This is a genomic window from Paraliomyxa miuraensis, from assembly GCF_026337845.1.
In the GTDB taxonomy this organism is placed as follows: Bacteria; Myxococcota_A; Polyangia; order Nannocystales; family Nannocystaceae; genus Paraliomyxa; species Paraliomyxa miuraensis.
The window spans coordinates 272,501-454,863 of sequence record NZ_JAOVZF010000161.1; the positions used below are offsets into that span (position 1 = coordinate 272,501).

The following is a 182,363-nucleotide window of genomic DNA, read 5'->3' on the forward strand; positions in this document are numbered from 1 at the left end:
CCCATCAGGTCGCGAGCCACCGAGCCGGCCTGGATCTCTCCGTGCAGCATGCGACGCGCGAGCTGGTTGCCGTCGATGTAGCCGACCACGGCGCCCTCCCCGTCGATGACGAACGTGGCTCCGAGCCCGGCCTCCACGCAGACGCGGCGGATCTCGTCGAGCTCGGCGGACTCGGTGAGGACCTCGCTGGGGGTGAGCATCAGCTCGCGCACGAGCCCGCGCTTCATGACCTCGCCCTCGGCCTCGTGCTCGAGCACGATGCCGCGCGAGTGCAGCTGCATGCGGTAGAGACCATTGGCGTTGATGCGGCGCGAGACCAGCAGGGCGAGGATGCAGCCGAGCATCAGCGGCAGGATCACGGCGTAGTCCTGGGTGAGCTCGAACAGCATCACGATGGGAGTGAGCGGGGCCTGCATGAGGCCGGCAAAGGTGGCGCCCATGCCCACCAGGGCGTAGGCGCCTGCGCCCTGGGCCGCGTCACCGAGCACGAGGTGGGCGAGCGCGGCGATGATGGAGCCCAGGCACGCGCCCACGTAGAGCACGGGCATGAAGGGACCACCGAAGCCTCCGCTGCCCACGGTGAGCGCAGTGACGACGATCTTGAGCCCGAGCAGCATCGCGGCGAGCTGCCAGCCGAGCTGACCTTGCAGGGCGGTGGAGACGGTGGCTCGACCGGGGCCGAGCAGCTCGCTGGAGATGGCCGCGGCCATCAGGCCCACGCCCAGGGCACCGAGAGCGGGCTTGAGCCAGCCGGGCATGCGAAGCACGACGAAGCGACCCTCGGCATAGATGATGGCGCGCGCCATGCCGGCTCCGATGACGCCCGCCGCGATCGCGAGCAGGAGATAGAAGCCGAAGTCGGCGAGCGAGGCGGAGCCGTGCACCGGCAGCTCGAACTCGGTGCGAGGACCGAAGATGGCGTGCGAGGTGACGGTGCCGGCGACCGCGGCAACGATGAGCGGAATGAACACCGACATCGTGCCGACGTTGCCGCCGATCGACCCGCCGAATACGAGCTCGACGGTGAAGATGACGCCCGCGAGCGGAGCGTTGAAGGCGGCGGCGAGGCCACCGGCACAGCCGGCTCCCACCATGGCCACGTGTCGACGCAGGCGCAGGCCCAGGAAGCGCGAGAGCACGGCCCCCACCGCGGCTCCGATGGCGACCGAGGGACCCTCGTGACCGCAGGAGCCGCCGCTGCCGATGCTGACCCCGGTGCCCACGCCGTTGATGACGGCCCCCATGCCGTCGAGCCGACCGCCGTGCTTGGCGACGGCTTCGATGACGCCCATGGGGCCCACGACCAGGCGGGTTCGAAGCAGGCGGACGGCCAACAGGCGCAGACCTCCGGCAGCCAGGCCTCCGAGCACGGGGAAGGCGATGATGATCGTCCAGCGCAGCACGCCGCCGAAGCGTCCGATGAACAGGTCGTTGGCGCTCTCGATCCACAGCAGCAAGAGGCCCGAGGCACCGCCCGCGGTCACGCCCACGACGGCGGCCATGAGGATCAGATAGACGTGGTCGTCGCGGATGACGGTGGCCAGGCGACGACCGAGCAGCAGGCCCAGCATCTGCCAGATGCGGTAGAGGCGTCCGGCGGGGGGCAGCGGCTTGTGGAATCCGGTGGCCTGCAGATCGGAGACGCGCGGCGCGACCATGGAGTGGCTGGCCGCGAGCAGCGAGTCGGTGGGCGAAGGCTCGCGCTCGGGGGTTGGCCCCGCGGAGGTGGACGATGGCTCGCGCCCCGAGGACGGCGGCTCCGGGGCGTCCCCGGGGGGCGGGGACCGGTCGGGCATCGGGCAAAGCTACCGCCGCCGGTGCAGCGCCACCAGGGCGTGCCTTCTATTCGTGTGGTCGTGGTGGTGGGGCCGACCCGCATTGCGCCCGGCTTCGCCGGCCCGGGTGGGCGTGCGCGGGTGACGTGGGCAAGGGAACCGTTTCAACGCAGAGGATGCGGATGAAACGACCCGAGCGGCGTCGATGTGGTTGTGTCCGGGGTTCGCGGTGCGGATACTGCATCGAGGGTCAATGCGGACGATGATGAAGAGGATGTCGATGAGCGAGCCGAGGCGAGCGCTACCGGTCGTGTCGGTAGTCGTGCTGGCGATCGCCTCGGGAGGGCTGGCGTGCGGCACGACGCCGCCCGATCCGTCGGGCCAGCCGCGCTCGGCGAGCGATCCCCTGGACGACGCGGCCGGCGATCTGGTCGCGCGGCCGCCCAGCCGCGGCAAGGTCCGCGGTGGCGAGCGGATGCGTCGCACGGTGACGTGGCCCGAGGCCGACACGCGGAGCGTCGAGGCCTACGAGTCCCTCGATGCGCGCTCGCGAGAGGCGGTGGACCTGGCCCCGGTGCCGGTGCTGGTACCCGCGCTCGCGGAGGCGCTCGACGAGCGCAAGGTGATGCAGGGGCCGGAGTGGGCGGCGTTCTGGGGGCGACGCGAGACCGCCGAGTCGACGGTGACGATCACCGTGAACGCGAGCCGCATGGCACGGGTGTACCCGGGGGTGACGCCCAAGCCGGGCCCACACACGCTGCGGGGGAAGGAAGCGTTCGTGTCGCGCAACGAGGGGATCTGGAGCGCGACCTGGATCGAGCACGGGGTGGCCTACGATCTGGGCCTGGAGTGCGCACCGGTCGATGCCCCACCGTGCGACGACCAGGCAGGCGTGGAGGCGCTAGCCGAGGGTCTGGTGTACGTGGGCGGACGCGGACCCGAGCCCAAGCAGGAGCAGGAGGTGGAGCGATGAGCCGCACGAGCACGTGGGCATGGGCGGCCGTGGCCGCGACCGTGATGGGCATGGGCGCGGGGCTGGGACTGGCCCCGACCACGGGCTGGGCGGGCGAGCCCGAGCCGTTCGAGTACATGCCGCCCGGCACGCTGGTGGCGGGCTCGGGCCAGGGGCGCGTGGACGACACCGTGTATGCGCCCGGCATGCGCTTCCCCACGGAGGAGGGACCGGCGTTCGCGAACTCGCAGGTGTGGGGCAACGGCGGCGGCCAGGGTCCCGGCGGCGGCCAGTGCGATGCGGTCAACTACGACTATCCGTGGTGGGACAACTACTGCGAGACGCGCTCGTGGGACATGCCGATGTGCCCGGCGGGGATCGGCCACCAGGGGCAGGACATCCGCCCGGCGACCTGTCAGAACGCGGTGCACTGGACGGTGGCCGCGGACGCGGGCACGGTGACCAACATCGGCAGCTACTCGGTCTACGTGACCGCGGCCGACGGCACGCGCTACGACTACCTGCACGGTGCCAACCAGATCGTGGGGGTTGGGCAGGCGCTGGACCGCGCAGAGCGGATCAACCGGGTCTCCAACGCATTCGGCGGTACGCCCACGACCTATCACCTGCACTTCAACATCCGCAAGGACGTGGCGGGCTTCGGCAACGTGTATGCGCCGACCTATATGTCGCTGGTGACCTCGTACCAGGAGCTGTTCGGCCTGGTGGGCAACGGTCAGGGTGCGGTGGAGCTCGACAGCAGCAGCTGCGAGGCGATGATCGGCTGGGCGCAGAGCGGGGACGATCCCGAGGGAGCGGCGACGGTGCTCATCGCGTTCGACGGCGAGCAGGACGATCCGAACGCGACCGTGATCGAGATCTTGGCCGACCGGCCGCGGCCCGACCTGTGCGACGTGCTGGGGTCGTGCGATCACGGGTTCGAGGCGGAGATTCCCCTGCGTCTGCGGGACACCGCGCTGCACGAGGCACGCTTCTACGTGGTCGGGCAGAACGGTACGCCCGTGGAGCTCGACGACAGCCCGTTCTCGTTCATGTGCGAGCCGCCGCCGGTACCGGCGGGGGTGCGGCGCGAGCTCGAGAGCCCGGAGGTGATGGTGGCGTGGGCGTTCTCGCCGCTCTATCAGGTCGCGTGGGCACCGGCGGACGTGCTGGCGGGGCTGCCCCAGGGCAACGTGTTTCCCGAGTATCCGGTGCTGGTGGTGAGCGATGGGGATCCCGCGCCCGCCGAGACCAAGACGCGCTGGCTGATGGATCCCGGCTACAAGCGCGCGGTGGCCAGCGAGGAGATCGCGACGGCCTGGGGGCTGCCGTGGAGCGAGCCCGAGACGTGGCCGGCCGAGGTGCTCGACGGGGTACCCTCGGGCACGCCCTTGCGACCCGAGCCGTTCCTGGTGACCGGGGACGAGGGGGTCGTGTATGCGATCGACGACGAGCAGTGTCCGCTCGTCGACGGGCAGCTCGACCCGAGCTGCGAGCCCGAGGGCGAGGACGACACGGCGGGTGAGGACACGGCAGGGGATGATCTGCCGGGAGGCACGGCGGGCGACGGCGACGGCACGGGAGGCGTGCCAGCGCCCGGGGCCACGGACGACGACGAGGGCTGCGCGTGCCGCAGCGACGGCTCGCGGCCTGGCGGTGGCGTGGGGTGGTGGCTGCTGGCGCTGGTGGCCGCGGGGCTACGTCGACGTCGCGCCTGAAGACCGCGCCCGAGCAACGAGGGCACGCTCCCGCGCTCGTCGTCGACACCGTCGATCGAGCCGGGAGCGGCGTGCACTCGATCCGCTAGCGCAGCGGCAGCACGACCTTCTCGCGACGCTCGACCAGCATCTCGTTGCCGATGAAGTCACCCGCGTCGAACGAGGCCACGCCCATGCGGCTGTAGGTGATGCGCAGGGCCTGGGCATCGAGCGCGAGCCCGAACGTACGCAGGGTGTCGAGCGACAGTCGCACCTGGCCCTGGTCGTGCAGCACGCACGTGAGCTCCGAACCCACGGGCAGGCCCCCCTGGAGACCGGTGAGGCGCACGGTCACGATGCCATCGTCGGTCTCGGTCTCGTTCCTGCCCTGCCAGCGCAGCACGAGCGCGTCGTCGGCGAGCGCCTGCAGATCGTCCTCGGTGACGTAGGGAACGAGCGCCCGCGGGACCACGCCTTCGGCCCGAAACTCGGGAAGCTCCTCGGAGAGCGAGGCCCGGGATTCCACCACGACCATCGCGCTGCGACCGTCGTCGGGGAGCTCGGGCAGATCCTCGCCGTAGAAGGTATAGAAGTAGCCGCTGGTCATGTACGGCAGCAGATCGGGCACGTGCGACAGCTCCATGGGAGCCTCGAACACGGTGCCGCCCTCGCCATCGATCCGAATCCGAAGATCGCCGGCGTCGACGAGCGACAGCTCGCTCGACGGGGGCACGTCGTGGACCTCGGAGCCGGAGATCGTGAGCGAGTCGGAGGGGACGCACTCGCCCGGGGTCACCACGTCGGCCGGCAGCACGGGCATGCCGATGCGAGCGCGGACGAAGTCCTCCTCGAGGCTGCGGACGAACGCGAACCGGGCGGTCACCTCGAACACCTCGTAGGGCTCGTCGGCGGAGTCGGCCTCGGGCTCGAGCACCACGTGCACGCGACCGAGACGGAACGCGTCTCCGTTGGGAGTCGACCAGGCGCTGCTCTCGGTGGCCCCGGGATCGTCGTCCGCACAACCAGCAACGCCGGTCGCCACGAAGGCGAGCGCGAGCGCGGCCAAGCGGTGTTCGGGCGACCTCACGTCTCAAACCCTACCGCGGCCCGGACACGCTGTCACGGAAGCGGAGTGAGGCGCAGCGACCGGCTCCATGCCGCTGGGCGAGGCCGGCCGGATGGGCGGGCATCCTCGGCCTGCGGAGATCTCGCATGCGCGACACCCGCTCGCACCACCTCGACCGGCTCGCCCTGCAAGCGGGGACGATCGGCGGCGTCCGGGCCTATGCTCCGCCGCGGTCATGAGCACCATCTCTCGGCAGGAGTGTCACGAGCTGGCCAGCCTCGCTCGGCTGTCGCTGAACGAAGAGGAGGCGGAGCGCTTTGCGGCGGAGCTGTCGCCGATCCTCGCCTACCTCGAGCAGCTCCAGGCGGTCGATACCATGGGCGTCGAGGAGCACCTGCCTCCGTCGCGCCCCCCCTTGGGCCCCTCGGGTCCCGTGGGCTCCACGGGCGCCGTGGGCCCCGCGGGATCGAGCAGCGGGCTGCGCGACGACGTGACCGCCCCGCCCCTCCCTCGCGAGCGAGCGCTGGCGGGCGTGCCGGAGGTGCTCGACGGCCACGTGAAGGTCCCGAAGTTCAAGAAGGATTGATGCCGTGACTCCGAACCGGATCATCGAGCTGTCGGCCCGAGCGATCGCAAGGCACGTGCGCGAGGGGTCGCTGCGCGCGACCGAGGTGCTCGAGGCGTTCGAAGCACGGGCCGATGCCACCGAGCCCGTGCTGCATGCGTACCTCCTGCGCGCGCGCGACGAGGCGAGGACCGCGGCCGAGGCGATCGACGGCGCGCGCGCAGCCGGCCACCCGCTCGGGGCGCTGGCTGGGGTGCCGATCGGACTCAAGGATCTGTTCGTCATCGAGGGGATGCACACGCGCGCCGGTTCGCGGATCCTCGAGGGCTGGATACCGCCCTACCAGGGCACCCACGCGGCGCGCCTGCTCGGGGCGGGCGCCGTGATCACGGGCAAGCTCGCGATGGACGAATTCGCGATGGGCTCGTCGAACGAGAACACGCCGTACGAGCCCGTGCGCAACCCCTGGGACCCCCGCTACGTGCCCGGGGGCTCCTCGGGGGGCTCGGCCGCCGCCGTGGCCGCGGGCAGCTGCGCGGCGGCGCTGGGCTCGGACACGGGCGGATCGATCCGGCAGCCGGCGAGTCTGTGCGGGGTGGTGGGGCTCAAGCCGAGCTACGGCCGAGTGAGTCGTCACGGGATGATCGCGTTCGCCTCGAGCCTCGATCAGGCCGGGCCGATCGCCCGTGACGTTCGCGATGCGGCGGCGCTCTTGCAAGTGCTGGCCGGGCCCGATCCGCTGGATGCGACGTGCGTGGACGCGCCGGTACCGGACTATCTCGCGTCATGCGATCGCGGAGCGGCGGGGCTGCGGGTGGGGGTGCACCGCGAAGCGCTGGCGAGCGAGGGGCTCGACCCCGAGGTGGCCAAGGCCTTCGAGCACGCGCTGGCGGTGCTGCAGGACGCAGGCGCGACGCTGGTGGACGTGGAGCTGCCACATGCCGAGCACGCGATCGCGACCTACTACGTGCTGTGCACGGCCGAGGCGGCCAGCAACCTCGCGCGCTACGACGGCCTGCGCTACGGAGCCCGGATTGCTCGCGCATCGCTACGGGAGACCTACGAGGCCACCCGCGAGGCGGGGTTCTCGGCCGAGGTCAAGCGCCGCATCCTGCTGGGCACGTTCGTGCTGCGCAAGGACAGCTACGCGGCCTACTACGGGCAAGCGCAGAAGGTCCGCCGGTTGATCGCACGGGACTACGCGCGGGCGTTCGAGGGCTGCGATCTGATCGCATCGCCCGTCTCGCCCGTGCCGGGCTTCGCGGTGGGCGAGCGGAGCCACGACCCGCTGACCATGTACCTCTCGGACGTGTTCACGATCGGGGCGAACCTGGCGGGGCTTGCCGCGATCTCGATTCCGGCGGGGCTGTCGGCCGCGACGTCGGGTCGTCCGGCGCTGCCGATCGGGGTGCAGCTGATGGCACCGGCGCTGCAGGAGCCCACCCTGCTCGCAGCGGCAGCCGCCCACGAGGACGCCACGGACCACCATCGCCTGCGCCCGCCCGATCCCCCGAGGTCGGCCACGGCGTCCGAGCCCGACCCCGGCGCAGGAGGTGCCTCGTGAGCGTCGCCGACTACGAGCCCGTCATCGGCCTCGAGGTGCACTGCCAGCTCGAGACCGCGAGCAAGATGTTCTCGGCGTGCCCGGTGGGGCTGCTCGCGCCGCCCAACACCCTGGTCGACGCCTACACCCTGGGGCTGCCGGGCACGCTGCCCGTGCCCAACGCCAGAGCCGTTCACCACGGGATCGCGCTGGCGCTCGCCTGCGGCTGCCAGCTGCACGAGCGCAGCCGTTTCGCCCGCAAGCACTACTTCTACCCGGATCTGCCCAAGGGCTATCAGATCACGCAGGCGCACGAGCCCTACGCGACCGGCGGCAGCCTCGAGGTCCCGGGCTTTCGCGACGCCGAGGGCAGGCCCAAGCGGGTGCCGTTGGTGCGGATCCACTTCGAGGAGGACGCGGGCAAGAACGTGCACGTGCCCGGGGAGGACCACAGCCTGATCGACTACGGCCGCGCGGGCGCGCCGCTGCTCGAGATCGTGTCGGAGCCCACGATCGGCTCGCCCGAGGAGGCGGCCGCGTATCTCCGCGAGCTGCGGACGCTGGTGCGCACGCTGGGGATCTCCCAGGCCAACATGGAGGAAGGCACGCTGCGCTGTGATGCCAACGTGTCGGTACGACGGCGGGGGAGCACCGCGCTGGGGGTGCGCTGCGAGATCAAGAACCTCAATTCGTTTCGCTTCCTGGCGCAGGCGATCGCGGCGGAGATTCGACGGCAGATCGATCTGCTCGAGCAGGGCCAGGTGATCGAGTCGGTCACGCTGAGCTACGACGTCGAGCGCGATCGCACCCGGGTGATGCGCAGCAAGGAGGATGCGGCCGACTACCGCTACCTGCCCGAGCCCGATCTGCCGCCGCTCTGGATCTCGTCGGAGTGGATCGACCGGGTGCGCAGCGAGCTGCCCCCGCTGCCGGCCGCACGACGAGCCGGCTACCTCGCGCAGGGGATCTCGGAGGACGATGCGGTGCTGCTGGCGAGCGAGCCCGCGCTGGGGGACTACCTCGATCGCACGCTCGCCGCGGGCGCGCCCGCCAAGAAGGCGAGCAACTGGCTCACGGTGGAGCTGCTGGGCAAGCTCAACGCGGACGGGATCGGCATCGAGCGCAGCCCCGTGACCCCCGAGGCGCTGGCGGAGCTGATTGCGATGGTCGAGGCCGACGAGGTCTCGGGGCGTGCGGCCAAGGCGATCTTCGCGAGCCTCTATGGCGAGCTCCGCGAGTCCGAGGGCTCCACCCCACCGCTCACGCCGCGCACCATCGCCGAGCGCGATGGCCACCGCCAAGTGAGCGATGCCGGGGTGCTCGAGGCCGCAGTCCGCGAGGTCCTGGCGGGCCACCCCGAGCAAGTCCAGCAATTTCGCGCGGGCAAGACCAAGGTGCGTGGGTTCTTCGTGGGTCAGGTGATGAAGAAGACCCGGGGTCAGGCCAACCCACAGGTGCTGGGCGAGCTGCTCGACCGTCTGCTGGGCGAGGACGACTGAGCGTACGGGACGCATGAGCCGTTGCCCGTGGACCCCCGCATCCCCTACGCTCGGACCATGACCATGCGATGGGTTGGGCGACGGCTTGGGCGACGGCTTGGGCGGCGGGGCTTGCTGGCGACCGCACTCGCGCTGGGTTGCGGGGGAGGAGGCGGCGGCTCGGGCGACGGCACCGAGGGCACCGCGGACGGCACGGCCGAGGGCACCGCGGACGGCACGGCCGACGAGACGGGTGAGCCGTTGCCGGTTCCGGTGGGAACGATCGCCGAGCTGCTGGTGCCGTTCGACACCAACGTGATGGACGTGGAGGGTCCCGCCTCGTGGGCGACCCAGTACGGCAAGTCACCCGAGATCGTGGCGGTGGCCCACGATCGCATCATCGACGTGCTGGTGCAGGACTACACCGCAGGACCCAGCGGCCGCGCCTACGTGCTGCGGCTCGAGCCGCTGCAGACCGACTATGTGATCACCGCGGTGCTCGAGCCCCCGATGCTCGATCGCATCATGGGCTTCGACCGCGACCCCGGCGACTTCCTCTACGTGGCCAGCGGGGTCGACGAGAGCGCCACCCTCACGCTCGAGGATCCCATGCCGGGGCAGTACCGCAGCGGGATCGTGCGGGTGGTCAAGCTCGCCTGGGATGGCACGGTGCAGTTCGACACCGACCTCGATCTGGCGCGTCAGGCCGCCGGTGACGATCCCGAGCTGGTGGTCAACCCGATGGTGGCGGCCACGTCGCGCCTTGCCTGGGGCGGGGGCTTCGTGGCGCTGCTGCACGGGATCAACACCGACGCCGACTGGGACATCATGGCGCGCCACCAAAAGGCGCTCACCACCCACCTGCACTCGGGTACGGGCGACGTCACGCGGACCTCGTCGGTGTGGGTGAGCCACTCGTTCGACCAGCGGCTGTTCCACGATGGCACCGGCTTCGTGGAGATGCACCTGGGCGACGCCTATCCGCGCGAGGTGGTGTTCGCCCGGGTCGAGCCGGACAGCGGCAGCTATCCGCTGCTCTACGTCAAGGGCGAGTCCGGCGCCAACAACACGTTCACGCGGCTGGGCAATGCGGCGATGATCGAGGGCGATCCCACCTACGGCTACCTGGCGCTGTTCGCCACCGAGGCCACCGCGGCCACCGACGCGCAGGTGGCCGGGTCGCGCGACCTGGGCCTCACGCGGGTGCGGCGGGACTTCGATGCGCAGAGCGCCGACGCAGGGGCGCACCTCGACCCGGGGCTGCCCGACGTGCTCGATGTGCAATCGGCGGGGCAGGCCCGCCAAAACCGGCTGCGCTGGCTGACTCACTATCAATCGGAGTCCAGCGGTCAGGACCACGCCGAGCGCCCCAAGCTGGTGGCCCTGGGCGGGGACGTGTTCGTGGTGCTGTGGGAGCACTGGACGGCGGGGGGCAGCACGTTCGAGGGCACCTGGGGGATGGTGGTCGACGGCACCGGGTCGACGGTGGTGGAGGGCAAGCGGGTGAGCGACTCGCACCTGCCGCGCGGGGACGATGCGTTCGCGGTCGACGGGGAGGCCGGGTGGATCACCGGTGATGCCGCGAACCGGCAGCTCCACCTGCACTTGGTGGATGCGACGCTGGCGTACCGGAAGATCATCGTGGACTAGGCGCGTAACCACCGCCTCGTTCGCAACGTCGAGCGGGGCAAGCCAACGGAGACGATGACCGCATACGCCCTATCGGTGTGGGGAGCCTACCTGGCCCTGGTGCTGGGGGCGTTCTGGCGCAGCCGCGTGTTCGGCGTGTTCGCGATCGTCATCCTGCTGTTCCCGGCGGGGGTGGGCATGGCGCTGCGCGAGCACCTGGGGCCGCTGGCGCCGCTGGTGCCCTACTTTCAGGGCGCGGCGGCGGTGCAGATCGCGATGCTCATGGGGCGCCCGCGAATGAAGCCCCTACCGGTCCGGCTGCTGGTGACCTGGCCTGCGCAATGGTTCATCGCGGCCACGTTCTTGGCGTTTCCGTGGGGGATTGCAGCGGCGCTGGGGCTGACGCCGCACGGCGCGTGGATCCCGTTCGCGCTGACGCTGGGTGGCCTCTTGCAGTCGCTGTGGACGCGCGAGGAGACGGTGGACCTGCGGCTGCTGCCCACGCGTGATGCGGGCGAGCTGCGGCGGTTCTCCGAGGGGCTGGGCGCGCCGGCCGATGCCGACGCCGAGTCCAAGGCGGGTCGGCCGCTGACGATCGTGCAGATCACCGATCCCCATCTCGGCCCGTTCATGTCGGTGAAGCGGCTTGCGCGGATCTGCCAGCGGGCGGTGGAGCGCAAGCCCGACCTCATCCTGCTGACCGGCGACCTGATGACGATGGAGTCGCACGACCTCGAGACGGTCTCGCGGGCGCTCGAGCCGCTGCGAGCCTACGAGGGGCGGGTGTTCGCCTGCCACGGCAACCACGACCACGAGGCTCGCGAGGTGGTGCGCCGCGCGTTCGCACGCAACGGGGTGCGGCTGCTGGTCGACGAGGCGGAGGTGGTGGAGACCGAGGCGGGCCCGGTGCAGATCGTGGGCCTCGACTTCGTGTGGCGCCACCGCGACACACACGTGCGGATGGTGTGCGAGGACCACCCGCGCAAGCCCGGCGCGCTGCGAGTGCTGCTGCTGCACGATCCCGGCGCGTTCCGTCACATCCCCGATGGCGAGGGCGACCTGGTGCTGTCCGGACACACGCACGGCGGGCAGCTCGGTCTGCTCTCGCTGGGGATGAAGCACACGTTCGTGTCGCTGTTCACCAAGATCCCCGATCACGGGCCCTGGGCCCGGGGACGCAACCGGCTCTACGTGCACCGGGCCCAGGGGCACTACGGGTTTCCGCTGCGACTGGGCGTGCCGGCCGAGCAGAGCCTGATGCGGGTGTGGCGGGAGGCGAGCCTGGGGTAGGCCGCGTTCCTGGCCAAGCACCTGCGGGGGTGAGCGCTCGGCGGCCCTCCGGCTCAGCGGTCATACGAAGCTCCAGTCTTGGTGCGCGTGACGGCGTGGGACACCAACTGCCGGCAGCACATCCGCAGCTCTTCGAAGCCAAGCAGGTCGAGGCCGCGCTCGCGGCAAAGGACGAGGAGCTCGCGGCGCTGCGCGCCGAGGTCGTGCGACTGCAAGCTCGAGTTCGAGCGCATTCGCGGCCATAGCGAGTACCCTACAGCGAGTCGATGCACGCCACCGCCGTCTGGGGTACCGCCAGCGTTCGACAACCCCCTTGCAGCCCCAGCGGCCCGATCGCAGTCAGCCCTCCGGTCCCCGCGTCGAGACTGTACAGCGTGTCCCCATCGCACAAGTAGAGCGCCCCGTCGTTGGGATGCACCGCCAGCCCGGGATCGACGATGTCCGCTGCGATCGGCACCAGCGGCGTGGCCGCTCCGGTCGCCACGTCGATGCTGTAGAGGTAGTCGTTGGAGGCCTCCACCGCGTACGGCTGCACGGCGTCGTCCGACCACGCAATCGCCGAGGCCTCGAACAGGTAGCCGAGCGGTCCGACCACGGTGCCGAGCCCGGTCTCCACGTCGACGTGCACGAGCGCATCGAGGTCGGGGTAGAGCCCGAGCAGGCCCTCCTCGGTCACGCCCCCGGGCGACAGCGAGATCGGCCCGAGCGAGGTGGGCCCCACGAGCTGGAAGCTGCAGTTGCAGGGGTTGATCACGTCGATGCGGTTCTGCAGCGCGTTCAGCCCGTAGAGGGTGCCGTCGCGGGCGAACGCGATCGTGGTGTAGTCCACCGAGCCCGCGAGCGAGCACACCTGCGCGGTCCCACCCGTCAGCCCGGCCTTGATCAAGCGCGGCGGGCTGCTGCCGCGATCGACGGTGAGCAACCAGTCGCCCGGCTCGCCGCCGGCCGAGGTGTCGCTGCTGGTGGGATCGTCGTCGCCGCTGGTGCTGCTGCCATCGGCCGAGGTGGGCTGGGTGGTGGTGGTGGTAGGCCCGGGACCGGTGGTGTCGTCCGGCGGTTCGTCGGTGGTGCCAGCGGTGGTGCTCCCCGTGGCGACGTCGGTCCCCGTGGTCCCCGACGGCATGGTGGTGGTGCCATCGTCGTCTTCGGATCCTCCGCCGGGGCAGGCAAGGCACAGCAGCAAGGACATGCTCGAGAGGTAGGCCAAGGGACGCATCGGCGGGGAATTGTCGAAGAGGAAGCGACGAGCCGCAAGCGTGGTGCTATGCAAGGCCACGGTGAGCCGCCCGGTCGCCCTGCCCGACGATCTCGCCCGCCGCCTCGACGACCCGGCGGGCGCCGTGCCCAAGCCCGTGGGTCTGCGCTGGGCGGCGGTCATCGGGCTGTTGCTGCGCGACGCCGAGGACGACCCCGACCCGCGGCTGCTGTTCATCGAGCGCAGCCGCGCGCTACGAGCCCACGGGGGACAGGTGGCGTTCCCGGGGGGCAAGCCCGAGCCCCACGACGCAACCTTGCTCGACACGGCGCTGCGCGAGGCCGCCGAGGAGGTCGATCTGCCGCCGAGCGGAACCACCGTGCTCGGGCGCCTGCGCCCCGTGCCCACCCCCACCGGCTTCCTCATCATGCCGTTCGTGGCCTGGGCACCGCTGTCGTGGACCCCCCGTGCGGCGAGCCCCGAGGTGCATCGCCTGGTGATGCCGCGCCTGCGAGAGCTGGCCGATCCGAGCATCCACCGCGTGGCCGGCCAACGGATGTGGCGCGGCCATCCCTACGACCTGCACGAGTACGCGGTGCACGACCCTCCGGTGTGGGGCGCGACCGCGCACATGGTGCGCGACCTGCTGCTGCGGCTGGGCTTGGCCGAGGACGCTCGAGACTCGACATGACCTTGACCCCTGCACTGCTGCGCGCGCTGGCCGAGCGCGCGAGCGAGGTGGGCCTGCCCCGCTTGGGCGCGGTACGGCTCGATCACCCCGGCTTCGCGCCCGCTCGCACCGCCCTCGACCGCTACCTCGACGAGGGCTTCCACGGCGAGATGGAGTTCATGACCCGCACTCGGACGGTACGCAAGGATCCGTCGAGCATGCTGCCGGGAGCTCGCACCGCGATCGTGGTGGCGGTGCCCTACCGAGGAGAGCAGAGCCCCATCGCCCGCTACGCCCAGAGCGCCGACTATCACACGGTGATGCACGATCGCCTCGAGGAGCTCGAGACGTGGCTGCACGCGCGGCTGCCCGAGGCTCGCACCCTGATCTGCGTGGACACCAAGCCCCTGCTCGAGCGCACCGCGGCTGCGCTCTCCGGGCTGGGGTTCTTGGGCAAGCACGGCTGCCTCATCATGCCCGGGCTGGGCTCCTACGTGCTCTTGGGAGCGCTGCTGTGCACGGCTCCGCTCGAGGCCGAGGCTCCCGATGCGGTCGAGGCGAGCGAGCTGCACCGCGTGAGCTGGGACGCATGTGGACAGTGCACGCGGTGCCTCGATGCCTGCCCCACCCAGGCGTTCGTGGCTCCGGGGCGGCTCGATCCGCGACGCTGCATCTCGTACCTCACCATCGAGCACCGCGGCGAGATCGACCCCGCGCTGGCCGATGCGATGGGCGAGCGGATCGCCGGCTGCGACGTGTGCCAGGAGGTGTGCCCGTACAACGGTGGCCGCGAGCGCGATGCTCGGGTGCCCGAGGTCGCGTGGATCGGCCCTCCGCCGGGACGGCCGCGCACGCCGGATCTGGTCGAGCTGGCCAACTCCGGCAACGCCCGCCACCGCTCGTTCGTCAAGCACACCGCGCTGCGGCGGATCCCCCGGCGAGCGCTGCGGCGCAACGCGTTGCTCGCGCTGGGCAACCGTGCCGGGCCTGCGAGCAAGGCGGAGCGCGAGGCGATCGAGCAGGCGGCGAGCGACGAGGACCCGCTGGTGCGGAAGGCCGCGAAGCGAGCGCGACGACGGCGTACCGAAGGATAGGGCGGGTACGACCCCGTGGCGCTTGCAACCCAGCAACGGTCCATGAGGCGGTCCGGGACCGCGTCCGAGACCTGTATTACACTGCCGCTGTGTCCGACATCACCACGACCCTCCGACGGGCCCGCGAGTCGGCTGGCCTGACGACAGAGGCGATGGCGCACCTCGTTGGACTGGAGCCTGCACAGATCGAGCGGATCGAGCGTGGGGAAGCGGCGCCACCGTTTGCGACACTGAAGCGCTACGCCCGACTCTTCGGCGCGCGGATCGATCGATTCTTCGAGTCCGGCGGCTCGGCATCTCCCACCACACTGCTGTTTCGATCCGCGGCCGAGCATGGGGCCGATCTGGGTTCGGTGCTCACGGCGGACGATCTCCTCGTCCTCGGCGACTTCCTCGCGAGCGTGGCCGACGTGGACGAGCTCGAGCGCAAGCTCGGTGAGCCGCCCGCGATCGTGCCCAGGCTCGAATCCGCCGATCTGACCGACCCCGAGTGGCCCCAAGGGCAAGAGTTCGCCGCTCGGGCTCGCGAAGCGCTGGGCTTGGGCATCGAGCCCATTCCCTCGATGCGGCTACTGCTCGAAGACCGCCTGCACTGGTCACTCTTCTTCGTCGCACCGCATGAGCTGTCGCCTGCCCTGCAAGGGGCCTCCACCATCGAGCCCCGCCCGGCGATCCTGGTCAACCTGGTGGAAGGTCGAGAGAGCTGGTGGCGTACCCGGGTGAGCCTCGCCCACGAGATGTGCCACATCCTCTACGACTCCCGGACGATTGCCCGTCCCTATCTCATCAGCCCACAAGGCGAGCTACGAGGCCGGCGTGAGTGGGCCATCGTCGATCGTTTCCGCGGTCTGGAGCGTCGTGCCAACGCCTTCGCGGTCCATTTCCTGGCCCCCAGCGCGGCGATTCGAACGGTGGTTGGAGCATCGATGTCCCCCGATTCCGAGCGAGCCATCGATGCCGTCTGCACGTCGTTTGGAATCGGCCGGACCGTCGCCGTCCGCCGCCTCGGCCATGAGTATCGCATCTCCGAGGAAACACAGAACCACCTGATCGAGCGGGGCTCGGAGCACGCTCCAGCCAAGGACCATCCCGATGCCGCGGTCGTGCCGGGCGTTCGTCGTGGTCGGCTCGAAGCTCTGGTGGATCGAGCTTCGACCGCCGGACTGATCGAGCCCGTAATGGCTCGTGCCATCCTCGACATCCCCCTGTCCGAGCCACTCCCGGGACCGGCTATCGACGATCGAGAGCCACTATGGACCAAGGAGCAGGCCGCGTTCGCACGTGCCGAAGCACAGGTACGGGCCAGCGGTGGGCGGGGCTGCTGGGCAAGCGAAGCACGACGTACCGATCGAGGCTGGGAGGTCGTGGTCCACTATCCGCAACCCAACGAGATCGTCACCCGAACGATCTACCTTGCCGACGATCTCGAGCCACTCCACGCCTGAGACACCCGTGGACCGACACTTCTTGCAGGTGCGGGCCAACTACTGCGTGCCCGCATGCATCGTGATGGTCGAGGCTTGGCGTGGGACGCTGAGCGCTCCGCCCGATGAACGTCAACACGAAATCTTCGACCAGCTCGCCGTCAATGGGCTTTGTGCCCTCGAAGACGCAGCTCGACTCCTTCCTCACGAGGGTGTCGGCGAACCCGACATCGATCCCGCTCATCAAGCCGTCTTCCTCGGCCAGCGCATCACTGCAGGGCGTCGAGCCATCGTGACGTGCCGACCCGGGCTGCTGGGGCAGATCCTCGCCCCCCGGAAGCTGTCATCCCCACACGGCACGTTGACGGGCAACACCCCCCACCACGCGATCTACGTATTCGGTGCCGAGCAAGGACACTTCGATGTCTACGACCCATGGCACTTCACCGCGGGTCAGCCCCTACGCTTGTCGCGGGCTCAGCTCGCTCGCGCCTGGACCGGCATGATGCTCATCGCGACGAAGTGACCAGGTGGTCGTCTGCGAGTGCTCCGCCCCTGCCGATGACCGTGATGACGGTCGCTCTCACCCGAGCATGGCGAGCCCGAGCCAGGCCAGGGCCACGAGCGGCGCCAGCAGCACGGCCAGGGCCACGCCGAACATCAGCGCCCCGCCGATCGCATACGCCCCGAACGCGGCCCGATCCGCCGCGGTCGCCTCGGGCGGCTCGCGATCGAGGCCCAGCTCGCGGCGCTGCTCCCCCAGCGAACGCTCGAGCAGCGCGTCGTCATAGCGCAGCCGATAGAGGTTCTCGCTGTGTCGCCCCCGCACGAACGCGGCCCACGCCGCACGGCGATCCGCCACCAGCCCGATCGCCAGCGCCAGCATGTTGAGGATCCACGCGGCCGGCATCGCCCCGCAGCCGCTGGCCAGCTCCCATGCGCCGATCTCCGCCTCGCCGGTCATGGTGGTGGCGTAGCCGGTGAGCACGTGATGCAGGTCGTGGTAGCGCACCGCCTTGACCCGCGCGGCCGAATTGGGGAACGCAAAGGGGATCGGCCCGAGCGCAACCTTGACCCAGCGCTCGTCGTAGTTGCCCTCCGCGCCGAAGTCGTTGTCGACGAAGTAGCGCGTTCGAGCCTCGCGCAGGCTGAGCCGGGGGTCGTAGATGGTGGCGGTACCCATGACGAAGACAGCATGGCCCTCACTGCGGCCAGCGGCCATTCGCGTTGAATTGGGCGTGCAGCGGCCCGCTGGGGCCTCGAGACCGCGCCATGGCCCTCCGTTCGCGAACGCTCATTCGCATTCTCGGGCCCGCGCTATCCTGCGCCGGTGGCCAAGGCCCCCCCGACCGAGCCCCGCAAGCGTCCCCGCCAGGCACGCTCGCGAGCGCTGGTCGAGGCGGTGCTCGACGCCACCGAGCAGGTCATCGCCCAGGAGGGCCTTGCACAGGCCACCACCACCCGCATCGCCGAGGTGGCGGGCGTGAGCGTGGGCTCGCTCTACCAGTACTTCCCCTCGCGACGAGCCCTGCTCGCGGCAGTCATCGAGCGCCGAGTGGAGCGCGACGAGGCGCTCTTGCAGGCCCGGCTCGCGAAGCTCGACGGTGCGTCACCGGCCGCGACGCTGCGCACGGGAGCCGAGCTGCTGGTGGAGCTCTATCGTGGCGAGCCCGAGCTCTACCGCACCATGGTCGACCAGATGTCCGACGTGGACCGCGAGGCCGCGGTGCAGCGCCTGCTCGACGACGCCGTCATCCGCACCACCGCCATGCTCGCCCCCCACCGCGACCGGCTCCCGGTCGACGACCCCGCGCTGTGCGCCTACGCCCTGGTCACCGCCCAGGTGGCCATCGTGCGTGACGCGGTGCAGCGGCGCCCCGAGCTGCTCGAGGGCGGACGGCTCGCGCGGCTGCTGGGCGAGCTCGCGGTGCGCCTCGTGGGCCTCGACGACGAGGGCAAGATCCCATGACCGACATGCTCGCCACCCTGCGCAACCGCTTCCAGCTGCTGCTCGAGCGCTTCCTGGTCCGCGGCCCCCTGTTCCGCTTGATGTTCGTGATCGGCGTGGTGGTCGGCACCTCGGTGACGGGCGGGCTGCTGGTCGTGGGCACGGGCAACTTCGACAGCCTGCCCGAGGCGATCTGGTGGGCGTTCCTGCGCCTGTCCGACCCCGGCTACCTCGGCGACGACGAGGGCGTCTACATGCGCATCGTCTCCACCGGCCTCACGGTGGCGGGCTACGTGCTGTTCATGGGTGCCATGATCGCGATCATGACGCAGTGGCTCAACCTGGCCCTGCGGCGGCTGGAGAACGGGCTCACGCCCATCGCCGATCGCGATCACATCGTGGTGCTGGGCTGGACGACGCGCACCTCCACCATCGTGCGCGAGCTGTTGCTCTCGTCCGAGCGTGCGCAGCACTTCCTGCGCTCGCGCAAGCGTCGGTCGCTGTCGGTGGTGGTCCAGGCCGAGGAGGTCGATGCCGAGCTCCACCAGGAGCTGCGCGAGCGCGTGGGCGTGGAGGTGTTCCGCTCGGGCCGGCTGGTGCTGCGCTCGGGCACCCCGCTGCGCCCCGATCACCTGCAGCGCGTGGCGGCCCGCGATGCCGCAGCCCTCATCCTGCCCGCGCCGATCTACGACACTCCTGGCGTCAATCCCGACACGGAGACCATCAAGACGCTGCTGTCGCTGTCGTGCCTCGACGACGACGACGAGACGGTAGGCCGCAAGGGCCACGGCGCGCGGCCCTTGCCGCTGGTGGTGGCCGAGCTGCTCGACGCCCGCCGCCTGGTCACCGCGCGCCGTGCCTACCCGGGCCCGCTCGAGGTGGTCAACAGCCAGTCGCTGGTGGCCAGCCTCATGTGCCAGACGATCCGCCACCCGGGCCTGTCGCACGTGTTCGCCGGGCTGCTGGCCTACGGCGAGGACAGCGAGATCTACGTGCGCGACGTTCCACCGTCGCTCCATGGCCTGCGCTTTGGCGACCTGGGCGAGGCCTTCCCGGCCGCGATCCTGCTGGGCGTGGTGCGGGTGGACGACGGCGAGCCCCAGCCGATGCTCAACCCCAACGACGACCTGCGACTGAAGCAGGGCGATCGCTTCGTGCTCGTGGCCGAGGATCACGCCTCCACCACGCCGCCCGTGCAGCACACCCCCAGCCGACCCGATCACGGTCGCGGGGTGCCCACGCCGCCCGAGCTCAAGCGTCACCGTCGAGTGCTGATCCTGGGCTGGAACGAGACCGTGCCCGATCTGCTGGCCGAGCTCGAGCGCTACGGCTCGGAGCGCTTCGAGGTCACGGTGGGCTCCATGACCCCCGTGGCGCGCCGCGAGCGGATGCTGTTCGAGCACGACTTCGAGCCCGAGCGCATCAGCCTTCAGCACGTGGAGCTCGACTACACCCTTCCCGGGCAGCTCCGGCGGCTCGAGCCCGAGCGCTTCGACAACATCGTGTTCGTGGCCAGCGACCGCATCGAGAGCCACGAGACCGATGCGCGCACCCTGGTGGGCCACCTGCTGCTGCGGGAGCTGCTGCCGCCCGCCAACCGCGGCGGGCCCGACGTGCTGGTGGAGCTGGCCGAGAGCGCCAACTTGAGCTCGTTCCCCTCCGACGGCAGCGAGCTGCTCGTCCCACCGCTGCTCATCAGCCACATCATGGCCCAGATCGCCCTGCGCCCCGAGCTGCGCGTGGTGTTCGAGGATCTGTTCGGCGCCGAGGGCCCGGAGATCTTCTTCCGCTCGGTCCGCGAGTACGGCCTGGTCGACCGCGACGTGACCTTCGCCGACGTGAGCCACGCGGTGGCCGCCCACAACGAGACCGCGCTGGGCGTGCGCCTGCGCAGCCGCACGGGCGACGGCGACGACGAGATCCTGGTCAATCCCCCGCGCGATCGCGGCTGGCAGCTGCGGGACGGGGACGAGCTGGTGGTGCTGGCGATCTACTCCTCCGACCGCCGCACGATGTTGTAGACCCCCTGTCCGGTCGCAATCGGCCGGCTGGGCTCGCCCGCGGCCGGCAGCGCGCCGGAGTAGAGCGCCATGCGGGTCACGCCCACGCGATTGCCCATGCGGACCACCTCGGCGTCGCACCACAGGTCGGCCGCCCCTCCGGGCCGGAGATAGTCGACCCGCAGGTCGACGGTGCTGATGCGGTCCTCGGTCCGATCGAGCGAGGAGAAGCACGCCCCACCGCCCGCGGTGTCGATGAGCGTGGAGATCACCCCCCCGTGCACCGCCGGGCGGCTGGCGTCGCCGACCAGCTCGTCGCGCCACGGCAGCATCAGCACGCAGCGGCCCCGCTCGAGCCGATGCAAGCGAATCCCCAGGAAGCGATTGAACGGGATGCCCTGCTCGAACCAGTGCTGGAGCAGGCGCTGGCGCTCGGGAGACAGTGCGGAGTCGGTCACGGCGGTACCGATCATCGTCGCTCGACCCGAGAGTCGTCAAAGGAGGCCGCCCCCGGGGTAGACTGACCGTGCGCCGCCATGAGCGAGCCGCTGCCCCACGACCTCCCCCCCTTGATCGCACGGTACCGTCGACGCACGCTCGTCGGCACCGTGCTGGCGTTCGTGGTCATCGGGGGGACGCTGGGTGTGGTCTGGTACTTCTTCGTGCGGGCCCCCAGCCCCCGCAGCGTGTGCGACCACGTGGCCTTGCTACAGCGCACCTTCCCCCAGGAGCGAGCGCGCATCGCCGATGCGATGGCCCCGCGGGGGGTGAGCGGCGCCGGTCGGCCGATGAGCAGCAGCACCGAGCAGGCGTGCGTGTGGCTGTTCGCCACCGAGGAATCCCAGCGCGGCTTCTTCGGCTACGGTCGCCTGGCTCGCTGCATCACGTTCGCCGAGACACCGCGCGAGCTGTACCCGTGTATGGAATGATGCAATCGTCATGGCACACCATCATCTCTTCGCGATCCTCACCTCCCTGTCGGCCCTGCTCGCGTGCAACGCACGTCCGCTCGATCCGCTGCCGTGCAGCGGCGAAGGCCAGACCATCGAGGACGGCGAGGAGCTCGAGTCGCTCGATGGCTGCGTGACGTACGTGTGCGACGACGGGACCTTGGCCGTGGCCGAAGACCGTCGGCTCACCATCGCGGGAGATCTCGAGCTGGCCTCCCAGCAAGCCGTGGACGAGCAGAGCTGCCTGGGAGTGGTGGAGGGCACGCTGCGGATCTCGGGGACGGCGGCAGAGCTGACCCCGCTGGCCTCGCTTCATCGCATCGGCGGCGGGCTGGAGCTCGTGGCCACCGAGGCGGAGACCCTGGCCGGGCTGGAGGGCCTGACGGAGATCGGCGGGAACATCGACATCGTGGACAACGCCAGGCTGACGACGCTGTCGTTTCGGCCGTCCATGAGCGCGTTCGGAGACATCGCGATCCAGAACAACGACGCGCTCGTCTCGCTCGCGGGCGCCGAATTCATCGGCCAGTGTACCGCCTGTGTGGGGCTCTCGGATCAGCCGGACGAGCTCGCCAACCCCAGCGTCGAGGCGGAGCCCGCGAGGTTCGGCGGCGATCAGGCCCCCGAAGGGGGAACGTTCTTCGGGAACATCCTCGTGGCCGACAACGACGTGCTGACGGACGTCTACGCGATCAGCAACCTCCACTTCGCCTATGGTTCGTTTCGGTTCCGCAGCAACGCCGTGCTCACCAGCCTGACTGGCCTGCAGCTGATGCAGGTGAGCGAAGACCTCGAGATCAGCGATCACGCGTCGATGAGCACCCTGGAGGCCGAGACGTTTGCGGCGGGGGTCGTGGTGGGAGGGGTCACGACGATCTGCGGCAACCTCGAGGGCGAGGCGTGCCCGTAGCGCCGGATGCCTCACGGCAAGAGCGGCTGCATGCGGTCGCCGAACAGCGCGTTGATCCGCGACTCGAGCTCGCCACCCGGCGGCAGCGGCCACGAGACCGTGCGCACCGCCTCGGCCGTGTCGAGCATGTATCGACGCATCGCCGGCTTGCGCCCGGCACAGCCGTGGGCGGCGTAGCTCCACTCGACCACCAGCGTGGCCGACTCGGTCGCGAGCGAGCGCGGCCACAGCCACACGCTCGAGATCTCCTTCCCGTCGCCATACTCCACGTGGCTCCACCGCTGGACCTCGCTGGCCAGCAACGAGGCCACCGGAGCCGCTGCCACCACCTCGTCCTCCGACGGAGGGGTGCGGATCGTCTGCTCGGGTCGGCGACGCGTGTGCCCGGTGATCTCGGTGACCGGCACGATGAACAGCGTCGAGGCCTCGAACACGCCGGCAACCACGCCCATCAGCGGACGCCGAGCGAAGCGCTCGGGCACCAACTCGCGGCGGCTCTCGATCCGCTGGACCTCGTCCTCGGGGATCGTCTCGCCCACCAGTGATGCGATCGCCTCGAGGCTGGCCGGCTGCGAGGGAACCGGCCCCTGCTCGCCCAGGAGCGCCACGCGGACCCCGAAGTCGTCGATCTGGACGCCGTCGATCGCCACCACGGCGCGCACCAGCACCACCTGCTCGGCGAGCCGCCGCCCCGCCTCCCCCAGCGAGCGCTCGAGCTCCTCGCGCGGCACCGCGTAGAGGTGCAGCCGCGGCCGCGCATCCGCATCGAGGCGACCGGCCACCCACTCGAGATCATGGGCCGGATCCCGCGAGCGCTCCGAGGCGGCACACAGCGCCTGGTCGTAGGCGCGCTGCTCGGTCAGGCGCCGAAGCGGTGGGCCGCAGCCCAGCGCCGCCACCAGCAGCACCGATCCGCCCAGGCATCTCACCCGACGTCTCACCCGGCCCGTCATAGCCACGCCATCCTCGCATCGGTGACGACGAACAGGAGCATCGCGACGTCGAGCCCAAGCGTGACCTGCAGCTCGTGCACCGGCGCGCCGCCGAGCACGAGCCACTGATGCGAGAGTTCGACGGAGAAGCCGTTCTCGGCGAAGTCGTACCAAAGGCCATTGCGCACCCCGAGCGCCAGCGCCCCGGTTTCGGGCTGCAGCACCACCCGCGGCAGCCAGCCCACCGTCCAGGACTCCGCGTTGATCCCGTAGACCAGCCCCATGCCCGCGAGCAGGCGATGGTCGAGCCGAGGGGTTCGCAGCGAGTAGCCCAGCTCGGGGGCCAGGCCCCACTGACGATAGCCACCGTGCAGGCCCAGCATCACCGAGGCCAGCGCGTCGAAGCCGAATGCCGCGTAGGGGCGACCGGTCGGGCGCGCCGAGAACCCGGGCGCCACGCGCAGGGCCGGCCGCACCAGCGGAGGGCGCGTGGTGAACCGGGAGATCGACCGGCCATGGGGACGTCGATTGCGGGGCACGATGCGGCGCGGCTCGAGCACTCGCGGCGGGCGAAGCGGAACGGCCTCCGTCGCCGGGGAAGCGGGCTCGGTCACCGGGGCCTCGGTCGCCGGAGCAGCGGCCTCGGTCGTCGGATCCGGCTCGGGCTCGGCCATCACCAAGCCGAGCACGGCCATCACCAACATCCCGCCCATCAGAGATCCAGCGGCTCCCCCACCACGGCCGTGCCGTACACCAGCATCTCCGCGGCCCCCTGCATCACGGTCGAGGTCGTGAACCGCACCGCCACGATCGCGTTGGCCCCCAGCGCCAGCGCCTCGGCGCGCATGCGATCGATCGACTGCTCGCGGCTCTCGGCCAGCATCTTGGTGTAGTCGCCGATCTCGCCGCCCACCAGCGCCTTGAGTCCGGCAATGATGTCCACGCCCACGTTGCGGGCGCGCACCGTGTTGCCGCGCACCAGTCCCAGCGTGCGCACGATTCGAAACCCGGGGATCTCGTCGGTGGAGCACATCATCATGCTGCCGCGGGGGCGGTGCTGCAGGTCGGCTGCGGCGCGTACGGCGGGCAGGCTCATCGGATCACATCCTTGTAGGGGTCGGTCGCGTGGGTCCGCAGGCGCACGCGGATGAACGAGTAGAGCAGCACCAGCGTACCCGCGCCGAGCAGCGGCGCACCCACCACGGGGGCGACGAACGAGGCCGCGAGGCCAGCGACCGCCAGGCCGGCCCCCACCGCCCGCTCCGCACGAGCCCGCGGCGCCTGCTCGGTCCGCTCGATCTGGTGGTCCGCCACTCTACCCGAGTCCTCGCCCGGGTGGACCCGCAGCCCTGCGAAGACCGATCCACCCCGGTGGACGCCGTGCTACCGTCGGCTCGTGCCCATACCGTGTCATCGCCGCCCGCACTCGCTCGTGTGGTGGAGGTCGGTGGTGCCATTGCTGTGGGCCCTGGCGAGCTCCGGCTGCATGCGCGAGGGCGAGGAGCCGACCAGCAAGCTCCCGCTCGGGGCCGCTTGCCAGCAGGACTCCCCGCCGTGGTGCGAAGGCCACGCGTCGTGTTTCGAGGGCGTCTGCACCTCGTACACCGACCAGACCGCGATCCGGGACGCTCGCCACGTCGAGACGATCGCCGTCGACATGCAGGCGCAGTCCAACGCCACCCCCGACCCGCAGCCGGGTGCGGTGGCGATCCGCACGGCCAGGGGCGAGCACTACCACGTGTTCGCGGCGTGCAAGCCCTACGAGCGGCTGATTGGCGGTGGCTGCCAGACGCAGCACCTCCATCTGCGCCAGAGCTACCCCGAGAGCACGCAGCCGGGCGACACGATCGGCGGACGCTGGCACTGCGACTTCGGCCTGGAGGACCACGTCAAGCCCAGTCGAACCGAGCAGACCGCCTCGGCGCTGTGCCAGAGGCTCACGATGCCGCCCGACGCCGAGCGGCCCGAAGCCACGCCGAGCCCCTGACCCGGAGGCTCGCGCCTACAGGCTCGCGCCGTCGTAGTGCTGGACCTTCAGCGACTCCGCGTCCACCCCGTCGAGGCAGCGCACGTTCACCGAGTACATCTTGGCGCCGTCGGAGCCGGTGCCCCAGGTGAACGACCGAATGCCGCAGGTCGTGCAGAACAGGTGGTGGATGTGGTGATTGCCGAACTGGTAGTCGCGCAGGGCGTCCTCGCCTTGCCGCAGGGTGAACGCGGCCGCGGGGACGAACGCGAGCCGCCAGCCCTCCTTGGCGCAGATGGAACAATTGCAGGCGATCACCGTGTCGAGCTCCAGCTCCACCTCGTAGCGAACCGCACCGCAGTGACAACCTCCGTGATACGTGGTCATGGCGCGGAGCATGCACCAATCGGCGCGGTCGCGTCTCGAACTTTTGCGACACCCCGCGCCACGCGGTCGAGTGCCGCGTTAGAACTTCGACGAGACCGTCAGCATGAGCAGCCGGTCGTTGCTGTCCCGCAGCCGGGCGCTCAGCGTCCGCACGAACCGCCACAACAGCTCGTAGGCCAGCTCGCGATCCACGAACATCAGGTCGCGCAGGTCGTCCTTGGGCAGCCGCAGGAGCCGCGTCTCTTCATGGGCGATGGCGTCGGCCGAGCGCGGCACGTCGTCGTCGACGATCGACATCTCGCCGAAGTACATGCCGGGCTTGAGCACCGCGAGCGCCTCCTCGCCCACCCCGGACATGCGCCGGCTGATCCGCACCGCGCCCGTGAGGATGAGGTAGAGGCCGTCGCCCTCGTCGCCGTGGCCGAACACGGTGTCGCCGGGGCGAAAGTGCACCTCCTGCACGAGGTTGGAGATCCGCTCGAGGTGCACGGGCAAGAGCCCATCGAACAGCGTGACCTGGCGAAGCATCCGCTGCAGCACCTCCACGCGCCGCGTGTGCTCCTCCTCGGGCGGTACGTGGGGCTGCGCCACTCGCTTGCGGGCACCCGCCGCATTTTCGTCGTCGTCGATGATGCCCAGCTCCTCGAGGCCCGCGCCCATTGGGAGCACAGTACCGCACCCCCCCTGGAGATCAACCGACGGCGATCACCAGCCCCTATCTGCTCCTATTCGCGCGCCTTGCGCACTGACCAAACGAACCCGTCGTACCAAAAGTGCATGAGCGACACGACGATGGTGACCGACCACCAGGTCATGGAACGCCCGTCGGCCCAGGCCTCCACGGCGATTCCGTAGGCCACGGCCGAGCCCACGAAGATCCACCAGGTCAGCACGCCGCCCCCTGGCACTCGCTCCAGCCGAAACGAGCGCCGCAGGTTGGCGCGCTCGGTGGCCCACACGATGCCGAAGTACTGCAGGGCGTGGAACACGTTCATGATGAGGAACGCCTCGCCCCAGGTGTTCAGGCCCCAGGTGTAGATGGAGACGAGCCCGGTGCTGGTGAGCAGGTAGACCTTCTGCCAGGAGACGACGCGACCCTGCCGAGCCATCCGCCACTGCGCGTGGACGTAGTAGGCCAGGAGCGCCGTGCCCAGCCCGATGACCCAGCGCATTACGACGGCCTGATGCCCTTCCATGAACGCGGGGATGCGGGTGAAGAACGCGATGTGGACCGCCTCGAACTCTCGGAAGTCCTCGAAGTGATCCATCATGGTCGCGCCCGCGACGATGGGACCGGCATAGAGCAGCTGGTTGACGGCGAAGTCGAGCCTGCGCCCCTGATGCGGATCGTTGCCGCGCTTGGCGTCGTAGATGCGCCCGAAGCCGAAGGTCTGCGCGCCCGAGTGGTAGACGTCCCAGAACGTGGCGAGCACCGAGCAGCACACCGCCGCCACCGGGGACACGAGCATGGCCAGGAGCAGCATCCCCGGCACCAGCGAGAAGCGGTAGGGGTGCTGGCGCAGCACGTTGCGATTGGCGTGGCTGCGATAGAGCACCAGCACCAGGTGGGCGTGGATGAAGATCCCCAGGCCCAGGCCGGTGGCGGTGACCCACTGGCCCGACCACACGAAGGTCTCGTTGGCCAGGTGGGTGCCCGACAAGGCGATGCCCAGCAGCAGCGCCGCCACCGGCGGACCGAGGAAGAACGCCCAGTCGTAGACCGGGCCGACGATGTAGGTCGACCGCGGCGGGCGAGTGGTGGACGAAGACGACACGGACCCAACCCGAAGCGTAGCGGCTATCGGCGGGCGAGGCACTCCTGCAGACGGCGGCAGATCGGATGGGCGAGCACGAGCGCGCGGGCCTCGGGGTCGTCGAGCAGGCGGCGCAGAAGGTACTCGAGCCATGGGTCCTTGTTGCGCGCGTCGGCGCCGATCGTCTTGGCGACCCGCGGCCATTGCTTACGGGGACCGCACCGCAGCGCGCCAATGACCGGAGCCAACACGTCCTGGTCGGGTCTGCGCGTGGTAATGGAGCCCCATCCCTGGGTCGGCCACCCCAACGGACGTCTTTCGAGTCCGAGTGCTCGAAGAACGTGCTGCTCGCGCTGGAGGAGCATGGCCTCGAACATCGGCTCCATGCACACCGCGATCACCTCGCATGGGGCCAAGCGGTGGGCCTGCACGCGGTGGGCAGGCGAGGGTCGACGTCTCAGCTCTTCGTGACGACGGGTCGCGGCACGCCGCCACGGCTCATCGAGCGCAGCCGAAGCCGCCAAGTGACGATAGAGGTCTAGCGTCTCTTGCCAGCGACAGAACCCCCCTTGGGGATTCCACGCCGGCACGAGATCCCACGCGACCACGGCCGCCTCGAAGGGCTCGCTTCGATGGCGACGGGCCATGAGCTGATCCAGCGCTTCTCCCGCACCGCTCATGGGTGGCTGCTCGGGATCCATCGCGACCAGGTGCTTCTTCGAGATGGGGATGACGCTCGCGAATTCGTGGACCCCGAGGTTCTCTGCCAGCCGACTCCACATCGCTCGGATGAGCAAGCCGCCGCGGACGACGCGATTCTCCGATCCTTCCACGAACAAGGCGATTCGCATCGTCGTCACTCGGCTTCATTGACGTAGCGAGTGCCGGCAGGCACTCGCGGATCGTAGGCCTGGACCTCGGGTCGCTCGGCGAATCGCTCGTAGATCGTGTCACCATCCTTGCGGCGAACCTGAATGATCGAGTCGATGGGAACGTGGTCGAGCAGCCAAGGCGAGTGTGTCGTGACCACGACCTGGATTCCTCGCCGTGCAGCCTGTTGCAGGTGACCGAGCACCGCCTGCACGGTCCATGGGTCCAGGCCGTTCTCGACCTCCTCGATGCAGAGCAATGACGGCGGGGGCTCTCGCTGAAGCAACGCGAGGATGGCTGTGATGCGGCGAGTACCCTCGGACAGCATCCAAGCCGGGATTGGGAACTTGGACCGCCCCGCGCGACCGCGGTAGGGCATGGTCTCCAGCAACGAGTAGTGGACACGCACGTCTCGGCCTCCGGAGGCCTCGGAGACCTCGAGACCGCGAAACGAGGGCAAGACCTCTTGCACGGCCTCGACCAAGGCCTCTCGCTGCTCCTCGTCGAGCTCGTTGAGCAAGGCAGGCAGGGTCTCTCCGCCTTCGTCGAGCAGCGGCTCGTAGGACGCACGCTTGGCCGGCGAACCCCTGGCGAGGTCACTGGGGCTGAGTCGTAGGAACACGGCTCGCTGCCAGAAGTCGCGCAAGAAAGCTGGTGAACGTGACGTCGTTTCGGGAACGTCTACCACCCGCCCCAGCGCGAGCCGCTCGGGCTCTCGCACCTCGACAGGCCGTCCGCTGGGGTCGACGAGCAACCGCAGCCCTCCTCCTCTAGGCTCGATGTAGACGTCGGAGCCGTGGGCAAGGAATTCACGCTCGACCTTCGCAAGCCCCTCGTCGTCCACGACCACGACATTGTAGGCCCAGTCGTCGCTCTCACCATCATGCCAGCAGAGTCCCAGCTCGAAGTACTGAGGCTGCATGCGACTGCGCAGATTGATGAGATCTCGAATCCCGGAGTAACGATCCGATGCCCGACGCGTGTCGTGCCGCAGCGCCGTGTCGAGCCACTGCAGCGCCTCCAGCAACGTGCTCTTGCCGCTGCCGTTCCGCCCGATGATGACGTTGAACGACCGTAGGGAGATGGGATCGGGCTTGAATGCCGCCTTGAAGCGCTCGAGACGGATCTCTGTGAGCAGGGGTCCTGACACGCTGGCGAAAGACTAACACCACGCTCCATCCGGTGCGATGTCGCTCGGGCCGCCGTCCGAGCATAAGGTGGCTCCAAACCGACTGACTCTCGATGGTCCTGCCCCGGGACCGGCTCACGCCGCCCACAGCCGCGGCTGCAGTCCGTCGAGCAGCGCGAGGGCCATCGCACGCGACGGCAGCCCCAGATGCTGGCGCGACGCTTCGGGCAGACCGCGGCCCGCCGTGCGGCGTAGCTCTGCGACCGCCCGATCGCGGGCCGCCCTCACGCGTGCCCGCGCCCGAGGTGACAGCCGAGGCTCGAGCCATGTCGACACCGAACGCGCGAGCTCGGCGTGTCGGGTCTCGTCGCGCGCGATGCCGACGAACACCTCGCGCAGCGCGAGGTCCTCGGCGTGCTCGGCCTGCACCCAGGCCACCAGTGCGGCCCAGGTCTCGCGTACGCAGCCCTCGACCGCGTTGTCGACGGCCAGCGCCTCCAGCTCTCGCTCCCGAGCGTGCTCGAGGTCCGGCTCGGGCATGGGATCCACCCGGACCGCGGCCGGCTCGGCCCCGTGGGCACGGGCCCGGGCCGTCATCACCCGCGCGTGCTCCACCTCGTCGCGCGCTGCGTCGCGGGCCGCGGCGACCAACGCGGCCGGCGCTCCCAGGGCCGACAGCCGCGCCGCGAGCCGGTCGAACGCAGGCACCGAGGCGGCCTCGAGGTGCGCCGTCTCGGCCAGCCAGCGACCGATCGGTTCCGCGCCCTCGCTCGTGCCCGACGACGCCAGACCCGCTGGTCTGCGCCCTCCGATGCACTGGGGGGAGACCACGAACGTGCACTCGAACAGGTAGGCCTCGGTATACTGGGGGTCGTAGGACACCAGCTCGCAGCTCTGGAGATCCTGCGGCCCGTCGATGTGCGAGGTGCCGAATTCGGCGATGCACAACTCCTCGCAGGCGTCGGGCAGCAGCTCGCCGTCGGGGCCCTCGAACGGCTCGGCCTCCTCCTCGGTCGCCGTGAAGTCCTCGGTCCTCTCGTATGGCGTGTCGTCGAACCCGATGCAGGGACACCCCGCCAGTACCACCGAGAAGATCGACATCAAGGAGCCATGCACGCGCACCATGGAGCCATGCTAACACCGGTCCCGACGGCGTGGGCCCGCGGCCCGGGCTCGGCTATGCTCGGTCGATGCCCGTGCGCCTGCCCCTGCCCTTCGCCGCTTCCGTGCTCTGCATCGCCCCTCGTGGCCGAGCCCTCGGGCTCGCCGCCGTGCTGCTCGCAACCGCCTGCGGCCAGGACGATTGCGAGGAACCGCTGACGGTCTGCGACATCGGCTCGGCCGACTGTCGCGAGCATGTGTTCGTGCAGACCGCCTGCGCCCGCGGGCACGAAGGCCGCACCGTGCCCACGGTGTACTCGATCACCCGCGACGAGTTCGAGGCCCTCCTGCGCGGAGGCCCCGAGCCCACCGCCGAGGAGCAGCGCGTGGATGCCCAGCTCGCAGCCGCCCTGCGCATGCTCGACCTGCTCCCGCCGGGCGAGGGCTCGAGCAACGAGGCTGCGATCCAGGCGTATGCACGCAACGTGCTGGCGTTCTACTCGCGCGAGGACGCGAGCGTGACCATCGTGGAGACCAACCTCGGCTCGGTCGACGACGAGACCGCGGTGTTCATCCTCTCGCACGAGTTCGTGCACGCCCAGCAAGACGTCGACGTGGGCCTGCAGGACTTCTTCGATGCCCACGTGAGCTCGTCGGACTCCAACACCGCGATCCGCTCGGTGACCGAGGGCGAGGCGGTGCTGTTCTCCAACGTCGCCATGGCGCGCCAGGAGGGCGCCTCGATCACGGCCGGAGCATTCGCCGAGTACTACGCGGCGACCCAGCAGGGCCTGCGCGACGCGGCGGCCGGGGTCGGAAGCGACGGGGTCGAGGCCGGCTACACCGATCTGAGCTCGTCGTTCCCCTATCCGTTCGGAGGCGAGCTGGTCACCAACCGCTGGCTGGCCGAGGGCACGGGCGCGGTGCTCGAGCTCTACGACGATCCTCCGGTGTCGACCGCGGCCATCCTGCGCACGCTGGCGGGCCACGACCCGGCCAACGTCGTCGACCTGCCGCCGCTGTCGGCCACCACGCCCCCCGAGGGCTGGTCGATCGTGGCCGAGGACACGCTGGGCGCGTGGATCCTCTACGTGGTGGCGCTTCGCAGCGGCTTCTCCGAGGACTCGGCCAACGCACTGGTGGAAGACTGGGCCGGTGACCACCTGCTGGTGGCCGGAGGCGCCGCCGAGGCCGAGGTAGCGCTGGCGTGGTCGCTGCGGTTCGGATCGGACGCCTCGGCCGAGCGCTTCGGCGAGATCGGCAGCGTGGCCCCGCCCGAGGGCGTGCGCTCGGTCGTGCAGAACGGACACGACGTCACCCTGGTGATGGCAACGGACGCCGACACGCTCGCGCTGTGGGAGACGGCATTCGAGACGGCCACCGTGGCATCCGACGATTCGTTCCGCACCGCCACGCGACGCGCAGCGCCCTCCCTGCCGCGGCCCGTCGATGATCCTCGGGTGCCGCGACGCTGGATCGCGCAGCCCTAGCGCTCAGAACGCCGCCTGGAGCTGCACGCGGGCCTGGTGCACGCCGCCTTCGGGCAGCGAGCCCGGCGGCCACCCTCGCGTATAGTCGGCCACGAGCTTCAGCGCGGGCCCGTGGAAGTACCAGCCCACGCTGGCCGAGACCTCGTCGCGGGGAGGCAGCGAGCTGCCGCGTCGGGACGGACGCACGAAGCCATAGCGGGTGCCGAGCTCGAGCGGGATGCGGGGCACGAGCCACCCCGCCTGCAGAAACCACCCCCAGCCGTCGCGCGGGGCCTCGCGCGGCGCGAGCACGGAGCCGAGCACGGGATCGTCGACGAAGGCATCGCCATACTCCCGCCGGCCGCGACGCCAGTAGACCTCGCCCAGCACCGTCATGCCCGCCACCTTGAGCATGGCGTCGGCGGTCACGTTGTGCGTGTCGGTGGTGCCACCGTCGGTGGGCGGCGGGCCCAGGATCCCGCGGTTGCCCTTGGCCTCGGCGAGGAACGCATAGGCGCCGCCGAGGCTCAGACGCGGGCGTCGGGAGCGATCGCGATCGGTCTCGTCGTAGTCGGAGAACGTGCCCAGCGGCAGCACCTCCACGCGGCCCACCGTGAGCATGCCGGGTCCGCCGGGCGCGAATGCATCGCGGCCCTCGCCGATGAACACCCCCAGCTCGTAGCGCAGCCGGCCCCAGCCCATGAGATCGGGCGAGCGCACCGACATGCCCACGTCGCGATCGAGGTTGAACTCGAAATTGGCCAGGGCGCGGTCGGCCATCATGATGTGGGCGATCGAGATCCGCCGCTGGCGGCTGAACGGCACGCGGAACTGACCCACGCGCAGCACCACGTCGGGGATGTGATCGAACTCGACGAACCAGTCGAAGATCGGGGTCTTGGTGGGGCGGCCGTCCTGGAACTGGAGGTCGCGGGGAGAGAACGCCAGCTGCACGAAGAAGCGGTTGTGCGGGCCGAACACGTGGCCGTCGAGGCGCAGGCGAGCGCGGCGGAACTCGAAGGCCTGGGTGGTCTGCTCGTCGGCGACGTCGTGCTCGATGGTATGCAGCAGCTGCGCGAACAGGCCGAGCCCGAGCGAGAAGCGATCGTCGGCGGCGGTCCACCGGATACCCGAGCCGGGGTCGATGGTGGTCCGCACCGTGGGCTCGGCCTCGGTCTCGGGCTCGGACTCGGACGAGCCCGGGGCGGAGCTGGACGGCGCAGCGGCGAGCACCGCGAGCAATGGAGGCAGCAGAGGCGGCATGACGCAGACCCAGCGCTAAACACGCAGTCGTAGTTGTTCCTTGATGTTACTCTTTGCTACCCTTCGAGGCCAAGTGGATGACGAGCTCCTCACCTCGGCCGAGGTCGCGCGCCTGCTGCGAGTGCATCCCAAGCACCTCTATCGGTTGCTGCGCCGGGGCCTGCCCGGCCATCGGCTGGGTCGGGGCCACTGGCGATTCCGCCGCGACGAGGTGCTCGCCTGGATGAGCGCAGCGACGGTGGCGTCGCCGGGCGAGCCGGTCGTGGAGGTCGAGCTCGCCCGCCCCCCTCGCGAGGGCGACCCCGGCCCGAGCCGCGTGGTGCTGGGGCGGGTGAACGATCGCTGGGTGGCCCATGCCCTGGGCTCCCAATCGTGGCGCAGCGCCGACGGTCTGCTGTTGGCCCCAAGCGCGAGATCCCTCCCGCGCATGCGAGCGAGCGTGCACGCGTCGCCCGAGGTCCTGGCCACCAACGTGCTCGTGGCCGGCTGCGCCCCCGTGCTGGCCATGGTGCTCGACCGCGTGGAGCGGACGGTCCCCGGTCGGGCGCACTGGATCCCGACCAACAGCACCACCGCGCTCCAGCAGCTCGCCGATGGGCTGGTCCACGTGGCGGGCATCCACCTCGAGGATCACGACGCCGGAGCCGATCACGCCCGGCTCGTCCGCGCCCGACTCGGCCGCCCGGCCCACGTGATCCGGCTGGTCCGCTGGCAGACGGGCGTGGCGCTGCCGACCGCCCTCGCAGGCCGCACTCTCGACGAGCTGCTTCGACCCTCGGTCCGGTGGATCGTGCGCGAGCCCGGCGCTGGCGCCCGCGTGGTGCTGGAGCGCGCGCTCGCTCGCGTGGGTGCGAGCACGGCCGACCTGCACGCCGTGCGCATGGCCGTCGATCACGACGCCGTCGCCCGCATGGTGTCGCTGGGCGTGGCCGATGCGGGCCCCTGCATCGAGCCCGTCGCCCGGGCCCATGGACTCGGCTTCTTGCCGCTGGTCGACGAGGGCTTCGATCTGGTCGTGACCGCCGAGACCTCGACCCTGCCCCACGTGGCCCGGTTGCTGCACGCGCTCGACGACACCTGCCTTCGCAAGGAGGTGGGCGCCGTCGGCCCCTACGACGCCTCGGCCATGGGGCACGCGTTCGCGGCATGAGACTCGCATCGTCCTCGTCACCGTCGCCGTGGCTCGTGCGACTCGGGTGGATCGGCCCGAGCTGGATCGACCCGAGCTGGATCGGCCTGATGTGGATCGGCCTGGCCTGCGGGTGCGCCCCCGCCGACGCGACCTCGCGGACTCTCACCGTGCTCGCCGCCTCGTCGCTCACCCATGCCTTCGGGGAGCTCGAGGCCGACTTCGAGGCGAGCCATCCGGGCGTCGACGTGGTGGTGAGCACGGCGGGCAGCCAGGCGCTGCGGGTGCAGATCGAGCACGGCGCCCCCGCCGATGTGTTCGCCTCGGCCAACGCCGAGCACATGCAGGCGCTGGTGAGCCCCGGGCTGGTGAAGGACGCCCAGGTCTTCGCCGAGGGCGAGCTGGTGCTGGTGGTCCCGCAGGGAAACCCGGCCGGCATCACCTCGCTCGAGCAGCTCCCCCAGGCCCGCCGCGTGGTCCTGGCCACGGCCGAGGTGCCCGTGGGCAGGTACTCGCGCACCATGCTCGACCGCGCCGAGCAGCGCTACGGCCCCGGGTTTCGGGCTCGCGTGGAGGAGCGCGTGGTCTCGCTCGAGGCCAACGTGCGGCTCTCGCTGGCCAAGGTCGAGCTCGCCGAGGCCGATGCGACGGTGGTGTACCGCACCGACGCCGCGGCCGCGCACGGGGTGGAGGTGATCGAGCTCCCCAACGACGTGAACGTCATCGCGACGTACCACGTGGGCGTGCTGACCACGGCGAGCGAGCCCGCCCTGGCCGAGGCCTTCGTGACCCACCTGCGATCCTCGGCCGGCCGCACCGTGCTCGAGCGTCATGGCTTCGTGAGCCGCGATGGCTGACCCGTACCTCCGCTTGCGCCGCGCAACGCCGGGGGTGGCCCTGGGGCTCGGACTGCTCGTGTTCCTGCTGCTGCCGATCGCGGCCCTCGGCCTGGCCAGCTCGCCGGGCGAGCTGTGGGCCGCGCTCGCGCACCCGCTGGTGATGCCCGCCCTGGCGCTCAGCGCACGGACCACCGCGGTCACACTCGCGATCGTGATCGTGACCGGCACTCCCCTGGCGTGGATGCTGGCCCGTGCACGCGGTCCATGGGCGAGGGTGATCGAGACGGCGGTCGAGCTACCCATCGTGATCCCCCCCGCCGTGATGGGCATCGCGCTGTTGCTGGCGTTCGGTCGTCAGGGCCTGCTGGGCGGCCTGGGGGTGGCCCTGCCGTTCACGACCACCGCGGTGATCGTGGCCCAAGTGGTCGTGGCCGCTCCGTTCTACGTGCAATCGGTGGCGGCTGGCTTTCGCGGGGTGGACGACGACCTGCTGCTGGTGGCACGCACGCTCGGAGCCTCGCCGCGCCAGGCCTTCCTGCGCGTTGCCGTGCCGCTGTGCCTGCCCGCGATCGTCAACGGCGCGGCGCTGTGCTGGGCGCGAGCACTGGGCGAGTTCGGAGCCACGCTGCTGTTTGCGGGCAGCCTCCCCGGACGCACCCAGACCATGCCGCTGGCGATCCATGCCGCGCTCGAGGCCGACGTGCGGGTGGCCACCGCGGTCGCGCTGGTGCTGGCGCTGTTGGCCTTCGTCACCCTGCTGGCCGCCCGCGCGGCACGGAGGTGGCTGGTGTGGCCCAGCCCTGCCCGAGCGGGGGCCGAGCGATGAGCACGGGCTGGCAGGTGGAGCTACGAGGTCGCCTCGGAGACCTCGAGCTCGACGTGCGCTTCGAGGCGGGCGACGGGCCCACGATCGTGATCGGACCCAACGGCGCCGGCAAGACCACGCTGCTGCGGGCAATCGCGGGAGCCGTGGGTGATCTGCGGGGTAGGGTCGTGCTCGACGATCGTGTCTTGTTCGACTCGGGGTTCGACTCGGGCCCCAGGGTCTACCTACCGCCCGAGGCGCGACGCGTGGGCTACGTACCGCAGGGTCTGGGCCTGTTCCCGCACATGACCGCGCTCGACAACGTGGCCTTCGGATGTGGCCGCGGCGCTCGGGCGCGAGCGCGGGCTCGCACGGCGCTCGAGCGCCTCGGCGCGCTCGAGCTGGCCGGGCGCCTCCCTCACGAGCTCAGTGGCGGTCAGCGACAGCGCATCGCCCTCGCCCGCGCCCTCGCCCCCGACCCACGGGGATTGCTGCTCGACGAGCCGCTCTCGGCCCTCGACGTGGGCCAGCGCCGTCGCACCCGGGCCTTCCTCGCCGAGCACCTGTGCCGCGCCGGTCGACCTGCGCTGGTGGTCACCCATGATCTGCGGGACGCAATGGCGCTGCGCGGAGAGCTCGTGGTGATCGAGGCGGGTCGCGTGCAGCAGCAAGGTCGGCTCGAGGACATTGCCCGCGCACCCGGGAGCGAGTTCGTGGCCGAGCTGCTCGATCCGAGGTGGGTGGCATCGGAGCCCGGTGAGCCTGGTGAGCAGTGAGAAGCGGTGGCCAGGCTCACCGATCGATCGACCTCGACGTGCTGCTCGAGAACCTGCAAGGGAATCACCGATGCGGATTCGTGCGCCAATGCCTTACCCCGGCGCAGCGCATCGACCTCTCTCCTGACGCTCCTCGGAGCGCCTGATGGTAGAACTAACCGTGGCCAAGGCTGGCCACGACGCGCTCGCTCATGCACATGTCCTGGAAGCCACCGCCCGAGCTGGACGAGTATCGCCTCGTCCAGCGGCTGGGGTCCGGCACGATGGGCGTGGTCTACCTGGCGCACGATCGACTCCTCGACCGTCCGGTCGCCATCAAGTTCCTGCGAGCCGCCCTCAACCGACACTCGCGACAGCGCTTCGTGATCGAAGCGCGTGCCACTGCCCGCATTCAGCACCCCAACGTGATGGCGATCCATCGCGTGGGTCAGATCGACGACCACCCGTACATCGTGTCGGAGTACGTACGGGGAACCAGCCTCAACGAGCTGCCGAGGCCCGTGCCCTCGGGGCGCGTGCTGGAGCTGGCGATCGGCCTGGCTCGCGGGCTCGCCACCACCCACCGCCACGGGGTCCTCCACCGCGACATCAAGCTGTCCAACGTGATCCTCGAGGAGGGCACGAACGAGGTGAAGCTGCTCGACTTCAGCCTCGCCAAGCTCGAAGACCTCGAGACGATCCTCGACGAGTACGACGACGAGGCCGCGGCGAGCCCCCAAGACTCGGCCTCGAGCAGAGCGATCGAGGGCCAGGCCGAACCCCGCGTCACCACGAGCAGCGAGGAGGAGACGCTCCCGCTGCCCTCCCCCGAGCCCAGGAAGGGATGGGACGAGCACGAAGGGCTGATGGCCGGCATGGCCCAGCTCGACCGCGAGTGGCACCAGGAGCCCACGTCGCTCACCCACGACGACGCGATGGTCGGGACCCCGCACTACATGGCGCCCGAGCTGTGGCGTGGTCAGCCTGCGTCACGCGAGACCGACGTCTACGCGCTCGGGGTGCTGCTCTACATCCTCTGCGTGGGCAAGCCACCCCACGCCGCGCCCTCCGTCGTGGAGCTGGGTGTGCAGATCCTCGAGCGCCCCATGCTTCCGATTCGCGAGGTCGCGCCCTCGATCGAGCCGCGGCTCGCCGCGATCATCGAGCGCTGCCTGCGAGCCGAGCCCGCCGAGCGCTTTCGCAGCGGCGAGGCCCTGCGCGAGGCCCTCGAGACCCTGCGCTCGGGTGAGCGGCGCCCCACGGTGGTGACCGACAATCCCTACCGCGGCCTGCGGGCATTCGAGGCCGAGCATCGCGACCTGTTCTTCGGGCGTGGCGCCGAGCTGCGAGCGGTGCTCGAGCGCATGCGAGCCGACGCGTTCGTGCTGGTCGCAGGCGACTCGGGCGTGGGCAAGTCGTCGCTGTGCCGCGCGGGCGTGGGCCCCAGCGTGGTCGAGGGCGCCATCGAGCCCGAGCGACGCTGGTCGTACGCCACGATGACCCCGGGGCGCCACCCACTGCGCTCGCTGGTCTCGATCCTCGTGTCCAGCTTCGAGCTCGACCACGACGTGATCATGCCGCTCGTCGAGACGCGACCCGACACGCTCGGATGGATGATCCACAAGAAGCTCGGATCCACCACCGGCAAGCTGTTGTTCATCGACCAGCTCGAGGAGCTCGTCACGATCAGCGACCGCGGCGAGGCCGAGGCCGTGGGCAGGCTCCTCGCCCAGCTCGCGGCCGGCGTCCCCGGCGTGCGCCTGCTGGCCACCGTCCGCGGCGACTTCCTCACCCGCGTCGCCACGATCCCCTTCCTCGGCGAGGAGCTGTCGCGCGCGATCTACCTGTTGCGGCCGCTCTCGCCCGCGGGCATGCGCGAGGCCATCGTGGGACCGGCCGAGGCGATGGACGTGCACTACGAGTCGCCGGAGCTGGTCGACGAGCTCGTGACGGCCGGCATCGACAGCAGCCTGCCGATCCTCCAATTCGCGCTCGCCGAGCTGTGGGAGGCTCGCAGCCAGGAGTCGGGCGTGATCACGGCCGATGACCTCGAGGGGATTGGCGGGGTCTTTGGGGCACTGGCCCGGCACGCCGAAGGCCTGATGGCATCGCTGTTGCCCACCCAGCGAATCGCCGCCAAGGCCTTGCTGCTGCGGCTGGTGACGATCGACGACACCCGTGCCAGCCTCACCTTCGAAGAGCTGGTTTCGGAGGGCGACGATGACTCCCGCCTCGCGCTCGAGGCCCTCGTGCGCGGACGCTTGCTGGTGGTCCGCGAGGACGATCAGGGCATCGTCTACGAGATCGCCCACGAGGCACTGATTCGCGACTGGCACAACCTGCGGCGCTGGCTCGACGAGGCCGCCGGCATCCGCGAGCTGCGGCATCGCCTCGAGGTCGCGGCCACCGACTGGGATCGGCTCGGACGCCCGCGCACCGGGCTCTGGAGCACGGCCCAGCTCGACGAGGCCGCTGCGCTCGATCGCGGCTCCATCCGCCCGCGCGAGCTCGAGTTCATCGCGGCGAGCCAGCGCGCCGCCGCTCGCGGTCGACTCGTGCGCCGCGCGGCCGCGGTCGCGATCCCGGCCGCGTTGCTCTCCACCTACGGGGTCGTGCGCTGGCAGGCCCACGCCGAGCTGGAGTCGAGGGTCGACGCCCACATGGCCGAGGCCGAGGTCGGGCTCGAGCGTGCAGAGTCCAGCTTCGACGCGTTCTCCAGCGAGCAGCAGGCCGCCTTCGCGCAGTACGACGCAGGCACCAGCGAGACCGCCCGCAAGGCGTGGGACTCGGCCAAGGCTCACGCCCAGACCGCCGATCTCGAGCTCGCCAGCGCAGCGCGCGAGCTCGAGCGCGCCCTGACGCTCGACCCCGAGCGCGAGGACGCACGCGATCGGCTGGGTGATGCCCTGCTGCGTCGAGCCGAGCTCGCCGAGCATCGCCTCGACGAGCCACAGGTCAACGAGCTGCTCGAGCGCCTCGCGCTCTACGACGAGGACGGCGAGCGCCTGGCCCGGTGGCATCGACCCGCTCGGGTGTCCATCGACACGTCACCGCCAGGAGCCGGGCTCGCGCTGGTGGAGTATCGCCTCGACGACGAGCACCGCCGGGTCGCCACCGAGCCGCAGCCCGTGGGCCGAGGCCCGGTCTCCCAGCTCGAGCTGCCTCCAGGGTCGTATCGCCTCGAGCTCGCCCTCGAGGACAGGCCGACCGTGCTCTACCCCTTCATCGTGGGACGTGCCGAGTCGCTGTCGCTGTCCGTCGAGATCCCCCCGGCCGATGCCATTCCAGGCGGATTCGTCTACGTTCCCGCAGGGCGGTTCCTGTTCGGGTGCAGCGACGAGGTCCTCTGCGAGGTGTTCTACGAGTCGGTCCCGATCCACCAGGTCACCACCGATTCCTTCCTGATCGCCCGCCACGAGGTCACCTACGGGGAGTGGATCGAATTCCTCGAAGACACCCCACCCGAGCGTCGCGCCGAGCTCACGCCGAGGATCGACCAGGCCTTCACGGTCGTGTCGCTCTCCCCCGTGGAGGACGGTGGGTGGGAGCTGGCGTTCCCCCACGAGGGTCGCGACGCCAGGGCACGCCAGGGTGAGCTGCTCACCTTCCCCGACCGTGATCGACGGCGCTCCCAGGACTGGCTGCGCATGCCGGTATTGGCCATCACATTCGAGCTCGCATCCGCCTACATCGACTGGCTCGACCGCATCGGGCGCGTTCCTGGCGCGCGCACGTGCACCGACCAGGAATGGGAGCGGGCCGGTCGAGGGGCTGATGGCCGGCTGTATCCCCATGGCGACCACCTCGACCCCGACGACATCAACATCGACACCACCTACGGCAAGCGCACCGAGACCGCAGGCCCCGACGTGGTCGGGAGTCACACCACGTCGCGCAGCCCGTTCGGCGTCGACGACTTGTCAGGGAATGCAGGAGAGTGGGCCATCGACCCACTCCGTGGGAACTCCCCCCTGCTGCGGGGTGGTGCGTTCTTCCTCGACATGGTCAATGCGCACCTGGTCACGCGACAGTTCGTACCGCCCGGCTTCACCGAAGGAACCGTGGGTATGCGGGTATGCGCGCCATTCCCACTACCGCGACCCATCGGCGAGCCCAGGCGAGATGATAAGAGCGAAAACGCGCCATAGGGGCGCGTCATAGAACGCCCTATAGTGGGATGAACCATTCGGGCTCGGCACATCCACGCAAGGGAGCGAGCACGAGCACGGACGTGACACTGCTCGAGCTCGCAACCATGCGCGCAAAGTGATTCCCTTCTGGGGTGCGCTGGGCTATTATGGCCCGAGAATCGTGTTCTCAGGGGGAATGAGGGCGCGATCTCTAGGGGATAGGGGGAATCATGCGACGTTCGTTGTGTGCAATCATCATAGTGGCAGTATTGCCGAGTTGTGATCAAGTCGAGGGGGGAGAGCCGCTCGATGACGTCATCGATGTGACCGCGAAGGATGGCACTGAAATCGTGACCTTCCGTTCCGTGGTCAGCAATGACGTCATGAACAACGGCTTCCAGTGGAATGGCTTCCAGTGGAATGGCTTCCAGTGGAACGGCTTCCAGTGGAACGGCTTCCAGTGGAACAGCGCCGAGCTCAACTCGACGCCCATGTTCGCGGTGGCCTACGACTCCACCAACGGCTCGCTCGAGGGTGAAGATGGCTCGACCAACCCGTTGTCGCTCGAGCCAGGGGACACACTCCTGCTGGTGGGCGAGTACACCGACGGCACGGTCATCGAAGCCACCGTCTCGGAAGTCGAGCAGATCACGGAGGGCCCGCACGACTACCAGTTCCACCGCGTGCAGACCCGCACCCGCGAGAGCGCCGACCCCGAGGTCTGGGGCGCCTGGGAAGATGCCTGCCGCGACGGTGCGGGCAATCCGGTCAAGGCGATCCTGCTGCAGGGCGACTGGACCTGGCCCACGTACTCGAGGTACACGGGGCCCGGGGCGGACACGGCCACCACGTGGGCGTGCCGCGGCGCGGCGCTGGCCAAGTGCGTGGAGTGGGGCTACCACCCCGAGGGCGTGGTGAACAGCACGTCGCTCCAAGATCACCACCAGGCGTGCACGCGCATGGTCCGCGCCGACTACTGCGGCGACGGAGAGCACCACACCGAGAACGGCACTCTCATCGACGTGGAGGACTCGCTGGGGATCGAGACCCATGAGAGCTCGTGGGACATCGAAGCGGCGTGGGGTACGGACGGCGCGCTCTGCCTCAACACCCCGCGCAAGACCTACTGGTCCCGAACCGACGCGCTGACCGAGTGCAGCAGCGTGCCGTCGTGTGACGCCAACTCCAATGACGACCTGACCGACGACACGGCGTACTGGATGGGCCAAGGCGCACTGTTCGTGACGCGCAGCGAGCCCTCGGCCTTGCTCGTGGAGCCGCCTGCACCACCCTACGGTGGCTGAGCACTCCTTCGTCATACCGCCCGCCACGAGAGACGGAGTGACCACGGCCTCGCGATCTGCGAGGCTTCGTGCGCGCGGCACTTTCACCGTGACGGAGAACGAGACGGCACACGCACGAGACCGACCTCGCGGCACGCGAGCTCGGTGTCGCGCGGAACGAATCCTGTCGGTCAGCCTGCTCGCCGGGCTCGCAGCGCTCGAGCTCGGCGACATCCTGCTCGGCGGGGACCGACGCCCCTCGTGGCCGTGGGACGAGATCGCGCTGGCGATGGTGGTGGGTCTGGGATGGTTGCACGCCCGGGCGAACCGTGCCCGAGCCCACCCCCTCGCCGACGGCGAGGATCCGAGGTCCCGGGGATCGCGATCCGAGGTCGCCGATCCACTGGGTCGCGCCCTCGCCGACGCCAGCCCGGATGCCATGGTCCTGCACCACGGCGGCGAGCTCGTCGACGTCAACGACGCGGTCAGCCGCATGTTCGAGCTGTCTCGGGAGCAGCTGCTCGAGCTGCACCTGGTCGATCTGTTCGCCATGGAGTCGCGGCGGGACCTGCTCGCGTGGATCCACACCGGCACCGAGCCCCAGCTCGAGGCCACGGCTCGTCGGCGCAGCGGTGACTGCTTCCGCGCGCGCCTGCGTCGCCTCCCGGCCGGGGGCGACCTCCAGGCCGTCGTGCTGCGCGACGCCGACGAGAGTGCCAGCGCCGAGGACGAGCTCGAGGCCGCGCGTCTCGCAGCGGAGTCCGCCAACCGAGCCAAGAGCGCATTCCTGGCCAACATGAGCCACGAGATCCGGACCCCCATGAACGCGGTCATCGGAATGTCGGAGCTCTTGCTCGATGCCGATCTGTCCGGAGAGCAGCGCGACATCGCCGAGACTATTCGTTCCAGCGGGCAAGCCCTGCTCGTCGTCATCAACGACGTCCTCGACTTCTCGAAGATCGAGTCGGGCAAGGTCACGCTCTCCAACGCACCATTCGACCTGGTTGCGTGCGTGGACGAGGTGATCCAGATGTTTGCGCTCCAGGCCCGTCCGACCGTGGAGGTGATCTACTCGATCGACGACTCGGTGCCCGCCATGATCCGGGGCGACGCCGCACGCTTGCGCCAGATCTTGGTCAACCTCGTGGGCAACGCGCTCAAATTCACGGAGGTGGGAGAGGTCTCGGTCCACGTGGAGGCGCGGCTCGACCGAGACCTCCACTTCGTCTACTTCGAGGTACACGACACCGGGATCGGGCTCTCGGACGACAAGGCGGAGAGCCTGTTCGAGTCGTTCGTGCAGGGTGACTCGTCGGCCCACCGAAAGTACGGTGGCACGGGCCTGGGCCTGACCATCAGCAAGCGTCTGGTCGAGCTGATGGGCGGCTCGATCTGGGTCGACAGTGTCAAGGGCAAGGGCTCGACGTTCCGCTTCATGATCACGGCCCCTGCGGTGAGTCCCCCGAGCCCGCCCGAGCCCTCGCCGCTGGAAGGCAAGCGGGTGCTGATCATCGAGCCGAGGAAGGGATCCCGCGCCTACCTCGAGCAGCTCACCCGGCGATGGGGGATGCCGTCCGCCTCGTTCGCCGCGGTGGCCGACGCCCAGCGGTGGCTGGCCGACCACGCGACCGACGTCGTGGTGTTCTCGGAGCGTCCGCGAGAGCAGCCTCCGGGCGAGCACCTCTCCGCATTCATCGACGTCGCCCAGGCGCGCGGGCTGCCCTGCGTGCTGCTCGTCTCCCAGGGCGACCCTCGACTCGATGCCGAGGCCGACCCTGGCGGAGCGGTGGCCTGCCTGGCGCGCTCGATCCACACCCCCCAGCTGCGCAACGTCCTCGTCGAAGCGGTGGGGAGGACCCCCGTGGCGCCCACGCGTGCCCTCGCCTCCTCGGTCGTCGAGTTCGCGCGGGACCACCCGCTGCGGATCCTCGTGGCCGAGGACAACGCGATCAACATCAAGCTCACCTTGAGGATGCTCGAGCGACTCGGCTACGACGCCGACGCCGTCGGCAACGGCCACGAGGTCCTGCGTGCGCTGTTGCGCACGCCCTACGACGTGATCCTGATGGACGTGCAGATGCCGGACATGGACGGACTCGAGGCCACCCGCCAGATCCGCGCCGATCGCCACGGGCCGCAGCCCCGCATCATCGCGCTCACCGCCAACGCGATGGAGAGCGACCGGCAGGCGTGCCTCGATGCGGGCATGAACGACTACCTGAGCAAGCCCGTGAACCGGGCGGCGTTGATCGAGGTGCTACGACGCGTCGGAATGATGCCCGGCTGGCCCGGCCGAGCGACTCTCGAGGGCGACTGACCGGTGTGGTCCCTACTCGTGCCGCAGCGCCTCGATGGGATCGAGCCGCGCCGCCCGTATCGCGGGATAGAGCCCGGAGACCAGGCCCACCGCCACCGAGACCCCCGTGGACAGCACGATCGACGAGGCCGTGACCAGCGTGGGCCAGCCCGCGTAGGCCGCCACGACCTTGGCGATGGCGATGCCCAGGATCACGCCGGCCACCCCACCCAGCAGCGACAGGCTGAACGAGGTGACGAGGAACTGGAAGCGAATGTCGCGGCGTCGAGCGCCCACCGCCCGACGCACGCCGATGGAGCGCGTCTGCTCGAGCACCGAGGCCAGCATGATGTTCATGATGCCGATGCCGCCGACCAACAGCGAGATGCCGGCGATGCAGCCCATCACGATGTTGAACAGGCGCTGGGTCTGGCGGCTCTGCGCCAGCAGGGCCTCGGGCACGATCACCTCGTAGTCGCTGGCGCCGCCGTGCAGGCGCTGCAAGAGCCCGTCGACGATGCCCGCCACCTCGCCCGGCGAGGCCTCGTCGCGCACCCGGACCACGATCTCGGAGAGCGGCGACTCCAGCGGATCGCGCTCGAGCTTGCGCAGCGCGGTGGTGAACGGCAGGTAGATCTCCTTGGCGCTCGAGGACACCGACACGTTGCCCTCGTCGCTGCCCACGCGAGCACCGTCGTCGGCCTCGTCGGCCGCGAGCACGCCGATCACCTCGAGCCACAGATCGTCGACCTTCACGTGCTGACCGAGGGCGGGCTCGGTACCGAACAGCTCGCGCCGGGTGGTCGAGCCGATCACACACACCTGGGCGTGGTCGCGCTCGTCGAGCGCATCGAAGAAGCGCCCCTCGAGAAGCGGCAGCGCCACCAGCTCGGTGTGCAGCCGCGAGACGCCGTAGACCACCGGCTCGCTCTTGCCCCCCGCCGCGAGCACCTTGTAGGGCTCCACGCGCAGCCGCGGGGCCACGATCTCGGCCTCGGGGACCGCCTCGCGGATCGCCTCGACGTCGCGGCGCGAGACCCCGATGGACTTCTTGCGCAGCTCCTTGACGTCGTCGGGTTCGAGCTCCTTGGCGCGCACCACCACGTTGCGCATGCCCATCTTGTCGATCATGCGCAGCGCGCTCTGCTCGGCGCCCGCTCCGATCGAGAGCATGGCGATCACCGCTCCCACGCCGAACATGATGCCGAGCATGGTGAGGCCCGAGCGCAGCTTGTGCTCGGCCAGGCTCTCGAGCGCGGCCCACAGCGCGTCGGAGGAGCGCATCATGGGCTGGCGCCTCCCTCGGCGCCACCCTTGGCCCCGCCGTTGGATGGGGCGTCGTCGGCCTTGGCATCCGCACCGGCGGCTGGCGCATTGGGATCGCGCAGCGCGATGCGATCGCCTTCCTCGAGTCCCTCGGCGATCACCACCCGCCCTGCACTCGATGGCCCCAGCTTCACCTCGACCTCCGAGAAGCCGCCCAGCGCGCCCTCGCGATGCACGAACAGCCGACCGTCGCGTTCGAACACCGCCTGGCGCGGCACCACCAGCGCCGCGCCCTGGTCGAGCACGATGGTGGCCCGCACGCGCTGGCCGATCTTCATGGTGGCCGAGTCGGTCTGCGACAGCGCCAGGGTGACCGCGAAGTACTGGACGGGCACTTCCTGATGGATCGGCTTGGCGAGGGTGTCGACCCGCGCCACCTTGGCCTCGATCACGTGCTCGGGGTGTGCCTCGATCACCAGCTCGGCGGGCAGGCCCTCGGCCACGTCGCCCGCGTCGGCCTCGAGCACGAACACCTCGGCCTCCATGGCCGAGACCAGCGGGATCTCGGCCACCTTCTGACCGCGCCAGATCGTGTCGCCCACCCGCAGGGTCTGACCCCTCCAGTCGCGCTCGAGCACCAGCAGGCCCGCGTGCGGAGCGGTGATCTCCAGCCGGGCCAGGCCCTCCTCGGCCCGCTCCACCTCGCGCTGGGCCTGCTTGCGGGTGATGTCGTGGACCTCTCGCTGGCTGCGGGACACCGCCCCTTCGACCGCCTTGACCTCGCGCGCGTGCTCGGCCTTGGCCTGGGCCAGCTCCGCGTCGATGCTCGTCTCGATGATCTCGTTGCGCGAGAGGATCCGCTGGTCTTCGCTGTGGAGCTCTCGGGCCATGTCGAGCTCCACCGCCGCGAGCCCGGCCGTGCGATCGCGACGGCGGGCGCTGCTGCCGCCCAGCGCGCGCTCCTTGTCGATCTGGCGCTGCGCCGAGGTCACGTCGTCCTGGCTGTCGGCGAGCTCGCGCTGGAGGTCGATGGCGTCGAAGCGCAGCACCACCTCGCCCTCCTGCACCGCGCTGCCGTCGACGGCGACCCAGGCGATCTTCATGGGGCGCTTGGAGTCCTCCGGCGCGTTGATCGAGGTGGCCTCGACGGCCCGCAGGTAGCCCTCGGCGGAGATCCTCCGCACGAATGCCTCGGTGCGCTCGACCTCGAGCGTGGGGATCTCGGGCTGGGGCTCCAGCGTGGGGCCGCAGGCCGCGACGAGCCCCAGCGCCCATGCGAGGATCCGGGAACGGCTCATCGGACCGCCTCCCGGCCCGCACGGTGCGGAGCGACGTCGACCTCGTCGCCCTCGGCGAGCCCCTCGATCACCTCGACCTGCTCGGCGTTGCGCTTGCCGAGCACCACCGGCACGACCTCGAAGCCACCGGCCCCGTTGCTTCGGCGATGCGCCACCGCGCCCTCGGGCGTGCGCACGATGGCCTCGAGCGGCACCAGCAGTGCGTCATCGACCCGATCGGTCTCCACGTGGCCGCGAAAGCGCATGCCCGGGCGCAGGCGCGCGCCCTCGTCGGCCTGCAGCGCGATCTTGAGGCGTATCACCTTGAGCGGATTGTCGGGCGACTGGCGCTGCACGGCGGGAGAGATCTCGCGGATCGTCCCTCGCAGCTCGAGATCGGCCTGGGCATCGAGCCGCAGCGAGACGGGCTGCCCCACCGCCACGCGGCTGGCATCGACCTCGTCGACCTCGCCCTCGGCCTCCATCTGCGCCAGCGAGGCCACCTGCAGCACGGTGTCTCCGCGCCAGGTGCTGTCGCCCACCTTCTTCTTCTGGCCCTGCCAGTCGGTCTCGTAGATCACCGTGCCGGTCCGCGGCGCCATCATGGTCATCTGCTCGATGGACGAGGTGATCTCGGCCACCCGACCCTCGGCGCGGTCTCGCTGACTGCGCCAGCGCTCGATCTCGGCCTCATCGGCGCGACGCGCCGACGTGCCCTTGCGCTGCAGGTAGGCGACCTTGCGCTCGGCGAGATCGAGATCGAGGCGCGCCTTCTCGAGCTCGATCACCGCGGTGAGCTCCGGCGGCGCCTCGGCCTGGAGCTGGGCCTTGCGCCGCGCGGCCTTCGCCTCGGCGAGCGCGAGCGCGGCGTCCTGCGCCGCCACCTTGGCCGCCGATTGCTTCATCTCGAGCTGCTTGGCCGCCGAGTCGCGCTCGCTCTGCTTGGCCTGCAGCTTGCGGTCGAGATCGGAGGTGTCGAACGCCAGCAGCGGCTGGTCCTTCTCGATCTCCGCGCCCTCGGGAGCCATCATCGCGATCTTGTAGTTCCACACTCCGGGCAGGCCGGGGGGGCTCACCGCGCTCGAGTCCACCGCCCGCAGCGCACCACTCACGTCCACGTCGACCACGAGGGCGCCACGGGTGACCGTGACCCAGCGCTCCCCTTCGTCGGCCGCGGTCTCGCACCCGGAGCCGCTCCCGAGCACCAGACCAAGGCATGCGCCCAGGCTGCGGGCCACCATCGCTCGCCGACCGAGGCTCATCCCGCCGCCTCCTGCTCCGGGCCCGCGCGCAGCTCGGCGCCCTCCTCGAGGCCCGCGAGCACGACGCAGCGCTGCGCGTCGCAGGGCCCCAGCGTGACCTCCACCGCCTCGCCGCTGGCCAGCCAGGCGCGGGCGGGCTCGGTGCTGGTGTCGAGCCCGCCTCGCGGGACCAGCAGCTCGCCTTCGTGGCGGGCCACCAGCACGTCGGCCTTGACCGAGAGCCCGGGGCGAAGCTCGGGCCCGCCGCCTTGCAGCTCCAGCACCACCGAGAAGAACCTTCGCGTGCTCTGGTGCTCGGCCTCGCGGGCCACGGGGCTCACCGAGAGCACGCGACCCGTCAGCGGGCGATCGGGCCATGCATCGACCACGCACGTCGCCTCCATGCCGGACACCACGCGACCGTCGTCCACGTCGCTGAGCTGGGCCTTCACCACGATCGAGCCGAGCTCGGGAATCTTGGCCACCGCCAGCCCCGGCCACACCGTGTCGCCCACCTGCAGCTTGCGGCCCTCCCAGGGCAGGGTGGTCACCACCACCAGTCCGTCGCGCGGGGCTCGGAGGGTGAGGGCGTCGATCTGCTCCCGGGCGCCGTCGAGCTTGCGCTTGGCCTTGTCCAGGGCGATGCGCTTGACCTGCTCGTCGAAGCGACCCCCTTCCTCGGTGGCGCGTAGATCGTCCTCGGCGTTGGCCAGCGCCGTCTTGGTCGTGCGCACCGCGAGCAGGAATTGCTGGTGCTCGCGCCGCGACAGCAGCGAGGCCGGGATGGTGGCGTCGAGCTCGGCCTTGGCCAGGTTGATGCGCTGCGTCTCCACCTCGAAGCGCTTGTCCGCCTCGGCGACCGCGGTCTGGGCCTGCTGGCTCGACAGCTCGATGCCAGCCTGGATCACCGCCAGCTCGAGGTCGTTGATGGTCTCGAGCACCGCGGTGTTGTCGAGCTCGGCCACCACGTCGCCCTCTCGCACGGACGCCCCGTCCTGTGCCAGCCAGCGAATGGCGACGCCCCAGCCCTCGGTGCGGGGTGCGAGCAGCTCGACCGCCTCGGCGGCCTCGAGCTCGCCGGTGACGAGCAACCGCTCCTCGAGCGCACCGCGAGTCACCACCAGCGGCTCGAGCTCACCTGCTGCCGACGCATCGGACGCGATCGGCGTGCAGGCCCCAATCCACACGAGCATCGAACCGGCCAACAAGCCGGCCGGCCAGGCGAGCGGCCGGCCGGTCGCTCGTCCGCATGCTCGTCGGTTCACGCGCACGCTCATGAGACCCCCACCTCGCGGCCAGGGCCATCGCTCACCACGCAGCCATCGGCGAGGCGAATGGCACGAGGACACTGCTGGGCGATCGATGGCTCGTGGGTCACCAGCACGATGGTGTTGCCGGCCGCGTGCAGCTCGTAGAACAGCGCCATGGTCTCGCGCTCGGTGGCCGAGTCGAGGTTGCCGGTGGGCTCGTCGGCCAGCAGCAGCGTGGGCGAGCCCACCAGGGCCCGAGCGATCGCCACCCGCTGACGCTCGCCACCCGACATCTGATTGGGCCGGTGTCCCACGCGGTGGGCCAGCCCCACCCGGCCGAGCGCCTCCACGGCCAGCGTGCGCCGCCGCACCGAGGGCTCGCCACGGTACACCAGCGGGAGCGCCACGTTCTTGAGCGCGGTGCTGCGCTCGAGCAGCTGAAAGCTCTGGAACACGAAGCCGATGTGCCGATTGCGAAGCCCGGAGAGCGCGTCGTCGGACAGCCCCTGCACGTCGTTGCCCCCGAGTCGATAGACCCCTCGCGTGGGGCGGTCGAGGCAGCCCAGCAGGTTCATCAGGGTGGTCTTGCCCGAGCCCGACTTGCCCACGATGGCCACGAATTCACCCGGCATCACGCGGAACGAAACCCCGCGGAGGGCGGCGACCATCTGCCCGCCCATTCGGTACTCGCGATGGACGTCGACCACCTCGATGATGGGCTTGGCTGGCGCGATCGCATCGATCGAGCCGCTGTTCCGCTGGGGGCCCATGCGCTGGGCTTGGGGGTAGCAGACGCCACCATCGAGCGCGATGGGCCGGGGGCCCGATTCGGCGAGGAGGGGGCTGGCCACGACCACCGGCGGGGTCACACGGCTTTGGTGGGCGAGGGGTCCCGGTTTGTTTCGCCTGCGCCAGACCCCGCGCAAGCGCGCGCGCAGGCTACGCGCCGCCACTTCGGCGGCGGCTCGTGACCCTTCGAAGCCATCATTCCCGACCCGCTCGATGAACGCTGCTCCGCGAAACGGCCGGATCACCCCTCGACATCCACACGCGGCCCGGCGTAGCGTTCACGCGACCAAGGCATCCCCAAATGGTTCTTCATCGCCTGACCCTCCCCCTCGCGCTCGCCCTGCTCGTCCCCGCCTGTGGACCCAAGCCGGCACCTCCGACCACGACGCCCGAGCCCGCGCCCGAGCCCGAGCCCGTCGACCCGATCCCCGAGGGATTCTTCACCCTCACCCCGCAGCTGGTCGTGGCCGACGTCGACACCGCGGTCGAGTTCTACGGCAAGGCGTTCGGGGCCACCAAGGTCTACTCGATGCCCGGGCCCGACGGCACCACGATGCACGCCGAGATCAAGATCGGCGACAGCATCATGATGCTCGACAAGGAGAACGTGGACCAGGGCATGAAGTCGCCCGCCACCCTCGGGGGTACGCCCGGCACGCTGATGATGTACGTCGACGACGCCGACGCCACCTATCAGGCGGCGATGGACGCGGGCGCGCGCGCCTGGACCCCCGTCGAGGAGATGTTCTGGGGCGACCGCTACGGTGAGCTCGAGGATCCGTTCGGCCATCGCTGGGCGCTTGCCACCCACGTCGAGGACCTGACCCCCGAGCAGATGCAGCAGCGAGCCGAGCTCGCGATGCCCCCGGCCGATCCCAAGAAGGCCAAGAAGGCCAAGAAGGCCAAGAAGGGTCCGCCCGCGTGGAAGGAGGTGGCGGGTACCCCGGCCACCGACCCCACGCCCGACGCGTACCACACGGTGACCCTCGCGCTGACCACCAGCGATGCGAACGCGGCCATCGAGTTCTACAAGGCGGCCTTTGGTGCCCAGGACAAGGAGCTGATGCCCGGGCCCGACGGCAAGGTGATGCACGCCGAGCTCACCATCGGCGACTCGGTCCTGATGCTCTCCGACGAGCGCCCCGACATGGGCTACAAGTCGGCCACCACCCTCGGCGGCTCGCCGATCACCGTGCACATGTACACGACCGACGTGGAGGCCACGTTCACGCAGGCGACCGGAGCCGGCGGCACCGAAGCGATGGCGCTGACCAACATGTTCTGGGGCGACCGCTACGGCATGGTGGTCGATCCGGCCGGGATCTCGTGGGGCGTGGCCATGCGCGTCGAGATCGTGGCCCCCGAGCAGATGGAAGAGCGCATGAAGGCGCAGATGGCCGCGGAGGGCGGCGGCGAGGCTCCGGCCGATGCGGTCGAGGCCGACGCGGCGGCGGATCCGGCCAGCTGATCGAGCCCCGGCTCGTACGACCTCGGCTCGGCCCGGCGGCTCCCACACGGGGCGCTCGGCCGAGCCGACTTGCGTTCACGCATGCATGGATCGAGGGGTCGGTCCCCGAGGCCGCGCCACTCAGGTGTGCGTGGCCGCGCAGACCGGCGTGTCGCTGCCGTCGGCATGATCGACGTCGGCCGTGCACGTGGCCGCGTGCGCCTCGGGGCGACAGAACGTGCAGTCGGTCTCGGCCTGGCAGGTGCGCGCGCAGTAGCTGCCATCGCCGTCCGCGATGCACAGCGAGTCGTCCGGGCAGTCGGCGTTGGTCTCGCAGTCCCGCGCGCCACAATAGCCTCCCTCCCACGCGGTATCGCAGGCGAGCCCGTTGGCACAGTCGGCATCCTCCACGCACGCCGCCCCCACCCCGCAGTCACCCGGCACGCAGATCTTGCGGTTGTTCGAACCGCCACCGCTGCTGCGACAGATGAAGTAGGGGCTGACCTCGTGCTGACAAAACGCCTCCGGGTCGTCGGCTCCGGCCGCGGCCACGTCCTCGTTCTCGCAGCTCAGGAAGCACATCATCATGCCGGTCGACTCGAACGGCGAGCACACCTGCGGCAGATCGGTCTGGCACTCGCCCTCGACGGCGCAGCAATCGGCATCGTCGGCGCAGTGGTGGGTGCAGTAGCCCTCGGGCACCCGATCGAGGCACTCCACCGGACCGGCGAGATCGGCCGGGTCGACCTCGGGATAGCAATCGTCCGGGATCTCGCACACGGATCCCACCTGGTCGGGGCTGCCCGAGTCGGTGCCACCGCTGCCCTCCGGATCGTCGGGTCCTCCACAGCCGGCCGCGAGCAGCACCACCACACCAAGCCCTGGGGACCCTCCGAGGATTCGCATCGGTGGATCGTAGCAGAGCGCGGTGCAGCGCTACCTGGAGCCGGATCAGTCGCGATCGAGCGCCACGGCCGAGAGCACTGGCTCCTCGCGCTTGGGCGTCATCGCGTCCTCGCTCGCCGTCGGGCGTGCCGGTGCGCGCCCCAGCACGGCCGAGTCGCTCGGCGCGGTCGTGCTGCGAGCCGGCCCGGTCATGACCGCCCCCACGCCTGCTCCGAGCGTCAGCAAGACCACGCCCGCAACCGCGGTCCAGCCCCAGCTGCGCCCGGCCCGTAGCTGCTGCTCGATCAAGGTGGGCTGCGCCAGGTACATCCGCGACGGCCGGGGCTGGCGACGCACCCGAACTCGACCGGTGATGCGCTCGACCTCCTGCACCACCGACCGCGGGGTCCGCAGCGCCACGATGTGGAAGTCGTCTCGCCCCTTGCGAAGCTGCTCGGCGTAGGCGGGGTCGATCTCCGCCACGCACATCACCCGCAGCGACGGAGGCCCGGGCGGAGCCTGCCGCACCCAGCGGCGCGCCTTGTGCCCCAGCGCCACCTGCACCCGGTAGCCGCGTGCCCGCAGGCCGTCCTCCACGCAGGCCACCTGCGGTCGAAGGGCCTCCGGGGCCAGCAGGACGATCCTCGGGGGCCCCGAGGACGAGGGCGAGGGCGAGGGCGGGAGATCTTCGTTCGAACGCAGCACCGCGCCTCGGTCCTTGGCATGCCCGGCCCCATCCTCCAAAAAATCAGCGAAACGGAACCGACCTGTACTATGCAAGCGCCCCGAGGACGCCTCCCGCTCGATGGAGATCTCCACCGCCCACGGTCCCCTGCGGGCCCCTTGCTACATCCCCGACGCCACGCGTGGCTTCGTGCGCTCGGTCGACGCCAGCGACCTCGAGGCGGTGGGCATCCCCGCCTTGATGATCAACGCCTATCACCTGATGACCCGACCGGGGATCCGCGTGGTGCAGCGGCTCGGCGGCCTGCATGCCTTCGCGGGCTGGCGGGGGCCCATCGTCACCGACTCGGGTGGCTTCCAGGTGTTCTCGCTGATCCGCCAAAACCCCAAGCATGGCCAGATCCGCGACCACGAGATCGTGTTCCGCCCTCCCGATGGCAAGGACAAGCTGATCCTCACCCCCGAGAAGGTGGTGCAGACCCAGTTTCGCCTGGGGGCCGACGTGATGGTGGCCCTCGACGACTGCACCGGCCCCGAGGCTCCGGCCCCCGAGCAACGCCGCGCGGTCGACCGTACCGTCGCCTGGGCCCGCCGCGCCCGCGAGGAGTTCGAGCGACAGCTCGCCCAGCGCCGCAGCGAGGGGCCGCCGCCGCTGCTGGTCGCACCCATCCAGGGCGGCAACGATGCCGCGCTGCGCCGCCACTGCGCCCAGGCGCTGATCGACGCCGGCCTGCACGCGTTCGGGTTCGGCGGCTGGCCGCTCGACGAGGAAGGCGCGCTGCAGCTCGAGATGTTCGCGGTGCTCCACGAGGTGCTGCCCCCCGAGGCCCCCTTGTTCGCGCTGGGCGTCGGCAAGCCCGACCACCTGGCCGCGATCACGGCGCTGGGCCGTCCGGCCGTGTTCGACTGCAGCCTGCCCACCCGCGACGCTCGCCACCACCGGCTCTATTGCTTTCGCGACGCGCCCGACCCCGAAGGCGCGCCCGTGGTGGCGGGCTCCAACTTCTACGAGCGCCTCTACATCCTCGACAAGAAGCACGCGACCGATCCCGAGCCGATCTCGCCCTACTGCGACGCGCTGTGCTGCCGCCGGTACAGCCGCGGCTACCTGCACCACCTGTTCAAGTGCGAGGATCCCCTGGCCCTGCGCCTGGCCACCCTGCACAACCTGCGGTTCTACACCCAGCTCTCCGACCAGCTGCAGCGCCACGGTGCCACCACGGGTTGACACCCACTCGGGCGCGGGCTCGTACTACGCTCGCGCTCCATGACCGATGAACGTCGCGAGGGCGGGTGCCTGTGTGGCGCCGTCCGCTTCGAGATCACCTTGCCCAGCAAGTGGTGTGCCCACTGCCACTGCGGCATGTGCCGCCGTGCCCACGGGGCCGGCTTCGTCACCTGGTTCGGCATGCGGAACGATCGTTTCCGCATCACCCGAGGGGAGGAGCACCTGGTCCGCTTCGACTCCTCGGCGGCCGCATGGCGGGGCTTCTGCGGCCGCTGCGGGAGCACCATGCTGTTCGGCGGCGAGCGCTGGCCAGACGAGGTACACGTGGCCCTGGCCAGCCTCGAAGGCGAGCTCGACCGGGCTCCGACCGCCAACGTCTACTGGGACGTGCGCGTGCCGTGGATCGAGGGATTCGAACACTTGCCCAAGCTCGGCGGCGAGTCGGGCAACGAGCCGCTGACATAGGCCCGCTCGGTTGATCCACGTCACACGCCGATGTTTCGAAACGGTGACGATCGGCACACGGCAGCCCCACGCCGGGCTCGAGCCGGTACCCTCCTCGGCCGCGACATGAGCACCTACGACCAAGCTTCGTCTTCCTCGCCGCCACCCGGAGTCAGCGGCATGGCCCTCTACGTCCCCGCCCCTCGCGTCTCGCTCGACCAGTGGTGCGAGTGGACGGGCTCGCCAGCCGACAAGATCCAGGCCGTGGTCGGCCGCAGCTTCCGCATGTGCTCTCCGACCGAGAACGTCTACACGATGGCGGCCTCGGCCGCCTTGCGGCTCATCGACGCCTACGACGTCGACCCTCGGAGCGTCGGCATGCTCGCCCTCGGCACCGAGTCGAGCACCGACAACGCGGCGGGAGCGGTCATCGTCAAGGGCATGCTCGACCGCGCCCTCCAGGCCCAGGGCCGGCCTCCTCTCTCGCGCGCGTGCGAGGTGCCGGAGATCAAGCACGCGTGCCTCGGCGGCATGTACGGGCTCAAGGGCGCGCTGCGGTATGCCGCCTGTGATGCGGGCGATCGCGTGGCGCTGGTGATCGCCGCCGACGTGGCCGAGTACGCTCGCGGCAGCACCGGCGAGCAGACCCAGGGCGCGGGTGCGGTCGCGATGCTGGTCGAGCGCGACCCCAAGCTGTTCGCGGTCGATCTGCAGCGCAGCGGCAGCGCGGCTGCCTATCGCGGCGCCGACTTCCGCAAGCCGATGGCACGCCACTTCATGACCGAGTACGACGCCGGCACCCGCCGCCTGCACGACTTTCCCGTGTTCAACGGCAAGTACTCCACGCTCTGCTACCTCGACGAGGTCATCGCCGCCCTCGAGCTCATGCTGGAGCGCAGCGGCGAGGATGCCGAGGGGTTCTACGCCGACGTCGCCGCCGTGCTGCTGCACCGGCCCTATCACCACCTGCCGATCCAGGCCATGGCGCATGCGCTCGTGTGGAGCATGGGGCGATCGCCCGCCCAGGCCGCGCGCTTCGATGCGTTGTGCCGCGAGGCCGGCGTGGATCCGGCGGTGGCGCGGGCTCAGATCGAGGCCCCGGTGAGCCTGTTCGACGAGATCGAGCAGCGGGGCCCCGGCGCCGATCCCTTCGTCGAGGCACAGGCCGTCGCCAAGCACTACGCGCGCAGCTCCGAGTACCGCCGCTTCGTGGCCGAGCACATGAGCCTGGGCACCGAGCGGGTCAAGACGCTCGGCAACCTCTACACCGGCTCGCTGCCCGCATGGCTGGCCGCGGCCTTCGCCGACGCCCACGAGGGCAAGATGTCGCTGACCGGCCGCCGCATGCTCGCGGTGGGCTACGGCAGCGGCGACGCAGCCGAGGCCTGGCCGCTGCACGTGTGCGACGGCTGGGAGCAGGCCGCCGCCCGCATCGGCTGGGATCGAGCGCTCGACGGTGCGGTCGACCTCGACCGCGCGACCTACGAGGCGCTGCACGACGGGATCGAGCTGCCACGAGCGCTGCCCGCCCCGTGGGGGTTCTCGATCGCCGACGTGGGCCGTCGGTTCGCCCCGCAGTGGCAAGACGTGGGGATCGAGGTCTACCGCTTCGCCGGTTGATCCCGGCCCCGATGCGTGGCCACACCCAAGCTCAGCGCGGCGGCCCTAGCGGCTCGGGCGGATCGTCGTCGTCACGCTCGCCGGCGCCTCCGCCCGTGCCCTCGATCACCAGCACGTACTCCCCGCGCGCCCCTTCCTCCTCGAGCCGCCGGGCCAGCTCGGACAGCGTGCCCCGGTGCACGGCCTCGAACTTCTTGGTCAGGTCGTTGCACAGCGCCGCCCGCCGATCGCCGTAGACCTCGAGCGCATCCTCGACCAGCTGCTTGACCCGGTAGGGGCTCTCGTAGAACACCAGCGTGTGCGGCGACGCCACGTCGACGGCGAGGAAGCGCTTGCGCTTGCCCGACTTGCGCGGCGGGAACCCGCGGAACGTGAACGCGTGCAGCGGCAGCCCCGACAGCACCACCGCCATCACGAACGCGGCGGGCCCCGGGATCATCGTGACGGCCAGCCCCTCCTCGTGGCAGCGCCGCACCAGCGAGAACCCGGGATCGGCGATCCCCGGCGTGCCCGCGTCGCTCACCAGGGCAATGTCGCGCCCCTCGTGCAGCAGCGTCACGATCTTGCCGACCACGCGCGACTCGTTGTGCTCGTGGAACGGCATCTGCCGCGCCTTGATCTGGTGGCGCGCCAGCAGCTTGGCCGTGTGCCGCGTGTCCTCGCTGGCCACGAAGTCCACCGTGCGCAGGATCTCGAGCGCCCGCAGCGAGACGTCCTCGAGGTTGCCGATGGGCGTGGCGACGAGATAGAGCACCGCGGGCCCGAGCATGGGCCCAGCTCGCGTCCCTTCGCAACTGCCCGCCCCGGCCACCGCGTAGCCTCCGTCAGTCGGGCCCGGTGTCGAGGCAGAACACCACCTCGTGCGGGAACAGCAGCTCGTGCGTGGCCCAGCCGCGGCCCTCACAGAGGCGCGCCATCATGTCCCGGTAGCGCCCCACCAGGCCCCGGCCCCCGTGGGCGCTGAACGCCGGCAGCGAGATCACCCACCGCCGCACGGGCATCGACGCCAGCCAGCTCGCATCCACCCCCGACCCGCCCGGCCCCGCAGGCCCTCCGACCGGCCTGGCGGGATAGTTCCGCTGCAGCCGGTGCAGCTCCTTGAGCAGCAGCGCCACGTCGGCTCGCTCGCTCGGCGGACGCAGCACGACGTCCCGCACCTCCGCCCCACCCGCCTGCCCGCGCGCGCGCAGGTACGCCCCGATCATGGCCACCCGCGGCTCGTGCACGTCGTACGCCCATAGCCGCGTGCTGGCCGGCAGCCCCATCCACGGCAGCGACAGCGGCCCCAGCCCGCAGCAGAGGTCGAGCAGCGTGTCCGGCACCCCCGTGTGCTCGAAGATCGCCGCGTAGAAGTCCGCCAGATACGGCCAGCGCTCGCGCGTGGACAGGTGCTGCAGCAGCGCTCGCTCGCACGCGGCCCGCTCGGCCGCCTCGTCACCCCGCGCCAGCGCCTCCTCGAGTGCGCGGCCCAGCGTCTCGTAGTCGGGATCACCCAGGTGCGAGGCCGCGATCCCATGCAGCCGCTTGCGCACCGCCTTCTCGAGCGCCTTGCGCTTGCGGTGCTCGGGCCACGCCTGCTCGGCGAGGGCGCGGATCGTCTCCACCCCCACCGCTCGGTACTTGCGCGAAGCCTTGATCGCGTCGACGACCTCCTGGATCGGGCCCAGGCCGGCCGGCTCAGCGCTGTCGCGGGGTTCGCTCAGGGGTCCGTGCACTCCCGGGCCCAAGATCTCACATCAGGAGTCTCAGGCCAGGATCTCGGTGAGCGGCGTGTTGGACATCGCCGCACCGCCACCCACCGAGGTCGCGGCGGGATCGAACGCCTGCAGCAGCGAGAGCAGCACGTCGCTCATGTTGCCCTGCGACGGCGCGTTGCCGTTGTTGGGGTCGGCCGCCGCCACCGCCTGATAGTGGATGCCCGGATGCACCAGGTGGCCGCGCCCCGTGCCGGCCAGGATGATGGGCTGACGCCGAATGCTGTGGGTCCAGCCGATCGAGCAATCGCTGCTGCCATAGATCATGGTGGAGTCGAGCAGGTTGCTGCCGTCGAGCTCCGGCGTGTTCCCCAGGATCTGGATGAGCTGGGAGAACCGCTCCATGATGAACACGATGCCCTGGTGGTAGGCCTCGCCGCCCTGGTGGCTGAGCACGTGCTGCGTGCTGCCGCTGCCGCTGCCCGACTCGGACAGCACGGCCTCGCCCGCGAGCGGCAAGAACAGCATCGACGCCACCCGCGTGATGTCGCAGACGAAGGCGTAGGCGATGAGCTCCGCCATGATCTGGTTGGTCAGGACGAGCTGCTCGTTGCTGACCGACTCGCTGTTGGTGTGCATGGGTGCGGGCGGAAGGTCGCACGTGGGCGGCATCGCCACGATCTTCTGCTCGAGCTCCGTCAGCGCGTCGAAGTGCGCGTCGAGGCGATGGTTGTCGATGGTGCCCAGGCGCGGGCGCAGGCGATTGGCGTCGTCGCGCACCGCGTCGAGGATCGACAGGCGCAGCGCGCTGTCGTCGGGCTGCGGCACGAACTCACCGAACACCGTCTGCCACACCTGCACGGGGTTGGCCTGCGGGTAGAGCGGCGTGAGGCTGCCCGGATTGCCGCGCACCGAGATCGTCGACGCGGTGGTGCCGTTGTCGGCCGGCGAGAAGCCCTTGGAGCACTGCACCTGCATCGAGCGGATCGGCGTGGTCACCCGTGCCGCGATCGCATCGGCCACCAGCTGGTCGATGGTCGGCCCGCCGAAGTTCGACGCGAACCCGGGGCCCCCCGACGGCGTGAAGGTATAGCCGCTGAACGCGGTCATGCCCTCGTGGTGGGTGATCTGCTGCTCGCACCGGTTCATGATGCCGGTGAGCACCGAGACGTAGTCCTTGACCGGAGCAAACGGCTGCAGCTCTTCGGTCAAGTCCCAGTTGGGACCCTGCATCGAGGGCTCGAAGCGATCGAGCACCACCCCGTTGCCCCAGAAGAACGAGATGAACCGCGTGGGCAGACCATCGCCGTTGGCGTAGGCGGTGCCGTTGGCGTTGAGCATGGCCTCGAGCGGCGGCAGGGCCACGGAGACGGCGGCTCCCCCGGCCATTCCACGGAGCACGGTACGACGGCTGAGCTTGAGCTTGCGTAGAGGATGCATGGGTACGGTCCTTACGGGGTCGGCTCTCGAGGAATCACTTGGGGGCGTCCACCAGGCGGAACAGTGGGTTCTTGGTCAGCTCGACCATGAGCGCCTTGTAGTCGAAGTTGGTCGACGCGAACGACTCGTCGAGCACCATCAGGCCGTCGAACTGATCGGGACCTTCCTCGTGTCCGAGGGTGCTGCGGTAGAGGTTGCGCACCACACAGATCGGCGTTCGAGGATCGTTGCGCACCAGCGTGGCCAGGTCGGCGGCGCTGCCGAAGGTGCCCACTCCGGCGACCTCACCCGAGGAATCGATGGGCAGGCCGTTGTCGAGCTGCCGGAACGCACCGATGGGGCTGAAGCGCTCGAACGCGAACCCGACCGGATCCATCAGGCTGTGGCATCCAGCACAGCTGTCCTCGGCGTTGTGCACCTGCTCGAGCCACTGCCGCAGCGTCTGTCCCTCGGCGGGCGTGGGCGCGTTGGCCATCACGCCGGGCGGCGGCGGCTGGATCTCGTTGCACAGGAGCGTCTCCTGCACGAACAGACCGCGCCGCGTGGGCGAGTTGATGTCGGGGTGCGAGAACACGGTGAGGAACGCCGGCTGCGTGAGGATGCCGGCCCGCCCCTGCTCGACCGGCATGGGCACCAGCTGCCACGGGTAGGCGGGCGGATCCATGCCGTAGAGCTGCGCCAGGTCGTCGTTGACGAAGGTGTAGCTGGCGTCGAAGATGCTCAGGAAGTTGGCCTCCTCCTCGAACACCACGTTCTGGATCAGCAGCAGCGTCTCCTGGCGCATCGCCGCGGCGAGCTCGGAGGAGAACGTGGGGAACAGCACGGCGTCCTTGCCCTTGGTCTGCAGATCTCGCAGGCGGTAGAGCTCGTCGTAGAACTCGGCCAGGCGCGCGCGCGCCTCGGGGCGCTCGAGCAGGTCGTAGGCGACGTTCTCGAGCTGCCCGTTGGTGCTCAGCCCGCCCGCCTCGGCCAGATCGAGCAGGTCGGCGTCGGGCGTGTGACCCACGAAGAAGAACGACATCCGCGACGCGAGCTCGTATGGGTCGAGCTCGCGAACGTCGCCCTCCCCCGTGGGCTGCCCCACCTCGACCACGTAGAGGAAGTTGGGCGATTGCAGGATGGCCGCGACCTCGTACTTGATGCCGGACATGAAGTCGCCTTCGCCCCACTCGCGCGCCGCGTTGGCGATGGCGACCAGGGTCGTGACCTCCTCGTCGAGGACGGGCCGGCGCCACGCGAGACGTCCGAGATCTCGCGCCACCAGCTCGTAGCAATCGTCGCCGCCCAGGTTCACGCACGGCGCCACCACGGCCAGCCCCGAGGGGTCGTTCATGATCGCGTTGCCGATCGCCATCGACGACGACTCGTACGTCTCGATGTCGACCGGAGTGAGCGGCTCGTCGACCGCCGTCTGCGAGTCGAAGTGACCGAGCTGGGGCATGGGCGGCGGGTTGGCTGCGGCCGCGGCGGCCTCTCCCAGGATCACCTCGACGCTCCTGACGTACTGCGTGGGCGTCAGACGTCGCATGCCGCCCGGCGCCGGAGTGACGTCGAGCTCCTCGAGTCCTCCCGAAGTGCCGGTGCCATCGGCGGTCTCGTCGACGCCTTCCTCACCGACGGAGCCACCCGTACCCGTTGCGCTGTCGGTGCCCCCGTCACCCTCGGGGTCGTCCTTGCAGCCCGCAGCGGGCAACACCAGCGCCACCAGACACAGCACGGGGCACAGCGTGGGAGCCAGGGGACCGAAGCGACGCAGGGATCTTTTCATCGAAGACCTACTGAAGGGCGACGGCGAGCCGCCGACCAGAGCGAGAAGGAACCGAAGCGGCACCAGCGGGGATGTCCATCGGTGCTGACCTGAATGGTGGCACGGGACGGAATCCTTTGTCCGACGAACACTGTTATTGCGCGCCGTCCGATTTTTCGCCAGCGCTTTCCACGAATGCGCTCGCCGCTTCACACCTCGGCATCGGGCCAAGCTCGGTCCCAATGATTGCGCTGGAGTCGATGATGCGTTCGAGCTTCTGACACGACCCCGATCCACGCGGCTGCACGACGAGTCTCACGACCCGACCGTGCACGGCCGCCCGCGGCGCCGCCGACGGCGAACCCCGCCAAGACGAGGCAGCGATCCCCTGACGCATGGGATCGAGCTTCCTTGGCTCGCTCCAATCATTGCCTCCGGCGCAATGAGCCGCGTGGTCGTATGGCCCGCGGGTTCAACGCACATGCGCGTTCATGCCCGCATGTGGCCCATATCCAGCCACGATTCGGCTCGTTCTCGCACCCCGACCCGTGTGGCGACTGCATCTCGTTGGAGCGACGCGGACGAGCGCCCGCCCCTCCCGGCCAACCATGAAAAAGGAACCAACGATCCCCCGTTGACTCACGATGCACGAACAGTAATCATGGATACCCGAGATTCTCCACATAATCGAGAAGGGCCAGCGCGGTCAGCCAGGAAGGCAAGCACGGCGATGACTGGAGAGAACCTTCACAAGGCTTCGAAATGGGTACGGGTCCTCAATGGACCGCTCCGAGGCGCGACCCACTTGGTGGCGGAGCGGCTCGGCATCGGGCGTGCGAGCAGCTCGGACATCCAGCTCGTGCACGATGGGATCTCGAGGCAGCACGCGCAGATCGTGACCGACGAGCAAGGACGTCACGTGCTCGTCGATCTCGACAGCAGCAACGGCACGTTCATCGAAGGCCAGCGGATCCGACGACACGTGCTGATCCCCGGGACGGCCTTCAAGATCATGCGCGTCAACATGGTCTACGAGGAGATCGACGAGAGTCGGCTCGCCTACGACGACTCGGGGGTGTTCGCGGTTCGCAAGATCGATCGCGAGACGCTGCGAGGGACCATCGACTACGGCGAGCTCGATCTACCCCAGCCCGCCGCACCGCGACCCGGCGAGCTGCTCTCGGACGGTCACATCCAGCCTCGCGGCTCCGCACGGCACCGAATCACGGCCCCGGTCGCCCAGGCCCGCGGCGAAGAGCGTCATCGCGTGGTCGCGACGCGCAAGGACGGCTCGGTCTACGAGGGCAGCCTCATCGACGACATCGTCGACTATCGAGAGCTCCGCACTCGGATCGCGCGCGGCGATCGAGTGCCCGAGCAAGGCCGCGAGACCTTCGCCGCGCTCGAGAAGCGGCTACGCGACCCGGACCCGGTGGTTCGCCCGCCCGCGCGGCGCAACTTCAGCCGATTCCAGTGCCGCTTTCCCGCCAAGCTCCGCCTCGGCTCCGGCGACGAGCACTCGGCCGGCGTCCTCGACCTCGGCGTGGACGGAGCGAGGCTCCGCATCTACGGCCACCGGATCGAGCACGACCAGATCGTCTGGCTGGCAATCCACCTCGTGACCCGAGGGCGCGCACGCACGGTGGTGCTCACCGGACGCGTGGCCTGGACCTGTCGCGACCACCTGGGCATCGGCTTTGCCGGGGCGCCCGGCTGGGAGAACCATGGCGGCTACCGCCGCATCTCTGCGCGCACGATGGACTTTGGTGAGCAGCTCCGAGCGGTTCGCGCAACCCTGGGCCGCGTTGCACTTCGTTCACGGCGCGCATCGAGCTAGAATCGCGACAGGTGCTCTCCTTCCTGTTCCCTCCGTCCCTGGGCCACGTGGCAGCATCGGCCCGCGCGGAGCTGCTGATGCAGTGGTTCCAGCGTCGCCTCGGTCTGGACGTGAGCATCTCGGTGGCAACGAGCTACGACGACCTGCGTGCCGCCATCGAGCAGCGCAAGGTCGATCTGGCGTGGGCACCTCCGTTCGTGTGCGCCGCGGTCCACCCTGCGAGCCTGGCCGTACTCAAGGCAGTACGCAGCCACAGCTCCTCGTATCACGCGGCGCTGGTGGTCCAGGAGAGAGGCCCGCGCACCCTCGACGGGCTCCGTGATGCTCGTGTCGCCTGGGTCGATCGCCTGTCCACGGCGGGCTACCTGCTGCCCGTGGCCCACCTGCGCGAGCACGGACACCACCCCGAGGATCTGTTCGCCGAGGAGGTGTTCACCGGCTCCTACGGTCGAGCCCTCGCCGCCGTGCTCGAAGGGCAGGCCGACCTCGCATCGATCTACGTGGCCCATCCCACGATCGAAGCGGTCGAGCTGTCCCTGCGCGAGCTCGTGGGCGAGTCGAGCGGTCGGCTGCGCGCGCTCGACTTCACCGCCGCCAGCCCCAACGACGGCCTGGTGGTGGTGGATCGCGGTTCCGGTTCCAACGCCCAGCAGGTGCTCGAGCAGATCCGCGACCTCACCGACGGACGCACCCACACCCTGCTGCTGACCGTGCTCGACGCCGATTCCCTCGAGCTCGCCAAGCCCGGCGAGTACGACGCCCTCCGCAGCCGCGAGTGATCGCTGCCGCTGGCCTCAGGGGGTCGGCTCGATCACCGAGCGCGAGACCAGCACCGACCCCTCGAACAGGCGGCGAGCCGTGCGGACCACCGATGCGATCGGCTCGGCAATGCCAGGGCGGCGCTCGAGGCGAACCTCGATCCGCCCGGCGGGATGCTCGAGGGTGACGACCGTCGGCAGCTCGCGGGGCCCGGCCAGCGCGGCAACGACGGTCCCGGGGGTGACCGCCGCGGTCGCGAGCCCGACGGCCCCGGTGATCGCGAGCGCGGTGTGGCACTGATGGGGCATGAAGTAGCGCGTGGCCAACGTGCCGCCGTGCACGGCGGGGCTGACGAGCGCGGGCTTGGGGATCACGAGCGCGGCGGCGTTGGCGATCCCCATCCGCCGGCCGGCCTCGATCCTCAACGACTCGAGCCGCGCCATCAGCTCGCGGTCCTCGCTCAGCGCGTCCGGGGGCTCGAGACCGGTCTTCCCCAGATCGGCGGCCCGCGCGATCACCATGGGCACCGAGGCGTCGATGCACGACACCTCGAGCCCGTCGATCGTCTCGCGTGGATGACCCGTGGGGAGCAGGCCCGCGGTCTTCGAGCCGGCCGCATCGAGGAACGCCATGTGGATCGGCGCCCCCGTCCCGGGCACGCCGTCGATCGCGGTGTCGCCCTCGTAGCGGACCCGTCCGCCCGGGGTCCGGACCCGGGACTCGATGACCTTGCGGGTGTTGAAGTTGTACATGCGCACGGCGGTGATCCCATCTTGCACCGGGACCAGGCCGGCCGAGATCGCAAACGGACCCACGGCCGCGAGCATGTTGCCGCAGTTGGGCGAGGTGTCGACCAGCCGCTCGCGCACGTGCACCTGGGCGAACAGGTAGTCGATGTCGATGCCCTCGCGCATCGACGGGCCGATGATGGCGGCCTTGCTCGTCGCCGGGTGGCCTCCACCGACCCCGTCGATCTGGTGCGCGTGACCCGAGCCCAGCGCCGCCAGCAGCAACGCGTCGCGCCGGGCCGGGTCGTCGGGAAGATCGGACGCGAGGAAGAACAGCCCCCTCGAGGTCCCTCCCCGCATCATCACGCACGGCACGCGAATCAGATCGTCCATCGGCTGCTCTCTCGAGGCTCGCACGGATCGGGACTACACCAGTCCCAGGGCCCCCACGATGGCTCCAATGGCGGTCAGCCACAACGGGGTCAGCTTGGTGAGCGTAAAGACCCCCACGGCCGCGAGCGCCAGCAGGATCCCTCCCAGGGTGGGCGTGCTGCGAACGAGCAGGAAGCCGGAGGAGAGCAAGAGCCCCACCGTGATCGGCGCGACGGCGCGCCGCAGCGCACCGTTCCAGCGCGCCTCGCGGAAGCGACGACCAAAGCGCTCGAGGCTCACCGCGATCACGGCGGGCGGGCAGCAAAACGCCGCCGTGGCGCACAGCGCCCCGGGAGAGCCAGCGAGCTGCCAGCCGAACACGGTCACGAACATGGCGTTGGTCCCGGGCGCCGCCTGCGACATCGCAAACAGGCCGGCGAATTGCTCGTCGGTCATCAGCTGCGAGCTCTCCACGAACGCGCGGTGCAGCTCGGGCAGGACCGACGTCACCGAGCCGAACGCCACGAACGACAGCACGAAGAACTGCCAGGTGAGCAGCGGAAGGCTCACGACGATGCCCTCCACTCCACGAGGAACGACAGGGGCAGCAGCGCCAGGATCACCACGACCAGCGGCAGCTGCAGCACGATCACGCCCATGAACGCCGCCGCGGCGAACAGCGGGAGCGCCAGCTTGCGAGGCTGGCCCAGGGCGAGCTTGATCCCGGTGGCGATCACCAACCCGGCCGCCACCGCCGTGACGCCACGAACGGCGCCGTTGACGGCGGGGATCGATCCATAGCTCTGGTAGAGCACGGCCAGGGCGATGACGATCACGAAGGTCGGCCCCAGAAGCCCCGCCAGCGCGGCCACGGCCCCGCGCAGGCCGTTGAGGCGGTAGCCCAGGGCCGCGACGACGTTGGCGCTGGTCGCCCCCGGGATGATCAGGCTCTGGCCCCAGAGCTCGGCGAAGGCCGGGTCGTCGAGCCACTTCTTCTCGTCGACCACCTCGCGATAGACCCACGGCATGACCCCCCCGAAGGCGCCGAGGCTCACCAGGGCGAACGTGCGCATGAGCTGCCAGGAGGAGACCCGGGGCAGCTCGGAGGACCGCGCGGGGATCGGCTCGGGCGACGAAGGCGAAGGCGAGGCGTCGAGCGCCGGTCCCGTCGGGCCCCGTGGGCTCGGCTGCGGCTCCGGCGTCGGTGGGTTCGCCTCGCGCATCGAAGCTCCGCTAGTCCTCGAGGACTGCTGCCGCGATCATACGCGATGAACGCTCGCATGCCCGCGCTGGGCGTCGGCCATGACCCGCTTGCTGCGCGTGATCATGCGGACGAGGTCGGCTTCGTCCTCGGCAAAGGCCACCAGGCGATCGCCGGGTCGGATCTCCAGGTCGAGCGCGGGGTTGACCAGCAGGCGCTTTTGCAGCTCGCCCTGCGGCGAGGAGCCCATCGCCGGCGCCTCGTAGGCGTGGAGGGCATCGCTCGAGCGGTAGAGCCCCAGGGGAACCACCCCTGCTCGCGCCTCCATGCAGTAGAGGGTTCGCCGTACGATCCGCCACGACTGCCCGTGGAACCACTCGGGTAGCGGCACGGTGTAGACCTCGGAGTTCTCGTCGCGAAACGAGACGGCGCCGTTGAAGATCTCGGCAAAGCCCGGGTCGACGCTGGCGGTCGCCATCCAGCGCTCGGCGAGCTCGCGTCCCTGGATGGGGATCAGCCAGCGGCGAAAGGGATCGAAGATCTCCTCGGGATCCTGGTCGGTGGCCTCCGCCAGGGTCACGGGGAGCGAAGGGCCACGCCCGGCGTCGTCGCCCGCCAGCGCGGGGTGCTGCAGCGGGGGCGCGACCGAGAAGCCGGTCTTGCCCAGCTCGGGTCCCTGCACGCCCGTGCGATGATCGTACTTGCTGCACGCCTGGTGCACGGCCCGGGCGATGCGCAGCGGGTGGTACCGCGGCCCGCCGTCGTCGGCGGTGGCGCTCTGCAGCACGATGACCCGCGCCGCCCGGGGGATCCTCAGGCCCGCGAGGTCCTCGGGGACCTCGGGGTTTTGGTGGTAGATGGTCAGCCCCTTGACCCTCGCCAGCTGCAAGCGCACGCGGCGAGGCAGCGTGTCGGAGACCACCACGTGGATCGGCCGCGAGCGCAGCGGGCCGGGGCTGCGCAGCATGCGAATCAGCTGGAGCATGTCCTCGCGGAAGTTGAGGATCACGATGTGATTGCGCAGGCGACGAAACAGCCGCGTCTGGTCGCGCGCAAAGATGTTGGTGAGCGCGGCCGTGAACCACGCCAGCAGCCCCAAGCCCGTGATGGTGGCGGTGGCGCCGATGAACCGGGCGGTCGAGGTCTTGAGCGACTCGCTGTCGAAGTTGCCCGTGGCGAACATGTTCATCTCCCAGAACGAGTCGTTCAGGGTACGAACCCGGGCGTTGGAGTCGTGCTCGATCGACCACACCAGGAAGGTGGCCAAGAGCACGATGGTCACGAAGCCGGCGAACGGGATCAGCGGGTTGGAGAGCTGGCCCTCGAGGTTGGACTCGAGCGGGTCCTTGAGCAGCCCCCGGCGCCTGGCCACGTAGCGCAGGGTCACGAGCACCAGGATCAGCGCGAGCACGATGATGGCCGTGCGTAGCCAGCCCTCGCGAACCTCGTGGAGCTCCTGCTCGGCCGAGACGCGGTGCAGCGCGATGGGCTCCTGCTCGGCGAAGTCGCGCCAGCGGTGGTTCATGCCGAGCTCGGCGTGCTCGGGCTCGTTCTCGACCCATCGCACCGCCTCGAGCACCGAGGCCACGGCCGCATCCAGCTCGGCACTGTCCTCTCCCGCCGGCAGCGCCGTCAGCAGCACCGAGCTCACGCACACCGTGGGCACGGCGTAGTCGAGGCCGGGATAGGTGTTGGCCTCGATCTGGCACACGCGATAGTAGGGGTAGCCGTCGATCAGGCGGTTGAGCACCGCGTCGGGCAGCGGGTTGACGGTGGCCACCCCCGCGCCCACCACCGAGGCGATCTGCGTGTCACCGGGCTCGGTGGTGCGCAGCATCGCCAGCAGCGTGCCGTCGCGCAGGGCCTTGTAGGCCTCGTTGCCGCCCCCATCGAAGCGCTCGAGCTCGTCCACGGTCAGGCCCGCCGCGCCCACGATGACCTTGGCCGACTCGAAGCTGCCCGAGCCCACGTTGCCGATGTAGACCGGATAGCGGCTCAGGTCGACGAACGAGTCGAGACGAAGCGGGCGGCGCACCAGCACGTGCACGGCGCTGTCGGTGAGCGCAGCGACGAGCCGCAGCTCCACCCCCTGCGCATCCTTGGCCGTCACGCTGCACATGAAGCCGGTGGTCTCGGGCGACTCGTCGTCGTCCTCGTCGCTCGCTGCCTGCTCGAACGCACGGCTGGCCTTGAACGCCTCGGCGGCCACGTCGTACTGCACCAGGGCGAAGTCGAGCTCGCGCCGCAGCAGGCCGTGGATGTTGTCGCACGAGCCGTTGGTGTGCTCGATGGAGATGCGCATGTCGTCGCCGGTGGCTTCGAGACCATCGGCGAGCGCCAGGGAGATCTTGGTGAAGTTGCCCTTCTTGCTGCCCGCGCCCCAGCGAAACACCGGCACGCCGTCGGGCGCGGTCTCTGACTCGGCCTCTGACTCGGCCTCGGGCGACTCGGTGGGTGGCGCAGCCGCGAGGGCCCGAGGCCACGCGACGCCGAGCAGCCCGAGCAACGACAGCACCAGGAGCAGCGCGTGCCTCATGCCTCCACCAGCACCAAGACCCCCAACGCGTCGCGCACGGAGCGTCGCGGGCCCGGGTTGATGAGCAGGGCGGGGTGGCCGTCGGCGCTGGGCTGCTCGGGGGGCAGCTGCAGGCCGATCGGCGTGACCGGCCGATCGTGCTCGTCGTGCTCGACCCCCAGCGCCACGTCGAGGAACGTGGCCTCCCGGAGTGTGGCGGGCACGGGCTGCAGCCGCACGCGGTAGCGCCCGCGCAGGAGCCCGTAGACGAACTGGAACACCCCCAGATCGACGCACGCGTGGGCCAGCAGCGCCGCCCGCAGGTAGCCCGGGTAGAACACCGTGGCCACCCCCAGGCCCGCGAACTCGTAGGCGGCCTCGGGATCCTCGACCTCCACCAGGATGTTGGGCACCGGCTTGGGCGCGCAGGCCCGCCCCACCGCCGCGCAGGTGAGGCGCGAGGCGGCGTCGGGCTCCTCGGCGTCGTCAGCGGGCAGCACGATCACCGATCGGGCCTCTGCGATCCTCACCTCGTCGGCGAGCACGCTCGCCAGCGCCTCGATGCCCTCCACCAGGCTCGGCACCTCCACGTAGCGCAGCAGCGCCCGGGCCGAGCTGTCCTGGAGGGCCCGCTCGACGACGGCCGAGGGCTGGGTGCCCAGGCAGACCACGGGGGGCTGGTCGTCGGGGGCCTGCGCCTGGGACGTGGAGCGCGCGACCTTGGCCAGCGCCCGCACCAGACCCAACGCGGCCGGCGTCCAGTTGATCACCACCATCGGCTGGTAGCGTGGCTCCGCCTCGGCCAAAGCGACGAGCACGATGCCCCCGATCGCCCGGGGGGGTCAAGCCCTGGCCGCCTCATGCGGTGCGTCATTGGGCCTGGCCGCACCCTCGTCGGCATCCTCCCTCGCGAACGCATCCACCTGCTCCCAGCGCTCGTAGAGCCACCGCACCCGTGCATCCCTGCCCTCGGGCACCTCGGCGCCCGGGATCCTCCACAGTCGCACGCACACCTGTGAGCCCACCGCCGCGCCCGACAGCACGTCGTGCAGCCGCACCAGCCGCTCGAGACCCTTGTGGGCGAAGATCACCACGTCGGCCCCCTGCGGCAGCGCATGCTCGAGCAACGCCAGGGTCCCGCCCGGTCGCGGGGGCAGCACTCGATGCAGGCGTAGCGACATCGCGTGGAGCTCGGGATCCTTGCTCGCCAGCCTGGCCTGGATGCTCGCGAGCTTGCGGGCCTCGAAGCGCGTGCCCTCGGGGTAGATGAGCGCGCCGTCGCGGGGTCCCATGCCGTCGGCCATGCGACCCACCGCCTCCACCTCGCGCTCGGTCTCGCCGGCCCGGTTCACGAAGCAGTTGGGGATCCGATTGCCCACGATGTCGAGGCAGGGATCGAGCTGCAGCTCGGACTTGAGCACGTAGCGGACCCGCAGGCCATGGCGCGCCCCCAAGAACACCACGGGGAGGATGGTGTCGAGGATGCTGGTGTGCCGCATGAGCACCACCACCGGGCCGGGCACGGCCTGCGCGTCGCCCTCTACCCGCCAGCGCAATCGCAAGAGCCGCGAGCCCGCCCCGAGCAGCAGCCGCGCCCACCAGCGCTGCAGCCGGTAGTTGTCCTCGAGGAAGAGGTCGTGGTCGCGACCGGGCACGAGCCCGTGGCGCACCCAGATGAGCACGGCCAGGCCCACCCCGAGCAGCTCGGCCAGCAGGAACACCCAGAGCAAGCCCAGCAAGCGCAGGCTGGCCAGACCGTTGCGCCGCAAGAGGTCGTGCACCAGCAGGGCGGCCACCAGCACGGGCGACAGTGCCTGGATCACGCTCCATGCCGTCGCGTAGATCGCAACCATCGTCACGCGGCGGATCCAGCGGCGAGCCATCGAGCATTGACCTACCAGGTCTGGCATCCGCACGCACGGACTGTTCGCCCGGGGCCCCCGCGGCGGCCTCGAAACAGTGGCGGGACCCTACGTCCGTTGACGGACCGTGGGCCGGGCGTCAGGCTCCCTCGAGCCGCCCATGAGCCCTGCGACCATCTACCTCCAGGCCTACGCCCTGCTCCTGGTGATGATGACGGTGCTGTGGATCATCAGCGTGTGGCGGCGCAATGCGAGCATCGTCGATCCACTGTGGGGCACCACGTTCGTGGTCGCGGGCTGGTGGTACTTCGCCCATGCACCGGGCGGCGACCCGACTCGCAAGCTCCTGCTGATGACCATGGTCACCGTGTGGGGCCTGCGGCTCTCGATCCACCTGACGTGGCGCAACTGGGGCGAGCCCGAGGATCCACGCTACCAGGCGTTTCGCCGGCGCTACGGCCCGCAGCGCTACTGGTGGGTGAGCTTCTTCCAGGTGTTCGTGCTGCAGGGGACGCTGTCGTGGATCATCGGCGCGCCGCTCCTGGGGGCCCAGCTCGGCGCGGCACCGCTTGGGTGGCTCGACGGGCTCGGCGTGGCGGTGTGGATCGTGGGCGTGGTGTTCGAGGCGGGCTCCGACCTCCAGCTCGCGCGCTTTCGGGCCCGGCGGACCCGGCCCGACGAGCTGCTGACCACCGGGTTTTGGCGCTACACCCGACACCCCAACTACTTCGGCGACGCCGCGTGCTGGTGGGGCTACGGCCTGTTGTCGATCGCCGCGGGCGGCTACGCCTGGGCGCTCGGCTCGGTCCTCATGACCGCGCTCATCATCAAGGTGTCCGGGGTCGCGCTGCTCGAGCGCTCGCTCGGGTCCCAAAAGCCGGGCTACGCCGAGTACGCCCGCCGCACCAGCGCCTTCATCCCCTGGCCTCCCCGTCGCCAATGACCCGATCGGAGCGCCTGAGCCGCTTTTCCCGGCCTCCTTCCCTCGCCCCGTACGACAATGGCTCCCGTCATGCCCTGGCTCTCCCTCGCCGGCTTCGCGCTCGCGCTGCTCGCCGCCGGTCCCGCGCCGGATCCCATCCCGAGTGCGGCCCCTGCCCAAAGTGCGACCGCCCCGAGTGCGGCCCCTGCCCAAAGTGCGACCGTCTCGAGTGCCGCTCCCACCCGAGGGCAGAGCGCAGCCGAGCGGCTGCATCGCAAGGGCGTGCACTGCATGGACGAGATCGAGCGGCCCGAGTGCGCGATCGAGAGCTTCGAGGCGCTGCTCGACGAGGACACCCGTCAGCGCGAGCTGGTCACCGACGGGCTCCTGCGCCTGCTGACCCTCTACCGTCGTCTCGATCGCGAGGACGACATCGCACCGCTGCTGCGGCGCTACTGGGAGGCCGGCGGCGGCCGGCGCTCGGCCGGACACGTGCCCTACTCGCTGCGGTACCTGCCCAGCGAGCTCAACATGATGATCAACGTCGACCCCCCGCGCGTGCTCGCGTCGTCGATGCTCCAGCGCGGCGGCGACGACCTGCGCGACTTCCTGTTCACCTGCGACGACGCGCTGCGACACGACGTGGAGATGCGCCAGCGCTGGCGCCGATCGGCCAGGCTCGCCGCGGAGACCGGGCGCCAGACCTGGGAGGTGTTCTACGAGAAGGTCGACGCCGAGGCGGAGCGCGATCGCAAGCGCAAGGAACGAGAAGCCAGGCGCACCGAAGAGGAGCGCGAGCGCGACCGGCCACCCTTGATGATGGAGGTCGCGTGCCCCTTGGTCGACGCGCTGGAGCTGCGCGACAACGCCGACTGGCGGCGCATGAGCGGGATCGGGCACCACCGCGAGCGCGACAAGAACGTGGCGATCTTCGAGCTGGCCGAGCTCGAGACCAAGCTCGCGGCGGCGGTCGCGGCCGGACGCTTGCTCCCCGACGGCCCGGGTCGCTGGCGGCTGCCCGAGCAGGTCGAGGGCTTCGAAGACGACGGCCGTGAGCTCCGCCTGGTCTCGCTCGACCTCGACGAGCTGCTCGTGGCCCCGCAGGCGCTCTTGGGGCCCATCATCGAGGCCAGCCGCAAGCGCAAGCGCAGGATGAACCGCGAGCTCGAGCGCCTGGTGGACGGGGTGCCCCGCGACACCGTGATGTTCATGGCGCTGAACCAGGCCGCCCTGCGCGAGCTCGGCTTCGGCGAGATGGAGCGACGCTCGCTCCGCAGCGTGCTCGAGGCCGTGCTTCCCCGCCCCAAGGGCCTGCAGATCGCCGCCATCGTGGGCGACTCCGCCGCCCTCTTCACCCGCGTGCCCACCGACGCCGCCGTGCGCGGTCGCATGCTGGTGACCGTCGCCAATGCGCTGCTCGCCCGCAGCGCCGAGGACGACGCCGAGACCGCCAAGTGGATCGAGGACCTCGACGTGGCCGAGGCCTCCGATCGCAAGGCCCTGCTGATGAGCTACGTGCTCAGCGCGGCGCGGCTCGAGGAGATCCTGTGGGACTGACGTGAGGCAGACCTAGGGAGGCGTGTCGAGCACCTTGCGATAGATCTCCGCCACGGCGACCTCGCAATCCAGCGCCGACAGGCCCACCGCGTCACCCTGGCGGTGATCGGACAGCGACCACGTACCATCGGGCTGCCGCGTGTACAGCTCGACGAGCGGCTGGTCCTGCGCCACCAGCAGGTAGTGCCGCACGCTGGCGATGCCCCGATAGTGCTCGAACTTCTTGCCGCGATCGTAGGCTTCCGTGCTCTCACTGAGCACCTCGACGATCAGAAGTGGATTGAGCAGTGCATCGTGACCATCGTCGGCGAACCGGGGCTCACCACAGACGACCGTGACATATGGGTAAGTGAACACGGTGGTCGCATCGCGGCTCACCCGCATGTCCGAGGGATAGACCTCGCACGGGCCCTCGAGCAGCGCGTTGCCCAGCAGCCGCACGAGGTTGCCGACCAATAGATTGTGGCGACGCGAGGCTCCAGCCATGGCGAAGACCTCGCCATGCCAATACTCGTGCTTGCCCTCGGCCGCGCGCTCGAACGCGAGGTACTCTTGTGGGCTCATCGTCTGGCTGGCCGGCGCCGCGGCCACGACGAGCATCATAGCCCCGCCAGGCGGTGCGGGCAGGCGGGTGGCATGGCCGACGTTCGAGCTGGTCCCATGCCCCGTCGTCCGCTTCGCGAACAGCGCCGTTGCGGGCAATGGGACACCTACTTTCGACGAGACTCGCTGCGGGAGCTCTCCGGCTCGCTGAAGTCGGGCCACTGCGAGCGGTGCTGGTGCTCGAACACCAGCGAGGTCTCCACGTGGCCGATCGCCTCGTGGGTGGAGATCCGCTCGGCCACCAGCCGGCGCAGGTGGTCCACGTCGCGCACCGCCACGTGCAGCAGGAAGTCGTGCGAGCCGGCCACGTAGTAGAGGTCGAGCACCTCGGGCAGGCGCAGCACGTGGCCGCGAAAGGCCTCGAGCAGCGTCGCCGCGTGGCGAGCCATCCGCACGAACACGATCGCCCGCATGCCGATGCCGAACGCCTCGGGGCGCACCTCGGCGTGAAACCCTCGCAGCCATCCGTCGGCGAGCAGCCGCTGCACCCTGGCATGGCACGAGGACGGAGCCAGCCCCACCTCCGCCGCGAGCTCCTTGTTGGACATCCGAGCATCGTTCGAAAGCAGCCGCAAAAGAGCGCGATCGATTCGGTCGAGGGGGGTCCCGGGCTCGCTCACTCCGAAGATGATTCGATGGATCGCCAGCGAATCCAACTCATATTCGTACGAGAGGACGAGTGAACGAAGATCCAACCCGATCGGCCCCGGCCCTGGTCCCCGGCCCCCCGCCCGCGGCTCGGCTGCTGCTGCGGCTGGCGAAGGCCCTGCACGAGCACGGCACGCCCGCCCACCGGCTCGAGCAGAGCCTGGCGCGGCTGGCCGAGGCGCTCGAGCTGCCGTCGGCGCAGTTCCTCTCCACACCGACCGCGATGCACGTGTCGTTCGGCGAAGGCCCCGAGCAGCGCGTGCACCTGCTGCGCGCCCCGGCCGAGCGCGTCGATCTCGATGCGCTCTCCGAGCTCGACGCGATCGTCGACGCGCTGGTGGCCAGGCGCATCGACGCGTCCACGGCCGAGGCCCGACTGACCACCCTGTCCGAGCGTCCCGCCCCCGGCTCCCCCCGAGCGAGCCGCTGGGCCAGCGCGGCCGCCTCCGCTTCGGCGGCGGTGTTCCTGGGCGGTGGCGTGCTCGAGCTGGGCCTCGCCGCGCTCCTCGGCGCCGGGGTCACCGCGCTCGCCCAACGCCTGGCCGGCCACCCCCGCGCCCAGGGAGTGCACGCTCCCCTGGCTGCGCTGCTCGTGTCCTTCTTGGTGAGCACCGCCGCCGCGATGCTCCCCGGCCTCGTCGACGCCGTGGTGCTGATCTCCGCCCTCATCATGCTGGTGCCGGGCCTCTCGCTCACCGTGGCCATGACGGAGCTCGCCAGCGGTCACGTGGTCTCGGGCACCTCGCGGCTGGCCGGCGCGATGACCCTGATGCTCACCATGCTGTTCGGGGCGGCGCTCGGCCGCGCGCTGGCCAGTGGCGCGTGGGTGCCAGGGTCGTGGCCGACCCCCACCCTACCGCTCCCGCCGGGAACCTGGCTCGCTGCGATCGCAGCCTCGACGTTGGCCTTCACCGTGCTGCTCGGCGCGCGAGCCCGCGACGTCGGGTGGATCGCACTGATCTGTCTGCTGAGCTACGGCGCCGCGACCATGGGCGGCCGAGCGCTGGGGGCCGAGCTCGGTGCATTCGTGGCCGCAACCGCCGTGGGCATGGCCAGCAACGCATTCGCCCGACGCCTGAAGCGCCCCGCCACCGTGCTGCGCCTGCCGGGCCTGCTGCTGCTGGTCCCCGGCAGCCTGGGTTTTCGCAGCCTCGGCTCGCTGCTCGTGGCCGACACGGTGGCCGGCACCGACGGCCTGTTTCGCGTGGCCCTGGTCACGGTGGCCCTGGCCGTTGGCCTGTTCACGGCCGACCTGCTGCTGCCGTCGCGGCGCTCGCTGTGAGCGCTCGCGACTACGGCTCCTGACGCCTCGCGATCCTCCCACGCCCTCGCCAGGCGAGCCACGCGACCAGCATCCACGGCATGCCACCCGCCGGGCCCTCGCCCGCGCGGCAGCTGCAGCCGCCTTCGTCGCCGTCCGAGTCGTCGGTGGTACCCGAGCCCTCGGAGCCGCTGCCACCCGAACCACCGTCGTCGCTCGTCGGACCGCCCTCGCCCATGCCGGTGCCGCTGCCTCCGCCGCCGGTCGAGCCCACGCCCGTATCGCCACCACCCCCGGTGCTGTCGCCTCCACCACCGGTGCCATTGCCGCTGGTACCGTCGGCGGAACCACCCCCGGCCGGCTCGATCACGATGTCGGCGCATTGATAGTAGAGGTCACTGTCGCCCGGACCCCAGGCGCCGTCGTTCATCACCTGGATGAGCTGCAGCGTGCACGGATCGCACGGCTCGTCGGGGAGCGTCACCTCCACCTGATAGAGGCCCCCGGCCGCGTCGGCGATGTCGTCGAGCAGCACCTCGGGCGAGTTGTAGAAGTCGTCGAAGTCCGTGGGGCTCACGAAGGCATCGCTGCCCGTGGGATCGAGCGCGATGCGAAAGTGCCCCGGGTGATCGATGAACTCGTCCCACTCGACGGTGATCGTCTCACCCACCTGGAACACCGTCACCGTGCCGTCGCCCGCCGGGTTGCCTTGTGCGCCGCAGGGCGGGTTCTTCTGCTGGTCGGGCGTGTACCGAGCCGACGGCGACAGCAACTCGATGTGCGCCGCGGCCGGCGTGGCCCACAGGCCAGCGCTCAGCCCCAGGGCAGCCGCGAGCCGGCCACCGTTGAGCCATGAAGAGAAGACGCGAACGAACGGAGCATGCATGCGAAGGATCATCGAAGCGAGCATCGTAGCCCCGCGCCGACCCGCTCGGCTACTGCTGGGATCTGGCGCTGGCGTCAGCCACCCGAGGCCGCGGCATCGGCCAACGCGTGGGGGGGCAGGACCCCGCGCTCGGTGATGATCGCGGTGATCAAGCTCGCCGGCGTGACATCGAACGCCGGATTGCGCACCGGCGCGTCCGCGGGTGCGGTCGAGCACCCCCCGAGCCGCCGCACTTCGTCGGGATGTCGCTCCTCGATCGGGATCTCGGCTCCGCTGGCGATGCTCAGATCGATGGTGGTCCACGGCGCTGCCACGTAGAACGGAAGGCCGTGGTGCTTGCACAGCACCGCCACCGAGTAGGTCCCGATCTTGTTGGCCACGTCGCCGTTGCGCGCGATCCGGTCCGCGCCCACGATCGCGGCCTGCACCTGGCCGCGGGCCATGAGCGCCCCCGCCATGTTGTCGGTGATGAGTTCCACGGGAATGCCGTCGCGCATCAGCTCCCACACCGTCAGTCGGGCTCCCTGCAGCACCGGGCGGGTTTCGTCGGCGAGCACCCGGATCCCGCGACCCAGGGTGTGGGCCCGGCGGATCACCCCGAGCGCCGTGCCATAGCCGGCCGTCGCGAGCGCCCCGGTGTTGCAGTGGGTGAGGATCGTGCCCCCCTCCGGCAAGAGCCGCGCTCCGTGCTCCCCCATGGCCAGGCACGACGCGAGATCGTCGTCCGTGTGCTGCTGGGCGGTGCGCCGCAACACCTCGCGCAGGCGCGAAGCATCGGCGTCGCTCGGGGTCGCAGCAATCGCCTCGCGGATCTGGTCGAGCGCCACGAACAGGTTGACGGCCGTCGGCCTCGTCCTCGACAGCCGCTCGCACCCCTGCTCGATCCGTGCCCGCACCTGCTGCGGATCGTCGCCGAAGGCGTGCGCCGCCGCGGCAAGGCCCAGCGCCGCCGCACAGCCGATCGCGGGAGCGCCCCGCACCGCCAGGTCCTCGATCGCCCGCGCCACCGCCTCCACGTCGCGCAGCTCGAGCCAGAGCTCGCGCTCCGGCAGCGCTCGCTGATCGAGCATCCGCAGCACGAGCCCGTCCTCGGACAGCATCAGCGGTCGCAGCCCCACGGCCTTCGGATCATCGGGGGTGACGGGCGATGGACTCGGTCCGTTGGTCATCGGTGGGCGCAGTCTACCCTCGTCGGCCATCAGGGCGCATCAGAGGCCGCCCAGGCGAGACTCGGCCCGGTGCCCCGAAGCGAAGCCGAGCGCTGCTACCCTTGCGGCGCTCGCCCGCCCATGGTTCCTGCGTTCAAGATCCTCTCCGATTTCGACGGCGTGTGGACCGAGGCCGACCTCGAGGCCGTCGCCTTGCACCGCCAGCTGGTCGAGTCCTGCATCGAGCTGCTGGGCAGCGATGAGCCGACCGTCGAGGCCGACCTCGCCGCATTCCGCCGCGAGGTCCAGGACACGCCCCATGCCTTCGGGTGGGCCCCCGACGGGAGGATCTCCGCCTTCGCCGACGAAGACCCGCTGTGCGAGGTCGCGGGGCTGTGCTTGCTGGTCGCGGTGGCCGAGCGCGGACGAGCCCGTCGCTACCGCGAGGCGATCGAGGCTCGCTGGCCCACCGTGCAGGCGTTCGCCGAGCATGGCTTCGTGACGGCCATGGCTCGCTTCCGAGCGGAGCATCCACCCTCGATCGCGACCGATGCCCGCGAGCAGCTCCACGCGGTCACCGAAGCCGGCGCCGAGGTGGTGGTGGTCTCCAACTCCGAGCCCGGCAAGCTCCTCGCATGGTTCCGCGCCGCCGGCATCGACGCCGGCGAGGGCCCCGGGCACGAGCTGCGGATCCGCGGCTCGGCGGGCAAGCAGGTGCTGGGGGGAGATCTCACCATCGACATCCGCGGTCGGCGGGTGTACGTCGATCGCCCGCGCTACCGCGAGGCGATCGAGCAAGAGCGCCCCGATCTGGTCATCGGCGACATCTTCTCGCTCGATCTCGCGCTCCCTCACGTGATGCGCGACAATGGCCACCCTGCGGCACCTCGCACCCTGGCCTTGCGTCGTCACCGTCACACCCCGGCGTGGATCCTCGAAGACCGCGCGGCAGGAGCGATCGACCACGTGGTCGACCGCTTCGGGGACTTGGCCGAACTCGTCGAACCGGAGCGCTGACCCGTGCCGAAGTGGCTCGAAGAGCTGACCCCGATCCTCTTGTTGCTGGTGGTGATCGCGATCGTCATCGCTCGGCTGCCACGCATCGACCTGGGTCACAGCGATCGCTACCGCCACCGCCGCGTGCTCAACTGGCTGCCCGTGGGGCTCTTGTACTCGTTCCTCTACATGGGCCGGTACAACCTCACCGTGGCCAAGGGCGTGTTCGAGGACATGCTCGGCCCCTCGGGGGAGCCGCTGATGACCAACGCCGACTTCGGCACCATCTTCGGCATCGGCACCGCGGTCTACGGGTTCTCGTTCGTGGTCAACGGCCCGCTCACCGACCGCATCGGGGGCAAGAAGGCGCTGCTCATCGGAGGCTTCGGCGCGGCGCTGGCCAACCTCGCCATGGGCTGGGTCACCATGACCGGCCAGACCGCGAGCCTGAGCCTGATGTTCTCGGTCCTCTACGGCCTGAACATGTACTTCCAGAGCTTCGGGGCGGTCGCGATCGTCAAGATCAACGCTCCGTGGTTCCACGTGCGCGAGCGCGGGGTGTTCGGGGCGATCTTCGGGATCCTGATCTCGCTGGGGATCTACTTCGCCTTCGACATCGGCAAGCTCATCGTCGACCACATGGCACTCGAGTGGGTGTTCTACGTGCCGGCGATCGTGCTCGGCATCACCTGGTTGACGGTCCAGACCCTCGTCGCCGATCGCCCCGGCCAGGCGGGATTCGACGACTTCGACACCGGCGATGCCTCGTCGGGCGAGGAGCACCTGCCCCCCGATCCCGCGATGGTGGTGTTCCGTCGCATGTTCAGCAGCTCGATCGTCATGACCATCGCGGTGATCGAGTTCTGCAGCGGGTTCCTGCGGCAGGCCATCATGCAGTGGTACCGCACCTACGCCAAGGCGGTGGGCGAGACCGACGCATTCGTCTACGAGAACTGGGGCATGCTGCTGTGCTGCGCCGGCATCATGGGCGGCGTGCTCGCCGGGGTGATCTCCGATCGCGTGTTCCACTCGCGACGGGGCCCGGTCGCGGCCGTGCTCTACGCCGCGATGCTGGTGGGCGCGCTCGTGCTCGCCTTCTTGCTCGGCTCACCCCTGCTCGGCCCGCTCATCGTGTTCATGTCGATGTGCGTGATCGGGGTGCACGGCATGCTCTCGGGCACTGCGAGCATGGACTTCGGCGGTCGCCGCAACGCCGGGATCGCCGTGGGCATCATCGACGGGTTCGTCTACATGGGCACCGCCGTGATGGCCCTGACCTACGGGCAGCTCCTGCCCGATCCGGACGGGGGAACCAAGTCGAGCGTGGACGAGTGGCTGGCGTGGCCGGTGGCGATGATCCCGGTGGCGCTCGTCGGGTTCGTGCTCGCGCGACGGGTGTGGCACGCGACGCCGGAGAAGGACAAGGCGGCGCGGGGGCGGTGAGGATCTAGGGGTCGAGGGAGCGTAGGGCGACTCGGAGCATCAGGGAGAACGGGCGCTTGGGCAGGGCGAAGCTCATGAGGATCTCGCGCTCGTCTGCGGTGATCGGCCGGCCGCCTTGGGCGATGCGACGGTCCTTGATCTTGTCGACGACGCGGGTGAGCTCTCGAAGAGCGCGAAGTCCGGCCGCTCCTTCGGATCCTTGGCACGCTTGGCGAGGAATTTGGCGAGCCACTCGTCCTTCTTCTGCGCGAGGATCTCGGGCTCGGGCTCCCGCTCGATCGGGATCACCCACCGCCTCCGAGCGCGCGCAGCCGCTCTTCCACGTCGAGAAAGCCGAAGTACTGCGGATTGAGCCGCTGCAGCTCGCGCTCGATGTATCGACGAGTCTCGTCGTCGCCACTGCGAACCGCAGCAGCACGCCGCTCGAGCAGATCGCTGATCTCCGGCCCGAACGGCTGCGTGCCGTCGAAGGCCCCCGAGAGCACCACCTCGTCGATCGGCTTGTTGGCGAAGCTCTCGTGCTGCTGCTCGATCACGCACGCGCCTGCCTCGCGATCATAGCGGCACACGAACACGCGAGCACCCGGCGTGGACGCGAGGATGAACGGTGAGTGCGTGGTGGCGATGATCTGGAGGTTGGGGAACACGCCCAGCACGTCGCGAACGAAGCGCTTCTGCCAGCGCGGGTGCAGGTGACTCTCGGCCTCGTCGATGAGCAGCAGGCCCGGCGTGTTGCACAGCTCTTCGGGCGGAGTCTGTCGCAGCACGTGCACGGCGTACATCTTGCCGAGCAGGCCGATGAGGCGCTGGATGAGGTAGGCATTGCCCGCGCTGAGGTTGGAGATCGGGACGAGCTGTCCACTCTGCTTGATGATCGGGGTCAGGGTGGAGCGCTCGACGTGGTCGAGACCGCCGTCGAGGACGCTGGCGGCGATGATCTTCTCGATGGCCGCGTAGAGGAGATCACCCGCGCGGCGCTCTTCCGCTGAACGACTGTCGCGGAGATAGTCGAAGAAGCAGATGAGCTCGGTGACCTCGGCGTTGCGTAGCGTGCCCTGGAGGGAACCCTCGAGCAGCGCATGGAGATCCGGCTTGGTGAGGCTCTGAATGCCATGTGTTCCAGAGGGGATTCCAGGGCGCCAATAGTCCAACACCCAATCTGGACAGACGAACTTCCGCAAGAGGGAGAAACGGCTCTGAACTCGCTCGTGCGCTGATTGAGAATCCTCGGGCACGAATCCAGTCTGCGATTCCCCGAGTTGCCGACTCCCCATCTTGACCGGCTCGTCGTCGATGACCGCATGAGCACCGAGAACGAACGCACCCCCTTCACGGGTGATATTGCGTTCGAGCGCAAGCTCCGGGCCACCGAACAACCCCCGGATCGCATCGAGCACGATGCTCTTGCCGGTCCCGTTCTCCCCCGTGACGAAAGCCACCGGCACCTCGTCGTCCGCCTCGTCGAGAAAGCGCAGCTCGGCCCGATCGAAGGGTCCGATGTTCTCGAGCGCGAGGGAGAGCAAGCGCATCGCTCGGCGAGGATAGCCCAGCGCGTTGGCTGCGCAAAGGGCGTGCGCACCGGCGCACGCCCTTGCGACCACGTTCCCTCAGGCCCCTTCACGCCGCGCGACGGCGTCGCCGCAGCGCCGCGCCGGCCACCACCAACCACCACGCACCGCCGCTCCCACCATCGCTCCCGCTGCTGCACGCACAGCCGCTGGCTCCCCCGCCATCATCGGCCGCCGCGCTGGCGCCGGTGGTCGGGTCGATGACGCCACTCGTGCTGCCGCCGTCACCGTCGGTATCGGGATCGATCCCAGTGGTGGGATTCACCCCCGTCTCGCCCCCGCTGCTGTCGACCGAGCCGGTGTCCGGATCACCCGACGAGTCGCCGGTCATGTCATCACACGCGTCGCCGATCCCGTCCCCATCCCCGTCGGCCTGATCCTCGTTGCCCACGTCCGGACAATTGTCGTCCATCGCACACACCCCGTCCTCGTCGGGATCGTTGTCCGGATCGTCGGGGCACTCGTCGCACAGGTTGCCCACCCCATCCATGTCGTCGTCGGCCTGGTTGATGTTGACGACCTCGGGGCAGTTGTCCATGTCGCCGCAGATCGTGTCGTTGTCGAAATCGTCGTCGGGATCGCCGGGGCACTCGTCGCACGCGTTGCCCTGTCCGTCCATGTCGTCGTCGAGCTGGTCGGGGTTGGCGAGGCCCAGGCAGTTGTCCACGTCGTCGCACGTCATGTCGGCGTCGGCGTCGTTGATCATCGACATCGGGCAGGGATCGCAGGCATCACCCACCCCGTCCATGTCGCCGTCCTCCTGCATCGGGTTCATCACCATCGGGCAGTTGTCGCCCCCGTCGAGGATCCCATCCATGTCCGCATCCGTGGCCCCGCCGTTGGCCAGGTAGGCGATGATGTTGGCGCGAAGATTCAGCGACTCGGGCGCGGGATCCCAGAAGTTCGAGGTCGTCAGCCCACCGAACACGACCGAGCCCGTGCCCCAGATCTTCTCGGCGAGGTTGGGGTTGCCACCGTCCGAGTCGATGATGAGCCCGACGATCCCTCCACCGGAGACCGATGCATGGGCATAGGAGCCGCCGGTGAACATCGCCGGCGACGTCGGCAGGAACGGCCCCACCCAGATCGGATGCGAGGCGTTGACCGCCATGCCCGGATCGGCAGGGAAATCGCCGTAGTTGAGCGTGACCCCGCCAAAGCCCCAGTTCTGGTTGCCGCCCTCGTTGGGCGCCGCGTTGAGGAACAACCCACCACCACCGCTGACCCACGCCTCGATCGCAGCCTGGTTGGCCATCATGAACGCCTGCAGCTCCAGCGCGGTGCCATCGCTGCCCTCCATGTAGATGAAGGTATAGGTACCCGAGTACAGGACGGCCGGGTTGACCGTCTCGTAGCGCAGGTCGTCCCAGCCCCCCGCCCCGAACACCATGTCCATCGCCTGCTCGTTGGAGGTCGATCCCCACGGCGCACTCGTGTTCGAGCGGATGTAGGCCACCGCCGCCTCGGCCTCACCCTCGCTCGCCGCCAGCGAGCCCAGGCCCGCGAGCAGCGACAGTCCCAGCACGATGACACCCTTCGATTCCCCGCAAGCTCGGTTCATCGGCAGAGTATGCCGCGCCGTCAGGCGGCTCGATTCGAAAATCGCACTGGTGGGTCGTCGGACCGTGCCGCCCTCACCCCACGCGACGACGCCGGCGCAGGGCGAAGCCGCCCGCAAGCATCAGGCACCACGGGCCCCGTCGCTCATCGGCGCCGCTGGTGCAGCCACAACCGCTGGTGGTGGCACCATCGTCTCCAGCTCCGGTCAGTCCCCCGGTCGTGGGGTTGATCCCGCCGCTCGTCCCCCCGCCGGTGTCGGAATCGAGGCCGGTGTCGGGGTTCGAGCCGCCGCTGCCGTCGACCGAGCTCGTATCCGGCTCGCCCCCCGAGCTGTCGCCGCTCACGTCGTCACAGGCATCGCCGATCCCGTCCCCGTCCGCATCGGCCTGGTCATCGTTGGCCACGTCCGGGCAGTTGTCGTCGACCGCACACACCCCGTCCATGTCCGGGTCGTTCTCGGTGTCATCGGGGCAGTCGTCGCACAGGTTGCCCACCCCATCCATGTCGTCATCGGCCTGGTTGATGTTGACGACCGCGGGGCAGTTGTCCACGTCGGCGCACAGCGTGTCGTTGTCGAGGTCGTCGTCGGGATCGAGCGGACACTCGTCGCACGCGTTGCCGAGCCCGTCCATGTCGTCGTCGAGCTGATCGGGATTGGCGAGACCCAGGCAGTTGTCCACGTCGTCGCAGGCCATGTCGTCGTCGGCGTCGTTGACGAGCGACAGGGGGCACGGATCGCAGGCATCGCCCAGCCCATCCATGTCGCCGTCCTCCTGCATCGGATTCATGACCTCGGGACAGTTGTCGGCCCCGTCGATGATCCCGTCCATGTCGGTGTCGTCGCCCGCGAGGTAGGCGATGACGTTGGCCCGCAGGTTCAGCGCCTCGGGTGTGGGCGTCCAGAAGTTCGAGGTGGTCAGCCCCCCGAACATGATGCGCCCCGCCCCGAACGCGGGCAGCTCGGCCAGGTGCGGGTTGCCGCCGTTGGCGTCCTGGATGTGCCCGATGAGCCCGGGCCCCGAGACGGTCGCGTGGGCGAACGCGCCGCCCGTGAAGTTGCCGGGCGAGGTCGGCAGGAACGGTCCGTTCCAGATTTGGTGCGCAGGATTGATCGCCGAGCCCGGGTTCACCGACGAATCGTTGTAGTGCAGCGTGACTCCGCCAAAGCCCCAGTTCTGGTTGCCGCCCTCGTTGGGCGCCGCGTTCAAGAACAGGTCACCCCCTGCGCTGACCCATGCCTGGAGCGCAGCCTGGTTGGCCGTGAGGAACGCCTGCAGCTCCGAGGCATTGCTGTCGCTGCCCTCCATGTAGATGAACCCATAGGCGGGCGAGAACAGCGTGGCCGGATTGACCGTCTCGTAGCGCAGGTCGTCCCAGCCTCCGGCGCCGAACACCAGGTCCATGGCCTGCTCGTTGGTGGACTCGCCCCACGGCGCGCCCACGTTCGAGCGGATGTAGGCCACCGCGGCCTCGGCCTCTCCCTCGGTGGCCCCCAGCGTGATCGCAACGGTGACCACGCCCAGGGCCAGCATGGCGGCGGGTGTGTTCGACATCATGCAGAGTCTCTTCATCGCAGTTCCTCGATCCTCGGTAAGTCTGGGGACCTGCCCCGCCCCGGAGCGTACCCCTGTGCCCGGGCCGAAATCATCTCGTCCGCTGCGCTGCCACGAAAAGAAGGGCGATCCCGACGCTTGGTCGTTCTCGCCCTTTGGCCGCGACGACCCCCGCCGTCGCTCGCCGTCCCCCGGTGGTTACTCGTCCTCGACCGCGCCGTTGATGATCCAGGTCTCGATGTCCGACAGCTCGGCCTGCGACAGCGAGCCCTCGCCCGTGAGCGGGTTGTAGGGCATCTGCAGCCCCGTGATGCGGTCGTCACCGATGAGCTTGAGGTAGAGGTAGCTGTTGTCCGGATCGCCCGGCTCGATGAGCGCCATGTCCGAGAGCTGCCCCGACGACTGCAGCAGGCGCTCGTAGACCCCGTCGCCCAGCAGCGTGAGGTTGCCCTGCGGGCTGTCCTCGTTGTGGCAGCCGCCGCAATTGAACTCGAAGATCAGCTTGATGCGCGAGGCCCACGTCACCCCGTCGCCCAGCAGGTTCAGGTCGGCGGGATCCTCCGAGAAGCTGCAGCGGTTGTAGTCGATGGGCCCCGAGAGCATCGCGCTGTCACCGTCGGCCGGAAAGCCCTCCACCAGGCAGAACAGCGCCAGCATCTCGTCCACGGACAGCGGCGGGTTGGCCAGGGGCATGCGCGAGCCGGGCACCGGCTCGCCGTGCATCTCGCCTCGCATGCGACCGATGAGGTAGCTGCCCACCGGATCGCCTGGCTCGAGCATGCTGACCGGCGCCCCCTCGTGCGCACCGAACACGCCGTTGCGGTTGGCATCACCCATCACGATGCCGGTTGCGACGAGCTCCTGCACGTCCTCGACCTGGTACTCCCGCACGGTGCCCACGATGTGGGTGCGATCGCCGATCGGCCACCACGTGCTGTCGAAGCTGGCGTAGGCGCTCTCCTGCACCTCGCCCGCCGCGTTGACGAACGTGCGAACGAAGCCCACCGTGCCCCACGCGCGCGGGCTGCCGTCCTGCGCGGGAATCGGGGACGCGAGGTGGATGTGCAGCCCCGGGGCATCGACCGGGGGCTCCGAGTCACCGTAGTCCTCGGCTTCGCCCGGGATGAACTCCACCCAGCCGATCTCGATCTCGTCGGTTCCAAAGCCATAGCCCGAGAACCGAATGCGATCGCCCGACTGCTCGCAGCCATCGAACACCCCCTCGAACTCGCCCGCCTGCACGTTGCAGGGGGCCGAGAACGCGGACGCGAAGTTGGCCGGAGTGTGGAGGTCGGGATACTCCTTGGTGTTGTGGCACACCCCGCCGTTGGGGGTGCAGGTGCGCCAGATGACCTTCTTGTGCAGGTCGAGTCCGGTGGGAAAGCGCTGCTGGGCGAGCAGCACGATCTCGTCGTCGCCCGCATAGGGCTCGACCTCGGGAGCCTCGTCGATCTGCGGGCGCTCGGGGTCGAAGTCGAGGTTGCCGGAGTTGTAGTCGATGAACTCGCGGCAGCCGCTCGAGGCACCCAGCCCGATCAGGGCCGGGAGCACGATCCGCAGGGCGCGGCGGGGGCCACGGCGAGAGCCACGATGAGAGCCGGTTCGCTGATCCATGGCCAAGACCTCCACCGAGCTCACGAGAACAGCTCCTCGAACGGCTCGTCGGCAGGGAAGAACGCGTCGTGCTCGGCACCGAGCGCGTCGAGCATCGTCTTCCACATCGAGCGGTAGGAGAACACGGGGCCGTCGGGAGACAGATCGGCGGGGTTGGTGCGACCGATCATTCGTCCGCGCGCCACGATGGGTCCGCCCATGAACGGCATCGACATCCAGCGCGTGGCGTAGTCACCACCGTGATCGCTGCCGCGCGCCGAGTTGAACGGAGCCCCGCGCGTGGAGCGAGAGAACTCGCTGCCGACCGCGATGATGGTGTGATCCCAGTACGTGCCACCCGAGGGGTGCTCCATCCGCCGCAGCGCCCAGTCGAGCGCCGACAGCAGCTGGTTGAAGCCCTGGATCCGCATGGGCAGCTCGGTCTCCTCGTCGCTGTGGTAGTCGTAGCCGCCCTCGTCGATGTAGACCGCGGGGCAGCCGAAGTGGAACAGCCGCAGCGCGAGGTGGGCGTTGCGACCCGCTCCGCGCTCGCCGAACGCCTGGGCGAGCTCGCGGTTGGAGATCCCGTCGTAGGGCTCGTTGGACATGTCGCCGACCTTGAGCATGTCGCTGGCGAAGATCTCCGCGTAGGCCTTGGTGGCCTCGCGCGACTGCACGTAGGCATCGACGGTGCTGTAGTGCGACGGATTGACCGCGCCGCGATGGCGCACGTCGTAGCCGTCGGCGAGCTCCCGGGCCCACGGCGGCAGCTGGCTGCTGGCGTTGGAGTCGAACAGATCGAGATCGTCGCCGCGCAGCACCGGAGGCCGGTAGGCGCCGTAGATGCCCGCGCCGCGGCCCATACCCGACTCGCCCATGATCACCGCGGGCAGCAGGGTCTCGCCGTTCGCGGCCGCCTCGGTCACGCGATCGCGCAGGCCGTAGTTGATCATGGTGAACAGGCCCGTGTCCCCACCGACGTAGCCGGTGAGGAAGCGCTCCAGCCCGGTGTTGTGGTTGCCGTCGGCGCTGCCCGACAGCGGCTCGTGGTCCACGCAGGGGATCACGGCCATGTCGTTGGTGAAGCTGGTCACCGAACGCAGGCCGAGCATCGAGAGCTCCTCGGTGAGCCACTCGCTGGTCTCGCCCAGCATGCGGCCCACGCCCCACTCGGTACCGCTGGCCACGCCCGTGGCCAGGCCGAACGGGTTGAACTCGTTGGCCACGTCGCCGTTGAAGGCCGTGGGAAAGCGAAACCCACCGCTGAGGCGGATGTAGATCAGGTGCTTGGCCGTGTTGAAGCCGGCCGTGGCGTGCACCGGACGGGGCACCCACACGTACGGGAACGCGAGCGCAGTGGCAGCCACGCCCGCGCCCTTGAGCAGGCGTCGGCGGGAGAGCTTGGGGAGGCGGTCGTTGTTGGTCATGGCCGTTCGTCCTTCCCTATGGCTAGTAAAACAGCATCTCCGAGCTGGAGAGCAGGGCGAAGCATGCGGGTCGTGCAAAGGTCTGGGCGTCGCACGGGGCCGGCGTGCAGGTGTCGGCGGCGTTGGTGGCCAGCGCGCGCTCGTCTTCGTCGAGGCTGCGGCCGAGGAACAGGCGCTGCTGATGGGCGAGGATCGCCTCGGCCGTGGCGGCGTCGAGGGCCTGCCGCGGGGTGACGCCAGCGGGCAGCAGACGCTCGATGTCGATGCCACCGCCGTCGAGCCCGCAGACATCGGCCACGAACGCCTCTTGCACGGCCGTGTTGAGCACCGAGACCGTGGTGAAGCGCCCGCCCGCCTCGTTGGAGGGGCATCCGCCCAGGGTGCGCGCGAGGTTGCGGTAGTTGCCGATCACGTCGCGGGACTCCTCGTCGACGTCCCAGCGGCTGAGGTTGACCAGCGCGAACGCCCAGCCGCCGGCCTCCTCGAGCGCCTCCTCGCCCACGTAGTCCTCGGGGTGCGGCAGGCGATGGTCGCACTGCGAGAGCCCCGTACCGGTGGTGAGCTTGATGGTGTCGAGCCAGCCCTCGACCTGGATCTGCTTGAGCGGTCCGTAGGTCCAGCGCAGGTCGGTGGCCGAGGCGCCCTCGGACGACTGCAGGTAGGCGAACGAGGTACCGATGGCGTAGTGCAGCGCCCGGATGTCGCCGTTGTAGCGCAGCAGGTAGCGCACCAGCTCGTGGCGCACCTCGGGCACCGCGTTGCCCAGGGCGTAGCCGAAGTACTGCTCCATCGCACGATCGACGGTGGTCTCCCAGAACGCGGGCTGCTGGGCGATCACGCGACCGGGCAGCTGCAGCCTCTCCCACTCATTGGGCTTGATGTAGCCCGCCCACATCGTGCCCTCTTGCTCGCCCTCGTTCACCATGCGACCGGGGTCGGGCGCGAGGGTCAGCTCCTGGTATCCCCACTGGATGCTGGTGCACTCGCCGATCGTCTCGGGATCGGGCTGCCCATCGCCGTCGACGCAGTCGAAGCGCACGAACGCATCGGGCACCACGCCCACGTGCGGGTGCTCCCAGTAGCCGTTGGTCCACAGCTGATAGAGACGCCCCAGGTCGGCGCGCTCGGCCTCGTAGGGCGGGCGCCCCAGGAACAGCTTGAACACGAACTCGGCGCGATCGCCCGGGGTATCGTGGCGTCGCATCACCACCGGGTGGGCGGAGGTGACGGCCGCGAACTGATCCCACGCCACGCGACCGCGGTAGGTCTTGCCGACCAGCTCGTCCATGTCGAAGGCGCGCTCGAAGTTGACGGCGCGGTTGTTGTAGAGCAGGTCGTCGGCCCAGCGTCGCTGGTTGACCAGCACGAATTCGTCGGAGTCGATCACGGACTTCACCACGTCGCCCCAGGGCCGATCGGTGGCGCAGACCTCGGAGATCTCGGTGGGCGTGGGGAAGCGGCCGATGAAGTCGGCATGGATCCGTCGGCAGGCCTCCGCGCGATCGATCGGACGCAGGGCCAGGCCCACGCCCCACGACGAGCCGCACAGCCCCACGTTGACCGGGTTCTCGAGCCCGAGGCCATCGCAGTAGGCCCGGCAATCGGCGTCGCAGTCGAGCGCCGCTCCCAGTGCAGGAGGCATCACCTCGCGCGGGGCCGGCATCGCATCGCCGCCACCCGCGAAGTTGCCGTCGGAAACGGGATCGCCGTTGCCCACCAGCTGTCCTGGTCCACGCGCAGGATCACCGGGATCCATGCCCTCGATGTTGGGGTTGCACGCGGCCACGAGCCCCAAGCCGAGAACTGCGCCGGACCACGTCCGTCGTCGCCATGCTCTTCGCATCGATTCCACCCGAAGGTCGAGCGTAGCGCGATGTGGCGGTCGGAAGAAGGCTCCGCGGGACCCCATGGGCGGGGTCTGTCGGCCCCACACCAATTCCTTGCCGGATCGCGACCGCGCGGCCCCCCACGCGGGTTCATCCGTGCATGGTGCGACGCCTGCCCACATCCGAATCCGGTGCGTGTGCTCGGGATCGCGAGCGAGAACCTGCCGAGCGCCTACGATCGATGGATCGGTATACTCGGCGCCGATGCGCACTCGCACTCGCCCCGTGTCCTGGCTCGGACCCCTCTCTCATGGTTGGCCGTGCGTCACCGCGTTGGCGTGTGCGTTGGCGGTCCCCTCGCTCGCCGACGCCGCACCCAAGGGCAAGAAGGGCGCCGCCTCCAAGGACGACGCAGCCGAGCCCGCGGCCAAGGCCGACGACGAGGCCGACGCCGAGAGCGACGACGAGCAGAGCGGCACGGGTGGGGCCGAGGCCTCGGTCGGCACCAGCGGTGCGACGGCGAGCGCTGGTGCGGCAGGCAAGAAGGGTGCGCCCATGAAGGGGCGCTTCGGCTTCGGAGCCATGCGCACGGTCTCGGGGCTCAACGCGCTCTACGGTCGCTACTACCTCGGCAACCGCTTCACGCTGGGGCTGGGTGCGGGCGTGGCCACGTTCACCCACCGCGACACCGACGACAACGGCGAGTTCAGCCGCAAGCGCACGGTGGGCGCGTTCGCGGTGGGCCCCGAGGCGTTCTTCTGGCCGGTGCAGGGCAAGCGCGATCAGCAGGTGCACGCCGACTTCGGCATCGGCGTACGGGCCCTCACCTACGTGGGCTTCCTGGGGCTGACCGAGCAGGAGCGCAGCGAGACGCTCGACACCCCGGTGGAGATCGACGTGGAGATCCCCGCCAAGATCCTGCTGTTCATCGGCCCGCGCGTGTCGGTCAACCCCGAGTTCGGCTTCGTGGTGCGCATCATCCCCGGAAGCCGCGAGCCCGACGGCAACGGCGACTCGGATCAGAACCCCGGCACCGGCATCGGCAGCCGCCTCGGCACCAACGATGGTCCGGGCCTGGGCCTCGAGCTCGGCAACCACGCCGGCTTCTTCATGGGCATCGGCGTGGGGTACTGGTTCGGGAAGCTCTAGATCCCCTGATACGCCAGCGAGGTCTTCTCGGGCGGCGGCACCAGCCCGAACATCCCGGTCACCTGGCGGGCGTAGTTGTAGTAGGCCGAGTCCATCAGCACGCTGTACATGCCCCAGTCGGGGTCGCCGGGCTGGGTCGACACGTTGACGTTGCCGGCCGGCTCGCTGCGAACGGGCGGCTGGGCGTAGAGCTCCTTGCCGTCGCGACCGAAGACCTTGAGCTCCCAGTCGACGGCGATCCCGAACAGCAATCCCACCAGCTGCATGTCGGCCGGCCCGGCCCCGGGGCGCTGCTTCTCCCAGTAGAAGAACTTGGGCAGCCGCACGATGTGCGAGCGCACCTCGATCACGATCTTGCCCTCGCGGCTCTGCCCCTCCTCGAGCGGCACCAGGCTCAGCAGGTTCGCGTCGAACACCTGCCCGAACGACTCGGACATCGCGGCCATGAAGGTGCGGCGGCGGCGAGTGTCGTAGGCGGGCGAGAACGACTGCTGCGGCTCGATCACCGGGGCCCCCTCCGGGAACTGGGCCTTGGCCTGCGGATCGGACTGGTACAGCACCAGCAGCTCGTCGGTCCCCTCGGGCGGAGTGAGCTCGACGCTGTTGTCGAAGGCCACGTGGATCTCGGCGTTGGGCGAGTGGGTCAGCTCCTCGAGCACCGCACCAAAGGCCGCGCGCAGCTTCTCGTCCACTTCGAACTCGCGCGCATCCCCGGCCTGAGCCGGCGCATAGAGCTTGGCCTTGGCGGCCTCGTAGTACGAGGTGAACGCCTTGGACGCCTCCTGCTCGGCATCGGCGTAGAGCGCCACGTCACCCGAGTCGGCGATCTCCTGCAGGATCTGGCGCAGTGCCGACGCGTTCTTGCGGTCGATCTCCTCCTTGGCCCGCGCCAGCATCCAGCGACCCTTCCACTCCTTGCGCTGGAACTTGGCGTCGACCTTCCCCTCGTACTCGATCGTCCAGCGGCCCGAGAAGAACAGCGGATCGCTGCGCATCGCGTCGTCGAGCTCCGCCCAGCGCCGCTGCTCGTCGAATTCACAGTAGGCGGTGCTGGCGAACGGCCCCACGCCCAGGCTCAGCAAGGCCACGGCGAGGGGAACCGCGAGCTTGACCGCCTTGGGAGTGGCTCGCTTGGCCGCGCCATAGATGCCCGAGAGCAGCAGCAGCACCGATGCCCCCAAGAACACGCTCCACACCACGGTTGCCCCGAAGTCCCCGCCGGAGTCGAAGCCCTTGTGGGCGTTGCGCAGCACCGTCATGCCCATCACGAGCACCAAGCCGATGCCGCCGATGATCTTGAGGTGGCTATTGGTGCTCTTGGGCTTGGGCGGGGCGTAGCGAGGAACCTGAGCCCAGGGGTCGTGCGGCTGTCCGTACTGCGGCGGCTGCCCGTACTGCGGCGGTGGCTGTCCGTGCGGACCCGCTTGCTGTCCGTACGGACCCGCTTGCTGTCCGTACGGACCCGCTTGCGGCTGTCCGTACTGCGGCGGCGGCTGCCCGTACGGACCCGCTTGCGGCTGTCCGTACTGCGGCGGCTGCCCGTACGGACCCGCTTGCGGTTGTCCGTACTGCGGCGGCTGCCCATACGGACCCGCTTGCGGCTGTCCGTACTGCGGCGGCTGTCCGTACGGACCCGCCTGCGGCTGTCCGTACTGCGGCGGCTGCCCTTGCTGCGGCCATCCAGGATGGGGAGCTTGACCCTGCGGCCACGGCGGAGGAGCGTCGTTCATCTGAACCTACCCGGTGAGGATCGCCCACCGCTCCGCCACGACGACGATCGCAGCGAGCGATGGTTGCATCATCACCCGATCTCGGCTGCGGAGTCACCGCGCCTCGCGGCTGGGCGCTCCAACCCCCCAAGACACGGGCGGGGCTCCCACCTCGGGAGCCCCGCGGGTCGTCTCGGGTCGATCCGGTTCCGTGTTGCGAGCGACCTGCGCTCGACAGTTGTTGAACAGACTCACCAGCCGTGGCTGGACGATGCTCTTCTCTGTCAGTGCACGGCGCTTTGGTAGCCGTGCCCGTGAGGGATCATGAAAGATCCCCCCGCTTGCTCGGGGCGCCGCCCGGCGGCGCCGTGCCCGACCAGCCAAGGAAGGCCGGGCCGGGCGAGTCGGTCTGCGACGAACCGCGGCCGGGGCCGAGGTCTGCGCCCCGAGGACCACCCCATGTGGCCCGCGAGACGCCCGCCGCGGTCCGGCTAGGAGGCTCCTCCTTGGCTGCGGGTTGAACGGATCGGTGAACGCGGATGGGTTTGCTGCATAGGCGACCTCCTTGCCGGGGACCTGAGACGACGCTCTCGATCGTAGCAAATCTCGGCGCCAAAGCCTCGACGATTGACGAGGGGCCACAGGCCGTGGCAGGTCCCCGATGGTGGAGCAACTGCCCGATCACGTCGCCGTGACCGACCGCCCCGATCGCTTCGGCCTGCGGGTGCACGACTCCGAGCTGTGGATGGACGGCGTGCCGCTGTCCCGCATCGCGGCCGAGCACGGGACGCCGACCTACGCCTATGCGGCATCGGAGATCGAGGCGCGCTTCGACGCGCTGGCCCAGGCGGTAGGACAACACCCCACCACCCTCTGCTACGCGGTCAAGGCCAACGGGGCGCTGGCGGTGCTGCGCCTGCTCGCCAGGCGAGGAGCCGGCGCCGACATCGTCTCGGGCGGCGAGCTCACCCGAGCCCTGCGAGCCGGCATCCCCGCGGACAAGATCGTCTTCTCCGGAGTCGGCAAGTCCAACGCCGAGCTCGACGCCGCCATCACGGCCGGGCTGCGCTCGATCAACCTCGAGTCGGTCGAGGAGCTCGAGCAGGTCTCGGCCCGCGCTCGAGCCCTGGGGCGCCAGGCCACCGTGTCGCTGCGGGTCAACCCCGACATCGATCCGGAGACCCATCCCTACCTGGCCACCGGCCTGCAGCAAGCCAAGTTCGGGATCGCGATGGCCGACGCACCGACGGTGGCGCGACGTGCCCATGCCGATCCCCACGTGACCCTGCGTGGGATCGGCTGTCACATCGGCTCGCAGATCACCTCGGCACGCCCCTTCGTCGACAGCATCAAGCGCCTGCGGGGCCTGTGGGAAGGGCTCGCGGCCGAGGGCGTCGAGCTGCCCCAGCTCGATCTGGGCGGGGGCATGGGCATCCCCTATCGGGCCGAGGATCCCGACCTCGACGTTCGCGCGTGGGGCCGTGCCGTCGACGAAGCCACGGCGGGACTGCCCGTGGAGCTGGTGCTCGAGCCGGGGCGCTTCTTGGTGGGGAACGCGGGCGTGCTGCTCACGCGCGTGCTGGGCCGCAAGCAAGGAGAGGCCCAGACCGACGGGCCTGGAGACGCTCGACGAGGCCCTCCCAAGAAGCGCTTCGTGATCGTCGACGCGGCCATGAACGATCTGGTCCGGCCCGCCCTCTACGAGGCCTACCACATCATCACTCCGGTGAGCGTTCCCGAGCGCGACGCGGCCACCGAGGAGGTCGACGTGGTGGGCCCGGTGTGCGAGTCGGGCGATTTCCTGGCGCTGGCACGCACGATGCCGATCACCGAGCCGGGCCAGGTGCTCGCGGTGCTGAGCGCGGGGGCCTACGGCATGAGCATGGCCAGCAACTACAATACGAGGCCCCTCCCGGCCGAGGTGCTCGTTGCCGGCGAGCACGTGGACGTGCTCCGCCCCCGGCAGACGGTGGATGAGCTGCTCGCGGCCGAGCGCATGCCAGCCTGGCTGGCAGACCGATCGTAGGCTCACACCCGGGGCCGGGAATGGCCTCCCGGGGCCTGGAGTTTGGGGGCCCATGCTTCGCCGGCCCCGGTCCGTCCACCGCCTTCCTGCCCCACTGACGGCTGCGGCCCGCCTGGGGCTGGGCTTGGGACTGGGCCTGGTCACCACCGCGACGGGCTGTAGTGGCGACGCCGAGGCCGCGGCAGCGGCAGAGATCGCCGAGGCCTCCGCCGCCGCCTCCGCACTCGCCACCGCCCTCGATCCCGCCCGCTACGATCCCCGGGAGAGCCTGGCCCCCATGATCAAGGCCGTGGGTCCCGCGGTGGTGGCCGTCGACGCCCGTGGATCTGGAGGCGGGGGAGACCAAGGCCAAGGAGGCCAAGGAGGCCAAGGAAGATGGTTCGGCGGTGGCAACGAGCAGACGATCCGCGGCATGGGCAGCGGCTTCGTGGTCGAGGCCGATGGCCTGGTGGTCACCAACCACCACGTGATCGACGGCGCCCGCACGATCGAGGTGCGTCTCTCGGACGGGCGCAAGTTCCCGGCTCGGGTGGTGGGCAGCGATCCCGCCACCGATCTCGCCCTCTTGCGCCTGCACGAGGCCAATGACCTCCCCGTGGTCACCCTGGGCAGCAGCGCCACCCTCGAGGTGGGCGACTGGGTGGTCGCGATGGGCAACCCCATGGGGCTGGATCACTCGGCCACGGTGGGGATCGTCTCTGGCAAGGGTCGCGGCAGCCTGGGCCTGTATCGCGACAGCTACATCGACTTCTTGCAGACCGATGCCGACATCGCCCCCGGCAGTAGCGGTGGTCCGCTGTTCAACCTGCGTGGCGAGGTGATCGGCATCAACACCGCGGTGGGGGCCGACCTTCGACCGGGCTTTGCGATCCCCATCGATCAGGCCAAGCGCATCGTCGAGCAGCTGCGCGATCGCGGCGAGGTGGTGCGGGGATGGCTGGGTGCGGGCAACCAGCCCGGAGCACGCGGCGCCACGATCGGCAGCGTCTACGAGGGCACGCCCGCCGAGCGAGCCGGCCTGCGCCCGGGCGACGTGATCGAGACCCTCGACGGCGAGTCGGTCCCCGACTTCGAGAGCCTGCGCGCGCGCGTGGGCAGCAAGAGCCCCGGCGACGAGGTCGAGCTCCGCGTGCGTCGCGGCGACGACATGATCGAGCTGCGGGCCACGCTGGGCGCCAAGCCCGAGGCCTCGTCGCTCGAGGCGCTGCGTCCCTCTCGTGGTGCCCCTCACGATGACGACGAGCGCTGGTACTCCTCGCCGTTCGGCTCGCTCCCGTTTGGGCGTCACGCGCCCTCGCCCTCGCCCTCGCCTTCGCCCGAGGACGCACGCCTCGGTGCGAGCGTGCGCTCCAGCGATGCCGGCCTCGAGGTGGTCGAGGTCCACGAGGGATCGCTCGCGCAGCAGCTGGGTCTGCGCCCGGGCGATCGCCTGCGCGAGCTCGACGGCCAAGTGCTCGAGCGCCCCTCCGATGTCACGAGCGCGCTCGCCAGAGCCGGCTCGCACATCGAGGCTCGCTTCGAGCGCGAGGGCGCCGTGCACGTGGTCACCTTGGACCGCTGAGGCGTCCCGAGACGGGAACCTTTGGGCACCGGGTCGCGTATCCATCCGAGCTTTCTCGCGATCGGGTTCGTCGCGACCGTCCTGGCGACGATTCCCCTGCGCCCCACCGCTCGCACGGGGTGGCCCTTCCGGAAGACCGTCTTCCCTTCCTCCTCCGGCAGGCGCGCCCCGTGCGGCGGTGGACCGCGCAGGAGCGCCGAGCGCAGCGATGCGCCCCGTGCTGCATCGTCCGAAGATCGTATGGGATCGTGTGGAATCGTCCGGCACGCCTTGGGCGCCCGAGGGCCTTTGCTATGCTCCCCGGCCCTGACATGAGCGAAGCGACCAAGCACTCCAAGGTCCTCATCCTCGGCGCGGGCCCGGCCGGCTACACCGCCGCTCTCTACGCCGCACGAGCCGAGCTCTCGCCGGTCGTGCTCGCCGGCCCGGAGCCCGGCGGACAGCTCACCACCACGACCGACGTGGAGAACTACCCCGGCTACCCCAAGGGGATCAGCGGTCCGGAGATGATGGAGGAGTTCCGCGAGCAGGCCGAGCGCTTCGGCACCGAGGTCATCTACGACCTGGCCACCACGGTCGACCTGGCCAAGCGTCCGTTCGAGGTGCAGGGCGACAGCGGCACCTACACCGCCGACGCGCTCATCATCGCCACCGGGGCCTCGGCCAAGTACCTGGGCCTGCCCAGCGAGCAGCGCCTGCGCAACCATGGCGTGACCGCCTGTGCCACCTGTGACGGTGCGTTCTACCGCGGCCAGGACGTCGCGGTGATCGGCGGAGGCGACACCGCGATGGAAGAGGCGCTGTTCCTCACCCGCATGTGCCGCTCGGTGCACATCGTGCACCGTCGCGAGGAGTTCCGGGCCAGCAAGGTGATGCAGAAGCGCGCCCTCGAGCACGAGAAGATCACCGTGCACTGGAACCGCGAGGTGCAAGAAGTGCTCGGCGAGGATGGCGTGACCGGCCTGCGGCTGCGCGACACCGTCAGCGGGGCCGCCGAGGTGCTCGAGGTCACGGGTATGTTCCTGGCCATCGGTCACGTGCCGAACTCCAAGCCCTTCGCGGGCACGCTGGAGATGGACGACCAGGGCTACATCAAGGTCGCTCGTCCCGGCAGCAGCTACACCTCGGTGGAGGGCGTGTTCGTGTGCGGCGACGTGGCCGACAAGGTCTATCGCCAGGCGATCACTGCGGCCGGTACCGGGTGCATGGCCGCCATCGACGCGGAGCGCTGGCTGGCCGAGCACGGGTAGTCTCGCCCGCGCCCGAAGGACGCCACCGCAACGGTCCCCGTTACCTCGACCAACGGCCACGCGCAGCGAGGTGACGCGGGGGATTGCGCCCGAGCGAAGATCGGCTATCAAGCCTCTCGGACGCGGGCACGAGCCCGCAGAGCGCCCACCGACGACGGCCTTCGCGAAACCGAGCTCATGCGCATCCCACCGTTCAACGCCGCCGCGCTCATGGTCGTGCCGCCCCGGCTCCCGGTGGTGTCCGCGATCGCCCGTGCCAAGCTCCCCACCAAGCACGGCGACTTCGACATCCACGCGTTCGAGACCGCGGACGGGCGTCGCCTCGACGACGTGGCCCTGGTGCGCGGTGACGTGCATGGTCGGGCCGCGGTGCCGGTGCGCATGCACTCCGAGTGCCTCACGGGCGACGTGCTCGGCTCCAACCGCTGCGATTGCGGCGAGCAGCTGCACGAAGCGCTGCATCGCCTGTCCCACGCCGAGCGCGGCATCCTGCTCTACCTGAGGCAAGAGGGTCGCGGCATCGGGATCGCCAACAAGGTTCGCGCCTACGCGCTGCAGGACGAAGGCCTCGACACGGTCGACGCCAATCGCCACCTCGGCTTCGACGACGATCTGCGGCGCTACGACATTGCGGCGGCCATGATCGCGGCGCTCGAGGTGGAGTCGATCGAGCTGCACACCAACAACCCCAAGAAGGTCGACGGGCTACGCGAGGCCGGCATCGAGATCGTGCGACGGGTGCCGCTGCAGATCGCTCCGCGCGAGCACAACCGCTTCTACCTGGCGACCAAGCGCAACCGCTCGGGCCACCTGCTCGATCTCGACTGACTGCGACCGATTCTCGTTGGGGGCGCGGCGTCTGCGAACCCGACGCGTCCCCGATCCGGACGGCTTTGCTCTCGCCGTCGGCGCGGATTCGCTCGTTGACGCAGGAAACCCTCGCGTCGTGGCCCAATGGGCTCGACAACGCCGGTGACCTCGCCCGATCCTGATCGCGATGACGGTGGGAGCGGTGGATGCAGCGTCGAGCCGCCCAACGGTGGATGTGACCGTCGAGCCCCAGCGGCAGCAGCTCACCCGTACGCGCCCGGTGGGTACCCGCGGGGCTGCGTCGGAGGATCCCCGCCGAGTCGGGCGCTTCGCGATCACGCGACGTCTGGGCACGGGGGGCATGAGCGTGGTCTACGAGGCGCTCGACGAGCGCGTCGATCGACCGGTGGCGCTCAAGCTGATGCTCGAGCATCGCTCGGACTCCGCACGACTACGACGAGAGGCCCAGGCGCTCGCTCGACTCAGCCACCCCAACGTGGTCGAGGTGTTCGAGGTCGGCGAGCACGACGGCAAGGCCTATGTGGCCATGGAGCTGGTCGACGGACCATCGCTCGACCGCTGGCTCCGGCTGCGCCGCCGCTCGACCGCAGAGATCGTGGAGGTGTTCATCCAGGCCGGACAAGGGCTGGCCGCGGCTCACGCCCAGGGCCTGGTCCACCGCGACTTCAAGCCCGGCAACGTGCTCCTGGGCGCCGACGGACGTGCGCGCGTGGTCGACTTCGGGCTCGTGCGCGAGGCCGGGCCCGACGACTCGAGCTTCCCTGGTCTGGCGGAGGCCGACCATCCGAGCTCCGCGTCGGGAGCCTCCGGCCCGCTGCCGCTCCCGCCGGGATGGGAGCAATCGCTGACCAAGACGGGGGTCATGGTGGGCACGCCGGCCTATATGTCACCCGAGCAGCTCAGCGGACTGCCCGCAGGCCCCGCCAGCGATCAATTCGGCTTTTGCACCGCGCTCTACGAGGCGCTCCATGGTCAGCACCCGTTCGTGGCGGGCAACGACTGGTCACAGCTCCCCTACAACGTGCTCGACGGCAAGCTGCAGCGCCCCCAGGGGCGCCACCGCGTTCCCCATGCGCTGTTCGAGGTCATCGCTCGAGGGCTGGCGACCAGGCCCGAGGCGCGCTGGCCTTCGATGCCCGTGCTGCTGCAGGAGCTGCGGCGTCGTCTCGACCGACAAGGGCTGCGGCCGGGGCCCATGGCCGCGGCGGCCGCTGCCTTGGCAGTGGCGCTGTGGGGCCTGCACTCGTCGAGCGCCACCCCTTCGGTCGACCGCTGCGAGGAGGCCGCGCAGACGATGCACGCGGCCTGGAACCCCGAGGTGCGCGACGAGCTGCAGCAGGCGTGGTTCGAGTCCGGGCGGGCCGACGCCGTGGACACGTGGGCCCGCGTCGAGCCACGGCTCGTCGCTTACGCCGACGACTGGTGGAGCCTCCACCACGAGGCGTGCAGCGGGCCCGCGCCAGCACCCAGCGCCGCGCTGTGCCTGGGCCGAGTGGCCGACGGGCTCGCGACGCACCTGCGGGTGATGGCCTCGCCCAACGACACTCTGCTCGACAACGCCGTGCAGATGGTGGCGCGGCTGCCCGGGATCGAGCGCTGCGCCGACGAGCCCGATGAGCCCGCAGTGGGGCTCGAGGGCCGCTGGCAGGCCGAGCTCGACCGCATCGATGCGCTGTACAACGCGGGGCAGTACCCCGAGGGCCTCGCGGAGCTGGAGGCCCTGATGTCCCGATCGCAGCTCGAGGCCAGCCCGCGGCTGACGGTGGAGCTCGAGCTGCGGCAGGGTCGTCTGCTGACCGTGACCAGCCACAACGGCGATCTGGCGGCCAGCGCGCTCGAGAACGCCTACCTCGGGGCAAAGCCGCTGGGCCTCGATCGACTGGCCGCCGAGGCGGCGATCGAGCTGGTGCGATTGTTCGGGGAGTACCAACATCGGCCAAACGAAGCGGTGCGATGGGCCGGGCATGCCCGCGCCGCCGCCGAGCAGCTCGACGATCCGCTGCTGACCAGCGAGTACCTCAACGCGAACGGCCGAGCGATGCGTGGCCGTGGCGAGCTGTCGGCCGCGCTCGAGCAACACCAGCGCGCGCTGGAGATCCAGCAGCAGCTGCTGCCCGCCGACAGCACCGAGCTGGCCATCTCCCACTTCCAGCTGGGCAGCACCATGGGAATGCTGGGTCAGGGGACCGAGGGTCGCGCGCACCTGGAAGAGGCGCTTCGGATCCAGCAACGGGCTCTGGGACCCAAGCATCCACGCGTGGGGGCCACCCTCACCAACCTCGCGGTCTTCCTGACGCAGGAAGGCCACTATGGCGAAGCGCTGGAGAGCTATCGACAGGCGATCGAGATCGTGGAGGAGGCCTATCCCGAGATCTCGACGGCGCCCACGATCCCACTGCTGAATTCGAGCCGCATCCTCGTCCACGAGGGCCGCTTCGACGAGGCAGCGCAGGCGTTGCGGCGGTATCTCGACGGCTATCAGCGATCGACGGAGGCCGACGAGGTCGATCCCGTGCTGGTCGCGAGCACCAGCTGCGAGATCTCGCTCTACGAGGGCAGGCTCGAGCAGGCGCTGGCTCAGTGCGAGCAGGCCAGGCACCTCCACGAGGCCGACCTGCACCGAGAGATCCTCACCAACTCGGCCGACATCTACCGGACGCTCGGCACGGTGCTGGCCGAGCTGGGCCGGTCGGAAGCGGCAGAAGCCGCGCTGCGCCAGGCCGTGGGGGCGGCGCAGGAGATCAAGCGCTCGGCCTCGACCCCCAGCATCTTCCACGACGTGGTGCAGGGAGATGCGGCCCGAAGCCTGGCCAAGCTGCTCCTGGCCACGGGCCGAGTCGAAGAAGCCCGGAGCATGCTCGAGCAGGCGCGCGCGGCCTACGACGGCACCATGTGCAAGAAGCACCCGTTGTTGCTGGAAGTCGACGTGGGCATGGGTGAGGCGCTGCTCCGGCTCGGTGAGGTGGAGCAAGCCCGGGACCGGCTCTCGAAGACCGCACGGGAGCTCGAGACGCACACGGATCTCGTGGGGATCTCGTTGGTCGATGCACTGTCGCTCCTGGCGCTGGCCGAGCGCGCGGCCGGGGAGCACGTTGGTGCACGCGAGCACGCCAGGCGGGCGGTCGCGCTGGCGGATCGGCTGCCGCGGAGCATGGCCGTGCACGCGGCGCGAGCTCGCTTCGCGCTTGCTCGCAGCCTCGAGGGGTCACCGCAGGATCGCGACGAAGCGCTCGCGCTGGCGCGTCAGGCCCAGGAGGGCCTGCGCACCGCACGAACGCGAGCCGAGCACGACGAGGTGTCGGCCTGGCTCGAGGAGCACGGCGGCTGAGTCAGGAGGGGCTTCGCCGTCCCCCGCGTCGTCGACCGCGTCCGGGCCTCCCACTTCCTCGGCGTGCGGGCCCGGCCGGAGCACGGCCACCGCCCGCGCGAGGCCTGGGAGCGACCGCCGGCGCCGGCGGCTGCCCGCTGGGAGGATAGGCGTGATCGTCGACCGCCTCGATCCGACGACCGATGAGCGACTCGATGTCGCGCAGGTAGTCGCGCTCCTCGTGATCGCACATCGAGAGCGCGACTCCGGTGGCCCCCGCCCGTCCCGTGCGGCCGATCCGGTGCACGTAGGTCTCGGGCTCGTTGGGAAGGTCGAAGTTGATCACGTGAGTGATCCCGTCGACGTCGAGGCCGCGCGCCGCGAGATCGGTGGCCACCAGCACGGCCAGCTCACCGCGCCGAAACCCCTCGAGCGCGCGCGTGCGAGCCCCCTGACTCTTGTTGCCATGGATGGCCGAGGCCCGGATCCCGTGGTCGTCGAGCAGCTTCGCGATGCGGTTGGCCCCGTGCTTGGTGCGGCTGAACACCAGCGTGCGGCGCTTGGCCACGTCGCCCAGCAGGTCGAGCAGCAACCGGCGCTTGTTGACCTTGTCGACGAAGTACACCTGCTGCTCGACGCTCTCCACCGGGCTCGAGATCCGGGCGGTGGCCACCGAGACGGGGTCGCGCAGGAGCCCCTGGGCCAAGCGGCGGATCTCCTCGGGCATGGTAGCGGAGAACAGCAGGGTCTGCTGCCTCCTTGGCAGGGCCTGCACCACTCGACGCACGTCGGGGAGGAACCCCATGTCGAGCATGCGGTCGGCCTCGTCGAGCACGAGCACCTCCACGCGGTCGAGGTTGACCTGCTTGCGACCGAGCAGGTCGAGCAAGCGGCCAGGGGTGGCCACCAGCACGTCGATGCCCCGGCGCAGCTCCTGGATCTGTGGACCCTCGGACACGCCGCCGAAGATCACGGTGTGCCAAAGCTCGAGGTGGCGGCCGTAGGTGGACAAGCTCTCGCCGATCTGGGCGGCCAGCTCACGGGTGGGGGTGAGCACCAAGGCGCGGACGCAGGGATCGTCGCCCACGCGAGCGTCGAGCAGCTGCAAGAGGGGCAGCGCGAACGCGGCCGTCTTGCCGGTTCCGGTCTGGGCGCAGCCGAGCAGGTCACGACCGGCCAGCACGGGCGGGATGGCGTCGCGCTGGATGGGGGTGGGCTGGACGTATCCAGCCTCCCGGACGGCACGCAGGATGGATGCGGACAGGCCCAGCTCGTCGAACCCGGAGGACGACGAGCTGGATCCCTCCGCCATGAACGATGGATGGCGGGAAGGTCTCAAGGTGACCGCCAACTACCAGTCGCGACGTCGGCCGCCGCCGTTGCGCCGGCCGCCACGACCACCACCGCGGTCGTCGCCGAAGCCACCTCGACCGCCGCCACGGTCATCGTCGTAACCGCCTCGGCCGCCACCACCGCGGTCGTCGCCGAAGCCACCGCCGCCGCCGCCTCCGCGACGCGGGCGATCGCCGAAGCCACCGCCACCGCCACCGCCGCCACGCGGTCGGTCACCGAAGCCACCACCGCCACCGCCACCGCCACCGGCACGGGGTCGACGCTCTTCGGCCTCGTTCACGCGGAGCGCCCGGCCGTCGACCATGGCTCCGTTCATGCCCTCGATGGCCTTCTTGGCATCCTCGTCGGAGCCCATGGTCAGGAAGGCGAAGCCCCGGGACCGGCCGGTTTCCCGGTCGGTGATGATCTTGGCATCGGTGACCACGCCGAACTCCTCGAAGGCGGCGCGGAGGCCCTCCTCCGTGGTTTGGAAGGCCAGGTTGCCCACGAACAGTCGCTGATTCATCTGTCTTTCGTTCTCGCGATCGGCCCCCGCCGCACCGTGGTGCGTTCTTCTTCCTGCTCGAACGAAGGGGCCGTGAACCTCGCCCGGAGCCTTGCAGCACGGTCGCTGCTTCGTGATCGTCACCGGTGAGGCTGGTCTTGTTCTGTGCTGGTTCCGCGGCCAACCGATTCGCCAGAAACGGTCGCGAGTGTGCCTAGTTAACGCGACCGCTCCACCGTGTCAAACCCGCCGCGTCGTGCCCCGCGATCGCGGCCAAAGCGCGGGCCAAGCCGAGCGATTTCGACACGAACGGACGATTCGACGGCCTTCCAACGGGCCGACGGGTGCGGGCAAGCCCCCCAACCGGCCAGCCGACGAATGTGCGTTCATGCCGCCCCAACTGTTCATACCGCCCCCTCGTGCCGCCCCCCAACCGTGCAACCCTTGGGCGAGGATCAGCGTGACCCCACCCTCCGATCGCGAGAGTCCCGCACGGCCTCGTCCCTCCCCAGCCCTGGTCCGAGCGCTGGGCCTGGTCTGCCTGGCGTTCGCGGGGGTGGGGCTGCTGGTGGCGCTCGCGGGCTCGACCGCCGTGTTCGCGCCCTGGCGTCACGCGGCCGCCGAGGCGCTGCTGCACGAGCCCGATCTTCCCGCCCGGCTCGAGCCCTTCGTCGCCCTCACCCTGGCCATTCTCGGCGGATCGATCGTGGGCAAGTGGACCGCCGCCGCGTGGCTGGTGTGGCGACCGCTGGCCGACGGGCGACGCTGGGCCTGGCGGGCGCTGGTGGTGGGATTGCTCGCATGGTTCGGGCTCGACTCGAGCCTCTCGCTCGCCCTGGGGGCACGCTTCAACGTGTGGATGATCAACCTGGCGCCGTTGATCGTGTTCGGAGGTCTGCTCGTCCCCGCCCGCGCCGCGACCCGCCCCGATCCGGAGGCCGCCGTGACGCCCATTCGGGCCTTCGCCGCGCTACGCTGGGTGTGCCTGGGCTTCGCTGGCTTCGGCGTGGTGGTGGCGGTGTCGAGCCACACGTGGTTGTTCGGGTTCTATCAGCGGGCAATCGCCGACGCGTGGTTCCACGGCACCCTCGAGGAGCACGCGTGGATCTGGTTGCGCTTCTCCTATGCGCTCATCGGCGCCACGTTCCTCGCCCACTTCCTCATGCTCGCGCTCGCGCTGCGCCATGCGGCCGGGCAACGCTGGGTGCTGCACGCGGTGATGAGCTCGATGCTGGGGTGGTTCCTGGTCGACGCCACCCTCAGCGCCGCGCACGGGGCGTGGTTCAACGTGTGGATGATCGACGTGCCCTCGCTGCTCGCCGTGGCGCTGCCGTGGCTGCTGGCCCGCCGGGCGCTGCCGTCGTCGGAGGCATCCGCTCGCTCGTAGCCGGGGCGCTACGACGATGCGGGCCCGCGCGCGTGCTCGGCGGCCACCTTGGCGTCGATGCCAGCGACGCGCTCGGCCTCGTTGCGCTGGTAGTCGAGCACCGCCTGGCGCAGCCGCGGGTGACGCCCTCCGAGGATCCGCAGCGCCAGGTGGCCCGCGTTGGCGGCCTGCCCCACGGCCACGGTGGCCACCGGAGTGCCGCGAGGCATCTGCACGATCGACAGCAACGAGTCGAGGCCGTCGAGGTACCGCAGGGGAACCGGGACCCCGATCACGGGAAGGGGCGTCAGCGCGGCCAGCATGCCGGGCAAGTGCGCGGCCCCTCCCGCGCCCGCGATGATCACCTCGACGCCCCGCTCGTGGGCCGAGCGCCCGTAGGCGACCATGGCCTCGGGCGTGCGATGGGCCGAGAGGATGCGAACCTCCAGCGAAACCTCGTGGGCCCGCAGCACGTCGATCGCGGCCTGCATCACGGGCAGATCGGAGTCGCTGCCCATGCAGATGCCCACCATGATCGGGTTCGGGACCGCGCCTGGAATCGGGCCCTGGGTCGGGCCTGCCTCGTCGTCGAGCTCGCTCATGGTCGTTTCACAGCTCCAGCAGTGCGGCCGCCCGCTCGGCCCGCTCGCGCGCCTGCTCGGTCGACTCGCCCAGCGCGGTCACGTGCCCCATCTTGCGGCCCGGGAGGACCACGCGCTTGCCGTACACGTGCACGGCCACGTCGCCCAGGGCCAGCGCCGCGGGGAGCGAGCGGGCCGAGGCCTCGCCCTTGCGATGGCCGAGCACGTTGACCATCACCGCCGCCGGACGCCGCATCGAGGCGCTGCCGAGCGGCCAGTCGAGCACGGCGCGGAGGTGGTTCTCGAACTGCGAGGTCGTGCACGCCTCGATGGTGTAGTGCCCGGTGTTGTGCGGCCGTGGGGCGAGCTCGTTGAGCAGCAGCCGTCCGTCGGCCAGCTCGAACATCTCCACCCCCACCACGCCCACGCAGCCGTAGGCCACCGCCACGCGCCGGGCCAGCGCGGTGGCCTCGCGCGCCACCGCGGGCTCGATGCGGGCCGGCACCTCGACCGCCGCGCACCGATGATCGCGCTGCACGGTATGCGCCACCGGATAGGCGACGTCCTCGCCGTTCGGGCGGCGAGCCACCATCACCGCCAGCTCGCGCACGAACGGCACCCACGCCTCCACCAGCACCCGACCATCGCCTCCCGGCCCCCCGCCCAGGCGCTCGTAGGCCGCGAGCAGCTCGGCGTCGTCGTGGGCGGTGGCGTTGCCATAGCCGTCGTAGGAGTGCCGCGGGCGCTTGACCACCAGCGGCTGGCCCAGCTCGCGGGCCGCCGCACGCAGCTCGTCCACGCTGGCGCAGGCGCGAAACGGGCCCACGGGCAGCCCGTGCTCCACCGCATGGTGCTTTTGCGTGATCTTGTCGCCCACCCAGCGCATCGTCTGGATCGAGGGCCAGAGCGGCACGTGCGAGGGCAGCACCTCGACCAGCGTGCGCAGGTCGAACCACTCGTTCTCGAGCGTCACCGCGCTGCAACCATCCACGAAGCGACGCAAGGACTCGGCGTCGTCCAGCGCCGCCACGAAGCCCTCGCCCAGGCCCTCGGTGGGCCCGGCGGGCTGATCGCGATAGAAGCGAACCCGAAGACCCAGGCGCAGCGCTGCGGCGCCGAGCATGCGTCCGAGCTGCCCGCCGCCGAGGATCCCCACGGTGGGAAACCCCGTCGCTGCGGGCCGTGCGGCGGCTCCCGATCGGCCGTCGTCCGAGCTCGAAGGATCGTCGCTCATGAAGGCTCGGGCCCATGCTTAGGGCGCCCACTGCACGGCGTCAAGCCCCGTGGCAGCCCCCTGGCGCCCTACGCTCGGGAATCACGAACCACCCACCGCTGGCGCGCGCTGCGGGGAGGCAAGGCGCGGCCATCGAGGACGGCCAGCCACGCCGGATAGACCCACGCCGGATCGCGGGCTACCGCGTGGACGCAAGCCCGTACCGTGGGATTGTTGCGAGGCAGCAGCAGCCGCGGAGGCGAGTCGGCCGAGCGCCGGGGCTCGCCGCGCCCCTCGCAAAGGTGCACCTCGGACACCACGCGAGGGCTGCCGAGTGCATGGCTGCGCAGCGCGTGCAGGAAGTGGCGCTCCTCGGGGGTGAGCCGCTCTTCCGGCAGCGGCGGCTGCCGCAGGGGGTGCCGGATGAGATCGGCCGCCCGCGCGCCGCCGCGTAGCGCCCCGTACACCATGCGACGCCAGGCCGCGAGCAAGCCATGGGCACCGTCACGCAGCTCGGGAGGTCGAAAGCGCAGCCCGAACAGCTCCGAGAGCAACGAGCGCTCGGTCTCGTCGGCGATCAACACCAGGCCCTCGCCCAGCGCATGGCGATCGGGCCGCTGGTCGGGGTAGAGCGCCGTCAGCATGCGGTCCGGCCCGCTGCGCAGCATCTCTTCCCGCAGGGTCATCAGATCGACCGTACGCTCGCCGGTGGTGTCGATCGCCCGAAACACGGGCACCTTCACCATCGACGGCATCAGCACGCGGCGACGCATGGCCAGCAGCACCAGCCGCGCCAGCCGGCGGCGCGCGGGCTCGGGGTAGCCGGCCACGTCGCGCGCCACGTGGAGCAGCGAGCCCATCGCCTGCCGCACCAGCCCCTCCACGTGGGGCTGCATGATCTCGCGTAGCCGCGCCGCCGACAGCTCGGTGGTGGCGGGGTCGCCCAGCTCGACCGCCGCCTCGAAGCACGGGGCCTCGGGCACGGCCACGTGGCCCGTCACCAGGCCGTGCTCGAGCAGCCACGCGTGCGCCGTGTCGCCCTCGAGGGGGATCGCCACCCGGCCGCGCAGCGGCTCCTCGAGCGGATGGGCGCCAAACGTGCCCAAGAAGCCCACGTTGACGGCCCGCCCGTCCACCAGCACCTGGGCGGGCGCAAAGCGAGCCGCGCCGCCGAGCCACTCGGCGGCACGACGCCGATCGAGCTCGGGGTGCTGCACCACCACCACCGTCGAGTCGCTCTCGGGCGTGGCATCGATGGTCATCCATGGCGTCCGCCCGCGCTGGAACGCAAGGCACACCACGCGACCGCCACGGGCCGAGCGGATCTGAAGGGTGGTGGGATCGAGCCCGGCGAGCATCATCAGCACCAGCTCGCCCGTGGCCTCGAGCGCGGTGAGGGCCGAGTGGCGCTCTTCGTTGGTCCGCCGTCGGTCCAGCAGTGCTCCGGTCCACTCGAGGTGAGTCTCGGGAATGCCCCGTCCGTTGTCGCGAACCTCCGCGCGGTGCCGGCCCAGATCCACCTCGACCTGCGTGGCCCCGTCCCGCAGGGCGCGGCGCACCAGCTCGCTGGGGAGCTGCCACGGCCCCTGCAGCTGCGCCAGCGACAGCTTGCGCAGCTCGGAGGCCACGTCGATCGTCAGCAGGCCGCCCACGTCGATGAGCGCGGAGATCTCGGAATTCGCTTCGCTCATGAGCCTCCCCCGGGGGGCACGGGGAACGACTCGAGCAAGGCCGCGCGAGCGCCTTCGGACAGCAGCGCCGCACGGCGGTCCTCGGGCAGATCGAGCTGGTCGGCCACGTGATCGAGCACGGCAAAGACCGCGGTCCGAGGCGCGTGCGCGTGGCGAGCCTCGGCCTCCAGCAGCCACGAGCACGTGGCATCGATCAGCACCACTCGCGAGCCATGCACGCCGGGCATCCGCACGCGCAGGGTGTCGAGGTCGAGGGCCGCGATCCGGCCGCTGACCTCGGTCGCCGCTCGCAGCGACCAGCCCTCGCGTCGCCGCCGTAGGGTACGGTTGACCTCGTCGAGCAGCGGCGTGGTCTTGGAGCCGCCAAGCCGCGCGTCCCAGCGATCGAGGTCGATGGCGCCCAGGGCATCGGCCACCGTCTGCCCTTCGGGGCTCTGGGTGTCGAGCACGACCGAGCCCGCCCGACTCGCACGCATGGCCAGGGCCGATCGCTCGTGCGTGCGATAGAGGCGCCCCTTGGCGGCCAGCTCGCGCGCACGCTGCAGCGAGATCGCGGAGTCGCTCACCAGCGGCACCAGCGGGCGGTAGAGCAGCGCCGACATCGCTCCAAAGGCCCCCGGCTGCTGCAAGGCCCCCTGCAACAAGCGACTGAGATCGGCGCTGTGGTCGAGCTTGAAGGCCCGTCGCGTGCGCCCGCCGGCCAGCGTGATCGAGGCACCCACCAGCAGCACCAGCGCCAGGCCGGGCCACACCCATCCCAGGCGCTCGGCCAGCCATGTGGCCCTCCCCGATCCATCGGACGCGCTCGGGGTCGCATCGTGGGCCGGCGGGGCCACGGTGGTGGAGACGGCGGGTGGCGAGTCAGCGGGCTCGGGGCTCGGCTCCGGTGCTGGCTCACGGGGTGCCGCCGTCACCCCAACGCCCTGCGGCGGCGGCTCTCCCGGCCCCTGCGAGACGCCGGCCGTGCTCTCGCCCACGGTCACGCCCGGCGTCTGCCCCGGCGACGATGGTGGGCCCGCGGCTGCCACCTGCACCACGCTGCGCTCGCTCGCGTCGGCGATGTGCCAGATCCCACCCTCGTCGCGATACTCGACCCAGGCGTGCAGCCACGGCAGCACCTTGCCGTCGACCCCGAGGTACCCCACCGCGAGCCGAGCCGGCACGTCGGCTGCCTGCAAGAGCGCCACGAGCAGCCCGTTTTGCACGTCGCAATCGCCCTTGCCCAGCTCGAGCGTGCGCTCGATGAAGCTCTGGCCGCGAGCCATGGCCTCGTTGTGCCGCCGCGCCATCTCCTCGGAGCGGTCGTACTCGACCCGCGCCCGCACGAACGCCAGCAAGTGGCCCACCCGCTCGTTGACCGCGAGGTGGCGCAGGTTTCGGGCCTGCTGCGCGAGCGTGCTGGGCATGCGCTCGACCGTCTCGGTCTTGGGCGCGGGCTCGGGATCGACGGCCGGGGTGGTCTGGTAGCGAAGCTGGCCGGCCCCGTCCTCGCCCAGATCGATCACCGGGTGACCTTCGCTCGTGGCACCCAGCGCGACCGGGCGTCCGTCGAGCCGCAGGCTGCCGCTCACCACGCGATGCCCGGTGGGCACCGGCAGCCGCACCGCCCCACGACCGCGTATCGGCAACGACACCTCCACGCAATCGCGCGGGCACTCCGCCCCGCGGTAGTCCCCGGCCACGCGAGCCTCGACCTCGTGATCGGGTGCTCCGTCGTCGCGCAGGCGCGTGAACGCCAGCGCCGCAAAGTGCAGGCGCACCTCCTGGGGTTCGTAGTGCAGCTTCACCGGCTCGGCCGACCCCTCGGCGAGCACGTCGACCCGCGGCCCGCGATAGCGTCGACCGAGGTCCTGGTAGGTCTCGTCGGCGACCGCCCGCGATGGCGGACCCGTCACTGCGATCGGTGCTCCTGCGTCGGTCTCCGACGCTCCGTCGACCTGGACGTCGCCCCACAGCCACAGCGACAGCACCACCGCTGCGATGGCGCCCACCGCCGAGCCCACGAACGTGCGCCACGCCAGCGACTCTCGCAGCCGCGATCGCATCCGATCGTACGCGCGCCGGTACCACGGACTCGGCCGTGCGAAGGCCAACTGGTGCTCGACCAGCCGCTCGAGCTCGCGCTGGGCCAGCTTGACCAGCCGAGCCAGCGCACGACCATCCCGCGCGTCGGAGCGCGACAACATCACCTCGAGCGCGTCGCTCTCGAGCAACGCCTGCGGCGCGAGCCCGGCCGGCAGCTCGGGAAACTGCACCCGAATCCGCGCCGTGTGCCGCCCCGCGGGTGCCACCAGATCTTCGAGGCACGCCGCCGAACGCACCCGCAGGCCGCGACAGAACAGCTCCACCCGCGGCGCACGCCCCAGCCCCACCACCCCTCGCACCGAGCGGCGCCGAAACGACGCGCTCGGTGCCTCGAGCCCGAACTCGGCGTTGGCCGAGCGCCCGTTGATGGTGATCGGCAGCGGCTGCTCGGGCGCGTCGCGACGATACAGGTAGCGCGCGCTCTGCCACACCGCGTCGTAGATGCGGTGCTCGAGCCGCCCGTCACCGCGCGGTCGCTCGAGCCGGATCTCGGTGCCGGGATGCTGCGGCGGCTCCACGTGCTCGGCATGCTCGAGCGAGCCGTCGAGCCGCACGGCCCAGGGCTCACCGTGACGCGGACGCGAGCGGATGATGATCGACTTGGGATCGAACCGCAGGATCGACCAGAACCCCACCCCGAACTTGCCCGCCTGGTTCTTGCGGTCTTCCTTGCTCGAGGCGTAGAGCGCAAACAGATAGCGGCGAGCGTGCTCGAAGGTCATGCCCTCGCCGTCGTCCTGGCAGGACACCCACTCGACCACCTGCTTGCCACTGCCGTCGTCCGACCGGCTGCCGTCGGGCTCGTTGCCATCCGCCGGCCGCTCGCCCACCGTGAACGACACCGTGTTGGCGCCCGCATCGCGCGAGTTTTGGAGCAGCTCGCGCACGAAGATCCACGGGTCGGGGCCGTAGCGATCGGCCTCCAGCCTCGCCCGCTCGCGGAACGCCCGGGACTTGTCCGCGCCGGCCTGACCGGGACCTTCGGCCATGGCGGCAAGCATAGCGCGCCCACTCCCGCCGCCACCCGACATCCCGGCCTCCCACGTACGACCCCAGGGAACCGTTCCATTGTACGGTCATCAACCGATGTTTTCTTCGGCCGCCCCGCCGCATCGGTCGTGGTCGGCAGAGGACGCCGGATGCCGTCCGGGCCTATGGTTGCCCCGATGAAGCGCCCCCGCGAGGCGATCCTCTCCGCTCGGCTGGTCCTGCTGCCCTGCACGCTGCTCTCGTGCGGCGACGACCAGATCGCGCCCGCAGGCGAGACTCCACCTCCGCCCGCGACCAGCGGGTCGGCGACGACCGCCCCTACTTCCGACGACACCACGGGCGCAGGAGCGCTCTCGTGCAACGCCGACGATCCCTGCGCCGCGGACCAGGCGTGTGCCGCCGACTACGCGCTGGGCGATCCGCCCCCTCCGGCCGATGCCTTCACGTGTCGTCCCGGCTGCATCGCACCCGGAGAGCTGCTGCTTTGGTGCCTGGACGACGCCGCATGCTGCGACGGCACGCTCTGCCTCCATGGGCTGTGCGACACGCCACCCACGACCACGGCGGACGGCACGGGCTCCGACTCCGATGGCTCGAGCTCGGGCTCGGGCGGCTCCACCTCCGACACCGGCTCGACCGGCACCACCGACTCGGGCTCCACCTCCGACGCCAGCTCGAGCTCCGGCTCCACCGACTCGGGCTCGGGCACCGGCACGGGCACCGGCACCGGCACCGGCTCGGGCACGAGCTCGACCTCGGGGGTCTGAGCCCGCCCCATCCTCGTCCTCGCCGGCGGTCAGGTGAACACGCGCTCGTCGAGCGGTGACTCGTCGCCCGACTGCACCGTCTTGGCCCATGCCACCGCCTGCGGCAGCAGGTGGTTGATGTAGAAGTCGAGGCCCGCAATCTTGCGCACCCACAGCGGCCGCTCCTCACCGTGCTGGGCGATGAGCTTCTTGGCCACGCGCGCCTGATCGAGCGCCTCCACGGCCAAGAGCGTGTAGCCGAACGTCTTGAGGAACGGCACCGCCTGCAGGAACGCCACGTCGATCTTGCGGTTGCCCGCGAGCTGGCCCAGGTGCATCGCCGAGGCCCCCAGCTGCCCGATGGCGCGGTTGATGGCCGCCGCCTGCGAGCCAAACCCCTCCTTGCCCGCCTCTTGCAGCTCCCGCTGGGTGTCGGCCATCCACTCCATGAACAGCGCACCGCTGTTGATCCGCATCTTGCGTCCCAGCAGGTCCATCGCCTGGATCCCGTTGGTCCCCTCGTAGATCGACTGGACCTTCGAGTCGCGCACCAGCTGCTCCACCGGATACTCCTTGATGAAGCCGTAGCCGCCGTAGACCTGCACCGCCATCGAGGCCATCTCGAACGAGAGGTCGGTGCAGTGGGCCTTGAGCACGGGGATCAGCAGGTCCATGCGCTGACGCAGCTTCTCGGCCTTCTTGGGCTCGGTCTGCTCGAGCCCGTGCGCGAGGTCCTCGTTGAAGGCCACGCGGTAGACCGCCGCGCGAGTCGTGGCCGCCACCACCTGCAGCGTCATCAGCATGCGGCGCACGTCGGGATGCTCGATGATCGGCACCCGCCTGGCCTCGCCGTCGCGCGTACGCATCAACGCCGTGCCCTGCACGCGCTCGGCCGCGTACTGCACCGAGTACTGATAGGCCGCGTTGGCGGTGGCCACTCCCTGGCCGGCCACGCCGATCCGCGCCTCGTTCATCATGTTGAACATCAGCTCGATGCCCTGGCGCTCCTTGCCCACCAGCCAGCTCTTGCACGGCCTGTCGGCGCCCAGCGCCAGCACGCACGTGGCCGAGCCGTTGATGCCCAGCTTGTGCTCGATGGTGGTGACCTTGGCTCCGTTGCGCGCGCCGAGGTTGCCCTCGGCATCGAACTCGTACTTGGGCACGAGGAACAGCGACAGGCCCTTGGTCCCCTCGGGCGCACCGGGAGTGCGAGCGAGCACGAGGTGGACGATGTTCTCCACCAGGTCGTTGTCGCCGCCGCTGATGAAGACCTTCTCGCCCTCGAGCAGGAAGACCCCGTCCTCGGTCTCCGACGGCGTGGCCTTGCAGCGGTTGTCGCCCACCGACGAGCCCGCGCCCGCCTCGGTCAGGCACATCGTGCCCGACCACTCGCCCGTGAAGAGCTTCTGGGTGACGAGATCTCGGAAGGCATCCGGGGCAAACGCCGCCACCATGCGACCTGCCGCCGCGGTGAGACCCGGGTACATCATGAAGGCGCAGCACGCAGCCGTGAACACCTCGTTGCACACCATGGCCACTGCGCGAGGCATGCCGGAACCGCCTTGATCGACCGGAGCGGAGGACGCGATCCACCCGCCCTCGGCCATGCGATCCCAGGCGTCCTTGTAGCCTTCGGGGGTGGTCACGTTTCCTTCGTCGTCCAGCGAACAACCTTGGCGGTCGCCGATGCGGTCGACGGGATGTAGGACCTCCTCCGCCATCCGCTTGATCTCGCGGAAGGTGGCGGTGTAGGTGTCGCGGTCGAGCTCCGCGAACGCCGGAAGCGCCGAGAGGCGCTCGTGGGCGCGTAGCTGCTCGAAGAAGACGAATTCAACGTCGTCGATGTCGACTCGGAACGGTGTGCTCATGGGGTGCCGGGCGGGAGGATAGCAGGGCGGGGCAGAGGATCACATTGGACATCTCGGAAGATCCGGGTTCGACCTACGGCTCGTCGTTCACACTGGCACTCGGTGGCACCACGTAGGAGTCTTCGGGATACGGGGAAACACCTACACGTTTCCTTCGACATCGAGTTCGCACAGCACTCCTCGAGTCGTACCCACGAACGATTCGAAGCCCGTTCGCGAACGATTGGTTCTATCCCCAGAACCCTCTTTCGTTGTACACAAGAACGTGCGATACGGTTCGGCGGAGAGCATCCAACGGCAATACGACGTAGCTACGACGAGCGCCAAGCGAGATCCTCGTTCTCGCGACGACTGCATGTGCAGCACCAGACTGGACGACACGAGTGAGAGCAGCAACGAGCTACGACGTCGGGTAGAGCTCGATTCCTTCCTCATCGTGGCACGCCAAATGGACGGAGATGATCCAGTACTGGGTTCGAGTAGCGATGCCAGAATGTCGGCAGGAGACCATGGACCGCTCTCGACCATACCCATGGCACGGGAACTGCATCGATCCACGGACTCGCAAGCGCACGAGGTCATCGATAGCGAGGAAGTTGGAGCAATTGGACGCACCGTCCAGGCCTGGGCCAGTTCCTACGGAATGGTCGATCGTGCCGATCGCGAGCACCGACACGTCATCCTCCACGCCTCGCGGCTCGTCACCGCACTCGATCCACCCCTGGATCTTCGAACTCGCGAGGTCCTCGTCAAGGCGGTGACGTGGCTGGTCGTCTCGGAGAGGGCCGACGGCAGCCAGCCCCTCCGGGCGCTGCTCCACGATGCGCGAGGGAGCGGTCCCATCGAGAAGGCCGCGGCCGCCCTCCTCCAGGAGATGAAGGAACTCGATCTGGTCCTCGACGACCAAGCCTGGGAACTCGCATCTCGGCCCAAGACCGATGTCTCGACAGTCGACCGCGCCGCGCACTGGCTCGATGCTCTCTTGTGGGCCACGACGCACGACCAGCCCGTGCCCGCGCTGGACATCGAGCTGCTCCTCCCGCCCGCATGGATTGCAGATGTCAATCCATGTGCCTTCGATGTCGAGGCCGACGTAGAGGCGTGGTTGCGAGCCATTGGGGTGATCAAGAGCGACGAGACCCGACGGGTGTTCCAGGAGCTCACCGTCGCGGAATACGTGGGCTGGCCGTGTCCCCAGGCGACCTACGATCAACTATGGGTCGTCATGGGATTCCTCTCCCTGTGGATCTTCCATGATGACAACCTCGAGGGGGTCGGCGCCGAGTCGCCCGAGTTGCTGGCGCAAGCGATCAGCGGACATCTCGAGCTCGACGACCCCGCACTCTCGAATCGCTACCTCCGCGGATGGGCGGAGCTTGGCTGGCGCCTTGCTCGCGCGATGAGCCCTCGCTGGCTCGAGCGACATCATGACAGCTTCCTCGAGTGGGTCGATGCCGTGGGCCAGGAAGCAGCGGCACTGCACGCCTATCGTCAAGAGGAGCATGTGCCCACGGTCGAGCAGTACTTCGAACTTCGTCGCAAGACGATCGGCACATACCCAACGTCCAACTTCCTGGAGTACTTCCTCGGCCTCGAGCTTCCCGAGGAAGTCCTCCAGTCACCGCGGTTCGCAACCATTCTGGATACGATGACCGACATCGTGTCCATTCACAACGACCTCTTTGGGTTCTCCACCGACACGACGAGGCAGATGCTCAATCTCGTGTTCAGCCGCGTGGCCGAAGGCGCCTCTTGCCACGACGCCTTCTGCGAGCTGGCCGACCTCCACAACGAGAAGATCCGATCGCTTGCCGGTGACCTGGCCGCGCTGGAACAGGAATCCGACGAAGAGATTCGAGACATGATGCAACAATGGACGCGCGGCGTGCAGACGATCGTGTCGGGCTTCGTCCAGTGGCATGCAATGACGCCTCGCTATAGTGATGTGCACCGACTCCCCGACGGCAAGGTCGTGCGGGTCGTCCTGGCCCCCGACCCCATGCTGGACGACTAGCAGCCCGAGGTGGGCCGAGGCACTACGGTGCAGTCTTGCTGTTCTCGAGCTGCTCGCGGAGCCACTTGTGTGCGCTGTCGCTATCGTTGAAGAACGCCGTCGTATTCTTGTCGGCACTGTTCAGAATCGAAATCGCGGTGAGGACCAACTTGGCCAGCGTTCGCTGGGCAAATCCACCCCCTACGACCGCGATGGCCCACGTGGGCAGTCGACGAAGCCGTTCGGCAGTAATTCGACGAGCGTCGGGCGAGGCACCGTCGATGTCGGCCATGATGGCCTCGAACGCGAAGAACGGCTCGTCCTTGACGAACTCCTCGATCCGATCGAGAACTATCGTGATCTCGTCGGCTTCGAGCCTTCCGTGAAACCGCACGCTCACGAAGCCTGGCTCCACGAACTCGAGTTCTGTAGTCTGCGGCTGCCTCATGCGGTCGACGTCTCGCGTCGAACTCTATCACGTCGAAAAATCAAGATCCGCGAGGCAGCTAACTTGCTGAAACCATGACGAAATCGTCGGAAGCGCAGCGAACGCGGGCATCCGACGTCGGCTCCGTGGAAAACCCTTCTCGGACGCGGTCGTGGAGCTTCGATGCGATGACGGCACGGCCGGCACGACCACCAGTCCGAGGCTCCAGTCGTCGTCCATCCGGACACTCCCTTCGCCGCAAAATTCATCGTGTTCCTGCGCGTGAGAGGGGCCGTTCGTTCCTCGGGCTACGAGTCGAGCGCGCATGCTCATCGCGACCGAGATCACCACATTCCTCGAGCGCCGGTGTCTCGCCACCAGCGAGACTCCGGGGAATCGATGCACGTTCGCTCTTGGTCGCCCGGTCCCAACGCCCATCCTCCGCTCCCATGCGCACCTACATCTCAGTGGACCTCGACCAGGTGATCCGCGGCGAGTCCGGTTGCCCCGAGGCCCGCCGCCCGATGACCAGCGAGGCCCACGCGGCCACCGCGGGCGCTTTCGATACGGGCGACGGGATGTAGGACCTCCTCCGCCATCTGCTCGATTTCGCAGAAGATGGCGCCAGCGCATGAGAAACGATCCGCTCGGCGGGAATGCGGCAAGGCTGGCCACCGCATCCGCGCGGTCCCGTTGTAAGGGTTTGACTTATCAGATGAAACCGTACCGTGATATTGCTCGCCCTTCCCCCCAGGAGATACAGTCTGCCCAATCCCAGGCAGAGGATACCGATGGACGATCAGCGCGGCGAATTTCGCTTCACACCACCCAACCGGGGGTGGATCAAGGTCTTCGGGAGGGTCTCCGAGGAGCAGGTTTCCGAGGTCCTACGGGGTGCCGTCGATGCGTCCGTTGGGCTCCCCTACTTCCTGATGGAAGTCGACATATCCGAGATGGAGGGCGCAACTCCCGAGGCGAGGAGGGTCTCCGCCAAGTTCTTCCACCAGATGCCACCCCTGGCGTTTGCGGTGCTCGGCGGCACATTTGCCCAGCGTACGATTGCCAAGCTGGTGCTCAAGGCTTCCGAGATGCTACTGAAGGACAACAAGCAAGTCTCTGCATTCTTCTCGGATCACGAGTCAGCAGACAAGTGGTTGGAGACTCGCGCAAAGCACTTCGAGACCCACGGGCGGTTCAAGTGAGCGTCGTCGTCCGCTCTCACAGGCCGGCTGGCAATTTCATGGGATGTCGGAACTCCACCACGGGATGCTCGGCCTCGAAATACGAAGGGCATGTGAGCTGCCACTTCCAGTATCCTCGCAGGAAGCTCCGAAGATAGTTGGCGTACTTCTGAAGGTCCTGCGAGGAGTCCGTGTCGAGTTCTTCTAGTTGTCTTGCGGCATGCAGGAACGCATGATTCTCCTGCTCCAGCAGGGTGCAGACATCCTCCAAGGCATAGCGCATGGCGTCTCGCTCGTTCATCGCGAGCATGTTTCCCTCGTAGAGGTACAAGACCGTATTGAGAGCACCACTGCGGAGATCGATCACGACCGACGCGATGTCATTGAGCAAGGCGGCGATCGTGCTCAGTCGCCTGAGTGCCTCGACGAAGACCGTCGATTGCCGAGTCTCGTCGGACAACGATGGCGAACCAGGATCTCCCACTTCCGTGAGCAAGATCTGTGCGATCATCCCGCCGTCATCGCAGCGTACTCGGATGACCTCGTCGATCGAGTCGAAGACATCCATCCGCCCTCGCACGCCGATGTTGCGAGAGAAGATATAGCGACGAAGCTCTGATGCTATCGTTTGCATCCAAACCGTCGATGCACCCGCTCGCTGCCAAGCGAGGCGCGCGACGGCAGCGAATCCCTGCTGCTGCAGCGGGATCTCCACCGGAGCAGAGGGCAGCGCATCCGCCTGGAAGAAGGCGGCACCCTCGAGCAACAGTCGCCGACACTCATCATGCGTGAGATTGATCGTGTGCTTGTAGTCGAGCGCACTATTGATCAGCCACCACTCCAGGGACAGTCGGCACAGCGCCTTCGCCTCTTCCACCCCGGCCATGGGCGCGGTGGCGGAGTAGATGTCGACGGTCTTTCGCGAGAGGATGCGCAGTATCTTGCGTTCGGCCAGTGGGGCGTACTCCTCGATCAACGACAGGAACAGCGAGTCGTAGTCCGCCAGAGGATGAGTCGGGGGCGGGGTCGGAGGGCTGGTCTCGAGACCGGCGATGGCTCGCTCGGCGAACGGCCGAAGAGACCAGAGGGTGCTCCCTCCGCTTGCCTGTCTTTTCATCATGTGCATCGACCAACTCTCGGCTCCCTTGATCGGCCTTTCGCCCGCGCAGACCTTGCTTGGGAGTCGTGGATCCAAGCACTTTGCAGCTTCCCCCAACCCCATCGATTCATCGCTCCATGGCAATGGCCGTCGTCGATCGAGCATCACCGCACCCATTGATTGCTCGTCATTCATCGCAGTGATCTCGCGTCGAAATCAGTGAACTCCGAGCATGCTGCTCACTGTTGGTCCTTGCCGCCCTGGACCAGCATCGTCTCATGAAGACGTGGCGCGGGACATTCGAAGAGTCGAGCCGCTCTTCCAGTGCAATCGAGTGTGGAGATGGAACAGCTGGGCTCCCATGATCCACTCTTGCTTGCCTTCCCGCCGATCCTCGGGAACAGGGCTTTCCACAAGCATCGGCGGTTCTCCAATGATCCCCAACTTTTAAATAACGTTGATTCCCCCGACAGGTCAACCCTCACCGTGGATCGTCATCCCGTGACCAGAACCTTGCTAAGCTTTTCCCTTATGACTTTGTGACCGAGACCCACGAGCACACGAGAAATGAGGGACCACGCCATATGGAAGGAGGACACAGGGGGGCTAGTCGCACTGAGAACCACACTGCAAAGGGGACCAGAGCGGATTGGAGGACCGCTGTGACTTGAACACGCACGCGAGTCTGGGCGACGTTCTTGTCGTGAATCGTATGCAATCATGCCACATAGTCCACGAACGCCGTGACCCGCGAAGCCCTCTGCTGGGCCAACGACGACGCTATCCTCCTCGTCCATGCGCACCTACATCTCCGTGGACCTCGAGGGGGTCGCCGGCGTCGTTCGCCGCCACCAGGTGATCCGCGGCGAGTCCGGCTACGCCGAGGCGTGCCGCCTGATGACCGGCGAGGCCAACGCGGCCGCCGCGGGCGCCATCGATGCGGGCGCCACCGAGGTGCTGGTCAACGACTCGCACGGGGACATGTGCAACCTGGTCCTCGAAGACCTCGATCCCCGGGTGCAGGTGCTGTCGGGCAACCTCAAGCGCTTCAGCATGGCCGAGGGCGTGCAGGACGGCCGCTTCGGGATCGCGCTGTTCGTGGGCTACCACGGGGGCATGGGCACGCAGGATGCGATCCTCGATCACACCTATCGCAGCGCGGTGCTGTGGTCGGTTCGCGTCAACGGCCAGACCATGAACGAGGCGGCCCTCAACGCGATGGTCGCGGGCGCAGCCGGAACCCCGGTGGGGCTGGTCACCGGTGACGCATCCACCTGCGAGCAATGCCGATCCCTGCTCCCCGGAATCGAGACGGTGACCGTGAAGTGGGCCGTCAGCCGTCTCGCGGCCCGCTCGCTGCACCCGATGAAGGCCCGTGCGGCCATCCGCGAGGCGGCCGCCAGGGTGGTGGCCTCGGCCGATCGCTTCCAGCCGTTCCGCCCCGAGCCTCCCTACGTCCTCGAGCTCGACACGATCGACACCGCGATGGCCGACGCAGCGGCGATCATGCCGGGCGTGGAACGTCCGGCTGCTCGCACGCTCCGATACGTGGCCGACGACGTGAGCACTCTGTTTCGCGCCTTGCTGGCCATGCTGCGCCTGGGCGGCACGGCGAGCTGATCCCGAGCCCGCAGGGCGGGCTCGCCTCGCTGCTGCCCCGCTCTGATACCCTCGGCACGCGTGCACTACTGGCAGTCCAACATCCCCGCGTCCGCGCTGCTGGTCGACCTCGCAGCCCTGGCGGGGCTGTTGGCGGTGGCGATGGTGCTGGTGCGGGTGATCCCGGTGCTGCGCCGGTTGTCGATCCCGGCGGCGATCCTGGCGGGCCTGCTCGGCCTGGCCCTCGGACCCAGCGGCGCGGGCCTGGTGCCCATCGAGCAAGATGCGCTGGAGCTGCTGGTCTACCACGCGTTCGCGCTGATGTTCATCGCGGTGGGCCTACAGTCGGCGCCCCGCCAGCGGCGGCCGGGAGCGGCACGCTCGTTCGCGGTGGGCAATGCAACCGTTGGAGTCGCCCAGGCGATCCTCGGCTTGCTGTTCGTGGCGGCCTGGCTCGCGCTCGAGCCGCTGCACCCGGGCTTCGGGCTGATGATCACGCTGGGCTTCCAGCAGGGCCCCGGCCAGGCGCTGTCGCTGGGCGGAGCATGGGAGAGCGCGGGCATGCTGCACGGGGGGCAGATCGGCCTCATCTTTGCCACGCTGGGCTTCCTCTACTGCTTCGTGCTCGGCGTACCCATGGTGTGGATCGCACGGCGGCGCGGCTGGCTGACCCGCGAGGAGACGGCCGGGCTCGCCGCCCCGAGCGAGCCGATGACCGAACGCCCGGCCGATCCCGAGGCCCATGCGACCCAGGAACCGCTGTCGACGCAGCTGGTGATCATGGGCTGCATCTACTTCGCGGTGTTCGGGATCATCACGGGCCTGGTCGCCCTGCTGCCCCCCGGCAGCAAGCTGGGCGACACGCTGTGGGGCATGCACTTCATCCTGGGCTCGCTGCTGGCCATCGGACTGCGCCGCGGTGCGCAGCGCATGGGCCATGACGCGCCGTTCCACGATGGCATGCTGGCGCGCATCTCGGTGGTCACGGTCGAGCTGACCACGGCGGGGGCAATTGCGGCCGTCCGACTCGAGGTGCTGGGCGCATGGCTGGTGCCCATCTTGCTGATGACGCTGCTGGCCGGGGTGCTCACCCTCGCGGGAACCCTGTGGCTGTCGCGGCGAGCGTTCCCCGAGGCTCCGTTCTCGCACGGGTTGGTGCTGTTCGGCGCGGGCACGGGCACGATCTCCACGGGGCTGGCCCTGCTCCGTACGATTGATCCCGAGCTGCGCGGCCCGGTGGCTCGCAACGCCGTGATCGGCGCGACGGCCTCGATCCCGTTCAACGCCCCGCTGTTCATGGTGGTCATCCCGCTGGTCGCGGTGCCACAGTGGGGTCACGGACCGGTCGCGGCCCTGGGCATCCCGCTGGCCGCCCTCGGGGTGTACCTGGCCGCGCTGGTGGTCTCGTGGCGGGTGTTCACGCCGCTGCGGCTACTCCGCCCGCTGCGCTCGCCGTGGCCCCCCGATCCCCCCGAAGGCGCGGACTCCCGCCCCGCGAACGACGGCCTTGCCTCGAGCGAGGCCGTTGCCTACATACCCAGCCAAGGGGACGCCTAGCCCGCGGCAGCGGCTCGTCCCGAGGAGATCAAGCCGATGAATCCCCTGCAGCAGCTGGCCGAGCAGGGCCAGTCGATCTGGCTCGACTACATCCGACGGGGCATGACCCGCAGCGGCGAGCTGAAACGGCTCATCGAGGAGGATGGCCTGCGCGGCATGACCTCCAACCCGGCGATCTTCCAGAAGTCGATCACGGGCAGCGACGACTACGACGACGTGATGGGCGAGCTCATCGCCAACCCCGAGCTCGACGCCAAGCAGATCTTCGAGCGCCTGGCGGTGGTCGACATCCGCGAGGCGGCCGATGCCCTGCGCTCGGTCTACGAGGCCACCGACGGGGTCGACGGCTACGTGAGCCTCGAGGTCTCGCCGAGCCTGGCGTTCGATGCCGACGGCACGATCGAGGAGGCCAGGCGGCTGTGGGAGGCGGTCGGGCGCGACAACCTGATGATCAAGGTCCCGGGCACACCGCAGGGGCTGCGGGCGATCGAGCAGCTCATCGGCGAGGGCATCAACGTCAACGTGACCTTGATCTTCTCGCGGCACGCCTACCGCGACATCGCCCACGCGTATCTGGCGGGGCTCGAGCGTCGGGCTGCGGCCGGGGGCGAGCTGCGGCGGGTGGCCAGCGTGGCGAGCTTCTTCGTCAGCCGCATCGACACGGAGATCGACGCCCGGCTCGATGCCCTGCGCGGGACCGGACCCGACGCGGAAGCCCTCGCCGCGCTGCGGGGCCAGGCCGCGGTGGCCAACGCCAAGCTCGCGTATGCGATCTACCAGGAGCTCACGGCCAGCGCGCGCTGGCAGGCGCTGGCGGCCAGGGGCGCGCGCCCGCAGCGATTGCTGTGGGCCAGCACGGGCACCAAGGACCCGGCCTACAGCGACGTGAAGTACATCGACGAGCTGTGCGGGCCCGACACGGTCAACACGGCGCCGCCGCAGACGGTCGAGGCGTTTCGCGATCACGGGCGTGCCGAGCCGGCGCTGCTGCGCGGGATCGAGGAGGCGCCGGGGGTGATCGACCGGCTCGCAGGGCTGGGCATCGACCTCGACGAGGTCACCGCGCTGCTGCTCGAGCGCGGGGTGGTGCTGTTCGAGGACGCCATGGACGCGCTGCTGGCCACCATCGCCGACATGCAGCGGCGCCAGCGAGGGCCACGGCTCGATCGCACGGGCAGCTCGCTGCCCCAGGCGCTGCAGGACGCGCTGACCCAGGCCATGCGCGAGTGGGACGCGGCCGGCAACACGGCCAAGCTGTGGGCCAAGGATCCCTCGCTGTGGACCCGTCGAGGCGAGGAGCAGTGGCTGGCTTGGCTCGACGAGGTCGACCGCCAGCGCGAGCACCAGGAGCGGCTGGCCGGGCTTCAGGCGCTGCTCGAGAGCCGGGGGCTCACCCACGTGCTGCTGCTGGGCATGGGTGGCTCGAGCCTGGGGCCCGACGTGCTCGCCCGCACCTTCGGGGCGCACGTGCCCAAGGGCTCGCTCGTGCTGGGGATCGTCGATTCCACCGATCCCACGCAGATCGCCGCGATCGAGGCCTCGGTGCCGCTGTCGTCGACGCTGTTCATCGTGTCGAGCAAGTCGGGCAGCACGCTCGAGCCCAAGGTGCTGCTGTCGTACTTCCTCGAGCGCATGGAGCAGGTGGTGGGGGCCGACCGGGCCGGCGGCCACTTCATCGCCATCACCGACCCCGGCTCGCAGCTCGAGGCGTTCGCCAAGGAGCACCGATTCCTGCGCGTGTTCTCGGGGGTGCCCCAGATCGGCGGGCGCTTCTCGGTGTTCTCGAGCTTCGGCATGGTGCCCGCCGCCGTGATGGGCATGGACACCACCGGCTTCCTCGACGAGGCGGCGCTGATGGTCGACGCCTGCCGCAACGACGTGGCCGCCGACAACCCCGGCGTACAGCTGGGCTTGATGATGGGCCTGGCTGCCAAGGCGGGTCGCGACAAGCTCACCCTGGTGGCCTCGCCTCGAATCGCTCCGTTTGGCGCGTGGCTCGAGCAGCTGGTGGCGGAGTCGACGGGCAAGCAAGGCAAGGCGATCATTCCGCTCGAGGGCGAGCTGCTGCTGCCGCCCGAGCGCTACGGCGACGACCGTCTGTTCGTACATCTACGGCTGCGCTCGACCCCGCATGCCGCCCAGGATCGAGCGATGGCCGCGATCGAGGCCGCCGGCCACGCGGTGGTGCACATCGAGCTCGACGACGTGCACGCGCTGTCGCAGGAGATGTTCCGCTGGGAGGTGGCCACCGCGGTGGCGGGCGCGGTGCTCGGGATCAACCCGTTCGATCAGCCCGACGTGGAATCGGCCAAGGTCGAAACGCGAGCCATGATGGAGGCGTTCGAGCGCGATGGGGCGCTCCCGGCCGAGACGCCGATCCATCGGGAGGCCGGCCTGAGTCTGTTCACCGACGAGGCCAACGCCACGGCCCTGCGAGGGGCCGCGGGCGAGGGTGCGGGCCTGGTCGCCCTCTTGCGGGCGCACCTGGGGCGGATCCGAGCGGGGGACTACTTCGCGCTCCTGGCCTACGTGCCCATGCTCGAGCCTCACGAGCGCGCGCTCGGGCGCGTCCGCACCCGGGTGCTGGAGCGCACCGGGAATGCCACGTGCCTGGGCTTCGGGCCGCGCTTCCTGCACAGCACGGGGCAGGCCTACAAGGGCGGGCCAAACTCCGGCGTATTCTTGCAGATCACCTGCGATGACGCGCAGGATCTACCGGTGCCCGGACAACGCTACAGCTTTGGGATCGTCAAGGCCGCCCAGGCCCGCGGCGACTTCGAGGTCCTGGTCGGTCGTGAGCGCCGCGCCCTGAGGATCCACCTCGGAGCCGACGTGGGGGCGGGCCTGGCGGCTCTGGACACGGCAATCTCCCAGGCATCGAGTGAGGAGGACACCGGAGCATGAAGATCCTCTCCGGGGACATCGGCGGTACCAACTCTCGTCTGGCCCTCTGCGACGTGGAGGGCAACACCGTTCGCCGCGACATCCAAGCCATCTACGACAGCCGGCGCTACGAGAGCCTGGCGGACATCGCCCGCGCCTTCATCACCGAGCACAAGGTGGAGGTGGAGACGGCCTGCTTCGGCGTGCCCGGCCCCGTGCACGGGCGGCAGGCCAGGGTCACGAACCTGCCGTGGCGGGTCGATGCCGACGAGCTCGAGCGCAACCTGGCCATCGACTCGGTCTACTTGCTCAACGATCTCGAGGCCAACGCCCACGGCCTGGCCACCCTGACCGAGGCCGACTTTCGCGAGCTGCGACCCGGGGAGCCGGGCGCCGTGGGCAACGCCGGCCTGCTGTCTGCGGGCACGGGCCTGGGGGAGGCCGGGCTGTTCTGGGATGGCCGTCACCATCGGCCCTTTGCGTGCGAGGGGGGCCACACCGACTTCGCCCCCGGGGACGACGACGAGATCGAGCTGCTGCGGTTCCTGCGCGCCCGCGTGGGCGGCCACGTGAGCTGGGAGCGCGTGGTCTCGGGCCCAGGCATGGTCACGCTCTACGAGTTCCTCAAGCAGCGCGACCCCGGTGCAGAGTCCAAGGAGGTCGCCGAGGCCCTGGCGAACGGCGATCCAGCGGAGGAGATCACCAAGGCGGCCCTCCGGGGAGGCGACTCGCTGAGCGAGCGTACCGTGCAGTGGTTCTTGGCGCTCTACGGAGCCGAGGCGGGCAACGTGGCGCTCAAGTTCTTTGCGGTCGGAGGCGTGTACCTCGGCGGGGGGATCGCCCCCAAGCTCGCGTCGCTGCTGCCGCAGTCGCGCTTCATCGAGCGCTTTGGGGGCAAGGGACGCATGGGCGCCCTGCTCGATCGCATCGGCCTGAGCATCGTGATGAACGACAAGGCCGCGCTGCAAGGTGCGGCTTCGTACGCGGCTCGCCGCTCTCGCGGCGAGCCCGTGTGAACCCGGAGGCGGGCGCTGCCCGCCGACAAGGCCCCGCGGCGTCGTCAGGCGACGCAGCCTCCATGAAGAAAGCCCTTGTCTTGCGCCCCGGGATCGGGCCGGGCACGAGACAAGGGCCGTGGGAGCCTAGGGCTGCCGATGCCCAGCATGACGGGTTCCCGGACCAAAGGGGGACAGAAAGGACGTGCGCGCCGGTGAGGACACACGGACCTTTTGGGCCAAACGCGTGCTACACGCATGCTGAGCCGGACCCTGTGCACGGCTCCTCCCATCCTCGGACGGGCAGATCCAAAAGTGCTCCGTTGCGCACGTACGCGCAGGTCTTCCCACGTTTGGGCATTCTGCTTGACGAGTAGGTCGCGCCCTCGGCAGCTTTCTTGCCAATGGGCTCGCTGCACGACGCCTACGAGCTCGGCGGCGTGGCGGGGCATGGCCGAACGTCGCTGGTGAGGCTGGGGGTCCGCCGAGGCGACTGCTCTCCGGTGGCGCTCAAGCAGCTGAGGATCGAGCACGCTCCCGACCCGGACAAGCGCGCGCGCTTCGTGGAGCAGGCCCGGCGCGCCTGCATGCTCCAGCACGAGGGCATCGAGCAGGTGCTCGACGTGGTCGACGGCCCCGACGGTCCGATCGCCGTGACGGAGTGGATCGACGGGCGCTCGCTCCACCGCCTGGCGCTGGCTCGTCGCCGGCGAGACGAGCCCTGGCCGGCGCTCGAGGTGGCCCTGGTCGCGCGGTCCTTGCTGGAGGCCCTGCGCCACGCCCATCACCAGCGCACCGCGTTCGACGCCCAGGGGATGCTGCACGGTGGGCTGTGGCCCGGCAACGTGCTCGTCGACGTCGAGGGCAACATCAAGCTCGTCGACTTCGGCATGGCCTCGGTGTGGCAGGAGGCTCGCGAGCCGTGGCAGGACCTCGACGCGCTGCGCTACCTCTCGGCCGACCACGTACGCCACGGCGCGACGGCGGCGTCCGACCTCTACGCCGTGGGTGCCATCGTGCACGAGTTGCTGTCGGGCCAACGGTTCCGCGACGAGTACGAGACCGAGGCCGACATGCGCACGGCCATCGATCGCGCCGACCCCCCGGGCAAGCCACGCGAAGACGTGCCCATCCAGCTCGAGCGCCTGCGACGCCGCTTGCTCGAGAGGGTCCCCAACCCGCGGCTGACCCTCGAGCACATGCTCGACCTGTGCGCGGCGATCCCGCAGGGTGACGCCCGCGAGGACCTCGCGAGCCTGGTCAAGGATACGCTGCGAAACGACAGCACCTCGCCCGATCCCGAGCCCACGCCACCGCGGGGGATCCCGATCTCGGTCGCCGCCGAAGAGGCCGATCGCGAGCCGCCCCGCACGTTCGAGGGGGTCGCCACCGCACGCCAGCGGCCCTCGGCGGCGGTCCACTTTGCCGCGGGCATCAACCTCGAGCAGGTACCGCTGGGTCAGTCGCCTCGACCGCCACGAAGGCGCGACACCCAGTCGGTTCCGGTCCCCGTCGACCACGAGCAGACGGCTCCTCGTGCGCCGCGGTTCTTGCAGCAGACCACGCCTCCGGTGAGCGAGGAGACGCTGGCCGCCGAGCGGCTGCGCTCCGGGAGCGGCGAGCTCGAGCTGGATGACGAGCCCGCAGACGCCGAAGTCGACGAGCCCGACGGGTACGACGAGCCCGACGAAGACGACGGCGCATCCGACGAGGATGACGATGGCGCTCCCCGGGCCACAGCCGATGCCGACACCGCTCCGATCGTGTTTGGCGACGCCGCGGTCCCCGAGCCGATCCCCGAGGACGACGACGCTCCCGATCTGCTGACCGAGCCCGACGTCACCTCCGAGGTCACCCGCATCGCGCGGCTGCCGGAGGACGACTCGATTCCTTCGCCAGCGGTCGACCTGGCCTCGGTCACCGAGCGGGTGCGGCCGCGTCATCGCGGTCCCCGAGCGTGGCTGCGCGGCCCACTGGGCTGGGCCTTGCTGGGCGCGGCTGCGGTGGGCCTTGGGGTTCCGTTGTTGTCCCGCTGCCACGCCGAGCCCACCGAGGCCCGCCTTCCGGTCCCGGCACGAACCCACTGAGCGTGGCGGGGCCCTCGAGCCTCTCAGCCAGCTTCGGCCTCTTGCCCCTCTTCGGGCTCGCGAAAGCCCATCTTGACGAGCTCGGCGTAGGCCCCGTCCCGGGCGATCAGCTCCTCGTGCGTCCCCTGCTCGGCGACCTTGCCGTCGTGCAGCACGAGGATCCGATCCGCCTTGCGCACGGTGCTGAGGCGGTGCGCAATGACCAGGACGCTGCGGCCCCGCAGGAGCTGCTCGATCGCCGCCTGGACCTTCTGCTCGGTGAGGCTGTCGACGTTGGCCGTGGCCTCGTCGAGGATGAGCATCGTGGGCTGACGCGCGGCGACGCGGGCAAACGCGAGCAGCTGGGCCTCGCCCGCCGAGAGGTTGCCGCCACGCTCGCCCACCGAGAGCTCGAGCCCACCACGGGCGCGCACGATCTCCTCGGCCTGTACCACCTGCAGCGCCCGGTGCAGGCGCTCGGGCTCGTTGCGCAGCGGGACCTCGCCCAGCGAGACGTTGAACGCGACGTCGTCGTTGAACAGGAACACGTCCTGCTGGACCATCAGCAGGTGGCGTCGTAGCTGATCGGGCGGCACGTCGTGGAGCTCGACCCCACCGCCCCGGTCGGCGTCGTCGAGGCGGATCGACCCGCGATAGCCGTCGTAGAAGCGGGTGAGCACCCGGCCCAGGCTGGACTTGCCCGAGCCCGTACGGCCTACCACCGCGACCACCTCGCCGGGCGCCACGTCGAAGGAGATCCCCCGCAGCACGTCGGGGCCCTCGTCCTTGTAGCGGAACTCGAGGTCGCGCACGCGGAGGCCACCGCGCCAGCTCTCGAGGGGATCGGCGGCCCCGGGCTCGGCGCGGGCCTCGGTGGGCTCGTCGAGCAGGCCGTAGATCCGCTCGAGCGACGCGGCCGCGCGCTGGATGGTGGCGAGCTTGCCGGAGAACTCCTTGATGGGGCCGAACACCCGCTGCAGGTAGTCGACGAACGCGAACAACAGGCCCAGCGAGATCGCTCCGTCTTCCACGGCCACCTCGGGCGCGGCGAAGTAGAGCAGCAGCGCGATCGAGAACGCCGCGATCCCGTCCATGAGCGAGTAGAGCAGCGCATCGAGCCAGTTGGCCCACTTGGTGGCCTCGAGGTAGCGCGTACCCAGGCGCGCGTACTCGTCGCGGGCGCTCTGCTCGCGACGGAACAGCTGCACCACCGTGACGCCCGAGAGCTGCTCGGCGAGAAAGCCCGTCTGCCGCGACTGAGCCTTGCGCACCTCGAGCTGAAGGCGTCGCAGGCTGGCCCCCACGTAGCGCACCAGCAGGAACAACACGGGGGTCACGGTGAGGGTGATGATCGTGAGCTTGGGGCTCAGCACGAACATCGCGACCAGGATCGAGCCGATGATCACGACGTCGGTGAGGATCGTGAACACGCCGAAGGACATCGTCTCGGACAGCGCCTCCACGTCGGACGTGGTGCGCGTGAGCAGGCTTCCCATGGCGTTGCGATCGAAGAAGCGGGCGGGCAGGCGCAGCACGTGGGCGAACACCGCCCGCCGCACGTCGTAGATGGTGGCGTGCCCCGCTCGCTGTAGCGCATAGACCTGCACGGCCGAGCACAAGAACTCGGCGATCACGGCGCCGAGGAACGCCATGGCCACCAGCCGCAGGCCGAGCATGTCGGCCTCGGGGATGCTCGTGTCGACGGCATGCTTGACCAGCAGCGGCCGCAGGGTCGACATGCCCGCCACCACCGGGATGAGCAGCAGGCCGCCGAGCAGCCAGCGCCGATGCGGCCGGGCGAAGCTCCAGAACCGACGCAGCAGCGCCACGGAGCTGACGGGCTGGGCCTTGGACGCATCGCCGGGTGCGTCACTCATCGCTGGCCTCCTGCCCCTGGTGGTGGTGCGTCTGGGCGTAGAGGCCCCCGCGCGCGACGAGCTCGGCATGGGTGCCCCGCTCGAGCACGCGGCCCTGCTCGAGCACGAGGATCTCGTCGGCGTGCTCGAGCACGCTGGTGCGATGCGAGACGATCACGGTGGTGGGTGGGCGCTCGCCGAGCGTGCCGCCTCGCAGGTTGCGGATGGCCTGCACCAGCCGGACCTCGGTGCCCTGATCGACGGCCGAGAGCACGTCGTCGAGCAGCAGCACGGGCCGGGCGCGGTAGAGCGCTCGCGCCAGCGAGGCGCGCTGCCGCTGACCACCGGAGAGCATCACCCCACGCTCGCCCACCACCGTGGCCAGGCCCTGGGGGAGCTGTCGCACGTCTTCCTCGAGGCAGGCGGCGGCCAGGACCTCGCGCAAGCGCGGGTCGTCTCCCGTCTCGTCGCGAGCCTGGTCGCGGGCCTCGACCGCGTCGGCCCTGGCCTCGCGGCCTCGATCCGACTCGACGTCGGGCTCGCGCTCGCGCTCGGCCCACGGGTTGGCCTCGGCCAGCCGGATGTTCTCCCGCAGCGTGGTCGAGAACAGGAACGGTGACTGTGGCACCACCGCCATCGCCGCGCGCAGCGAAGCCAGGTCCAGCCCGGCCGAGTCATGGCCGTCGAAGCGCACCGTCCCCGCGGGCGGGGTGTGGACGCGTGCGAGCAGGTTGACGAGGGTCGTCTTGCCCGAGCCGGTCTTGCCGAAGATCCCCAGCGTGTGGCCGGGCTCGATCGTGGCCGAGATCCCGTGCAGCGCGGGCTCGTCGTCGTCGGGGTAGGTGAACGAGAGCTCGCGTAGCTCGACGCGGGGCGGATCGACCAGCTCGACCCGCTCCTCGACGTCGGGGAGCCCGGGGGGCTCGAGCAGCACGTCCTCGACCCGACGCAGGGAGACCACGCCGCGCGACACGGCCGCGAGCACCCACGCCAGCGCCATGAGGATTCCGACCAGCGACAGCAGCAAGCTGGTGAAGGTGGCCAGGCTGCCCACGGGCAGCTCGCCCTCGATCACCTGCTGGCCACCCACCCACAGCACGATGGCCGCGGCCACCATGCCGGCGACGCCGAGCACCGGCATCCCGAACGCGCGCACCGAGGTGGCGCGTAGCTGGAGGCGCAGGTACTCGTGGTTGCGCTCCTCGAAGCGCTCGAGCGCGGCCGCCTCGACCGCATGCGCCCTCACCGTGCCGATGCCCGTGTAGGTCTCGAGCACCCGGTCCGACAGCCTTGCCAGCAGCTGCATGGACTCGCGGATGATCTCGAAGAAGCGCTTGATGGTCCACCGCATGTAGAAGCCACCCAGCGCCACGGGTACGAAGCACCACAGGGTGAGCGTGGGATCGGTGGTCCACATCTGGTAGAGGTGCAGCGGGATCGCGACCGCCACGTTGCAGACCTGCAAGCCGGCGAAGCCCACCAGCAATCGGACGGCGGTGGTGTCGTTGCTGGCGATGCTCGCCAGCTCGCCGACCTTGTGCTTCATGTAGAACGGCCGCTGCATCGACAGCAGGTGGCCGAAGACGTCGATGCCCAGGCGGTACTCGATGTCGCGCCCCGGATTGAAGAACAGCACCCGCGACAAGGTGCGTACCAGGATGACCACCAGGCCCAGCACCACCAGCTCCACCGCGAGTCCCTGGCTCTCGCGGAGGCCCTGCGGGCCGCCGGCCTCGAGCACGTTGAGGGTCTCGCCGATGATGGCGGGGATGCGCACCACCACCCAGTTGGTGGCGAACAGCATCACGCCGCCCAGCAGGTACTGGGGGATGTTCTGCCGCGCGTAGCGGTACAGGAAGCGAAAGACGCTCTTCACGACACCTGCGCGGCGTGGTTCGGACGAACGGGCGGAGCCGACTACTGAAGCACCGGACGCCGCCCGGTCACCGGGACGGAGCCGACGGGGCCGAGGTTACCCGGGTCAATCGCCCTCGGGCTCGTCGCCCTCGACGACCTTGAGGCTCTCGTCCTTCTCGATCGCCGTGAGCTCCTCGTCGATCCCGTCGAGCTCCTTGCGCAGGTCGGCGATCGCAGTAGTGAAGCTCTCCTCGGCGGAGATCTCCGGGCCGAGGTCGCCGCTCAGCAGCTCGAAGTTGCGCATCGCGCCCACCAGCTTGGCCTGGATGTCGATCTGGGCGCCACCACCCTCCAGCAGCTTCTTGAAGCTCTCGTCGGCGGCCTTGGTCTCCTCCTTGAACTTCTCGGAGAACTTCTCGAACGCCTTGGCGGCGTCCTTGGCCTTGGCCCACTTGGGTGCTTCCTTCTCGACCTTGTCGACCATGCCGCGCACGCTCTTGAGCAGGTCGCGGTGCTCGGCGAGGTGAGCCTTCACGTACTCCCGCTCGCCCTTCTTCATGACCGCGATGTTCTCCTCGGCCAGCTCGTCCTTGTCCTTGAAGCCGGCCTTGCGACGCGCTTCCTCGAGCTCCTCGGGGGTCATGTCGGTCTTGGTCGACTGCTTGAGGTCGGAGAGGCTCTTGGTGGGGGGGGGCGTCTCGATCTTGGGTGTTCCCGAGTCGCAGGCACTAAGCCCGAGCACGAGCCCAAGGAACACCATGGCGCTGGCAGAGTCACTCGATCGCATCGTGGGGTCTCCTGGATCGGGGGGATCGGTGCCCGACCCTACCCCGAAACGGGAGCGTGGCCCAGCCATCCGCCCCGATCGGGCCCCGGAGACCGGTCGAACGGCCGTTTCCCGCGGCCCAGGCGATCGCCCAAGCGATCGGTGGCCGGGTCATACTGGCCGCGTCATGACCGTCAGCGTCTTCCAGCGGATGAGCGAGCACTACGGGCAACCACCGGAGCAGGCCAAGTTCTACTGGTCGGGGGGCCCGGTGGAGGTGGCCCGTCGCACCTGGTTCGTGTCGTTCTTCAGCGGCGTCACCGGGTTCGAGACCGACGAGGGTCTGGTGCTCGTGGACTCGGGTCTGTCGCGGCTGGCCCCCGCCCTCGACCACATGCTGCGCCGCCGCACCACTGCGCCCGTCCACACGGCGATCTTCACCCAGGGGCACGTCGACCATGCGTTCGGGCTGTCGGCGTTCCTGCGCGAGGGGCAGGCCCCGCCGCGGGTGGTGGCCCACCGAGCCATGCCGGCTCGATTCGAACGCTACGCCCGGACGGCGCGCCACAACCAGGCGATCAATGCCCGGCAGTTCGGCGGCACGGTGGACATGGCCGACGATCAGATCGAGACCTTCCACGCGCCGACGCCCGGACCCGACACCCTCTACGACGAGCGTCACGAGCTCGAGGTGGGCGGGGTCCGCTTCGAGGTCCACCACTGCCGCGGCGAGACCGACGATCACAGCTTCGTGTGGTGTCCCGATCGCGGAGTGCTGTGCCCCGGCGATCTGTTCATATGGGCCGTGCCCAACGCCGGCAACCCTCAGAAGGTACAGCGCTACCCGTGGGACTGGGCGGTCGGGCTGCGCAAGATGGCCGCGCTGGGAGCCGAGAGCCTGTGCCCCGGACACGGGGGCCCGGTGGTGGGCGACGCCAACAAGATCCGCATGATGCTCGAGGACACGGCGGAGCTGCTCGAGACGATCGTCGAGCGCACCCTCGATGCGCTCGACGAGGGCTCGCCCCCGCACGTGGACATCGTGCATCGCGTGCGGCTGCCCGTGCGCGACGCCCCCTGGCTGCAGCCGGTCTACGACGAGGCGGAGTTCATCGTGCGCAACGTGATCCGCTACTACGGTGGCTGGTGGAGCGGGCGGCCGTGCGAGCTCAAGCCCGCGCCACGCAGTCGGGTGGCCGACGAGGTCGCCGCCCTGGCCGGGGGCCCTCGCAAGCTCTTGGCGCGCGCCGAGGCGCTGGTGGCCGAGGGAGACCTTCGCACGGCGTGCCACCTCGCCGACTATGCGCTCGAGGCCGCGCCCGACGATGCCGAGCTCGCGCATCGGGTCGCGGCGATCTACGAGCGCCGGGCCAAGGGGGAGACCAGCCTGATGGCGATCAACCTGTTCAGCTCGGCGGCCGCGTACGCGCGCGAGGGTCGGGCGTTTCGGTAGGACCCATGGGCTCGTGACGCCGCGCGAGCACGCGCGCGCGTGCGTGCTCGCGCGTGCTCGGGTCTCGATCGATCGATCGACACGAGCGAGGTCGCGCTGCGGCACACCTCACGTACGATCGTCCTTGCCGTCCACCGGTAGAGGCGCTATCCCACTCGACCCGGACGCTGCATCGCGGTCGATCGTCGATCGCGCTGCGCAGGGCCGGCCAACATCGAGCTTCGCTCCTTTCTGCGCGCTGCCGCGCCGGAGGGCCTCCCCATGCGCCTTTCTGCCCTTGCTCCCTTCGCCCTGTGTCTGCCCCTCTGCACCATTCTCGGCTGCGAGCTCGATCCCGACGGCCCGGCGCCCGACGAGCGCGAGGACGTGATCGACGAGCTGCCGGCCCAACCACTGCCGCTGCCGGACTCGCCCACCGCCTACGGCATGCTGCGCGTGGCCAACGAGCTCGACTTCGCGGCGCTCGATCGCGAGGTTGGGCTCGACCGCCAGGCGGCCGAGAGCATCATCGCGCACCGCGTGGGTCCCGATGGCTACCTCGGCACGGCCGACGATCGCTTCGTGAGCGATCTGGGCGAGCTCGACGGGCTCTACTGGCTGGGCGAGGAGAACCTGTGGCGGCTGCAGGCCTACGCGCTGCTCGAGGGCTATGCGCCCGACGCCATGCCGCAGGCGTGTGATCCGGCGCTCGACGAGGTGCTCGTGGCGTGCAGGCGCCTGGCCACCGAGCTCGCCGGCTCGGGCAACACCATCACCGTCGATCCGATTGCAGCATGCCTCGACGGTGGCGAGCCCGACGGGCCCGCAACGGAGCTGTTCGCCGGAGCGGGGCTGCCTCGCTACCTCGAGCCCGCGCTCGGGTACTTCGCGATGCTGTGCGGGGACGGAGCCGAGACCTCGGTCTGTGCACTGGGCGTGGCGGGGCTGGCCGACCTGGCGATGAGCGAGTGCGTGAAGCCGTAAAGGCTAGTGACGACTCGGCAGGCGCGCGAGCATTGCATCGCGCAGCTCCAGGAGCTCGAGCGGTGCGCGCTGGACCTCGAGCTGCTCGCGCGCCACCGCCTTGGCAATATCGTGACGGGGAAGCGGCGATCGTGCTGCCAGATCCCAGCCAACGGCGTCGGGGCCGAGTGCTTCTGCGGTACGATGCTCGCACGATGAAGCGATGCACCCGGAACGCACGAACGGACACGCAGCCTCGGACCGTGCTCGCGTGGGTCGTGCTCGCGCTCGCGGGGTGCCACCACGATGCGCCGCCCGCCAGCGGTCACGACGCCAGCGACTCGGGCTCGACGGGCGACCCCATCGCCACCACCGATGACACCTCGACCGGCGTCGCCGACTCCAGCACCGGCGATGCCGAGGAGCCGTGGTCGTGGCCGCCGGAGGTGCTCGCCTCGTGGGTCGATCCCCGCATCGGCACCGGCGGCACCGGCTATGGCGTGGGCACCACCAACCCCGGGCCCTCGGTGCCGTTCGGCATGGTCAAGCTCGGCCCCGACACGGGGCTGGGGCCCGTGCAGCTCTCGTTCACCAACTGCACCGGCTATAGCTACGGCGATACGCACGTGTGGGGCTTCTCCCACTCGCGCCTCAATGGCATGGGCGTGCCGGACTACGGTGCGGTGCTGGTGACCCCCACCATCGGCATGGCGCCGGGCAAGGCGCTGCCGGGAGGGGCGCGCTCGTCGTTCTCACACGACACCGAGGACGTGGCGGTGGGGTACTACGCGGTCGACCTGGCCGACCCCGGGATCCGAGCCGAGCTCACGGGCGGGATGTGGGGCGGGCATCATCGCTACACCTGGAACGAGGCCACCGACGAGGCCACGGTCGTCATCGACCTCGGCTACAACCCCGCCGGGGCCAGCTCGACCGCGGGACGCGTGGAGATCGATCCCGAGAGCGGCCGGGTGCGCGGCTTCATGACCGTGGACGGCAGCTACTCGTCGCGCTTCGGCGGGCTGCGAACCTACTTCGAGATCCGCCCCAGCGAGCCCATCGTGGGCTTCGGGGTGTGGGACGAGGGCCGGACGCTGCACGAAGGCGTGTCGCTGCAGAGCGGCAGCACCATCGGGGCCTGGCTGCGCTTCTCACCGCCGCCCGAGGCACCCACGGTGGAGCTGCGGGTGGGGCTCTCCTACCTCTCGATGGAGCAGGCTGCGGCCAACCTCGAGGCCTCGCTGTCGGGTTCGTTCGAGCAGACCCGCGACGCGGCCGTGGCGGCCTGGGAGACGGAGCTGTCGCGTGTTCGCGTGGCGGGAGGCACCGACGACGAGCGCACGATGCTCTACACCGCGCTCTACCACGCCTGGCTCGCGCCCACGCAGCTGACGGAGGCCAACGGTCGCTACCGGGGCTTCGACGGCGGGATCCACGACGCGGGCAACGACGTGTACTACAGCGACTTCTCGCTGTGGGACACCTATCGCAGCCTGCATCCGCTGCTCAGCTTCGTGCAGCGCGATCGCCATGGCGACATGATGCAGTCGCTGGTACGGATGTACGAGCAGGGCGGCGACCTGCCCAAGTGGCCGCTGGGCACCGGCTACACCGGCGGGATGGTGGGCACCAGCGCCGACATCGTACTGGCCGAGGCGATGCTCAAGGGGATCGACTTCGATCACGAGCGCGCCTACGAGGGCGCGCGGCTGCACGCCACCGAGCCCCGTCCCAACGCCGGGCGCGCCGGCATCGAGGGCTACCTCGCGCGGGGCTACGTGGCGGTGGAGGAAGCAGGATCGTCGGTCTCGCGGACCCTCGAGTTCGCCTGGGCCGATGCGGCGCTGGCCCGGATGGCCGAGCGCCTCGGCCGGGCGGACGACCAGGCCATGTTCGAGGCCCACGCGGCGGGCTACCTCGGCCTGTGGGACGAGACCGAGCAATTCTTCGTGGGTCACCACGCCGACGGCAGCCCCGCGCTCGAGGGGTTCGATCCAACCGAGTGGGCCGGCCCGTACGCCGAGGGCGATGCCTGGCAGTACCTGTGGATGGTGCCCGACGTGGAGGGACTGGTGGCGCTGCACGGCTCGCGGCAGGCCACCCGCGACCGCCTGCTCGAGTACTTCGAACTCTCGACCGAGCAGAGCCAGAGTCCCTTGCAGCCAAAGCCCTACTACTGGCACTCGAACGAGCCCGTGCTCCACGACGCCTACCTGTTCAACGATCTGGGCGATCCGGCCAGCGCTCAGCGCTGGGCGCGATGGGCCATGGCCCAAAACTACGGCACGGGCCCCGACGGCCTGCCCGGCAACGACGACGCGGGGACGATGAGCGCCTGGTATGTGCTCAGCGCGGTGGGCCTCTATCCCGTGCCGGGGACCGAGCGGATCTGGATCGGCAGCCCGGTGTTCGAGCGCGCCGAGCTCGATCTGAGCGATGCCACCGGCTCGCGCAGCCTCACGGTCATCGCGGATGGTGCCGGGCCGGGGGCGATCTACGTGACGGGGGCCGAGCTCGATGGGGCTGCGCTCGAGCGGCCGTGGGTGTGGTGGTCGGAGATCGAGCAAGGCGCCACGCTACGGCTGACGATGAGCGACACTCCCGGCAGCTGGGGCCGAAATTAGCGCACGAGCAATCGACGTCAGAGGTGCAGCACGTGCAGTTCCTGGCCTGATGGCAGACGCCTGCGGCCTAGGACCGCCTTGGTGGTCACGAGGTCGCACGCTCCAGCTGAACCAGTAGCTGCTCGACCGGCTCGGGCAGGCTGTACCACGCGATGCCATTGCGGTACTCGATCACCCACAGCCCGTAGAGCATCTGCTTGGCCACGCCGCTCGATTCGTCGAGGCGGAATTCCCTGCGAACTCGCTGAAGCAGACGTGCATTGTAGAGCCACGCCTCACCGCGCCGGTCGCTACCCCACCTCGAGCAGCTCGTCGCGGTAGATCTCCCCGCGGTACCACGCCACCCGATCCTTGCCCTGCCCCTTCGCATGGTTCTTCGCCCGGTTGGCCCGCTCGAGCACCTCGCGATCGGTCAGGATGCAGTCGGGCCCCACCGGGCACACCCCCGCGCTCACCGTGATGTCCTCGTCGATCCCGGGCAGCACCAGCTCTCGCAGTGCGCTCTGAAACCGCTGCAGCAGCCTCACCGCGTCCTCGCGCTCGGCATTGGGCAACAGCACCACGTACTCGTCACCACCGAAGCGATACGCATGCCCATGCACGAACGCATGCGCCTCGAGCAGCTCCATGAACGCGGGCAGCAGATCGCGATCGACCCGCGTCTCGCCGTAGCGGGTGTTGAAGCCCTTGAAGTCGTCGATGTCGAGGAACGCCACGCACACCGGTACGCGCCGCAGCCCGCAGCGCACGCGGTAGGCGGCCAGATCGGGCGCGAACAGGGCGGGCGCCTCGAGGATGTTGAACTTCTCGTCGTAGACCCGGGCCGCGAGATCCTGCGCGCCACCGAGCGCCTGCTCGGCGAAGCGCAGCGAGAGGTAGTCGGTCAGCCGCGGCAGCCGGGCGATGACCACGTCGGAGAACCACGGCGCGTCGACCACCCCGTCGAGCACGCGCAGCTCCTTCTCGAGGTAGCGGATCGCCTCGCGATGGCCGGTGCGACGGCGGGGCTCGTCGATCTCCGAGGCCAGGGCGCGGCGCTGGTGGGCCACCACCGCCTTGAGCAGCCGGGCGTGGATGTCGTGGACCGAGAACCGCGTCTCCCCTCCACCAACGGGCTGGTCGAGCTGCCGACCGATGAGCGTCAGCTCCTGGTAGAGCTCGTGGAGCTCGGGCGGCCGGTAGTCGCGGAGCTGGGTGCGGATCGGCTCGGCAAGCTCGACCTCGATGGCCTGCTGGAACCGAGTCAGCGCACCTCGCAGGATCTTGGCCTCGACCGCGTCGAACTCGGGCATCGCCAGTCACTCCTCGACGCGAGTCAGCTCGACACCATCGACCGTCATCATCCACTTGCCGTCGACCAGGTGCGGCGGCTCGGTCACGTGGAACTTGGTCTTGACCACCATCACCCCCACCACGAAGTCGTCGCCCTGCCAGCCCTGCAGGGGGCCGTCGATCGTCACGGTGCTCCGGCCCTCGGACTTTCGGTAGCTCACGTGGCCCTCGGGGCGGATCTCGAGCTGGATTCCCACCCCGTGCCAACGCCCCGCGAACTCGGCCTTGTCGGCCGGCAGCGGCTGACCCTTGCACGCCGAGGCGAGCAGCACGAGGCAGAGCAGGACGGATGGGAGCAAGCGGCGCATGGGAGGTCGATGCTAGCACCCAAGCGGCAACGCCACGACCAACGTCCCGTCCGGGGTCGTCTACCGGTCCCCCCGCACGCGACGCTCGATGCGCTCGAGCACCGCGTCCCGCTCCTGCAGCCACATGCCCGGGGTGACCCGCAGGATCGTCCACCCGAGGCGCCGCCACAGCTCCCGCGTGTAGACGTCGCGCGTGATCGGCTCGGCGATGCGCAGGTGCTGGGTGCAATCGATGCCGAGCCCCCAGTCGGTCTCGGCCCCGCCCTCGGCCCCGCCCTCGGCATGGATGCGCACGGCCAGATCGATCCGCTGCACGCCCAGCCCGTGATCGACCGCAACGTCGAGGCCACGCTCGCGAAGCGCCTCGGCGAGCTCGTCGCGCACGCGTACGCCGAGCGGTGGCTCGGGGCTCGGGGTCGACGAGGATCCGGCGACCCAGCCCGCACCGTCCCCCAGGACCGCTGCCTCGTGGAGCAGCGCGGCCACGTCGGCCTCGCGTCCCTCGGCGGCCGCCTTCACGTAGCGCAGGTAGCCCCGCAAGAGCTGCGGTCCCACGTGGCGTGAGCCCGAGACGTCCAGCCCATCGGGATCGAACGAGCACACCACCCACACGCCCAGCCGCGCCCGGGTGATCGCCACGTTCAGCCGCTTGTCGCCGCCGTCCATCCCCACCGGGCCAAAGCGGGCGTGCACCGGCCCTCCGGGCTCGGCCGGGCCATAGGCGGGCGAGAACACGATCACGTCGCGCTCGTCGCCCTGCACGTTCTCGAGGTTGCGAACGAAGAGCTGCTCGATGGCAGGGCGCTGGCGATCACGCGAGAGCGCGTGGCGCAACGCGGGGTCGACCGATGCTCGGGCCGAGAGCCGCTCGAGCACCAGATCGGCTTGGTTGAGGTTGAAGGTGACCACCCCGACCGAGGGAGGGCTCCCGCCTCCCGGCACCGTACGCTGCAAGAGCGTGCCCACCAGATCGACGACGCGCTCGGCCTCGATGGGGTTGCGCTGCTCCTGCCACAGCCCGTCCACGCGAACGAAGCGCAGGCCCTCCACGTCGGACGATCGAATCCGCTCGGCCCGCGGTGCCGTGATGAGCCGACCACCGTAGAACGCCCGGTTGGAGTAGGCCACCAGCGCCTCGTGCCGCGAGCGGTAGTGCCAGCGCAGGGTGGTCGAGGCAAACGCCACGCGAGCCAGCTCGAGCAGCGACTGGCTACCGAGCACCGCGCCGTCGTCGTCTTCGAGCTCCTCCACCCCGTGCGAGGCCTGGAAGAAGCGGCTGGGGGGCATCTGCTGCTCGTCGCCGGCCACCAGCACCCGTCGTGCCCGCAGCGCCACGGGCAGCGCCGACTCCACGGGACACTGGCTGGCCTCGTCGACGATGAGCAGATCGAACAGGTCGCGCCGCAGCGGGAACATCGAGGCGACCGAGTCGGGCGAGCACAGCCACACCGGGCGCACGTCGGCCAGGCCCCGGTCCCAGTACTGCTCGACCAGCTGGCGCAGGGTGAGCCGACGCCGACGCTTGCCGGCCTGGGCCGCGAGCTGCCGCAGCGCCTTGGCGCTCGCCTTGCTGGCGCTCGCTCGCCCGGCGATCCGGTCGCGGTAGGCATTCATCACCCGTGTGGCCGCCTCGCGGCGGCCGTCGGCCACGTCCTGCGCGAGCAACCCGAGCAGCTCGTCGTCGACCAGCGGTGCCTCGAGCACCGTACGGCTGCGGCCCGCCAGCGTCAGCGCCCGCCATGCCCGCCGCATGGCCCGGCGCGCGTCGTGACCCGCGGGCTCGCCCGACGGGTGCCGTCGCCAACCTCGAAGGAAGCGGCGCACCCAGCCGGGCTCGCGGGCCAGGAGAGCATCGACGCGGGTGGCCTCGGGCGCATCGGACCACGCGGCCAGGATCGCATCGAGACGCTCGAGCGCGGGCGTCGGCTGCCCGTCCACGGCCTGGGCCACGAGCCCCTCGAGCGCCGATGCGAGGGTGCCGTCGTAGACCCCGTGGGAGCTGGTGCGAAGCCGGTCGCAGCAACGATGCAGTGCGCGGACCTGCTCCTCCAGTTCGAAGCAGCAGCGAGCACGCTCGCGATCGGCGAGTGCTGCGACCACGAACGGCTCGTCGCTCACCGAGCCCAGCGCCTCGAAGTCGGGCAACCTCGCATAGGGCTCGCCGCGCGCTCCCAGCCGCTCGCGCAGCGCATGCAGGGCTCGCACGCGATCGTGATGGACCCGCAGCTCCTCGATCGCGTCGGCGACCTCGGCGATCTCGCCCTGGAACCCGAAGCCGAGGAACGGGTTGTCCTGGGGCATGCGCGCCACGAGTTCCTGCCAGCGGATCGCCTCCTTGCACAGGCGCTCCACGTTGACCGGTGCGGCGCTCGTGCTGGGCGCCACCTCGTCCTTGCGGTGCAGCGACGGACAGCGATCGAGGATCTCCCCGGGCAACCGCCGCAGTCGCCAGTACGACGGCAGGAACACGCGCCGCCAGCCGGGACCCTGGGCCAGCCGACCGAGCTCGCCCAGCTGCTCGATCCACGCCTCGAGGGACGACCGGGGCTCGAGGATCAGCTCGTAGGGCACGGGGTGGAGCTGACGCAGGGCTTGCTCGAGCACCTGCATGATCTCGCTCCACTCGCCGTGGGCTGCGTGTCCGCCGGTCCACACCCAGAACAGCGAGAAGCGGGCGAGCTCGCGGCCGTTGGGCTCGGCGAGCAGGGCGAGCATGGTGTCGGCGGGCTCCCAGATCTCGCGCTGGAGCGCCGATGACTCGCGCGCACGGAGCACCCCGCCCCGGGTGGCAGCGAGCCGGGCCAGCGGGGAGCGCACGGCCTCGAGCCGGGTACGCAGCTCGTCACGCGCGTTCGCGTCGAGCTCGCCGAAGTCGCCGCGCTTCGCGAGCGGATGGGGCGAAGCCAGGGGCTCGGTCTCGTGCGCCAGCGCCTCGAGTCGGGGGATCTTCGCCTCGACCTCCTGCGGGGTGACGCCCTCGGCCACCGCCACGAGCTCCGGCAGCGGTCGACCATCGTCGTCGAGCTCCAGCTCGAGCAGGCGGGCCAGCGGCGGCCGACCCGAAGGACGCGTGGTGAGGGCGACGAAGGCCTCCTGAGTGAGCGAGAGCCGGGTCATCGCGCGCTGCGAGGCGCTGGGCGGCGAGGCGCTGGCATCGGTGGTCTCGCCCCGTGGCTGCGATCCTCCCGGCGAAACGGCCCCAATGGTGCTCGCGATCCCCTGGCACACCAGGTTGCGATCGGCCGCCACGTCGTGCACGAGCGCGAGCGGCTCGCCCAGGCCCACCGAAGCCAGGCGCTCGGCCACCACGTCGAGCGCCGCCCGCTTCTCGCAGCACAGCAGCACCCGCTGTCCGCTCGCGATCGCAGCGGTGACGAGGTTGGCGATGAGCTGCGACTTGCCCGTGCCCGGAGGACCCTGCACCACGATCCCCGGCGCGTCGGACTCGAGCCAGCGCAGCAGCTCGTCCTGGCTGCTGTCCGACGCCAGTGCCACGTGCTGGCGTGCGCCCATGTGCACGAGCGGCGGCGCGTCCTCCGTCGGGCGTCCGACGAGGGCCGGCACGGTCTCGTCCACGGGCGCCGGCTCGTCGGCGCCGAGCAGCTCGGCGGCCCGCCCCAGGACCTCGTCGGAGGGCACGCGCTCGAGCAGCTCGTCGTAGTCGCCGATGATGCTGCTGCCCGACGGTGGGAAGCGCCCCACCACGAGGTGGTGCTGCAGCTCGAACGCTCCCTTGTCCAATTGGGCCCGCTCCTGGTCGGTGCGCGGCGACAACGGCCGCAGGGCGGGCAACGACGGCAGCGGCGCCAGCGACAGCCCCAGGCGACCGAGGCAGGCTCCAATGCCCAGCCACGTGGGATCGTCGACGGCGAAGATCTGATCATCGTCGTCGGCCAGCAGCTCGTCGAGGGTGAGCGTGATCCCGGTGAGCCGCTGCAGGGTCTGGGCCAGCGACGCGTTGAGCACGGGAGGGCCGCCGAGCTCCGCGACCCACTGCAGCCGTCCCTCGGTCGTCGACTCGAGCCACAGGGGATGGAGCAGCACGGGGCTGCGGATCCACGTGCCGTCGTTCGTGCGCCCCTCCAGCAACGGCCACCCCACCGCCAGATCGCGCAACCCCGTCTCGAGCCAGTCCGCGTGGGCCGAGCGCGCGAGCACGCCCAGATCGTCGGCGATCGCCTGCTGCTCTGGAGTCCGGCCCTGGTGATCGGCGAGCGCGATGCGGGCATCGGGGCTGCGCCCGAGCACCTCGTGGAGCCGGGCGAGCACGTCCTCCATGCCTGCCCGGGGCAGGCGCCCCAGATCGAAGGCCCCGCTGCGCGTGCAGCGATTGAGCCGAATGGTGCGACTGCGGGTGTTGACCGCGGTGAAGCGATCCCGCAGCCGCACGAGCCGCCGGGCTCGCTCCTGGTGTAGCTCGGCGGTCATGGGCAGCGGGCGTCGTCCGGTCTAGTCACTGGTCTCGCGCTCGCGGACCAGGCGAACACCACGGGTATCGCTGATCACCCCGCCCGGCGCCACCGCCGGGGCGGCAGGAGTCTCCGTGTGCGTGCGAACCGGCGCGGGCTCGTGCACCCCGGGAGTGCCCGAGAGCGGACGCGCACGCGACAGCTCTCGCGCTCGCGGCTGCACGATCGCCTCCACCACCGCGGGCGACCGCGCGGGGCTGCTGGGCGCGGCCTCGGTCGCGAGCGCCCCGATGCCACCCATCCCGTCGAGGAGCTCCCGCGCCCGACCCCGCCGCGTCTCCCCCTCGCCGCCAAAGCCGATGATCTGCTTCCAGCAGCGCGTGATCTGATCACCGAACACCACCACCAAGTCACCGGCCCTGGCCTGCTCGAGCACGGCGGCGACCGCCTGCATCTCGTCCTCGATCACCTCGATCGAGCCCTCGGCCTGCCCGGCCTCGAGCAGCCCCTGCCGCAAGAGCCCCGTGACCTCGCCCTCCTCGCGCCCGCGCGGGTCGTCGTCACGGCGCAGGATCACGTGATCGAACACCCCCGCGGCGGCCCGCGCGACGTCGAGCACGTCCTGGTCGCGCCGGTCGCCGGGCGCCGAGAGCACGCACAGCCGCCGCCCCGTCACGTCCATGCGCCGGGCCGTGTCGGCCATCGCCGCCACCGCGGCCGGGTTGTGGCCATAGTCGAGGATCACCTTGAACGGCAGCTCGTCGTAGACGTTGAGCCGCCCCGGGGCCTGGAAGAACGTGGTGTCGAACGTGCGCAGCCCGGTGCGGATGTTCTCGAGCTTGATCCCCATCACGAAGGCCACCGTGGCGGCGAACATCGCGTTGCTCACGTTGAACATCGCCTTGCCCTCGAGCGTGGCCGGGATGAGGTCGGTCCACAAGAGCGGCATGTGCCCGCCGTTGTCGTAGAGCGTGATCATCTGCCCGTTGATGCCCTCCTCGAGCACGCAGGCGGCTCCCCCCGCACGGATGTGCTCGCGCACCAGCTCGTGGCGGGGGTTCTGGGTCACGTAGGCGATGCGCCTGGCCGAGGTGTGGTCGGCCATCTTCAAGCAGCGCTCGTCGTCGGCATTGAGCACCGCGCAACCGCGGCTGACCTCGATCACGATCCGCTTGATCCGCGCCAGGTCATCGAGCGTCTCGACCCCACCCAGCCCCAGGTGATCGCCTTGCACGTTGAGCACCACGCCCACGTCGTTGGAGCGATAGCCCAGGCCCGAGCGCAGCAGGCCCCCGCGCGCGGTCTCGAGCACCGCCGCATCCACCGTGGGATCGCGCAGCACCATCTGCGCCGAGACGGGTCCCGTCATGTCGCCGACGACCGTGCGCGAGCCGTCGATGTACACGCCGTCGGTGGTGCACAGCCCCACCGTGTGGCCCGACATCTTGAGGATGTGCGCCACCATGCGGCTGGCGGTGGTCTTGCCGTTGGTCCCGGTGATCGACACGATGGGGATCCGCGCGGGCGTGCCGGGCGGGAACAGCATGTCCATGACCGGGCCAGCCACGTCGCGCGGGCGCCCCTCGGTGGGGGCCACGTGCATGCGAAAGCCGGGGGCCGCGTTGACCTCGCAGATCGCCCCGCCGACCTCGCGGTGCGAGCGGCTGATGTCGGGGGTGATGAAGTCGATGCCCGCCACGTCGAGCCCGATCGCCTGGGCGGCGCGCGTGGCCATCTCCGCGTTGTCGGGATGCACCACGTCGGTCATGTCGGTCGCGGTGCCGCCCGTGCTCAGGTTGCCGGTGGAGCGCAAGTAGAACGGCTCGCCCTCGGGCAGCACCGTCTGCGGCGTGAACCCGGCCAACGCCAGCAGCCGCATCGCCTGGTCGTCGAGCTCGATGCGGGTGAGCACCTTCTCGTGCCCGATGCCGCGCCGCGGGTCGCGATTGACGAGCTCGACCAACTCCGCGATGGTGCACGCGCCGTCGCCCACCACGTGCCCGGGTACGCGCTTGGCCACGGCCACCAAGCGCCCGCCCACCACCAGCATGCGGTGGTCGAAGCCGGGGATGAAGCTCTCCACGATCACCGCGCTGCTGTGCTCCTTGGCCTTGGCGAACGCAACGGTGACCGCGGCCTGATCGCGCAGGTCGATCGAGACCCCGCGACCATGGTTGGCATCGACCGGCTTGACCACCACCGGGTAGCCCACGTCGTCGGCCGCCTCGAGCGCGCCGGCCTCGGAGTAGACCACCTCCTGGCGGGGCACCGGCAGCCCGAGGTCGCCCAGGATGCGGGTGGTCTCCTCCTTGTCGGAGGCGATCTCCACCGCGATGTGCCGGGTCTGCGAGGTGATGGTGGCCTGGATCCGCTGCTGATAGCGACCGTGGCCGAACTGCACCAGCGAGTAGTCGTTGAGGCGGATCCACGGGATGTCGCGCTCCTCGGCCGCGCGCACCAGCGACGCGGTGGAGGGCCCGAGCTGGCGACGCTGGGCGAACGCGATGAGCTCCGGCAGCTCGACCGCGAAGTCGAAGCCCTCGTCGGGCGGCTCGGGACGCAGCTCGGGGGGAAGCAGCGAGCACAAGAGGCGCAGCGCCAGCTCGCCCGCGGCCACGCCCACGCGCTCCTCCTCGAACTGGTAGACCACGAAGTACTCGCCGTGCTTGCCGGTGCCGCGGGTCTTGCCGAAGGTGACGTCGGCGCCCGCGAGGTTCTGCAGCTCGATGGCCACGTGCTCGAGCACGTGCCCGAGCCAGGTGCCCTCGTCCTCGCGAAGCCGCCGCACGAACCCGCCCGGGGTGCCATAGGAGCAGCCGTGCTCGTCGAGCGTGGGCACGGCCGCCAGCAGGGCGTCCACGAACCCGGGCAGCTTGGCGCTGGGCCAGTCCTCCAGCGGCCCGAGGTCCAGCCGCAGGCGGATCACGCCGAAGTGGGCATAGGGGTTGGGTCCACGATAGATGCGCTGCTCGAGGATCTGCATGGCCTTGGGAGACTTGGGTGAGAGCCCTGCGGGCGGGTCGAGGGTGCCGGGCGATCGAAGGTGCCGGCCGAGGTCCCGGTGGAGGTGTCAGTCGAGGGTGCCGGGGGGTGGGGTCGCGATGCGATGGTGCAGATCGAAGGACCCGCCGCCCGGGAGGACGTGGAGCCGCAGGCCCGTCATGCAGATGGCCTGCCCGTCCTCGGCCGAGCCCATGCTCGAGTGCTCGAGGCCGTTGGCGTCGATGATCGTGACCGCACCGCTGCCCACCACGTGGATCACGTCGTCGGGATCGATGAACGCCGCCGTGTCCTCGTCGAGGCCCACGCCGACGGCGAACGGGTTCAGGGCCAGCGCGGCGAGCAAGCGCCCGATGCGATCGCGCTCGCGGAAGTGTTGATCGATGACCACGCGGTTGGTCAGGCCCAGGCCCGGGGCCAGGGTCACGCGGCCCGCCACCGGGGTCGCGCCCGACTCCCCGAACGCGACCATGTGCTCCGAGAGCACCGCCGCTCCGGCCGAGGTGCCGCCCACCGAGACCCCGCGGGCGTTGGCCGAGCGGATCGCCCGGGCCACCGGGGTGCCGCCGAGGATGGTGGTGATGCGCAGCTGGTTGCCCCCGGTCAGGAAGATGCCGGTGGCATCGCGCAGCCACTGCAGCCAGTCGGGATTCTCGGTGTCGGTGCGGCGGCGGTAGTCGAGCGAGCGGGCCTTGCCCACGCCGAGCTCGAGGAACAATCGCTCGTAGCGCGTGCCCGTGTCCTCGAGCTCGGAGGCGGTGGGGATCACCGCGATCCGACCGTCGACCCCGCCGCACAGCTCGACGAAGCGACGGAGGATGACGGGCTCCTCGTCCTTCTTCTCGGCGCCGCCGACCGGCATGATGTAGCCGCGGCGGGCGGTTTCTGGGACCTTTGCGGGCGCCATCTCGTGGGCCGGGAGCATTGCCAGGCCACGGGGCCGGGGGCAAGTGCGAGCACCGCGCGTCACCCACCCGCACGAGCCACGAACGCTCGCTTGCCGTCGAATGCCGCCGCGAGCTCGATGATCGGGCTGGCTCCGCGCTCGCGTAGCTCGGTTGCGTAGTCCCGCTCGCGTAGCTGCCGAAGGCCGTCTTCCAGGGCCGAGGCCGGAGCCTCCCCGTCGTCGACCGTCTGGAGTTCCACCACCACCCCTGGCTTTCCGGCCGTACGCGGCAGCACCATCACATCGTAGCGCCCGTAGCCCGACTCGCGATTGCTCCGCACCTCGTACTCCGGCTGCAGGGCCACGAGCAGCCCCACGATGAAGCCGTGGATCACTCGCTCGGGCTCCGGTCCGCCGGTGTCGTGATAGGACAGGCTCACCTTCATCATCCGAGACAGGTAGTGCTCGATCGAGCGGGCATCACCGCGCAGGAGCGCCTGCAACAGCGCCTGCACCTCCGATGAGCCCCCCACGCGCACGCTCATCCAGTTGCGCACCATGGTCGCGAGCGCAGCATGGACCTCGAGGTTGGGCACGTCGAGGCGAGCCCACAGGGTGCGGCTGGCGTCGGTGTAGGTCTCCCGTGCCCGCAGATAGCCCGAGAACAGCAAGAAGCCCCACACCGCATCGGGGGTGGTCTCGATGTCGCGCAGCACCACGTGCTCTTCGATCGGCTTGTCGATGACACCGCCGGTCAACAGCGTCTCGAGCTCGGCCCGCAGCCCCTGAGGACCGGAGATCAACAGCTCGCGCACGAGATCGTTGGAGCTGGTCGCGATCCAGTACGGTCGAAACTCACGGTCCGCGCTGTCGAGGTAGTTGATCACCGACCATGGGTTGTAGAGCGTCTGCCCGCCGAAGCGGTAACCGTCGTACCACTCGCGGATGCCATCGACCGCCTCGGGAGAGCCTCCCTGCTCGGCCAGCGCCACGACCTCGGGCTCGGTGAAGCCGAACGAGGTCGCGAATTCCGTACGAAGGATCGAGTACACCGCCAGGTTGTTGAGCCCCGAGAAGATGCTCTCCTTGGCCACCCGCAAGATGCCGGTGAGCACGCCCTTGAAGAGGTGCGGGTTGTCCTTGAGCCCGCCCGACAAGAGGCTTCGCAGGTGGCCGACGGCCTGGTCGTAGTACCGCGCGTGGTAGGCGGCATGGAGCGGAGTGTCGTACTCGTCGATGAGGATGACCACGGGCTCGCCATGATGGAGCGCGAGCCATCGCGAGAGATCGCGCAACGCGGCCGCACTCTTGGCCGCGGAGGCCGAGCCGTGCAGGATGGCCGTGAAGGCATCGCGTTCTTGCGGCTGCAAGACGGCGCCATCGAGCAGGTAGGAGTGCTCGCGATAGAGTGCTGCGAGTTCCCCGGCCATCCGCGCCAAGTAGCCTTCCCAGCTCGATTCCTTGACGTCCTTGAAGGTCAGGAACATCACCGGGTGGCGCTGCCGATGTGCTCTCGCGAGCTCCGACTGCTCGACCACGAGGCCCGCGAACAGCCCGCTGCAATCCTCGGAGGTGCGCTCGAGCCCGCGTTCCAGCCCGCGTTCCAGCCAATAGCGGAGCATCGACAGGTTCAGTGTCTTGCCGAAGCGCCGCGGGCGGGGCACCAGGATCGCCTGGGCGCTGGCCTCGAGCACCTCGACGATGAACGCCGACTTGTCGACGTAGGTCAGGCCCTGCTGCCGCAGCATGCGAAAGTCCGACTGGCCGATCGGCAGGCGTAGCTTGGGCGGGCTCACCCCCGCACTCTACCGCACTCGACCGCGTGTACGGCGTCGCGCTCGAGTGCGGTAGCGTGGGAGGTGATGCACCCACCGCACGACGTGGGCGTGGAGCCGGCTACCCGAACGGCCCCGTGACCACCGCCTGGCCGTCCTGCACCAACCAGCGCCCGCTTGCCATGGTGGCGCGCAGGTCCAGGTCCCGGTCGAGCACAAGCAGGTCGGCTCGGGCCCCGGGTACGAGCCGGCCACAACCGGGCAGACGCAAGAGCGCGGCCACGTTGCTCGTGAAGCTCGGTAGCACTGTGGGGAGCGTCAGCTCATGCTGGGCCACGCAGGCCCGGATCGTCTCGAGCAACGTGCTGCACTGCCCCACCCCGAAGCTCTCGATGCGACCGTCGGTGCCGAAGCACGGCATGCAGCCGCCGCCGTCGGACGAGCAGGTCAGCCGCGACCCCGGCAGCCCGGCCCGATGCCACGCGGCGATCGCTGCGGCCGCCGAGAGCCCGTCGCCCACGTCGTCCTCGGGGAACGCGGTCACGTCGATGCAAGGGCCCGGCTCACCGCGTGCCTTGGCCAGCGCCAGCGCCTCCTCGAACAGCGCATGGTTGCGGTTGACGTGCGTGGGGTGGAACACCCGCCCTGGCAGCTCGGTGGTGTCGAGCGCCCGTCGCACCAGCTCGAGCCCGCGCGGGCCGTCGCCCATGTGCAGGTGCAGCACCCCCGCCTTGCCGGAGATCATGCCGCCCACGTGCACGTCGGAGGCCACGCGCAGCAATTCCTCGAACGTGGGCTGCGAGCTGCGATGGTCGCTGAGCGCCAGCTCGCCCACGCCGAGGATCGGCTCGACGAACACGAGGTCGTCGCGCACCGAGCCGGTCAAGGTGGTGACCGGAAGCTGGTAGCTGCCCGTCCAGCACCACGCGCTCAGGCCCTCTTCACGCAGGCCGTAGGTGCGCGCCACCAGCTCGCGGATCGTACGGGTGGTGCCATCGGTGCCGAGCAAACCGACCACCGAGGTCACGCCCGCGAGGCTGAGATCGGTCAGGCGCAGCGGCGGCACTCGACTCGAGAACCCAGCCTCGCCACCTCCGCCGGTCACATGCACGTGCGCATCGATGAGACCAGGGACGACGGTCGCGCCGTCGATGTCGACGACCTCGCAAGCGAGCCCGGCCGGCAGCGCATCGAGGCGCTCGGCCACGGCCAGGACTCGACCGCCTCCACACAGCAGATCCCGTCGCCCCTGCGGGGTAGGATCGTAGAGATCGGCGTTGCGTAGCAGCTGGAGCGGCTCGGCCACGGCCGCAGACTCTAGCAGGCTCTGGGCCCCGAAGTGGCCAACCCATTGGCCACCTTCCTCCCCGGATGGCCTATCTTTCCCGAGATCGATCGCCTCCACTCCATCTTCGAGTTTCGTGAGCGCAGTTCTCACTGGCCCCTCGGGGACCAGCTCTCCATCCACCTTCTTCAGCTCGGCTCACTATCGCCACCACCCATCGACGACTATGCTGCTTCCGTACAACGCTGGGCTCGCTTCTTCACCGCCAAGAGTGACGACGCGCTCGACCTCCTCGCCTCGGAGACCCCCATCATGGCCCTTGCCACGCAGACGCTCGACATCCTCTCCCAAGACCACGAGACCTACCGCCGAGCTCGTGAGCGTGCCGACGCGCTCAAGCTCTATCAGATCGACCTCGCAGCCACCCGAGCGGAGGGCCGAGCCGAGGGCCGAGCCGAAGGCGAGGCACGGCTCCTTCTCAAGCTGCTCGGGCTTCGTTTCGGACCCCTACCTCAGGGGCTGCGAGCCCAGATCTCCACCGCGGCACCCGAGCAGCTCGATGCTTGGGCCGAGCGCATGCTCACGGCCACGAGCCTCGACCAGGTCCTCGCTCGCTGAAAGCGACTTCACGGGCACGCCCCGTCGAGCAACACGCAATCTTCGGTGACGAACGGCGCTACGCATCGTTCGGCGACCAACGTGCCGCCCGCGTCGTACACCCGTTCGGAGACCCAGGCGCCGGATGGCACCAATGCTGCAACACCTTCCGGTGGGCTCTCCATGACGCTCTCCCACCGCCATCCACGAAGGTCCTGGACCCGATCGACCGCGCGCGCTGGGCGAATTGCCCAAGCAGCTTGCCCAGGCACGCGCGTCACCCTGGCTGCGCTGCTCGGCCTGCTCGGCCTGGCCGGCCTGGCCGCGTGCAGCGTGGGTGCCGACACCAATGCCCGCGGTCCGGGGCTCGGCTTCGGCGGCCAGGACGACGAGGACGACCTCGACGCCGACGCGACCCCCACGGAAGAGCAGACCTTCACCCTCCGCCTCGACGACGCCACGCCCCCGCCGCTCTCGCTCGAGATGGATCGCGCCGAGGTCGTCGAGCTGTTCGGCGACCGGGCCGCCGACATCACCCTGCTCCAGCTCGACCCCACCCCGATGCTGGCCGATGCCTTGCTGGCGGTGCGCGACTCGTGCGGCACCGCCTGGCAGCAAGACTCCGACGACCCCGGACACGATTGCTCGCTCACCCCGCTCGGCCAGACCTACAAGGGCAGCGACGGCACGTGGCGGTCGAGCAGCGAGTACGCGATGGTCCGCCTGCTCACCATGACTCCCGCCAACGTGGTGGTGGAGGGCACCACCAGCGAGGGCCTCGCCGAGCTGGCCGACTCCATGCCGCTGCTCATCGGCAGCTACGGCACCGTGCTCTCGGATGCGCTGGGGGTCCCTCGCACCCAGACGGTGGTGTCCAACGACGCGCTGGTCACCGCCTTCCGCGAGTACTTCGTCAAGACCCACCCCGCCGCGCTGCCCGACGGCACCCTGCCCATCACCCTCGAGGATGCGCTCTCCGACATGGCGACCCTCAGCGCCCGCCTCGGGCCCGCGGGGGCGCACCCGGGCATCGTGGATCCGAGCGCGCCCATGCACGGCGAGGTGTTCGGTCCCGGGTTCAAGATGGTCGCGGTGGCCGAGTCCAACCTGCGCCTGCGCGATGGCGTCGACGTCGACGGCGTGGGCAAGACCTATGCGACCACCCTCGAGGGGCCCGACGGCGCCGCGCTGCACTTCGACTTCGCCGATCCCGCTGCATTTCGGGTGGAGGGCCTGGTGGAGGAGCTCCAGATCGACCTGCGGATCCGCGTGCACGAGCACGACGACTTCGTGGGCTCGTGCGTGGGTGCCCAGGCCTGCAAGACCAACCTCCCCGGCGCTCCGCTCCACAACGGCACGGTCTGGGCCATGGAGCCCTGGACCACCGAGGTGCTGATCGCTGCGGCCGCCTACGAGGACTACGAGGACCGCGTGTTCTCGCAGACGTATGCGATCGGCACCGCCAGCATCGAGATCGGCCACAACGGGAACCCACCGGGCTGGCTCGAGTACGACGTGTTCCTCGACATGGGGAACCCGCCCAAGGACCAGTTCCTGTGGGAGACGGTGCTCGAGGTCGCGCAGGTGGCCCTGCACCACACGCCCTACACCTCGCTGCCCGAGGGCGGCGCCGACGTGGCCTTCACCCTGCAGGGGGTCGACGTGGGACTGACGGGCACCGAGGCCGCCGACGCCGTGCGCCCATTCCTCCAGCAGCAGAGCACCGAGATCTCCGACTACCTGCTCGGCAACGTCTACGACGACAACGTGGGCATCGACTTCTACTACCGACGCGGCGAGGACGGGGTGCCCTACGTGTTCTTCGTGGCGCCGTCCGATCTGCCGCAGGGCACCGCCTACGCGCACCCGATCCCGGGCTTCTTCGACGACCCGGGGCTCGCGGAGGACACCAAGGTCTCCGAGCGCGAGCTCATCGGGGTCGCCGACACCGAGCACGAGAAGCTCGCCATCACCGAGGGGCAGACGGTGGTGTACTTCGCCGACGAGCACGGGCAGCGCTACCGCGCCCGCTTCGTGCACCGAGGGGACGACCGCGAGCTCGAAGTGGCCGTGGGCGCACTGTGAGCCCGTGGTCCCATTGCGCAAGTTACGCGATCTCATGTTGGTCTTGTTGACGAATTGGTTTCCCAGCAAAACACACGTAAGCTACCATTGCTCATGCTCAGAAGCCCCTCTGGCACAGCAATACTTTCATTCCTTCTTCTCGGTTGCCCCGCCGAGCCCGACCCTCCCGCGGATACGGAGGATGGATCGACGGGCTCCTCGACCTCGATGGTCTCGATGACCTCGAGCCCTCCCGGCGACACCTCCACGACGGCGGGCGACGAGACCACGACGGGCTCGACGAGCGAGGGCTCCGAGTCGAGCGGCGACACCACCGGACCGCCGCCGCCTTCCTTCGAGTGCCCACCCACCGACAACCAGTGCAGCCTTCAGGAGCAGGACTGCCCGCAGGGATTCAAGTGCATCTTGTGGGACGCCGAGGGCGACCTCGTCGAGCCCGATGCCACCATCTGTGCCCCGGTCGACGAGAGCCCCGCCGAGCTCTACGCCAACTGCACCAACGACATCGCCACGTGCACCGACGACTGCCCCGGTGGCGCCGCCTGCCTGCCCTTCTACGACGACGGCGGCACGTGCCTCGACCTCTGCGACGCGAACGACGAGTGCCCCGGTGATCAGGTGTGTCAGACGTGTGGCTCGTGCGCGGCCGCGTGGTGCGTCCCCACCTGTGATCCGCTCGCCCCCGACTGCCCCGAGACCCTGGGAGACTGCGTGCTCGACGGGAGCTTTGGACAGGTCGCGTTCTCGTGCCAGTGGGAGCTGGGCCCCGCCGGGCTCGGCGACCCCTGCTTCGACGTCTCGGACTGTGCCCAGGGCTTGATGTGCACCGAGCAAGAGGACCTCGGACCGGGCTGCCTCGACCCCGCCTGCTGCACCGAGCTGTGCGACCTCGACGATCCCGCCGCCGTGTGCAGCGACCCCGCCCACGTCTGCGTGCCCCTGTTCATCCCCGGCCAGGCGCTGCCCAGCCAGGAGCACATCGGCAAGTGTGCCCTGCCCGAGGCGCATCCCTGTGCCGAGCCCTCGTTCTGCCCGCCGCCGGGCATCGACGACGGCGCCTATGCGTGGTGCTCGGTCAACAACGAAAACTTCTGCACCGGCATCGGCATCTTCGGCCTCTCCAGCGCACTCGACTGCATCCAGCAGTGCTTCTGCGTCGACAACTGCGCCGTGGATGCCGACTGCCCCGCGCCGGCCACGGGCACGGCCGCGCCCATCTGCCTCGACCAGGGCCCGGGGACGGAGAACGACCGCTGCGTACTGCCGTGCGGAGGCGGCGAGGTCTGCCCCGACGGGATGGTCTGCTCGGCCGCGTGGGGCGACATCTGCATGTGGGAATCGGCCCTGCCCTCCGACGAGTGCATCTGATCCACTTCTTCGCCCGAGGCCGAGCGAACCCGACCGGCCGCCATCGAAGCGCGGCCGGTCGCCCGCTGGCGCCCTGCGGGGCGCCGACTCACGGGAACGGCACGCAGGCCAGCGGCGCCGGGTTGGCCTCGAACGCCCACGTCCCGTCGGCCTGGCGGCGGATCGAGTCGGCCGCCGGGGCATTCTCCACGTCGACCGCCGCCGCCATGCCGGTCTCGTCGATCAGCCCGTTGGTGTTGTTGGTGCCGTAGACCACCGCGTCGATCGGCACCGTGGCCGCTCCGACCATGGCCGCCGGGACGTCGAACAGCGCCACCCCGTCGGCGGTGGCCCCCGAGTTCTGGATGTCGGGATTGAAGTCGGTGGCTTGGTCGAACATGGCAGCGCCCGGGAAGCCGCTGTCGGCGTTGCCCATGGGCCCACCGACCACGAAGCACTCACCCGGGTCGATCGTCCCGGCCAGATTCAGCGTGCCGTAGATATAGTTCGAGCCGCCCCAGCCGAGGCTGTGCCCGGCCAGGTTCACCGCGGCGCCGGTACCATTGTAGATCTTCACCCACTCGAACTGATCGTCGGTCCCCGTGTGGTTGTAGTAGACCTCGGCCAGGATCAGGTTGGGGAAGACCGGGGAGTCGATCACCGAGACCACGGCATCGCTGGTGGCGGGGCCGATGGCAGCGGTGACGGTCTCGTCGCCCTCGCACGCCCCGGTGGTCACCGTGAACGTGGCCGACAGCATGCTGGCCGGCACGACCACGTTGGCCGGCACGCTGGCGCATGCCCCCGGAGCGATCGACAGATCGACCACCTGCCCCCCGGCGGGCGCCGGAAGGTTCAGGGTCACGGTGAGATCGGCCATGTCGGAGAGCGGCACCGCCAGCGCACTGGGGCTGAGCGTGGGCACGCGCGCCTGGGCATCGTCGTAGACCTGCACCGAGGCCACGAGCATCACCCCATCGAGGCTCGCGGTGACGTCGGCGGTGCCCAGCGACACGCCGTCGAGCAGCACCGGAGCGCTGTCGAGCCCCATGGGCACGATCACCTGCGCCGGACCGCTCACGATGCCGGGGTCGCCGTAGCCGAGGGCCACCGGGGTGTCGGCGAGCACCGGCGCCGAGAGCTGGACCAGGAGCGGCGGGATGGTGGGCGCGGCGATCGACCCCACCAGCAGATATGCATCGGACTGCCCCAGGCTCACCAGGCTGGGCGGGTAGTCGAACAGCTCGCGCGGCTCGAGCTTGGTGTACTGGTTGGCCCAGCGCAGCACGCCGGTGATCTGCGTGTAGGTCTGTCCCATCAGCGGGTAGGGGCTGACGCAGTAGAAGAAGTCGTTGACCCGCAGGCCACCGGCAACCTCGAACTCGCACCCCCCCATGTCGCCCGGACCCGCCGGCGGCGCGGGGTTGGTGACGACCGCACCGGGCACCATCACCAGCACCGCATCGAGCTCGGCCTGGAGCGGCCCACCCTCCACCACGTCGGCGGGGGTGGTGATCTCGGGCTCGGGGAGCGGGTTGCCGCCGCTGAGGACCGTGGCCGGAGGCGACCCCGAGCCATCGAGCTGGATCTGCCCGAAGTAGTCGTTGACGATGCCCGAGACGTCGACGCGATCACCGACGGCCGGCTTGAAGCCCGCGCCCACGTAGACGTAGAGCCCGCTCCACTCGACGCCCTGGTAGCCGGCGTCGTCGGGGTGCACCTGCACGAAGAAGCCGGGGGCCGCGGCGGACGACGCGGTGACCACCACGTCCTCCACCACCACCGTCTCGCCCGGGGTGATCGTGCCGTCCTTGATGTCGTAGACGCTCACCGGGCACGCCGTGCCGCCCGGATTGGCCACCATGGGGCACACGTCGCAGGCATCGCCGACCCCGTCGGCGTCGGCATCGGCCTGATCGCCGTTGGCCACGTACGGGCAGTTGTCGGCGGGATCGACCACGCCGTCGCCGTCCTGGTCGAACACGTCGGGGACGGCACAGCCCTCACCCGGCGCCAGCGGGCACCGGTCGCAGGCATCACCCAGACCATCGGCGTCGGAATCGGCCTGGACGCCATTGTCGAGCGGACGCACCGGGTTGAACACGCCGGGGCAGTTGTCCTCGGAGTCGCTCAGGCCATCGCCGTCGGGATCGCCCGCCCCGCCGCGGTTGGGGAACTCGTCGGGCCGCGCCGGATCGCACGAGGGCTCGTCGTCGGGATCGCCGCAGAAGAACAGCGGATACGAGGCCCCGTTGACCGCCCCGGTGATCTGGGCGCTGGTGAGCCCCGCATCGAGCCCGGCGCACAGCCGCTTGTCCACCCCGCACACGTCGAGGGTCTCGCAACCGCCCACGTCGACCGGGTCGACCAGCCCCTCGATCACGCTCGCATCGCCGTGCAGCGGACGGCCACCGCGCAGCACCAGCGCCACGTCCTCCACGTTGGCCCCGATGATCGCCCGGTAGGCCGTGTCACCCGCCGCGAGCCCCGAGCCGTCGAAGATCGCCAGGTCGGCCACATGGCCCGCCTTGATGAGGCCGATCTGATCGTCGGCCCCCTGCGAGACCGCGGCCCAGTAGGTCGACATCAGCCACAGCTCGAGATCGGAGAACGCTCCGCCCAGGTGGTCCTGGTTGAACGAGTCGGCGCACGCCAGCTCGCGCAGCACGTTCATCGAGCCGCTCGCGGTCCAGTCGGTGCCCAGGGCCATGCGCACGCCCAGGTTGCGATAGGTGGTCAGCTCGGCCGTGATGCCGTAGAGGTCCACGTTGGAGCGCGGCGACCACACCAGCATCGCGCCCTCGTCGCCCATCAGATCGATGTCGATGGCGCGCATGCCGATGCCGTGGATCACCGAGGTGTTGCCCTCCATGAGGTCGTTGCCGCCGGCCGCCCCCGAAAGGCACAGGAACTCGTTGCGCGCCTCGTGGGTGATGCCCTCGGCGATGTGCGGCATGTACACGTCGGCCAGCAGGTTGCCCGTGCCATCGATGAACGGGTAGTCGCAGCCGGCGTCCAGCATCGTGCCGTTGCTGTCGCCCAGCGGGAACGTGCGGTAGTTGACGTCGACCCCGGAGAGCCCCTCGGTGAGCTCGACCCGGTCGAGGTTGCGCAGCAGCCCCTGCGCCGAGGCCCCGCCCACCGAGCCGCTGATGCTGGTGGCACCCCCCAGGAGCATGCGCAGCTCACCGTAGAGCACCCCCTCGCGCGAGCTGTTGGAGCCCGGGAAGGTGTCGAGCTCGGTTGCACCGTTCAGACCCAGGCGCCACTCGTGGCGATGGTCGTAGCGCTCGATGCCATGCGGCACCGGCTGCGACAGGGTGAAGGTGATGTGGTCGTGTGGATTGATGAGCCCGGGCGAGATCACCCCCTGCTCGCAGGCCACCACGGTGGCGGTGGAAGCCTCGGGCTCGGCTCCGCAATCGCAGCCCACGCAGGTGATGCGCCCGTTGGGATTTCCGGGGTCGGAGGTGTCCACGAGCACCGTGCCGTTCTCGTAGACGTCGAAGCCCGCGAGCACCGTGCCCTGCAGCAGCAGCGTGGAGCTGCCCGGAGTCACCGCGCACACCTGCCCTGCCGGGGCGGGGTCGATCACGTTGTCGCAGACGATCGTCTCGCCGGGAGGCGGCGGCGGCTCCCCCGTATCGGTGTCCGTGTCCGTGTCGCCCATGGTGGCGGTCGCCGTGGTGTCGAGCGTCGTCCCTCCCATGGTGGTGTCGACGCCACTGGTCGTGGTCCCGTCGGCGGTGACGGTGACCGGGCCCATGGTGGTGGACTCCGTCTCGGTATCGGTGTCGACCGGAACCGGATCGGGATCGGGACAACCACTCGCGAGCACGAGACCGGCGAGCGGCGCGAGCAGCCGCGACGAGACACGTAGATGAGACATTAGTCCAACCCCTTCTGGCGGGAGCATCAAAGGCTCACGCGGGCATGTCAAGCACCGACGACGCGTCCGCTCGTGAGCGACCGGCGATCGGATCCGCTTCGTCGGGGAGATCACTCCTCGTCCGTCTTGCGGTCACGGCCAAACCAGTAGAGCGTGCCGACCAGCACCGGAATCGACACCAACAGCAACACCAACAGGATGAAGGCCCGGGTGACCACGCACAGCCCGATCGACACCCAGAAGTACGCCAGCATCCCGATGCGCTGCCGTTGCGTGAGCCCCTGCCACACCGCGGCCACGGAGCCTGGGCCCTCGTTTGCCGGCCGCATGGTCCGCGCCTGCGACGGCTCGAGCGCCAGGGACTCGCGATCCGATTGCGGCTCGCCCCGAGCCAGTCGAGCGCGAACCTCTGCGACCGATCCCAGCCGTTGGTCGGGGTCGGCCCGAAGCATCGCCTGGAGCACGGTGCGTAGCCGACCCGGTGCCATGACGGCGCCGAGATCCACCTCGAGCCCCTTGCGCGGCAGGGCGTCGGCGTCCTCGCCCGCGGCCAGCGCCGCCAGCGTGGCCGCCAGCGCGTGGAGGTCGGACGCCGGCGTGGAGCGGCCATGGAGCTGCTCGGGCGCCATGTAGCCAAAGGTTCCCACGCTCGACTCGCCCGTGGGCCGAAACGCCTTGGTCACCCCGCCAAAGTCGACCAGCACCGCCCGCCCGTCGGGTCGCACGATCACGTTGCCGGGCTTGATGTCGCGGTGGATCACCGGCGGATGCAGCCCGTGCAGGTACTCGAGCACGTCGAGCAATTGCATCAGCAACTCGAGCAGCTCCGCCTCGGATCGACGACGCCCCGACGCCAGGTCCTCGGCCAGCGTGCGGCCTTCGACCAGCTCGAGCACCAACAGCGACTGGCCTCGCTCCTCGTCGCGCAGATGCCCCAGATACGCCGGAATTCCAGGGTGCCGCAGCGACTCGAGCACCGCCCGCTCGCGCTCGAAGCGTTCATGGACCTTCCAGTCGGAGATCCGCCCCAGATCCAGCACCTTGATGGCCACCCACCGCTCGAGCGCGGTGTCGTGGGCCGCCACCGTGATCGCCTGTGCACCGCGGCCCAGCAGCTCCACCTCGGTGAAGCGCTCGGGCAGCGCGGGCAAGTCTGGCACGGTCGGGGGCACCGCGGCCATCGTCGGCGAGCCGGCGGCCCGCGGCAAGCCAACTCGACCCCACGGGCGAGCCATGACCGCGGTATCGTCGCGTCCATGCCGAGCCGCGTCCCTCGTCCCCTCGCCCTTGCTGCGCGCTGGCTCCTCGTCGTCGGCCTGGGCCTCTCGCTCCCGAGCTGCCGGTCCACGAGCGACGACCCCGCCACCTCGTCCGAGCCGCTCACGCTCGAGACGCTGCAGGATGGCGACGGCGCCAAGGCCTCGGGCAAGCGCCTCATGTCCTCGGCCCTGGGCCTGCACCGGCTCGACACCACCACGCCGCCCCCCACCAAGGCGGTGATCGGCGTCCACGGGTACGACAGCGAGGGCTACGAGTGGGTCTACCCGCTCAAGACCCTCGGCAAGGACGGCCGAGCCCGTACCTTCTTCCATCGCTGGGACTACACCCAGTGCCCCGAGCCCATGGCCGAGGCCCTCGGCAGGGCGCTCGACGAGCTGCTCGCCGCGCAGCCCTCGATCGAGTCGGTGCAGCTGGTCGCCCACAGCTACGGCGGGGTGATCACCGCGCTGATGGCCTCGCGCTACCACGGCAAGGTTCCGCTGCTGGTGGATCTGGTGGCCTCGCCCCTGGCCGGGCATCCCGGGATGTCTGGCGCGTGCAGCTACGACGGGGCGAAGGCCCCACCCGCCGATGCCCCGGTGACCCTGCGGCAGTGGCGTACCCAACAGCAGCTCGACGGCGCCTTCGACGATCTCGACACCGATCCTCAGATCGTCGATCTCCCCGGCGAGGTCACTCGCCTGCCCGAGACGTACCGAGGACATCGCCTGGGTCACAACTGGTCGATCTCCTGGGTGGTGGATCACCTCGACGGCGGAGCCCCGCCCTGAGCGGCGAGCCACGGGTCGCCTCCTGATCACGTGCAATCCCACACGCGGCACGCGGCAGATCTCCACCCTCGGTGGGCTGCGTGACGAACGTGTGAACGATCCCCGCGCGCGCCGAGAAGCGCTTGCTCCCACCGCAGGCGACGGGTAATGACCGAGCCCATACGGAAGGCCCTACGGATGGATCGCGTCAAGCTCTGCTTCCTGCTCGCCACCTGCCCCCTGCTCGCGTGTACCGACGTCCCCGAAGTCCCCGTCGTCGATGACTCGTCGACCGGCGACGAGTCGACCACCGGCACCGTCACCGTCACCCCCACCACCATGACGACCACGACGGCCGACTCGAGCACCACCGACGCGACCACCGGCGTCGACAGTACGGGCTCCGAGAGCGACAGCTCCTCGAGCTCCGACAGCGGCAGCTCCTCGAGCTCCGACAGCGGCAGCAGCTCCTCCTCGGGCGAGACCACCGGTGGGGTCTGCGGCAACGACGACCAAGACCCGGGCGAGCAGTGCGACGGCACCGATCTGGCCGGCTACAACTGCGTGACCCTGGGCATGGGCTTCACCGGCGGCGAGCTGGCCTGCGCCGCCGACTGCACCTTCGACACCTCGGCCTGCCTGGCCTGCGGCAACGACATGATCGACGCGGGCGAGGATTGCGACGGCGCCGATCTGGGCGGCAACGACTGCGCCAGCGTGGGCTTCGTCGACGGCACCCTGGCCTGCGCCGCCGATTGCACCTTCGACACCACGAGCTGCAATGCCTGCGGCAACGGGGTCGTCGACGCCGGCGAGTCCTGCGACGGCGCCGATCTGGGCGGCATGGGCTGCGCCGACCTGGGCATGGGCTTCACCGGCGGCGCCCTGGGCTGCGACATGGCCTGCGGCTACGACACCACCGGCTGCACCAACCTGCCCTGGCCCGTCGCCGGCGAGGTGATCATCACCGAGATCATGCAAAACCCCCAGGTGCTGCTCGACGCCGACGGCGAGTGGTTCGAGGTCTTCAATCCCACCATGGGGACCGTCTTCCAGCTGGGCACCTGCACGTTCGAGGGCGCGGCCGATCTCGGCTTCACCATCGACGTGGATCTCACGATCGGACCCATGGAGTATCGCACCTTCGCGGTGCAGTCGATGGTCGACCAGGGCTTCGTCGCCGACTATCAGTGGCCGCCCATGCAGTACAACCTCACCAACACGTCCGACACGGTGCGGCTCACCTGCGGCGGGGTGATCGTGGACGAGGTGAGCTACGACGACGGCGCGACGTTCCCCGATCCCAACGGGCAGAGCATGAGCCTCGACCCCTCCTCGTACGACGCCGTGCTCAACGACGACGGCACCAACTGGTGCGCGGGCTCGCAGAGCTACAACGGCGACTTCGGCACCCCGGGCACGGCCAATCCCGTCTGCATGGGTCCGGCGAGCTACCCCATCGACTTCTGCCGCCTGCAATTCCCCACCCTCGTCGACGAGCCCGAGGGCACCGACGTGGACGTGTTCGGCCGCGTCTTCATCGGGGGACTCACCGACATCTCGGGGGTCAACGATCCCGCGCCGGAGGTGATCGGCTACGTGGGCCATGGCCCCGACGGCACCGACCCCGCGATCGATCCGGGCTGGGTGTGGACGGCCGGCGTCCCCAATGCCGGCTACGGCCCCGCCTCGCCCGGCTACGAGGCCAACAACGACGAGTACCATGCGGTCCTGTCGGTCCCCAGCCCGCCGGGCTCCTACGACTTCGCGTTCCGCTTCAGCGGCGACGGCGGCGCGACCTTCACCTACTGCGATGGGCAGCCCGCCGGCAACTCCGACGGCTATCAGCCCGCCAACGCCGGCCAGATGACCTCGCAGCCCGGCGCTCCTCCGCCGCCGATGTTCTTCAGCGAGTACGCCGAGGGCAGCAGCAACAACAAGGCGCTCGAGGTCTACAACCCGTCGGGCGTCGCCGCCGATCTCACCTCGTGCGAGATCCGGTTCTACTTCAACGGTGCGATGGCGGCCACCACCACGATCCCGCTGGGCGGCATGCTGGCGGCCGACGACGTGCTGGTGGTCTGCGACGACAGCATCGACGCGGCCGTGTTCGCTCCCATGAATTGCGACGTGCTCGCAGCCGGCACGTTCTACAACGGCGACGACGCCATCGAGCTCGCGTGCAGTGGCGTCACCCTCGACGTGATCGGGCAGATCGGCTTCGACCCCGGCGCCGAGTGGCTGGTGGGCGGGGTGGGCACGCAGGACGAGACCCTCCGCCGCAGCTGCACGGTGGCCACGGGCGACGCCAACGGGTTCGACGTGTTCGATCCCTCGCTCGAGTGGGCCAGCTTCCCGCAGAACACCTTCGCCGACTTCGGGCAGCACATCTGCCCGTAGCCCCCGGGCCGCGCCGCGGGGCTCGACGGAGCCTCGCGGCGCGCGGAGACCTCTCATGCCAGCACCGTTGAACATCAAGCGCGCGACGCCCGAGCTGCTGCCACGCCTCGAGGAGATCCGCGAGGCCGCGTTCGCGCCGGTGTTCGAGTCGTTCCGCTCGATCATGGGCGACGAGATCTACGGGCGTGCACAGGCCCGCGACGATGCAGCCCAGGGCGAGCTGCTCGCCTCGCTGCTCGCGCCCGACTCCGGGTGGGAGGTCTACGCCGCCGAGCACGAGCAGCGGGTGGTCGGCTTCGTGTCGATCCGCTTCGACCACGAGACCAAGGTGGGCGAGCTCGGGCTCAACGCAGTGCTCCCCGATCACGCCGGCCACGGGATCGGAACGCAGATGTACGAGCATGCCATCGCGCGCATGAGGGAGGCGGGCATGCGGGTGGCCTTCGTCGGCACCGGCGGCGATCCGAGCCACGCCCCCGCCCGCCGCGCCTACCAGAAGGTGGGGTTTGGCGTGGAGCTGCCCACCGTGTGGATGTACCGGACGCTCGACTAGCAGGAGCGCACCGCGACCCGACCGGGCTATCCTGCCGTCGATGACCGACGCCGCGCCCTCCGAAGGCCGCATCGTGACGCGCGTGTACGATCACGTGCTGACGATCACCATCGACCGTCCCGCCAAGCGCAACGGCTTCACGCCGGAGATGATCCTCCAGCTGGCGGAGGCGTACACGACCTACGAGGAGACCGACTCGCTGTGGTGCGCGGTGCTGCGAGCCGAGGGCCCGTGCTTCACGGCCGGGCTGCAGCTCGACCGCTTCACCATCACCGATCGCTTCGTTCCCGAGGGCCTCGTCGATCCGCTGGGGCTGCTGCCTCCGCTGCGGCGCAAGCCGGTGGTGGCGGCGGTCCACGGGATCTGCTTCACCATCGGCATCGAGCTGATGCTGGCGGCCGACGTGGTGATCGCCGCGCCCGACACCCGCTTCGCCCAGCTCGAGGTCAAGCGCGGCCTGATGCCGTTCGGCGGTGCCACCATGCGCATGGTCGAGCGGGCGGGCTGGGGCAACGCCATGCGCTGGCTGCTCACCGGCGGCGAATTCGACGGCCACGAGGCGCTGCGCATGGGACTCGTTCAGGAGCTGCGGCCCGCAGACGAGGTCCATGCGCGCGCCCTGGAGCTCGCACAGGAGATCGCCGAGCAGAGCCCGGTCGCCGTGCTCGAGACGCGGGCCTCGGCCCTGCGCTACGCCGAGGCGGGAGAAGCCGCCGCCGTGGCCGACTTCCCCGCCCAGCTGCGCCGCATCGCCCACAGCGAGGACTTCGCCGAGGGCGTGCGGTCGTTCGTGGAGCGCCGCAAGGCGCGGTTCACCGGGCGCTGACGCCTCCAGTGTCGAGCGAGCGAGCGGGCCGAGCTAATTGGGCAACCGCGCTTCGTCTCCATCGAGCGCGGTGGTCAGCACGCGGGTGATCCGCACGAAGTGGGTCATGCCCGTGCCGTCGAACGGGTTGCACATCGCCATCATGCCCATGCGCGAGCGCTCGTCGTAGAACACGCACGCCAGGCCGTTGGACCCCGTGACCGCGCCGTGCCAGAAGTCGGTGCCGCGGATCTCGAAGAACGAGTCGAACAGCGGCACGAAGCCGGGTCGGAGCTGCGGCGCGACCTGGTGGACGATCGCGTGCAGCACGTCGTGCCGACGACGCTCGCTGCTCGACCACAGCGCCGGTGACCGCACCACCTGCTCGTCGAACACCTCGAACAGGTCGGAGAACTCGGTGACGGTGGGGATGCGCTCGCGGATCGTCTCGATCGCGGCGAGCAGCTCGGGAGGAGGAAGCGAGCCGGTGGTGGGCTCGGTCTCGGTGGCTTGGGGGGTGCTCATGGCGACCAACGTGACCGCTGCGTCGGCATCGTCACCCGCTGTGTGCACGGCATTCGAACGCTCGAGCATGGTGGCCAACCGTCGAGCCACGCTGGCCAACGGGTCGGCCACTGCGTCTCACCGGCTGGCCACCTCTTGCCCTCGATGGCCCGTCGGCGGGCCGATCCGAGTGCGTTCCCACGGTCACCGCCGAGGCCGATCGCGGCCCACGCGAGGCCCCGACGAGCTCCGCAGCACGCGCGCATCTCCGACCGCTCGCTCGCGTCGCCGAGCGAGCGACTCGATCAAAGGGCCGCGACCGGGACCGGTCCGGAGCCGACTCGATGCGCCTTGGCCACGATCGTCGACTCGTCGCGCCCGCGACGCTCGTCGCTGCGCGCCATCACATAGGAGAAGCGCGACAGCTCGATCTCACCGCCGGGGTCGAGCGGAGCGCATACTGCCACCAGACCCTTGCCGGTGCGCTCGTCATAGAAGAAGCACGCCAGCCCAGACTTGCGGTTGCCCGCGCCATCGGTGAGCTTGCCGCTGATCACTCCGTGCCAGAAGCCAGCGCCGTGCACCTCGAACAGCGCGTGGTTGGTCGGCTCGAACCCCGAGTGCAGTCGGGCCGAGAGCCGAGTCGCGACCGAGAGCAGACCATCGTGCTCGCGGGTCTCGCTGCAATCGAACAGCTCGGGCTCACGCGCCACGTGCTCGTCGTAGTAGTCGTAGAGATCGGCCAGCTCCTGGGTGCCGTGCAGTCGGGCGCGGAGGCTCTCGATGCGTAGCTGGAGGTGGGGAAGTTGAGCACCGTGTGCAGAAGAGGGGCTTCGCGGGGGGCCGTGCGATCGCCAGTGCATCCGAAGAAACTGACAGACATCCGGGCTACGTCACCCGAATTTCTCTCGCCAAAATGGGACTCGAGGGGAATGTGTCCCGTGTTGGGACGAAGCTCTTCCAAGTCCGTCGGGGATTCCCTGGGTGGACCGTCATGGCAGGACCGTGAACGGACACCGCGAAGACCCGGGCCCCACCTCGTCGATGGTGGGGCTCGGCGTCCGACGAGCGCCCGCAACGGGCGCGCTTCGTTTCCAAGCGTGGAGCCGGGGGGTGCGCTACCGTCGGATCCGTGTCTCGCAGAGCCTTCGTCGTGCTCGTGTCTTGGATGTTCTCGGGCCCGATCGCTTGTGGGCAGCAAGAAGATCCCGATGCTCGGGCTCGAGACGTAGGGCCCGCGAGCCCGGCGTCGGAGGTGAGTCCCAAAGTGGAACTCGTCCCCGAGGCCAAGGCGAAGCCCGACGAGGGCGAGCCACCCGCCAGGGCGCTCGACGAGATCGCCTTCGAACTCGACGGCCAAGATCGGCACCTCACGGTCCGAGATCCCGGGCACGCCACCATCAATCGTCTGAGTGCGCCACCAAGCGTCGCCATCATTGCCAGCGCCGAGGGTTCGTCCGAGACGCTGATCCTCAAGCTCGGAGGAGTCGACCTCGATCGAGCGGCCCTGCCGCTCGAGCTTCACCTGGGCGAGCAAGGGGTGTCGGCCACCTATATCGACCCGAGCGGAGTGCGTAGCTCGGGTCGGGTCGACGACGGGGTCGGGGCCGAGGATCACTTGACGATCGACACATGGGACCCCGAGCAACGCCGGCTCCGAGGACGGTTCGCGTTCACCGTAATAATTTCGGGGGCAGCGCGCACATTGACGCGTGGCTCGCTCGACGTCGTCCTGCACGATCCATTCGATCGTCGATCGACCCCGCCTCGGTAGTCCGAGATCGTCACCGACACACAGCGGGAGCCGCGTCTCCCCGGGTGTGCATACATGTGACCGAAAAGATCGGCGCTTGAACTATTTCGCCTACATTTTTTTCTCACATCCCGCACAGTTCAATTGCTAGCCCCGTCTCCCCTCCGAGGCGTCGAGAGTGCCCCGCTCGGCGACCTCCAGACGGTGCTCATTGCCCTTGGGAAGGCTCGAATCCGAGCCACCCCATTGGGTGGTCCGTGTTTGGGCCACCCCCCTCGTCCTCCCTCTCGCCACCACCGCCCCCGCCCGACAGGACCGTCGGGCGGATGGAGTCCCCGTGCCCATGCCAACACGTCGCCCTCGTCTCCGCCCCTCCCTCCCCGCCACCATTCTCGCAGTCCTCGGCACGTTCGCGCTGCTCGGTAGCGCACCCGCCGAGGCCAAGAAGAAGAAGCCCGATGGACCCTACTCCACGGGCGATCTCGAGCACGGCGAGCTGTTCTTGCCGCTCTATCGCGGGGCCACGGTGCCCTTCGAGCTGAGTGTCATCGCCACGCCCGACTGCTCTGCCCCGCTCGACATGACCCTGTCGTGGGATGCCGACGACGACGAGCTCACGGTCGAGATCAAGGGCAAGGGCGCGCTCGAGCCCCACCCCAACCTCTACCGAACCGCTGGTGTCGACTTCTTTCCCAATCAGTTCAATCCGCAGGTCGAGGACGTGATCGACGGTCGCTATCAATTGTGGCTCATCAGCGCGTCGGGACCGATGCTGATGTTCTATTACGACCCCGTCACGCTCGACCTGCTCGGCAGCGAGTACGACTTCGAGGTCCCGCCTCCTGCCATCGCGATCTCGTTTCCCACGCTCTACCTGGTGCCCACCCCGTTCTTTCAGCCCGACGAGGACGGCGATGTGGACGAGACCTTCACCTACTCCTACGAGGCGATGACCCGCGGCGATCGCCCCGATCTCGCACACTTCTACATCACGTTCCCCCCGCACAACTTGTGCTTCGCCAATCCCGACCGGCTCGATCTCTCGACCCTGCGACCGTACCTGACCGATCCCCGTCCGGCCGACGAAGCCCGGCCGTGGTCGGACTGGCTGCGCGGAACGATGCTGTTCGACGTGACGGTGGAGCCGCCCGAGTATCACACCGAGCCCCCGCGGGTGACCTTCATGGGCAGCCACCAGAACTCCACCGCGGTGGGTGGCGGCCTCCCCGACGGCTGGAAGCTCGACCTCGACGCGGCGCTGATGGGGGTGGCCCCGCCCATCCGCCCGTGGCAAGGCGCCGGACTGTGCGAGCAGACCTTCGAACCCATGCACGCTCCGGGGATCAACTTCTGCCTCTAGGCGATCACGAGGACACGAGAAAGGAGCAACGACCATGAAGACGACCTTCCATGCCCTCCTGCCCGCCCTGACCCTGGCCCTGTCGCTCGGCGCTTGCGATGACGTCGACGGGCCCGATGACTTCGACGACAACGACCTCGAATTCCGCAAGGGAGGCCCGGGTGGGGGCCCGGGCGGAGGACCGGGCGGCGGACCCGGCGGTGGCCCGGGTGGTGGACCCCACGGTGGCCCGGGCGGTGGACCCCACGGGGGCCCCAAGCACAAGCCGATCACGATGAACACCGGCACCGACCAGCTCCACATGGTCGACGCCGTTCGCTTCGACACCCTGGCCCCCGGAGCCGACGCGGCTCACGGCCAGGCCGTGTTCGGGCTCGCGGCCGACGGAGTGAACGAGGATGTCACCGAGGCCCTGTTCGAGGGGGAGTCTCTGACCTACGGGGGCACGGTGGTCTCCAACGGGCGTACCTGCTTCACCTGCCACCGCGGCCCCAACGAGGCCTTCGGTCTGGGTCCGCTGCCGCTGTCGGGGCACATCCCTCCCACCGACACGCTGTTCACCGGCATCGATGCCGACGCCGGGGGCGATCCCGATGCGATGACCAACCTCGACCAGCACGGCCTGTTCAAGTATCGCTTCAATCGCTTCAACCCGGCCCGCGACATCGAAGACCCCTACCGGCAGGTATTCGGCTGGCGCAAGTCCCCGGGGCTGACCAACATCGGCTTCGCCCACGGCTTCCTCACCGATGGCCGCGGTCGGGTGATGTTCGAGACCGACCGCGGCGCGGTGTTCTCCCACACCCAGAACACCGACGAGCGCTTCGACGATCTCATCCGAGCCCGTCGCAGCGACTTCGACGACCTCGAGGCGTTCCTGTTCGGGATCGTGTCCGATCCTCAGCTGCTGGCGCTGCGCGACCCCGGCCATCCCGACCATGACGCGCTGGTGGAGGAGCCGTTCCTCACCGTGGATCTGCAGGCCGACGGCCCGTCGGCGCAGCTGCTGCACAAGCGCAACAAGGGCCGCAAGGTGTTCGAGGACCACTGCTTCCGCTCGTGTCACAACACGCCCAACGTGTTCAACAACCTCAGCAACGTGGAGGGGCTCGGCAACGGTGAGCGGCCCGAGGACTTCGTCCCCATGGGGCCCTCGGTCGGCCGCAACTTCAACGTGGGCGTGTCCGAGCGCAACGCGCACGGGCTGCGGTTCACCCGGCACATGGGCGGGGGCGTGTACCAGTCGGTCGTGGTCCCGCTGGCCAACGAGGACGGCTCGATCGACCTCCACGAGGTGCAGTTCGACATCGGGCTGGCCGCCTCCACCGGTCGCAGCGAGGACATCGGTCGCTTCAAGGTGCCGCAGCTGCGCAACCTCGCCGCCAACGCGCCCTACTTCCACGACAACTCGGCCGCCACCATCGAGGACGTCGTGGATTACTTCCTCTCCGACGACTACAACGACAGCAAGGACGGAATGCGGTTCCCGATCCACCTCACCAACAACCAGCGCGAGGACTTGATCGCGTTCCTCGAGGTGCTCTGAGCCCGCGAGCAGCCCTACGCCGTGAGGGCGTAGGGCCTCAGTCCCTGGCGGTGCGCCAGATCGCGTCGGCCCGCTCGCGCACCCGCTCCTGGATCGCCTGGAACTCGGGGTGGTTGCGCAGCGGCACGATGGCGGGGCAGGACTCGAACCAATCGGCGTCGACCAGCACTCCGCCCGCGTCGGCCATGGCGAGCTGACGCATCGCCAGCTCGCGTGCCCCTCGCCAGGAGAGCAGCTCCACCGCGAACTGCCGCAGCGCGGTCCGGAACCGGGGGCTCGACTGGCGCACGGCGACCTGGTCGAAGCGCTGGCTCAGCTCGTCGTCGGAGTGCTCGGGCTCGAGCGCGTCGCGCAGCAAGGTGGCAATCGCGGCTTGTGCTCCTTCGGTCCTCCACTTGAGCTTGCGCGCGCGCTCGATCTCGCCGTGCCACACGGAGATGCGAAACTCGAACAGCGCCCGGGCGAACGGGATGTCGACGGGCGAGCGTGCGAGGCGAGACAGCTCGGCCTCGTAGGCCGCCCGGTCGCCGCGCAGGGCGTAGTGCCGCAGCACGGAGAAGTTGGCCTGGTGCAGGGTGGGATCGAGCTCGTGGGCCAATTGGATGTGCCGCACCCCCTCGGCCGAGCGCCCGGCGTCGCACTGCAAGAGTCCCAGGTACTCGTGGGCGGCGGCGCAGGTGGGTGCGGCCTCGAGGGCCGCGTTGAGCTGCCGAGCGGCGGCCGCGAACTCGCCGTGGCTCACGTGCAGGCGCGCCGCGGCCAGATGGCTCTCGGCCAGCTCGGGAGCGCCGGAGAGGGCAGCCAGCACGGCCGCGCGCGAGACCTCGCCCCAGTCGACCTCGGTACGAGCCGACGGCAGGAACCAGCGCTGCACCGCGGCGTCGGCCCGAGCCGCGAGCGCGAGCGCGAAGGTGGGCGCGCGCTCGAGCGCCTGCTCGAACAGGGCGATCGCCTCCTCGAGGTTCTGGCCGCTGATGTCGGCCACGCGAAGGCGCTGGCGGCCGCGGAGGTACAGCTCGACGGCCGCGCCTGGAACCCGCCCGCGCTCGTTGCTCACCGAGAGCTCGACCCGCAGGCCCTCGGCCACCCGCTTGGCCATGCGGTCCTGGAGCTCGAACACGTCCTGGAGCTCGCCCTCGAAGCGCTCGCTCCAGCTCTGGAATCCGGTCTCGACGTCGATGAGTCGCGCCACGATGCGAACCGTGGTGCCGGCACACTGGACCGAGCCATCGATGATCGCGTCGACGCCGAGCGCACGACCCACGGTCCGAGCGTCGCGCTCGCGATGCAGCTGGCTGGTGGCGCCGCTCCCGGAGACGCGCAGCCCCTTGGTCATGGCCAGCAGATCGACCAGCTCGTCGGTGAGGACCTCGGCGAGGTAGGCGTCGTCGTCGGGCCCGCGGTAGCGAAACGGCATGACCGCCAGCGCCCGTCCGCCGGGGGAGGTCGAGAAGAACGCATTGGTGCCGACGACCGATGCACCCAGCGATCCGATCATGCTCGAAGCCGCGTTCGCCACCATCGGCGAGTTGGGCCAGGACTCGTCCGGTCGCGTCTCGACCGTGCCCATCGCGGCCAGCTCCTGGGCAATGGTGGCGGCGCTCGGGGGCCGCTCGTCGATGGACTGGGACAGGCAGCGGACCACGAGCGCGGCGAGCTGGTCGGGCGTCGGTACGTGCTCGCGAGGGTCGGGCACCCGCGTGAGCCGAGCCATGGCGATCTCGGTGCGGCTCGAGCCCTGGAAGGCCGACTTCCCGGTCAGCAGCTCGTAGAGCAGGATGCCCAGCGAGTAGAGGTCGGCGCGATGATCGATGGGCGCCCCGACCACCTGCTCGGGCGACATGTACATGATGGTGCCGGCCAGCGGCTGACGGCTCCCGAGCACCTCCGCTTCTTCCAGCACGGTGCAGGCCACGCCGAAGTCGGTGATCACCACGCGTCCGGTGTCGTCGACGATGACGTTCGCTGGCTTGAGATCGCGGTGGATCACGCCCACCTCGTGGGCGGCTTGCAGGCCGAGGCAGACCTGCCGTCCCAGCTCGATGACCTCGTCGGGCGGGAGCCGTCCCTGCTTGGCCAGTCGCACGCGGAGACTGTCGCCGCCGACCAGCTCCATGGTGATGAAGTGCACTCCCTCGAATTCACCGAGGTCGAAGGTGCGGGCCGCGTTGCGGTGGGTGACTCGCCGAGCGAGACGCACCTCGCGTGCAAAGCGCTCGGTCGACTCGCCGTCGGGCAGCGAGAGCAGCTTGAGCGCGATGTCCTCGTTCACGACCGAGTCGTGCGCGGCGTAGACCGTGCCCATGGCGCCGCGTCCCAGACAGCGGTCGATGCGATAGCGGCCCCCGAAGAGCTCCCCCAGCACGGGTCCCGCGTCCGACGCGGTGGCGTCGAACGTGTCGATCTCGTGAGGTAGGTTGCCCAATCGTCACGATGATACCGCGGTGCAGTCGCAATGGGACGCATCGTTTGCGCCACGAAGGAATGCCGGGATTTCAGGCGATCGACCCACCTGTCGGTACGGGATCGAGCGGGCTCGCAAAGGCGCACGGGGTCGTCGGCCTAGCGAAGCACCCCGCCCATGCGCCGCTCGGTGCGACGCCGCCGGGCGTCGGCCCTCAGGGCCGACAAGCCGAGGGCATAGATGGCCCAGAAGGCGATGCCGACCCCCATCCCCTGGAGCGAGCTGCTGATGACCGGAGCCTCGGCCTGGATCGAGCGTAGCTCACCCGCGGCCCGCACCGCCGTGAACGAGAAGAACAGGAACAACGTCGTGGCCCCCATGGCTCGGAGCACACCGACCCCGGAGATCCGCTGCTGACGATTGATGCTCGGGCGCCCCCACTCCATGGCCTCGAGCAGCAGTCGCATCCATGCCCCGAGCATGGGGAACAGGAGCAGACCGGAGATGCCGGCCAGGCCCGGCACGGCCTGTCGCAGCTGCTCGATGGGCAGGGCCACCTCGCCAGGCAGGAATGCGAGCAACCAGGGCACCGGGGCGCAGCCTACCAGCCCACCTGCGTCCGGACGAGCGCGCGGGGCCTGGCCACCCGACCGGCGTGGGCAAGGGCCCGCCGCCCGGTTGCGGTGTAGCGGCGGCTGCGCGATCAGACGATCTCGATTGTGGCTGCGAAGCCGATCTCGTTAGGATCGATGCGATGGCTTGCCCCAAGGTGTTCCTCCGATCGGCCCTCGCATTGGCGGGTGGCGCCCTTCTCACTGCGTGCCCGGGAGATCCGATCGTCCCCAGTGACACCGATCCGGGTACGTCGGGCTCGACCTCGGACACGGAGGCGACGTGTGCCCCGGGACAGACCCAGACCTGCCCGTGCCCCGGTGGTGAAGGGACGCAGGTCTGCCAGGTGGACGGATCGGCCTTTGGCCCCTGTGATTGCAGCGGACTCGACAGCGGAACGTCGGGCGAGCCGGATCCCGCGACGGGGACGACGGCGGAAGACACCACCACCACGGGACCGCTGCCGTGTACGTCGGACGAGGAGTGCACCGACGTGGCCCAGGGCGAGTGCGAGGAGGGCGTGTGCGGCGAGGACGGGATGTGCGTGGCGCAGCCCGTCGAATTCGGCACTCCTTGCGGCAGCGCGACGGCCGACGAGTGTACGGCTCCCGATTCCTGCGACGGCGACGGCGTGTGCGCGGCCAACGACGTGGAGGATGGCCTGGCGTGCAGCACCTGCGCCACGGGCCAGTGCAACTGCTCGGCGGGCGCGTGCGGCGAGTGCAACGTGTTCGCGCCGACCAACAACTTCATCACGCCCAAGTCGCTCGAGGGCTGGGAGCTGACGGGGAGCTGGGGCCTGTACCGCCAGTCGCCGAGCAGCCAGATCGATGGGCCCACCAACTTCATCGGCCAGGTGATGGGCACGGACGGCAACCGGGTTCAGCCCTACCCCGGGGGCGAGGTCGAGGTCTCGTATGCACGCACGCGGCCGTTCCCGCTGCCCGAGATGATCGCGTTCCTGTCGTGGAACGTCGACGAGGGCGGTGGGCTGTCCGACAACAAGACGGTGCGGGTCTCGGTCGATGGCGGCACCACGTGGGACACGCTGGTCGACTGCGCGGTGGATCCGAGCTGGGCGATGTGTCAGCCGTCGATGGATCAGGATCCGGCCGTGTTCGACCTGGTGCAGATCCCCGTGCCCATGGGGTTGTGGGGCCAGGAGGGCATCGTCGAGTTCGGCTACGACTCGGGCGACGGCTGCTGCGGGTTCGAGAAGGGCTGGTTCATCGACTCGCTCAACGTGGCCACCGAGTGCCGCTGCCAGGACAACAGCGACTGCGCCGACGTGACGGGGCAGTGCGGCACGGGGCTGTGCGCGCCCTCGGGTGAGTGCGCGCTGCAGCCGATGCCGGCCGACACCGCCTGCGGGGACGCGTTCGACAACGACTGCAACGGCGCGGACACCTGCGATGGGGTGGGCTACTGCCGGGACAACGTGCAGCCCACGGGCCTTGCCCTGTGCGGGGACTGCCCGGGCGGCGGGGTGTGTGCGTTCTGTCAGGCGGGCCAGTGCATCGACTGCCTGAGCTTCTCGGACTTCGGCGACTTCAACGATCCGAGCTCGGTGGCGGAGTGGACGGTGAGCGCGACGGTGGGCACGGCCGACTGGGGCCTCTACGACGCGGCGCCGCAGAACCAAGCGGCAGGCCCGGTGCCGTTCCCCAACGCCCCGGTCTACGGCACCGACGGCAACCGCAACCCGCCGTATCCCGGTGCGGAGTCCGAGTCGTCGAGCGTGCAGACCGGCGACGGGGTGGTGCCCGCGATGCTCACCTTCCTGTCGTGGCACGTGGACGAGGGCGGCGGCTTCTACGACAACAAGATCATCGAGCTGACGGTCGACGACGGCGCCTCCTGGACCACGCTGGTCAACTGCACGACCTTGCCGGCCGGCATGCCGTTTTGCGAGTACGAGGACGACGGCCGGCTGGGCACCGACTGGGATCCGATCCAGATCGACACCTCGGCCTGGGCCGGGATGACGGGGCGGCTGCGCCTCTCCTACATCACGGGCGACAGCTGCTGTAGCTTCGAGCGCGGGTGGTTCATCGACGACCTCAACGCGTTCTCGATCTCCTGCAACGACGATCCCTTCCCGCCGTAGGTCGGGCCGGTCGGTGGAGTCTCGGGCGGGCGAGCCGGCCCTGGGGGAGCGTAGGCCCGGTAGCGGAGCCCACCCCCGTAGCGCCGGCCGTGGGATTTCCGACGCTGCGGGGAGGTCCGAGGGGTCCGTGGCCCTTGCGTGACGTCGCGCCGCGGCGGACCATCGATCGCCATGATGCGCTCGCTGGTTCCCCTCGCGTTCCTGTGTGTTGCGGCCTGTGCCGAGCCCGAGACGCCGCTGATCCTGACCGGTGAGCGAGGCGCGTGCGGCTCGGTGGTGGAGGGCTCGAGCCCCGGGCAGGTGGAGTGCCCCAGCGAGTGCCCGATCGCGGTGCAGGCCTATCGCGTGGTCAACTCGCGCTCGTGCGAGCGCTCGAGCCAGAAGTACGTGGCTTGCATCCGCGCGGGCGGGTCGGGTCAGCCGGGCGCGGCGCTGCTCGACACCCCGGATGGGCCGATCTTCGTGGACGACCCGGCGTTCGACTGCAGCGGTGACGATGGCTGCGCGGGGGTGAGCACGTTCACCGCCGACCGCTGGGTGGGGTGCGACGATGCGGACGAGGGTGCGTGCGCCTGCGCGTGCACGGGGTCCGGCGATTGCCCGTTCGACCGGTTCTCGGAGGTGCTGGGGAGCTGCGGCCTGGCCACGCCGTGCGAGCCGCTGAACGCCGACACCGATCCGACCGAGGAGCAGCTGCAGTGCTACCTGGACCAGCTGGCCAACGGCAACGCAGTGCGGCTCGAGCTCGACGTGAAGTCGACCAACGACGTCACCGGCGAGACCCGGGCGGTGCGCCGGATCATGGCGTCTTCGGGTCGTGATGCCTATGTGGTCGACTCGGCCGCCTACGACGCCCCTTCGTTGCACTGCCAGCTGCAGGGCCCGAGCTTCTTCTTTGGCTGCGACCCCGACGAGCCGATGGACGTGAACTTCACCAACGCCGACGGCATGATCGAGCGAGGGCCTTGTACGGATCCGCGGGCGTGGATCAGCAACTGCGAGGGTGCGGAGCCGGTGTGTCCGGGGTAGGGATGATTGGGCACGATTGGGCCCAACTGAGCACGAGTTGCATGACGTGACACCGTCGGGTCCGACGAGGCACGGTTGGGCGAGATCGCACGAAGATCGTTGACCGGTTGGACGATGATCATGAAGGCTGCTCGCCAACATGATGTGTCGTACCGTCAGCGTTCCGTCCCTCGCCCTCCTCGCATCGCTCGCTCCGCTGTCACAAGGTAGCGCCGCCGTACCCCGAGCCACCGACGGGCTCTCGTCGGGGGGAAAGGGGATTCCGGGTGGGGGGGTGTCGCCGGTGCGGATCAATGAGATCCGTATCGAGGAGGCTGGCGGGGGGATGGATGACGAGGAGTACTTCGAACTCGTTGGGCCACCGGGAACATTGCTCGATGATCTCACCTATCTCGTCATCGGCGACGGCCCCGGTGCGAACTCCGGGATCATCGAAGCGGTCGTCGACCTCGACGGCGAAGTGATCCCCGCGAGCGGTCACTTCGTGGTCGCGGAAGGCTCCTTTTCGCTCGGAACGGAGGATCTCCAGTTGGCCCTCAACTTCGAGAATGGCGACACGGTGACCCACATGCTGGTATCGGGCTTCATGGGTGATATCGGCGACGACATCGATGCAGACGGCGACGGCATCGCCGAATTACTTCCGTGGACCTCGGTCGTCGATGTGGTGGCGATCGTCGACCCTGGGAGCTCCATCGATCCCTACGGTCCAGGCTCCGGGGTCTGCATGGCAGGGCCCAACTGCCAGGAGGTCACCCAGGGCCCTCCGAGTCACATCTTCCGCTGCGGCGATGCGACGGGCCCGTGGCAGCTCGGCACCCTCACCGTCAATGGCATGCCTCCAGAGGACTCGGCTGGCGCTCCCAACCTTTGCGCCTGTGGCGATGGGATCCTGGTGACGGGCGAAGACTGCGACGACATGGGTGAGTCGGCCTCCTGCAACGCCGATTGCACTCCGGCCGGCTGTGGCGACGGCGTCGTCAACATGATCGCCGGCGAGGCCTGTGACGACGGCGGGGAGTCCCCCGCCTGCAACGCCGACTGCACTCCGGCCGGCTGTGGTGATGGCGTCGTCAACATGGCCGCCGGCGAGGTCTGCGACGACATGGACGAGTCCGCATCCTGCAACGCCGATTGCACTCCGGCCATCTGTGGTGATGGCGTCGTCAACATGACCGCCTTCGAGGTCTGCGACGACATGGGCGAGTCCGCATCCTGCAACGCCGATTGCACTCCGGCCGGCTGTGGCGACGGCGTCGTCAACATGACCGCCGGCGAGGCCTGTGACGCCATGGGCGAGTCCGCATCCTGCGACGCCGACTGCTCTCCGGCCGGGTGTGGCGACGGCATCGTCAACATGACCGCCGGCGAGGCTTGCGACGACATGGGCGAGTCCGCTACCTGCGACGCCGACTGCACACCAGCCACCTGTGGTGATGGCGTCGTCAACATGACCGCCTTCGAGGTCTGCGACGACATGGGCGAGTCCGCATCCTGCAACGCCGATTGCTCTCCGGCCGGCTGTGGTGATGGCGTCGTCAACATGGCCGCCGGCGAGTCCTGTGACGACATGGGCGAGTCCGCTACCTGCGACGCCGACTGCACACCAGCCACCTGTGGTGATGGCGTCGTCAACATGACCGCCTTCGAGGTCTGCGACGACATGGGCGAGTCCGCATCCTGCAACGCCGATTGCTCTCCGGCCGGCTGTGGTGATGGCGTCGTCAACATGGCCGCCGGCGAGTCCTGTGACGACGGCGGGGAGTCTCCCGCCTGCAACGCCGACTGCACTCCGGCCGGCTGTGGCGACGGCATCGTCAACATGGCCGCAGGCGAGGCTTGCGACGACATGGGCGAGTCCGCTACCTGCAACGCCGACTGCTCTTCGGCCGACTGTGGCGACGGCGTCGTGAACATGACTGCCGGCGAGGCCTGCGACGGCATGGGCGAGTCGGCCTCCTGCAATGCCGACTGCACTCCGGCCGGCTGTGGTGACGGCGTCGTCAACATGGCCGCCGGCGAGCAGTGCGACGACATGGGCGAGTCCGCCACCTGCAATTCCGACTGCACACCCGCCGCCTGTGGCGACGGCGTCACCAACACGACCGCCGGCGAGGCCTGTGACGACGGCGGGGAGTCCCCCACCTGCAACGACGACTGCACGCCGGCCGGGTGCGGCGACGGGATCGTCAACGCGCCGGCCGGCGAAGACTGCGACGACATGGGCGAGTCGGTCACCTGCAATGCCGACTGCACCATGGCGACGTGCGGTGACGGCATCATCAACATGTCCGCCGAGGAGGACTGCGACGACGGCGGTGAGTCGGCCTCCTGCAACGCCAACTGCACACCGGCCGCATGCGGCGACATGGTGGTCAACACCACCGCCGGCGAGACCTGCGACGACGGCGGGCGCACGGGCTTCTGCGACGTCGACTGCACCGCGGTGACCTGCGGCGACGGCCTGGTCAACATGACCGCGGGCGAGCAGTGCGACGGCGACGGCATGGGCATGCCGGGCGAGACCACCACCTGCGACCTCGACTGCACCGACGCGATGTGCGGCGACACGGTGGTCAACGCCACCGCGAGCGAGGACTGCGACGACGGCGGCGAGTCGGCCACCTGCAATGCCGACTGCACCACGGCGACGTGCGGCGATGGTCAGGTCAACGTCGCGGCGGGTGAGGACTGCGACGACGGCGGCGAGTCGGCCACCTGTGACCTCGACTGCTCGCCGGCCGAGTGCGGCGACATGGTGGTCAACAACATGGCGGGCGAGACCTGCGACGACGGCGGGCGCACGGAGATCTGCGACTCCGACTGCACCGTGGTGACCTGCGGGGACGGCTTGGTCAACATGGCCGTCGGCGAGCAGTGCGATGGCGACGGCATGGGCATGCCCGGCGAGACCGCCACCTGTGACGACGACTGTACCGATGCGCACTGCGGCGACATGGTGGTCAACGTGACCGCGGGCGAGGACTGCGACGACGGCAGCGAGTCGACCACCTGTGACGACGACTGCACCCCAGCCGAGTGCGGCGACGGAACGACCAACGTGACCGCCGGCGAGGACTGCGACGACATGGGCGAGTCCGAGACCTGCAACGACGACTGCACCATGGCCGAGTGTGGCGACGGCACCATGAACACCACCGCCGGCGAGGAGTGCGACGACGGCAATACCGACGACGACGACGGGTGCTCGTCTTCGTGCTTGCTCGAGGAGGACGACACGAGCAGCGGTGGCAGCAGCGACTCCGGCGACTCCGGCGGTGGTACGGGCGTGATGACCACCGGTCCGATCTCCACCACCACCGAGGGTGCTTCGACCGGCGAGGAGACCGACACCGAGACGGCCGGCGCCGTGGGCGGGGTGCTCGACGACGGCTGCAACTGTGTCGCCGGGAGCGGGGGCCAGCGTCGCGGCGGCATGCTGTGGTCGCTGCTCGGCCTGCTCGGCCTGGGTGCGTTCCGCCGGCGAAGCTCGCGGTCGTAACCCCGAGCACGGATCAGTAGTTGGGAGGAGTGCCGACCTGGTCCGCATGGGCCAGGCACGGTTGGGATACGAGTGACACGGTTGGGCGAGAACACACGAAGATCGTTGACGGGCTGAATGATGATCATGAAGGCTGATCGTCAACATGATGCGTCGTACAGTCAGCGTTCCATCCATCGCCTTCCTCGCATCACTCGCTCCGCTGTCACAGGGCAGCGCCGCCGTGCCTCGACCCGCCGGCGGGCTCTCGTCGGGGCAAGGGGGCATGCCGGGTGGTGTGGCGGCCGTGAGGATCAACGAGATCCGCATCGACGATCCTGACGGGGGCGACCCCAACGAGTACTTCGAACTCGTCGGGCCTCCGGGGACGCTGCTCGATGGTCTGACCTACCTCGTCATCGGCGACAACCCCGGCGGAAACTATGGGTTCATCGAATCCGTCACCAGCCTCGGCGGGCAAGTGATTCCGCCCAGCGGCTTCTTCGTGGTGGGTGAGGGCTCGATGACGATCGGTGTGCCCGACCACACTACTGGGCTCGATTTCGAGAACAATGACACGGTGACCCACATGCTGGTGTCGGGTTTTACCGTGCTGTCTCAGGACATCGACACGAACAACGACGGCATCGCCAACAACGTCCTTCCGTGGACGAGCGTGGTCGACGTGGTGGCGATCGTCCACCCTTCGAGCAACGACTTCCCCTACGGCCCCGGCTCCGGGGTCTGCGTGGCCGGACCCAACTGCCAGCAAATCACCCAGGACCCGCCCAGTCACGTCTTCCGCTGCTCGGACGGCACGGGCTCCTGGCAGCTCGGCACCCTCGCCATCAACGGCGTGCCTCCCGAGGACTCGCCGGGCTCAGCCAACCCTTGCACCTGCGGCGACGGAATCCTGGTGACGGGCGAAGAGTGCGACGACATGGGCGAGACGGCCGGCTGTGACGCCAACTGTACGATGGTCGAGTGCGGGGATCTCACCATCAACTCGATGGCCGGGGAGGAATGCGACGACACCGATCTCGACGGAAAGACCTGCACGAGCCAGGGCTTCGACGGCGGAACGCTGGGCTGTGATGCCATCACGTGCGAACTCGACACCACGACATGCTTCGTATGCGGCGACGGACTCATCACCGGTGAACCGTGCGATGGCGACGGCATGGGCATGCCCGGTGAGACCGCCACCTGCAACCTCGACTGCACCGTGGCCGTCTGTGGCGATGGCATCGTCAACACGACCGCCGGTGAGACCTGCGACGACGGCGGGCGCACGGAGACGTGCGATTCCGACTGCACCGTGGTGACCTGCGGCGACGGCTTGGTCAACATGGCCGTCGGCGAGCAGTGCGACGGCGACGGCATGGGCACGCCCGGCGAGACCACCACCTGCGACGACGATTGCACCGTTGCGGTCTGCGGCGATATGGTGCTCAACGCGACCGCGGGCGAGGAGTGCGACGACGGCGGCGAGTCGGCCTCCTGCAACACCGACTGCACGACCGCTGCGTGCGGCGACGGCCAGATCAACGCCACCGCCTTCGAGGACTGCGACGACATTGGTGAGTCCGAGATCTGCGACGACGACTGCACCATGGCCGAGTGTGGCGACGGCACCCTCAACACCACCGCGGGCGAGGAGTGTGACGACGGCAACACCACCAACGACGACGGATGCTCGTCCGCATGCTTGCGTGAGGAGGACGACACGAGCACCGGTGGCAGCAGCGACACCGGCGACACCGGCGGTGGCACGGGCGTGATGACCACCGGCCCGGCCTCCACCGGCCCGATCTCCAGTACCACCGAGGGCGCTTCGACCGGCGAGGAGACCGACGCCGGGACGGGTGGCGCCGTGGTCGGGGCGGGCGACGGCTGCAACTGTGTCGTCGGAAACGAGGGCCAACGTCATGGCGGTATGCCGTGGTCGCTGCTCGGCCTGCTCGGCCTGGGTGCGATCCGCGGCCGCCGAAGCTCGCGGCCATAGCCCGGCGTGCCGTCATTGCTCCAGGAGTGGCCCATGATGGGCCGTGCAAAGAGCGTTGACCGGTCGGCCGATGATCGGGATAGGCTACGCGCGCCATCGCCATGCGCCTTACCGTCAGCGTTCCTTCTCTCGCCCTCCTCGCCGCTCTCGCTCCGCTGTCGCAAGGCAGCGCCGCGGTCCCGATCCCCGCCGACGGTCTGTCGTCGGGTGGAGCGCCGCAGGGTGGACCGCCGGCCTCGCCGGTTCGGATCAACGAGATCCGCATCGATCAGCCGGGCGCGGACAACGATGAGTACTTCGAGCTGGTCGGACCGCCCGGCACGCCACTCGATGGGCTGACGTATCTGGTGATCGGAGACGGTGGCGGCGGCGGCAACGTCTCCGGGTTCATCGAGGCAGCCGTCGGCCTCAACGGCCAGGTGATCCCGCCGAGCGGCCACTTCGTGGTGGCAGAGGGCTCGTTCTCGCTCGGGCCGAGGGACTTCCAGTTCGCCCTCAACTTCGAGAACACCGACACGGTGACCCACGTGCTGGTGTCGGGGTTCACCGGCGCGGTCAATCAGAGCATCGATCTCAACGTCGATGGCGTGGCCGACGTGTTCCCCTGGGCCTCGGTCGTCGACGTCGTGGCGATCGTCCACCCACCCAGCCCCGACTTCGCCTACGGACCAGGCGCGGGGCTCTGCGTGGCGGGGCCCACCTGCCAGCAGGTCATACAAGACACGCCCGGCCATGTCTTTCGCTGCGCGGACGGTACGGGCCCGTGGCAGCTCGGCACCTTCGCCGTGGGCACGTCGGACTCGGCGGGCGCACCCAATCTCTGCGCCTGCGGCGACGGCGTCCTGGTGATGGGCGAAGAGTGCGACGACATGGGCGAGTCGGCCGCCTGCGACGCCAACTGCACGTTCGTCTCCTGTGGCGACGGCGACTTCAACATGGCCGCCGGCGAGCAGTGCGACGACGCGGGCGAGTCCGCCTCGTGCGACATCGATTGCACGCTGGCGATCTGCGGCGACCTCACGATCAACCCCACCGCCGGCGAGACCTGCGACGACGGCATGGCCACGATGACCTGCAATGCCGACTGCACCGCGACCAGCTGCGGCGACGGCATCGTCAACATGGCCGCCGGTGAGCAGTGCGATGGCGACGGCATGGGGATGCCGGGCGTGACCCCCACCTGCGACGACGACTGCACGCTCGCCGTGTGCGGCGACGCGGTCCTCAACGGGCTCGCGGGTGAGATCTGCGACGACGGCGGCGAGTCGGCGCTCTGCGACACCGACTGCACCCTGGCCACGTGCGGTGATGGACTCACCAACATGACCGCCGGCGAGGCCTGCGACGACATGGGCGAGTCCGCCTCCTGCAACTTCGACTGCACACCGGCCCTGTGCGGTGACGGCATCGTCAACATGGCCGCCGGCGAGGCCTGCGACGACATGGGCGAGTCCGCCTCCTGCAACTTCGACTGCACACCGGCCGGCTGTGGCGACGGCATCGTCAACATGGCCGCCGGCGAGGTCTGCGACGACATGGGCGAGTCCGCCACCTGCAACGTCGACTGTATCCCGGCCCTGTGTGGCGACGGCGTGGTCAACATGACCGCCGGCGAGGCCTGTGACGACATGGGCGAGTCGGCCTCCTGCAACTTCGACTGCACCTTGGCCGGCTGTGGCGACGGCATCGTCAACATGACCGCCGGCGAGACCTGCGACGACATGGGCGAGTCCCCGACCTGCGATGGCGATTGCACCGCGGTCGTCTGCGGCGACGGCACCA

General features: G+C 69.8%; 137 protein-coding genes and 1 pseudogene (1 of these 138 cut by a window edge). 69 read left to right on the forward strand and 69 right to left on the reverse strand.

The genetic code is table 11. The features are described from left to right. Positions 1 to 1,796, reverse strand: the 5' portion of a protein-coding gene (locus OEB96_RS36565) for a chloride channel protein (protein ID WP_266221512.1). The gene continues 451 nt to the left of window position 1, outside the view; 1,796 of the gene's 2,247 nt are visible here — the first part of the coding sequence; the start codon lies at positions 1,794 to 1,796; its stop codon lies beyond the left edge, outside the window. Between the two features lie 259 nt (positions 1,797 to 2,055). Here OEB96_RS36565 and OEB96_RS36570 point away from each other — a divergent pair, with 259 nt between their 5' ends. Together OEB96_RS36570 and OEB96_RS36575 are read left to right on the forward strand one after the other, a co-directional pair. Further along, positions 2,056 to 2,748, forward strand: coding sequence for a hypothetical protein (locus OEB96_RS36570; protein ID WP_266221513.1), 693 nt, complete (start codon positions 2,056 to 2,058; stop codon positions 2,746 to 2,748). Further along, entirely contained in the window at positions 2,745 to 4,445 is a 1,701-nt protein-coding gene (locus tag OEB96_RS36575) for an MYXO-CTERM sorting domain-containing protein (protein WP_266221514.1), read from the forward strand. The genes OEB96_RS36570 and OEB96_RS36575 overlap by 4 nt, the downstream gene beginning before the upstream one ends. Positions 4,446 to 4,530: 85 nt before the next feature. Here the strand turns inward: OEB96_RS36575 and OEB96_RS36580 are convergent, their stop codons facing one another. After that, the gene (locus OEB96_RS36580) at positions 4,531 to 5,511 is read right to left on the reverse strand and encodes a hypothetical protein (protein WP_266221515.1); all 981 of its coding nucleotides are present in this window, start codon (positions 5,509 to 5,511) and stop codon (positions 4,531 to 4,533) included. A 214-nt stretch (positions 5,512 to 5,725) separates the two neighbouring features. Here OEB96_RS36580 and OEB96_RS36585 point away from each other — a divergent pair, with 214 nt between their 5' ends. The 5 genes from OEB96_RS36585 to OEB96_RS36605 are packed head-to-tail and all read left to right on the forward strand — an operon-like array spanning position 5,726 to position 11,995. Next, positions 5,726 to 6,076: an Asp-tRNA(Asn)/Glu-tRNA(Gln) amidotransferase subunit GatC gene (locus tag OEB96_RS36585; RefSeq protein ID WP_266221516.1), complete on the forward strand. Its 351-nt coding sequence runs from the start codon at positions 5,726 to 5,728 to the stop codon at positions 6,074 to 6,076. A 4-nt stretch (positions 6,077 to 6,080) separates the two neighbouring features. Further along, positions 6,081 to 7,619 (forward strand): Asp-tRNA(Asn)/Glu-tRNA(Gln) amidotransferase subunit GatA, encoded by a 1,539-nt coding sequence (gatA, locus tag OEB96_RS36590; protein ID WP_266221517.1) that lies wholly within the window; start codon positions 6,081 to 6,083, stop codon positions 7,617 to 7,619. Further along, positions 7,616 to 9,097: an Asp-tRNA(Asn)/Glu-tRNA(Gln) amidotransferase subunit GatB gene (gene gatB, locus OEB96_RS36595; protein ID WP_266221518.1), complete on the forward strand. Its 1,482-nt coding sequence runs from the start codon at positions 7,616 to 7,618 to the stop codon at positions 9,095 to 9,097. Before gatA ends, gatB begins: the two co-directional genes overlap by 4 nt. A gap of 57 nt (positions 9,098 to 9,154) precedes the next feature. Further along, positions 9,155 to 10,726 (forward strand): hypothetical protein, encoded by a 1,572-nt coding sequence (locus OEB96_RS36600; protein WP_266221519.1) that lies wholly within the window; start codon positions 9,155 to 9,157, stop codon positions 10,724 to 10,726. Positions 10,727 to 10,780: 54 nt separating this feature from the next. Next, positions 10,781 to 11,995 carry a metallophosphoesterase gene (locus OEB96_RS36605; protein ID WP_266221520.1) on the forward strand — a complete coding sequence of 405 codons (1,215 nt, stop codon included), beginning with the start codon at positions 10,781 to 10,783 and terminating at the stop codon, positions 11,993 to 11,995. Positions 11,996 to 12,248: 253 nt separating this feature from the next. Here the strand turns inward: OEB96_RS36605 and OEB96_RS36610 are convergent, their stop codons facing one another. After that, positions 12,249 to 13,211: a hypothetical protein gene (locus tag OEB96_RS36610; RefSeq protein WP_266221521.1), complete on the reverse strand. Its 963-nt coding sequence runs from the start codon at positions 13,209 to 13,211 to the stop codon at positions 12,249 to 12,251. Between the two features lie 61 nt (positions 13,212 to 13,272). Between OEB96_RS36610 and OEB96_RS36615 the strand changes: the two genes are divergently transcribed. The 4 genes from OEB96_RS36615 (at position 13,273) to OEB96_RS36630 (ending at position 16,904) form a co-directional block, all read left to right on the forward strand. Then, positions 13,273 to 13,881: an NUDIX hydrolase gene (locus OEB96_RS36615; protein WP_266221522.1), complete on the forward strand. Its 609-nt coding sequence runs from the start codon at positions 13,273 to 13,275 to the stop codon at positions 13,879 to 13,881. Then, complete coding sequence (gene queG / locus OEB96_RS36620; protein ID WP_266221523.1) at positions 13,878 to 14,954, forward strand: tRNA epoxyqueuosine(34) reductase QueG; 1,077 nt, start codon at positions 13,878 to 13,880, stop codon at positions 14,952 to 14,954. Before OEB96_RS36615 ends, queG begins: the two co-directional genes overlap by 4 nt. Before the next feature lie 89 nt (positions 14,955 to 15,043). Further along, positions 15,044 to 16,399, forward strand: a complete 1,356-nt coding sequence (locus OEB96_RS36625; protein ID WP_266221524.1) for an XRE family transcriptional regulator — start codon at positions 15,044 to 15,046, stop codon at positions 16,397 to 16,399. A gap of 7 nt (positions 16,400 to 16,406) precedes the next feature. Then, positions 16,407 to 16,904 carry a hypothetical protein gene (locus OEB96_RS36630; RefSeq protein WP_266221525.1) on the forward strand — a complete coding sequence of 166 codons (498 nt, stop codon included), beginning with the start codon at positions 16,407 to 16,409 and terminating at the stop codon, positions 16,902 to 16,904. A gap of 57 nt (positions 16,905 to 16,961) precedes the next feature. On the opposite strand, the gene OEB96_RS36635 is transcribed toward OEB96_RS36630, so the two are convergent. Then, positions 16,962 to 17,561, reverse strand: coding sequence for a Coq4 family protein (locus OEB96_RS36635; RefSeq protein ID WP_266221526.1), 600 nt, complete (start codon positions 17,559 to 17,561; stop codon positions 16,962 to 16,964). Between the two features lie 147 nt (positions 17,562 to 17,708). Here OEB96_RS36635 and OEB96_RS36640 point away from each other — a divergent pair, with 147 nt between their 5' ends. Together OEB96_RS36640 and OEB96_RS36645 are read left to right on the forward strand one after the other, a co-directional pair. Continuing rightward, on the forward strand, positions 17,709 to 18,347 hold the full coding sequence (locus tag OEB96_RS36640; protein WP_266221527.1) for a TetR/AcrR family transcriptional regulator: 639 nt from the start codon (positions 17,709 to 17,711) through the stop codon (positions 18,345 to 18,347). Then, on the forward strand, positions 18,344 to 20,347 hold the full coding sequence (locus OEB96_RS36645) for a CASTOR/POLLUX-related putative ion channel (RefSeq protein WP_266221528.1): 2,004 nt from the start codon (positions 18,344 to 18,346) through the stop codon (positions 20,345 to 20,347). Before OEB96_RS36640 ends, OEB96_RS36645 begins: the two co-directional genes overlap by 4 nt. On the opposite strand, the gene OEB96_RS36650 is transcribed toward OEB96_RS36645, so the two are convergent. Beyond that, positions 20,317 to 20,784 (reverse strand): thioesterase family protein, encoded by a 468-nt coding sequence (locus tag OEB96_RS36650; RefSeq protein ID WP_266221529.1) that lies wholly within the window; start codon positions 20,782 to 20,784, stop codon positions 20,317 to 20,319. The genes OEB96_RS36645 and OEB96_RS36650 overlap by 31 nt on opposite strands. A 78-nt stretch (positions 20,785 to 20,862) precedes the next feature. On the opposite strand from OEB96_RS36650, the gene OEB96_RS36655 reads away from it, so the two are divergent. Further along, the gene (locus OEB96_RS36655) at positions 20,863 to 21,255 is read left to right on the forward strand and encodes a hypothetical protein (protein ID WP_266221530.1); all 393 of its coding nucleotides are present in this window, start codon (positions 20,863 to 20,865) and stop codon (positions 21,253 to 21,255) included. Positions 21,256 to 21,265: 10 nt separating this feature from the next. Continuing rightward, complete coding sequence (locus tag OEB96_RS36660; RefSeq protein ID WP_266221531.1) at positions 21,266 to 22,186, forward strand: hypothetical protein; 921 nt, start codon at positions 21,266 to 21,268, stop codon at positions 22,184 to 22,186. A gap of 11 nt (positions 22,187 to 22,197) precedes the next feature. Here the strand turns inward: OEB96_RS36660 and OEB96_RS36665 are convergent, their stop codons facing one another. Genes OEB96_RS36665 through OEB96_RS36680 form a run of 4 tightly spaced genes read right to left on the reverse strand, consistent with a single transcriptional unit; the run spans position 22,198 to position 24,432 of the window. After that, positions 22,198 to 23,127 carry a hypothetical protein gene (locus tag OEB96_RS36665; RefSeq protein WP_266221532.1) on the reverse strand — a complete coding sequence of 310 codons (930 nt, stop codon included), beginning with the start codon at positions 23,125 to 23,127 and terminating at the stop codon, positions 22,198 to 22,200. 8 nt (positions 23,128 to 23,135) lie between these two features. Next, complete coding sequence (locus tag OEB96_RS36670) at positions 23,136 to 23,822, reverse strand: hypothetical protein (protein ID WP_266221533.1); 687 nt, start codon at positions 23,820 to 23,822, stop codon at positions 23,136 to 23,138. 8 nt (positions 23,823 to 23,830) lie between these two features. Beyond that, the gene (locus OEB96_RS36675) at positions 23,831 to 24,214 is read right to left on the reverse strand and encodes a YbjQ family protein (RefSeq protein ID WP_266221534.1); all 384 of its coding nucleotides are present in this window, start codon (positions 24,212 to 24,214) and stop codon (positions 23,831 to 23,833) included. Then, positions 24,211 to 24,432 carry a hypothetical protein gene (locus tag OEB96_RS36680; protein WP_266221535.1) on the reverse strand — a complete coding sequence of 74 codons (222 nt, stop codon included), beginning with the start codon at positions 24,430 to 24,432 and terminating at the stop codon, positions 24,211 to 24,213. Before OEB96_RS36680 ends, OEB96_RS36675 begins: the two co-directional genes overlap by 4 nt. A 136-nt stretch (positions 24,433 to 24,568) precedes the next feature. Here OEB96_RS36680 and OEB96_RS36685 point away from each other — a divergent pair, with 136 nt between their 5' ends. Further along, positions 24,569 to 25,105: a hypothetical protein gene (locus OEB96_RS36685; protein ID WP_266221536.1), complete on the forward strand. Its 537-nt coding sequence runs from the start codon at positions 24,569 to 24,571 to the stop codon at positions 25,103 to 25,105. Positions 25,106 to 25,120: 15 nt separating this feature from the next. Here the strand turns inward: OEB96_RS36685 and OEB96_RS36690 are convergent, their stop codons facing one another. The 6 genes from OEB96_RS36690 to OEB96_RS36715 all read right to left on the reverse strand — a co-directional run bounded on the left by OEB96_RS36690 (position 25,121) and on the right by OEB96_RS36715 (position 30,349). After that, entirely contained in the window at positions 25,121 to 25,471 is a 351-nt protein-coding gene (locus OEB96_RS36690; RefSeq protein WP_266221537.1) for a GFA family protein, read from the reverse strand. A 78-nt stretch (positions 25,472 to 25,549) separates the two neighbouring features. Beyond that, complete coding sequence (locus OEB96_RS36695) at positions 25,550 to 26,131, reverse strand: cyclic nucleotide-binding domain-containing protein (protein ID WP_266221538.1); 582 nt, start codon at positions 26,129 to 26,131, stop codon at positions 25,550 to 25,552. A gap of 65 nt (positions 26,132 to 26,196) precedes the next feature. Continuing rightward, positions 26,197 to 27,246: a hypothetical protein gene (locus OEB96_RS36700; protein ID WP_266221539.1), complete on the reverse strand. Its 1,050-nt coding sequence runs from the start codon at positions 27,244 to 27,246 to the stop codon at positions 26,197 to 26,199. A gap of 23 nt (positions 27,247 to 27,269) precedes the next feature. Further along, on the reverse strand, positions 27,270 to 28,076 hold the full coding sequence (locus OEB96_RS36705; protein ID WP_266221540.1) for a hypothetical protein: 807 nt from the start codon (positions 28,074 to 28,076) through the stop codon (positions 27,270 to 27,272). 5 nt (positions 28,077 to 28,081) lie between these two features. Continuing rightward, positions 28,082 to 29,245, reverse strand: a complete 1,164-nt coding sequence (locus tag OEB96_RS36710) for an AAA family ATPase (RefSeq protein ID WP_266221541.1) — start codon at positions 29,243 to 29,245, stop codon at positions 28,082 to 28,084. A 114-nt stretch (positions 29,246 to 29,359) separates the two neighbouring features. Continuing rightward, a complete protein-coding gene (locus tag OEB96_RS36715; RefSeq protein ID WP_266221542.1) occupies positions 29,360 to 30,349 on the reverse strand; it encodes a ferritin-like domain-containing protein in 990 nt (329 codons plus the stop codon). Between the two features lie 65 nt (positions 30,350 to 30,414). Here OEB96_RS36715 and OEB96_RS36720 point away from each other — a divergent pair, with 65 nt between their 5' ends. Next, positions 30,415 to 31,815, forward strand: coding sequence for a hypothetical protein (locus OEB96_RS36720; RefSeq protein ID WP_266221543.1), 1,401 nt, complete (start codon positions 30,415 to 30,417; stop codon positions 31,813 to 31,815). Positions 31,816 to 31,818: 3 nt separating this feature from the next. On the opposite strand, the gene OEB96_RS36725 is transcribed toward OEB96_RS36720, so the two are convergent. Then, a complete protein-coding gene (locus OEB96_RS36725; RefSeq protein ID WP_266221544.1) occupies positions 31,819 to 33,057 on the reverse strand; it encodes a porin in 1,239 nt (412 codons plus the stop codon). A gap of 73 nt (positions 33,058 to 33,130) precedes the next feature. Here OEB96_RS36725 and OEB96_RS36730 point away from each other — a divergent pair, with 73 nt between their 5' ends. From OEB96_RS36730 to OEB96_RS36760, 7 genes are all read left to right on the forward strand, one after another. Continuing rightward, positions 33,131 to 34,207 carry a helix-turn-helix transcriptional regulator gene (locus tag OEB96_RS36730; protein ID WP_266221545.1) on the forward strand — a complete coding sequence of 359 codons (1,077 nt, stop codon included), beginning with the start codon at positions 33,131 to 33,133 and terminating at the stop codon, positions 34,205 to 34,207. Continuing rightward, on the forward strand, positions 34,204 to 35,043 hold the full coding sequence (modA, locus tag OEB96_RS36735; protein ID WP_266221546.1) for a molybdate ABC transporter substrate-binding protein: 840 nt from the start codon (positions 34,204 to 34,206) through the stop codon (positions 35,041 to 35,043). The genes OEB96_RS36730 and modA overlap by 4 nt, the downstream gene beginning before the upstream one ends. Further along, the gene (locus OEB96_RS36740; protein ID WP_266221547.1) at positions 35,036 to 35,851 is read left to right on the forward strand and encodes an ABC transporter permease; all 816 of its coding nucleotides are present in this window, start codon (positions 35,036 to 35,038) and stop codon (positions 35,849 to 35,851) included. The genes modA and OEB96_RS36740 overlap by 8 nt, the downstream gene beginning before the upstream one ends. Next, on the forward strand, positions 35,848 to 36,606 hold the full coding sequence (locus OEB96_RS36745; RefSeq protein WP_266221548.1) for an ABC transporter ATP-binding protein: 759 nt from the start codon (positions 35,848 to 35,850) through the stop codon (positions 36,604 to 36,606). Before OEB96_RS36740 ends, OEB96_RS36745 begins: the two co-directional genes overlap by 4 nt. A 191-nt stretch (positions 36,607 to 36,797) precedes the next feature. Further along, the gene (locus tag OEB96_RS36750; RefSeq protein WP_266221549.1) at positions 36,798 to 40,733 is read left to right on the forward strand and encodes a bifunctional serine/threonine-protein kinase/formylglycine-generating enzyme family protein; all 3,936 of its coding nucleotides are present in this window, start codon (positions 36,798 to 36,800) and stop codon (positions 40,731 to 40,733) included. A gap of 332 nt (positions 40,734 to 41,065) precedes the next feature. Beyond that, positions 41,066 to 42,019, forward strand: coding sequence for an ADYC domain-containing protein (locus OEB96_RS36755; RefSeq protein WP_266221550.1), 954 nt, complete (start codon positions 41,066 to 41,068; stop codon positions 42,017 to 42,019). 88 nt (positions 42,020 to 42,107) lie between these two features. After that, on the forward strand, positions 42,108 to 44,315 hold the full coding sequence (locus OEB96_RS36760) for a response regulator (RefSeq protein ID WP_266221551.1): 2,208 nt from the start codon (positions 42,108 to 42,110) through the stop codon (positions 44,313 to 44,315). Between the two features lie 12 nt (positions 44,316 to 44,327). Here OEB96_RS36760 and OEB96_RS36765 read toward each other — a convergent pair whose 3' ends face one another. The 5 genes from OEB96_RS36765 to OEB96_RS36785 all read right to left on the reverse strand — a co-directional run bounded on the left by OEB96_RS36765 (position 44,328) and on the right by OEB96_RS36785 (position 50,098). Continuing rightward, the gene (locus OEB96_RS36765; RefSeq protein WP_266221552.1) at positions 44,328 to 45,581 is read right to left on the reverse strand and encodes an ABC transporter permease; all 1,254 of its coding nucleotides are present in this window, start codon (positions 45,579 to 45,581) and stop codon (positions 44,328 to 44,330) included. Then, positions 45,578 to 46,858 carry an efflux RND transporter periplasmic adaptor subunit gene (locus tag OEB96_RS36770; protein WP_266221553.1) on the reverse strand — a complete coding sequence of 427 codons (1,281 nt, stop codon included), beginning with the start codon at positions 46,856 to 46,858 and terminating at the stop codon, positions 45,578 to 45,580. Before OEB96_RS36770 ends, OEB96_RS36765 begins: the two co-directional genes overlap by 4 nt. After that, positions 46,855 to 48,099 (reverse strand): efflux RND transporter periplasmic adaptor subunit, encoded by a 1,245-nt coding sequence (locus OEB96_RS36775; RefSeq protein ID WP_266221554.1) that lies wholly within the window; start codon positions 48,097 to 48,099, stop codon positions 46,855 to 46,857. The genes OEB96_RS36770 and OEB96_RS36775 overlap by 4 nt, the downstream gene beginning before the upstream one ends. Further along, entirely contained in the window at positions 48,096 to 49,271 is a 1,176-nt protein-coding gene (locus tag OEB96_RS36780; RefSeq protein ID WP_266221555.1) for an efflux RND transporter periplasmic adaptor subunit, read from the reverse strand. Before OEB96_RS36780 ends, OEB96_RS36775 begins: the two co-directional genes overlap by 4 nt. Before the next feature lie 80 nt (positions 49,272 to 49,351). Next, positions 49,352 to 50,098: an ABC transporter ATP-binding protein gene (locus OEB96_RS36785; RefSeq protein ID WP_266221556.1), complete on the reverse strand. Its 747-nt coding sequence runs from the start codon at positions 50,096 to 50,098 to the stop codon at positions 49,352 to 49,354. Positions 50,099 to 50,418: 320 nt separating this feature from the next. Between OEB96_RS36785 and OEB96_RS36790 the strand changes: the two genes are divergently transcribed. Next, entirely contained in the window at positions 50,419 to 51,585 is a 1,167-nt protein-coding gene (locus OEB96_RS36790; RefSeq protein ID WP_266221557.1) for a VOC family protein, read from the forward strand. A gap of 120 nt (positions 51,586 to 51,705) precedes the next feature. Here OEB96_RS36790 and OEB96_RS36795 read toward each other — a convergent pair whose 3' ends face one another. Continuing rightward, positions 51,706 to 52,470, reverse strand: a complete 765-nt coding sequence (locus OEB96_RS36795) for a hypothetical protein (RefSeq protein ID WP_266221558.1) — start codon at positions 52,468 to 52,470, stop codon at positions 51,706 to 51,708. 45 nt (positions 52,471 to 52,515) lie between these two features. Then, positions 52,516 to 53,154, reverse strand: coding sequence for a hypothetical protein (locus OEB96_RS36800; RefSeq protein WP_266221559.1), 639 nt, complete (start codon positions 53,152 to 53,154; stop codon positions 52,516 to 52,518). Between the two features lie 13 nt (positions 53,155 to 53,167). Between OEB96_RS36800 and OEB96_RS36805 the strand changes: the two genes are divergently transcribed. The 3 genes from OEB96_RS36805 to OEB96_RS36815 all read left to right on the forward strand — a co-directional run bounded on the left by OEB96_RS36805 (position 53,168) and on the right by OEB96_RS36815 (position 56,425). Then, positions 53,168 to 54,361 (forward strand): tRNA-ribosyltransferase family protein, encoded by a 1,194-nt coding sequence (locus OEB96_RS36805; RefSeq protein ID WP_266221560.1) that lies wholly within the window; start codon positions 53,168 to 53,170, stop codon positions 54,359 to 54,361. A 39-nt stretch (positions 54,362 to 54,400) separates the two neighbouring features. Further along, positions 54,401 to 54,826 (forward strand): GFA family protein, encoded by a 426-nt coding sequence (locus OEB96_RS36810; RefSeq protein WP_266221561.1) that lies wholly within the window; start codon positions 54,401 to 54,403, stop codon positions 54,824 to 54,826. Positions 54,827 to 54,931: 105 nt separating this feature from the next. Continuing rightward, positions 54,932 to 56,425 (forward strand): hypothetical protein, encoded by a 1,494-nt coding sequence (locus tag OEB96_RS36815; protein WP_266221562.1) that lies wholly within the window; start codon positions 54,932 to 54,934, stop codon positions 56,423 to 56,425. A gap of 31 nt (positions 56,426 to 56,456) precedes the next feature. On the opposite strand, the gene rsmI is transcribed toward OEB96_RS36815, so the two are convergent. From rsmI to OEB96_RS36835, 4 genes are read right to left on the reverse strand one after another with little or no spacing between them, the layout of a single operon-like run. Next, positions 56,457 to 57,194: a 16S rRNA (cytidine(1402)-2'-O)-methyltransferase gene (gene rsmI / locus OEB96_RS36820; protein ID WP_266221563.1), complete on the reverse strand. Its 738-nt coding sequence runs from the start codon at positions 57,192 to 57,194 to the stop codon at positions 56,457 to 56,459. 55 nt (positions 57,195 to 57,249) lie between these two features. Continuing rightward, positions 57,250 to 58,140, reverse strand: a complete 891-nt coding sequence (locus OEB96_RS36825; RefSeq protein ID WP_266221564.1) for a class I SAM-dependent methyltransferase — start codon at positions 58,138 to 58,140, stop codon at positions 57,250 to 57,252. A 30-nt stretch (positions 58,141 to 58,170) separates the two neighbouring features. Further along, positions 58,171 to 59,559, reverse strand: coding sequence for a DUF1552 domain-containing protein (locus tag OEB96_RS36830; protein ID WP_266221565.1), 1,389 nt, complete (start codon positions 59,557 to 59,559; stop codon positions 58,171 to 58,173). A gap of 34 nt (positions 59,560 to 59,593) precedes the next feature. Further along, on the reverse strand, positions 59,594 to 61,327 hold the full coding sequence (locus OEB96_RS36835) for a DUF1592 domain-containing protein (RefSeq protein ID WP_266221566.1): 1,734 nt from the start codon (positions 61,325 to 61,327) through the stop codon (positions 59,594 to 59,596). Between the two features lie 709 nt (positions 61,328 to 62,036). Between OEB96_RS36835 and OEB96_RS36840 the strand changes: the two genes are divergently transcribed. Next, positions 62,037 to 63,143, forward strand: coding sequence for an FHA domain-containing protein (locus OEB96_RS36840; RefSeq protein ID WP_266221567.1), 1,107 nt, complete (start codon positions 62,037 to 62,039; stop codon positions 63,141 to 63,143). An 11-nt stretch (positions 63,144 to 63,154) separates the two neighbouring features. Then, the gene (locus OEB96_RS36845) at positions 63,155 to 63,922 is read left to right on the forward strand and encodes a phosphate/phosphite/phosphonate ABC transporter substrate-binding protein (protein ID WP_266221568.1); all 768 of its coding nucleotides are present in this window, start codon (positions 63,155 to 63,157) and stop codon (positions 63,920 to 63,922) included. A gap of 15 nt (positions 63,923 to 63,937) precedes the next feature. Here OEB96_RS36845 and OEB96_RS36850 read toward each other — a convergent pair whose 3' ends face one another. Genes OEB96_RS36850 through OEB96_RS36875 form a run of 6 tightly spaced genes read right to left on the reverse strand, consistent with a single transcriptional unit; the run spans position 63,938 to position 70,601 of the window. Next, positions 63,938 to 65,047, reverse strand: a complete 1,110-nt coding sequence (locus OEB96_RS36850) for a 4-oxalomesaconate tautomerase (protein WP_266221569.1) — start codon at positions 65,045 to 65,047, stop codon at positions 63,938 to 63,940. 9 nt (positions 65,048 to 65,056) lie between these two features. Further along, the gene (locus tag OEB96_RS36855) at positions 65,057 to 65,572 is read right to left on the reverse strand and encodes a chromate transporter (protein WP_266221570.1); all 516 of its coding nucleotides are present in this window, start codon (positions 65,570 to 65,572) and stop codon (positions 65,057 to 65,059) included. Beyond that, a complete protein-coding gene (locus OEB96_RS36860) occupies positions 65,569 to 66,225 on the reverse strand; it encodes a chromate transporter (RefSeq protein ID WP_266221571.1) in 657 nt (218 codons plus the stop codon). The genes OEB96_RS36855 and OEB96_RS36860 overlap by 4 nt, the downstream gene beginning before the upstream one ends. Before the next feature lie 36 nt (positions 66,226 to 66,261). Continuing rightward, positions 66,262 to 68,739 (reverse strand): TAXI family TRAP transporter solute-binding subunit, encoded by a 2,478-nt coding sequence (locus OEB96_RS36865; protein WP_266221572.1) that lies wholly within the window; start codon positions 68,737 to 68,739, stop codon positions 66,262 to 66,264. After that, a complete protein-coding gene (locus OEB96_RS36870; RefSeq protein WP_266221573.1) occupies positions 68,736 to 69,536 on the reverse strand; it encodes a hypothetical protein in 801 nt (266 codons plus the stop codon). The genes OEB96_RS36865 and OEB96_RS36870 overlap by 4 nt, the downstream gene beginning before the upstream one ends. Before the next feature lie 24 nt (positions 69,537 to 69,560). Beyond that, positions 69,561 to 70,601, reverse strand: coding sequence for a lysophospholipid acyltransferase family protein (locus tag OEB96_RS36875; protein ID WP_266221574.1), 1,041 nt, complete (start codon positions 70,599 to 70,601; stop codon positions 69,561 to 69,563). A 139-nt stretch (positions 70,602 to 70,740) separates the two neighbouring features. On the opposite strand from OEB96_RS36875, the gene OEB96_RS36880 reads away from it, so the two are divergent. Together OEB96_RS36880 and OEB96_RS36885 are read left to right on the forward strand one after the other, a co-directional pair. After that, positions 70,741 to 71,523, forward strand: coding sequence for a DUF1295 domain-containing protein (locus tag OEB96_RS36880; RefSeq protein ID WP_266221575.1), 783 nt, complete (start codon positions 70,741 to 70,743; stop codon positions 71,521 to 71,523). Between the two features lie 69 nt (positions 71,524 to 71,592). Next, a complete protein-coding gene (locus OEB96_RS36885; protein WP_266221576.1) occupies positions 71,593 to 73,059 on the forward strand; it encodes a hypothetical protein in 1,467 nt (488 codons plus the stop codon). Positions 73,060 to 73,071: 12 nt separating this feature from the next. Here OEB96_RS36885 and OEB96_RS36890 read toward each other — a convergent pair whose 3' ends face one another. Both OEB96_RS36890 and OEB96_RS36895 read right to left on the reverse strand, forming a co-directional pair. Further along, positions 73,072 to 73,650 (reverse strand): Uma2 family endonuclease, encoded by a 579-nt coding sequence (locus OEB96_RS36890; protein WP_266221577.1) that lies wholly within the window; start codon positions 73,648 to 73,650, stop codon positions 73,072 to 73,074. 119 nt (positions 73,651 to 73,769) lie between these two features. After that, on the reverse strand, positions 73,770 to 74,282 hold the full coding sequence (locus OEB96_RS36895; RefSeq protein WP_266221578.1) for an Lrp/AsnC family transcriptional regulator: 513 nt from the start codon (positions 74,280 to 74,282) through the stop codon (positions 73,770 to 73,772). A 59-nt stretch (positions 74,283 to 74,341) separates the two neighbouring features. On the opposite strand from OEB96_RS36895, the gene OEB96_RS36900 reads away from it, so the two are divergent. Beyond that, positions 74,342 to 75,592 carry a threonine/serine exporter family protein gene (locus OEB96_RS36900; RefSeq protein WP_266221579.1) on the forward strand — a complete coding sequence of 417 codons (1,251 nt, stop codon included), beginning with the start codon at positions 74,342 to 74,344 and terminating at the stop codon, positions 75,590 to 75,592. 10 nt (positions 75,593 to 75,602) lie between these two features. On the opposite strand, the gene OEB96_RS36905 is transcribed toward OEB96_RS36900, so the two are convergent. Both OEB96_RS36905 and mtnA read right to left on the reverse strand, forming a co-directional pair. Then, positions 75,603 to 76,469, reverse strand: coding sequence for an SCE4755 family polysaccharide monooxygenase-like protein (locus OEB96_RS36905; RefSeq protein WP_266221580.1), 867 nt, complete (start codon positions 76,467 to 76,469; stop codon positions 75,603 to 75,605). Between the two features lie 62 nt (positions 76,470 to 76,531). Continuing rightward, the gene (gene mtnA, locus OEB96_RS36910; RefSeq protein ID WP_266221581.1) at positions 76,532 to 77,626 is read right to left on the reverse strand and encodes an S-methyl-5-thioribose-1-phosphate isomerase; all 1,095 of its coding nucleotides are present in this window, start codon (positions 77,624 to 77,626) and stop codon (positions 76,532 to 76,534) included. A gap of 120 nt (positions 77,627 to 77,746) precedes the next feature. Between mtnA and OEB96_RS36915 the strand changes: the two genes are divergently transcribed. Together OEB96_RS36915 and OEB96_RS36920 are read left to right on the forward strand one after the other, a co-directional pair. Next, a complete protein-coding gene (locus tag OEB96_RS36915) occupies positions 77,747 to 78,622 on the forward strand; it encodes a hypothetical protein (RefSeq protein WP_266221582.1) in 876 nt (291 codons plus the stop codon). A 3-nt stretch (positions 78,623 to 78,625) separates the two neighbouring features. Further along, positions 78,626 to 80,044, forward strand: a complete 1,419-nt coding sequence (locus tag OEB96_RS36920) for an MFS transporter (protein WP_266221583.1) — start codon at positions 78,626 to 78,628, stop codon at positions 80,042 to 80,044. A gap of 284 nt (positions 80,045 to 80,328) precedes the next feature. Here the strand turns inward: OEB96_RS36920 and OEB96_RS36925 are convergent, their stop codons facing one another. The 6 genes from OEB96_RS36925 to OEB96_RS36950 form a co-directional block, all read right to left on the reverse strand. Continuing rightward, entirely contained in the window at positions 80,329 to 81,573 is a 1,245-nt protein-coding gene (locus OEB96_RS36925; protein ID WP_266221584.1) for an AAA family ATPase, read from the reverse strand. An 88-nt stretch (positions 81,574 to 81,661) separates the two neighbouring features. Then, positions 81,662 to 83,173 carry a thrombospondin type 3 repeat-containing protein gene (locus OEB96_RS36930; protein WP_266221585.1) on the reverse strand — a complete coding sequence of 504 codons (1,512 nt, stop codon included), beginning with the start codon at positions 83,171 to 83,173 and terminating at the stop codon, positions 81,662 to 81,664. Positions 83,174 to 83,246: 73 nt separating this feature from the next. Then, positions 83,247 to 84,743, reverse strand: coding sequence for a thrombospondin type 3 repeat-containing protein (locus OEB96_RS36935; RefSeq protein ID WP_266221586.1), 1,497 nt, complete (start codon positions 84,741 to 84,743; stop codon positions 83,247 to 83,249). 180 nt (positions 84,744 to 84,923) lie between these two features. Further along, on the reverse strand, positions 84,924 to 86,339 hold the full coding sequence (locus OEB96_RS36940) for a c-type cytochrome domain-containing protein (RefSeq protein ID WP_266221587.1): 1,416 nt from the start codon (positions 86,337 to 86,339) through the stop codon (positions 84,924 to 84,926). 20 nt (positions 86,340 to 86,359) lie between these two features. Then, a complete protein-coding gene (locus tag OEB96_RS36945; RefSeq protein ID WP_266221588.1) occupies positions 86,360 to 87,745 on the reverse strand; it encodes a DUF1501 domain-containing protein in 1,386 nt (461 codons plus the stop codon). A 22-nt stretch (positions 87,746 to 87,767) separates the two neighbouring features. Next, entirely contained in the window at positions 87,768 to 89,531 is a 1,764-nt protein-coding gene (locus OEB96_RS36950) for a hypothetical protein (RefSeq protein ID WP_266221589.1), read from the reverse strand. A 304-nt stretch (positions 89,532 to 89,835) separates the two neighbouring features. Here OEB96_RS36950 and OEB96_RS36955 point away from each other — a divergent pair, with 304 nt between their 5' ends. After that, positions 89,836 to 90,720, forward strand: coding sequence for a hypothetical protein (locus OEB96_RS36955; protein ID WP_266221590.1), 885 nt, complete (start codon positions 89,836 to 89,838; stop codon positions 90,718 to 90,720). On the opposite strand, the gene OEB96_RS36960 is transcribed toward OEB96_RS36955, so the two are convergent. After that, positions 90,717 to 92,450: a hypothetical protein gene (locus tag OEB96_RS36960; RefSeq protein WP_266221591.1), complete on the reverse strand. Its 1,734-nt coding sequence runs from the start codon at positions 92,448 to 92,450 to the stop codon at positions 90,717 to 90,719. The two genes, OEB96_RS36955 and OEB96_RS36960, sit on opposite strands and share 4 nt — an antisense overlap. 640 nt (positions 92,451 to 93,090) lie before the next feature. On the opposite strand from OEB96_RS36960, the gene lysA reads away from it, so the two are divergent. The 5 genes from lysA (at position 93,091) to OEB96_RS36985 (ending at position 101,425) form a co-directional block, all read left to right on the forward strand. After that, positions 93,091 to 94,455: a diaminopimelate decarboxylase gene (gene lysA / locus OEB96_RS36965; RefSeq protein WP_266221592.1), complete on the forward strand. Its 1,365-nt coding sequence runs from the start codon at positions 93,091 to 93,093 to the stop codon at positions 94,453 to 94,455. A 52-nt stretch (positions 94,456 to 94,507) separates the two neighbouring features. Then, the gene (locus tag OEB96_RS36970; protein WP_266221593.1) at positions 94,508 to 96,016 is read left to right on the forward strand and encodes a S1C family serine protease; all 1,509 of its coding nucleotides are present in this window, start codon (positions 94,508 to 94,510) and stop codon (positions 96,014 to 96,016) included. Positions 96,017 to 96,327: 311 nt separating this feature from the next. Then, positions 96,328 to 97,266 carry a thioredoxin-disulfide reductase gene (gene trxB, locus OEB96_RS36975; RefSeq protein WP_266221594.1) on the forward strand — a complete coding sequence of 313 codons (939 nt, stop codon included), beginning with the start codon at positions 96,328 to 96,330 and terminating at the stop codon, positions 97,264 to 97,266. Between the two features lie 177 nt (positions 97,267 to 97,443). Continuing rightward, positions 97,444 to 98,094 (forward strand): GTP cyclohydrolase II, encoded by a 651-nt coding sequence (ribA, locus tag OEB96_RS36980; RefSeq protein ID WP_266221595.1) that lies wholly within the window; start codon positions 97,444 to 97,446, stop codon positions 98,092 to 98,094. A gap of 169 nt (positions 98,095 to 98,263) precedes the next feature. Continuing rightward, on the forward strand, positions 98,264 to 101,425 hold the full coding sequence (locus OEB96_RS36985) for a serine/threonine-protein kinase (RefSeq protein WP_266221596.1): 3,162 nt from the start codon (positions 98,264 to 98,266) through the stop codon (positions 101,423 to 101,425). Position 101,426: 1 nt separating this feature from the next. On the opposite strand, the gene OEB96_RS36990 is transcribed toward OEB96_RS36985, so the two are convergent. Further along, positions 101,427 to 102,716 carry a DEAD/DEAH box helicase gene (locus tag OEB96_RS36990; protein WP_266221597.1) on the reverse strand — a complete coding sequence of 430 codons (1,290 nt, stop codon included), beginning with the start codon at positions 102,714 to 102,716 and terminating at the stop codon, positions 101,427 to 101,429. A 39-nt stretch (positions 102,717 to 102,755) separates the two neighbouring features. Then, positions 102,756 to 103,262, reverse strand: coding sequence for an RNA recognition motif domain-containing protein (locus OEB96_RS46735; RefSeq protein ID WP_266221598.1), 507 nt, complete (start codon positions 103,260 to 103,262; stop codon positions 102,756 to 102,758). A 439-nt stretch (positions 103,263 to 103,701) separates the two neighbouring features. Between OEB96_RS46735 and OEB96_RS37000 the strand changes: the two genes are divergently transcribed. Continuing rightward, complete coding sequence (locus OEB96_RS37000) at positions 103,702 to 104,628, forward strand: hypothetical protein (RefSeq protein ID WP_266221599.1); 927 nt, start codon at positions 103,702 to 103,704, stop codon at positions 104,626 to 104,628. 8 nt (positions 104,629 to 104,636) lie between these two features. Here OEB96_RS37000 and purE read toward each other — a convergent pair whose 3' ends face one another. From purE to OEB96_RS37020, 4 genes are all read right to left on the reverse strand, one after another. Next, positions 104,637 to 105,209, reverse strand: a complete 573-nt coding sequence (gene purE, locus OEB96_RS37005) for a 5-(carboxyamino)imidazole ribonucleotide mutase (RefSeq protein WP_323137471.1) — start codon at positions 105,207 to 105,209, stop codon at positions 104,637 to 104,639. Between the two features lie 7 nt (positions 105,210 to 105,216). After that, on the reverse strand, positions 105,217 to 106,422 hold the full coding sequence (gene purK, locus OEB96_RS37010) for a 5-(carboxyamino)imidazole ribonucleotide synthase (protein WP_266221600.1): 1,206 nt from the start codon (positions 106,420 to 106,422) through the stop codon (positions 105,217 to 105,219). A gap of 68 nt (positions 106,423 to 106,490) precedes the next feature. After that, a complete protein-coding gene (locus OEB96_RS37015; RefSeq protein WP_266221601.1) occupies positions 106,491 to 108,092 on the reverse strand; it encodes a hypothetical protein in 1,602 nt (533 codons plus the stop codon). Continuing rightward, positions 108,089 to 111,166: a transglutaminase domain-containing protein gene (locus tag OEB96_RS37020; RefSeq protein WP_266221602.1), complete on the reverse strand. Its 3,078-nt coding sequence runs from the start codon at positions 111,164 to 111,166 to the stop codon at positions 108,089 to 108,091. Before OEB96_RS37020 ends, OEB96_RS37015 begins: the two co-directional genes overlap by 4 nt. A 177-nt stretch (positions 111,167 to 111,343) precedes the next feature. Here OEB96_RS37020 and OEB96_RS37025 point away from each other — a divergent pair, with 177 nt between their 5' ends. Next, positions 111,344 to 111,934, forward strand: coding sequence for a hypothetical protein (locus OEB96_RS37025; RefSeq protein ID WP_266221603.1), 591 nt, complete (start codon positions 111,344 to 111,346; stop codon positions 111,932 to 111,934). Between the two features lie 29 nt (positions 111,935 to 111,963). On the opposite strand, the gene OEB96_RS37030 is transcribed toward OEB96_RS37025, so the two are convergent. After that, positions 111,964 to 113,781 carry an acyl-CoA dehydrogenase gene (locus OEB96_RS37030; RefSeq protein WP_266221604.1) on the reverse strand — a complete coding sequence of 606 codons (1,818 nt, stop codon included), beginning with the start codon at positions 113,779 to 113,781 and terminating at the stop codon, positions 111,964 to 111,966. 265 nt (positions 113,782 to 114,046) lie between these two features. Between OEB96_RS37030 and OEB96_RS37035 the strand changes: the two genes are divergently transcribed. Continuing rightward, complete coding sequence (locus OEB96_RS37035) at positions 114,047 to 115,795, forward strand: terpene synthase family protein (protein ID WP_266221605.1); 1,749 nt, start codon at positions 114,047 to 114,049, stop codon at positions 115,793 to 115,795. 22 nt (positions 115,796 to 115,817) lie between these two features. On the opposite strand, the gene OEB96_RS37040 is transcribed toward OEB96_RS37035, so the two are convergent. Next, entirely contained in the window at positions 115,818 to 116,222 is a 405-nt protein-coding gene (locus OEB96_RS37040) for a hypothetical protein (protein WP_266221606.1), read from the reverse strand. 428 nt (positions 116,223 to 116,650) lie between these two features. Here OEB96_RS37040 and OEB96_RS37045 point away from each other — a divergent pair, with 428 nt between their 5' ends. Both OEB96_RS37045 and OEB96_RS37050 read left to right on the forward strand, forming a co-directional pair. After that, entirely contained in the window at positions 116,651 to 116,785 is a 135-nt protein-coding gene (locus OEB96_RS37045) for a hypothetical protein (protein WP_266221607.1), read from the forward strand. A gap of 207 nt (positions 116,786 to 116,992) precedes the next feature. After that, positions 116,993 to 117,403: a hypothetical protein gene (locus tag OEB96_RS37050; protein ID WP_266221608.1), complete on the forward strand. Its 411-nt coding sequence runs from the start codon at positions 116,993 to 116,995 to the stop codon at positions 117,401 to 117,403. 16 nt (positions 117,404 to 117,419) lie between these two features. Here the strand turns inward: OEB96_RS37050 and OEB96_RS37055 are convergent, their stop codons facing one another. Further along, positions 117,420 to 118,676 carry a terpene synthase family protein gene (locus OEB96_RS37055; RefSeq protein ID WP_266221609.1) on the reverse strand — a complete coding sequence of 419 codons (1,257 nt, stop codon included), beginning with the start codon at positions 118,674 to 118,676 and terminating at the stop codon, positions 117,420 to 117,422. Between the two features lie 600 nt (positions 118,677 to 119,276). Here OEB96_RS37055 and OEB96_RS37060 point away from each other — a divergent pair. The 5 genes from OEB96_RS37060 to OEB96_RS37080 all read left to right on the forward strand — a co-directional run bounded on the left by OEB96_RS37060 (position 119,277) and on the right by OEB96_RS37080 (position 127,602). Beyond that, positions 119,277 to 120,101: a M55 family metallopeptidase gene (locus tag OEB96_RS37060; RefSeq protein ID WP_266221610.1), complete on the forward strand. Its 825-nt coding sequence runs from the start codon at positions 119,277 to 119,279 to the stop codon at positions 120,099 to 120,101. Positions 120,102 to 120,161: 60 nt separating this feature from the next. Continuing rightward, positions 120,162 to 121,637 carry a sodium/glutamate symporter family protein gene (locus OEB96_RS37065; RefSeq protein WP_266221611.1) on the forward strand — a complete coding sequence of 492 codons (1,476 nt, stop codon included), beginning with the start codon at positions 120,162 to 120,164 and terminating at the stop codon, positions 121,635 to 121,637. A gap of 36 nt (positions 121,638 to 121,673) precedes the next feature. Further along, on the forward strand, positions 121,674 to 124,541 hold the full coding sequence (locus tag OEB96_RS37070) for a bifunctional transaldolase/phosoglucose isomerase (protein WP_266221612.1): 2,868 nt from the start codon (positions 121,674 to 121,676) through the stop codon (positions 124,539 to 124,541). Next, entirely contained in the window at positions 124,538 to 125,536 is a 999-nt protein-coding gene (glk, locus tag OEB96_RS37075; RefSeq protein ID WP_266221613.1) for a glucokinase, read from the forward strand. Before OEB96_RS37070 ends, glk begins: the two co-directional genes overlap by 4 nt. Before the next feature lie 383 nt (positions 125,537 to 125,919). Further along, positions 125,920 to 127,602, forward strand: a complete 1,683-nt coding sequence (locus OEB96_RS37080) for a serine/threonine protein kinase (RefSeq protein WP_266221614.1) — start codon at positions 125,920 to 125,922, stop codon at positions 127,600 to 127,602. 23 nt (positions 127,603 to 127,625) lie between these two features. On the opposite strand, the gene OEB96_RS37085 is transcribed toward OEB96_RS37080, so the two are convergent. The 3 genes from OEB96_RS37085 to OEB96_RS37095 form a co-directional block, all read right to left on the reverse strand. Next, the gene (locus tag OEB96_RS37085; RefSeq protein WP_266221615.1) at positions 127,626 to 129,458 is read right to left on the reverse strand and encodes an ABC transporter ATP-binding protein; all 1,833 of its coding nucleotides are present in this window, start codon (positions 129,456 to 129,458) and stop codon (positions 127,626 to 127,628) included. Beyond that, on the reverse strand, positions 129,451 to 131,313 hold the full coding sequence (locus OEB96_RS37090) for an ABC transporter ATP-binding protein (RefSeq protein ID WP_266221616.1): 1,863 nt from the start codon (positions 131,311 to 131,313) through the stop codon (positions 129,451 to 129,453). The genes OEB96_RS37085 and OEB96_RS37090 overlap by 8 nt, the downstream gene beginning before the upstream one ends. 105 nt (positions 131,314 to 131,418) lie before the next feature. After that, entirely contained in the window at positions 131,419 to 132,081 is a 663-nt protein-coding gene (locus tag OEB96_RS37095) for a hypothetical protein (protein WP_266221617.1), read from the reverse strand. 166 nt (positions 132,082 to 132,247) lie between these two features. Here OEB96_RS37095 and OEB96_RS37100 point away from each other — a divergent pair, with 166 nt between their 5' ends. The 3 genes from OEB96_RS37100 (at position 132,248) to OEB96_RS37110 (ending at position 137,079) form a co-directional block, all read left to right on the forward strand. Further along, positions 132,248 to 133,513, forward strand: coding sequence for an alkyl sulfatase dimerization domain-containing protein (locus OEB96_RS37100; protein ID WP_266221618.1), 1,266 nt, complete (start codon positions 132,248 to 132,250; stop codon positions 133,511 to 133,513). Between the two features lie 261 nt (positions 133,514 to 133,774). Beyond that, entirely contained in the window at positions 133,775 to 134,476 is a 702-nt protein-coding gene (locus tag OEB96_RS37105) for a hypothetical protein (protein WP_266221619.1), read from the forward strand. A 194-nt stretch (positions 134,477 to 134,670) separates the two neighbouring features. Next, the gene (locus tag OEB96_RS37110) at positions 134,671 to 137,079 is read left to right on the forward strand and encodes a GH92 family glycosyl hydrolase (protein WP_266221620.1); all 2,409 of its coding nucleotides are present in this window, start codon (positions 134,671 to 134,673) and stop codon (positions 137,077 to 137,079) included. 290 nt (positions 137,080 to 137,369) lie between these two features. On the opposite strand, the gene OEB96_RS37115 is transcribed toward OEB96_RS37110, so the two are convergent. The 7 genes from OEB96_RS37115 to iadA all read right to left on the reverse strand — a co-directional run bounded on the left by OEB96_RS37115 (position 137,370) and on the right by iadA (position 150,095). After that, entirely contained in the window at positions 137,370 to 138,371 is a 1,002-nt protein-coding gene (locus OEB96_RS37115) for a GGDEF domain-containing protein (RefSeq protein ID WP_266221621.1), read from the reverse strand. A gap of 6 nt (positions 138,372 to 138,377) precedes the next feature. Next, positions 138,378 to 138,719: a hypothetical protein gene (locus tag OEB96_RS37120; RefSeq protein ID WP_266221622.1), complete on the reverse strand. Its 342-nt coding sequence runs from the start codon at positions 138,717 to 138,719 to the stop codon at positions 138,378 to 138,380. 60 nt (positions 138,720 to 138,779) lie between these two features. Further along, the gene (locus tag OEB96_RS37125) at positions 138,780 to 143,147 is read right to left on the reverse strand and encodes an AAA domain-containing protein (protein WP_266221623.1); all 4,368 of its coding nucleotides are present in this window, start codon (positions 143,145 to 143,147) and stop codon (positions 138,780 to 138,782) included. A 21-nt stretch (positions 143,148 to 143,168) separates the two neighbouring features. Beyond that, positions 143,169 to 146,111, reverse strand: a complete 2,943-nt coding sequence (gene cphA / locus OEB96_RS37130) for a cyanophycin synthetase (protein ID WP_266221624.1) — start codon at positions 146,109 to 146,111, stop codon at positions 143,169 to 143,171. Positions 146,112 to 146,198: 87 nt separating this feature from the next. Further along, positions 146,199 to 147,035, reverse strand: a complete 837-nt coding sequence (locus OEB96_RS37135) for a cyanophycinase (protein WP_266221625.1) — start codon at positions 147,033 to 147,035, stop codon at positions 146,199 to 146,201. Positions 147,036 to 147,094: 59 nt separating this feature from the next. Further along, entirely contained in the window at positions 147,095 to 148,810 is a 1,716-nt protein-coding gene (locus OEB96_RS37140; RefSeq protein ID WP_266221626.1) for an AAA family ATPase, read from the reverse strand. Positions 148,811 to 148,910: 100 nt separating this feature from the next. Further along, positions 148,911 to 150,095 (reverse strand): beta-aspartyl-peptidase, encoded by a 1,185-nt coding sequence (gene iadA / locus OEB96_RS37145; RefSeq protein WP_266221627.1) that lies wholly within the window; start codon positions 150,093 to 150,095, stop codon positions 148,911 to 148,913. Between the two features lie 45 nt (positions 150,096 to 150,140). Between iadA and OEB96_RS37150 the strand changes: the two genes are divergently transcribed. From OEB96_RS37150 to OEB96_RS37160, 3 genes are all read left to right on the forward strand, one after another. Further along, entirely contained in the window at positions 150,141 to 150,692 is a 552-nt protein-coding gene (locus OEB96_RS37150) for a DUF4351 domain-containing protein (RefSeq protein ID WP_266221628.1), read from the forward strand. 162 nt (positions 150,693 to 150,854) lie between these two features. Further along, positions 150,855 to 152,756: a hypothetical protein gene (locus OEB96_RS37155; protein WP_266221629.1), complete on the forward strand. Its 1,902-nt coding sequence runs from the start codon at positions 150,855 to 150,857 to the stop codon at positions 152,754 to 152,756. Between the two features lie 216 nt (positions 152,757 to 152,972). Next, the gene (locus tag OEB96_RS37160; RefSeq protein WP_266221630.1) at positions 152,973 to 154,124 is read left to right on the forward strand and encodes a hypothetical protein; all 1,152 of its coding nucleotides are present in this window, start codon (positions 152,973 to 152,975) and stop codon (positions 154,122 to 154,124) included. Positions 154,125 to 154,212: 88 nt separating this feature from the next. Here the strand turns inward: OEB96_RS37160 and OEB96_RS37165 are convergent, their stop codons facing one another. Both OEB96_RS37165 and OEB96_RS37170 read right to left on the reverse strand, forming a co-directional pair. Beyond that, complete coding sequence (locus OEB96_RS37165) at positions 154,213 to 157,992, reverse strand: lamin tail domain-containing protein (protein ID WP_266221631.1); 3,780 nt, start codon at positions 157,990 to 157,992, stop codon at positions 154,213 to 154,215. Positions 157,993 to 158,102: 110 nt separating this feature from the next. Beyond that, positions 158,103 to 159,227, reverse strand: coding sequence for a serine/threonine-protein kinase (locus tag OEB96_RS37170; RefSeq protein WP_266221632.1), 1,125 nt, complete (start codon positions 159,225 to 159,227; stop codon positions 158,103 to 158,105). A 21-nt stretch (positions 159,228 to 159,248) separates the two neighbouring features. Between OEB96_RS37170 and OEB96_RS37175 the strand changes: the two genes are divergently transcribed. The 4 genes from OEB96_RS37175 to OEB96_RS37190 all read left to right on the forward strand — a co-directional run bounded on the left by OEB96_RS37175 (position 159,249) and on the right by OEB96_RS37190 (position 163,801). Beyond that, entirely contained in the window at positions 159,249 to 160,043 is a 795-nt protein-coding gene (locus OEB96_RS37175) for an alpha/beta fold hydrolase (RefSeq protein ID WP_266221633.1), read from the forward strand. A gap of 177 nt (positions 160,044 to 160,220) precedes the next feature. Then, complete coding sequence (locus OEB96_RS37180; RefSeq protein WP_266221634.1) at positions 160,221 to 162,422, forward strand: lamin tail domain-containing protein; 2,202 nt, start codon at positions 160,221 to 160,223, stop codon at positions 162,420 to 162,422. A 55-nt stretch (positions 162,423 to 162,477) separates the two neighbouring features. Continuing rightward, entirely contained in the window at positions 162,478 to 162,975 is a 498-nt protein-coding gene (locus OEB96_RS37185; protein WP_266221635.1) for a GNAT family N-acetyltransferase, read from the forward strand. Between the two features lie 40 nt (positions 162,976 to 163,015). Further along, positions 163,016 to 163,801 (forward strand): crotonase/enoyl-CoA hydratase family protein, encoded by a 786-nt coding sequence (locus OEB96_RS37190; RefSeq protein ID WP_266221636.1) that lies wholly within the window; start codon positions 163,016 to 163,018, stop codon positions 163,799 to 163,801. Positions 163,802 to 163,834: 33 nt separating this feature from the next. On the opposite strand, the gene OEB96_RS37195 is transcribed toward OEB96_RS37190, so the two are convergent. Both OEB96_RS37195 and OEB96_RS37200 read right to left on the reverse strand, forming a co-directional pair. Further along, on the reverse strand, positions 163,835 to 164,305 hold the full coding sequence (locus OEB96_RS37195; RefSeq protein WP_266221637.1) for a hypothetical protein: 471 nt from the start codon (positions 164,303 to 164,305) through the stop codon (positions 163,835 to 163,837). Between the two features lie 284 nt (positions 164,306 to 164,589). Then, on the reverse strand, positions 164,590 to 165,147 hold the full coding sequence (locus OEB96_RS37200; protein WP_266221638.1) for a hypothetical protein: 558 nt from the start codon (positions 165,145 to 165,147) through the stop codon (positions 164,590 to 164,592). 404 nt (positions 165,148 to 165,551) lie between these two features. Between OEB96_RS37200 and OEB96_RS37205 the strand changes: the two genes are divergently transcribed. The 3 genes from OEB96_RS37205 to OEB96_RS37215 all read left to right on the forward strand — a co-directional run bounded on the left by OEB96_RS37205 (position 165,552) and on the right by OEB96_RS37215 (position 168,943). Beyond that, entirely contained in the window at positions 165,552 to 166,058 is a 507-nt protein-coding gene (locus tag OEB96_RS37205; protein WP_266221639.1) for a hypothetical protein, read from the forward strand. Positions 166,059 to 166,380: 322 nt separating this feature from the next. Continuing rightward, the gene (locus OEB96_RS37210; RefSeq protein ID WP_266221640.1) at positions 166,381 to 167,397 is read left to right on the forward strand and encodes a hypothetical protein; all 1,017 of its coding nucleotides are present in this window, start codon (positions 166,381 to 166,383) and stop codon (positions 167,395 to 167,397) included. A 34-nt stretch (positions 167,398 to 167,431) separates the two neighbouring features. Continuing rightward, positions 167,432 to 168,943, forward strand: a complete 1,512-nt coding sequence (locus OEB96_RS37215; protein ID WP_266221641.1) for a hypothetical protein — start codon at positions 167,432 to 167,434, stop codon at positions 168,941 to 168,943. A 37-nt stretch (positions 168,944 to 168,980) separates the two neighbouring features. Here the strand turns inward: OEB96_RS37215 and OEB96_RS37220 are convergent, their stop codons facing one another. Then, the gene (locus OEB96_RS37220; RefSeq protein WP_266221642.1) at positions 168,981 to 171,368 is read right to left on the reverse strand and encodes a serine/threonine-protein kinase; all 2,388 of its coding nucleotides are present in this window, start codon (positions 171,366 to 171,368) and stop codon (positions 168,981 to 168,983) included. A 137-nt stretch (positions 171,369 to 171,505) separates the two neighbouring features. Then, complete coding sequence (locus tag OEB96_RS37225; protein ID WP_266221643.1) at positions 171,506 to 171,937, reverse strand: hypothetical protein; 432 nt, start codon at positions 171,935 to 171,937, stop codon at positions 171,506 to 171,508. A 164-nt stretch (positions 171,938 to 172,101) separates the two neighbouring features. Here OEB96_RS37225 and OEB96_RS37230 point away from each other — a divergent pair, with 164 nt between their 5' ends. The 5 genes and pseudogenes from OEB96_RS37230 to OEB96_RS37250 all read left to right on the forward strand — a co-directional run. Further along, positions 172,102 to 174,066 carry a hypothetical protein gene (locus OEB96_RS37230; protein ID WP_266221644.1) on the forward strand — a complete coding sequence of 655 codons (1,965 nt, stop codon included), beginning with the start codon at positions 172,102 to 172,104 and terminating at the stop codon, positions 174,064 to 174,066. A gap of 171 nt (positions 174,067 to 174,237) precedes the next feature. Then, positions 174,238 to 175,095: a hypothetical protein gene (locus OEB96_RS37235; protein WP_266221645.1), complete on the forward strand. Its 858-nt coding sequence runs from the start codon at positions 174,238 to 174,240 to the stop codon at positions 175,093 to 175,095. 325 nt (positions 175,096 to 175,420) lie between these two features. Beyond that, positions 175,421 to 178,597: a hypothetical protein gene (locus tag OEB96_RS37240; protein WP_266221646.1), complete on the forward strand. Its 3,177-nt coding sequence runs from the start codon at positions 175,421 to 175,423 to the stop codon at positions 178,595 to 178,597. A gap of 145 nt (positions 178,598 to 178,742) precedes the next feature. Continuing rightward, the gene (locus OEB96_RS37245) at positions 178,743 to 180,581 is read left to right on the forward strand and encodes a hypothetical protein (protein WP_266221647.1); all 1,839 of its coding nucleotides are present in this window, start codon (positions 178,743 to 178,745) and stop codon (positions 180,579 to 180,581) included. A gap of 101 nt (positions 180,582 to 180,682) precedes the next feature. Further along, a pseudogene (locus OEB96_RS37250) lies at positions 180,683 to 182,363 on the forward strand (hypothetical protein); the annotation flags it as partial.

What these genes read in the sequence shown, in the direction of transcription:
- OEB96_RS36785 (WP_266221556.1), bottom strand. Translation starts at nt 50,098, where the DNA reads ATGGGCCCCCAGCGGAACAGCGGCTCGATCGATGCGATCGCGCCAGCC.
- purK (WP_266221600.1), bottom strand. Translation starts at nt 106,422, where the DNA reads ATGAGCGACGATCCTTCGAGCTCGGACGACGGCCGATCGGGAGCCGCC.
- OEB96_RS37160 (WP_266221630.1), top strand. Translation starts at nt 152,973, where the DNA reads ATGACCTCGAGCCCTCCCGGCGACACCTCCACGACGGCGGGCGACGAG.
- glk (WP_266221613.1), top strand. Translation starts at nt 124,538, where the DNA reads ATGAAGATCCTCTCCGGGGACATCGGCGGTACCAACTCTCGTCTGGCC.
- OEB96_RS37180 (WP_266221634.1), top strand. Translation starts at nt 160,221, where the DNA reads ATGGATCGCGTCAAGCTCTGCTTCCTGCTCGCCACCTGCCCCCTGCTC.
- OEB96_RS36780 (WP_266221555.1), bottom strand. Translation starts at nt 49,271, where the DNA reads ATGCTCGTGTGGATTGGGGCCTGCACGCCGATCGCGTCCGATGCGTCG.
- OEB96_RS36585 (WP_266221516.1), top strand. Translation starts at nt 5,726, where the DNA reads ATGAGCACCATCTCTCGGCAGGAGTGTCACGAGCTGGCCAGCCTCGCT.
- OEB96_RS37020 (WP_266221602.1), bottom strand. Translation starts at nt 111,166, where the DNA reads ATGGCCGAAGGTCCCGGTCAGGCCGGCGCGGACAAGTCCCGGGCGTTC.
- OEB96_RS36775 (WP_266221554.1), bottom strand. Translation starts at nt 48,099, where the DNA reads ATGAGCCTCGGTCGGCGAGCGATGGTGGCCCGCAGCCTGGGCGCATGC.
- OEB96_RS37125 (WP_266221623.1), bottom strand. Translation starts at nt 143,147, where the DNA reads ATGACCGCCGAGCTACACCAGGAGCGAGCCCGGCGGCTCGTGCGGCTG.
- OEB96_RS36925 (WP_266221584.1), bottom strand. Translation starts at nt 81,573, where the DNA reads ATGCGCTTGCTCTCCCTCGCGCTCGAGAACATCGGACCCTTCGATCGG.
- OEB96_RS37175 (WP_266221633.1), top strand. Translation starts at nt 159,249, where the DNA reads ATGCCGAGCCGCGTCCCTCGTCCCCTCGCCCTTGCTGCGCGCTGGCTC.
- OEB96_RS37200 (WP_266221638.1), bottom strand. Translation starts at nt 165,147, where the DNA reads ATGCACTGGCGATCGCACGGCCCCCCGCGAAGCCCCTCTTCTGCACAC.
- OEB96_RS36865 (WP_266221572.1), bottom strand. Translation starts at nt 68,739, where the DNA reads ATGAGGCACGCGCTGCTCCTGGTGCTGTCGTTGCTCGGGCTGCTCGGC.
- OEB96_RS36905 (WP_266221580.1), bottom strand. Translation starts at nt 76,469, where the DNA reads ATGATCCTTCGCATGCATGCTCCGTTCGTTCGCGTCTTCTCTTCATGG.
- OEB96_RS36705 (WP_266221540.1), bottom strand. Translation starts at nt 28,076, where the DNA reads ATGCGAATCGCCTTGTTCGTGGAAGGATCGGAGAATCGCGTCGTCCGC.
- queG (WP_266221523.1), top strand. Translation starts at nt 13,878, where the DNA reads ATGACCTTGACCCCTGCACTGCTGCGCGCGCTGGCCGAGCGCGCGAGC.
- OEB96_RS36655 (WP_266221530.1), top strand. Translation starts at nt 20,863, where the DNA reads ATGAGCGAGCCGCTGCCCCACGACCTCCCCCCCTTGATCGCACGGTAC.
- OEB96_RS36935 (WP_266221586.1), bottom strand. Translation starts at nt 84,743, where the DNA reads ATGAAGAGACTCTGCATGATGTCGAACACACCCGCCGCCATGCTGGCC.
- OEB96_RS36690 (WP_266221537.1), bottom strand. Translation starts at nt 25,471, where the DNA reads ATGACCACGTATCACGGAGGTTGTCACTGCGGTGCGGTTCGCTACGAG.
- OEB96_RS37230 (WP_266221644.1), top strand. Translation starts at nt 172,102, where the DNA reads ATGGCTTGCCCCAAGGTGTTCCTCCGATCGGCCCTCGCATTGGCGGGT.
- OEB96_RS36695 (WP_266221538.1), bottom strand. Translation starts at nt 26,131, where the DNA reads ATGGGCGCGGGCCTCGAGGAGCTGGGCATCATCGACGACGACGAAAAT.
- OEB96_RS37070 (WP_266221612.1), top strand. Translation starts at nt 121,674, where the DNA reads ATGAATCCCCTGCAGCAGCTGGCCGAGCAGGGCCAGTCGATCTGGCTC.
- OEB96_RS36795 (WP_266221558.1), bottom strand. Translation starts at nt 52,470, where the DNA reads ATGCGAATCCTCGGAGGGTCCCCAGGGCTTGGTGTGGTGGTGCTGCTC.
- OEB96_RS36610 (WP_266221521.1), bottom strand. Translation starts at nt 13,211, where the DNA reads ATGCGTCCCTTGGCCTACCTCTCGAGCATGTCCTTGCTGCTGTGCCTT.
- OEB96_RS46735 (WP_266221598.1), bottom strand. Translation starts at nt 103,262, where the DNA reads ATGAATCAGCGACTGTTCGTGGGCAACCTGGCCTTCCAAACCACGGAG.
- OEB96_RS37095 (WP_266221617.1), bottom strand. Translation starts at nt 132,081, where the DNA reads ATGCGATCGAGTGACTCTGCCAGCGCCATGGTGTTCCTTGGGCTCGTG.
- OEB96_RS36660 (WP_266221531.1), top strand. Translation starts at nt 21,266, where the DNA reads ATGGCACACCATCATCTCTTCGCGATCCTCACCTCCCTGTCGGCCCTG.
- OEB96_RS37015 (WP_266221601.1), bottom strand. Translation starts at nt 108,092, where the DNA reads ATGAGCGAAGCGAATTCCGAGATCTCCGCGCTCATCGACGTGGGCGGC.
- OEB96_RS36955 (WP_266221590.1), top strand. Translation starts at nt 89,836, where the DNA reads ATGCGCACTCGCACTCGCCCCGTGTCCTGGCTCGGACCCCTCTCTCAT.
- OEB96_RS37105 (WP_266221619.1), top strand. Translation starts at nt 133,775, where the DNA reads ATGCGCCTTTCTGCCCTTGCTCCCTTCGCCCTGTGTCTGCCCCTCTGC.
- OEB96_RS37040 (WP_266221606.1), bottom strand. Translation starts at nt 116,222, where the DNA reads ATGAGGCAGCCGCAGACTACAGAACTCGAGTTCGTGGAGCCAGGCTTC.
- OEB96_RS36720 (WP_266221543.1), top strand. Translation starts at nt 30,415, where the DNA reads ATGCCCGTGCGCCTGCCCCTGCCCTTCGCCGCTTCCGTGCTCTGCATC.
- OEB96_RS37190 (WP_266221636.1), top strand. Translation starts at nt 163,016, where the DNA reads ATGACCGACGCCGCGCCCTCCGAAGGCCGCATCGTGACGCGCGTGTAC.
- OEB96_RS37050 (WP_266221608.1), top strand. Translation starts at nt 116,993, where the DNA reads ATGGACGATCAGCGCGGCGAATTTCGCTTCACACCACCCAACCGGGGG.
- OEB96_RS36575 (WP_266221514.1), top strand. Translation starts at nt 2,745, where the DNA reads ATGAGCCGCACGAGCACGTGGGCATGGGCGGCCGTGGCCGCGACCGTG.
- OEB96_RS37240 (WP_266221646.1), top strand. Translation starts at nt 175,421, where the DNA reads ATGGATGACGAGGAGTACTTCGAACTCGTTGGGCCACCGGGAACATTG.
- OEB96_RS37195 (WP_266221637.1), bottom strand. Translation starts at nt 164,305, where the DNA reads ATGAGCACCCCCCAAGCCACCGAGACCGAGCCCACCACCGGCTCGCTT.
- OEB96_RS36675 (WP_266221534.1), bottom strand. Translation starts at nt 24,214, where the DNA reads ATGAGCCTGCCCGCCGTACGCGCCGCAGCCGACCTGCAGCACCGCCCC.
- OEB96_RS36860 (WP_266221571.1), bottom strand. Translation starts at nt 66,225, where the DNA reads ATGCGCGAGGCGAACCCACCGACGCCGGAGCCGCAGCCGAGCCCACGG.
- OEB96_RS37110 (WP_266221620.1), top strand. Translation starts at nt 134,671, where the DNA reads ATGAAGCGATGCACCCGGAACGCACGAACGGACACGCAGCCTCGGACC.
- trxB (WP_266221594.1), top strand. Translation starts at nt 96,328, where the DNA reads ATGAGCGAAGCGACCAAGCACTCCAAGGTCCTCATCCTCGGCGCGGGC.
- OEB96_RS37170 (WP_266221632.1), bottom strand. Translation starts at nt 159,227, where the DNA reads ATGGCTCGCCCGTGGGGTCGAGTTGGCTTGCCGCGGGCCGCCGGCTCG.
- OEB96_RS36815 (WP_266221562.1), top strand. Translation starts at nt 54,932, where the DNA reads ATGAGCACCTACGACCAAGCTTCGTCTTCCTCGCCGCCACCCGGAGTC.
- OEB96_RS36840 (WP_266221567.1), top strand. Translation starts at nt 62,037, where the DNA reads ATGACTGGAGAGAACCTTCACAAGGCTTCGAAATGGGTACGGGTCCTC.
- OEB96_RS37080 (WP_266221614.1), top strand. Translation starts at nt 125,920, where the DNA reads ATGGGCTCGCTGCACGACGCCTACGAGCTCGGCGGCGTGGCGGGGCAT.
- OEB96_RS36835 (WP_266221566.1), bottom strand. Translation starts at nt 61,327, where the DNA reads ATGAAAAGATCCCTGCGTCGCTTCGGTCCCCTGGCTCCCACGCTGTGC.
- OEB96_RS37045 (WP_266221607.1), top strand. Translation starts at nt 116,651, where the DNA reads ATGCGCACCTACATCTCAGTGGACCTCGACCAGGTGATCCGCGGCGAG.
- OEB96_RS37245 (WP_266221647.1), top strand. Translation starts at nt 178,743, where the DNA reads ATGATGCGTCGTACAGTCAGCGTTCCATCCATCGCCTTCCTCGCATCA.
- OEB96_RS37100 (WP_266221618.1), top strand. Translation starts at nt 132,248, where the DNA reads ATGACCGTCAGCGTCTTCCAGCGGATGAGCGAGCACTACGGGCAACCA.
- OEB96_RS36990 (WP_266221597.1), bottom strand. Translation starts at nt 102,716, where the DNA reads ATGGCGGAGGGATCCAGCTCGTCGTCCTCCGGGTTCGACGAGCTGGGC.
- OEB96_RS37135 (WP_266221625.1), bottom strand. Translation starts at nt 147,035, where the DNA reads ATGGCGCCCGCAAAGGTCCCAGAAACCGCCCGCCGCGGCTACATCATG.
- OEB96_RS36745 (WP_266221548.1), top strand. Translation starts at nt 35,848, where the DNA reads ATGAGCACGGGCTGGCAGGTGGAGCTACGAGGTCGCCTCGGAGACCTC.
- OEB96_RS36635 (WP_266221526.1), bottom strand. Translation starts at nt 17,561, where the DNA reads ATGGGTACCGCCACCATCTACGACCCCCGGCTCAGCCTGCGCGAGGCT.
- OEB96_RS37215 (WP_266221641.1), top strand. Translation starts at nt 167,432, where the DNA reads ATGAAGACGACCTTCCATGCCCTCCTGCCCGCCCTGACCCTGGCCCTG.
- mtnA (WP_266221581.1), bottom strand. Translation starts at nt 77,626, where the DNA reads ATGACCAACGGACCGAGTCCATCGCCCGTCACCCCCGATGATCCGAAG.
- OEB96_RS37185 (WP_266221635.1), top strand. Translation starts at nt 162,478, where the DNA reads ATGCCAGCACCGTTGAACATCAAGCGCGCGACGCCCGAGCTGCTGCCA.
- OEB96_RS36670 (WP_266221533.1), bottom strand. Translation starts at nt 23,822, where the DNA reads ATGTTGGTGATGGCCGTGCTCGGCTTGGTGATGGCCGAGCCCGAGCCG.
- OEB96_RS36740 (WP_266221547.1), top strand. Translation starts at nt 35,036, where the DNA reads ATGGCTGACCCGTACCTCCGCTTGCGCCGCGCAACGCCGGGGGTGGCC.
- rsmI (WP_266221563.1), bottom strand. Translation starts at nt 57,194, where the DNA reads ATGCTCGGGCCCGCGGTGCTCTATCTCGTCGCCACGCCCATCGGCAAC.
- cphA (WP_266221624.1), bottom strand. Translation starts at nt 146,111, where the DNA reads ATGCAGATCCTCGAGCAGCGCATCTATCGTGGACCCAACCCCTATGCC.
- OEB96_RS36790 (WP_266221557.1), top strand. Translation starts at nt 50,419, where the DNA reads ATGGTTCTTCATCGCCTGACCCTCCCCCTCGCGCTCGCCCTGCTCGTC.
- OEB96_RS37055 (WP_266221609.1), bottom strand. Translation starts at nt 118,676, where the DNA reads ATGAATGACGAGCAATCAATGGGTGCGGTGATGCTCGATCGACGACGG.
- OEB96_RS37120 (WP_266221622.1), bottom strand. Translation starts at nt 138,719, where the DNA reads ATGCGCCGCTTGCTCCCATCCGTCCTGCTCTGCCTCGTGCTGCTCGCC.
- purE (WP_323137471.1), bottom strand. Translation starts at nt 105,209, where the DNA reads ATGAGCGAGCTCGACGACGAGGCAGGCCCGACCCAGGGCCCGATTCCA.
- OEB96_RS36915 (WP_266221582.1), top strand. Translation starts at nt 77,747, where the DNA reads ATGGTTCCTGCGTTCAAGATCCTCTCCGATTTCGACGGCGTGTGGACC.
- modA (WP_266221546.1), top strand. Translation starts at nt 34,204, where the DNA reads ATGAGACTCGCATCGTCCTCGTCACCGTCGCCGTGGCTCGTGCGACTC.
- OEB96_RS37155 (WP_266221629.1), top strand. Translation starts at nt 150,855, where the DNA reads ATGACGCTCTCCCACCGCCATCCACGAAGGTCCTGGACCCGATCGACC.
- OEB96_RS36960 (WP_266221591.1), bottom strand. Translation starts at nt 92,450, where the DNA reads ATGAACGACGCTCCTCCGCCGTGGCCGCAGGGTCAAGCTCCCCATCCT.
- OEB96_RS37030 (WP_266221604.1), bottom strand. Translation starts at nt 113,781, where the DNA reads ATGAGCACACCGTTCCGAGTCGACATCGACGACGTTGAATTCGTCTTC.
- OEB96_RS36945 (WP_266221588.1), bottom strand. Translation starts at nt 87,745, where the DNA reads ATGACCAACAACGACCGCCTCCCCAAGCTCTCCCGCCGACGCCTGCTC.
- OEB96_RS37115 (WP_266221621.1), bottom strand. Translation starts at nt 138,371, where the DNA reads ATGCCCGAGTTCGACGCGGTCGAGGCCAAGATCCTGCGAGGTGCGCTG.
- OEB96_RS36885 (WP_266221576.1), top strand. Translation starts at nt 71,593, where the DNA reads ATGCCCTGGCTCTCCCTCGCCGGCTTCGCGCTCGCGCTGCTCGCCGCC.
- OEB96_RS36940 (WP_266221587.1), bottom strand. Translation starts at nt 86,339, where the DNA reads ATGGATCAGCGAACCGGCTCTCATCGTGGCTCTCGCCGTGGCCCCCGC.
- OEB96_RS36605 (WP_266221520.1), top strand. Translation starts at nt 10,781, where the DNA reads ATGACCGCATACGCCCTATCGGTGTGGGGAGCCTACCTGGCCCTGGTG.
- OEB96_RS37210 (WP_266221640.1), top strand. Translation starts at nt 166,381, where the DNA reads ATGCCAACACGTCGCCCTCGTCTCCGCCCCTCCCTCCCCGCCACCATT.
- lysA (WP_266221592.1), top strand. Translation starts at nt 93,091, where the DNA reads ATGGTGGAGCAACTGCCCGATCACGTCGCCGTGACCGACCGCCCCGAT.
- OEB96_RS36715 (WP_266221542.1), bottom strand. Translation starts at nt 30,349, where the DNA reads ATGGTGCGCGTGCATGGCTCCTTGATGTCGATCTTCTCGGTGGTACTG.
- OEB96_RS36765 (WP_266221552.1), bottom strand. Translation starts at nt 45,581, where the DNA reads ATGATGCGCTCCTCCGACGCGCTGTGGGCCGCGCTCGAGAGCCTGGCC.
- OEB96_RS37235 (WP_266221645.1), top strand. Translation starts at nt 174,238, where the DNA reads ATGATGCGCTCGCTGGTTCCCCTCGCGTTCCTGTGTGTTGCGGCCTGT.
- OEB96_RS36880 (WP_266221575.1), top strand. Translation starts at nt 70,741, where the DNA reads ATGAGCCCTGCGACCATCTACCTCCAGGCCTACGCCCTGCTCCTGGTG.
- OEB96_RS36810 (WP_266221561.1), top strand. Translation starts at nt 54,401, where the DNA reads ATGACCGATGAACGTCGCGAGGGCGGGTGCCTGTGTGGCGCCGTCCGC.
- OEB96_RS36985 (WP_266221596.1), top strand. Translation starts at nt 98,264, where the DNA reads ATGACGGTGGGAGCGGTGGATGCAGCGTCGAGCCGCCCAACGGTGGAT.
- OEB96_RS36875 (WP_266221574.1), bottom strand. Translation starts at nt 70,601, where the DNA reads ATGGCTCGCCGCTGGATCCGCCGCGTGACGATGGTTGCGATCTACGCG.
- ribA (WP_266221595.1), top strand. Translation starts at nt 97,444, where the DNA reads ATGCGCATCCCACCGTTCAACGCCGCCGCGCTCATGGTCGTGCCGCCC.
- OEB96_RS36930 (WP_266221585.1), bottom strand. Translation starts at nt 83,173, where the DNA reads ATGAACCGAGCTTGCGGGGAATCGAAGGGTGTCATCGTGCTGGGACTG.
- OEB96_RS36770 (WP_266221553.1), bottom strand. Translation starts at nt 46,858, where the DNA reads ATGAGCCGTTCCCGGATCCTCGCATGGGCGCTGGGGCTCGTCGCGGCC.
- OEB96_RS36750 (WP_266221549.1), top strand. Translation starts at nt 36,798, where the DNA reads ATGCACATGTCCTGGAAGCCACCGCCCGAGCTGGACGAGTATCGCCTC.
- OEB96_RS37165 (WP_266221631.1), bottom strand. Translation starts at nt 157,992, where the DNA reads ATGTCTCATCTACGTGTCTCGTCGCGGCTGCTCGCGCCGCTCGCCGGT.
- OEB96_RS36725 (WP_266221544.1), bottom strand. Translation starts at nt 33,057, where the DNA reads ATGCCGCCTCTGCTGCCTCCATTGCTCGCGGTGCTCGCCGCTGCGCCG.
- OEB96_RS36600 (WP_266221519.1), top strand. Translation starts at nt 9,155, where the DNA reads ATGACCATGCGATGGGTTGGGCGACGGCTTGGGCGACGGCTTGGGCGG.
- OEB96_RS37085 (WP_266221615.1), bottom strand. Translation starts at nt 129,458, where the DNA reads ATGAGTGACGCACCCGGCGATGCGTCCAAGGCCCAGCCCGTCAGCTCC.
- OEB96_RS37060 (WP_266221610.1), top strand. Translation starts at nt 119,277, where the DNA reads ATGCGCACCTACATCTCCGTGGACCTCGAGGGGGTCGCCGGCGTCGTT.
- OEB96_RS37025 (WP_266221603.1), top strand. Translation starts at nt 111,344, where the DNA reads ATGAAGCGCCCCCGCGAGGCGATCCTCTCCGCTCGGCTGGTCCTGCTG.
- OEB96_RS36645 (WP_266221528.1), top strand. Translation starts at nt 18,344, where the DNA reads ATGACCGACATGCTCGCCACCCTGCGCAACCGCTTCCAGCTGCTGCTC.
- OEB96_RS36570 (WP_266221513.1), top strand. Translation starts at nt 2,056, where the DNA reads ATGAGCGAGCCGAGGCGAGCGCTACCGGTCGTGTCGGTAGTCGTGCTG.
- OEB96_RS36970 (WP_266221593.1), top strand. Translation starts at nt 94,508, where the DNA reads ATGCTTCGCCGGCCCCGGTCCGTCCACCGCCTTCCTGCCCCACTGACG.
- OEB96_RS36830 (WP_266221565.1), bottom strand. Translation starts at nt 59,559, where the DNA reads ATGCATCCTCTACGCAAGCTCAAGCTCAGCCGTCGTACCGTGCTCCGT.